The 230,686-nt window shown below is 42.6% G+C and carries 187 protein-coding genes, 1 tRNA gene, 1 other RNA gene and 2 pseudogenes (1 of these 191 cut by a window edge); 52 read left to right on the plus strand and 139 right to left on the minus strand.

Annotated features, from left to right (window positions below):
- Positions 1 to 853: 853 nt before the first annotated feature.
- The 37 genes from DS891_RS16535 to DS891_RS16715 all read right to left on the minus strand — a co-directional run bounded on the left by DS891_RS16535 (position 854) and on the right by DS891_RS16715 (position 46,144).
- Positions 854 to 2,467, minus strand: a complete 1,614-nt coding sequence (locus DS891_RS16535; protein WP_174170383.1) for a hypothetical protein — start codon at positions 2,465 to 2,467, stop codon at positions 854 to 856.
- Positions 2,468 to 2,830: 363 nt separating this feature from the next.
- Positions 2,831 to 4,429 carry a hypothetical protein gene (locus DS891_RS16540; RefSeq protein WP_174170384.1) on the minus strand — a complete coding sequence of 533 codons (1,599 nt, stop codon included), beginning with the start codon at positions 4,427 to 4,429 and terminating at the stop codon, positions 2,831 to 2,833.
- Positions 4,430 to 5,611: 1,182 nt separating this feature from the next.
- The gene (locus tag DS891_RS16545; RefSeq protein ID WP_174170385.1) at positions 5,612 to 7,723 is read right to left on the minus strand and encodes a YjbH domain-containing protein; all 2,112 of its coding nucleotides are present in this window, start codon (positions 7,721 to 7,723) and stop codon (positions 5,612 to 5,614) included.
- Positions 7,724 to 8,834: 1,111 nt separating this feature from the next.
- Positions 8,835 to 10,796, minus strand: a complete 1,962-nt coding sequence (locus tag DS891_RS16550) for a nucleoside-diphosphate sugar epimerase/dehydratase (RefSeq protein ID WP_174170386.1) — start codon at positions 10,794 to 10,796, stop codon at positions 8,835 to 8,837.
- A gap of 140 nt (positions 10,797 to 10,936) precedes the next feature.
- Positions 10,937 to 11,491 (minus strand): sugar transferase, encoded by a 555-nt coding sequence (locus tag DS891_RS16555; protein ID WP_174170387.1) that lies wholly within the window; start codon positions 11,489 to 11,491, stop codon positions 10,937 to 10,939.
- 15 nt (positions 11,492 to 11,506) lie between these two features.
- Complete coding sequence (locus DS891_RS16560; protein ID WP_174170388.1) at positions 11,507 to 12,430, minus strand: SDR family oxidoreductase; 924 nt, start codon at positions 12,428 to 12,430, stop codon at positions 11,507 to 11,509.
- Complete coding sequence (locus DS891_RS16565; protein WP_174170389.1) at positions 12,427 to 13,638, minus strand: glycosyltransferase family 4 protein; 1,212 nt, start codon at positions 13,636 to 13,638, stop codon at positions 12,427 to 12,429. The genes DS891_RS16560 and DS891_RS16565 overlap by 4 nt, the downstream gene beginning before the upstream one ends.
- Positions 13,639 to 13,640: 2 nt before the next feature.
- Positions 13,641 to 14,768, minus strand: a complete 1,128-nt coding sequence (gene wecB, locus DS891_RS16570) for a non-hydrolyzing UDP-N-acetylglucosamine 2-epimerase (protein ID WP_174170390.1) — start codon at positions 14,766 to 14,768, stop codon at positions 13,641 to 13,643.
- Complete coding sequence (locus DS891_RS16575) at positions 14,765 to 15,637, minus strand: SDR family oxidoreductase (RefSeq protein WP_174170391.1); 873 nt, start codon at positions 15,635 to 15,637, stop codon at positions 14,765 to 14,767. The genes wecB (DS891_RS16570) and DS891_RS16575 overlap by 4 nt, the downstream gene beginning before the upstream one ends.
- Before the next feature lies 1 nt (position 15,638).
- On the minus strand, positions 15,639 to 16,676 hold the full coding sequence (locus tag DS891_RS16580) for a polysaccharide biosynthesis protein (RefSeq protein ID WP_174170392.1): 1,038 nt from the start codon (positions 16,674 to 16,676) through the stop codon (positions 15,639 to 15,641).
- 6 nt (positions 16,677 to 16,682) lie between these two features.
- Positions 16,683 to 17,777 carry a glycosyltransferase gene (locus DS891_RS16585; RefSeq protein ID WP_174170393.1) on the minus strand — a complete coding sequence of 365 codons (1,095 nt, stop codon included), beginning with the start codon at positions 17,775 to 17,777 and terminating at the stop codon, positions 16,683 to 16,685.
- 12 nt (positions 17,778 to 17,789) lie between these two features.
- The gene (locus DS891_RS16590; protein WP_174170394.1) at positions 17,790 to 19,109 is read right to left on the minus strand and encodes an EpsG family protein; all 1,320 of its coding nucleotides are present in this window, start codon (positions 19,107 to 19,109) and stop codon (positions 17,790 to 17,792) included.
- Entirely contained in the window at positions 19,087 to 19,932 is an 846-nt protein-coding gene (locus DS891_RS16595; protein WP_368032209.1) for a 6-hydroxymethylpterin diphosphokinase MptE-like protein, read from the minus strand. The genes DS891_RS16590 and DS891_RS16595 overlap by 23 nt, the downstream gene beginning before the upstream one ends.
- Positions 19,919 to 21,139, minus strand: a complete 1,221-nt coding sequence (locus DS891_RS16600) for a lipopolysaccharide biosynthesis protein (RefSeq protein WP_174170395.1) — start codon at positions 21,137 to 21,139, stop codon at positions 19,919 to 19,921. The genes DS891_RS16595 and DS891_RS16600 overlap by 14 nt, the downstream gene beginning before the upstream one ends.
- Positions 21,136 to 21,930 carry a hypothetical protein gene (locus DS891_RS16605; protein WP_174170396.1) on the minus strand — a complete coding sequence of 265 codons (795 nt, stop codon included), beginning with the start codon at positions 21,928 to 21,930 and terminating at the stop codon, positions 21,136 to 21,138. The genes DS891_RS16600 and DS891_RS16605 overlap by 4 nt, the downstream gene beginning before the upstream one ends.
- A gap of 24 nt (positions 21,931 to 21,954) precedes the next feature.
- On the minus strand, positions 21,955 to 22,698 hold the full coding sequence (locus DS891_RS16610; RefSeq protein WP_174170397.1) for an SDR family NAD(P)-dependent oxidoreductase: 744 nt from the start codon (positions 22,696 to 22,698) through the stop codon (positions 21,955 to 21,957).
- Positions 22,695 to 23,633 carry a phosphoglycerate dehydrogenase gene (locus DS891_RS16615; protein WP_174170398.1) on the minus strand — a complete coding sequence of 313 codons (939 nt, stop codon included), beginning with the start codon at positions 23,631 to 23,633 and terminating at the stop codon, positions 22,695 to 22,697. Before DS891_RS16615 ends, DS891_RS16610 begins: the two co-directional genes overlap by 4 nt.
- 1 nt (position 23,634) lies before the next feature.
- Positions 23,635 to 24,318: an acylneuraminate cytidylyltransferase family protein gene (locus DS891_RS16620; protein WP_174170399.1), complete on the minus strand. Its 684-nt coding sequence runs from the start codon at positions 24,316 to 24,318 to the stop codon at positions 23,635 to 23,637.
- A complete protein-coding gene (locus DS891_RS16625) occupies positions 24,315 to 25,256 on the minus strand; it encodes a glycosyltransferase (RefSeq protein WP_174170400.1) in 942 nt (313 codons plus the stop codon). The genes DS891_RS16620 and DS891_RS16625 overlap by 4 nt, the downstream gene beginning before the upstream one ends.
- Complete coding sequence (locus DS891_RS16630) at positions 25,237 to 26,109, minus strand: SMP-30/gluconolactonase/LRE family protein (protein WP_174170401.1); 873 nt, start codon at positions 26,107 to 26,109, stop codon at positions 25,237 to 25,239. Before DS891_RS16630 ends, DS891_RS16625 begins: the two co-directional genes overlap by 20 nt.
- A gap of 8 nt (positions 26,110 to 26,117) precedes the next feature.
- Entirely contained in the window at positions 26,118 to 28,349 is a 2,232-nt protein-coding gene (locus tag DS891_RS16635) for a polysaccharide biosynthesis tyrosine autokinase (protein ID WP_174170402.1), read from the minus strand.
- A 14-nt stretch (positions 28,350 to 28,363) separates the two neighbouring features.
- The gene (locus tag DS891_RS16640) at positions 28,364 to 28,798 is read right to left on the minus strand and encodes a low molecular weight protein-tyrosine-phosphatase (protein WP_010605767.1); all 435 of its coding nucleotides are present in this window, start codon (positions 28,796 to 28,798) and stop codon (positions 28,364 to 28,366) included.
- 12 nt (positions 28,799 to 28,810) lie between these two features.
- Entirely contained in the window at positions 28,811 to 29,926 is a 1,116-nt protein-coding gene (locus DS891_RS16645) for a polysaccharide export protein (protein WP_174170403.1), read from the minus strand.
- Between the two features lie 1,074 nt (positions 29,927 to 31,000).
- Positions 31,001 to 31,480: a transcription/translation regulatory transformer protein RfaH gene (gene rfaH, locus DS891_RS16650; RefSeq protein ID WP_174170404.1), complete on the minus strand. Its 480-nt coding sequence runs from the start codon at positions 31,478 to 31,480 to the stop codon at positions 31,001 to 31,003.
- A gap of 74 nt (positions 31,481 to 31,554) precedes the next feature.
- Positions 31,555 to 32,721, minus strand: a complete 1,167-nt coding sequence (locus DS891_RS16655) for a nucleotide sugar dehydrogenase (protein WP_174170405.1) — start codon at positions 32,719 to 32,721, stop codon at positions 31,555 to 31,557.
- Positions 32,722 to 32,773: 52 nt separating this feature from the next.
- Positions 32,774 to 33,925, minus strand: coding sequence for a hypothetical protein (locus DS891_RS16660; protein WP_174170406.1), 1,152 nt, complete (start codon positions 33,923 to 33,925; stop codon positions 32,774 to 32,776).
- 2 nt (positions 33,926 to 33,927) lie between these two features.
- Positions 33,928 to 34,857: a glycosyltransferase family A protein gene (locus DS891_RS16665; RefSeq protein ID WP_174170407.1), complete on the minus strand. Its 930-nt coding sequence runs from the start codon at positions 34,855 to 34,857 to the stop codon at positions 33,928 to 33,930.
- A 24-nt stretch (positions 34,858 to 34,881) separates the two neighbouring features.
- Positions 34,882 to 35,964: a DegT/DnrJ/EryC1/StrS aminotransferase family protein gene (locus tag DS891_RS16670; protein WP_174170408.1), complete on the minus strand. Its 1,083-nt coding sequence runs from the start codon at positions 35,962 to 35,964 to the stop codon at positions 34,882 to 34,884.
- A gap of 12 nt (positions 35,965 to 35,976) precedes the next feature.
- Positions 35,977 to 36,555 (minus strand): acyltransferase, encoded by a 579-nt coding sequence (locus tag DS891_RS16675; protein WP_045962981.1) that lies wholly within the window; start codon positions 36,553 to 36,555, stop codon positions 35,977 to 35,979.
- On the minus strand, positions 36,555 to 37,502 hold the full coding sequence (locus DS891_RS16680) for a Gfo/Idh/MocA family protein (RefSeq protein ID WP_174170409.1): 948 nt from the start codon (positions 37,500 to 37,502) through the stop codon (positions 36,555 to 36,557). Before DS891_RS16680 ends, DS891_RS16675 begins: the two co-directional genes overlap by 1 nt.
- A 16-nt stretch (positions 37,503 to 37,518) precedes the next feature.
- The gene (gene tviB, locus DS891_RS16685) at positions 37,519 to 38,799 is read right to left on the minus strand and encodes a Vi polysaccharide biosynthesis UDP-N-acetylglucosamine C-6 dehydrogenase TviB (RefSeq protein WP_174170410.1); all 1,281 of its coding nucleotides are present in this window, start codon (positions 38,797 to 38,799) and stop codon (positions 37,519 to 37,521) included.
- 7 nt (positions 38,800 to 38,806) lie between these two features.
- Entirely contained in the window at positions 38,807 to 39,565 is a 759-nt protein-coding gene (locus DS891_RS16690; protein ID WP_174170411.1) for a WecB/TagA/CpsF family glycosyltransferase, read from the minus strand.
- A 34-nt stretch (positions 39,566 to 39,599) separates the two neighbouring features.
- On the minus strand, positions 39,600 to 40,676 hold the full coding sequence (locus DS891_RS16695) for a glycosyltransferase (RefSeq protein WP_174170412.1): 1,077 nt from the start codon (positions 40,674 to 40,676) through the stop codon (positions 39,600 to 39,602).
- On the minus strand, positions 40,676 to 41,758 hold the full coding sequence (wecB, locus tag DS891_RS16700; RefSeq protein WP_174170413.1) for a non-hydrolyzing UDP-N-acetylglucosamine 2-epimerase: 1,083 nt from the start codon (positions 41,756 to 41,758) through the stop codon (positions 40,676 to 40,678). The genes DS891_RS16695 and wecB (DS891_RS16700) overlap by 1 nt, the downstream gene beginning before the upstream one ends.
- A gap of 248 nt (positions 41,759 to 42,006) precedes the next feature.
- The gene (locus tag DS891_RS16705) at positions 42,007 to 43,581 is read right to left on the minus strand and encodes an asparagine synthetase B family protein (protein ID WP_174170414.1); all 1,575 of its coding nucleotides are present in this window, start codon (positions 43,579 to 43,581) and stop codon (positions 42,007 to 42,009) included.
- The gene (locus DS891_RS16710) at positions 43,578 to 44,750 is read right to left on the minus strand and encodes a glycosyltransferase (protein ID WP_368032213.1); all 1,173 of its coding nucleotides are present in this window, start codon (positions 44,748 to 44,750) and stop codon (positions 43,578 to 43,580) included. The genes DS891_RS16705 and DS891_RS16710 overlap by 4 nt, the downstream gene beginning before the upstream one ends.
- Before the next feature lie 2 nt (positions 44,751 to 44,752).
- A complete protein-coding gene (locus DS891_RS16715) occupies positions 44,753 to 46,144 on the minus strand; it encodes an oligosaccharide flippase family protein (RefSeq protein WP_174170416.1) in 1,392 nt (463 codons plus the stop codon).
- A 247-nt stretch (positions 46,145 to 46,391) separates the two neighbouring features.
- On the opposite strand from DS891_RS16715, the gene DS891_RS16720 reads away from it, so the two are divergent.
- On the plus strand, positions 46,392 to 47,960 hold the full coding sequence (locus tag DS891_RS16720) for an Ig-like domain-containing protein (RefSeq protein WP_174170417.1): 1,569 nt from the start codon (positions 46,392 to 46,394) through the stop codon (positions 47,958 to 47,960).
- 52 nt (positions 47,961 to 48,012) lie between these two features.
- On the opposite strand, the gene DS891_RS16725 is transcribed toward DS891_RS16720, so the two are convergent.
- Both DS891_RS16725 and DS891_RS16730 read right to left on the minus strand, forming a co-directional pair.
- The gene (locus tag DS891_RS16725) at positions 48,013 to 49,206 is read right to left on the minus strand and encodes a glycosyltransferase family 4 protein (protein ID WP_302480155.1); all 1,194 of its coding nucleotides are present in this window, start codon (positions 49,204 to 49,206) and stop codon (positions 48,013 to 48,015) included.
- Positions 49,199 to 49,846: a sulfotransferase family 2 domain-containing protein gene (locus tag DS891_RS16730; protein ID WP_174170419.1), complete on the minus strand. Its 648-nt coding sequence runs from the start codon at positions 49,844 to 49,846 to the stop codon at positions 49,199 to 49,201. The genes DS891_RS16725 and DS891_RS16730 overlap by 8 nt, the downstream gene beginning before the upstream one ends.
- Before the next feature lie 87 nt (positions 49,847 to 49,933).
- On the opposite strand from DS891_RS16730, the gene DS891_RS16735 reads away from it, so the two are divergent.
- Genes DS891_RS16735 through DS891_RS16745 form a run of 3 tightly spaced genes read left to right on the plus strand, consistent with a single transcriptional unit; the run spans position 49,934 to position 52,992 of the window.
- Positions 49,934 to 51,088: a glycosyltransferase gene (locus DS891_RS16735; RefSeq protein WP_174170420.1), complete on the plus strand. Its 1,155-nt coding sequence runs from the start codon at positions 49,934 to 49,936 to the stop codon at positions 51,086 to 51,088.
- 31 nt (positions 51,089 to 51,119) lie between these two features.
- Positions 51,120 to 52,319: an oligosaccharide flippase family protein gene (locus DS891_RS16740; RefSeq protein ID WP_174170421.1), complete on the plus strand. Its 1,200-nt coding sequence runs from the start codon at positions 51,120 to 51,122 to the stop codon at positions 52,317 to 52,319.
- Position 52,320: 1 nt separating this feature from the next.
- The gene (locus DS891_RS16745; protein WP_174170422.1) at positions 52,321 to 52,992 is read left to right on the plus strand and encodes a sulfotransferase family 2 domain-containing protein; all 672 of its coding nucleotides are present in this window, start codon (positions 52,321 to 52,323) and stop codon (positions 52,990 to 52,992) included.
- A 134-nt stretch (positions 52,993 to 53,126) separates the two neighbouring features.
- Here the strand turns inward: DS891_RS16745 and DS891_RS16750 are convergent, their stop codons facing one another.
- From DS891_RS16750 to DS891_RS16840, 19 genes and pseudogenes are all read right to left on the minus strand, one after another.
- Positions 53,127 to 54,974 carry a M48 family metallopeptidase gene (locus DS891_RS16750; protein ID WP_174170423.1) on the minus strand — a complete coding sequence of 616 codons (1,848 nt, stop codon included), beginning with the start codon at positions 54,972 to 54,974 and terminating at the stop codon, positions 53,127 to 53,129.
- A gap of 61 nt (positions 54,975 to 55,035) precedes the next feature.
- Positions 55,036 to 55,434, minus strand: a pseudogene (locus DS891_RS24860) (sulfotransferase family 2 domain-containing protein); the annotation flags it as partial.
- Positions 55,435 to 55,976: 542 nt separating this feature from the next.
- Positions 55,977 to 57,689, minus strand: coding sequence for a hypothetical protein (locus DS891_RS16760; protein ID WP_174170424.1), 1,713 nt, complete (start codon positions 57,687 to 57,689; stop codon positions 55,977 to 55,979).
- Between the two features lie 435 nt (positions 57,690 to 58,124).
- The gene (locus DS891_RS16765) at positions 58,125 to 60,188 is read right to left on the minus strand and encodes a secretin N-terminal domain-containing protein (protein ID WP_174170425.1); all 2,064 of its coding nucleotides are present in this window, start codon (positions 60,186 to 60,188) and stop codon (positions 58,125 to 58,127) included.
- A 5-nt stretch (positions 60,189 to 60,193) separates the two neighbouring features.
- Entirely contained in the window at positions 60,194 to 60,769 is a 576-nt protein-coding gene (locus tag DS891_RS16770; RefSeq protein ID WP_174170426.1) for a hypothetical protein, read from the minus strand.
- Between the two features lie 2 nt (positions 60,770 to 60,771).
- Positions 60,772 to 61,341, minus strand: a complete 570-nt coding sequence (locus tag DS891_RS16775) for a hypothetical protein (RefSeq protein WP_174170427.1) — start codon at positions 61,339 to 61,341, stop codon at positions 60,772 to 60,774.
- Positions 61,338 to 62,336, minus strand: a complete 999-nt coding sequence (locus DS891_RS16780; protein WP_174170428.1) for a hypothetical protein — start codon at positions 62,334 to 62,336, stop codon at positions 61,338 to 61,340. Before DS891_RS16780 ends, DS891_RS16775 begins: the two co-directional genes overlap by 4 nt.
- Before the next feature lie 113 nt (positions 62,337 to 62,449).
- Positions 62,450 to 63,343 carry a general secretion pathway protein GspK gene (locus DS891_RS16785; protein WP_174170429.1) on the minus strand — a complete coding sequence of 298 codons (894 nt, stop codon included), beginning with the start codon at positions 63,341 to 63,343 and terminating at the stop codon, positions 62,450 to 62,452.
- Positions 63,333 to 64,022, minus strand: a complete 690-nt coding sequence (locus tag DS891_RS16790; protein WP_095726939.1) for a type II secretion system protein J — start codon at positions 64,020 to 64,022, stop codon at positions 63,333 to 63,335. The genes DS891_RS16785 and DS891_RS16790 overlap by 11 nt, the downstream gene beginning before the upstream one ends.
- Positions 64,009 to 64,419, minus strand: coding sequence for a type II secretion system protein J (locus DS891_RS16795; RefSeq protein WP_174170430.1), 411 nt, complete (start codon positions 64,417 to 64,419; stop codon positions 64,009 to 64,011). The genes DS891_RS16790 and DS891_RS16795 overlap by 14 nt, the downstream gene beginning before the upstream one ends.
- On the minus strand, positions 64,406 to 64,831 hold the full coding sequence (locus DS891_RS16800; RefSeq protein ID WP_174170431.1) for a prepilin-type N-terminal cleavage/methylation domain-containing protein: 426 nt from the start codon (positions 64,829 to 64,831) through the stop codon (positions 64,406 to 64,408). Before DS891_RS16800 ends, DS891_RS16795 begins: the two co-directional genes overlap by 14 nt.
- 3 nt (positions 64,832 to 64,834) lie before the next feature.
- Positions 64,835 to 66,031, minus strand: coding sequence for a type II secretion system F family protein (locus DS891_RS16805; protein WP_017217148.1), 1,197 nt, complete (start codon positions 66,029 to 66,031; stop codon positions 64,835 to 64,837).
- Positions 66,031 to 67,671 (minus strand): GspE/PulE family protein, encoded by a 1,641-nt coding sequence (locus tag DS891_RS16810; RefSeq protein ID WP_174170432.1) that lies wholly within the window; start codon positions 67,669 to 67,671, stop codon positions 66,031 to 66,033. Before DS891_RS16810 ends, DS891_RS16805 begins: the two co-directional genes overlap by 1 nt.
- Positions 67,668 to 68,084: a type II secretion system major pseudopilin GspG gene (gene gspG / locus DS891_RS16815; RefSeq protein ID WP_017217150.1), complete on the minus strand. Its 417-nt coding sequence runs from the start codon at positions 68,082 to 68,084 to the stop codon at positions 67,668 to 67,670. Before gspG ends, DS891_RS16810 begins: the two co-directional genes overlap by 4 nt.
- Positions 68,085 to 68,088: 4 nt before the next feature.
- Entirely contained in the window at positions 68,089 to 69,159 is a 1,071-nt protein-coding gene (gene wecA, locus DS891_RS16820) for a UDP-N-acetylglucosamine--undecaprenyl-phosphate N-acetylglucosaminephosphotransferase (RefSeq protein WP_174170433.1), read from the minus strand.
- 100 nt (positions 69,160 to 69,259) lie between these two features.
- Complete coding sequence (locus DS891_RS16825; protein ID WP_039494207.1) at positions 69,260 to 70,204, minus strand: Wzz/FepE/Etk N-terminal domain-containing protein; 945 nt, start codon at positions 70,202 to 70,204, stop codon at positions 69,260 to 69,262.
- Complete coding sequence (locus tag DS891_RS16830) at positions 70,204 to 72,831, minus strand: SLBB domain-containing protein (protein ID WP_174170522.1); 2,628 nt, start codon at positions 72,829 to 72,831, stop codon at positions 70,204 to 70,206. The genes DS891_RS16825 and DS891_RS16830 overlap by 1 nt, the downstream gene beginning before the upstream one ends.
- 130 nt (positions 72,832 to 72,961) lie before the next feature.
- Positions 72,962 to 73,753, minus strand: coding sequence for a YdiY family protein (locus DS891_RS16835; protein WP_010605789.1), 792 nt, complete (start codon positions 73,751 to 73,753; stop codon positions 72,962 to 72,964).
- A gap of 14 nt (positions 73,754 to 73,767) precedes the next feature.
- Entirely contained in the window at positions 73,768 to 74,586 is an 819-nt protein-coding gene (locus tag DS891_RS16840; RefSeq protein WP_010605790.1) for a mechanosensitive ion channel family protein, read from the minus strand.
- A gap of 201 nt (positions 74,587 to 74,787) precedes the next feature.
- Between DS891_RS16840 and DS891_RS16845 the strand changes: the two genes are divergently transcribed.
- Positions 74,788 to 74,863 (plus strand) — tRNA-His (locus DS891_RS16845).
- A 718-nt stretch (positions 74,864 to 75,581) separates the two neighbouring features.
- Here the strand turns inward: DS891_RS16845 and nagP are convergent.
- From nagP to secA, 5 genes are all read right to left on the minus strand, one after another.
- Entirely contained in the window at positions 75,582 to 76,871 is a 1,290-nt protein-coding gene (gene nagP / locus DS891_RS16850) for an N-acetylglucosamine MFS transporter NagP (RefSeq protein WP_353477787.1), read from the minus strand.
- Between the two features lie 199 nt (positions 76,872 to 77,070).
- A complete protein-coding gene (locus tag DS891_RS16855) occupies positions 77,071 to 79,662 on the minus strand; it encodes a family 20 glycosylhydrolase (RefSeq protein WP_174170434.1) in 2,592 nt (863 codons plus the stop codon).
- A gap of 325 nt (positions 79,663 to 79,987) precedes the next feature.
- Positions 79,988 to 82,060, minus strand: coding sequence for a M13 family metallopeptidase (locus DS891_RS16860; RefSeq protein ID WP_174170435.1), 2,073 nt, complete (start codon positions 82,058 to 82,060; stop codon positions 79,988 to 79,990).
- A gap of 271 nt (positions 82,061 to 82,331) precedes the next feature.
- Positions 82,332 to 82,730, minus strand: coding sequence for an 8-oxo-dGTP diphosphatase MutT (gene mutT, locus DS891_RS16865; protein WP_010605794.1), 399 nt, complete (start codon positions 82,728 to 82,730; stop codon positions 82,332 to 82,334).
- A 63-nt stretch (positions 82,731 to 82,793) separates the two neighbouring features.
- Positions 82,794 to 85,502: a preprotein translocase subunit SecA gene (gene secA, locus DS891_RS16870; protein ID WP_174170436.1), complete on the minus strand. Its 2,709-nt coding sequence runs from the start codon at positions 85,500 to 85,502 to the stop codon at positions 82,794 to 82,796.
- 483 nt (positions 85,503 to 85,985) lie between these two features.
- Here secA and DS891_RS16875 point away from each other — a divergent pair, with 483 nt between their 5' ends.
- A complete protein-coding gene (locus tag DS891_RS16875; protein WP_237116464.1) occupies positions 85,986 to 86,471 on the plus strand; it encodes a DUF721 domain-containing protein in 486 nt (161 codons plus the stop codon).
- Between the two features lie 44 nt (positions 86,472 to 86,515).
- Here the strand turns inward: DS891_RS16875 and lpxC are convergent, their stop codons facing one another.
- From lpxC to mraZ, 16 genes are all read right to left on the minus strand, one after another.
- A complete protein-coding gene (lpxC, locus tag DS891_RS16880; RefSeq protein WP_010368639.1) occupies positions 86,516 to 87,439 on the minus strand; it encodes a UDP-3-O-acyl-N-acetylglucosamine deacetylase in 924 nt (307 codons plus the stop codon).
- An 88-nt stretch (positions 87,440 to 87,527) separates the two neighbouring features.
- A complete protein-coding gene (ftsZ, locus tag DS891_RS16885; protein ID WP_174170438.1) occupies positions 87,528 to 88,760 on the minus strand; it encodes a cell division protein FtsZ in 1,233 nt (410 codons plus the stop codon).
- A gap of 21 nt (positions 88,761 to 88,781) precedes the next feature.
- The gene (gene ftsA / locus DS891_RS16890; protein ID WP_010605798.1) at positions 88,782 to 90,014 is read right to left on the minus strand and encodes a cell division protein FtsA; all 1,233 of its coding nucleotides are present in this window, start codon (positions 90,012 to 90,014) and stop codon (positions 88,782 to 88,784) included.
- On the minus strand, positions 90,011 to 90,796 hold the full coding sequence (locus tag DS891_RS16895) for a cell division protein FtsQ/DivIB (RefSeq protein ID WP_174170439.1): 786 nt from the start codon (positions 90,794 to 90,796) through the stop codon (positions 90,011 to 90,013). Before DS891_RS16895 ends, ftsA begins: the two co-directional genes overlap by 4 nt.
- Position 90,797: 1 nt before the next feature.
- Positions 90,798 to 91,709, minus strand: a complete 912-nt coding sequence (locus tag DS891_RS16900; RefSeq protein WP_010605800.1) for a D-alanine--D-alanine ligase — start codon at positions 91,707 to 91,709, stop codon at positions 90,798 to 90,800.
- Entirely contained in the window at positions 91,706 to 93,139 is a 1,434-nt protein-coding gene (gene murC / locus DS891_RS16905; protein WP_017217163.1) for a UDP-N-acetylmuramate--L-alanine ligase, read from the minus strand. Before murC ends, DS891_RS16900 begins: the two co-directional genes overlap by 4 nt.
- An 8-nt stretch (positions 93,140 to 93,147) precedes the next feature.
- A complete protein-coding gene (murG, locus tag DS891_RS16910; protein ID WP_010605802.1) occupies positions 93,148 to 94,215 on the minus strand; it encodes an undecaprenyldiphospho-muramoylpentapeptide beta-N-acetylglucosaminyltransferase in 1,068 nt (355 codons plus the stop codon).
- The gene (gene ftsW / locus DS891_RS16915) at positions 94,212 to 95,387 is read right to left on the minus strand and encodes a cell division protein FtsW (protein WP_010368646.1); all 1,176 of its coding nucleotides are present in this window, start codon (positions 95,385 to 95,387) and stop codon (positions 94,212 to 94,214) included. Before ftsW ends, murG begins: the two co-directional genes overlap by 4 nt.
- Positions 95,384 to 96,706 carry a UDP-N-acetylmuramoyl-L-alanine--D-glutamate ligase gene (gene murD / locus DS891_RS16920; RefSeq protein ID WP_174170440.1) on the minus strand — a complete coding sequence of 441 codons (1,323 nt, stop codon included), beginning with the start codon at positions 96,704 to 96,706 and terminating at the stop codon, positions 95,384 to 95,386. The genes ftsW and murD overlap by 4 nt, the downstream gene beginning before the upstream one ends.
- A complete protein-coding gene (gene mraY / locus DS891_RS16925) occupies positions 96,706 to 97,788 on the minus strand; it encodes a phospho-N-acetylmuramoyl-pentapeptide-transferase (protein WP_010368649.1) in 1,083 nt (360 codons plus the stop codon). The genes murD and mraY overlap by 1 nt, the downstream gene beginning before the upstream one ends.
- Positions 97,782 to 99,176, minus strand: coding sequence for a UDP-N-acetylmuramoyl-tripeptide--D-alanyl-D-alanine ligase (gene murF, locus DS891_RS16930; RefSeq protein WP_174170441.1), 1,395 nt, complete (start codon positions 99,174 to 99,176; stop codon positions 97,782 to 97,784). Before murF ends, mraY begins: the two co-directional genes overlap by 7 nt.
- Positions 99,173 to 100,636 (minus strand): UDP-N-acetylmuramoyl-L-alanyl-D-glutamate--2,6-diaminopimelate ligase, encoded by a 1,464-nt coding sequence (locus DS891_RS16935; RefSeq protein ID WP_174170442.1) that lies wholly within the window; start codon positions 100,634 to 100,636, stop codon positions 99,173 to 99,175. Before DS891_RS16935 ends, murF begins: the two co-directional genes overlap by 4 nt.
- Positions 100,629 to 102,443, minus strand: coding sequence for a peptidoglycan glycosyltransferase FtsI (locus tag DS891_RS16940; protein WP_010605806.1), 1,815 nt, complete (start codon positions 102,441 to 102,443; stop codon positions 100,629 to 100,631). The genes DS891_RS16935 and DS891_RS16940 overlap by 8 nt, the downstream gene beginning before the upstream one ends.
- Positions 102,440 to 102,763 carry a cell division protein FtsL gene (gene ftsL / locus DS891_RS16945; protein ID WP_010368658.1) on the minus strand — a complete coding sequence of 108 codons (324 nt, stop codon included), beginning with the start codon at positions 102,761 to 102,763 and terminating at the stop codon, positions 102,440 to 102,442. Before ftsL ends, DS891_RS16940 begins: the two co-directional genes overlap by 4 nt.
- A complete protein-coding gene (gene rsmH, locus DS891_RS16950; protein ID WP_039494187.1) occupies positions 102,763 to 103,695 on the minus strand; it encodes a 16S rRNA (cytosine(1402)-N(4))-methyltransferase RsmH in 933 nt (310 codons plus the stop codon). Before rsmH ends, ftsL begins: the two co-directional genes overlap by 1 nt.
- Positions 103,696 to 103,709: 14 nt before the next feature.
- Complete coding sequence (gene mraZ, locus DS891_RS16955; protein ID WP_010368661.1) at positions 103,710 to 104,168, minus strand: division/cell wall cluster transcriptional repressor MraZ; 459 nt, start codon at positions 104,166 to 104,168, stop codon at positions 103,710 to 103,712.
- 429 nt (positions 104,169 to 104,597) lie between these two features.
- On the opposite strand from mraZ, the gene DS891_RS16960 reads away from it, so the two are divergent.
- A complete protein-coding gene (locus tag DS891_RS16960) occupies positions 104,598 to 107,591 on the plus strand; it encodes an EAL domain-containing protein (protein WP_174170443.1) in 2,994 nt (997 codons plus the stop codon).
- A gap of 30 nt (positions 107,592 to 107,621) precedes the next feature.
- On the opposite strand, the gene DS891_RS16965 is transcribed toward DS891_RS16960, so the two are convergent.
- Complete coding sequence (locus tag DS891_RS16965) at positions 107,622 to 109,286, minus strand: alkaline phosphatase (protein ID WP_174170444.1); 1,665 nt, start codon at positions 109,284 to 109,286, stop codon at positions 107,622 to 107,624.
- Positions 109,287 to 109,461: 175 nt separating this feature from the next.
- Positions 109,462 to 110,676 (minus strand): sodium:proton antiporter, encoded by a 1,215-nt coding sequence (locus tag DS891_RS16970; protein WP_010605810.1) that lies wholly within the window; start codon positions 110,674 to 110,676, stop codon positions 109,462 to 109,464.
- 242 nt (positions 110,677 to 110,918) lie between these two features.
- Between DS891_RS16970 and DS891_RS16975 the strand changes: the two genes are divergently transcribed.
- The 7 genes from DS891_RS16975 (at position 110,919) to DS891_RS24740 (ending at position 119,266) form a co-directional block, all read left to right on the plus strand.
- Entirely contained in the window at positions 110,919 to 113,714 is a 2,796-nt protein-coding gene (locus tag DS891_RS16975; RefSeq protein WP_174170445.1) for a TonB-dependent receptor, read from the plus strand.
- Positions 113,715 to 113,799: 85 nt separating this feature from the next.
- Complete coding sequence (locus DS891_RS16980) at positions 113,800 to 115,146, plus strand: DUF5690 family protein (RefSeq protein WP_254605915.1); 1,347 nt, start codon at positions 113,800 to 113,802, stop codon at positions 115,144 to 115,146.
- Between the two features lie 17 nt (positions 115,147 to 115,163).
- Positions 115,164 to 115,973, plus strand: coding sequence for a phosphonoacetaldehyde hydrolase (gene phnX, locus DS891_RS16985; protein ID WP_174170446.1), 810 nt, complete (start codon positions 115,164 to 115,166; stop codon positions 115,971 to 115,973).
- Positions 115,973 to 117,391 carry an FAD-dependent oxidoreductase gene (locus DS891_RS16990; RefSeq protein ID WP_174170447.1) on the plus strand — a complete coding sequence of 473 codons (1,419 nt, stop codon included), beginning with the start codon at positions 115,973 to 115,975 and terminating at the stop codon, positions 117,389 to 117,391. Before phnX ends, DS891_RS16990 begins: the two co-directional genes overlap by 1 nt.
- Entirely contained in the window at positions 117,388 to 117,936 is a 549-nt protein-coding gene (locus tag DS891_RS16995; protein WP_174170448.1) for an HD domain-containing protein, read from the plus strand. The genes DS891_RS16990 and DS891_RS16995 overlap by 4 nt, the downstream gene beginning before the upstream one ends.
- Before the next feature lie 92 nt (positions 117,937 to 118,028).
- Complete coding sequence (locus tag DS891_RS17000; RefSeq protein WP_174170449.1) at positions 118,029 to 118,721, plus strand: UTRA domain-containing protein; 693 nt, start codon at positions 118,029 to 118,031, stop codon at positions 118,719 to 118,721.
- Between the two features lie 419 nt (positions 118,722 to 119,140).
- Positions 119,141 to 119,266, plus strand: a complete 126-nt coding sequence (locus tag DS891_RS24740; RefSeq protein WP_282961455.1) for a hypothetical protein — start codon at positions 119,141 to 119,143, stop codon at positions 119,264 to 119,266.
- A gap of 326 nt (positions 119,267 to 119,592) precedes the next feature.
- Here the strand turns inward: DS891_RS24740 and DS891_RS17005 are convergent.
- From DS891_RS17005 to DS891_RS17020, 4 genes and pseudogenes are all read right to left on the minus strand, one after another.
- Positions 119,593 to 120,656: pseudogene (locus tag DS891_RS17005) on the minus strand (transposase).
- 292 nt (positions 120,657 to 120,948) lie between these two features.
- Entirely contained in the window at positions 120,949 to 122,055 is a 1,107-nt protein-coding gene (gene phnW / locus DS891_RS17010) for a 2-aminoethylphosphonate--pyruvate transaminase (RefSeq protein ID WP_174170450.1), read from the minus strand.
- Between the two features lie 724 nt (positions 122,056 to 122,779).
- A complete protein-coding gene (gene galE, locus DS891_RS17015; RefSeq protein WP_174170451.1) occupies positions 122,780 to 123,793 on the minus strand; it encodes a UDP-glucose 4-epimerase GalE in 1,014 nt (337 codons plus the stop codon).
- Positions 123,794 to 123,853: 60 nt separating this feature from the next.
- Positions 123,854 to 124,738 (minus strand): hypothetical protein, encoded by an 885-nt coding sequence (locus DS891_RS17020; RefSeq protein ID WP_174170452.1) that lies wholly within the window; start codon positions 124,736 to 124,738, stop codon positions 123,854 to 123,856.
- A gap of 135 nt (positions 124,739 to 124,873) precedes the next feature.
- Between DS891_RS17020 and DS891_RS17025 the strand changes: the two genes are divergently transcribed.
- The 3 genes from DS891_RS17025 to yjjG all read left to right on the plus strand — a co-directional run bounded on the left by DS891_RS17025 (position 124,874) and on the right by yjjG (position 127,081).
- Complete coding sequence (locus DS891_RS17025) at positions 124,874 to 125,773, plus strand: phosphoribulokinase (RefSeq protein ID WP_010368692.1); 900 nt, start codon at positions 124,874 to 124,876, stop codon at positions 125,771 to 125,773.
- Positions 125,774 to 125,870: 97 nt separating this feature from the next.
- A complete protein-coding gene (gene yjjX, locus DS891_RS17030) occupies positions 125,871 to 126,404 on the plus strand; it encodes an inosine/xanthosine triphosphatase (protein ID WP_010605825.1) in 534 nt (177 codons plus the stop codon).
- Positions 126,404 to 127,081: a pyrimidine 5'-nucleotidase gene (gene yjjG / locus DS891_RS17035; protein ID WP_174170453.1), complete on the plus strand. Its 678-nt coding sequence runs from the start codon at positions 126,404 to 126,406 to the stop codon at positions 127,079 to 127,081. The genes yjjX and yjjG overlap by 1 nt, the downstream gene beginning before the upstream one ends.
- Positions 127,082 to 127,716: 635 nt before the next feature.
- Here the strand turns inward: yjjG and rlmB are convergent.
- The 5 genes from rlmB to DS891_RS17060 form a co-directional block, all read right to left on the minus strand.
- On the minus strand, positions 127,717 to 128,457 hold the full coding sequence (rlmB, locus tag DS891_RS17040; protein ID WP_102056057.1) for a 23S rRNA (guanosine(2251)-2'-O)-methyltransferase RlmB: 741 nt from the start codon (positions 128,455 to 128,457) through the stop codon (positions 127,717 to 127,719).
- A gap of 22 nt (positions 128,458 to 128,479) precedes the next feature.
- Positions 128,480 to 130,969, minus strand: a complete 2,490-nt coding sequence (gene rnr / locus DS891_RS17045) for a ribonuclease R (RefSeq protein WP_174170454.1) — start codon at positions 130,967 to 130,969, stop codon at positions 128,480 to 128,482.
- A gap of 79 nt (positions 130,970 to 131,048) precedes the next feature.
- Positions 131,049 to 133,238, minus strand: coding sequence for an ATP-binding protein (locus DS891_RS17050; protein WP_254605917.1), 2,190 nt, complete (start codon positions 133,236 to 133,238; stop codon positions 131,049 to 131,051).
- Positions 133,239 to 133,341: 103 nt separating this feature from the next.
- A complete protein-coding gene (locus DS891_RS17055) occupies positions 133,342 to 133,944 on the minus strand; it encodes a DNA-binding response regulator (RefSeq protein WP_010605828.1) in 603 nt (200 codons plus the stop codon).
- Entirely contained in the window at positions 133,941 to 135,035 is a 1,095-nt protein-coding gene (locus DS891_RS17060; RefSeq protein ID WP_368032211.1) for a sensor histidine kinase, read from the minus strand. The genes DS891_RS17055 and DS891_RS17060 overlap by 4 nt, the downstream gene beginning before the upstream one ends.
- Before the next feature lie 132 nt (positions 135,036 to 135,167).
- Here DS891_RS17060 and DS891_RS17065 point away from each other — a divergent pair, with 132 nt between their 5' ends.
- From DS891_RS17065 to DS891_RS17075, 3 genes are all read left to right on the plus strand, one after another.
- Positions 135,168 to 136,031, plus strand: a complete 864-nt coding sequence (locus DS891_RS17065; RefSeq protein ID WP_174170456.1) for a DMT family transporter — start codon at positions 135,168 to 135,170, stop codon at positions 136,029 to 136,031.
- Positions 136,028 to 136,750, plus strand: coding sequence for a glycerophosphodiester phosphodiesterase family protein (locus tag DS891_RS17070; RefSeq protein WP_010605831.1), 723 nt, complete (start codon positions 136,028 to 136,030; stop codon positions 136,748 to 136,750). Before DS891_RS17065 ends, DS891_RS17070 begins: the two co-directional genes overlap by 4 nt.
- Before the next feature lie 93 nt (positions 136,751 to 136,843).
- A complete protein-coding gene (locus DS891_RS17075) occupies positions 136,844 to 138,058 on the plus strand; it encodes a methyl-accepting chemotaxis protein (protein WP_254605919.1) in 1,215 nt (404 codons plus the stop codon).
- Here DS891_RS17075 and epmA read toward each other — a convergent pair.
- Together epmA and efp are read right to left on the minus strand one after the other, a co-directional pair.
- The gene (epmA, locus tag DS891_RS17080) at positions 138,055 to 139,029 is read right to left on the minus strand and encodes an elongation factor P--(R)-beta-lysine ligase (protein WP_174170458.1); all 975 of its coding nucleotides are present in this window, start codon (positions 139,027 to 139,029) and stop codon (positions 138,055 to 138,057) included. The genes DS891_RS17075 and epmA overlap by 4 nt on opposite strands.
- A gap of 67 nt (positions 139,030 to 139,096) precedes the next feature.
- Positions 139,097 to 139,663: an elongation factor P gene (gene efp / locus DS891_RS17085; RefSeq protein WP_010605834.1), complete on the minus strand. Its 567-nt coding sequence runs from the start codon at positions 139,661 to 139,663 to the stop codon at positions 139,097 to 139,099.
- Positions 139,664 to 139,705: 42 nt separating this feature from the next.
- Between efp and epmB the strand changes: the two genes are divergently transcribed.
- Positions 139,706 to 140,722 (plus strand): EF-P beta-lysylation protein EpmB, encoded by a 1,017-nt coding sequence (epmB, locus tag DS891_RS17090; protein WP_174170459.1) that lies wholly within the window; start codon positions 139,706 to 139,708, stop codon positions 140,720 to 140,722.
- 93 nt (positions 140,723 to 140,815) lie between these two features.
- On the opposite strand, the gene DS891_RS17095 is transcribed toward epmB, so the two are convergent.
- On the minus strand, positions 140,816 to 141,025 hold the full coding sequence (locus DS891_RS17095) for a hypothetical protein (RefSeq protein WP_010605836.1): 210 nt from the start codon (positions 141,023 to 141,025) through the stop codon (positions 140,816 to 140,818).
- A 185-nt stretch (positions 141,026 to 141,210) separates the two neighbouring features.
- On the opposite strand from DS891_RS17095, the gene DS891_RS17100 reads away from it, so the two are divergent.
- Positions 141,211 to 141,504, plus strand: a complete 294-nt coding sequence (locus DS891_RS17100) for a hypothetical protein (RefSeq protein ID WP_010605837.1) — start codon at positions 141,211 to 141,213, stop codon at positions 141,502 to 141,504.
- A gap of 56 nt (positions 141,505 to 141,560) precedes the next feature.
- Entirely contained in the window at positions 141,561 to 142,220 is a 660-nt protein-coding gene (gene gph / locus DS891_RS17105) for a phosphoglycolate phosphatase (RefSeq protein WP_174170460.1), read from the plus strand.
- A gap of 56 nt (positions 142,221 to 142,276) precedes the next feature.
- Here gph and DS891_RS17110 read toward each other — a convergent pair whose 3' ends face one another.
- The 8 genes from DS891_RS17110 to DS891_RS17145 all read right to left on the minus strand — a co-directional run bounded on the left by DS891_RS17110 (position 142,277) and on the right by DS891_RS17145 (position 151,625).
- Positions 142,277 to 143,071 (minus strand): TauD/TfdA family dioxygenase, encoded by a 795-nt coding sequence (locus DS891_RS17110; protein WP_010605839.1) that lies wholly within the window; start codon positions 143,069 to 143,071, stop codon positions 142,277 to 142,279.
- Positions 143,071 to 144,051, minus strand: coding sequence for an L-tyrosine/L-tryptophan isonitrile synthase family protein (locus tag DS891_RS17115; RefSeq protein ID WP_010605840.1), 981 nt, complete (start codon positions 144,049 to 144,051; stop codon positions 143,071 to 143,073). The genes DS891_RS17110 and DS891_RS17115 overlap by 1 nt, the downstream gene beginning before the upstream one ends.
- A 16-nt stretch (positions 144,052 to 144,067) precedes the next feature.
- Positions 144,068 to 145,684, minus strand: coding sequence for an NAD(P)/FAD-dependent oxidoreductase (locus DS891_RS17120; RefSeq protein WP_174170461.1), 1,617 nt, complete (start codon positions 145,682 to 145,684; stop codon positions 144,068 to 144,070).
- Between the two features lie 9 nt (positions 145,685 to 145,693).
- Complete coding sequence (locus tag DS891_RS17125) at positions 145,694 to 146,872, minus strand: hypothetical protein (protein ID WP_174170462.1); 1,179 nt, start codon at positions 146,870 to 146,872, stop codon at positions 145,694 to 145,696.
- An 8-nt stretch (positions 146,873 to 146,880) separates the two neighbouring features.
- On the minus strand, positions 146,881 to 147,672 hold the full coding sequence (locus DS891_RS17130) for an outer membrane lipoprotein-sorting protein (RefSeq protein WP_010605843.1): 792 nt from the start codon (positions 147,670 to 147,672) through the stop codon (positions 146,881 to 146,883).
- On the minus strand, positions 147,653 to 150,019 hold the full coding sequence (locus DS891_RS17135; protein WP_010605844.1) for an RND family transporter: 2,367 nt from the start codon (positions 150,017 to 150,019) through the stop codon (positions 147,653 to 147,655). Before DS891_RS17135 ends, DS891_RS17130 begins: the two co-directional genes overlap by 20 nt.
- A 156-nt stretch (positions 150,020 to 150,175) precedes the next feature.
- On the minus strand, positions 150,176 to 150,760 hold the full coding sequence (locus DS891_RS17140) for a TetR/AcrR family transcriptional regulator (RefSeq protein WP_158299096.1): 585 nt from the start codon (positions 150,758 to 150,760) through the stop codon (positions 150,176 to 150,178).
- Positions 150,761 to 151,115: 355 nt separating this feature from the next.
- Positions 151,116 to 151,625, minus strand: a complete 510-nt coding sequence (locus tag DS891_RS17145; RefSeq protein ID WP_010605846.1) for a DUF3016 domain-containing protein — start codon at positions 151,623 to 151,625, stop codon at positions 151,116 to 151,118.
- A 753-nt stretch (positions 151,626 to 152,378) separates the two neighbouring features.
- On the opposite strand from DS891_RS17145, the gene DS891_RS17150 reads away from it, so the two are divergent.
- Positions 152,379 to 153,896, plus strand: coding sequence for a S41 family peptidase (locus tag DS891_RS17150; RefSeq protein ID WP_174170463.1), 1,518 nt, complete (start codon positions 152,379 to 152,381; stop codon positions 153,894 to 153,896).
- A gap of 352 nt (positions 153,897 to 154,248) precedes the next feature.
- On the opposite strand, the gene DS891_RS17155 is transcribed toward DS891_RS17150, so the two are convergent.
- Together DS891_RS17155 and DS891_RS17160 are read right to left on the minus strand one after the other, a co-directional pair.
- Positions 154,249 to 154,443 (minus strand): hypothetical protein, encoded by a 195-nt coding sequence (locus DS891_RS17155; RefSeq protein WP_010605848.1) that lies wholly within the window; start codon positions 154,441 to 154,443, stop codon positions 154,249 to 154,251.
- A 519-nt stretch (positions 154,444 to 154,962) separates the two neighbouring features.
- Positions 154,963 to 157,386, minus strand: coding sequence for a zinc-dependent metalloprotease (locus tag DS891_RS17160; RefSeq protein ID WP_174170464.1), 2,424 nt, complete (start codon positions 157,384 to 157,386; stop codon positions 154,963 to 154,965).
- A 154-nt stretch (positions 157,387 to 157,540) separates the two neighbouring features.
- Between DS891_RS17160 and DS891_RS17165 the strand changes: the two genes are divergently transcribed.
- Positions 157,541 to 158,509, plus strand: coding sequence for a class 1 fructose-bisphosphatase (locus DS891_RS17165; RefSeq protein WP_010374260.1), 969 nt, complete (start codon positions 157,541 to 157,543; stop codon positions 158,507 to 158,509).
- 79 nt (positions 158,510 to 158,588) lie between these two features.
- On the opposite strand, the gene DS891_RS17170 is transcribed toward DS891_RS17165, so the two are convergent.
- From DS891_RS17170 to DS891_RS17205, 8 genes are all read right to left on the minus strand, one after another.
- Positions 158,589 to 159,416, minus strand: a complete 828-nt coding sequence (locus DS891_RS17170; RefSeq protein WP_174170465.1) for a sulfurtransferase — start codon at positions 159,414 to 159,416, stop codon at positions 158,589 to 158,591.
- A 4-nt stretch (positions 159,417 to 159,420) separates the two neighbouring features.
- Positions 159,421 to 159,822, minus strand: coding sequence for an adenylyltransferase/cytidyltransferase family protein (locus DS891_RS17175; protein WP_174170466.1), 402 nt, complete (start codon positions 159,820 to 159,822; stop codon positions 159,421 to 159,423).
- A gap of 232 nt (positions 159,823 to 160,054) precedes the next feature.
- Complete coding sequence (locus tag DS891_RS17180) at positions 160,055 to 160,705, minus strand: hypothetical protein (RefSeq protein ID WP_174170467.1); 651 nt, start codon at positions 160,703 to 160,705, stop codon at positions 160,055 to 160,057.
- 110 nt (positions 160,706 to 160,815) lie between these two features.
- On the minus strand, positions 160,816 to 161,235 hold the full coding sequence (locus DS891_RS17185; RefSeq protein ID WP_010605853.1) for a group 1 truncated hemoglobin: 420 nt from the start codon (positions 161,233 to 161,235) through the stop codon (positions 160,816 to 160,818).
- Positions 161,236 to 162,063, minus strand: coding sequence for a DUF3034 family protein (locus tag DS891_RS17190; protein ID WP_102056042.1), 828 nt, complete (start codon positions 162,061 to 162,063; stop codon positions 161,236 to 161,238).
- Positions 162,050 to 164,386, minus strand: a complete 2,337-nt coding sequence (locus tag DS891_RS17195) for a bifunctional diguanylate cyclase/phosphodiesterase (protein ID WP_010605855.1) — start codon at positions 164,384 to 164,386, stop codon at positions 162,050 to 162,052. Before DS891_RS17195 ends, DS891_RS17190 begins: the two co-directional genes overlap by 14 nt.
- Positions 164,383 to 165,015, minus strand: a complete 633-nt coding sequence (locus tag DS891_RS17200; protein WP_174170468.1) for a methylamine utilization protein — start codon at positions 165,013 to 165,015, stop codon at positions 164,383 to 164,385. The genes DS891_RS17195 and DS891_RS17200 overlap by 4 nt, the downstream gene beginning before the upstream one ends.
- A 116-nt stretch (positions 165,016 to 165,131) precedes the next feature.
- Positions 165,132 to 166,232, minus strand: a complete 1,101-nt coding sequence (locus DS891_RS17205; protein WP_017218410.1) for a phosphoribosylaminoimidazolesuccinocarboxamide synthase — start codon at positions 166,230 to 166,232, stop codon at positions 165,132 to 165,134.
- A 188-nt stretch (positions 166,233 to 166,420) separates the two neighbouring features.
- Here DS891_RS17205 and DS891_RS17210 point away from each other — a divergent pair, with 188 nt between their 5' ends.
- The 3 genes from DS891_RS17210 to DS891_RS17220 are packed head-to-tail and all read left to right on the plus strand — an operon-like array spanning position 166,421 to position 168,967.
- Positions 166,421 to 167,113 (plus strand): ABC transporter ATP-binding protein, encoded by a 693-nt coding sequence (locus DS891_RS17210; protein ID WP_174170469.1) that lies wholly within the window; start codon positions 166,421 to 166,423, stop codon positions 167,111 to 167,113.
- A complete protein-coding gene (locus DS891_RS17215) occupies positions 167,107 to 168,450 on the plus strand; it encodes an FtsX-like permease family protein (protein WP_174170470.1) in 1,344 nt (447 codons plus the stop codon). Before DS891_RS17210 ends, DS891_RS17215 begins: the two co-directional genes overlap by 7 nt.
- A 10-nt stretch (positions 168,451 to 168,460) precedes the next feature.
- Complete coding sequence (locus DS891_RS17220) at positions 168,461 to 168,967, plus strand: DUF3299 domain-containing protein (RefSeq protein WP_010605860.1); 507 nt, start codon at positions 168,461 to 168,463, stop codon at positions 168,965 to 168,967.
- Positions 168,968 to 169,066: 99 nt separating this feature from the next.
- Here the strand turns inward: DS891_RS17220 and DS891_RS17225 are convergent, their stop codons facing one another.
- Positions 169,067 to 169,300, minus strand: coding sequence for a hypothetical protein (locus tag DS891_RS17225; RefSeq protein ID WP_010374281.1), 234 nt, complete (start codon positions 169,298 to 169,300; stop codon positions 169,067 to 169,069).
- A 254-nt stretch (positions 169,301 to 169,554) separates the two neighbouring features.
- Here DS891_RS17225 and DS891_RS17230 point away from each other — a divergent pair, with 254 nt between their 5' ends.
- The 4 genes from DS891_RS17230 to DS891_RS17245 all read left to right on the plus strand — a co-directional run bounded on the left by DS891_RS17230 (position 169,555) and on the right by DS891_RS17245 (position 171,326).
- Complete coding sequence (locus DS891_RS17230; protein WP_174170471.1) at positions 169,555 to 169,872, plus strand: helix-turn-helix transcriptional regulator; 318 nt, start codon at positions 169,555 to 169,557, stop codon at positions 169,870 to 169,872.
- A 45-nt stretch (positions 169,873 to 169,917) separates the two neighbouring features.
- Complete coding sequence (locus DS891_RS17235; RefSeq protein WP_174170472.1) at positions 169,918 to 170,091, plus strand: hypothetical protein; 174 nt, start codon at positions 169,918 to 169,920, stop codon at positions 170,089 to 170,091.
- Between the two features lie 282 nt (positions 170,092 to 170,373).
- Complete coding sequence (locus DS891_RS17240) at positions 170,374 to 171,057, plus strand: hypothetical protein (protein WP_174170473.1); 684 nt, start codon at positions 170,374 to 170,376, stop codon at positions 171,055 to 171,057.
- 44 nt (positions 171,058 to 171,101) lie between these two features.
- A complete protein-coding gene (locus DS891_RS17245) occupies positions 171,102 to 171,326 on the plus strand; it encodes a hypothetical protein (protein WP_017218402.1) in 225 nt (74 codons plus the stop codon).
- A gap of 71 nt (positions 171,327 to 171,397) precedes the next feature.
- Here the strand turns inward: DS891_RS17245 and DS891_RS17250 are convergent, their stop codons facing one another.
- From DS891_RS17250 to asnA, 6 genes are all read right to left on the minus strand, one after another.
- Entirely contained in the window at positions 171,398 to 171,988 is a 591-nt protein-coding gene (locus DS891_RS17250; RefSeq protein WP_174170474.1) for a biliverdin-producing heme oxygenase, read from the minus strand.
- 120 nt (positions 171,989 to 172,108) lie between these two features.
- Entirely contained in the window at positions 172,109 to 172,501 is a 393-nt protein-coding gene (locus DS891_RS17255) for a RidA family protein (RefSeq protein ID WP_010374286.1), read from the minus strand.
- A 10-nt stretch (positions 172,502 to 172,511) separates the two neighbouring features.
- A complete protein-coding gene (spoT, locus tag DS891_RS17260; RefSeq protein WP_010605866.1) occupies positions 172,512 to 174,614 on the minus strand; it encodes a bifunctional GTP diphosphokinase/guanosine-3',5'-bis pyrophosphate 3'-pyrophosphohydrolase in 2,103 nt (700 codons plus the stop codon).
- A gap of 248 nt (positions 174,615 to 174,862) precedes the next feature.
- Positions 174,863 to 175,138: a DNA-directed RNA polymerase subunit omega gene (gene rpoZ / locus DS891_RS17265; RefSeq protein ID WP_010374289.1), complete on the minus strand. Its 276-nt coding sequence runs from the start codon at positions 175,136 to 175,138 to the stop codon at positions 174,863 to 174,865.
- A gap of 102 nt (positions 175,139 to 175,240) precedes the next feature.
- Positions 175,241 to 175,864, minus strand: coding sequence for a guanylate kinase (gene gmk / locus DS891_RS17270; protein ID WP_010605867.1), 624 nt, complete (start codon positions 175,862 to 175,864; stop codon positions 175,241 to 175,243).
- Positions 175,865 to 176,648: 784 nt separating this feature from the next.
- Positions 176,649 to 177,644, minus strand: a complete 996-nt coding sequence (gene asnA / locus DS891_RS17275; protein WP_010374293.1) for an aspartate--ammonia ligase — start codon at positions 177,642 to 177,644, stop codon at positions 176,649 to 176,651.
- Positions 177,645 to 177,805: 161 nt separating this feature from the next.
- Between asnA and asnC the strand changes: the two genes are divergently transcribed.
- The 7 genes from asnC to DS891_RS17310 all read left to right on the plus strand — a co-directional run bounded on the left by asnC (position 177,806) and on the right by DS891_RS17310 (position 187,807).
- Entirely contained in the window at positions 177,806 to 178,264 is a 459-nt protein-coding gene (gene asnC / locus DS891_RS17280) for a transcriptional regulator AsnC (protein ID WP_010374296.1), read from the plus strand.
- Positions 178,265 to 178,314: 50 nt separating this feature from the next.
- A complete protein-coding gene (gene trmH / locus DS891_RS17285) occupies positions 178,315 to 179,013 on the plus strand; it encodes a tRNA (guanosine(18)-2'-O)-methyltransferase TrmH (protein ID WP_010605868.1) in 699 nt (232 codons plus the stop codon).
- 28 nt (positions 179,014 to 179,041) lie between these two features.
- Positions 179,042 to 181,129, plus strand: a complete 2,088-nt coding sequence (gene recG / locus DS891_RS17290) for an ATP-dependent DNA helicase RecG (protein WP_174170475.1) — start codon at positions 179,042 to 179,044, stop codon at positions 181,127 to 181,129.
- Positions 181,130 to 181,792: 663 nt separating this feature from the next.
- On the plus strand, positions 181,793 to 182,455 hold the full coding sequence (locus tag DS891_RS17295) for an esterase (protein WP_010605870.1): 663 nt from the start codon (positions 181,793 to 181,795) through the stop codon (positions 182,453 to 182,455).
- Positions 182,456 to 182,858: 403 nt separating this feature from the next.
- The gene (locus DS891_RS17300) at positions 182,859 to 183,584 is read left to right on the plus strand and encodes a TetR/AcrR family transcriptional regulator (protein WP_010605871.1); all 726 of its coding nucleotides are present in this window, start codon (positions 182,859 to 182,861) and stop codon (positions 183,582 to 183,584) included.
- 15 nt (positions 183,585 to 183,599) lie between these two features.
- Complete coding sequence (locus DS891_RS17305; RefSeq protein ID WP_174170476.1) at positions 183,600 to 184,700, plus strand: efflux RND transporter periplasmic adaptor subunit; 1,101 nt, start codon at positions 183,600 to 183,602, stop codon at positions 184,698 to 184,700.
- Positions 184,700 to 187,807 (plus strand): efflux RND transporter permease subunit, encoded by a 3,108-nt coding sequence (locus DS891_RS17310; protein WP_174170477.1) that lies wholly within the window; start codon positions 184,700 to 184,702, stop codon positions 187,805 to 187,807. Before DS891_RS17305 ends, DS891_RS17310 begins: the two co-directional genes overlap by 1 nt.
- 124 nt (positions 187,808 to 187,931) lie before the next feature.
- Here DS891_RS17310 and DS891_RS17315 read toward each other — a convergent pair whose 3' ends face one another.
- On the minus strand, positions 187,932 to 189,119 hold the full coding sequence (locus DS891_RS17315; RefSeq protein ID WP_174170478.1) for an NAD(P)/FAD-dependent oxidoreductase: 1,188 nt from the start codon (positions 189,117 to 189,119) through the stop codon (positions 187,932 to 187,934).
- 544 nt (positions 189,120 to 189,663) lie between these two features.
- Here DS891_RS17315 and DS891_RS17320 point away from each other — a divergent pair.
- Positions 189,664 to 191,814: a S8 family peptidase gene (locus DS891_RS17320; RefSeq protein WP_102056023.1), complete on the plus strand. Its 2,151-nt coding sequence runs from the start codon at positions 189,664 to 189,666 to the stop codon at positions 191,812 to 191,814.
- A gap of 618 nt (positions 191,815 to 192,432) precedes the next feature.
- On the opposite strand, the gene DS891_RS17325 is transcribed toward DS891_RS17320, so the two are convergent.
- The 4 genes from DS891_RS17325 to prlC all read right to left on the minus strand — a co-directional run bounded on the left by DS891_RS17325 (position 192,433) and on the right by prlC (position 198,665).
- Positions 192,433 to 194,355, minus strand: a complete 1,923-nt coding sequence (locus tag DS891_RS17325; protein WP_174170479.1) for a methyl-accepting chemotaxis protein — start codon at positions 194,353 to 194,355, stop codon at positions 192,433 to 192,435.
- 162 nt (positions 194,356 to 194,517) lie between these two features.
- Positions 194,518 to 195,216, minus strand: a complete 699-nt coding sequence (locus tag DS891_RS17330) for a class I SAM-dependent methyltransferase (protein WP_254605937.1) — start codon at positions 195,214 to 195,216, stop codon at positions 194,518 to 194,520.
- A 131-nt stretch (positions 195,217 to 195,347) separates the two neighbouring features.
- On the minus strand, positions 195,348 to 196,499 hold the full coding sequence (locus DS891_RS17335) for a PleD family two-component system response regulator (RefSeq protein WP_010605885.1): 1,152 nt from the start codon (positions 196,497 to 196,499) through the stop codon (positions 195,348 to 195,350).
- A 126-nt stretch (positions 196,500 to 196,625) separates the two neighbouring features.
- Positions 196,626 to 198,665, minus strand: a complete 2,040-nt coding sequence (gene prlC, locus DS891_RS17340) for an oligopeptidase A (RefSeq protein WP_174170481.1) — start codon at positions 198,663 to 198,665, stop codon at positions 196,626 to 196,628.
- A gap of 168 nt (positions 198,666 to 198,833) precedes the next feature.
- Here prlC and gorA point away from each other — a divergent pair, with 168 nt between their 5' ends.
- Positions 198,834 to 200,192, plus strand: coding sequence for a glutathione-disulfide reductase (gorA, locus tag DS891_RS17345; RefSeq protein WP_095729736.1), 1,359 nt, complete (start codon positions 198,834 to 198,836; stop codon positions 200,190 to 200,192).
- Positions 200,193 to 200,306: 114 nt separating this feature from the next.
- Here the strand turns inward: gorA and DS891_RS17350 are convergent, their stop codons facing one another.
- Positions 200,307 to 202,130: an alpha/beta hydrolase gene (locus DS891_RS17350; protein WP_174170482.1), complete on the minus strand. Its 1,824-nt coding sequence runs from the start codon at positions 202,128 to 202,130 to the stop codon at positions 200,307 to 200,309.
- Positions 202,131 to 202,261: 131 nt separating this feature from the next.
- Between DS891_RS17350 and DS891_RS17355 the strand changes: the two genes are divergently transcribed.
- Entirely contained in the window at positions 202,262 to 204,235 is a 1,974-nt protein-coding gene (locus DS891_RS17355) for a winged helix-turn-helix domain-containing protein (protein WP_174170483.1), read from the plus strand.
- A 56-nt stretch (positions 204,236 to 204,291) separates the two neighbouring features.
- On the opposite strand, the gene rpmG is transcribed toward DS891_RS17355, so the two are convergent.
- The 3 genes from rpmG to radC all read right to left on the minus strand — a co-directional run bounded on the left by rpmG (position 204,292) and on the right by radC (position 205,830).
- Positions 204,292 to 204,447, minus strand: coding sequence for a 50S ribosomal protein L33 (rpmG, locus tag DS891_RS17360; protein WP_010364212.1), 156 nt, complete (start codon positions 204,445 to 204,447; stop codon positions 204,292 to 204,294).
- Between the two features lie 12 nt (positions 204,448 to 204,459).
- A complete protein-coding gene (gene rpmB / locus DS891_RS17365) occupies positions 204,460 to 204,696 on the minus strand; it encodes a 50S ribosomal protein L28 (protein ID WP_010605890.1) in 237 nt (78 codons plus the stop codon).
- A 459-nt stretch (positions 204,697 to 205,155) separates the two neighbouring features.
- Positions 205,156 to 205,830, minus strand: a complete 675-nt coding sequence (gene radC / locus DS891_RS17370; protein ID WP_010605891.1) for a DNA repair protein RadC — start codon at positions 205,828 to 205,830, stop codon at positions 205,156 to 205,158.
- Between the two features lie 126 nt (positions 205,831 to 205,956).
- On the opposite strand from radC, the gene coaBC reads away from it, so the two are divergent.
- From coaBC to DS891_RS17390, 4 genes are all read left to right on the plus strand, one after another.
- Positions 205,957 to 207,153 carry a bifunctional phosphopantothenoylcysteine decarboxylase/phosphopantothenate--cysteine ligase CoaBC gene (gene coaBC, locus DS891_RS17375; protein WP_174170484.1) on the plus strand — a complete coding sequence of 399 codons (1,197 nt, stop codon included), beginning with the start codon at positions 205,957 to 205,959 and terminating at the stop codon, positions 207,151 to 207,153.
- A gap of 157 nt (positions 207,154 to 207,310) precedes the next feature.
- The gene (slmA, locus tag DS891_RS17380) at positions 207,311 to 207,898 is read left to right on the plus strand and encodes a nucleoid occlusion factor SlmA (RefSeq protein ID WP_010376740.1); all 588 of its coding nucleotides are present in this window, start codon (positions 207,311 to 207,313) and stop codon (positions 207,896 to 207,898) included.
- Between the two features lie 106 nt (positions 207,899 to 208,004).
- Complete coding sequence (locus DS891_RS17385) at positions 208,005 to 210,773, plus strand: prolyl oligopeptidase family serine peptidase (RefSeq protein ID WP_174170485.1); 2,769 nt, start codon at positions 208,005 to 208,007, stop codon at positions 210,771 to 210,773.
- A 212-nt stretch (positions 210,774 to 210,985) separates the two neighbouring features.
- Positions 210,986 to 213,934: a TonB-dependent siderophore receptor gene (locus DS891_RS17390; protein ID WP_174170486.1), complete on the plus strand. Its 2,949-nt coding sequence runs from the start codon at positions 210,986 to 210,988 to the stop codon at positions 213,932 to 213,934.
- Positions 213,935 to 213,995: 61 nt separating this feature from the next.
- On the opposite strand, the gene DS891_RS17395 is transcribed toward DS891_RS17390, so the two are convergent.
- Positions 213,996 to 214,838 carry a hypothetical protein gene (locus DS891_RS17395; RefSeq protein ID WP_010605896.1) on the minus strand — a complete coding sequence of 281 codons (843 nt, stop codon included), beginning with the start codon at positions 214,836 to 214,838 and terminating at the stop codon, positions 213,996 to 213,998.
- Between the two features lie 421 nt (positions 214,839 to 215,259).
- On the minus strand, positions 215,260 to 217,458 hold the full coding sequence (locus DS891_RS17400) for an EAL domain-containing protein (protein ID WP_174170487.1): 2,199 nt from the start codon (positions 217,456 to 217,458) through the stop codon (positions 215,260 to 215,262).
- Between the two features lie 220 nt (positions 217,459 to 217,678).
- On the opposite strand from DS891_RS17400, the gene DS891_RS17405 reads away from it, so the two are divergent.
- Together DS891_RS17405 and DS891_RS17410 are read left to right on the plus strand one after the other, a co-directional pair.
- Positions 217,679 to 218,161: a hypothetical protein gene (locus DS891_RS17405; RefSeq protein WP_010605898.1), complete on the plus strand. Its 483-nt coding sequence runs from the start codon at positions 217,679 to 217,681 to the stop codon at positions 218,159 to 218,161.
- Position 218,162: 1 nt separating this feature from the next.
- Positions 218,163 to 219,041, plus strand: a complete 879-nt coding sequence (locus DS891_RS17410) for a TIGR03899 family protein (RefSeq protein WP_174170488.1) — start codon at positions 218,163 to 218,165, stop codon at positions 219,039 to 219,041.
- Between the two features lie 80 nt (positions 219,042 to 219,121).
- On the opposite strand, the gene DS891_RS17415 is transcribed toward DS891_RS17410, so the two are convergent.
- The 10 genes from DS891_RS17415 to rsmI form a co-directional block, all read right to left on the minus strand.
- Positions 219,122 to 219,883, minus strand: a complete 762-nt coding sequence (locus DS891_RS17415; protein ID WP_010376724.1) for a TIGR04219 family outer membrane beta-barrel protein — start codon at positions 219,881 to 219,883, stop codon at positions 219,122 to 219,124.
- A 4-nt stretch (positions 219,884 to 219,887) separates the two neighbouring features.
- Positions 219,888 to 220,874, minus strand: a complete 987-nt coding sequence (locus DS891_RS17420) for a DUF2333 family protein (RefSeq protein WP_010605899.1) — start codon at positions 220,872 to 220,874, stop codon at positions 219,888 to 219,890.
- Positions 220,875 to 220,891: 17 nt separating this feature from the next.
- Complete coding sequence (locus tag DS891_RS17425) at positions 220,892 to 221,416, minus strand: copper chaperone PCu(A)C (RefSeq protein ID WP_010605900.1); 525 nt, start codon at positions 221,414 to 221,416, stop codon at positions 220,892 to 220,894.
- Between the two features lie 94 nt (positions 221,417 to 221,510).
- On the minus strand, positions 221,511 to 221,852 hold the full coding sequence (locus DS891_RS17430; RefSeq protein ID WP_010605901.1) for a hypothetical protein: 342 nt from the start codon (positions 221,850 to 221,852) through the stop codon (positions 221,511 to 221,513).
- A 23-nt stretch (positions 221,853 to 221,875) separates the two neighbouring features.
- The gene (locus tag DS891_RS17435; RefSeq protein WP_010605902.1) at positions 221,876 to 222,085 is read right to left on the minus strand and encodes a PspC domain-containing protein; all 210 of its coding nucleotides are present in this window, start codon (positions 222,083 to 222,085) and stop codon (positions 221,876 to 221,878) included.
- Positions 222,086 to 222,132: 47 nt separating this feature from the next.
- Positions 222,133 to 222,789 carry a PspA/IM30 family protein gene (locus tag DS891_RS17440; RefSeq protein ID WP_174170489.1) on the minus strand — a complete coding sequence of 219 codons (657 nt, stop codon included), beginning with the start codon at positions 222,787 to 222,789 and terminating at the stop codon, positions 222,133 to 222,135.
- A 179-nt stretch (positions 222,790 to 222,968) separates the two neighbouring features.
- On the minus strand, positions 222,969 to 223,988 hold the full coding sequence (gene dusA, locus DS891_RS17445; RefSeq protein WP_174170490.1) for a tRNA dihydrouridine(20/20a) synthase DusA: 1,020 nt from the start codon (positions 223,986 to 223,988) through the stop codon (positions 222,969 to 222,971).
- Between the two features lie 264 nt (positions 223,989 to 224,252).
- A complete protein-coding gene (locus DS891_RS17450; protein ID WP_174170491.1) occupies positions 224,253 to 225,728 on the minus strand; it encodes a serine hydrolase in 1,476 nt (491 codons plus the stop codon).
- 238 nt (positions 225,729 to 225,966) lie between these two features.
- Positions 225,967 to 226,337, minus strand: an RNA gene (gene rnpB / locus DS891_RS17455) — RNase P RNA component class A.
- Between the two features lie 54 nt (positions 226,338 to 226,391).
- Complete coding sequence (gene rsmI, locus DS891_RS17460) at positions 226,392 to 227,252, minus strand: 16S rRNA (cytidine(1402)-2'-O)-methyltransferase (RefSeq protein WP_174170492.1); 861 nt, start codon at positions 227,250 to 227,252, stop codon at positions 226,392 to 226,394.
- 60 nt (positions 227,253 to 227,312) lie between these two features.
- Here rsmI and DS891_RS17465 point away from each other — a divergent pair, with 60 nt between their 5' ends.
- The 4 genes in view from DS891_RS17465 to dolP are tightly spaced (at most 9 nt apart) and all read left to right on the plus strand, a layout consistent with a single transcriptional unit that may run on beyond the window.
- Positions 227,313 to 229,199 carry a penicillin-binding protein activator gene (locus DS891_RS17465; protein ID WP_174170493.1) on the plus strand — a complete coding sequence of 629 codons (1,887 nt, stop codon included), beginning with the start codon at positions 227,313 to 227,315 and terminating at the stop codon, positions 229,197 to 229,199.
- Positions 229,200 to 229,208: 9 nt separating this feature from the next.
- Positions 229,209 to 229,574 carry a YraN family protein gene (locus DS891_RS17470; RefSeq protein WP_174170494.1) on the plus strand — a complete coding sequence of 122 codons (366 nt, stop codon included), beginning with the start codon at positions 229,209 to 229,211 and terminating at the stop codon, positions 229,572 to 229,574.
- A 1-nt stretch (position 229,575) separates the two neighbouring features.
- The gene (locus tag DS891_RS17475) at positions 229,576 to 230,163 is read left to right on the plus strand and encodes an SIS domain-containing protein (RefSeq protein WP_010605919.1); all 588 of its coding nucleotides are present in this window, start codon (positions 229,576 to 229,578) and stop codon (positions 230,161 to 230,163) included.
- On the plus strand, positions 230,160 to 230,686 hold the 5' portion of the coding sequence (gene dolP / locus DS891_RS17480) for a division/outer membrane stress-associated lipid-binding lipoprotein (RefSeq protein ID WP_017219053.1). It continues 40 nt past the right edge of the window; only the first 527 of its 567 coding nucleotides appear in the window; it begins with the start codon at positions 230,160 to 230,162; its stop codon lies off the right edge, out of view. The genes DS891_RS17475 and dolP overlap by 4 nt, the downstream gene beginning before the upstream one ends.

Consider the following 230,686-nt stretch of genomic DNA (forward strand, 5'->3'; position numbering starts at 1 on the left):
CGCGACAAGCGCGTAAAGAGAAAAATTGTGGCATAAAGTCATAAAAAAAATCGCGACCTAAAGCCATAAAAGAGTCGCGACCTAAAGTCGCTGCTACGCCAAGTTTGTAGCTTCGGGTTTATCCTGCGATAAGCGCGTAAAGAAAAGAGTTGTGGCATAAAACAATAATAGAGAACCGCGACCTAAAGCCATAAAAGAGTCGCGACCTAAAGTCGCTGCTACGCCATGTTTGTAGCTTCGGGTTTATCCTGCGATAAACGCGTAAAGAAAAGAGTTGTGGCATAAAACAATAATAGAGAACCGCGACCTAAAGTCGCTGCTACGCCATGTTTGTAGCAGCCTGTTTATCCCGCGACAAGCGCGTAAAGAGAAAAATTGTGGCATAAAGTCATAAAAAAAATCGCGACCTAAAGCCATAAAAGAATCGCGACCTAAAGTCGCTGCTACGCCATGTTTGTAGCAGCGGGTTTATCCCGCGACAAGCGCGTAAAGAAAAGAGTTGTGGCATAAAACAATAATAGAGAACCGCGACCTAAAGCCATAAAAGAGTCGCGACCTAAAGCCATAAAAGAATCGCGACCTAAAGTCGCTGCTACGCCATGTTTGTAGCAGCGGGTTTATCCCGCGACAAGCGCGTAAAGAGAAGAATTGTGGCATAAAGTCATAAAAAGGAGTCGCGACCTAAAGCCATAAAAGAGTCGCGACCTAAAGTCGCTGCTACGCCAAGTTTGTAGCAGCGGGTTTATCCCGCGAAAAAAGTGATAACGAGTAATACCTACATGTATATATTTAATTGAGAAAAGAAAAAAGCCGCGTCTCCGCGGCTTAACTGATTGGACTAATCATTCTGTACTTAACTACCCGTTACAGTGTCACAAGCTACTGAAACATCGATAGTTTCATCTGTTCCATCTGGCGTAATAGACGTTGTAAACGGTGCAGAAATTCGAGGGTCTACACTAACGGCATATGACGCGACATCACCATTTAATGCTGATAGTGCAAAAGTACCGTCGCCATTGTTCGCTGCTGTGCGGAATGGCTTAGTCGTACTTGATCTATACTTAACAATCGCACCTGGGATAACTTCTGTTACCGTTGTATCGTTAGAACAAACTGCTCTAACAGTTACATTTTCATTAACTGTGGTTTGAATTGGATTTGCTAGCGCGATCGAAATTGGGCCATCACATACCGGAACTTCGGCATTCGTTGCAGAAGCATTCCCCCACACGTTACCTGCTGCGTCACGAATGACTACACGTGCTGATGCCGTTGAGCTAATACCGTAACGAGCTGAAGTGCTTGCTGAAACGACTGTTTTTGACGTACTACCACCACGTAAATAACTTGATACGCTTGCATCTGCTGAAGTCATACTCACATATAGACCTGAGCTCGGAACAGTATCACCAGTCACATTAACAGTAATACCTTGCGTACAGATTGGAACTGAACGAGACAATGTAAAGAACGTAAGGTGATCGGTTTTAAAAGATGCTTTGTAAGCCGTACCTTCAGCGTTCAACGCACCAACAGTTGCTTTATTCGTTTCTGACTGCCATTTACCAGTATCTTCGTTATTTGAAGAAACATCAAACTGGTCTCCCGTTTGAATTGTTCTATCACCAGATGGTGCTAAGGTTGCGACAGGAAGTGAAACAGAAACATCGATCTCTTGGCTAAATTGTTTGATCTTCGTTCCATTGTTATCTTGCATAACTATGTTACTTACACCAACAGGCTTTTTAATGCTAGTTGTACTATCTGCACTCAACCCAGCTGGCAAAACAGCTGAAATCTTGCTAGACGTAGGATCCGCAGAGCCAACAGTTAATGATACAGAAGTACCTGTAACGGCATTACCACTTGCATCTCTTAGTTGTACGCCTGCTGGAACCGTTACATCAGAACCTGCTTTACCTTTTTCAGCCGCAGCTGTAACAGGAGAGGCTGTTGTTGCGTTAGTCACACTTTCAGAAACGCTTGCTTCAACAACTTCGTCACCACCTTTTGACACAAGCGCCAATTCAGCTTCTAGCGTTGCTGCCGAATCTTCATTACTTAAGTCGATGTCAAAGCTTTTTGAAAAATAGCCGTCAGCAGTTACAACCGCAGTTACGATCCCAACGTTTGCACCTTCTTTTACAGTAAAGGTGTAGCTACCATCTTCTGTTGCAATCTGTGTTATTGCATCACCATTGACGTTAACCAAGTTTGAGGCAGGCTCTCCATCCTCAAAAAAGGCAATTGTAGCCGGCGCAACGATATCAACAGTATCAATATCAACTACGTTACCGCTTACAGCAAATGCTAGAGCGGCTGGCGTTTCTGGCGCCACAATCACAGGGTCTGTTGGTTCTGGCGGCTTAACAACTACATTATCATCATCATCGCTAAAACAGCCAGATAATGCTAGAGCTGAAGCTACAGACAAAGCGAGTAAAGATTTTTTGTTCGAAATCATGATTGGTCCTTGTTCCCTTTTTTGAAAGTGCCAAGCGGCACTAACGCGCGTTTTATTACATCAAAACTTAAATATAGAGAAAGTTCAAAGATTGTCCAGCTAGTAATTAAAATATTTTTACACTGAGGTTGGCGAGTTCGTTCATGATTGGCGAGAGCTGCCAAGATAACAAATGCTTTTACTTCATAGCCTTAGATTGCCGTAACAACTACTGACATATTTTAAATACAAAGTCGCACAACAACGCCTTTTAATAGACACCACTAAATAAGAGATAGACACAAAAAAGCCGCATTTAAGCGGCTTTTCAATCTTACTAAGACGTAAATTGCCTTATTGAAGGCAAATCTTAGTCGATAGTTATTAAGAACCAGTTACTTCGTCACATGCTACTGTGATTTCAGCAGACTCGTCAGTACCATCAGCAGTGATAGTAAAGTTTTGAGCACCTAGGCCCGCAAACTTAGCACCACGTGGTACAACGCGTACTTCATATGAAGATGTTTCTACTAGGTCTGTTAGCTCGTATGTACCGCCAGTTCCAGCAGCTGATTCGAAGCCTTTATTTTCTAGACGGTATTTAACTACAGCGCCTGTTAGTGGTGTCGTTACTGTGTTGTCATTTTCACAAACAGCAGTTACTGCGAATGACTCAGCAACAAGTGTAACAGGGTTAGCTAGCGCAACGTTTACGTTACCACAAACTGATACTTCAGTTTCGCTATCGAACCATGTGTTACCGTTTTTGTCTTTAACAGTTACACGTGCTGTTGCATCAGCAGCAATACCTTTTTGTGATGCCTTGTTTGCAGAAATAACAGTTTGTGATGTAGAACCTGCTTTTGCTTGTACAGAAGCTTTATAGTCGCTAGATTCCATCTTAACAGTTAAACCGTTAGCTGGGATTTCATCACCAGAGAAAGTTACATTGATGTCTGATTGACATGCATCGAATGTATCTACCGCAGAGAAGAACGTAAGGTGGTCAGTCATGAATGAACCAGCGTATGTGCCGTTTGCTTCATTTAATGCACCAACAGTTACTTTATTTGTCTCAGTAGACCAAACACCTGTATCTTCATTGTGAGAAGTTAGCGTTAGTTCATCACCTGTCTTAACAACTTCACCGCTACTTAGTGTAGTTGTAGCTGGAATTGCCATTGTTACTTCGATAGGCTGGCTGAACTTCTTGATTTTGTTACCAGCATCGTCAGTCATTACGATGTTAGTTACAGCAACTGGAGTTTTAACTTCAGCAGCACCTGCTGCGTTAAGACCTTCAGGAAGAATAGCACCCGCACTTGCTGATGTGCTATCAGCAGCAGTAACATTTAGTGAAATTGTAGAACCTGACACTGGATTGTTGTTTGCATCAAGTAGCTGAGTATTTGCTGGAACCGCTACGTCAGCACCTGCTTTACCAGATTCAGCTTTTGCTGTGATTACTTCAGCAGTCGTTGCATCAGTTACAGAAGCTTCTACCACTTTATCAGCTAGGCCTTCAGCGTTCTTAGAAACAAGCTCTAGTTGAGCAGGAACTACTGACTCGCCTTCAGCAAGTGTTAAATCAACAATAAAGCTCTTAGATACATAACCTTCAGCTGTTACGTTAACAGTAATTGAATCAACAGAAGCGCCTTCTTTCAGTGTGAAAGTAAAGTCACCTTCAGTTGCGTCAATCACGTTTACTGCAGTGCCATTTACGTCAACAGTGTTTGCGCTTAGTTCACCGTTTTCAAGCAAAGTTACTTGAGCTTTGATCGCGTCGAAGTCAGCATTAACAACGTTACCGTTTACAACTAGTGCTAGTGCATCTGGAGTCTCAGGTGCAACGATTACTGGATCTGTAGGCTCTGGTGGAGGCGTGATAGTTACGTTGTTATCGTCATCGCTAAAACAGCCAGACAGCGTTAGCGCAGACGCTACAGAGAGCGCAAGAAGAGATTTTTTATTTGCAATCATGATTAGTCCTTGTTTTCCTTCTGTTAACTTACGCCAATTTGACGCGTTAACTCATAAAAAAAAGCCATATTGCGAGAGAGCAATATAAGCTTAAGTTTTAAATCATTTAATAAGTTTAATAAGACAGACAGGAACTAAGTCGCTCCCTGACTAAAGCCAACTCAGTTATTCTACCAATCTAGCGAAAAAACAACCATATAGTCGGAGTTAGCTGCCTTAATTTATCACAGAAAAGCGGTAGTTCCAACCGCCTGTAATAAGTTGAAAGTAGGATACCTTTAGAACACTAAATAGACAATGAATGAAGTCACATTTATAGCAAAAAGTTGCAATATAGTGCTTATCTATTAACAAGGTATATAAATTTAATAGTTAGAATGAGATGGCTATATGATTCCCGCAGGTTTTAGTAGCAGCGGGTTTATCCCGCGACAGAGCATCGCGACATAAAGTCGCTGCTACAAATACATAACCCTACAGCAAGTGCATCGAAGCACCTCTCCCGTAGCAGCGGGTTTATCCCGCGACAGGAGCATCGCGACGTAAAGTCGCTGCTACAAATACATAACCCCGCGACAAAAGCACCGAAACACCACTCCCGTAGCAGCGGGTTTATCCCGCGACAAACACATCGCGACGTAAAGTCGCTGCTACAAATACATAACCCCGCGATAAAAGCATAGAAACACCTCTCCCGTAGCAGCGGGTTTATCCCGCGACAGAGCATAGAAACACCGCTCCCGTAGCAACGGGTTTATCCCGCGACAAGCACATCGCGACGTAAAGTCGCAGCTACAAATACATAACCCCGCGACAAAAGCATCGAAGCACCTCTCCCGTAGCAGCGGGTTTATCCCGCGACAGGAGCATCGCGACGTAAAGTCGCTGCTACAAATACATAACCCCGCGACAAAAGCACCGAAACACCWCTCCCGTAGCAGCGGGTTTATCCCGCGACAAGCACATCGCGACGTAAAGTCGCAGCTACAAATGCATAACCCCGCGACAAAAGCACCGCAACACCTCTCCCGTAGCAGCGGGTTTATCCCGCGACAAGCACATCGCGACGTAAAGTCGCAGCTACAAATGCATAACCCCGCGACAAAAGCATAGAAACACCGCTCCCGTAGCAGCGGGTTTATCCCGCGACAAACACATCGCGACGTAAAGCCGCTAATACTGTTATCTGTAAGTTAGGTATGCTTCTCGCAATCTTGCCAAATTGCTGTAAATATAACTACTCGACAAGCGTCCTTGATTAAGGAATGTCTTATCCAAATTCACGGGCGTTTTAATTGAATGTCCGCGGCCAATTACCAATGCATTTGTTGACTCACCAATACGTGTACTCACTTCATGGCGCCAAGCTTCATTCCCTTTTATCTGACCATAACGGATTGGTGCCATATCTTTACGTGGAGTCAGTGGGATGCTAAACGCAATACCTGCGACCTGTACATCCGTATCTTGGGCAAAGATTGAAATATAGCTATCACCAAACCAGAAGCGAGTTTCTAGTTTTACACCGCTATCTTCATAAAAGAATCGACCTGCTGTTGCGTGAAAACTCACATCCTGCTCAACCCAGTTATAACGATAAGACAAAGTTTGATAGTCTCTATCTAAGTCATAGTCATCATATTCTAAATAACCAATTTCAGCATTAAACTGGTGACGACCATTTTCACTAAGCCAAGTCGTTTCGTTTTTGATACCGGTATAGTCATTAAACTCTTTAAAGAAACCAATATGGGTTTGGTTATAAATACCATACGGTAAATCTAACGTTTGATAGATTGTCGCTTGCGTAACACCACTGTCTTTTGCAAAGCGACCAAATGCTTTGCCCGTTTCGTAGTCATCTGTTTTGGCAACTTCAGTTTCAGCGCTAACGCTTATACCACCGCCGTACCACATCGGTACATCCACATCGGCTTTAATTGCGAGTGAAAAGTCATAAACACCTATCTCAGTCGCAAAGTGTGAATCGAGCGAAGGCCCTACTGTTACGCGAGGTCTAAAGTATGGACTGTTAGCTTTAGGCATTCCCACCCAAGACACACTGCCAATCGGATCCATTTCACCGCGGCGAATATCCATGTCTGGCGTACTGCTGGTATTGATAAATTCACGGTAATTATCAATATCACCACGCACAGAAAGCATTGGAATACCACGGTTTAATAACTGAATCGTATATTTAGCCTCAGGCTCATCTATATGTTCAGCGATACGACCAAGCACAAGACCAATAGCGTCTATATCATTACGATTAAAGACATAGTTTTCAAAACTTACAACAATATGCGGGTCACGATTAAAGCCCACACTAATCGCCTCTAAGCCATCGTCGATGAGTGCATTTTTAAGTTCCCGAGTTTGTAGCGTAAGTGACTTTCTGTATTCATCACGCTCAGTTACTTCTTGTTTGGCTTCTTCTAGCGGCTTTTGAGCTAATTCTCGCTGCTGTTGATAGTGTGCTTCAAATGCAGCCTCACGCTTTTTATGGTTATCTAAAATCGGCGCTGGTGCAGCTTCCGTAGGGTCATTTAACTTTGCCTGCTCAAACAAAGGCATGGAGAAGTTTATACCCCAAAAGGTGTCCTTTTCCGCATGATCTGTATTGCTGTAAAACTTGCTGGTTAACGTGAGTGTACCTACATCGTAAATCCACTCCTTAGGTACAGTTAAACGTAAACCCGCATTCACTGCATCCGCATCATGCTCAACCTGCAATGCAAACCAATCCAACGGCTGCCATTCAATACCAGCAAAAGCGCCATCCATTTGTCCTGTTGCGCGATCACTTACCGCAAAACCAGCAGAAAATCTAAAGTCGTTCCATTCGCGTGAACCAGCTAAATAGTAAGTCTCATAGTTATTTGCCGCCCCACCTAAATCTTTACCGCCGATAGCAAGATTAAACCACTCTTTAGGAATATAGGGGATTTGATATTTTAAGTTAAACGATAGATCTCGAAGCTGACCTCTACCCTCTGCAAACATATTGTCATGCATAGTGTTTGACGCAATCACACCGCTAACTTCAAGGCCATCAAACACTCCTGCAGAGAAGATATAGTTATGACCATCGACATATTTAAGCCCACTCTGATCTAATTGGTTATTGTAACCAATATCAATACTTCCCTTTTCAAGTACTTCAGCATTTGGCGTGTTGAATAGGCCAGTATAACCTGCAAAGGCGGTGTAATTATTCAATTGGGTATCAGCTAAAACAGGCATGCTTGCAAGCGTAATGCTACCTGCAAGAATCGTATTTATTTTTGACATGTGCGCAGACCGATTTTTATTTTCAATTCTTGAATTAAATGTGGCAGAGCAAATTAACCAGCTCAGCCACCGTTATAAGTATTATGTAGACATCGTACAATGAAGTATAGAAAAACCCAACCTCGTAACAACGGGTTTACCCCGAGATAAAAGCGTCGCGACATAAAGTCGCTGCTACGAATACATAACCCCGCGACAACAGCACCGAAACACCACACCCGTAGCAGCGGGTTTATCCCGCGACAAGGGTTCCAAACACCAACCCCGTAGCAACAGGTTTACCCCGAGATAAAAAATCGCGACATAAAGTCGCTGCTACGAATACATAACTCCGCGACAACAGCATCGAAACACCGACCCCGTAGTAGCGGGTTTATCCCGCGACAAGGGTTCCAAACACCAACCCCGTAGCAACAGGTTTACCCCGAGATAAAAGCGTCGCGACATAAAGTCGCTGCTACGAATACATAACTCCGCGACAACAGCACCGAAACACCACACCCGTAGCAGCGGGTTTATCCCGCGACAAGGGTTTCAAACGCCAACCCCGTAGCAACAGGTTTACCCCGAGATAAGAGCATCGCGACATAAAGTCGCTGCTACGAATACATAACTCCGCGACAACAGCACCGAAACACCACACCCGTAGCAGCGGGTTTATCCCGCGACAAGGGCTCCGAACGCCATCCCCGTAACCGCGGATTTACCCCGAGATAAAAAATCGCGACATAAAGTCGCTGCTACGAATACATAACTCCGCGACAGCAGCATCGAAACACCGACCCCGTAGTAGCGGGTTTATCCCGCGACAAGGGTTCCAAACACCAACCCCGTAGCAACAGGTTTACCCCGAGATAAAAGCGTCGCGACATAAAGTCGCTGCTACGAATACATAACTCCGCGACAACAGCACCAAAACACCGACCCCGTAGCAGCGGGTTTATCCCGCGACAACAGCACCAAAACCCCACCCGAAGCAACGGGTTTACCCCGAGATAAGAGCATCGCGACAACAGCACCGAAACGCCAACCCCGTAGCAGCAGGTTTATCCCGCGACAAGGGTTCCAAACACCAACCCCGTAGCAACAGGTTTACCCCGAGATAAGATCGTTACACGCTCCTAAAATTGATCACTTTCCGCTCAGACTCACGTTGAGCTTCAAGCACTTGGCGTTTTTCATTCCACACCAAATCACAAATACCGTCTGTAGGATTAAACCCTGTGGGCGCCTCCAACAACAATTTACGAATAAGCTCATGATCAAAGTTATGACAAGCTGTATCCATTGCACTCATAAAGTCTTCTAGCTCTGCCATTGGTAATTTTACTTCATTGGCCGTCATGATCCGTGGATGAGAGGTCTCTTCAACATTGTCACCAATCAATAACTCTTCATATAACTTTTCACCTGGGCGCAATCCTGTGCATTCAATTTCAATATCGCCATGAGGGTTTGACTCTGATTTAACTTCTAAGCCAGAAAGATGCACCATTTTGGTCGCTAAGTCTTTGATCTTAACAGATTCACCCATATCTAACACAAATACGTCACCACCCTTACCCATGGCACCCGCCTGAATAACTAACTGCGCAGCTTCCGGTATGGTCATAAAAAACCGGGTGATATCTTTATGCGTTAAGGTAATTGGTCCACCTTCTTTAATCTGCTTACGGAATAGAGGCACAACTGAACCACTAGAACCAAGCACATTACCAAAACGTACCATGCAAAAACGGGTATTTTTAGACGTTGCTTTACTTTCAGCCAAGGCTTGTAACACTAACTCGGCCATACGCTTGGTTGCACCCATCACATTGGTTGGGCGCACCGCTTTGTCTGTAGAGATTAATACAAAGGTCTCTACTCCTGCGTTAATAGCGGCCTTAGCCGTGTAATAGGTACCAAATACATTATTACGAACACCCTCAACGACATTTTGCTCTACAAGCGGTACATGCTTGTAGGCCGCGGCATGATAGACAGTTTGCACCCCAAAGGCTTTCATGCAAGTTTCAATACGGTTGATACGTTGCACCGATCCCATCACTGGTACTATTTCCAATGATACGCCTTTATTCAATGCTAGCTGATTCAGCTCCTTTTCAATACTATATAAACCAAACTCAGACACCTCAAAAAGCACCAGCTTTTTAGGTCCATTTAATATAATTTGCCTGCATAGTTCAGAGCCTATAGAACCACCTGCACCAGTTACCATAATGACTTTATCTTTTATATTTGCAGCCATCAGCTCTGCTTGTGGCGTCACTGGATCTCTGCCCAATAAGTCTTCAATTTCGACTTCTTTTATCTCGTTAAGCTGCGCTTTACCGTCAATAACATCTGCCATACCAGGCACTGTCATCACCTCGAGTGGCAGTTTTTCTAGCTTAGTGAGTATTTCTTTACGGCGAGAGCGCGACACACTTGGTAAAGCAAGTAAAACCTTGTTTACTCGCTTTTTATCTATCAAATTATAGATTTCATCAAAGGCGACAACCGGGATCCCTTGGATAATAGCATTATGTTTAGTTGGATCGTCGTCCAGATACGCCGTAACATAATAGTCAGGCCCTGTTGCGAGCGCGGTAGCTAACTGCCGACCAGCATCTCCAGCGCCATAAATAACCACAGGGGTCTTAGTAAATGAGGTTAATCGCCAAATAAGTGCTCTTACTAAAATACGCGAGCCACCTACTGAAAGTATCATCAACCAGGCATAAATAAAGGGCATAGTACGAGGAATGGCGGTTTGCGTAAAAAATGAAGACAACACTAAAATCACGGTACTAATAACAGTACCAAGTACAACAGCACCGACTGCATTTGCCCCAACGTAACGGAGCACAGCGCGATATAAACCAAGTTTTACAAATATCACCAAGCTAATGGGGAGTAATAACGCGAGGATTAGCCAATTATTAAAATTAGCCAGTGGTGCAAAGCTATCGAGGCGAACAATAAGCGCTAACCAAAAGGCTGAGACTATAAAAACTGAATCTAATACGAGCGTGAGAAGTCGTTTTTGGCTACGAGAAGCGCCAAGTAAAGCGCGAAACCAACTATCCATTGTGTTCCCTTTTTATTCCAATCCGAATTAAAACCGCAGACGAACTAAAGCATAGTACATGTTGCAGTATACACAAAAGTAGCAAAAATGTATGAGGAAAATGTGAAGGCGCGCGAGTTTGAAACAGAGACTATCTTAAACTAGTGTTTACCAACTCTATCCCCTGAACCACTGCCAGTTACCGTCATTACGATATATCTAAAATAATTAGCCACTGTCAAAGTATCAATCATTTTCCTGTCAGTTGTCGCAAGTAATTCAGGTGTAGACATATCTATTTCATTCACCTGCGCAAGGCCTGTTATTCCAGGCCTAACCAAATATATGTCTTTAGCTTCTCTCGCATATGTGAGCTCTTCTTGACTGTAAAGACCTGGGCGGGGGCCTACCAAGCTCATTTCACCTTTTAGTACATTCCAAAGTTGTGGAAGCTCGTCTAATTTTGTTTTGCGAAGAAAATGCCCAAATGGTGTAATAGAAGAGGTACTCGCAAGGTGACTTGCCACAGAAGCCGTATCTACTTTCATCGTTCTAAACTTAACTAAAGTAAATGGCTTTTTATTTCTACCAACACGCTCTTGAGTAAAAATTGGAGAGCCAGTATCAAAGAGGCCAATAACGTATAAAATAACCAAGAAAGGAAATGCGAATAAAAGGCCAAACAAGGAAAATAAAAAGTCAAGTAAACGTATCATATTTAAATCCATATATTATTTCTTTGCAGCAAGCTTAAAGCCATGCTCAACAGAGTAAGGCGGGGACCAGTTAAGTGTATTTTTAGTGTGAGTTATATCTAACTCAAGTGACCCCGTCAGCCTATCAATTACATCTTGCTTGTTTAACAACTTGCCAGCAAAATTAAAACACCAAACAGGGACTGGTAAAGCTAATTTCTTTTTATTTTGCACCTTAGCCATTAATGCAACCATTTCAGCGGTAGATAAATCGTGACCATCACTTACTAAAAATATCTGATTTGCAGCTTTCGGATGGTCTATGCATACTTTAATCAAATCAACTAAATTATAAACAGATACTAAGCTTCGTTTATTTTTATTAATACTTCTGAAAGGTAGTGGTAGGCCTTTGCCAACATATTTCATGAGTGAGGCGAAATTTGCTTTTACCCCTTCGCCATAAACTAATGGCGGTCGAATAATAACAATTTCCATATTGGTTTCTTTACCTAATGCAACAAGTTGCATTTCAGCTTCAGCTTTAGAAACGCCGTAAGGATCTCTTGGTTTTGGTTCATCTGAAGCACAAAAAGGTTTTGAGTCTGAAGTACTTTCACCATTTACTTTAACAGAGCTCACAAAAATAAAACGCTTTACCCCAGCTTTTTTAGCCTGATTTGCAAGGTTCAAAGTGCCCATTGTATTGACCACTTTGAATGCTTCCAAAAGGTCAGCGACTGAATCATTCATAACATGAACACGAGCCGCACAATGGATTACTACATCAATACTCTCTAATGCTGTAGTAAAGTCACTTTGTCCGTCGATATTTGCTTGATGAACAACACCGTAAGAAGAAGGCTTTCGGCCCAGAAAGCTCAAATTATGCTTTTGGTATATACACTTAGATAACTCAGAACCAACAAAACCAGAATAACCAGTTACAAGTATATTCATAATACCTTTTTATATCCCGTTAAAATCTGTTGAGCGGCCTGTTCGACTGAGAAGCTTTCACATAATAAGTTATATGCGTTTCTTCCAACTTTAATCCTTAACTCCTTACTCTCCAAAAGCTTCATAGCACCTTCCATAAAAAGCTTATCCTCTCCATTTATATGCACAAATCCTGATTCAGAGTTTCTAATATAGTCAATAACATCATTTCCTTTGTTTACACTACCTAAAATTGGGAGTGATTGAACCATATAACCTAGTAACTTACCGGGGAAATTATGTGCTTTATGCGTTTTAGCTAAAGAAAACAAGCCAATATCAACTTGAGTTAGCAATTCTTTATATTGACTTTGATTGACAGAAGGTAACAAGGTCACATTAGCCAGCTCAAGCTTAGATAAAGATTGCTTTACATGCTCAAATTGATCACCTTGACCTACAAACAAGAAATGAGCCTCTGGACATTCTTGCATATTTTTAGCTAGTCTAAGTAAGTTATCCATATCCTGAGCATGGCCTATATTACCCCCATAGAAGAAAATCACCTTTTCTTCCAAGTTATACTTACCCCTTATATTAATTGAAGGGTTATCTACAACACTTAACGGAGTTAAATTTGCCCAATTATGTAAAACCTCGATATCTTTATAATATGGGTTAACCTTAGAAAAATATTCTACATTAGCATTAGACATCAATCCAATTTTATCAGAAGCCTTATAATTCAAGTGTTCAAAGTATCTAAAATATTTAGCTATGATAGAGCTCTCTTTTATCATCCCTTCATCAATTACCCACTGCGGAAACAAATCCCTCAAAACAAGATATACAAACGTTTTATGATTTTTTTTGAGTTTTTTTACTAGTGACCCAAAAAAAATAGTTGGAGAATAGTTTACACAAATATCAAAAGGCCTTTCATTTACTTTACTTTTGATCGCTCTCCACGCAGCATGGGATAGCAAGCTTTCATTTACAGCACGCTTTAATTTTCCAACACCTCGTCTAGTGCCAGCTTTAAAGCGCCATACTTCAACACCATCTTGTATATCAACACACAATCTACTTTCTTGGTTTTCATTACCAGGAGTTATAACTACAACTTCATGGCCCAAAACCAGAAACTGATGCGCTAGTTCGTGAAACATTTTTGCATGTACTAGAGTACTACTTGGTAAATAATCATCAGGGAGAAGGGCAATTCTCAAAATTACTTTCTCCAGACGTATGTATTCACGTAATCAATATAACTATGAATTGTTCTAACCACTTTATCTGACACATTTGGAGCTATATAGTCTTGAACTTTATTTAATAGGCGACTTTCGCCTCTTGGTTGTTCCTCAAGAATACGTAGAGCTTGAATAATACGACCTTTGTTCATTCCAGTGAACATAACTGCACCTTCTTCCAAACCTTCCGGTCTTTCTTGAGCATCACGAATATTTAGCGCTGGAAAATTCAAGATTGACGACTCTTCTGTGATTGTACCACTATCACTTAGCACCGCTTTTGCTTGTGTTTGCAGTTTTACATAATCACTAAAGCCCAAAGGTTTCAAAAGCTGAACATTGTCATGAAAAGTTAGGTTTAAAGCATCAATTTTCTTACGCGTTCGAGGGTGTGTAGAAACAATAACAGGATAACCGTAATGCTCTGCAATATAATTTAAAACACCAACAAAACTGTTTAGGTTAAACTCAGAATCAACATTTTCCTCTCTATGAACGCTAACTAAGAAAAACTTTCCTAGCTTCAGCTGTAAACGTTCAAGTACGTCCGATTTAGAAATCTTATCTGAATAATGCGCCAAAACTTCATCCATTGGACTACCTGTTTTAACTACAAACTCAGGCTTTAGGCCTTCACGGAGTAGGTAATCTCTCGCTATGGTACTATAGGGTAAGTTAACATCAGAGATGTGATCTACAATTTTTCTATTTATTTCTTCCGGTACACGTAAATCAAAACAGCGGTTACCAGCTTCCATATGAAAAATCGGTATTTTTCTTCTTTTCGCTGTAATAGCTGCCATAGCACTATTAGTGTCACCCAAAATTAAAATAGCATCTGGCTGTAGCTCTTCAAAAACCTTGTCCGATTTACTAATTACCTGTGCTATAGTCTCTGCAGCCGTTGCGCCTGCACACTCTAAAAATATATCAGGGCTTCTGATTTCTAAATCATCAAAAAAGATTTGATTTAACTCATAATCATAATTTTGACCAGTATGAACTAAAGCATGGTCACAGTACTTATCGAGTTTTGCAATCGTCCGTGAAAGTCGAATGATTTCAGGTCTAGTGCCAACAATTGTCGCTATTTTTAAATTATTCATAATGAGTATCTTTTCTTATAATCCATATTCATATATTCGATTAATTCCGGCCATGCGGGAGTGTTTAACGCTAATTCTTTTCTAAGCTTACTTGAATTTAAAGACCTATCTATTTTAAAAGTTTCCGAAGGATAAATTTCAATATTATGCCCATAAATATCAGATATAAGAGATAGCAATGTAAACTTATCTATCGGGTTTACTGATAAATGATAAAGGCCTGATATATCGGTATTTGGTAAAATTCTATCAATTAATAACTTAGCTATATAAGCTGTAGGTAAACCAGAGAAAATAGCTTTAGTGAAACCTTTCACGCTCCCATTTTGAGATAAAAACCAATCAACAAGGCTAACATTTGATGTTAACTCATGACCGATAATAGAAGTACGTAGTGTTAAGTGACCACCATAGTCAACTTCACCCAATCTTTTTGAGCTACCATATAAGTCCAGAGCGTCAGGCTTACTCTCTTCACTGTAATTACCTATGTCACCAGTGAAAACACAGTCCGTTGAAAAGTGAATTAGCTTTGCACCTGAAGTGCTGCATAGCTTTGCAAGTTTATGAGGTAACAATGCATTTACATAAATAGCTTCAGTATGTAATTTAGATACATCATGCTGTTTAATTAAGCCTATACAATTAACAACTACATCTGGCTTAATATTATTAATAGAAGAGATAACAGAGTCAAAATCATAAATATTAACACCCTGCACTAAGTTTTCAGTAAGACCCTTAAAGTAATCATCTTTACCACTTATATTTCTCAATGTACCATAGACGTTAAGAGACTTATTTTCAGAGAGGTTACTATATATGCTATAACCAAGCATACCAGTAATACCCAAAACAAGAACTTTCATATTACACCCCCTCAGGGACTAACACATTACCAGCTTCAATTTCCAGAATAAAATCAAGCTTTCTTAATAATTGCTTCATTTCTTCAACTGTTAGTCGCTCTGTATTATGTGAATTGTAATCTTCGATTTTAGAAAGATCTCTTTCACCCTCTTCAAAATATTTCGCATAGTTAAGATCTCGATTATCAGCAGGCACCCTGTAATAGCCCGCTTGCTCCTCAGCTACAAACATTTCTTCGCGAGAACAAAGCGCCTCATAGTGCTTTTCACCATGACGAGTGCCGATGATATTCACTTCATGCTCTGGCTTGGCCATTATTTCTAATATTGCTTTAACAAGTACTTCAATTGTTGCTGCAGGTGCTTTTTGAACAAAGATATCACCATTAACACCGTTTTCGAAGGCGTGAAGAACTAAATCAACTGCATCATCTAATGTCATCATAAAGCGTGTCATATTTGGATCAGTGATTGTAATTGGTGCATTATTTACAATTTGTCTAATGAATAACGGTATAACTGAACCACGAGAAGCCATAACATTACCATAGCGGGTACAACAAATTGTTGTATTGGTATGCTCTAAATTACGACTTTTAGCGACAATTACTTTTTCCATCATTGCTTTAGAAATTCCCATTGCATTGATTGGGTAAACCGCTTTATCTGTACTTAAGCAAACGACACGCTCAACACCAAAGCTTATCGCCGCTTCAAGTACATTTTCAGTACCAATCACATTTGTTTTAACCGCTTCTAATGGGTAAAACTCGCAAGACGGAACTTGTTTGAGTGCAGCTGCATGGTAAACATAATCAACACCTCGCATCGCATTAGCTACGCTTTGGTAGTCACGTACGTCACCAATATAAAATTTCAACTTATCAGAATTGAAGTGCTTACGCATATCATCCTGCTTTTTTTCATCACGAGAAAAAATACGAATTTCTTTAATATCACTATCTAGAAAACGGCGTAGAACAGCATTACCAAATGAGCCTGTTCCGCCAGTGATTAACAAAACCTTATTCTTGAACATTACAGTTCACCTCTTAAATTCATTAATATATTTTTGAAACCTACTTTGAGGCGAATCAAAGTCAGACAGTCTTTTCATCCCCTTGGCGATCAGTTCACATTGCTTATCTTTATCCATAGCTAACTCAACTATCTTGTTATAAATATCACTTGCACTTAAGGGGTCAAAATAAATAGCAGCATCTCCACATATACTTCTAGCAAAAGAATAATCAGAAGTTAATATAGGCTTTCCCATGTACATTGCCTCTGGATAGGATGCAGAAAAACACTCAACCAAACTGGGAAGTATCATAAAATCAGATTTGTCATATAATGCTGGGCATTCAGAATTATTTACCTTACCAAAATTAATAATATATTCTTCATACCCTTCAAAGTTAGCAACATAGTAATCTTCAGGCACAGTAATATAAAAAAGAAATTTTTTATCCGTATTCTTTACTAATAAATCTACAACTTCTTTATAAATCAATATATTTTTATGAGGATAGGGAAAAGCCACGGTCAGTAACTTAACAACATTCGAATCCTGGACACGAGATACCTCTCCTTTTTTATAACTCTCAAAAAACGCACTATAAGTGTTAGAAGCAATATGGACTCTTTGCTTTGAAACACCAAGATATTCACCTAACTTAACTTGAACATCTTGTGTTTCTACAAAATAATCATCTACTTGATTCTTTAATAAGAACCTGTGATAACTTGACAGCAATGATAACTTTAGCTTAAAAAGCGCGCCTTGATTTTTAAAGAAAGGTAAATGTTTATATAAATAATAACCTTGTGCAAAACCACAGTAATGCTTTACTTTAGGCTTCCAATAAGATGGGCCAAAGACTGTGAATACAACTTCAGAGTCAGAATCACTAACGATATTATCAAAATCAGGAACATATCCAAAGAAATTAAAACGCGGAGGGTAGTCAACTCGTATGATATTAACATTACTCTTCTTATCAAAATTAATATTTAAGAATGCAGGTGATAACAAAACAGTATATATATTTTCTTTTTCTGAAATTTGATTTACAATAGAAGTTGCCACCTGAATTGCACCTCCTACTTTTAGATTTGAAGCATTAATCAAAATTTTCAAATTTAATTCCTATTACTTATTTATATCTTCTAAAGGAGGTAAGTCAAACCTTGATACCTTTGAGCTCTCTTCGGCCAAGCTATCAAAATAATAAAACGGCTCGGAAGAAAATAAAGGGTAACGAGCATAAAAGCTATCATCGAGTATAAACCACCTGAAGTTAAGAGTAAGTATAAAGCCGAAGACTACAGACCTAGCAATCAACCTTCCTACAGCTTTGCAATTCATATAAAAATAAAAGTATAAAAGCCCAACAGATGTAACCAATACAAACTCGTATAATCTAGATATAAATGATGGTAAAAAGCTTAACGACAATATAGGAACGATAATCGCAAGCATAGATAGTCTTAGATTTTTTCTGCTACCCTTATTGCTATAAAACTCATTCAAAATAAACAAGGGAAGTAAATAAACAACCTTTATAAATGAATAAAATACTGAAGATATATAAACAGAATAACCTTCTCTTTCCTTAAAAGTAAATAGAAGCTTTTCCATGATAAAGTTATCCATTGAGGAAAGCCTGCCAAAAAAGTCAAAAGCAAAAAAGAATATAAATGCTGCAGGTATAGAAAGATAAACAAGACACCTTTTATATTTAACATTTTTAGAAATATATATCAAGTTAGCCAAAGGGTAGACAAGCAAAGTCGACAAGTGGAATAAACAGGCAATAAATATAAAAGCATTCTTTCTTTTCCCACTTGAATATAAGGCTATAAGTATAAACATACTAGAGTACCCTTGCCTCATATGATTAAGCATTCCTAAATACTTATAGAAAGCGAACAAAAAACCTAAGAGAACTCCAAATTCAAATAGTGATAGACCAAATTTCTTTTTGATCAGCTTCGCTAAAAAAATTAGCAGGCCAGTTTGAATTAACAAATGTGCAACTAAAAAAAGGTAAGGCTTTTCATCCAGTATAAAACTTAAAAAAAAGTTGATAAATGGAAGCCCGACCTCTACCCCACCTGAATAAACAAACCAATCACCTTTAAACCATTCATCAAATGTAAGAAAGTTATTATAGTAACTCGTGAAATCAGATTCATGATAAAGAAACTGCTGATACGAAGCAGCGTTTATACCTAGACTCAAAATAAATAGAACGACCGCAATAAATATAAACCCTATTGCAGCTCGCCCATGTAGTGACAGAATTAAACATAGGATAGCAATTAAATTAGATAATGCTGGAAAAAACGGCAATAGAGCAAAACCAAAAATAATTATACCAACAGAGAACAAAAACTCCCTATTTAGAGAAAAAGAACGACTATTTAACACTTCCAAAACAGAGCCGTTAGCGCTTAAAGAGCGATTCATAATCTACTCGTTCGAAAACTTCAAGCTTTCCACCAACAGTTGCATTATAAATACACCTATCAGAAGATTCATAAACTAACTTCATCATTTTATAGGAATTTAGAACTTTATCTAACTGAGGGTCATGCCACTTTTTGCCTTTACCAAAGTAATCTGGATGAAAGTGGTTTTCATCATCTTCAGTCGAAGTAATGACAGTTTGATCAACTTCGGCACTATCCGGAATATTATAACTAAAATCCATACCGATTAAATACACTTCTTCAAACCCTAAATAGTGCGCAAGCTGCAAGTTTATCATTGTAACAGACTGACCACAGTATACTTCATTACTACAGTCTGCCGAAAACCTAGGAATTCCAAAATTTGGGCTAGTTTCTTGGTAGTAGCCTGTATTCATATTAAAAAAGAGGGTATTCTTACTAACACAACCAAAAAGATGTTTATAATTTGTTGGAAAAAAACGGTATTCAGTCTCATAAGCTTTAATTTCTTCAAGGTTGTCATGCATTACATGATAGTCTTCTACAACATAAAAAGTTGGTTTATAGCCCATCTCGTTAGTTTTATAGAAAATACCATTCACCGCAAATGAATATTCGTTTTCTAAAAAAGTTAAGTCACATTTATTAAGAGAGGGGCCATTTCCAACTATGAAGCATCGTTGTCCTTTAAACTTATTTCTTAACTTACGCAATTCAACTTTACTAGAAAGTCTAAAAAAAGCCTGCCTTTCCAATATTTTATAGTTAACCCTATCTTTTGGCACATACTTCATACCCGTATTTCTTATTAAATTAAAAATAGAATTAGATATTGACACTATTACACCTCTCTATGGAAACAGATTTTTTAAACAAATATATAATGTATATCATAAGAATTAAATTGGAAAAAACTGACAGCACAAGCATACCTATAACACCAAAGTAATCAATAATCACAAAAGCTAGTAGAGCCTGTATTATAAAAACAAGCGAAATTGCTTTAGCTATTTTTACACCACCACCTTCATAGTAAAGGTAGTTAGTAAAGACAAGTATTAAAACATGAAATAACGTTGCAAGTATAAAATAGTTAAAGTACTCACTTGCATAGATGTATTTCTCACTATAGTAAAAACCAATTAAAACTTTCCCAAGAAAGAAAGAAAGTAGTGTAACTACAACACCTAGAAGCGCAAATTTATACAATAAGCTGGAGGCTTTAGTATACTCTTTTTTAGCAAGTAAATAGTTTAAATTAGGAAGTAGAACTAGATTTAGAACCCCAATAGCTAGCACTGGTACTGAGGAAATTTGAAATGCTATAGCAAAGTTCCCCAATATCTCGTTACCCGCTTTCGTTGAAATGATAAACCTATCAGCGCCACTTTTTAACCACCAACCAATCGCTTGAGGTAAAAAAATAGCGGCTGAAAAAAAGGTTATTTTCAGATTTTCATTGTTTACCTTACAAGCCAGCACCTTACACAGTACAATAAACTTACCAATAGACAGGGCTATCCCCAGCTGCATAAAAGAAGCAACAACAACTCCATATACCCAACCTTCTTCTCCCATACCCAAATTTACACAGATGTAAACTGTAAAAGCGAGTATGACACTATACAAAAAATTGCACAGAGTGTAACGCATTGCTTCTTTATTGCATTGAAATAATGTCATAACAAAAAGGGACAGCGTCCTAAATATACAAGCGACAATCATCAAAAGTACATATTCTATAGGAAAAATATTTACAACTGAAAACGAAGCGGCGACTAAAGCCGCAAAAGTTAAAGACAAAATAAAATGAGATTTTTTCTTCTTTAAAAAGCTTTCAAAATCATCTTTAAAGTAATCAACCCTAGTTGTAGCTTGTATGTTGAACCCAATAAAAATAAAGAGCAACTCATAAAGAGATATCAGTAAAGTATAAGAACCATAAACATCTGGTTCAAATAAATTAGCAACATAAAGAGTGATAAAAAAAGGAGCGATCCTAGTAAAGGCTTCCCCAATACCATATTTAATAATATCCTTAATCATTTCTCGATCATATCAACTAAGGATTTAGTTTCCTCTAAAATGTAATCAAAGCCGGCTTTGTTATAATGCACATTATCAACAGTAAACTGCTTTATTTCAGCTGCAGACCAATGTTGCAATGGAACAACAAATTTCAGTGTATCAAGTAATAACCTATCGTACTTTAGCTGCTCGTTAATGTTTTTAGGCCTATCTCTCCAATAACATCCGACCCATTCATGTAATACAGGGTTGACCCCTATATATATCAGGTTAGGAATATCAGCAACTCCATTAATTATCGTCTGCTCGAAAAATTTAGATGGCAAAAATGAATAGGTGACTTCACCTTCATAATCGAGCCCAGCAACCCTACCCTCTATTTCAAAATCTTTCTCAGACCAACCGAGCGAACGAATTTTCCCACGCTTAGCCTCGAGCATATCTAAATATGAGCTTAGAGGCCTAGGTGCAAAATCCACAATACCACAGTGTAGAACTATAAAACTATATTTTGTCTTATCTATTTTTTTATATAATTCAAAAAAATCGATCAAGCTTGTATATTTTTCTTCACACAGATGCACATCACAAGCATATTTTAATATAAAATATCTGATATATGAGGAAAATGGATTTTTCCTATAAAATGGCTTAGTGATCTCCGCACCTCTAGAGTCTGTGAATACCAAAACTCTACTTTTACCTCGGAACAAATTAATAACTTTGATAAAAAGTAAAATAAATTTGTAAAAAAATGGATTTATTTTATCGAAGAATCTTATTAAGTTTTTTCTGTTTTTGCTTTGCATTAACTAAGCCCTTATAAAACAAAGTTAAGAAGGGTCACTCAGACAACTTGATATGCCACCATCTATTGATATACAACTTCCATGTAAAAAACGGGATTCATTCGTAGTCAAATAGTAAGCTAAACTGGCAACTTCTTCAGGTAAGCCAATCCTTCCCTGAGGGTGAAACGATTCCAATTTTGAAAACTCTTCCAATTTACCTTCAAACCCTGCTTGTAACATTTTTGTTGCTATCGCGGCAGGTTCTATCGCGTTAATACGCACTTTACCACCAAAGTCCAATGCTAAGTTACGCGTTAGAGCACTCAAAGCAGCCTTAGATGTTGCATAAGCTGAAAACTCTTTTTTTGTTAATCTTGCATGTATAGAACTAATATTTACCACAGCACCATTATTTTTTACTAAATTTTCATAAAAAACTTTAATTAAAATGAAAGGTGCATGTAGATTAATATCAAAACTTCTCATCCACTCTTCAATCGTTATATTTTCAATTGAATTTAAAATCTGTTCTGCTGCATTATTAATTAAATAACTGATACCATCTTCTTGAGTTAGGTGCACAACAGAGTTAATGAACTCATTTAAATAAGTAGGATCATTTACGATCTTGCTTAAATCAATTTGTAGAGGAATTAACTTATCACTTGCTAACTGCTTGCATTGATCTACACCTAAAACAATAAATCCTTCTGCAATAAATTTATTTGTTAATGCTTGCCCTATCCCACCTGCAGAACCAGTGACTAGTACATATTTTTTACTCATGATTTTGCCAATAAAAATTCTGAAATAGAACTAAGTGCTTTGTAGGTAGCTCTTTGTACACCTTCAACAGCATTACTTCCATTATGAGAACCAAATATACACTGAGGCATATCTCTAAGTGGTGAGCTTTTCGGTAATGGCTCAACTTCAAACACATCTAAACCTGCGGCTCTTATCTTTCCTGACTGTAAAGAGCTAATTAGTGATGCCTCATCAATTAGAGCCCCCCTTGCTACGTTAATAACGATAGAACTGTCTTTTAATAAATTAATAGTAGAATGATTAAGCATATGATAGTTATATCTATTTAATGAACATGTAAATATTAGCACGTCAAGAGTACCTAATAGCTCAGGAAACTCAGCTCTTTCTACAAATGGAAAGCCTTTTGTTCCAGTTACTCCTGGATCATAAGCAATCACTTCAACATCAAATCCAGTTAATCTCTTTGCTACACTCTGACCAATGTCGCCAAACCCTACAATTCCAATCCTTTTATTACTAATACTTAGCCCTGCAGGTTTTGGCCAAGAAAAATTATTTCTGATCTCTCGATCAATAAAGTGAGTTTGCCTTGTCAAAGCTAGTAACATTGATATAGCTACATCAGCAACCTCACCACCAAACATATTCGGAGTGTTGGTTATGGGAATACCTAAATCTTTACAGGCTTCAAAGTCAACATTATCAATGCCAATTCCCCATTTCACAGCGGCTTTTAATTTTCCTTTCACTGCGGCTTCAAAAACTTTTCGAGTAGCTGGATCATCACCAATTATCCACCCTTGGTACTCAGGTAGAAGTTCAATTAACTCGTCTTCAGTAAGAACTTGTGTAGTTTTTGCAGCTACAATTTCTAAGCCTAATTCTTTTGCTGGCTCAATGAACTCTTCAAATAGTCCAATCATGGGTGGACAAGTTACTAAAACTTTCATATTAAATCCCTTTATTATTATTAACAATACGTTCAGCAAGTGCACTCGCTAATTCCCAATCTTCAGGTTCATCTATATCTATAGACTCTAGAGCAGGTGTTAAATACATCATTGGCTTCTTTCCAATTCGTGCATTAGTTTTAGTGAAGCTTTGTTCCGTAAAAAGAAACAGACATGAGTTTTCTTCAAACCAAGGCTCTAAATCTTGGGTACGTATTAAATTATCAGGATCGTGATTAACAGGTGAAACATCTGCACGATAAAATCGTGTCTGTATTTTGTTAACACTAAATAACGAATCAAATTCCTTTTGTGTTGCAAAAGTTTGTATAGCTTTCTTTATTGTATTTTGAGTGATTAAAGGGTTGGTTGTGTGGGTCATTAGGTAGATATCGGCTGGTACAGCTTCTATATCATCTGCCAATATTAAATTCATACTAACCAAATCACCACACAGCTCTGGTTTTCTTTCACGAATAACGACTCTTTCACTTTCTTTGAGACCATTCTCTACCAATATATCCTTAGCGTCTGTATTAATAACCACCTGATCTATATCACTATTGCTAAGTAAAGCATCAAGTATCCACTGAAAGAGAGGCTTCCCTGCAAGCTCGCGGAAGTTTTTTCCTTTTACTCGCTCACTATTTGCTTTTATTGGTAATAACGCGACTATTTTGGTCATTTATCAGATCCTTTAACTTCTTTATATTCTGTAGTCACTTTCATATCTGTTACTCTAGGATAGAAATATTTTAACTTCATTTGCTGCGATAGCTTGCGATGTATATGATTACCTTTATAGGCTCCATAGTATTGAGCAAACCTAAAGCGAATTATTGAATACGCTTCTTTAATAAATATGCCTTGCTGGAGTGACATTTTTACATCTTTTATAATCCCAACGGTAATAAACTCTAACATATCAAAAAAACTAATATGTATTTGAGGCATGATTTGCTGTAAGGCAATCGCTTCACGTTCATAACGAATCCGTACTTTTTGCCAGGTTTCATCATGTATGTGATACACACCTGCGTTAGCAACATACCCGATTAGCCCATCGTTATTTACAATTTCTTTAGCGAGGAACATATCTTCACAGCCTGTTAACTGTTCATCAAACAAAAATCTAGACCATATATCCTTTCTTAATGCAGCATTTGCATTGTTACAAAAGAAGCCTTCTTGGGGAATTGAGGATGTGCTAGGAAAGTATTTCAAAAAAAGCTGACGTTCACTAAATTTAGTAGAATCTCGTCCCAACTGCCTGCCATAGCTGTAATGACAATCACTAACGAGCGGCTTTACTAGGTTTTCTATCCAATACTCATCACAAGGAATACAATGACCACTAATAAAAACAAGATATTCACCATTAGCAAAACTACAGCCAATATTCAAAGAACGACCGAAAGTAAATTCTTCCTTTTTAATATAAGTAATTCTGCACCCATACTTTTTAGCTATTGATAGTGTATTATCAGTAGAGCCAGAATCAACGATTACAACCTCTACATCAAACAATGAAGACTTTTGAGCACTAATTTTTGTGAGCAACTCTTCCAAATATCGCTCTTCATTCAAAGTACGAATTACAACACTAACCAATGACTTGCTCACTAGTTTCTCCTAAATCAATTTTAAAAATAGCACCTGACAGCGGGTATTTTTTTAGCTGTTCTAACGAAAGCCCCTCTCGTGCAGTAGTTATGTAAAGTGAGCCTTCAATTAAAACACAATTTGTTGGTTGGGGTACTGGCAGAATGAACTCACATAATTCATTTCCATTTTGATCAAAAGATTTTACACACCCACCACCCCACATTGTGATATAAATTACACCATTTGGCGACTTGCACCCTCCATCTGGTGTCATGGCAGATTTAGAAAAATCATGCCACTCCTGTCTTTCAACTAGCAAATTGTTTTTGGAATATTTATAAATTTTTTGCTCAAAAGAATCGCTGATCAACACACAATTTTCTAGCTCTATAAAAGTATTTGGAATTGAAATATGAAAGTTAGAAAATGACAAATGTTCTTTTTTCTCATCATATAAAAATAGTTGACCTTCGTTTTCCTTGGGAGTTTTAGCCATACTACCGAAGAAATACTTATCCTTAATCATTACTCCATCGTTGGTTCTCATATCTAAACCTCGGGAAGAGTCCAAATGTAGATTTAATACTCTGTTCGACTCAAGTGAGATACAATTAAAATTTAAAATTCCTTTAGAGTCTGAAATATAAACATTCGGCCATTCAACTTTAAAGATAGTACTAGGATTCAAGCTCAATTGAAATGAAGTTACATTCAGGGGGCATTCTAAGCCTGAAACAAAAAGGGTCGACTCTGTAATATCCAACCAAAGTAGCCGTTCTGTTGTTTCATCATAATAAATCCCTTCTCCTAATTGACACTTAACTTCAGAATAAAAGACATTTTTTTCATGTATATTAATCTCTCTATTCATATGCAATATTATTTATCTGATTTGTACTCGTAGTTGTAGTAGCCGTAGTAACCATAGGCATTAGTTGATTTACGAACAACACCGTTGAATACCACCCCTTTTACATCAATACCATTTTGCTCAAAACGATTTAGTGTAATTTCTAGCTCTTTTGCATGGTTTTGACCAAAACGGGTTACTAGTAATGTTGTGCCTGCATGCGCACTCACAATAGCAGGGTCTGTCACCGCTAAGATTGGAGGAGTATCAACAATAACTAAGTCGTACATTTTGCTCACTTCACCAATCAACTTGCTAAAGTTTTCATGCATTAGTAGCTCTGAAGGGTTAGGAGGTATTTGGCCTCGGGTCATTACTTGCAAACCTTCAACTTGGCTTGGCTTAATCACCTGCGCTAAATTCAATCGGCCAGAGAGGTAGTCACTTAAACCGTCATCCCATTTCATGCCAAACTGAGTTTGCAGGTATCCTTTACGCATATCAGCGTCAATAACAAGAATGCGTTTGCCACTTTGCGCCAGCACAGTGGCAAGGTTTACGGTAATAAAGGATTTACCCACGCCAGGACTTGGGCCTGAGATAGCAATAACATTGTTTTTTGCTTCTAGCATAGCAAAGTGCAAGCTAGTACGGAGGCTACGTAGCGCCTCAACGGAAAGGTCTGCAGGGTTATCCATGGCGAGTATCGATTTTGCCTTTGCCACTTTGCCCTTGCGCGCTTTTGCAAAACCTGTGAGTTTTACTTGGTACTCTGAGAATGGCACGCTTGCGTATACAGGCAAACCTAATGCTTCTATTTCCGCTGGGTCTTCAATACCTTTGTGCAGCGCTTTTTGCACCAGTACAATCGCAACGGCTAACATTCCGCCCAACATGGTTGCCATCACAACGATTAGTGCTTTTTTGGGCTTCACAGGTTCTGTTGTATTTACTTCCGCATAGTCAACAATACGAACGTTACCTACCGTACCGGCCCGAACAATATCCAGCTCTTGAGTTTTGCCTAGTAGCAGAGTGTAGATTTCATTATTTACTTCAACATCACGTTTCAAACGTAGCAACTCTCGCTGAGTCTCAGGTAGCCCTTGCACCTCGCCAGTTAATTCATTTCTTTGTTGCTTAACAGTATCAATTTGCTCAATAACACCGCGGTAAGAGGGGTGTTCACGTTTAAATTTACGGCCAAGCTCCAAGCGCTTTAATTCTAGTTCTTGCAGTTTAGTTTCTAATGCAACAATTTGTTCTAAAACGCCCTGTGTTTCTAGGCTAATATCAATGGATTCTTGGCGAATTTGGTAGTCATTAAAGGCTTTTTCAGCACGTTCTAGGTTACGTTTAACTTCTGGAAGCTGCACCTCTAAAAAATCAAGAGACTGCTGTGCCTCCGCGCTATTACGCTCCACATTACGGCGCACGTAAATACTCGCAACTTTATCGAGTACTTTTTCTGCATACGCTGGGGTTTTATCTTGAAGCGCAAGATTGATAATGCCAGAGTCCTTACCTTTTTCAGATGCAGAAATAGCGCTTTGTAAGTCCAATATAGTCTGTAATCTGTTACGCTTTATAATTGAAAATTCAGTCTCTGGTCGTGCAATGAGTGTTTTGATGATTAATTCAAACTGACCTGATTTGACTTCTTCTCCCACTTTGCCTGAAAGCACTTCCTCGTCTTCAGCATTTAGTAGAACAAAACTATCATCCGTTTGCGCTAATAATGTGAACTCTGCTCCCTCTGCGCTTTTAGGCACTCTAAAACGGTGGATCTCTACCTTTTCACCGCCCCATGCATAAGAATTTGCGCCAAAGCTTGGGTCTGCCACTTCACCTTTGTTTTGTGGAACAAACTTACGGAAGCTTCGCCCCCCAAATAGTGGGAAGAGTTTTGGCTCAACCACTGTATCTAGGTTAAGTGTGTCTACTGCTTCTCCTATTATGCTTCTTGATTTAAGTAGCTCAATTTCGGTTACTGCGGCAGAGGTACTTTCAAACATACCAGACATATCATCAAAGCCAGGTACTGAGCCGCCTTTTTCTTCTACCTGTACCATTGCGGTTGCTTGGTAGATTGGCGTGCTAAATATCGCGTAAGCTACACCTAGCAGCATAAATAAAGACGTAATACCTGCAATAAACCATTTCGCGTCTAATAAGGCACCAAAGAGTGCCATTAAGTCGATCTCTTGCGTATCTTCTTGTTTAGATTTTTGCGGAGAAATTAGATTTGGCTGAGCATTCATATACTCGCAATTCCTTATAAATACTGTTGCCAAGCGCCACAGGCGCTATCGATAAGCTCATAAACATGCTCAAACGCTTCACGTGATTGGCGATACGGATCTGGAATTTCTTTATCGCCAATCCATTTACCAAGTAAAAAGGTTTTGCCACGAGCTTGAGGGTAACGGCTGCAGAGGTCAGTTAAATGCCTTTGCTCCATTACGAGGATGAGACTATTTTGTGCGACCAAGGTACCAGTTAACTGGCGACCTTGGTGCTCACTCATGTCGATTCCTTGTTCTTTCGCCAACTCCTGCGCTAATGCATCAGCGGCTTTTCCTTCTAGGGCGGTTAATCCAGCTGACGAAACAGCTACATTTTTGCCACTTAGTTTGTTTTTTAGCAGATACTCTGCCGTAGGACTGCGGCAGATGTTACCAGCACAAACCATTAAAACACTATCAAACATGAGTACTCACAATTACTGATTTTCTATATCTTGAATCGCATCCACTGTAGACAGTGAAGGCAATAATAAACTGATAACTTTGTTCCAACGAGCAAGTGGCGCGCTAGTCACATACACAATATCTTGCGGCTCAAGTTCAAACTGTTCAGCAAGTACTAGAGAGGCTACGTTTTTAGCATGTAGCTGATATACATCTGCAAGCACACCATCTTTTTGCAGGTCGCGCTTACGCAAGACAAAAACACCGTTTGCGTCTGCTGTACGCTCGTTAAAGCCACCAACATCCGTTAGTGCTTCAGCTAGGCTTAAACCATAGCGGTTTACGTCTACTTTGCCCGCTTTAATTACGTCGCCTAACACATACACGTTACGTTTGTCATTGCGGCTGATATGAATAATATCGCCATGTTGCAACAAACGGTTTTGTGAAATATCACCCTCGGCATAGAAGTCATCTAGCTGGATAACCTCTGTTTTCTCACCACGAGTAAAAGTTACGGTTTCCCAATCTGCGCTTTCAGTCAGACCACCAGCTTGGTTTATTGCATCAATTAGCGTAACTGGCGTTTCTGTGATTGGGTATACTCCCGGCTTGGTTACTTCACCGGTTACGTATGTTTTTTGGCTTCTAAAGCCAACCACTTTGACATCGATTTGGGGCTCTTCAATAACACGACTTAAGCGTTTAGTAAGATCTTCACGTAACTCATTTACTGTTCTACCTACTGCCGGAACTTTTGGGGCGTAGGCAAAGTTAACAGTGCCATCAGACTGAACACGGAAACCATCAAACTCGGCTGTTCTTTGTACCGCAGCCGGGATCGTAAGTTCCGGGTGATCCCAAACGCCAATTGTAATGACATCCCCAACGCCTAAACGATATTCGTAATTTGAGACATCGATACCAGCAAGTGACGAACGGTCAATTTTTTTGGCTTGTTTGATTTTGTGTTCTTGAACTAACTGAGAGTCGATGATGTGAATATTTACTTTTTCTAAGTCGCGTTCTAGATTTGCGGTTTGTTCGCCAGAGCCGATCCCTTCAAAATGGCCACCAGGAACAAGTGTACAGCCGCTCATTGTCATCAAAACAGCTGAAGCAATGATAGTTTTACAGCGTAGCGCCATTGTTTCTTCCCAAAAGTGTTGTAATCTTTTCTTTTCATTACTTTTATTGCCCTTTATTAAATAGTAGAGGTGCAATAAAAATTTCGTGGGCTAATTAAAGCATGCACGATTGTTAATCGCAAGTGAGTACTAGGTTTTGCGCAAGTTCTCACTCTATATTCTATGTTTTTACCTAGAGATGTGGTTAAAAGCCTTTATCAAGTTTGAGTTCATTTTTTAGATTGTTGTTTTTGTTGTTTCTTAATTTGCAATTTAATCTTTGGTGCTTGGTCGCGGCGTAGAGTTGCTATGTCTGAGTTTGAACCATTCTGTCACGACATAAAGTCGCTGCTACGGCATTCAAGCACGCTTCCGCCCTTAGGTTGCAGCTCCTAAATGCTCGTAAAAGATCGCGAGGTGAACTCGCTCTACCACATTGACCCAAGGTGTCTATGTCTTCGCGGCGTAAAGCCACGTCTGAACCATTTTGTCGCGGCGTAAAGCCGCTGCTACGGCATTCAGGCGCGCTTCCGTACTTAGGTTGCAGCTCCTAAATGCTCGTAAAAGATCGCGAGGTGAACTCGCTCCTACCACATTAAGCCAGGTGTTTATGTATTCGCGGCGTAAAGCCGCTGCTACGGCATTCAGGCGTGCTTTCGTACTTAGGTTGCAGCTCCTAAATGCTGGTTTCGGTTTGAGTAAAAGATCGCGAGGTGAACTCGCACCTACCACATTAAGCCAGGTGTTTATGTATTCGCGGCGTAAAGCCGCTGCTACGGTATTTAGGCACGCTTCCGCCCTTAGGTTGCAGCTCCTAAATGCTGTTTTCAGTTTACGTAAAAGATCGCGAGGTGAACTCGCTCCTACCACGTTGACCACAGTCTTTATATTTTTGCAGCGTAAAGCCGCGCCTGAACCATTCTGTCGCGACATAAAGTCGCTGCTACGAACTGGTTTGAGCTTTTAAGTTACAGCTACAAAATTGCAAACGTTCCGCTATGCTAATGTAATCTTTCTAACAACGTGAAGAAGTTTACAGCCAAACCAGAGTACACCCTTTTTATAACAATTAAATAAGAATAAAGGATGAAGTTTTTATTGTACCTTTTTTATTGTACAGTTATCAACAACGATTTGTGCATAATGGTTAAGCAGTTTAATTAATAAAATGCTACGAAGTTCTCCATCAGGTTGTTGATATATGGCCTGAATGTCTTTGTAACAGCCGTCTGTTAACTGAACCAAGTCGCCTTCTTGAAGGTCGAGCTCGTCCGCTATTTCATTTTTATTCATTAATTGAGCGACGAGTTCATCTGGTACCATTTGCAGATCGGTACCATAACGAATAAAGTCAGAAACACCGCGAGTGTTTTTTACAGCAGAAAAGTGTGAAGAATGTGGATCTAGCTTAACAAATAAATATCGTGGAAACAGCGGTTGCTCCACCGCCTTTGAGCCAGAGGTTTTTCTTTTTACGAAAGTTGGGAAGCAAGACTCTATCCCTTGATTTTGAAGATTTGACTGTGCTCTGTGTTCTTGTTTTGGTTTACAGTAGAGCAAATACCAGCATTCCATGCGTTGCGTTCCCTAAAAAATAAGCCTAACGAATTAGGCTTACTATTATACGTATATTCTCAATTAGGTCTAGCCTAGTCACTGCCAAAAAGGTCTCTTGTGTAGACTTTTTCGGTAACGTCTTGTAACTCCTCAACCATGCGGTTAGAGATGATTACATCACAGCTATTTTTGAATACATTTAGGTCATTAAGTACCCTAGAATTAAAGAAGCTTTCTTCTTCAAGTACTGGCTCATAAACAACGACTTCAACACCTTTCGCTTTTATGCGCTTCATCACCCCTTGAATAGATGAGGCTCTAAAATTGTCGGATCCTGCCTTCATGATCAGGCGATAAATCCCTACAGTTTTGGGATTACGCTTTAGAATAGACTCAGCGATAAAGTCCTTTCTTGTTGTGTTTGCATCAACAATCGCTTGAATGATGTTGTTTGGTACGTCTTTGTAGTTCGCTAGCAGCTGCTTGGTGTCCTTAGGTAAGCAATATCCGCCATATCCGAAAGACGGGTTATTATAATGATCACCAATTCTTGGATCTAAGCACACCCCTTCGATAATTTGCTTTGTGTTTAAACCATGAGACTCTGCGTAGCTATCTAACTCATTAAAGTAGGCTACGCGCATCGCCAAATAAGTATTCGAGAATAATTTGATCGCTTCGGCTTCTGTTGACCCACTAAAAAGCACATCTATATCTGCTTTTAATGCCCCCTGTTGGAAAAGGTTAGCTATAACTTGTGCATGTTCTGATTTAGCACCAATTATGATCCTTGATGGATATAAATTATCGTGGAGCGCTTTACCTTCTCTTAAGAATTCAGGAGAAAATATAATACTCTCATAGTTAAACTGCTCCCTAGCTTTACGGGTGAATCCCACAGGAACTGTAGACTTTATTACGATCTTCGCCTGAAAATTGATAGTCAGCAATTTACCTATTACATTTTCTACACTACTTGTATTAAAAAAATTCGTCTTTGGATCATAATCAGTTGGTGTAGCGATTATAACAAGCTCGGCGTTACCAAAAGCACTCTTTGCACATGTTGTGGCTACTAATTCGAGCTCTTTCGAAAGCAGATACTCTGAAATCTCAGGGTCATAGAAAGGCGAAATCTTATCATTCACCAAGCGCACCTTGGACTCGTTTATATCTAGCAATGTAACTTGATTATGCTGCGCGAGAAGAATTGCGTTGGAAAGCCCAACATAACCTGCACCAACAACTGTTATCTTCATAGTTTTAGCCTCTTTTCAACCCTCAGCTTACTATAAGTAAAGAAGATGACAGTTAAGTGGACGCATTTAGCTCTCTAGCTGACTTTGCACTCGAAGAACCATAATACTTCAACCGCTCCGGATACAACGCGGTCATAACAATAATCAGTCCAACAATAGCATATACACTATTCATCGAGCTGACTGATGCTCCATTTAAAAATAAAATACTAATGCAGGCAAGTCTTGCTCGCGGTGAAACATCGCTCAATTTGAGTAGCTGATTCACTGCCAAAAAGATAAATAATAATCCTAAAAAGCCATGGTCAAATATTGCTCTAGTGAGATAAGTGTGCAATATAACTGAGTAACACACGCCAGGCTTGCCTGCACTAAATAGTGACTGATAATACTGCAGCCTTGTGCACACACTCTCGGGCATTGCTGTAAGTGTTTGCGAACCAATCAAATATTCCTGCCATCCCCAACCTGAGATCGCTTTCAAAAAGCCTTGGAAAAAAACCACCCTATCGATTGCTTCAATATCACCGCCCGACAGACGACTAATAAAGGTCGCAGCAACACCGGCTGCGATTATAGCAACAACAAGCAACTTAATTATGGTCTTCCAACCAAAGTCTTTAATATAGAAAATGGTGAACATTGCAAGAAAGCAGATCACACCGGAACGAGAACCTGAAAGAAAAGTAACCACACCTAATGCCATCCAGTCGAATAATGATAAAGAGCGATTAAAGCCCCAAATCGCACACCCTAATAGCAGTACAAACATGATTTCATAGTTATTTTCGGTAAAAATACCTGGACGACCTTCTTGCCCAAGGCCAATCCATATAACGTATTTGATGAAAAATAGTACCAAAAGAATATGCCAAAAACGTCGAAGTAGCTTTTCTTCGAATAACACTTTAGAGGAAAAAAATGACAATAAAGCGAGATAAAAAAAAGTTTTATAGGCAATAAAGTAATCAACAGGATGGATACCGCGAGCCTTAGCTAAGGCTAACGTAATAATCAAATAAAGCAGGCTACAGCTAAACACGAGCCATGCGCTTGGACACATGCGCTTAGCAACAAACAAAAAAGTGCATAAAACCAGCAATTCGAAAATAGCATTAGTTGGCAGCACATGGTATTGACCAATAATACCAATACTCATGATTGCTAATGTTAGAAAGAAAAACAGAAACTGCTTTCTAACCATGCTTATCTCCGATGCTTTAAAGCCATATAGCTACGAGCGATCCAGCTCTTTGGCATTATTAGTAAGAAAAAAGCAGCTACGCGATACCTATCCCATTGCAATAAAGGATGGGTTAGCAGAAGCTTTAATGCTTTCATGCGATTACCAATGAGTAAATTACTTTTTACACTGCTCATCACGGTAAGGTGTTGTAGGTATTTTACACTTCCAATAAGCTCCGTAGGCACAATACCATCATCCAGCAAACGCTGAAATTCAAAAATATGTGGAGATGGCTGTTCAAAATCCGACGGCGACTGCCCAACACTAGAAGCCGTTAAATCATACATCACAGACACTGACTTATCGTAAGCAATTGGCCACTGACAAGCTACGCTACCCCATACGGCCTGATCTTCACCAAGGCTTAATCCTTCTTTAAACCCACCGACTTTTAGCAAGCTATCTTTTGCAATGCAAACAGATGACGAGGTTATTGGTAAATCAGCATTACAACACGCTAAAAAATAATCTTGCAGCAACCCTCTATTTTCTAGTAAGTGTTGGTTTTTGGCAGCTCGCTTCCCTTCCGCTGTATTGAACTCATAGCCAGTACAAAAAATACGTGCATCGGGAAAAGTTTGATAAAGAGATTGAATATTAGACAAAAAGTCATCATGCCAAACATCATCAGCATCCAAGAATGCGACAAACTCAGCGTTAGCAGCACGAACACCAACATTTCTTGCAGCAGAAACGCCTTTGTTAGCCTGCTGTAATAATCTCACCTTACTACTGTTTATTTTTTCAACTACACTCGCTCCAGCATCAGTGGAGCCATCGTCTACGACGATGATCTCACTCGCTGGATGTTTTTGAGATAGTACAGAATGAACAGCTCGTTCAATATATTCAGCTTTATTAAAAAGCGGAATAACTACAGAAATATTCATTCTTTTAAGCACTCACAAGCAAAATTATTCGGCACTGTCGGCGCATAAATATCCATGCATAGGCAGACTCAATACTGACTTAGCCAGTTTTTCAGCAACCGGAAAGTCACCATTCTTATGAGCTAAATGCTCAAAAGCACTTTGCTGGTGCATACAGGTGCCATAGTAAATCATGGTCGGAATACCTTGTTCTTTATATGATTGCATTACCTGTTCACGATTATCTACTTGGATAGTATATTGCGCCCATGAACTTAAATATCCCTCAGGCACAAAAGGCGTAACAAACTGCGACTGTAGATCATTGGTATAGTTCTTGGCGGCGCGGTTACGATTCTCCAATTCGATAGGAAAAGCTGCAAGCTTCTCCAATAAAATAGCGGCTTGAATTGTATCTAATCGGCTATTCATGCCGATGCGAACATTATCGTATTTGTCTTTACCTTTACCATGGACTCGTAGTGATTGTAATAATGCAGCATATTCATCGTTATCGGTAAATAGCGCCCCGCCATCACCATAGCATCCTAATGGCTTAGCAGGGAAAAAGCTGGTTGTAGCTATGTCGGCAAAAGAGCCTGCACGTTTGCCATCAATCTCACCACCAAACCCTTGCGCTGCGTCTTCAATAATCTTTAGTTGATATTTATCCGCAATTTCCTTAATCGCTGGATAATTAGCAGGTAAGCCGAATAAATCCACAGCCATAATCACTTTAGGTTTCAATTCACCAGCGTCTATTACCTGCTTAATTCGGTTTTCAAGATCGACTGGACAAATATTGAATGTTTTTTCGTCAGAATCGACAAATACGGGAGTCGCTCCTGCAAAAGCGATAGTCTCAGCGGAAGCGAAAAATGTAAAAGTTGGACAAAAGACGGCATCTCCTGCTTTCACATCTAATGCCATCAGAGCTAAAGACAGCGCATCAGTACCGTTAGCACAAGTGATAGTATGCTTTACACCTACATAATCAGACAATGCGGCTTCAAGCTCTTGTACTTCAGGCCCCATAATATACTGACCATGTTCTAATACCGCTGCGATCCGTGTATCTATTTTTGTTTTTAAATGCTGATACTGTGCAGCTAAGTCGATAAATTGCATTACATCATTCCATTAAAATTGATGACTAAGTTGGTTTCCGTTTAGTACATACTGCTCGCCAGTATGCGGACAAACACAACGACCTTCACCTTCAAGGGGCAAGTCTAATTGCTCGCCATATTTACTGATCCAACCGATTTGCTTCGCTGGTACTCCGACCATGAGCGCAAAAGGGGGAACGTCTTTATTAACTACAGCGCCGGCACCAATCAACGCATACGAGCCGATTGTAACGCCACACACGATTGTGCAATTTGCACCAAGCGTTGCGCCTTGCTGGACGCGAGTATCTCGGTATTCAGTTTTGCGCTCTATAAACGAGCGCGGATTATAGACGTTAGTGAATACCATGCTCGGACCACAAAATACATCGTCTTCTAGATAAACGTTGTCATACACTGACACGTTGTTCTGGATTTTAACGTTATTACCAATCTCTACTTTATTACCGACAAAAACATTTTGCCCGAGCGAACAGCCGGCACCAATTTTGGCTCCACCACAAACATGTGCAAAATGCCAAACCCGAGAGCCTTCACCTATCTGAGCGCCGTCATCCACAATCGCGCTTTCATGCTTTTGGTAGGCCATTAGAGCTTGCCTTGTAAAAACGGATGAACATCCGCTTGTGATTCAATATGTACTTTACCTTGACGGATTGCATTTACGGTTTCTATACAGTGACGTGCATCCTCTAAGCCATAGCCTCTGCCAGCTAAAATTTCCTGATAAGAAACAGTATGAAGATCGGTAAAGCCGCCCGAAAACTCTAACTCTTCGCCATCACAAGTGATTGAGCGATAAGTCGGTTGCTTACCTTTAACGACTTCTGGTAAATCTTCAGAGTCAATAGACAAAAACCATTTTACTCTGGCATTTTCATACTCTAAATAACCAGCCGCTTTGTCATTGTTCATGAAATGCAATTCGTTGCGCTGTAAGTCACCAAAAATAAAGTGCAGCATGTCAAAAAAGTGAACACCGATATTCGTCGCCACGCCAAAAGATTTTCTAGGATCGCCTTTCCAGCTTTGCATGTACCACTTACCACGAGAAGTAATGTATGTTAACTCCACTTCATGCTTGTCGGTATTTGACGAACTTGCGACTTTATCTTTTAGATCTAAAATAGCTTGGTGATGTCTTAGCTGTAAGATGTTGAATACTTTCTTGCCGGTTTCTTGCTCAACCTGAATTAGGTCATCAAGTTCAGCGAGCGTCGGTACTAGAGGCTTTTCGCATATCACATCACAGCCCAAACGCAGACCAGCAGTAATGTGCGAGTGGTGTAGATAGTTAGGTGAGCAAACAGAAACATAGTCAAGCTTAGTCGCTTCATCGCGCTTCAATCGATGTGCATGGTCATAGAAGCACTCAAACTCTGTGAAAAACTCACTTTGTGGTGAAATACTATCGATGATACCCACAGAATCATTGATGTCATAGGCAACCGACAACAGATTACCAGTTTCTTTAATGGCTTTCATATGACGAGGTGCGATATAGCCCGCCGCACCAATTAATGCAAAATTCTTCATCTTTTCCATTGCTCTGTTATAGCCTTATATCTGCATCTTGTGGGTTTAATACATGTTTAACATCGTATAAAACATGGTCTTCTTTACCGAATGCTCTGATCTTTTCCACGCCCCACTCTTTAAACTCAGAGTGATCAACCGCGAGGATAATACCATCGTATTGACCGTACTGTATCTGATTGACAAGTTGTATACCGTATTCTTGTTCTACTTCTTCTGTATTCGCCCATCCATCGTAGACATCAACTGACATATTGAAATCTTGAAGTTCGCGCACTACGTCAATAATTTTAGTGTTTCTCACATCAGGGCAGTCGCCTTTAAAGGTAAACCCAAGTACGAGTACCTTAGCTTCATCTATATGAATTTTACGGCTTGAAAGCTTCTTAACTAGCTGTGTCGCAACGTATTCGCCCATACCATCATTGATGCGACGTCCGGCAAGTATGACCTCTGGACGATAACCAACTTCTTCCGCTTTAAAGGTCAGATAATAAGGGTCAACACTGATACAGTGACCGCCGACAAGTCCGGGCTTAAATTTCAAAAAGTTCCATTTTGTGCCTGCAGCATTTAGCACTTCTTCTGTATCAATATTCAAGCGATTGAATATTTTCGCAAACTCGTTAATCACAGCTATGTTTAAGTCACGCTGGGTGTTCTCTATCACTTTCGCAGCTTCTGCAACCTTAATTGAAGATGCTTTATGCGTACCAACGGTGATAATTGAGCGGTACATCTCGTCGATAAAGTCAGCAACCTCAGGGGTCGAACCTGAAGTGATCTTAGTAATCTTTGTTAAAGTATTAACTTTGTCACCTGGATTAATCCGCTCTGGTGAATATCCAGCAAAGAAGTCTTGATTAAACTTAAGGCCTGAGTTCTTCTCAATGATAGGAATACAGACTTCTTCTGTTGCGCCTGGATATACTGTGCTTTCGAAAATGACGATGTCGTTACTGCTGATATGACGAGCCACCAATTCCGACGCTTTACGAAGAGGATTAAGATCCGGCGCATGTGTATCATCAATCGGCGTAGGAACAGTAACGATAAAAATGTTACATGCGGTTAAGTCATTTTCGTCACAAGAGTAAGAAAGCTTAGCCGCTTCAGTTAGCTGTGTCTCATTCACTTCTAACGTTGCATCAAACCCGTCACGTAATTGCTCAATTCGACGTTTATTGATGTCAAATCCAACAACGTCAAAATATTTACCAAATTCAGCTGCTAACGGCAGACCTACATACCCAAGGCCAATAATGCCTATTTTTTTTGTTGGTGAAGGAGAAAACATACTTTTCCTATTTCTCGCGAGGGTTGGCTTCTTCGATTGACTGAGTGCGTTTATTTTTCATTTGTGCGCGCAGATAGCTAACAACAAACTTAGGGTATTCTCTTACAAGCCTTTGACGAACATGCTTGTGTAATACCGCTCTTTGCAACCAACGTAATCCAAGTTTTTTTACTAAAGGGTGATAATAGTCAGCTTTAATTGCTGACTGCTCAATAAATCCGCCACAAGTGAACAGTAACGCTGGAGTATCTAAAGCTTTTTTTAATTCAACAATAAATTCGTCTTGCTTTGGAGTCCCCATACCACAAACAATAATTTCTGGCTGCTGCTGATTAAGCTCAGCGATAACTTGTGACTTAAGTGCCGCATCATTTATATAACCATGATGCTTAAAAACAACATTGAGATCAGGAAACATGCTGACGTAATTTTTGACGGCGACATCAACTAAGGTCGGTTTTGCGCCAATAAAGGCGATGCGTTTTCCTGTTTGATTGGCGAAGCGTAAAACATCGACTGCTATCGAAGAAAAATCGAAGCTTAATCGCTGAATTTTATTTTGGTTAAAAGTGTTATGTAATTTTGTATGCAACGAACCATCTGAAAAAATAACGTCCAGTCCCGATAACAGACGAGCATTTTTACTCAACAGTGAGTATGAAAATGGATTTACAAAAGTCACAGCGATACTACGCGGCAACCCTTTTGTACTCTCATCTAGTAATTTATCAAATACTGTTTTAGAGGACAGTTTGTTATCTAACACTTTTGAATGAATCAAATTACGCCTACACTATCTGTTAATTTAACTTATCTAAAATACACTTGAGCTTACTCTCCATGCTCAGGTTTTCTTCCGCATACTTTCTTAACTCACCTGGTGACATTAGTGTTTTAGTCGGTAACTCACAAATCAGCGCCGTAATGTCATTCGTGCTATCACTATTACTCACCATCAAGCGAATATCAGAGTTCGCTGGGAAATCTGGATCATTGGCAGCACCAATGACACTTAACCCTCTTGCCACATACTCTCTGGCTTTCAACACTGAAGCTTCATCAAGCCCAATGCGATACAAGCCAAGACTCGCAATGCCTATATGTGCACTGTTAAACTGTGCATCTAACCTAGCGCCCGATAAAAACCCCGTAAACTCAACTTGCGAGTCAATTTTTAATGATTTTGCCAGTTTCTTCAAAGGTTCAAACGCTTCACCTTCGCCTACGATAGTCAAACTGACTTTCGGCGCATCAGGTTTATTTGCTAACTCTGCGATTGCTTTCAACAATCTATCATACCCATGCCAATCTGCGAGTTGCGCTACCGCAATTAAATTCAAGGTATCATCGGCTTTCCAGGATGACAGTGCGACAGGCAAATCTTCAGGTATATTAATACCGTTACCAATTTTAAGTGTTTTATGCTTAACGCCGAATAAATACCATGCCGATTCTTGCGCATATTGCACTATTAGATTTGCAGGCATTAGCACCCAACTGGCAGAAAGTAATGAGATACTCTGTTTAAACATTCTTACAAGCGTTCTTGGCTCTGATGTTTTAAGCTCTACCAGCACGGACTTTCGTGGCGTTGGCACATCCACTACTATTTTTGTTCCTCTTAGTCGCGCGAGCAAAAAAGGAAAAAACAAAAATGGAAACAATAAACTAGAAAAACGAACAAACAATACTTCTGTATTGGTGCTCAACAGGGCCTTGATAAATCCCCACGCTCCTGACATCGTTGGCGCAAGCAAAGTAGACTTGGCATTCAAGCCCAACTTTTGTGCAGAAGCAACTGTACTATCTATTTTCTTTGCAACACCGGGCGTCTTCTCGGCATCTACAAAAGCGATATATTCAAACTGATGTTTCATTAGGCGCTTTCAAACTCCAGAAGAGCTGCCAATATCGCCTTCGCAGCTTCACCGTTACCATATAAGCTCTCAGCTTGAGCAAAGTTCGTTGCTTTTGCAGCGTCAACCGCATTTAAAATTGCCTGTTTATCAGCGCCAACTAGTTGATTCACGCCAGTATTGACCAGTTCAACCCACTCAGTTTGCTCTCGCATTGTAATACATGGCTTTGAGAAAAAATACGCTTCTTTTTGAAGGCCACCACTATCCGTTAGTACTATCTCGCAATGCTCTAACAGCCATACCATTTCGAAATAACTCACCGGCGGTATTACGTCAAACTTAATCTCAAGGCCCAAGCATTCTGCTAATTTTTGTGTTCTAGGGTGAATAGGGCAAATAACAGGTTGAGTTTCCGATAACTCATTTAGTGCTGTAATGATGCTTTTGAGACGATTTTCATCGTCGGTGTTTTCTGCTCGGTGGATTGTACACAGATAGAAACTGTCATATTCTGGGATAGCTGGCCGCTTTGCACTTTGTGTATAGAAACTAGCAGCATCAAGCATCACATCACCGACATTGCGTACCTGACAGCTTTTGTCTTTAAAGCCTTCTCGTACTAAGTTTTGCACAGCGGTATCTGTAGGACAAAATAGAATTTTGCTGATTTGGTCGGTTAGGATGCGATTAATCTCTTCAGGCATCCTCATATTAAAACTACGTAGCCCAGCTTCAACGTGAGCAACCGGAATATGAAGCTTTGCTGCAGCTAATGCACCAGCTAGTGTCGAGTTGGTATCACCATAAACCAAAACCCAGTCAGGTTTTTCTTCTAACAATACCTTCTCAATCTCTTCCAACTGACGGCCAGTCATTTGTCCATGGCTGCCACCACCAATTCCAAGGCTGTAATCTGGCTTGGGAATTTGCATCTCTTCAAAAAAGATATCACTCATATTGGCGTCGTAATGTTGCCCCGTATGAACTATCACTTCTTGCACTGCTTTTTGGCTGGTTTGATTGTGCTCTCTGACTGCGCGACTAAATGTAGCGGCTTTGACAAATTGCGGCCTTGCCCCAATTACTGTTACAACTTTCATAAATATGTAGCCAAATTAGTTGAGAATATTCCTCGTAGGAGACCTATTTCATAAGACCTTCTACTTTTCCTACAAAACCGCGTTTTACACAGCCTATGAACCGACGGATTTTACCTTATTACTAAGCAATGATACAACCGATAGGCTGTTAATTGTCTACAAAAGTCACAATTTGCTTAGAAAGCTGTGCGAATATAGCATGTATAAGAAATAAAACTGTTAAAGAATGCAATCAACAATACTTTCTGCTAGCTCTCTTTATTTCCCCATCGAGATTGTAAGAACAGTAAGGAATAAACCCCTATTATGGTGTAACCAAACTTGGCATATTCATCTTTTTGCTCATCAGAAAGCAACGCTCCAAATGCCAAAAAGTGATTATCAAAGTCATTTCTGAGTTTTTTACCATAGATAAACTGTTTGAGCGGTGTAGGCATCGCTTGATAAAGTCTGTGCGCTAACTTACGAGCAAAACCGAAATCCGCCGCATTTTTATCCGCGATTTCACTTTGGGCGCCAACCACGGATTTGAATCTGTCAGCAACATAGGCGTTATACCAAAGGCGTTTTTTCCTATATTGCAGTGGCATTTCACACCAAAACTCAACAAATTCCTTATCCCATAAGGGCAACCACCATTGCATGCCAAAAAACTCGTACACACGAACCGAATTGATAATGTATTTTGCCTGTCTTTCTTGCCAGTCCCAAAGCTCATATTGATTAGCAAACGCTTCTGCATTAAGAACATCGCCATCTGATAATTGCTGCTGCAGGCTTACCTTTATTCGATTAAATATCTGCGTTTCAATTAGTTGCCTTGGCACATTCTTATAGTGATCCGTAAGCAATTGTGAGGTTAAGTCAGATTTTGAGAACCGCTGTTGTTCAAAAACAATGTCTGGGATATGAGAGCCTGCGACAAAATCGCCACTGTGGCCGGGCACAAAAACAGCATCGCTTGAAATTAACTGTTTATCTTTTAATTCTCTAACGGCCAGCCAATCCTGTATATGTGGTAAAGACACACCATTAGAGGCCATTTCTCGAAACTCATCGGCTTCGTCACTAAACCAAGCATTGCGCCATTTATCTTCGTTATACTCAACAAAGTACCATTGAAAGCCCAGCCCAGTGGCAATTTGCTTGCTCAGCGCTGCCTCTTTATTTCCTGTTAAGCCATAGGAAAAGCAGACGACATTTTGATAGCCAAGTTGTTTTATCGTTGAAGCTATGAGTCGAGAGTCAAACCCACCAGAAAGCGGCAGCACAATTTGGCGTCCAGCAGCAAATTCAAGAAGCCGTTTGAATACAGCCCTCACAGCAATGTCTAACTGTTCAACATATAGAGACTCAGCCTGAACCTCAGGCTCATGATGTTGGAATAGGAAATAGTTCGATTTGCTAACTTTTCCAGTGCGCTTACAAATGATGACTTCTTGGCCCGCCTCAACTTGCCTTATTTGCTTAGATAGTGTTCTATCTGCACACACATAGCCAGTTAATGCAAACTCAGCCTTACCCTGCTCACACTCTTCATTTTGCTGTAATTCCGAATGCAGCCAAGCATAATCAGAGGAGAACAATATTTTGTCATTTATTACTGCATAAAATAATGGAATCGAGCGGGCTCTATCAACTACAAGCCTCACAAACTCATCTTCATGGCTGAGCAATGCAAAAAAGCCAGATAATGAAGAAAGGGAGTGTCGTTCGAAAAACCCACAACCAAACTCACTACCATCGAGCCCTTTTTGCTCTAAAAAGGGACTTCCGAGGACATCAAATGCTTTTACATGGTTTGTTATTACGCTATACATCATTTGACTTCCGATACATTCTGTAAGTGCTCACTAAGTTGACTGGCAATCTGAAAAGTAGAGAAACGCTGCTTAGTTTGCTTTGCAATAGTTTGGCTACAGTATTGTGCTCTGTTATCCCTCATATACTGCATCGCATTTGCAAGTAATTCGATATTATTTGGTTCAACCAAAATGCCATTTTCTTTATTTACAAAGTCCACAGCCCCACCAGTATTCGTGGCGATAACCGGTAAGCCAGCACTCATAGCTTCGATATATACAACCCCAAAGGCCTCGTATTGACTTGGAAGAACAAAAACATCTGCCTGCTGAAGCGCACGCACGACCTCACTCGCCGTCAAGTTACCCGTAAAGTTGACTCGGTTCTCTAGGTTCAACTCGACCGCTAACTCCTTGACCCAGTTTAAATACCAACCATCACCGACTATCGTTAATGAGACATTTTTATCTTTAGATGCTACGCTTGCGAAGGCTTGGAGCAAAGTTTCATGACCTTTTAGGGGCGTAACATGTGCAACACAGATAAACTGACAAGCTTGGTGTACTGTTGAACGTTTCATTGTAAAACGATCTACATCTACCATGTTGGCAAGGACTTCAAGCTTCGCCTCAGGACACACTTTCTGTAGGTAAGGAATAAGCTTAGATGAGACACATAGGACTTTACTTGCCCCTTGCAGTGCTTTTTTAACCTGCATCAGTGACATTTCCTTTTTTTCACTCTCATTTACGTACTGATTATTAATAAATCGCCCTCGATGCTCTGTGACCACATAATTAACCGGACACATTTTTGCGATTTTGCTCGCTGCATATCCTGCCCATATTAAACTATGTGCGTGGATCACATCTGGCTGGTACCGCATCGCCTTTCTGTAACATTTAAATACTCGCTTAGACTTAAATGCGAATAGTTCAGCATATAATGCATAGAACTTTGGAATACCTGGTAATGGTGCCCGTGCGACAGTCAACGAACCTTCTTGCGATAACGTGTAACGACCGGAAAACAACCAACACCAAGCACTCAACCATCGTAGTAGCTCTCTTGGTGAAATACGCTCTACGCTTTGCACTATGACATCATGTCCCTGTTCAGCTAGCGCTTCTGCCTGTTGCTGAATAAACTCCCCTTTATACGGTGGATACCAAGAAGGTAAAACGAGCACTTTCAAATCTTTTTCCTTATCATCAGTAATGTTAATGGCAACACGACAAACGCTGCGCTGAGAAAACCAATGAAATCACTTTGCTCGGCAAGTAAACAAGTAATCACAAAACTTGGCAAACATAAAACAGCAAACGCTTTTAAATGCGGCATAATCAAGTCTGCTATAGAAATATTGAGCTGAGAAAAAACCAATAAGATGAACGCACTTACTACAAGTGCATTGATAATTGAAAAGTACATAATTGCATCTTTAAAAGCCATGGAAGATAACAGCACTACGCTGCCTAGACGAACGATACAAGAACCAAAATCGAAATAAGCCGCTAGCTTTTGCTTTTCCATTGCAACTAAAACGGTACTAATTGGAGACGCAGTAAATACAAAGTAAATCCATATAGCAATAAACTGGGCAATCTCCCCCGCTTCAATCCACTTTTCCCCGAAAACCACTGCAAATATCTCAGGTAAAAAAGGCAAAGTTAAGGCCATGATAGGCATAGCAATCAGTATCAGTCGATTATGAATATCTAGGGTATTTTTTGCCAACGTTCCAGCAACTAAATAATGTTTGGCGTTTGACATAAAGACATTTCCGACCGCATTACCGATGAGCGTTACGGGTGCAAACAACATTCTATGTGCCAAAATGTAAAGCCCCACGAGTGCCGCTGAGTAGTAGCCAGAGAACAGTACTACAGGCAACATTGTGCTTGAGGTATTAGCCAATGAAGCCCAAAGCGTATACTTAGGAAAGTTTTTAAAGCGTTTAGCAACCGCTAGCAACCGTTTTGGGTTGTAGCCGTTAAAGTGTAACGTATCTCGCTTTTGTAATAAAAACATCAAAGTCGATGCAATAAATCCGAAAGTATGCCCAAGCACTAAACCAAAAACCGTCCACAACGAAAGCCCAACTTGCGCGATTGCTATAATCACGGATTGCGTCACTTTTGACACACTTAACACCCGAAAAGATTCTGTTTTAATCGCGTAAAAATGCAAAAGTTGATAACAACCACAAGCAAATAGCGCAACAGGGATAAGATAAAGCTCACTTTTATCTAACGATAGATTGAGATGCGCTATCAACCATGAATCAAATGCATAGACAACAACTGCAACCACTGTGCAACTCAATATGATCAAGATAAAGCAGAGGTGTAGTAGCACCTTAGCAATTGAATGTTGTTTTATAAGAGGAAGTGCGAGCTCATACTTCAAGCTGACGAGTACTAAAAGTATAGTGATAATACTGACGAACACACCGAAGTTACCAAACTGCTGCGCACTATAGAGTCGTGTCAAAACAGGCGAGATCAGTAACAAAATGAGTTGCGCTGAAGCGGTGCCCGAAACAAGAGTTAGGATATTTTTTAAAAAGTTATTTGTGGCCAAGCGCGTATCTTTTAATTTGCAATATTAACACATCAACAGTCAAACCAGTCACTACGCGAAAAGTATTAACCTTGACTTCATCATCAAACTCCCATTCTAACACGAGCAATGCAACTCATCTACGCCACAAAATACCTTATCGTAAGCCATAATATTAGCGTTCAAGGTATTGAAAAGATATTGCTTGAATTTCGTCCAACAGATACTCACACTAGAGGTGAGCACAACATTCAAGGAGAAGGTATTTATGAAAAGGTCAATAATCTCTACTATCATTGCTAGTGCTTTGTTAAGCGCCTGTGGAGGGAGTTCAGATAACAATGACAATGATGTAATCGGTGGCCAAGGAAGCTTTACTGTAGAAACATCAACAGCATTTACCACCCAAGAAGATACAACCTACACGCTTGTGGTTAGCCCAAAGTCCGCACCAAGTGGAAACGACACATTAACGGTTGAAGTCATACAGTCACCCACTCTTGGCACGCTCACCAGTAGTGGCTTGAGCCTAAGTTATCAACCAGAACCAAACAAAAATGGCACTGACAGCTTCACTTACAAATTTAAAAAAGGTGGGGAATTGAGTAATGAAGTTACCGTCGATATCACTGTCGAAGCGATTAACGACGCTCCCACTATTTCAGGAACCCCCTCGCCCGAAGCTATCAAACTTAACGACAGCTATCATTTCACGCCAACTGTTGAAGATGTTGACGGTGAAACTAGCACATATCAATTCGGAATTACCAACAAACCTAGCTGGGCGGAATTTGATACAACAACCGGTGAGCTAAATGGAAAGCCGGCTAATATTGAACAGCTTGGTAACTATCGGCAAATTGTTATATCTGTACTAGATGGCGAACATAGCGTATCGCTGCCCCCTTTCGACATAGAGGTTGTATCTCAACCATGGCAAGCTTTTTCAGAAATCCCAAACAATCTAGGTAGTCACTTACAGTCTGCGACACTTGGAAAGGAAATCATCATTGCAAGTCACGCAGCATCACTTTCTTCCTCAATGAGCTGCGCAAATGCACCTTTAAGCGCACCTGAGATCCACTTGCTTGCAACCACAAATACGGATTGGCAAGCGTTACCTTCTGCAAACGAGTCTCGCTACTATTATCAAGCTCAAGTATCAAACAATAAGTTGTACCTCTTCGGTGGAACAGAGGCCTGCCCAAGTAACTCCTCTCCTAGGGAAACAATGGAGATCTTTGATTTTAGTACACAACAGTGGACATCAATTGCAGCGCCCAAATTTGCCCCTTTTGAAAATAATGTTCTAGCGAGTTGTGCAAACAATGACACGATTGTGGCGTTCACCCAACAAGGTAACACCACGTATGCTTATCAGCTGGCCACCGCTGATACAACTTGGTCTCACAAACCGGCATCAATACCAAATCTATCGATTACTGACTGCCAGTTTATCGGAAACGAGTTATTTATAACGGCGAACAATACTCAAGAGCAACAAGCTCACTTAATTCAGTATCAACTCTCAAGCACTCAGATACTCTTAAATGAGCAGATACCGGCTGAGCTCTTCGGGAGCTACTATACGCTGACGCATAATGAGCAAAACATTCAGCTTCATAGCGCAGCACACGTTTTGAATTACGATACTCAAACTATGCAGTGGAGTAACCTGTCAAGCAATCCAAGTGCTACGGAGCAACAAGGCTCTGAAACTTACTACTTGCGTGACTTTAAAATGGAGTCTGTTGATCAGAAGCAGTACCAAATTGGAGGTGCGTTTACGACCCAAATGACAAGTCGAATATACCAATACAACCCCACAACAGAGTAATCTTACGAGTCATATTGCTATTTTTGATAAAATCCTAAATAGCAATATTTGCTCACTTTATTAGTGATTTAGCCAATGCATTCCAGCTGTATTTTTGCCTAACAAAAGCCACGCCGTTACGCGAAATTTGCGTTCGCTTTTCAACGTCTGCTAATGCACATGAAATAGTTTTTGCCAAATCACTAGCATCCAATGTATTCACATAAAAACATGCATCGTCACCAAGCATCTCGCAAGTTGCCGTTTTCACAGTCTCTCCTGCGCGAAACGCAATAACTGGCACTTCACAACTTAATGCTTCAAGAATAGTTTGCCCAAACGGTTCATAAGTTGATGTCATAAGAAATAGTGACGCTACCTGATAAAATGGAGAAGTATCCGCTACAGCACCAACGAAAGTAACACATTCCTCAATACCAAGTTTCACCACTAAGGATTTATAATAATCCTCCAGCTCCCCACCACCTACAAGTACTAAATGTGTATGTAAAAGTTCTTTCTGTGCTCGAATTGCATACTCAACTCCCTTTGCCGCGGTAAACCGTCCGACAACGAGTAATAAGTTTTTATCCAAGGGTAATCCCAGCTTGCCTTTCAAGGCGGTTTGAGCGTTTACATCAAGAGAAATAAATTTATTTGTATCTACTCCAGGGCTCACCATTGTCACCTTAGTGCAATCAAAACCAATTTGAGCTAACTGGTTTAACATATTACTGCTAAACACAAAATTTTTCTCAGTTACCTGTAAAGCAAGTTTTTGAATCGCATGATGATAAAAAAGCGCTAACCATTGTTTGACTTGCCTTAGCCCTTCCACCTTATGAGTATTGCTTGGCTGGTTTTGGAATTTAACAACACCTGGTAATAAATAGCTCACTCGACTAAAACCAGCTAATCGAGCATGGATAGTCGTAATGTGATAACGACTTATGACCAAAGCATCACCAAACTCAATTCTTGCAGACCTAAAGCAACGTCGCATATTTTGCCAACCCAAAAGGGATGCTTTCAACTTAGAGTGCTGTTGCCCATGAAAACAAACGTCATACCTCCAAATGGTTGCGTATTCGGTAGTTTCGCAAAGCGGTAAGGTTTGTTTATTAACAGTATTAACGTTACTAACAATGATCACAACTCGAAAACCCAACTCATGATACGCTTTACTCAATTGCATTAAGGAATTTTCGACCCCTCCAATATTAGGAAGGTAAGCATTGCTTGTGAGTATAATCGTATTCCTACTCATTGAAGCGATAACCTAGTAATTCATAATCAACTTTATATAAACATTGAATTTTTTCGAGCTGTTGCGGGGAGAGCGCCTCGGGTAATGTTGAAGCCCCTTTATTTAACCAAGGTAACTCCATTGTCCATCCTTTCAAAATACAAAGCTTACGCCAATCGTGATTCAAAGATTCATAGCGTAAAATAGTATCAACTTTACATTGATACTGAGAATCAAATATATAGTAGCTCTGTGGTTGAAATAAAGGTTGAAACAACACAAATTCAGGAGTCAATATCTTATCTACAAATTCCGTGAACGTTCTGGCATTACTTAGCACCTGCTGTTGCAACGCCCTATCCCCTTCACTCTGGTTACCACCCTTTATCACATAGTTGTAAGCAGAATATAACCTTGCTAAGGGCGCTCTAACGATAGCAAACTTATGATAGCGTTCAAAAAGATATGGGTTAGATTCATTATAATCAAACCACTTAGCATGAAGCCGATAACCTCTATAGCCAAATGCCTTTAAGACACTGGTACCTGCATTTTTTGGAATGTGAATAAAAATGCACTGATTTCTTATCATATAAGATTTATACGGGTAGATAGGAAGTGGCAACCAGCGTTTAAGAAGCCTTGTTAGCTTTTTAATCATCGCAAATATCAAAGTATTCTGTAAAATTAGGTGATACTATACCAGAACAATCGCTTGGCTGTTTAGCAATACGACTCGAATTACAACATGCATGTATTATTTTTACCCTCTTGGTATCACACCAGTCAAAAACCAACCTTAGGCTCTTTTTTCAAAGAGCAGGCACTTTCGTTAAAAGAACATGGATGTAATGTGGGCATTATCTATCCCGAGCCGGTTTCAATAAAACATGCCTTGACTTGTACATTACCTTCTCAATTAAATGATGTACAAATCAATACCAAAAGAAATCGATATTTTACTTTACCAGCACTGTACCGAATAAACTTAAAACAACGAATAGTGCAGTATCAAAAACTGTTTGAGCAATATACTCGAGACTTCGGGTTACCTGATGTATTACATGCCCATAGCTGCTTTTATGGACCTGGAGGAGCAGCTGGTCTTGCAGCACAACAAATAGCCCAACAGTATCAGATACCCTTTATAATTACAGAACATGCATCAGCAGCAAAATTATCGACAACGCCTAAATTCGAGACACTATTAATAGGTCAAGCCTACCGTGCGGCAAATCAATTAATTTGCGTCTCGGAAAGCCTAGCTAGCATCTTACGGGACAGATTTGAGTTAGATAGGACTATTGAGATCATTGGCAATGTGGTTGACTCAGAGTTATTCACCCCTAAAGAAAAAATACAAGATGATTTCACTTTTATTACTGTGGCACACCTAAGGCCAGTTAAACGAGTTGCTAGCATTGTTAGCGCATTTTCATACATCACTGAAGAACACCCAAAAGCCAAACTATTAATAGTTGGAGACGGAGAAGATAAACAAAAACTCAAAACACTGTGTGAGTCGTTGAAATTAAAACAAGTTAAATTTATTGGCGATAGCTCTAGAGAAACCGTCGCTAAACTGATGCAATCCAGCGACTGCTATGTTAATTGGTCCGAATATGAAACCTTTTCTGTTGCTGTGCATGAAGCACTATCTTGTGGATTAGAAGTCATTAGCGCTCCGTGTGAAGGGCCTGAATACGTCGTTAAGAAGCTAAATGGGAAAGTTGCCGAAGACGCCACGATTGATACCCTCACCAAACTCATGTTTGAAGTACTGAAAAAGACGTCGTGTGGCTTAAATGAGCACAATCAAAGACATGCTTACATCGATAGCAACTTCAGTAGAGATGCAATCGCACAACAATTAATACGAGAGTATAACGCAATTGTTAAGTAATAATTTTCTAAGCCAAATAAGGCTTCCACTATTGCTAAAACTACTTACAACGGCACTGGGCTTTCTAGTTAATTGGTACTTTGCTCAAAAATTATCAACAGATGATTTTGGCCTATTTGCCTTATTTCAACTACTCATTCTGTTTATTGTAGCAATAAGTAAATGTGGACTGGACCAAGCTGCGATTCGCTTCATTGCATCACAGCAACACACTGATATTGCAAGGTTTTTACCGCGTATATATGCTGTTTTCTTTACCTGCATTTCTATCACGGTAGTGACAACTGGATTACTCTGTCACTTTTATAGTTTATTATCCATTTCAGGTATCTCTACCTTTCAATTTTGGACATTACTGCATATAGCCTCATTCGCCACTGCAATAATCAATCTAAACGCATGCATTTTCAAAGGCTTATCAAAACCCAGCTTATTTACCACATTCAGTGGATTTGCTAGCCTCTGTATACTGCTCTTTGGTGCTTCAACCATGCCTTTGAGCACTCTTGCTTTGGTATTGTATCTTGTGACTGGCACACTGTGCATTACAGCTATTACTAGCCTATTTATTGTAATTAAACTTCGCCCCCCTAGCACCACAACACCCCAACCACGCTATTCATTCTGGATAAGTGCAAAAGCGTTTTGGATTAGCGGTTTAGTTTATTTAGTGGTGCAACAAGGGAGCCAACTATACCTAAGTACACAAGTGTCTCTTTCGCAACTTGGCGTTTATGCCATCGTAACCAAGCTAGCGATGCTCCCAAGTATTTTTTTGTTTGCCTTAAATAGTGTAACGGCCGCAAAGTTCGCAAAAAGCTACTCACAACATCGTCTAGATGAAGTAAAGCAACTGTTTTCACTTAGTCAATCCACATCTATTTTCGTCGCCGCAATCACGGTTTTACTGTTCTATTTTTATTCAGAATATTTATTAGGCATTTTTGGCGAGGATTATAAACAAGGTGAATTATGGTTACTGGTACTTATAGCTGGTCAAGTTATTAACCTTATTACGGGACCTGCAATCACACTGTTAACGATGAGTGGCCAAGAAAAAACCTACCAAAATATTAGCATATTCACTGCTGCTATTACTGTTATATTGGCCATGCACCTCATTACTAATCATGGTCCTCTGGGCGCAGCTATTACAACAGCCATTGCAATGAGCACGCAAAACCTCCTCGGATATTACTTCGCAAGATACAAAATACTTAGGAATCATTAACATGATATCTCACCAACATCGCTGCATCTTTGTTCACATACCAAAAGTTGCAGGTCAAAGTATTGAAAGTGCATTTCTTAATGAACTTTCCTTAACCTGGGAAGAAAGAGCGCCACTTTTACTCAAAAAAAACAGTAACCCCCAGAAAGGTCCTCCTAGACTCGCTCATTTAACCGCCAGCGAATATGTGCAACTTGGCTACATAGCTCCTGAGCAATTTCACGATTACTATAAATTTAGTTTTGTGCGCAACCCTTGGAGTAGGTTGGTATCAGAATATACATACAAGCAGCACCCGTTTAGCTTTAAGCACTTTGTACTGGATTACCTGCCTAGCTGCGACTCTGATGATTATCAAAACCATATAGGGAACTTAAGGCACTTAGTTCCACAACATTGTTTTCTCTATGAAGGAAATGACTGTTTAGTAGATGCTGTTGGTAAATTCGAAAACTTAACGAATGATTTTGAGACTATCAGCCAACGCGTTTTTGGACATGTTGTCGATTTGCCATACAGAAATAAAACAACAAAAAGACACCCACTGCTAGAAAAGTTAATTGGTAAGAAAGTAAAGCCTTCTTATCAATCCTACTTTGACAACGAAACAACTGAATTTGTTGCTGACTTTTACAAAAGGGATATTGAGTTGTTTAAGTACCAGTTTGAATAAATGCATATTTTATGCATCGCGATCACCAAATAACATTGATGCCAATCACGTCAGTTAGGTTTTTACGAGGTCTACAATCGTGAGAGATTGTGATCGGCATCATGTTATTACGTATCGTTAGCTTATTTAACTACCTAGAATAAAGTTATTGAATGTTTACTCGCATATCTCTGAATCATGGATTTAGACTCCTTACAAAGCAGGTTGACACTTTCAATAGCGCTATTCTCTAGTGCACTTTCAGCAGCCAGTGCTTCAACTTCTCGCCAATAGCTAATATTTTGCATCAGCAACTGCCTTTCGAAACTCTTCACTAAGTCTGCAAGTATTGCGTCATTGATTTTATCTTTATCCATTACACTTAAGAGAACGGTCTGTATAGCTTCTCTTAGTAATTCTGGATGCTTCGGTGTGATAAGTAGTTTATCGATGCCGACGCTTTGCTCCTTTACTGCAATATTAGGCAAAAATGCCGCTAAATGAGATGTTCTATTTGATTGATTCTCTGCGTCAAGTACTGCTGTATTTCCAAATACTTCAAACTCAAGTTCTGCTAATGAGATATGACAAGGAATAGAAAACAAATAGTCGCTGTCACGATCAACAAACCCATAAACTAAATACGTTAAAAGCGGGTCAAATTGATTGTAATTAACGAAAACCTCGGCTTCAGCGTTACTAGGTACTGCCGATACTGATATACCTTTGTCACTCAACTTATATGGTGATGCACCACATCTATGGTTAAAAAAATCAATGATAGATAATAGACCTGAGATATGTCCCTCTTCTTTTCTCTTATATAACCTACGCTCATAAGCAAATTTTCTAGAGCCAAAAAAGCTCGTAATAAAGAGCTCATCCCACTTCCCTTCTAAGGCTAACTGTTTATGCATATTTACCTTGGCATTAAAACTTTTGCCATCACAGAGCTTTATAAGCAAGCCGGTATCTTGAGATAAAGAGAAAAAAGGACACTCCTCTTTCCACTGTGTTACTTTATCTGCTTTGTTGTAAAGCTCTACCATCAGTGACATCGTTTTGACCGCTGTTGGATTTAATAGCTCTTTTTTTGGTGTCGAGATTAGTGTATTTCCATTTACTTCAAGCTCAAAATCGTCTAGTAAAGGCATACATTCCAGTGGAATATCAATAAGTACCTCAGGTTGCTGATTAAAGGCTTTAATACTTAAATTACCTTGGCAGGCAACTAACCTTAAATCCTCTGAAACACTTCCACCGTAACGCTTGATTTCTTCAACTAACTGTCTAATGATTTCTGCAACTTCATTGCTATCGGATACAATCAACTCCTCAGGCTTTTCTGCTGTGAGTTGTTGCTGAATTTGCAAGCCTTGCAAATATTGAAACCAATCTTGATGCGAAAATCTATTGGAAAATAACTCCAACATATTCATAAACCAACTTTGTTTATCAGCCTCTTTTAGCGTTACTAATAGGTTTTTCGCCTCTTGTTCAGGAAAAGCGTTACTTTCTCCTTCGATAATCAGCATTTGCTTTTCAAAGCTAGTTTGATCGCCTTTAGCCAAATGTGCTCTTAATGTAATAACTAAGCCTAATGCAGCGTAATCCGAATAGGCCATAAGCTTGGCAGCTAATGAGAGCGCTAAATCGTATTGGTTTAGGCTAAAAGCTAACTCCGCAGCGACAATCCGCATTTTAATATTATCGAAACCAGGATCAAACTGAAGTGATAGCTCGAAAGCTTGCAGAGCCTGCAGTTGAAACTTATCACCTAAGTTTTGATAGCAAATACCTGCATTTCGGTACAGAACAGCTTTTTGACTCGATGTGGCAGCTAACTCTGCGGCTTTTATGAGATTTATGGCAGCTAAACCATATTGCCCCACACCATGTTGAGCCATGCCAAGCAGTTCTGTGACCCTAAAACCACTGTCATGGTTAACTAGTTTTTTTGCTAGCGGCAATGCTTTTTTATACTTCTGTTTTTCTATTAACAACTCTAGCTGGGCTAAATCTTTCATTTTTTTTCCTGTTATTCAAAGCGATAAGAGAGCAGCTCTATACCACGAGCGTAGAACCTTTCAATAAACTGAGCCCCTTTATCGCGTATGGACTCTGGTAGCCTACCTTATTTCTATAAAATAAGTTTAACACTTTCTTAGATGAAGACTTATTTACATGAGGTAAAAGTTCATCATGACCAAAAAGTTGTAGAGACAATGCCTTAAAGCCTTCATTTATCGTTTCAAATCGACCGATAAAATCAACTTTAAATACATCTCTGTGATCAAATATACACTCACTTTGAGGAATAATATGCCGATATAAATCATCCCCATTAGCATAATTGTCGTGTGTTTCTACTGGAAACCTTTTTAGCAAAAAGTCATCAAAACTACAATCATGCTGGCGATAACAATATTCAGACCAAACTCTTTGCCAAGGATTCCTAACAAAGGCAAATTTGAAGAGCTCTCATCATAGTCCACCTCCCCCTGTCTACCAATACGGGTTTTCACACCACATGGCCACCGTGTTTTCATCAGACAATTTGTGAATTTGTTTAATATATTCGAAGTAGGCGGATAGGCTTGGCACCAGCGCCTTTATCGCCATAGTGCTGTTTGAATCGGCCTCTAGGCGCAGTCAATCAATGATTTTTGCCAGCTTCATGGCGTGGTGAAACGATATCAATAAGCTCGACTTGAAACAGTGTTTTTTGTGGTGTTTGCATGGTTGGTTTTATTTTTATTTTTACACTCAAATTGTAATGTTTTGGTTGTGTGATTCAAAAAAGCGGTAATTTGAGGGTAGTAAGATCGTTTAGATCTTCAACTAATTCAATAAATTAAATTGGTTTCAGGAGCGAGTAATTATTCCGTGCTAGGTATCTTGTAGCAAAAAGCAACTGTTTAGATTTATGACGTAGTTTTATTTTTCTCTAACAACAAAAAGGCGAGCTAAGCTCGCCTTTTATAAACTAGAACTAATATCAAATATTAGTTGTTAGTTTTGAAAGTACCTAAGTGGATACGGTCTTGACCGTCAACCTCAACCTTAGCACCGCCGTATACGTGAACGTCTCTTGAAGGAACGTTAGTAACGATTTCTAGTGCTACTTTGAAGCCAGACTTTTCTGAATCGTAGCCTTCAGCTTTAAGTGCATCAGTAACGATGTTAAGCATGTTTCTTACACCTGGTTTAGCGTCTTTAACACCTGCAGCCGCTAGTGGTTGCCACGCGTTGTGCTCGTCTTCAACCATGTAACGTACAGTGATATCACCAGTACGAGTACCAGCGTTAGTGTGACGTAGAATTGGTTGAGTGTTCGGACCAAACGGCATGTAAGGAACGATAACTACAGAACCATTAAGCGTCCACGCACCTGCGTTTGTAGCAGATAGCGCTGGCATGTTTACAGCAGCTGTAGAGAATGCTTTGTTGTCTTTAACATCAACAGCAACAGTGAAGTCTTGAACTGGAATCATTAGATTCTCAAGTTTGCCTTCATCGTGACCAGGAACGGTAAATGTGATTGTTGCAGAAGTATCAACTGCACCAGTTACTGTGCTAACTACTGTTAGTTTAGTAAGATCTGTGTTTACAGCGTAAGACTTAGCAGCGTCGTTTGTTAAGCCAGCAACTTTCACAGCTTTACCAAGTTCAGCAGAGCTTAGTTTACCATCTTTGTTGGTGTCGATGTCATCATCTAGCATCCAAGAGAAGTCACCAGTAATAGTGTAATGTACTTCAGCTGGAGTAAGCTCTAGGTTGTCAGTGTTTTTCTTCATTGCAACTACTAGTGCATCGCTAGTACCAGTAGCAAACTCTTGACGATCTTTACCTACATCGATAGCTGCATCTAGAAGAGATGAAACTGACGCTGTGTATTGGTTTACAAGTGTAGTAATAACACGAGCAGAAGCCACATCGAAGTCAGTACCAGAAGTGTTAGTTGCGAAAGAATCAACACTTACTGCTGTGTCTGAAGAAAGACCTTTAGAGTCAAGGAAAATACCACCTAATTGTAGTACCGCACCACCTTTAACAAAGTCGTTTTTCGCGTTTACTGTTTGAACAGTAAAACGTACACGCTCTGCAGTGATATCTAGGATATCAAAAGAGAAGTTAGCTGGAGCAGAGCTCAGACCATCGTTACCAACAGTGATTGTTGGAGCAGTTGTTTTAGTAAGGTCAACTTTAGCGCCAGAAAGGTTTACAGTGATAGTATCTTCATCTTTGTAACCACCGATACCTGCAACAATAACAGGCTTGATTTCAATCGCTTTAACTGAAGAGTACTCTAGACCATCTTTAACACTTGATGTAGATAGACCTGGTTTAACAGAAGCTGTACATAGACCATTATTAGTCATCTTAACTTCATTTTTGTTAAGACCGCTTACTACTGCAAATGCTGCTTTATCGCCAGCTTTACCAGAAGCTGCAACAGTATATTTGCCGCCCGCACCGTCGTCATTAGTAAGTGAAACACCTAAAGCTGACGCTAATGCTGTACAGTTATCATCAGCTGCACCATTAAAAACTTTATCAGCACCTAGTGCTTCACCAGCTACACCTTTAGCATTTGCTGTGATTGCTTTTTCAACGTCAGCTTGAACAGCTGATGATGCTTTTGTGTAAATTGTCGCAGCGTTTGCAGATACTGCTACGCCAGATACTGCTAGCGCTAGTAGAGTTCTTTTGAACATATTTCCATTCTCCAAGTTTCATGAAACTGAAATAATAGTTTAGAGTGTTCTATCATTTCAAATAATTTACTTGTTATTGTACTTAGGCCGTCGCCTAAGCAACAACCAAACAAATTAAGCAATCGAGAGTGTAACCATTGTTTTATAAATTAGTCAACATCGGCACCACTTTTCGACTACAAAATAAACAACTTACTAAATTATCCATTTTTCAGTTGCTTTCAATTTGCTTTGTTAGTTATAAGTTAGTTAACAAAACAAGAATCGTACTGAGTGTACTCAAGTTTCTCCCAGCTATCAAGCGAAAATAGCGTAATAAATATATAATTTTCCTAATTTTGAAGCTATTCGAACCTATGTGTACAACGTTCTGTATTTCCACACATAAAAATACTACGACAAGTCTAGATCATTATTATGACAAGTAGTGAACACCTAAAACGAAAGTTGCTCAAACTTAGTCCTAAACGCTTCTTTTATGTCTTTCCATTCGTCGTTAGATTGAATAACGCGTGGCGTAACGAGAATAACTAACTCCGTCTTATCGCCATCTTTAGTATCTGCGGAGAATAATTCGCCCAAAATTGGCAGATCTTTAAGTATGGGTACACCAGAGTCATTTAATGAGCGGTTTTCACTGATAATTCCACCAAGCACAATAGTTTGGCCACTTTCAGCAACCACTTCTGTCTTTATGGTTCTGTCAAAAAGTGATGGATTTCCACTTGTCGAGGTAGTCTGCTGTAATTCATTTGAGACTTTCTGAGATATCTCCATGAGTACAACACCTTGCGCGTTCACCGTTGGCTTTACATCAAGCTGCAGACCTGTCTTTCGGTATTCAATTGATGTGGTTTGTCGCTCTCCATTAATTGGATCTGACGTTGTCTGGCCTATAATTGGAATATCTTTACCTACATTGATCGATGCTTGCACACCATCTCTTACAACGATAGATGGGCGGGATAAAATATTCACAAGCGAGTTCTTCTCAAACAAATTAACTGCGACTTTCCCCCTATCTCCGGTCAGGGCATAGGATAATCCGCCAAAGCCGCCCTCCCCCATAAAGGCACCTTCCGTGCTTAAGCTATAATTACTGCTTCCTTTAAGTAGAAACTCCACCCCTTGTTTAAATTCATCTGTCATAGACACTTCAGCAATTACCATCTCAAGCATCACCTGTTTTGGTAATATATCTAACCGCTTAACCAGTGGTAGAATTTGCTGGTAGCTTTCCCCCGTTGTATAAAAAATAACGGAATTAGAGCGTTCGTCAATAACCATTTTCAGGTCTTTATTCGATGCGCTTGTGACACTTGGGCGTGACGCGCTTGAAGCGGCCTCATTGGCGACAGAAGTTGAGTTGGAGAAACTCCCTCCATTACCAATTAACGCTTCAAGGCTTTCTCCCATATCCACTGCACGTGAATATTTAGGTTGGTAAATAAAATACTGTTTTTCAGCCGTATTAATCGGTTTATCCAGTTCTTCAGCCCAAAACACGACCCTGTCTAATAATGAGCGCTCATTCGCAAACATGATCAAGCGATTCTGCTGCTCTATATTAACCACGGTTACGGTGCCAGCCGTTGAACTCCCGGTCTGTAGGGTGATCCCTTCTTGTTTAAGCAGCTCTGTCAAACTGTCTAACATTTTCTTTGTTGGCATATATACAGATTGGTATACACCTATTTCACGGTTAGCAAGACTAGGCCTGTCGAACATATTTATGAGCTCAAGCGCTCTAATTATCTCGTTTCTTTTTCCGTAGACATTTATGGCATTTCTCTCTACATCAGAAGAGGCTTTTATACCGAGCATTTGTCTTAATGTGTTCGCCATTCCCATTTGCATACCATAAGTGAATGGCACCATTTGAATAATTTCATTACTGGTTTGAGGTACATCATCTACAGACTTACCATATCCAAACACTACATCTTTAAGCGTGCTATTACTGTCTTCTTTTTGATGCACGTAAAAAATATTATCTCGAAACCTTAACACGTAGCCTTTTTCTTCCAGCAGCTCGCGTGAAAGTAGAAATAACTTTCTTTCACTCACTTGATCTTGAATATTAAGCGTTATCGTTTGATTATCATCTTTAAGCTCATCAGATAACACATAATTTAGTTTCAGCTGATCGCCTAAAACATAATGTAAAAAGTGAATTATCCTCAGCGATTCTGCACTAACAGAGAGCATTTCTGTATTTGAAAACCTATCGATAACATCATCTGTTACTTTTGATTCGTTGATGTATGTACGATATTTTGGCAAAAATTGTAGCGAACCATCCGCTATCTTTTCTTTATTGTTAACGCTAGTTTCGCCAAGAAGTTCAGCCCCCTCAACTTCAGTATTACGAATATTTTGCTCGATATAGGATTTGTCAACATTATACACTCCGACATCTTTGGGATTTGTGGACTTGCATGCCGAAAGAGTGAGTACCGTGATCATACTAAAGCAGAATGACTTATTAATTTGTTTCATGAGCTTTACTGCACCTCTTGTGAAGCTGTTGGAAGTTGGAACATCGTTAACTGTATTTTTTGTTCACGGCTTTCAATTGTTCGAGTTAGTTCTATACTCAATGAGTTGATCACTCTGACTTTAAAACTAAACAAATCACTATTATTTGTCACCTGTGAAATAGATAACTCACCAGTTTGCTTATTTTCCACTTCAATAATAACCTGAAAACTTTCGCCTTTACTGATAACTGCCTTCAATTTTAGAACATTGTTATCAACAAAAACTTCTGTCAACGAACCACTTTGGGTGTATTCGTCTTCTTTTGTAAACTGTTTCTCTACCGGCTCAGACGATTCGACTTCTTCATATCTATATCCATCAAAACTTTCTTTATACTTAGATATAGTGTGGTTTGAAATCCCCCACTGAACTCGTGCCAATGCGCTAATATCGACTTCATTAGGCGATATTTCGCTTGATGCCCAAAAGGCTTTATCACTGAAGTCTATAACACAAAAGATTATGGTTAGACTCATGGCTAGCATAACAATTTTTGGATATATCCCGCCCACTTTGGCACTCATATTAGCTAGAACCATGATTACTCCTGAAAACCGGCACTATTGGGATCAAAATAAAACTTACGATTAAGGTATACACTAAAAATGCCAAGCTGTTGTTCTCTTTGACCCCGAAAAGATAATCTAAACTCTGAGTCAATAGCTAACTTATCTTTAGCTTTTATATCGAGCAAATAGTCAACAATTTTATCGCCATCCCCTTCTATTTGAAGCTCTAAATCTAATCGGCCAAGTCCTGAAATTGGTTCGATAAAAGGCGTTTTCCAACCAAAACGTTTAATTCGCAACTCTTGACTTTCAGCTAAAGACTGCCATCGAGTTTGCTCTTCTAACTTAAAGTCTTCTATATTTTCTACTTTATACAGTAACCGCTCAACATCATTAGCAACTACTTGGAGTTGCTCTGAGGTTGCATTAATATGTTCTTTATTTTCTATAACTGATTTTGCCTTGTTCAACTTCTTTTGAGCCAAAAGGAGCGCTTCCCCTTTTGATTCTTGCCAACTTAATACTGGCACCACAACGAAGTTTAATATAACCAAACACGCGATTATAGTTAATGAAACACGGTATTTATATAACTCTTTCATTTATTTACCTTTTCAATAACATGTGTGTTGCTTAACGTAAAACTAATAGTAAACCTTTCATTTGCCCGACTTTGGACCACAGGTAAATCAAACTTGGCATCACGAACGCTAGGGTGCTCTTTGACAATAGCCAATATATCTGTTGCCTTTTCGGCTTCAGCTCTAAACACAAACCGCCCTGACTCAAACAATAGGTTCGACATTTTTACCTTGCTAAATACATTTGTCATGACATAAAGTGCAGCTGGATAGTTTGCATCTTGAGATACAAGACGGTTAATTGCATCTAACTTCGTTTTGGTTTCATCAAACTTATTTTGATTTTCAATTAATGAAAAAGCAGAAGACTCGATCGATTGGTATTTAGAAGTGACATAAAGCTCTTTCCCGATTAGATATAAACTAGATGCAGACAAATATATAAACAAAACCAAAGAAAGCGGTAGTATAACGCTATTTGTAAGCTTGATCTTGTCAATCCCAGCCGCTTGACTGTTAAAAAATGACAAACAAAGTCTAAGTGAGTTAAAGCTCGCCAAGTTAGTAAGACTATTTATTAAAAGTGAGTTGTCAGCTGATTTAAACTGTTGAGAAAAGTGCTGGGGCTCACCGATTGAAAGCAAAAATTTTTCCGCTGAATTAATCAGGCCAAATTTCCTCGTAACCTGAAAACTTCCTTCTGAAAAGCTCATATAATAACTGCTGCGATGCCCTTCAACCTCCAGAAATCTAAGTTTATTTGCACACAAATAAAATAGCGCTTCTGGTACAGTGAATACACTTTTTGGCACAGCATCACTGAACCGCCAATAGTTTACCTCAGTTTTTTGAGAAAGCTTTTTACCAACAGTCCAAAATTGCCCCGTATTGCGCTTAAGCTTTAATGCTCTTCTTACGTCAGCATCCGTGGTAAAAGGAACCGTTCTCAACTCTGTTTTGTAATGGTCACTAGACACGATCACCACTAAAGGAGTTATCTCTTTTTGCTCAACCATACGTAACTGCTTTTTATTAAAGTCAATTGCCTTTAGTTCACCATCAAAATAGTAAACTCCTTTACTTAGCAATTTATTGCACAGATTTTTTATTTTGCTTAACAATTTAATCACTACCTTATGCTGGACTCTTCTAATAACACGACTGGTTTTTTGCTCTTACTGTATGGACTCACATTCAATACATACTTTCTTCTGATAGTGATGTCCTGTTCAGAATATTCTAATAAAACGCTAAACCAGTTTGAAGGAGAAAAACGAATACCATCCCCCCTGACGACCCCAGTCAAATTTTGAAATTGATTAACCGTCAGCTGACCATTATCCCTTAAAGCCACTATATTATCACCATAATCTTCGCCCACCTCTGCTCTCAAAAGGTTGTCAGGTGCTGTTAACGGATTGAACTCACCATTAAAATGGGCAGTAAATAACGAAGTTACTTGCTTGAGCATTTTCTCATCTAAAGAACTAAACCAGCTTAGTTCACTAATCTGACTCACCAACCCATTTCTTATTTTATAGTCTACTACACCATCGATACCGGCATCAGCGGTAGAAGAGTCTTCATCTTGCCAATCTCGCAGAGCACTTATTAACTTTAGCGCTTGAGTTTCGTTCATCCCTAGTGCTTTTAACGCACGTGTCATTCTCAATGAACTATAGTGATGTATACTAATTAACCCTGCATGGTCTTGAATAGAGGCATACACGTTGCCCTCTAGCGGAAATTTCTTTCCATGTAGATTCCAATTTCGTCGGTTGTCTTCTTGGTCAAAATTGTTGTGAGCATCGACCAACTGCTTCGAATTCGTCAACAATTGGAACTCAACTTCTGTTTTAGCTGATTGCAATGCAGCTTCTGCATTTGCTCTGAGCTTTACTCTTTCAGTCTGCTTGATTTTAGCGCTATTAACTTGCTGAATGTACAAAAGGAAGAGCGAAATCATGGCTACCATGATAAGAACCTGTACTAATGCGATGCCACAACACATTCTAGACTTCATCCAGTAGCCTCCCGATATAAGGAGAGATATGTCGATGGGCCCCTTTTTCCGTATCCACCTTTATTACGGCACTTCCTTCCTCGGTTGCTATGCTCACAAGAATGTATAAAGGCAGCAATTGAGTGGTACTTGAAGAGTACTTTTCCATTAAATTAGGGGTTGTGCCTGCACTTCCTGATTCTACTTTTTCGGAAATACTATTCCAACCATAATATTGAAAGGAGACGTGCTTTATGTTATTCAGCAATACAACACTTTTCTCAAATTCAATTGTATCTGTAGTCTCTAAAAGCCTCATTTTATTAAAGTTATTGTACTGATAAACTAATTGAAAGCCTTCACCCTCTGGCTCTATAAGTATGCGAAAAATTTCCTCTTCATACATCAGACCTCTTTTTGTATATCCTAATAAAGCGTCGTTGTTACCTTCAAATAAGATAGTAGGGGTCCGAGGTGAGGTTGAAGTACTATAAATAACAAAGGGAGATATGCCTTTAAAAATAGATTGTAAAGCAATAAGACCTGAAGACAGAGATTCAACTTTTGAGAAGGAGCCTAACTCTTTATTCCAACGGTTTGCAAAAAACTGATAACTAAAGCTACCTACTAACATCAAACTTGACATAACCGCCATAGCTATTAGCAGCTCCACAAGTGTGTAGCCTTTAAGACTTTTCATGCCAATACAGCTCTTTGAATTTCATTGTGTCAACTAACCTTCTAAACTGGAAAGTGGCAGAAATTTCTAGCACTTCAAATTTGTCTTCAAAATATTGCATTTGGTTTTCGTCAAAATTAAATACCGCCGGAGGTGCTCCTTTCTTAATCACATTAGCTTCCCAGCTCACCATAACGCCCATATTCGAAAAGCTTCCTTTTCTTTCTCCTTTCCTAATTTCACTTGAAATGAAATCCAACGATAGCATCTTAATCGCTGAGATTTTTATATGGTCCGCAGCTTTCTCCGATGAGATAATTGCCCCTTGAAAAACTTGTGTGCTTAACGCGATAGTCGAAAAAAGAATTATGGACGCAATTAATACTTCGATCAGTGTAAAACCCTTAATTGAGTGCATTTACAGGCAGTCCTTTATATTCAGGCCACATTGAGACAAGTTCGATTGTACGCATTTGGTCATTCACGTAATAATTCAAACTTCTTGCACTACTATCCCCTGTAGCCCCAATCTCAATTTCTCCAGTTTTAAATCGAAGCACTCTAAACTCTTTTTTAACAATCTGTTTCCCACTTATCTCTCTAACAACCAGAATGTTATTTGCTTCGGTGCGAAATAATACTCTCTCATTAAGCCAAAATGCTGTTTGACTGGCATTCTCAAATAGCTTAAGGATTTGAGCCGCTTCTATTTTAGCTTCTGTTTTTTCTACCTGAGAAATTACCATTGGACCTACAAAACTACTAAGTAACCCAATCAATACCAAGACGACCAGCAATTCAACCATAGTAAAGCCACGGCTCGTAAACATTATCTAAATCCCAATGTCATTCATTGATACCATACTCAGTAACATCACAACTACAACTCCCCCAACGAGTAGGCCCATAATCAATATCATAATAGGCTCGAGTAAAGACGTCAGTTTTTGAGTCCAGGATTCAAACTCACTTTTTGAACGGTCAGCAATTTCATTAAAGATCAGCTCTAAATTATTGGATTCTTCACCTACTTCCAATAACGAAACAAAAAATGCAGGATAGAGATCTGTTTGATTTAAGGAAGAAGATAGTTTTTCACCTTCATTAACCTTTTTTCTAGCCACTTCTATTTGATTGGCTAACTCGATATTACGTAAGTTTTTTTGTGCAAACCCTATCGCCTTGTCGACGACGACCCCTGACTTTATCATCATCGTTAAAGCACTATTAAAGCGAATACGTTCGACCAATAAGATAAAATGGGAGAGCACCGGGATTCTTAAAGACTTTAAGTTCAGCCACGATTTGAAGGCATTGTTTTTTTTTGTGAAATTAACTATCCCGTAAGCTGATAACAAAACTCCACCAATTAAATAAAACTGATAATTTTGCATCCATTGACTGGCATCTAACATGAGAGAGGTATACCAAGGCAGCTCTTTCATTCCTTCAAACATCACTGCCATTTTAGGAATAATAAAGTTAAATATAAAAAATACACTGAGTATACAAACAGCAAAAATAACTGCAGGATACGTAAGTGAAGATATGATCTTATCTTTTAGCTGCTTTTTAAACTTTAAATCGTCCGCTAGGTCCTTAAAGACTGCACTCAACATCCCCGACTCTTCACCTAATTGAATAAGGTTACAATAGAGGTCATCAAATATCGGTGAACTTTTTTTAAATGCTTCAGATAGCTTTTCACCCGACTTAATTGCGCTTAATATTTTTTCAATTAATCTGACCAATTGAGGCTCAGATTTAGAGTTTTTAATAATCTCTAAACTCTTATCTATTTTGACTCCAGAGGCCAAAAGTAAGCTGAGTTCAGATGTCATAAATTCAAGTTCTGACAAGCCAACTTTACTGCCTCCAAAAAGCGTTATCCCTTTTCGCTCTTCCTTTAATTCAATTACGGTTATATCTTGCGCTTCCAACAATTCAATGGCTTGAGTTTTGTCTTCTGCCTCTACATTCCCTTTAAGCTTTGCACCACTGCCATCATAGCCTCGATATATATAGTTCATTAACCCGCAACCCTGAGTACTTCCGCAATCGTTGTTTGTCCCTTAATAACTTTTAATAATCCGTCTTCAACAAGTGTTCTTCTACCTGAAGCTAAATTGTGTTGTCTTGCAACTGTAACAAAGTTACTGTCTTTTGAAGTACTTCTTATAAAATCGTCACAAGGTAAATATTCGATAATGGCAAGCCGGCCTTTAAAGCCTGTAAAACCACAATTTTCACAACCTACACCAGCCTTCGGCTGTAGAGTTTCATTGCATTTGTCTGCAAGATCATGAAGCAGGTACTTCTCTATAATTTCTTGCTCCAAATTCACGGGCTCAGAGCAATGAGAACAATTTTTTCTTACTAAACGCTGGGCGACAATAGAGACTAAAGCTGCATTTAAAAGAAATTCTTCCACACCTAAGTCTAATAGCCTAGTATAAGCACTCGCAGCATCGTTAGTGTGAACAGTTGAGAATACCAAGTGCCCAGTCAACGCTGACTGCAACGCTATTTGTGCAGTTTCTTTATCTCGAATCTCACCTAACATTATTACATCAGGGTCTTGACGCACTATAGAGCGTAAACCAGATGCAAATGTAAAACCAATATCGCTATTAACTTGTACTTGGTTGATTCCAGGCAGTTGATATTCTACAGGGTCTTCCAAAGTAATGATCTTTACATCATCATTGTTTAGTTCATTAAGAAATGTATACAGTGTGGTTGTTTTACCGGACCCTGTAGGGCCTGTCATCAGTATAACTCCCGCAGTCTTCTTAATATCTGCACGTAAAGCGGTTTCTATATCTGGTGATAGCCCTAAAACATTTATATCGTAAGTGACATTCTCTTTACGAAGAAATCGCATTACGACCGACTCACCTTCGTTTACAGGTAACGCAGAAACACGAATATCAATTTCTTGACCTGCAAGTTTAAGCTCAATTTTACCATCCTGCGGGCGGCGCTTTTCAGCAATATCCATCCCAGATAAGATTTTTAATCTGGTAACTACAGGCAGTTGCATTGATGACGGGAGTTTTTCTATATCCAGTAGTACACCATCGACCCGATACCGAACACGACAACGCCCTCTAAAAGGTTCAATATGCATATCCGATGCACCTTCCCTCAAGGCGCGAGTCATTAGGGAATTCAGCAAATTAACAATCGGAGCTTCTGATGCTAAATCCCTTAGCCTTTGTTCTTCTGAACCCGAACTAACCTCATCTACGCTGCTTTTATTTGTAGAGTATTCAGAAAGAATTGATTTAACTACAGATTCCGACGCTATTTTGATAGTACAGTTGATTTCATGCTCTGCAAGCCAGTTATTTAAAACTGGATTCAACGGATCAGAAGTAACAAACTCAAGCGTTTCATTTTCACCTTCCACAACAAGCCAGTTGTGGCTAGCAAAATAGGTGAAGTATTGATATTCAACAAAAACTGAAAACTCCGAATTGATATCAAACAGAGATAGCTCTAGATATGACGCTAAAATATCAGGAATTAGGCTGTCATCTAAAATGCCCATATTCACCAAAATCTCTTCTAGCTTTCCACCAAACTTTTCTTGATATGTCAGAGCTCTACGAACATCTGAGTCCTGTAGTTCATAGTTATGGACTAGAAAATCACTAAATAAACTCATTTGTGAATAATATCTCGGTTATCGCCTTCACCACCCTCTTTACCATCAGCACCAAAGCTAAACAGTGAATATGGTTCACCATTATTTCCTGGTTGAGAATAATTATAACTATTACCCCATGGATCCAAAGGGATGTTTTTTGGTAAATAAGGTCCATCCCACCTTGGATTGTCACTCTCTCTTAGCTCGTTTAAGCTTTGTGGGTATGTACCAATATCAAGGCGGTAAGTATCAAGTGCTGTTTCAAATGCATTCATCTGTGCAGCAGCGATATCTCGAGAGGCGCTTCCAAGCTTGTTGAAAAATTTTGGTGCTACCAATGAAGCTAGCAAGCCTAAAATTACGATCACAATTAACAGCTCCATCATGGTGAAGCCGTTATGTTTATTCTTTGCCTTCATATTGTTTGTCATTGAACTACTCTTTAATTTTTTTGATAAAGACGTGCTTTCTTAAAAACCGTGCGACCTTCCATGCGTGTTGAATACAAGCAGAATAGGCAACAAAAATACCGATAAATAAGACTAACATAAACCAATGGGGAATACCTATCAACTCTCCAACAATCCCTATCGACGCAAGAAATACAGCCAACATTGATATCGTAATTAAGGCCTTTCTGGAGCTAAAACCTATACGCATGAAGACATGATGTAAATGATCTCTGTCTGCTTTGAATGGAGAGTGGCCTTTTTTAATGCGCCTAATGATAATTGCCATCATATCCATCAGTGGAATAGCAATTATCCAAAGCGCAGTAACTGGACTGAAAGCGTTATCTACTTCTGACTGTGTAGCTATCATTAACAACCAGATGACGCTCAGCCCAATGAACATAGAGCCCGCATCACCCATAAATATTTTTTTATTTCGATGACCTAATACGCCGAGATTGAAAGCAAGGTAAGGAACTATGGTTGCAATAATGATTAACGGTAAAACCGACAACTGTCCACCATTAACCCCCATCAATATTAAAATGGCTGCAAACGTTGTAATACTCATGGCACCAGCTAGACCGTCTATACCATCAATCATGTTAAAGGCATTTATAGCAGCAATAACAGCAATAACCGTAAAAGGAATACCCAACAACCCTAAGTCAATAGACCCAAATCCAAACAAATTGCCCAAGTTATGAATATAGGCGTCGGAGCCCCACATCATAATAAGTGCAACAAGAGCCTGAACACCTAAACGGATCTTGACTCCTAATTGGCGATAATCGTCAATTACCCCAAGAAGGACGATAGCAGCGGCGCAAATTAAGTAAACTATCAGCTTTTTCTCGAGTGGCAAAAATACAATGATTGAAGCCAACACGGCCACAAAAATCGATACACCACCGATAAGCGGAATAGCCCCCACATGCTTTTTTCGGCTGCAGGGTACGTCAACTAAGCCAAAACGCTCAGCGACAGGCTTAATCATAAAAATTGAACAGTACGATGCTAAAAATGCAAAGAAAATGACCATAAAGATCCACATGCTTCCATCATTATCTAATTAACGCGCCATTGTAATAGAAATTAAATTTAAACTAAATTGCCAATAACACTAAATAACAACTCTCTACCCTACCCAAAAATTACTTTCTGAGCACAAAATGTCTAAATAATAACAGAACAAACGCAAGTACGCTGCCTAAGAAAGTAATAGCAAGGCAAATCAATGCACGCTTTGGTCCAGCTTTTTGGATCGGTAGAATGGCAGGATCAATTGTCTTAAACACATATTGTGACTGTGTTTGCGCTAGCATCTTTGCCTGCTCTTGTTGCTCGATCAGCTGGTAAAATATCTTCTGCATATCTGCAACCGATGTTTCCGCTAATGCTTTTTTTAAATACTCTATTTTTACATTGGACTCTGCTACTGCCTCAGCTTTCATGTAATCGTTAATTTCCACAACGATGTTTTCAACCATTTCCTTCGCTAAGTAGGGGGAATAATGAGTCATTGCAATAGTAATTAGTCCCTTTTCCTTTTCTTCAATCACAGCTAAGTTTTTTGCCCTGATATGTTCATATACTTCTTGAATGCCTGGCTCAGGCTTAAAAGGTGCTGCAACATCTCTGAGCCAAGTACCTGCTTCTTTATCATAAACTTTACCATTGTATATCAGCTGATTACTACCCAGATCCCAGCCTTCAGTAGCTAGTAGTTTTGGCTTTAACTCATATTTTTCAACAAAGTTATTTAAAAACGAGCGGCTTTGCATTACTTGAAGCGCAAGAGCAGATTTATCACCTTTTCTTCCCCCCAAATTCACCCCTGCCATTGCAGCTAAGCCGCCAAACTCCGATTTCAAATTTGAGAGCATGCCGCCTTGAGTATCTTCAACAGGTGAAAGTAATACTGTCGCTTTATAAGTATTCGGTAGAGAAAGTGCAAAAAACACACTGGATACAGCAAATACAGCAGTGATTAATATAATTAGCCACTTTCCCCTCCAAAGCACTGACAAAATTTCAGTCAAATCAACTTCATTTTTTTTAATGATATCAGCTTCAGTCATCTGTTTATTGTTATCCATTATTTGTTAAGCGTTGCAATTGAAGCCGCAGCTAAGCCAAGCTGATAAATAATCTGTGTCGCTGTACTCCATAGCGTCAGACTATCAATATGTTGAGCGTCTAGAGGTACAACTATCGTGTCGCCCGGCGCTAGTTGGCCTCCATGGCTGCTGACTGCAAACCATGATCCTGAACTTGGTAATTCAACTGAACCATTGGCTTTTATGATGTAAATACGCTCGTCATCCGCTTTTTGCTTTAATCCACCGCTAGCTTTAATGTAGTCATCAACAGACTTGGATGAATCGAATAAGTGCGTTGCAGCCAGATTAACCTCACCAATGACACTAACAGAGTCTTGCATCGCAGGAATATATAGCGCATCTCCATCTTCTAGCTGTAATGCTTGTGTCGAGCGTTTGTCTAAATCAATAACAAGACGTCCTAACGCTTCAACTTTAGATAAATCTCTCAAAATCTTATCCATATCTTCATATGGCATTGAGGTATTCGCAGTCGCGCTCTTCTGAAAAGTATTAGTGATAATATCGCGTCTTAGCTCTTGAGTTAGGCGTTGAATTTGAGAAGTTTCTTTACGCTTGATAGATTCACGCGTAAAAATTGCCGCTTCTTTATGTGCAAATTGATTAAAGCCACCAACTCTTTCTAGTAGGCTATCAAGTGTCTCACCACGCTTAATGGTGTACGTCCCAGGGAACTTAACCTCGCCAACAACCTTTACTTGTAGTCTTTCTTGCCAATTAGGTCTTGGGAAAATGTTAACAGTATCTTTGCTCGTCAGTATTTGAGTTGGATTAGCCAACTCGTTCAAACCGTTGAGCTGGATATGTTCCACCTGTTTACCATCATTATAAACAACTCGAGTTAGCTCAACCTGCTCGAGATACGCAGCTTCTAGAAATCCACCGCCAGCTTGCACCGCCTTTTGGAAATCTGCATTTTCAGATAATGGATAAACACCAGGAAACTTTACTTGACCGTTTACCGCAAACAATTTTGCAGGTTCGCTAGGTGTTGCCTGCCTCTGTAGCTTAGCAACAATTGGCGCAAGTAGCTTTTGACGACTAAATACCGCATAGTCTTCTTCTTCTACTTCTTCAGGCTTTTGAAAAAGTGCATCAATACTTGTGATTAATTTAACTTCTTCCTCAAGCTCAAATAGTTCATCTTCTTTCAAACCAATATATTTTAAGAACTCATCACGCTCAAATTGCTCCCATAACTTCACGTTTTCGCGTAGTTTCAGTTGCTCTTTGTTATACGCGAGGTCTTCTAATAACTGTTCTTCTTCTTCTTTAAGCTGGTAGCGGCTAAATACGACGATTGTATCGTTAGACTCGAGCTCTATATCCCCCGCTTTACCGTTAAAAATATCTTGTAAAGAAAACTGATGGATAGCGATGTCGCCTTCAAAGTTTACTTCACGGATAATCAGTGAGTACCCGAAGTCGGCGATAGATAATAAATCTTCCCTTGGCGCACTAAATACATCCTTTAGCGTCTTACCTTGGTGCCATTCATAATGACCTGGGCTAGTTACTGCACCAACCACAGTTACAGTGTTTTGAAAACGAGTTGATGCGGCATTGACCGAAATTTCATCACCGTTTTGTGGTTTGTAGCTTGTGTTTTCAGTAAAGTTGTAGTTTAGGGTGATGCGCCTTCCATCACCGTTGTAGCGTGAGACAACCACTTTCGATTTATTTGCATTGGCTTTGAAGCCTCCTGACATAGCCATCACACTCTCAAGCGAGTCAGATTCTTTAAGCTCAAAGATAGCTTGGCGGTTAACTTCACCTTTTACTTTAATCTTCTTAGCTGCAGGCGGGATAAATACAACATCGCCAGGCTTTAGGACTACATCATCAGAGCTATCACCAAACAGCAATAAGTCGTATAAATCAAATGTGGTAATTAGCTTACCCGCTCGCTTTACTTGAATTTTTCTAAGCGAACCATTATCACTCACTCCACCAGAAACAAACAGAGCGTGTGTGACAGTGGCGAGAGGAGACACTGTATAGCTACCAGGCTTATAGGCTTCACCCACTACCATAATACGCATAGGGTTAAGTTCACCCATAGAGACGAAAGCTTGAACACCGATCATTTCCTCAGAGATTTTTTTCGAGATCAGTGCTTTCAATTCCTTAAATGATAAGCCAATTACATGAATTGGGCTTAGGTTAGGAATTGCGAGACGTCCTTCACGATCGATCTGTACTTCGTGCTCTTCATTGGTTTTACCATACAGGTTGATTTTTACTGTATCTCCAATCCCAAGCAAGTATGTATCAGGAATAGCAGCCAACTCAGAAGGAATAAAAGTCGTAGGCTCACCAGCAAAGAGTTCATAACCAAAAGGCTTAAGCTCTTCTAACTTTGGTTTGAATTTATCCTCTTCTTCTTCCTCTTCCAGTAACCCCTTTTTGTCACGTGGTAAAATCGAAGATTCCTTCTCTTCGTTCTTTTTATCACCTTTTTTGTTGTTATCTAACGCACTTACATCGAAACCATAACGTTTTGCTAAGGCTTCTTGTTGTGCTTTGGGGAGCTTTTTAAACTGCTCTATTTGCTGTTTACTGGGTGTTACCGCTATTGTTTGATGTGAGATCAAAAAAAGCATTGAGAGGAGTAGTAGTCTGAGGAACTTCACGTAAATCTCTTCCATTGTGGATTTTTGTTAAACTTTGAGCATTCTACCGAAGTTTGGAAGAATTAAAAGGGCACATGAGTGCCCTTTGGGAAGATACTTGTTAGAAACTGTAAACCAAAGTAAGTGAAGTTTCTGTATCAGTATTTTCTTTGCCATCCGCTACGTCAGAGTTGTGGATAATGTTATATGCCACTTTCATTTGAAGCGAACCATTTATTTTGGTTAACAGCGCCGTTTCAGAGGTTGTCTTAGTATTTGTATCACCGTATTCAATCGCGATAAGCTGTGTAAAACGCGCATTTTCTGAGATTTGCCACTGGTAATCTAGTTTACCAACACCAATGAACTCGCTTTCAGAAGTACCTGCTAACAATTCACCATCATCGTCAAGTTCAGTGCTATCGTCTTGGTGCTCGAAGCGCTTTACACCAGGACCGATTTCAGCGTTAAGATACATATCGTCATTTTCGAATAAACGTTGACCGTAACCCACTGAAATAACTGCTTCGCTACGGTAAGCACCAAAATAATCTGAAACATAAGAACCAAACACAAATAGGTGGCTATTATCTTCGTTTAACTTATAGTTGCCTTGAACTGACGCGGAGTATTTTTCATTGGTACGAGATGTAATGTCTACACCAGCATCGTTTTCACGCGTGTCTTCTTTATAGAAGCCATCTAACTTGTACTCGTTGTTCCAGTTAGTTAGATTGTGTTTAGCTTTGATCCCGCCTTTAAGCGTTGTTGTCTCAGTGTTACCACTGGTGATTATCGCACCAACTTCACTGGTTACATCCCAAACTTTCTGTGGTTTCTTAGCTTTACCTTCTGCTGCAGCATTAGCGCTGGCAGCCATAAGAATACAACAGGTTAAAACCTTCAATTTCATTTCTAACTAACCTTTTACTGATCTTTGTGTAGGTGAACATCCATTTGCGGGAATGGAATGGTAATATTAGCTTCGTCTAGCGCAATCTTAATATTTTCCACAAGCGTGAAATACGTTGGCCAGTACTCTTCTGTTTTAACCCAAGGACGAACAACAAAGTTAACACTTGAGTCGGCAAGCTCCAGCACTGCTACCGTATAAGCTGGCTCTTTCAAAATACGTGATTCATTGTCTAGTACAGACTTTAATACCGCTTTTGCTTCTCGTAGATCGGCGTCATAGCCAACACCAATTACAAGGTCAATACGACGTGTTTTTTCGCGTGAGTAGTTAACGATCGCACCGGACATAATGGCAGAGTTTGGCATTACAATTACTTTGTTATCAGGAGTACGAAGCTCTGTAGAGAAGATTTCTATCTTTTGTACACTACCGGCTTTGCCGCCAGCTTCAATATAGTCTCCTGACTTGAACGGACGCAGCATAATAATAAGTACGCCAGATGCAAAATTAGAAAGTGAGCCTTGCAGGGCAAGACCAACAGCCAAGCCTGCGGCACCTAAAATAGCAATGAATGAGGTGGTTTCGATACCTACCTGAGATAATGCCATAAGCAGCGTCGCGGCAAAAACAATCGCATAAGCAATATTGGCAACGAATGAGCCTACCGCTTTATCTACTTTGCGTTTACCAAATGCTTTTTCAGTGAGATCAGCACTGAGCTTAGCTAGTTTTAAGCCAACGAAGAAAATTATTAGTGCTATAACGCCTTGAAGCACATAGTGTAAGATTAAATCTGAGTTCTCATTAACCCATTTCCAAACAGCTTCCATACTCATCCCCCTTTTTATATTAAGCAATTATTTATCATTAGATCGGCTGGATCATACATAGGATATATGAATATTTGCTGTATGCGGAAATAATCTCCGAAAAAAAACTTTTATTAAGTTTTTTCGATATTTCCCTTTGCATTTGGAAAAAACTTATGTATTATGCGCGCCACACCAGACAAGGTGTTCAAGTCTTTTGTGGCGGCTGTAGCTCAGTTGGTAGAGCCCTGGATTGTGATTCCGGTTGTCGTGGGTTCAAGTCCCATCAGTCGCCCCACTCTTTTTATAAATTCATTCCCATTTTATATTTTTACGCACACATCACTCCTACACAATAAACACCAAACATCTGCGTAGCAGCGATTTTATATCGCGACTTAAGAATAAAACCCTCGCTACATAAAGTAGCTCCTACACGACCAACACCAAACAATAAGCACCAGACACCAGCGTAGCAGCGATTTTATATCGCGACTTAAGAATAAAACCCTTGCTACATAAAGTAGCTCCTACACGGCAAACACCAAACAACAAGCACTAAACATCTGCGTAGCAGCGATTTTATATCGCGACTTAAGAATAAAACCCTTGCTACATAAAGTAGCTCCTACACGACCAACACCAAACAATAAGCACTAAACACCAGCGTAGCAGCGATTTTATATCGCGACTGAGAATAAAACTCTCGCTATATAAAGTAGCTCCTACACGACCAACACCAAACAACAAGCACTAAACATCTGCGTAGCAGCGATTTTATATCGCGACTTAAGAATAAAACCCTTGCTACATAAAGTAGCTCCTACACGGCAAACACCAAACAACAAGCACCAGACATCAGCGTAGCAGCGATTTTATACCGCGAAAAAGATCTCAGCATTAAGCCGGTTTTGCAGGTAAGGGAGTGATTTAGGCATAAAAAAATGCCACCTTATTCAGGTGGCATCACACACGGGATTATTTCTACATACATAGAAATGCTTTACATTTTCTTGCTACGCTTTCTTTTTGATCTTATGACCTTTCACAGCGTAGAAGATTATAAATAGATAACAAGGTAACATTACAAGGTGTGCAATTTGCTGTGATTCCACTGTGCCAGATGTGCCCTTAGCTAAACCTAAGAATACTGGACCGAATGCACCACCGGCAATACCCATAACCAATAAACCAGAGCCTACACTGGTTAGCTTGCCAAGTCCAGATAATGCGAGCGGCCAAATAGCAGGCCACATAATGGCATTTGCTAAACCTAAAATAGCGACCATCAATAGAATATCAGGCAACGCTGATAATCCAAATAGATTTGAAATGACAAATGAGTCTGGGCTGCCAAATGAAATTGCGAGCGTGAGAAGCACACCAAGCACGGCAGATGCTGTTAACGCCCTCTCCTGCGATATTACTCTCGGGATCAATATAATACCCAAAATATAGCCCGTAACCATACAAGCCATAGTATAAGAGGTCATCACACTATATTTTTCAACACCCAGCGCTAACGCAAATGAACCAATCGTATCACCAGCAATCACTTCAACTGCAACATACAAAAACAGTGCGATCACACCAAGCTTTAGATTAGGATGAGATAGCGCTTCTCTCACTGAGCCATGTTCTTCTTCATCATCTTTTTCTATTTCAGGTAGTGGTGCAAACTTAATACCCAAGGCAAAAATACCAATAAATGCAGCCAAGCCTAAATATGGCCCGATAAGACCGTTTGCCATTGCATCGATATCAGCTTGAGTCAGCTCTTTACCTGCCATATCAGTAAAGTTACTCAGCACCAACGCGGTAAATACAAGCGGCGCAACAATACCAGCACCTTTATTCAGTATACCCATAATACTTACGCGCACAGCTGCTGACTCTTCAGGTCCAATACGCACCACATAAGGATTTACAGCAGTTTGTAATAATGTTTGCCCAATACCCATAGTAAATTGAGCAAACAAAAACAATGCAAACATTTGTGTTTTAGCCGCTGGAATATATAGCAACGCCGCACACATCATCATCGCAATTGCGATGGCCATACCATTTTTATAACCCACCTTGCGGATAACTAGGGCAGAAGGAACCGCGGTAAATGTCACCGCAATATAAAAAGAGAAAAGAATAAATGAAGATTGGAGAGGAGTTAGTTTTAATACTTGCTCCAAATATGGCATTAGCGACCCATTAAGCCAAGTCACAAAGCCAAGAATAAAAAACATGGCGGCGACAATTGCCATAGGGATCGCGTTACTTCGTTTTGTTGTATTCGACACGGTAGCTTCCATAAACATTACTCATCGTTTATTGTTTGTATGGCTTTTTGCCTTGTTATTTTTTGCTTTGCTCACTGCTTTCTTTACAAAAATGACAGCGCTGACATTTAACTTTACGTTAAAATCTATTTCATTACCAGTTAGAATTTGAGCAAAACTATCACCAAAAAAGGGCCAGTGCCCTTTTTTGCGATAAACTGAATACGAGGGTTTATTTCAACCCTGTGACACGGCTCGTATTTTTTTCTCCGGCTCGCGTTCTCAACAATACCTTACTTTCATCTGAGACACTCATCTGATCAGTATAAGGCTGCCAAGATTCGCCATTGTCTAAGCTCACTTCAATTGTAAGATAAGGGAACGCACTATTCGCTTCAAGTTTACCCAGCACCACCTTGGCACCAGGAACTGGAAGGTTTGGCTTAATGCCATCGTTTTGTAACTTTGCAATCTCTTTTAAAGACAAGGCTGCGGCAAAGGTTGAGAAGTCCTTGTTTAACTCTTTTTGGTTAATACGACGCCCTTCCCAATCCGCTTTATGCCAAGCACGCTCCGCAAGCGAAAGCAAACGAGGGAAAATCAATCGTAACACTTGGTCTTCCGAGCGAATGGTCTCACTCCATATTTGCCCTTGCATACCAAGGATATTTTGCGGTTTTTTAAGCGCGGGCAACTCTCGACCAACTAAGGCTTCTAGGTTCACGATAGGCTCACGGTTTCGCGTGAAGTCCGCATTTGCATAAATATTATCTGGCATATACGAAAATGCTTTTTTCGTATCTGTGTAACGAGTTGCCCAATAATAGCCGCGCTCTTCAGGGTGCGCTTCGTAAGGGTGATCAAAGTACAAATGTGTACCGTGAGACAAAATAACTTGGTAATTGTTGTTTGCAAAACGGTGGGCTCTGTCTGCAACGCCCCACTCCCAAATGTTATCCCAAGTATTTACCAAAAACTGTGGATTTGGGAATTCATCACGTTTAAAGGTCGTTGTGGTGTTATACATTAAGCCATCTTCCCAAGCGGCAGGGGTGATCCCACGCTTAGCAAGCAACTTTGCAACTTTTTGAGTAAAGTATGGTTTTAAATCATTGGGTCCAGCCACTCCGTTGTCGGCGACCGCAAATAGATCATTACATGCTGGTGATTCAGTCCATGAGCCCTTTCCAACCTCATCGCCACCAAAATGGACTGTCGTTAACATAGTGCCAGCATCGCGATACATTTCCTGCAGTTCATATACCACCTTCTCCATAAAGGCATAGCTTGAGTCCAAGCAAACATTAATAGAGTTATCAGTATAGAGTTGCACGGTTAGATACTTTGAAGTGTCATCAATATCGTTCAGGAGATAGGCTTTGGCCTCTTGCGCTTTACCTGCTTCCATCAATTTGTGATAACGCGCTTCCATCGACTTAATCGCAGCACGAGCATGCCCGGGGCTTTCGATTTCTGGAATGATCTCAATATGACGTGCAGTGGCAAATTTAAGTAACTCGACAAAGTCCTCGCGAGAAAGGAAACCATTTCCACTTCCCGTTTTGAAAGGACCTGTGCCCAGTTGAGTCAGTAAGCACTCACGCTCTTGTAAATCAAAACAACGGAATGCGCCGACTTCTGTTAACTCAGGGAGCCCTGGGATCTCTAGTCGCCAACCTTCATCATCTGAGAAGTGCCAATGGAATTTATTTAACTTATAACGCGCCATCTGTTCAATTAATTTAAATAACGCATCTTTACCATGATAGTTACGGGCATTGTCGTAATGCATACCACGCCAGCTAAAGCGCGGAGAGTCTTTGATCTCTACGTGAGACAAAGTAATTTCATTTTTACTATCGGCAGGAAATAGCGCAAGCAAACTTTGAATACCGTAAAACACACCTGCGTTATCAATACCCGTGATTTCAATCACGTCATCATCAATATCTAATGTATATGACCCAGCTTGGTTGTAGTCATAATCGCGCCCTAAACTTTTCGCAACTTTAAGGCGGATCGTCGGGATATTCCCTTCAGGCACGTGATTAGCTTCCGCTTTTAAATTCAGCCCATACTCTGATAAGTCTTCTTGAAAAACGGCGACTTCTGACTTCAAACGTCCGGCAAAGCGGATCTGCCAGTTTTTGTTAAGGGTGATTTCGCCACGATTAAAGTCGATGTGCTCAGGCTTTGGAATGATACGTCTTAGCGCATCTTCTTTTGAGACCGAAATATTGCTTTGATTACGTTCAAAACGCAGCGCTGCATTCGCTATCTGCGTGTAATCGGTAGGTGTATTGTATCTTTTCAGTTGGTTCTCACGCTCAAATGGCGCAACGAACTGTGTCATGTCTTCTGTATCAGTATTTGCAAAAATGACCGGCTTATTTTTACCTGACACAATAAAGGCACGCGGCATAAAATCGCTGTATGCAGCAACCCAAGCCGAACCATCAAAAGCTAACTTGAGCTTTTCACCGGCTTTTAAGCCAGCAAACGAATCGGTAGGAGTTATACGATGAAGGTCGCCATTAATATGCTCAAAGCGCAAACCTTCAGCGGTTTCCGTTGAAATATGACGAACTGAGTGCAAATAGATTTGCCAATCACTTTGTCCTTTTGGTAGATCAACTTTTGAATTGTTAGTCAGTGTAATAGCACCGCTAAAGCCCCCAGCACCATTACTGAAGTTATTTTCTACCGCAAATTCAAAATGCGTGTCACTTGCAAATTGCGCTAACTGCTGCTGCGTAAATGATGCGTGTGTATAGAACGAGCACCCAGCAATTATCGCCCCAAGCAAAGTCGTTTTTATTCTCATCTTTTGCTCCCAGTCTTCATGTTCAATTCTAAATGAACATCATTTAATCACTTATTGTTCCTAAACATCATATAAAAGTTAAAATGACAGCGCTATCATTATTTTTTCATATCCTTGTGTTAGACAAAATGAAGCTACTCTGATTTGGCTGTAAATACCATCAAATAGCGATGAACTAAACCTTGGAAATAGTGAGTGTTTGCAGAAAGTGCTGAATTGAGTGTGGTATTTTGTGAGAAGTTCAGAGGATTGTAATTGAATGTCGTAAAAGCGGCGGATTTACTGCAGGAACACAATAAAACCGCCACGAATTCAAAATGTGAAATTACCAGATTTTCACTCTATCTTCTGGTTTAAGGTACATCTTATCGCCTTCTTTCACATCAAATGCCTTATAAAACTCTGGCATATTCGGCAGCACACCAATCACTCGATAATGACTTGGTGAATGCGGATCTGTCATTAGACGATTACGCAGCTCTTCATCGCGGTATTTGCGACGCCAAATTTGTGACCAGCCCATAAAGAAGCGCTGCTCCCCAGTGTAACCGTCAATAACAGGCGCTTTTTGATCACCTAGTGAAATTTGGTACGCTTTATAAGCGACAGTTAATCCGCCTAAATCACCAATATTTTCACCCAGTGTCAGTTGACCATTAACACCAGCGTCTTCAAATGGTTTAAAACCATTAAATTGTTCAACCAACTTTTGGCTACGCGCTTCGAATTGTGAAAGGTCAGACTCACTCCACCAATTACGTAGGTTACCATCACCATCGTACTTCGCACCTTGGTCGTCAAAGCCGTGACCTAATTCGTGACCGATAACCGCACCGATTGCGCCGTAGTTTACAGCATCATCCGCTTCTAAGTTAAAGAATGGTGGTTGTAGAATCGCAGCAGGGAATACAATCTCGTTATTCACTGGGTTATAGTACGCATTCACCGTTTGTGGTGTCATCAACCACTCGCTACGGTCCACAGGCTTGCCTAATTTATCGATCATCTCCTGATTCGCAAATTGACTATAACGTACGTAGTTACCGACTAGATCATCAGGATTGATCTCAAGTGCGGAATAATCTTTCCATTTGTCAGGATAACCAATCTTTGGCGTAAACTTATTGAGCTTATCTTTTGCAGCTATCTTAGTTTCAGCACTCATCCACTCAAGGCCATCAATCGCTTGATCAAACCCTTTAATAAGGTTTGCGACTAATTCTTCCATTCTAGCCTTAGCTTCTGGTGGGAAATACGACTTAACGTATATCTTGCCTAGCATTTCACCCAGTACTGAATTACTTGCATCCACCGCCTTTTTCCATGTTGGCGCTTGTTCTTCTACACCCGTCAATGTTTTACCAAAGAAACCAAACTTAAGGTCAACTACATCTTTACTTAGTAACTCAGCGTAGTCATTGGTAAAGTGGAATGTTAAGTAGTCTTGCCATGCTTCTAGCTTTGAATCTGCAATGATTTTAGACAGCGCTTCAAAGAAACTTGGTTGGCTTACAATAAGTGAATCAGCTTTAATACCAAGTGCGCTTAAAAATGCTGATGTATCAAAGTCAGGCATTAATTGATTAAACGCATCATTGCTTAGCTTGTTATAGGTTTTAGTCGCGTCGCGGCTTTCAACACGTGTCCATTGCGCCTCGGCAATTTGCTTTTCTAACTCAATAATATTTAGTGCAGCTTGGCCCGGATTTTTATGGCCAGCCTTAGCTAACAATTGTTCGATATAGCGCTGATACTGCTCGCGAATTTTACTAAACTTTTCGTCATCTTTCAGGTAGTAGTCGCGATCAGGTAGACCAAGCCCTGACTGGAACATGTAGAGTGCATTTTCACTTGAGTTTTTAGCGTCATTATTAACATACCAACCGAATGGAGTGCTAGCACCGGTTAAACGCATTTTAGCAAAGATAGCTGGTAGCTCCGATTTACTCTTCAAGTCTAGAATTTCTTTCAGATAAGGCTTAACAGGGTTTAAGCCCAACTCGTTTCTCGCGCCCTCGTCCATATAACTTTGATAAAACGCACCCAACTTTTGCTCATCGCTACCTACTTTAGCTGAGCCGTTGCTAGCAGCATTCTCAAGCACTTTACGCAGCGCTTTTTGTGACTCATCATAAAGCTGAGAGAAAGAACCATAATTTGATTTGTCTGCTGGGATTTTGGTTTTCTCTAACCAATGACCATTAACGTGAAAGTAAAAATCATCTTGTGCACGCACTGATTTATCAATATTTTCCAATTCGATACCAGAATTCAAAACCGCCTTTTGTGCTTCGGCTTGTTCCGCTGGTTTTTGTTGTTGTGTTTGCGGTTGTTCGCTACAACCAATCAATCCCAATGCAAGTGCAACACTTGCAGCGGTCAATGATAGTTTTTTCATTTTTATTCCCCTGATAGAGTTTCGCTTGTAAACGTCGTATCCCATTCATCTAGATAAAATAATGCTCAAATTACATACAAATGAATTGAATATAGACATAACCTGATGGCTTGAAAAGAATTCCTTCTAACTGTGTGTCCTCTCAAACTTCAGAGCAACGAAAGTCGTTAGCTGATGTTTATTTACACGTAAGCGGTCATTCACTAGTCTACCGATGCACATAGTGAATGACTATGACTCTGAGTGCTTAATTTAGTAACAAAGTTTGTCACTAATTTTTGCGCGTTTGTAATAATTCAACAATCGCCTTATTGGCCTCAGGAAACGTGAGCTCATGCAACTGTTCAACTGCAACCCATTGAGAAGGCTGCCCTTCTGCGCCATGAGCTTCACCAGAAAAGTCCTCAACATGATGAATGTATAAGCATACGGCTTTATCAGCATAGTCATGCTCAATACGCATTAGCTCAGATGAGTTATAGATCTCAATGCCTACCTCTTCTTGCAGCTCACGTTTCAATGCCGAAAAGACATCTTCACCGGCTTCCATTTTCCCGCCAGGGAATTCCCAAAGCCCACCTTGATGTTGATCTTCACCTCTCAAGCATACAAAGATTTTCTGATTTTTTTCAATCACACCAACGGCGACTTCAACACGTTTTTTTTGCATCATTTACTCCATAAAAAAAGCGACTTAGCGTCGCTTTTTATACAAATTTAGATTTAGGGCCTGTTATTTTAGTTTTCCGCAACACTGCTTAAACTTCTTGCCTGATTGGCAAGGACAAGGATCATTACGACCTACTTTTGGCTCATTTCTATGAGCAACAGACACGCCTTCTGGTGCATCACCACCTACGCGCTCAACCTCTTCGTGTTGATATTCACGTGGTGCTTGCTCACTCTTACGATGTTGCTCTTCAACTTTCTCAACATCTTCCTCAGCACGAACCTGAACTTTACTTAGTACGCTAACAACGTCAATCTTTAAGTTTTCAAGCATTTGTGAGAATAACTCAAACGACTCACGCTTATATTCTTGCTTCGGATTCTTCTGTGCATAACCACGTAGATGAATACCTTGACGAAGATGATCCATTGCCGCTAAGTGATCTTTCCAATGCTGATCTAGGCTTTGTAGCATAACCGCCTTTTCAAAGTGGCGTAATACATCTGGGCCTACCATCTCTTCTTTTTGTTTGTACGCCTTATCAACGTCTTCTACGATACGATCGCGTAGCACTTCTTCATATAGTTTACTGTCTTCTTCAAGCCATTTAGCAATCGGAAGTTCAACATGGAAGTCATTTTTCAAGCGCTCTTCAAGTGCTGGGATGTCCCACATTTCCGCCAGACTTTGCGGTGGAATATACTGATCAATAGTCGCATTCAATACATCTTCACGAATAGCGGTGATAGTCTCTGAGATATCGCCTTCTTCAAGTAGTTCGTTACGCTGTTCGTAAACCACTTTACGCTGGTCGTTAGCAACATCGTCGTACTCAAGTAATTGTTTACGAATATCAAAGTTACGCGCTTCTACTTTACGCTGTGCATTTTCAATGGCACGGTTAACCCATGGGTGCTCAATAGCTTCACCACGTTGCATACCTAGTTTGCGCATCATGTTAGTCATACGCTCACCTGCGAAGATACGCATCAATGCGTCATCCATCGATAGGTAGAAGCGGCTTGAACCAGCATCACCTTGACGACCTGCACGACCACGCAACTGGTTGTCGATACGGCGAGATTCGTGACGCTCAGTACCAATAATATGTAAACCACCGGAAGCTAGTACTGCATCATGGCGCGCTTTCCAAGCGGCTTTAATTTCTGCTACTTGCTCTTCCGACGGATTTTCTAATTTTTCAACATCCGACTGCCAGCTGCCACCCAGTACGATATCCGTACCACGACCAGCCATATTCGTCGCAATCGTTACCTTGCCCGGTAGACCCGCGTCCGCGATAATATCCGCTTCTTGCGCGTGGAATTTCGCATTCAGTACGTTATGTTCAATTTTTTCTTTGCGAAGGAAGTGAGAAAGATACTCAGAACTTTCGATAGACACCGTACCCACCAACACTGGCTGACCACGTTCTTGGCAAGAACGAATGTCTTCAAGAATGGCTTCAAATTTCTCTTCTTGCGTCAAATATACAAGGTCCGCACGGTCATCACGAACCATAGGTTTGTTGGTTGGGATAACTACGGTATCTAGGCCATAGATTGACTGGAATTCGAACGCTTCAGTGTCCGCTGTACCTGTCATACCTGCAAGCTTGTTATATAAACGGAAGTAATTCTGGAATGTGATTGAAGCCAAGGTTTGGTTTTCGTTCTGAATACGAACCCCTTCTTTCGCTTCAACGGCTTGGTGAAGACCCTCTGACCAACGACGTCCTTCCATCGTACGGCCAGTGTGCTCGTCAACGATGATAACTTCGTTATCTTTTACAACATAATCAACGTCTTTTTGATATAACTTGTGAGCACGAAGTGCCGCGTAAACATGGCTAAGTAATGAAATATTACCTGCTGAGTAAAGCGAGTCACCTTCTTCAATCAAACCACGCTCAGTCAGTAACTCTTCAACTTTGATTTGACCACGCTCGGTAAGGTGAACTTGTTTACCTTTTTCATCAATGGTGAAATCGCCATCGCCTTCCACGCCTTCTTCGTCTTCTTTTTCTTGCTGTACAAGATCAGGCACAATTTTATTGATTTCGGCATAAAGCTCAGAGCTATCTTCAGCAGGACCAGAAATGATCAGTGGTGTACGCGCTTCGTCGATTAGGATTGAATCCACCTCATCTACAACCGCATAGTTAAGTGGACGTTGTACACGTTCTTCAACACTAAACGCCATGTTATCGCGCAAGTAATCAAAGCCGAACTCGTTATTGGTGCCGTAAGTGATATCCGCAGCATAGGCTTGCTTTTTCTGCTGTGGCATCATGCCTGGTACGTTACAACCTACAGTAAGGCCTAAGAATTCAAAGAGTGGACGGTTGGTCTCAGCATCACGCTTAGCTAAGTAGTCGTTGACGGTAATAACGTGAACACCCTTACCTGAAACCGCATTTAAATACGCAGGTAATGTTGCTGTTAGTGTTTTACCTTCACCCGTTCTCATTTCTGAAATACGACCTTGGTGAAGCACCATACCACCAATCATTTGCACATCGAAATGACGCATTCCAAATACGCGCTTAGATGCCTCACGCACCGTAGCGAACGCCTCTGGTAATAAATCATCTAGACTTGAACCTTGCTCAATACGCTGTTTAAATTCAGCCGTTTTTGCTTTTAGTTCATCATCGCTTAATTTGCCATATTGCTCTTCTAACGCATTGATTAAAGCGACTGTTTTTCTTAGGTTTTTGATGGTGCGATCATTACGACTACCAAAAATTTTGGTAAAAATATTTGCTAACATGTTTAAACCGTTTCACTCTGTGTATTGGCTGACCCATTTCTCTAAGCCAATGTGGTTAAGGCTGGGTCGCGCTTGTCCTGTTGGCGACAAAAGCGTTCCTAAATTCCGGTTTTCATTTTGCCAATTTAGGAGTGAGCATTTTGTATCTTGCCGAGTTAAAATTATGCCCTATCATACCAGACTCTTTGTTTCTGCAAACCTTATTGGGTAAATAATACCAAGTTCAATTGCAAGAAACCTTTACTGTTGGGCGTAAGCGTACCGTTGCAAGTGATAAAGTTTAGTTAGCATCTAACTCGACTCAGTTATTCGAGTACAGAGCTAAGCGCTTTCGACAACAAATGTTGGTACTTTTGGATTTCTCAAAAATTTGTCTCTGATATACTTAGAAGACTGAGAAACCACCAGTACGGAGTAATTTGACTCCGTATTATCCCGATATGGCGGTTATTTTTTATTTTTCAACCTATGGGAAGTAAGTCATTGGCTAAAAATCGCTACAATCCAAAGCCGCTTGATGAAGTGATGGGTGGGTGGTCAGATAAACTCAATCAATATGGCCAAAAAAGCGCCCAAGCGGCACAGTTACAGAGCTGCTTGGAAGAGACGCTAGGCCCTATCCTGAGTAAGAAATGCCGTGTCGCTCACTACAAAGAAGGGACACTAACAATAGAAGCTGCTTCAGCAACGCTTGCTACTCGGTTAAACTTTTTGAAAATGGATATTCTCAGTGCATTTAGAAAAGTTGGATTACATGACTGTGCATTGGTTAAAATTACCACCAATCCAGAAGCTCAGCAGCGTCTCACCAACAAGGTGGAATCCCAATCTTCGACCTATCAAGCCAATCGCAGTATGAGCCAAGCCACTGGCGAGCATTTGCTAGCGCTGGCGCAGTCCGCTCCACCGTCGCTTAAGGAGAAACTAGAAAGACTCGCTAAACACGCAAACACAACGCAAAAAAAATGACGCCTTAGCGTCATTTTTTATCAAACTGTATTAGCCTAAAAGTCTTATGCCGTTGCGGTATTGATACCCGCTTCCATTCCTGGTGCTGGCATACTGACTGGCTCTTCGAACGTTGCCCACTCCCACGCTGACTCAGTTGCCATGATTTCACGAAGCAACATATTGTTTAGGCCGTGGCCTGATTTATAGCATGAGATCTTACCTAAAATGTTGTGACCTGCCATAAACATATCACCCACACAGTCTAAGATCTTGTGTTTAACAAACTCATCCGCATAGCGCAGGCCATCAGGATTTAATACTTTAAACTGGTCTAAAACAACCGCATTATCCATGCTGCCACCTAAGGCTAGGTTGTTTGCATGCATGTATTCGATATCACGCATAAAACCAAAAGTACGAGCACGACTGATCTCTTCCGTAAAGCTTTGAGCGGTAATGTCTAATCCAATACGCTGGCGGCTAGCATTGATCGCAGGGTGATTGAAGTCGATTTCAAAGTCGATGTGGAAACCATCGTAAGGCTCAATTTCAGCCCACTTGTCGCCATCTTCAACACGCACTTTTTCTTTGATGCGAATAAAGCGCTTGGCAGCGTTTTGCTCTTCAATACCGCCTTTTTGAATTAAGTAGATAAATGGCAATGCACTGCCATCCATAATAGGCACTTCGGCGCTGTCTAACTCTACGATGAGGTTATCAATCCCAAGCGCAGCTACCGCAGCAATCAAATGCTCGGTAGTAGACAAGCGAACGCCGTCTTTATTTGTTAAACACGTACACAGTTGCGTGTCGCCCACAGCTTCCGGTGTTGTTTCAAAATCAACAACAGGGTCTAGATCAACGCGGCGAAATACAACACCTGTATTCACACCAGCTGGTCGGAGAGTGATCGTGACCTTTTCACCTTTGTGTAAACCTACACCTGTGGCTTTAACGACTTGTGCAATCGTACGTTGTTTAATCATATATTCGCCCACTTAAATTCTAGATAGGCGGCGGAGTATAACATAGTTCCACCAAACTGCCAATCTTTGCTTGTTTTTTATACCAACTTTAGTCTGACTGCTTACGTAAAAAAGCCGGAATATCGAAGTAGTCACCTTTTTCTTTACTGTCGTTGCCTTTTGCGCTTGCTGAACTAGAAGCTTGTTGTGGCTTCTGTTCTTGCACTTGTGGTGCTGGCGCTTCAGTTGGTTGCTCCGGTTCTGCCGCTGACGTTTGTGGCTGTGTAAAGCTTGGCACATACATGCTCGTTTGTGTGCCACCTACCGCATCTGAGCCTGAGGCTTGTCTAAAGCTATTGTCTACAATACCAAATTGCGGACGACGGTCACCACCTAAGCCTGTAGCAACCACGGTCACTCTAAGCTCTTCGCTCATTTCAGGGTCAATAACAGCACCCACTACCACAGTCGCGTTCTCAGACGCTAACGCTTTAACATGGTTACCAACGACCTCAAATTCTTCGATAGTAATGTCCATGCCAGCAGTGATATTCACCAAAATGCCTTTCGCGCCAGTTAGATCAACATCTTCTAAAAGCGGGCTAGAAATCGCGGCTTCCGCTGCTTCTTGTGCACGATCAGGACCTGTTGCCGAAGCCGTCCCCATCATTGCAGTACCCATTGCTGACATCACGGTTCTCACATCCGCAAAGTCAACGTTGATTAGACCTGAGCGTGTGATCAGCTCTGCAATACCTTGTACCGCGCCATAAAGCACATCATTTGCTTTAGCGAAGGCATCTAGCAGTGTAGTCCCTTTACCAAGAACTTTAAGCAATTTGTTGTTTGGAATTGTAATAAGTGAATCTACAATTTCTGACAACTCAGCAATACCTTGCTCAGCCGCAGCCATGCGCTTTTTACCCTCGAGATCGAAAGGACGCGTTACTACAGCCACAGTCAAAATACCTAGTTCTTTTGCTGCGCGTGCAACAACAGGTGCGGCACCGGTACCTGTACCGCCGCCCATACCGGCTGCGATAAATACCATGTCTGCGCCTTCAAGGCTGCTCTTGATGGTTTCTAGATCTTCTTCTGCTGCGCTGCGGCCCACTTCTGGGTTTGCGCCAGCTCCAAGACCTGAGGTAATCTGAGTACCCAGCTGTACGGTAATATCCGCAGACGAACGGCGTAACGCTTGTGCGTCCGTATTCGCTACGATAAAACGTACACCTTCAATTTCTTGGTTTACCATGTGTTCTACGGCGTTACCGCCGCCGCCACCGACACCGATGACTTTAATGACAGCTTCTTCGCTGTGCTGCTCCATAATATCAAACATCTTCACTCTCCGACTTGAGTATTAAAACTCGCCTTGGAACCATTTTGTAACACGGTTCCACCAACTCCCCTCTGCATCTACTTTCGACTTCTGTGCATTCATCGATTGTAGTGAACGGCCGTATTGTAACAAACCTACCGCCGTTGCATATGCAGGGTCATCCACATAATCTGTTAATCCCTTAATGCCAATTGGTTTCCCTATTCTTACTGGCATTTGGAATATATCTTCTGCGACTTCTTGTGCACCTTGCATCTTGGCGCTACCGCCTGTGATAACAAGACCTGCCGCAATTTGATCTTCAAAACCTGAGCGACGTAATTCTTCTTGTGCAAGCTCAAACAGTTCTCTAAATCTTGGCTCTACCACTTCAGACAAAGTATGACGAGACATTACCCGAGCAGGACGCCCACCAACACTTGGTACTTCGATGGTTTCTTCACTTGATGCCATTTGGCTCGACGCGAAGGCATATTGTACTTTCAGAGACTCGGCATGCGAAATAGGTGTTCTAAATATTTTTGCTATATCGCCTGTGACCTGATTGCCCGCAACTGGGATCACGGCAGTATGGCGCAACGCTCCATTCACATAAATCGCAATATCCATGGTGCCACCACCGATATCTAATACCGCAACACCAAGCTCTTTTTCGTCTTCAGTCAACACTGAGTAACATGACGCCAAGGCGTTAAACGTTAATTGGTCTACCTGCAAACCACAGCGTTCAACACACTTTTCAATATTCTTTGCCATGTCATTCGAACACGTAATGATATGTGCTTTCGCTTCCATCCTTACGCCACTCATACCCAGAGGGTTTTTGATCCCCTCTTGCATGTCGATGCTATATTCTTGCGGCAATGAGTGCAGCATTTTGCGTTCGGCAGACATAGGCACAGAGCGTGCAATGTGAATAACATTGGCAATATCATCGTCTGTGACTTCAGCATTGTTTATTGCCACCACGCCACTTTCGTTTTGACACTGAATATGTTTGCCTGAGATCCCCAAATAAACCGAGCTTATTCTGCAATCGGCCATTAGCTCTGCTTCATCTACAGCGCGTTTAATAGACTCAGAAACGAGGTCTAAATCGTTTACCCCGCCCTTATCCATGCCGTGAGACTCTTGGCGTCCGACACCGACAATACTAAGTTGATTGTCCACAGTGATCTCCCCAACTGTGGCGACGACCTTTGATGTGCCAACATCTAATCCAATCACTAAGTTTCTTTCTGCCGACTTTGTCATGCTTCACTCTTGTTATTTTGTTGTTCTTGCTGCTCAGTAGGTTCTTTCCAACTCACTGCCAGTCCCGTGTCGTAGCGTAAATCAATGACATCGATTACTTTACCTTCAGGGCGTTCCATACGTGGATACACGTCGATAAAACGTTGTACTCGTTTGGCTTTATCTTCACGCCCTAAATTTAAGCGGATCCCATTGTCCAGCCATAGCTGCCAAGCAAATCGTTCTGAAAGCGCTAAACTTTCCAACGTAAACTGATTTACCGCCAACAAGGCTTTAAACTGCTTAAATGTTTGCCATGCTTCTTCAGCACTTCCTTCAGGGCCATATAATTCAGGCAGCCCTTGCGGCAATTTGTTACTACTCGCTTGGAATACTTCGCCATCATCATTGAGTAATGAATCGCTATTCCAATGCGCAACCGGCTGATGTTCCACTACATAGACTTGCAGCGTATCCGGCCATTGTTTTCTGACTGACACTGTCGCAATCCAAGGCAAAGACTTTACCGCCTTGTGGACTGCTTTTACATCAAGCTCAAAAAAACTATTTAAATCTGCGGTTTTAATTGCCGCCACAATGTCATCTTCATTGGTATAATGCGGTTTACCGAGCACTTTGAGTGTTTTTATTTGCGCATCATGATGTGCAACTAACCAATCACTTACCCAGTATGTTCCTCTTACCAATGTAAAAATCACCACAAAGAAGAAGCTAAGTCCCCAAAAAAGAGGCCAGTTCACTCTTGAACTGATCAGCTTCAACCCTGCTAAAAATGCTCGCATATTAAAGCGTTTGCTCCAAAATGCGAACAACTAATTGCTCAAAACTTACACCCGTTGCTTTTGCTGCCATCGGCACCAACGACTTTTCAGTCATACCAGGTACAGTATTTACCTCGAGTAGATAGAAATGACCTTGCTCATCTTGCATGGCGTCAACACGTCCCCAACCAGTGGCACCAACCAATTCAAAAGCGTGCTTTGCCATCACTTGTAATTGCTCAGTGTGTGCAGCGCTAATATCCGCCGGACAATAATACTCGGTACTGTTGACTTGGTATTTCGCTTCATAATCGTAAAAACCACGAGGCGTACGCATTTCAATAACAGGCAATGCCTCTTTACCAAGCATAGACACGGTAAACTCACGTCCAGTGATCCATTGTTCAACGAGAACTTGATCGTCAAACTTAAAGGCATTATTTAATGCCGCAGTCAGGGTTTCTTCGCTGTCTGCCTGAGCCATACCTATGCTCGAGCCTTCGTGACTTGGCTTTACCATGACTTTGCCAAACTCAGCGATTAGCGCCTTAGCGTCAAAACCCGTCTCTTTGCTTACGACAGCATAAGGTGCCGTACTTAACTTGGCAGACTGAAACAGATGCTTACAGCGGACTTTATCCATTGCAAGCGCACTACCAAGTACACCGCTTCCTGTATATGGTATTCCCATAAACTCAAGCGCACCTTGAATAGTACCATCTTCACCGCCACGGCCATGCAGTGCAATGAATACGCGATCCACACCTAGGTCTTTAAGTTGCCATAAATTACGTTCTGCTGGATCAAAAGCAATCGCATCTATACCTTGATTAACGAAGGCATTTAGCACTGCATTACCAGACTTTAGCGACACCTCTCGCTCTGCTGAACTACCGCCAAGTAATACGGCTACTTTTCCAAACTGACTACTCATAATTCACTCTGTTTTAACTGCGCTATCGATAGCCCGGTAGCGGCTAACTGCTTCACGATTTGACCTATATTGCCAGCCCCTTGCGTCAACACTAAGTCACCATCTTCCATGGTGCTTGCCAACACTTTCGCCAATTCACCATGGTCACTGATATGGATCGGCTCAACGCCACGTTGACGGAGACTACGGCACAAACTTTTACTATCCGCACCAACGATGGGCGCTTCACCGGCACTATATACATCTAACAGCAGTAGTTTATCAACATCGCAAAGCACTTTTACGAAATCTTCATATAAATCGCGTGTTCGACTATAGCGATGTGGCTGATAAATCATAACCAAACGCTTATCAGGCCAACCAGACTTAGCGGCTTTTATCGTCATCGCAACTTCAGACGGATGGTGACCATAATCATCAACCAGCATCACCTCACCCACTTCATTATTGAATGAGCCGTAATGCTGGAAGCGACGTCCTACCCCTTCAAAGTTGGCTAACGCCTGATAAATCGCTTCGTTTTCAATATTGTGATCTTTTGCAACCGCAATAGATGCCAGCGCATTCAATGCGTTGTGCTTACCTGGCATATTTAGCTTCACTTCAAGTAACTCACCGTCTTTGGTTCTGACTTTAAAGTGTGATTCACTTTGTGTTTGCTTGAAGTCCAATAACTGATAATCCGCATCGTTAGCCTCACCATACGTGATTGTCGGCCTTGCAAAGCGTGGCAATAATTCTCTCACGACTGGCGAATCGATACACACCACCGCCAGACCATAAAATGGTAAGTTATGGATAAACTCGATGTAGGTGTCTTTCATTTTTTCGAAGTCACCGTCGTAAGTATCCATGTGGTCTTCTTCGATATTTGTTACCACCGACACCATCGGCTGCAAATGCAAAAACGATGCATCACTCTCATCCGCTTCTGCGATAAGGTATTCACTGCTGCCCACTTTGGCATTACTACCAGCACTATTGAGCAAGCCACCGATAATAAAGGTTGGATCCAGCTCAGCCCGCGCAAAAATACTCGCAATCAGGCTCGTCGTTGTGGTCTTACCATGTGTTCCAGCTACCGCAATCCCGTGACGAAAGCGCATCAACTCGGCGAGCATTTCGGCGCGACGAACGATTGGCGTACGGTTTGCCTTCGCCGCTTGGATCTCTGGGTTTTGGTCGTTGATTGCACTCGATACCACAACCACATCGGCCATTTTTACATTTTCAGCTTGGTGGCCGATAAAGATCTCGGCGCCCATATTTGTTAATCGCTCTGTCATCGTACTTTTGGCGATATCTGAGCCTGTAATTCGGTAACCTTCAAAGGCCAGCACTTCTGCAATCCCACCCATACCAGCACCACCAATCCCGATAAAGTGGATGGTGTTGATACGTCGCATTGCTCTTCTGCTTGAAGCTTCCATTTAATATCCTAGTTCGATAATTCTGTACAAATTTGGGCAACTTTCGCTGTTGCCTCCGACTTACCGCATTGTCTCGCTTTTGCTGCCATGGTCGCAATTTTTTGCGGCTCAATAACAAGTGGCTGCAGTGTCGTTGCTAGCGTTTCTGGCGTCAGTGCAGTTTGCTGTAATATATAAGCAGCCCCAGCCGACACTAAAAATTGCGCGTTAGCCGTCTGGTGATCGTCAACGGCATGTGGGAAAGGCACAAAAATCGCCGTTTTCCCAGCTGCGGCTATTTCACTCACGGTAAGCGCACCGGCACGGCAAATAACCAAGTCAGCCCAAGCGTATGCGGCATCCATATCATGAATGAACTCGCTGACCTCAGCATTAATGCCTGCACTTTCATATCGTTGTTGTGTATCGTCTTGGTTATGTTTACCGCTTTGATGGCGAATATTTAATCCGATACTGGCCACCTGTAGCTTTAGTAACTTGAGTCCTTCTGGCACGGTTTCATTCAGTGCTTTTGCTCCCAATGAACCACCGACAATTAATAGATTTAACGGCACTGAAACGGGTTTATCGCTAATCTCAGCAACACTTGCACGTACCGGATTCCCCACAACCTGAGCGAGCTTTTCATTGAATGCGCCGGGAAAACCCGCTAATACGCGACTTGCAATTTTCGCCAGCAACTTATTGCTCATACCCGCAACCGCATTTTGCTCATGGATCACCAAAGGGATCCCAAGCAGTTTCGCAGCAACACCTACAGGGCCAGTTACATAACCGCCCATGGCTAACACCACATCAGGTTTGCGCTGTTGTAAAATACGCTTTGCTGCAAGTATCGCTTTTAAAACCATAAATGGTGCGGTTAGTAATCGTTTGACCCCGTTACCACGGACGCCTTTCATGGCAATAAAATCAATTTCAAAACCGTAACGCGGCACCACATCGGCTTCCATTCGGTCCGCAGTGCCAACCCAGCTCACTTGCCAAGCCTGCGCCTGTAAAAATTGTGCCACTGCAATACCTGGAAAAATATGTCCACCTGTACCGCCCGCGACCACTAGAAGACGTTTTGTCATCGCCTACCTCCACGGGATGTTGCCTGCCTTGTCGACATTTTTGTCTCAAAATCTATACGTTGTAGAATGCCTGCCGCAATTGTCATCACCCAAAGGCTAGAGCCACCGTAAGAAACAAATGGCAGTGTTAAACCTTTAGTGGGTAAAATGCCAGCGCTCGCACCAATATTAACGACTGCCTGAAAGGCAAACCAAATACCAATGCCCAAGGCAAAATACCCTTCGTATTCTTTACCTGCTTTAAGGGCCTTTTGCCCGATAAAAAGCGCTCGAGTAACCAATACGCCGAGTACAATAATAATGCTAAATACCCCAATAAAGCCCAGTTCTTCCGCTATTACAGCAAAAATAAAGTCATTATGTGCTTCCGGCAAATACTGTAGCTTTTGTATGCTATTACCCAAGCCTTGACCAAACCAGCCACCTTGGCCGTATGCCATTAGGGATTGTACCAATTGATAACCGGCGCCAAATGGATCTTCCCAAGGGTTTAAAAAGCCCACGACACGCTTCATACGATATGGCTCAATGATGATAAGCAGTACCACCAAAGAGACACCGGTAAGCATTAAGGTAAAAAACTGCCAAAGCCTTGCACCGGCTAAAAACAACAGGCCAACGGTCGTCACAAACATGACTACCACAGTACCTAAATCTGGTTGCATCAAAATTAAGAACGCATACACCGCAAACACAATCATTGGCTTGGCGAAGCCTTTGATGTTTTCTTGTACTTCATCGCGTTTACGTACCAAGTAGCCGGCAATATAGCTGAAGAAAAATAGCTTAGATGCCTCTGCTACTTGCAAACCAAAAGGACCAAGCGGGATCCAGCGTCTTGCACCATTTACTTCGCGACCAATAATGAGTACCGCCACTAACAGTACCAAGCCAAAAAGCAGCAAATATGGATTACTGCGTTTCCACCAAGTCATTGGCACACTTGTCGCGAACCAAAAGAGAATAAACGAGCCCACTAAAAAGATAACGTGGCGAATGGTAAAGTGAAAAGGGTTATCAAATAGTCGCTCGGCAACCGGCATAGAAGCACTTGTCACCATCACAAATCCCACTCCAATAAGCATGAGCATGCAGTACATCAAAGGTACGTCAAATAAGCTCTCGGACTGGCGAGGCGTTAGCGCCTCTTTGATATCAGCGACGTTAATCAAGCATGTTCCCCCACTAAACGGACGAACTCATCCCCACGCGCCATATAGTTTGGATACATGTCTATGCTGGCACAGGCTGGTGCTAATAGCACAATATCACCATTGGTCGCTATCGTTTTTGCCGCCAACACGGCTTCTTCCAAATTGTTGACTTGATGGCTATTGCGCAGCAGTGGCATAAACTGTGCACCGTCTTGCCCGAAACAAAATAGCGCTTTGCAATGCGTAGTGAGTGGCGTCTTGAGCGGTGAAAGATCTGCCCCTTTCGCATCACCACCCACGATCAAAATAATATTTTTGCGACCTGAAGCTAAAGAATCAATAGCGGCGACCGTCGAGCCAACATTCGTTGCTTTCGAATCGTTGAAGTAGCGAACCCCAGCAACATCGGCAACCAACTGACAACGATGAGGTAACCCCGTGAAACTCGCAAACGCGCTGGCAAATGCCTGCATAGGCAATTGCATCGGCGCTAATAATGCTAATACCGCCAAGGCGTTAAATTGATTATGTCGCCCCACCATCGCCAACGTTTTTACCGCTAGCAATGGTGTTTGTTTGTGTGCGAAATACGCCTCACCGTCAAAGGTCATTAAGTGATAATCCCCCTCAGTGAGAGATACACTGCTGCCTTGCCCATGCTGCGCAAAGGTATAATGATCTTCAGCATTAAAGACAATATGTTCAACATGCTGGTAAATACGTTGCTTCGCTTCAATATAAGCTTGAAAATCAGGATAGCGATCCATGTGATCTTCAGTAATATTGAGGATCATTGCCGACAAACAAGCCAAGCTATGAGTAGTTTCAAGCTGAAAACTAGACAGCTCAAGTACATAAACATCATGCGGCTGCTCTAACAACGACAGCACAGACGTGCCAATATTGCCGCCAAGCCCAACTTTTAAGCCTGCGGCTTTCAATACTTCTGTCGCGAGCGTAACAACGGTGGACTTACCGTTCGAGCCCGTAACGGCAATCACCGGACGGGTATTAAGGCGTGCAAATAGCTCAATATCGCCGATGACTTCAACGCCTTCGGCAATGGCAGCGGCAACGCTTTGTTCAAATAACGGGATCCCTGGGCTGATGATAATCAGATCCGTTTGCGCCAAAGCGGCATCAGCAAGATTGCCAAATACCGCTTCACATTCAGGTGCGTTGTGACTTAGCCAGTCCGAGCTCGGAGGCACTGGACGACTATCAACCACTTTTGGATTAATACCGTGCGACAGCAGAAAACGCACAATCCCCTGTCCTGTGACTCCAAGTCCCAGTACTGTGACATGCTTTTTCTGTAATTGCTCAATATACGTCATTATCTAATCTTCAACGTCGCAAGACCGGCCAAAACCAAGATAATCGAGATAATCCAAAAACGGACTATCACGCGCGGCTCAGGCCATCCTTTTAATTCGTAATGATGGTGAATCGGGGCCATCCTAAAGATCCGCTGACCTCTGAGTTTGTAAGACCCTACCTGTAAAATCACGGATAATGCCTCCATCACAAATACACCGCCCATAATGATCAGCACTAACTCTTGGCGTACTAAAATAGCGATGATCCCGAGTGCACCACCCAACGCCAATGAACCCACATCGCCCATAAAAACTTGTGCAGGATAGGTGTTAAACCATAAGAAACCAAGGCCTGCGCCGACAATCGCCGTACATACCACAACCAGTTCACTCGTGAGTGGTAAATGAGGAATATGGAGGTAGCTTGAGAAATTCGCGTTACCAGTAACGTATGCAATAATAGCGAGTGCTGAGGCAACCAAAATGGTCGGAACAATGGCAAGACCATCCAAACCATCAGTCAGGTTAACTGCGTTTGACGTACCCACAATCACAAAGTAACTCATGACCAAATAGAACAAACCAAGTTGTGGTAATACATCTTTCAAAAATGGCACGACTAGCGTGGTTTCCGCAGCGCTGGTAGACGTAAAGTACAAAAATGCCGCCGTAGAGATCGCAATAACCGACTGCCAAAAGTATTTCCAACGTGCAATTAGGCCTTTACTGTCTTTTCTGATCACCTTGCGGTAATCGTCCACAAACCCAACAATACCTAAGCTGCCAATGACAAATAACGTCACCCATACATATTTGTTGCTAAGGTCGCCCCACAGTAGCGTACTGGTAAAGATCGCAGCCAGAATTAACAGTCCACCCATGGTGGGGGTACCCGACTTGGACAAGTGCGATTCAGGGCCATCATCACGTACGGTCTGACCAATCTGCATGCGCTGTAATGCAGCGATGAGTTTAGGGCCAAAATACAACGAAATCATTAAGGCCGTTAAAATGCCTAAAATCGCCCTCAACGTAAGGTAAGAAAATACGTTAAACCCAGAATAATATTGGGTAAGATACTCGGCTAGCCAAACTAACATGATACTTCTCCTGTCTCGCTATCCGACTGGCCAGCGTTTACTAATTCTTCAACGAGCAGTTCCATCCGCGCACTACGTGATCCTTTAACGATAACGGTGCATTGTCCTGATTGCTCGGCCAATACAACCCGTAACGCCTTCATTAAGTTCTCGCGAGTCGAGAAATGACGATTTGGCTTTTCAAATACATTGCTTGCGCTACTACTCAGCACCCCCAATGAAAACAATTCATCAATGCCTTGCTGCTTAGCATACTCGCCGACTTCACGGTGATATTCGCGAGCATCTTCACCCAGTTCTGCCATATCACCCAACGCCAATACTTTATAGCCAGACATAGACGCCAGTAAATCAATCGCCGCGTTGACAGATTTCACGTTTGCATTGTAGGTGTCATCGACGACACGTAACGTTTCCGAGACTTGGATCATGTTGACACGGCCCTTTACTTCAGCCATTTTTCCAAGACCCGTTGCCACCTCACTTAAGCTTGCGCCAAGCTCGGTTGTCAATGCAGCCGCAATCAACGCATTGCCAACGTTGTGCTGGCCACTAAGCGGTAAACTAATGGTGGTACGCTCTTCTCCCAGGCATAGCGTGAAGGTAGGGCGAGCTAGCTCATCCAACTCAATTGCTTCCACCCAAATATCAAGCTGAGCATTTAAGCTATAACGTTTCACTTTAGAAACAGCTAAGCTTTCCTGCCACATCTGAGCATAATCGCTATCCGCATTGATGACTGCGACACCGTCAGCTTTTAGGCCTGAGAAAATCTCACCTTTCGCTTTTCCTACGCCATCAATTGAACCAAACCCTTCGATGTGGGCTGGTGCGACGTTACATACTGTCGCCACGTCTGGACTTACTAATGCAGTGGTATAAGCAATTTCACCCAAGTGGTTAGCGCCGAGTTCTATCACCGCATATTCATCATCTTCACTTAAGCGCAATAGCGTCAACGGTACCCCGATGTCGTTATTAAAATTACCTTTCGTCGCAAGGACTTTGCCTTTTTGCGCCAAAATCGCCGCACACATTTCTTTCACTGTGGTTTTACCGACACTGCCGGTAATTGCAATGGTTTTAGGGGCGACAGTTTCAATCACTGCTCGGCCAATTTGGCCTAAAGCAATGCGCGTATCTGTAACAACAAACTGTGGTAAATCGATATCTTCATCGTGCTCAGAAACAATAGCTGCGATAGCACCATGTGCTTTGGCCACACCCAAGAAACGGTGGCCGTCAAAGTTAGGCCCTTTAAGTGCTAGAAATACCTCTCCAGACTGTATTGTTCTGGTATCAGTATTAATATTGGCGACTGCCAAATTCTCCCCGTCGTAAGGGGTTTTTAAGACTGCTGCAAGCCAAGAAAAATCCATCTTGATCATGCCTTTTCCCCTCGTAAAATCGCTGCAACGCATTGCCTATCACAAAAATCAATGCGCTCAGTACCTATAATTTGATAATCCTCGTGCCCTTTCCCCGCAATCAGCACCACGCTGTTTTCATCAGCTAGGTCTATCGCGTGTTGAATGGCTAGCCCTCTATCTGGCTGGCAGACAGCATACTCAGGGTGGATGAGTCCTGCCTTAACGTCGTCAATGATTAAATTGGGATCTTCGCTTCGTGGATTATCACTGGTGATCACCAGTTTATCTGCATATTTCTCTGCAGCTCGCGCCATTTCAGGACGCTTACCTTTATCTCTATCACCACCGCAACCAAACACACAGATAAGATTGCCCGGAACATGTGCTCGCAAGGCTTGTAGTGCAAGTGCCAAAGCGTCTGGGGTATGGGCATAATCAACAATACACGTAGGCTTTTCAGGGGCACTAAATGGCTGCATGCGGCCTGCAACTGGCGCGAGCTGGCTGCAAGCTTCGCTTAATGCTTCAAGACTTGTGCCTTGCAATAGTAAAGTCGCAATCGCAGCAGCTAAATTATAAAGATTAAACTCACCATACAGTGGCACACTGACTTCACATTCACCCCAGCTGGTTTTTAATGTCGCCGTCAAACCATTTGGGTGTGCCGACACGGCATCAAAGAATACATATTGTTGGTAGCTATTTTTTTCACTCCAGCGACCGTAAACAACCACTGTATCGTCATTAAACTCAGCGGCCCAACTTGCACCCACTTCATCGTCAATATTGATGACTTTGTGATTTGGCGCACAGCGAGTGAATAGCAGTTTCTTAGCTTCTGCATAGCTTTGCATATCACCGTGATAATCTAAGTGATCGCGCGTCAAGTTGGTGAAAACAGCCACATCAAAGTCGCATTCGTCAACTCGACCTTGCACCAAGCCATGGGAAGAGACCTCCATCGCGACTTGATCATATTGTTGCTGTAAAAACGCCAAAATACGTTGTAAATCTACGTTTGACGGCGTGGTGTTTGCCAGCGGAATAAGGCTGTCTGGTTGACCATAACCAAGCGTACCTATCACAGCACCAGCACTACCGGTTAGGCTCGCTAAATTGGCAATCATTGCTGTCGTGGTAGATTTACCGTTGGTGCCAGTAACGCCTGTGAGTTTGAGATTTTTACTCGGGTATGCATAAAACTGCGCTGCAATTGCCGCCAACTTATCGGCAAGATTGTCGATAAAAATCGCTTGCTCTGGTGCAACATTAAGCTCGCTTCCCGTTTCTGCAAGCACACATTTAGCGCCTTGCGCAACGGCACTGGCGGCATATTTAGCACCGTCTTGGGCATGACCTTGCAGTGCAATAAAACAATCATCTGGCTCAATCGCTCGACTGTCTATGCGCAGATTCTCAACCTTAACAGGGGCAATATTGACACCATAATCACTGAGTACCTGAGCCAGATCACGCATCGTTATCTGCTCCAGAAATATAAGCCACGCGCTCTTTATCAGGCGCTACATTTAAAATTCTCAGTGCATTAGACATTATTTCAGCAAAAGCAGGCCCTGCGGTTTGACCGCCATAGTAAACATCTCCCGCCGGTTCATTAACCATCACCACAACCGCAAGCCTTGGGTCACTTACCGGTGCAACGCCCGCAAAATAACCAACGTACTCATCACCATAGCCACCCGCCACGGCTTTTTCTGAAGTACCTGTTTTACCAGCAGCACGGTATCCATCAACCTTTACGTTATGGGCAGTGCCGCCACGTTCAAATACTGACTCCATCATTTCTACCACGGCATGTGTATCTTGCTCGCTAAAAATACGCTTGCCTTCAGGAATTTCATCTTGCTTCACAATAGTGAGTGGTCGCAAGATACCGCCGGCTCCAAACATGGCGTAAAGTCTCGCCATTTGTGCAGTGCTTACAGATACTGCGTAACCATAAGAGAGTGTTGCAATTTCAAAGTTAGACCAACGGCGGTTTGGATAAAATAGACCTGCGCTTTCACCAATCATATTTGAGCCCGTTGGCTCACCAAAACCCACTTGTTGGTATAGATTGATAAAATACTCTTTTGGCAGCATCTGCGAGATCTTCGCAACTCCCATGTTACTGGAGATTTTAAGGATCTCTCTTAAGCTCAGCTCACCATTGTTACGAGTGTCTTTCACTAAGCCACCACTTAAGTTCATCCAGCCCGGATAGGTATCTATCGTGTCTGTTGCCTTAACTGCACCATAATTTAAACCAGCCAATACCGCTAAAGGCTTTAAGGTTGAACCGGGTTCAAATAGGTCAGTCATAGCACGATTGCGACGTTTATAAGGTGCGGCAGTACTTAGATCGTTAGGATTAAAGCTTGGGCTATTCACCAAAGCTAAAATTTCGCCAGTGTGTACATCAACAACTATCGCCGAACCAGAGGTAGCTTTATAGCTCAGTACCGCCGACTTTAACGCGCGGTAGGCAATGGCTTGGATCCGTAAATCAATACTCAGGTAAACATCTTCTGGCTCGACACGCTGTTCTTCTGAAAGTACTTGTACTTCACGACCTTGCGCATCTTTTCGAATGGTGCGTTTACCAGCCGTACCGGTTAATGCAGAGTCGAACATACGCTCGACGCCTTCAATACCTTTGCCATCAATATCGGTTACACCAATCATGTGCGCTGTTACTTCGCCGCTTGGGTAAAAACGTTTGGACTCGTCAAGCAAGTGCACGCCCGGCAGGCGCATTTGACGAATATAGTTGGCAACAACCGCCGTCACTTGACGCTTCAAATAGACAAAACGACGGCTTGGGTCTCCCCTAAGCCGTTCATCGACATTTTCTGGTTTGAGTCTGAGTACATCTGCAAGCTCTTTCCACCTGAGCTCATCATCGTACCAAGCTTGTTTCCGTATTTTCAGCTCAGCATCATTTTGCTCTAACGCTTTATAATCTTCACCTTCTTTACGGGCTTTACGTAACACTTTTTTGGCAAGTGCCTTATCAATGGCAAGGGGATCTGCATAAACGCTCACAACTGGCACGCTCACAGCCAGCTCTTTGCCATTGCGGTCGAAGATCATACCTCGTTGGACATTGAGTTTCTCAACCCGTACGGTGCGCTTATCATTTTCTTCAATTGCCTTATCAGGCTCAATTACTTGCAAAAATGCAGCGCGTGCAACAAGCGTCATAAAAACGGTGAGCATCACGCCGCAAACTAGAGCAAAGCGCCAGGTGATAATAGATTGAGTTTTTTGCTTTTGTTTATTCATGGCAGCACAATCACCTGTTCATCTTTACTGGTTGGGCGTTTCATCTCTAACTGCATCTTGGCTATCTCTTCTATCCTTGCATGCTGAGAGTAAAACTCTTCTTCCACAACGAGGTAACGCCATTGTAGGTCTAACTCATCGCGCTGTTGTAATAGCTCATCCTGCTGTATCAATTGCTGGCGAGTTAAATGGGTAATTTGCACTACCGCGAGTGCAGAAATCAAAATCGTAAGTAGCAAGAATGCCGTCAACTTATTAGCAATGATGTAATAGCCTATTTCTACAAATAGATTTGGTTGACGTTGCTTACTTGCATTCATTAGAGCTTCTCCGCCACTCTTAATACTGAGCTTCGCGAGCGTGGATTTTGTGCAATCTCTGCATCGCTAGGCTTAATGGCTTTACCCACTGCCTTTAAGGTGAGATTTTGTTTAAGTTGTTCATCCGTTAAAGGCAGACCTCTGGGTATCGCCTCTCCCTTACTCTGCTTCTTGATAAACTGCTTTACAATGCGATCTTCTAGAGAATGAAACGAGATCACCACTAACCGACCACCAGGTTTTAACACCTCAAGTGACGCTTGCAATGCAGTCTGAATTTCTTCTAACTCGCTGTTAATATAAATACGAATAGCTTGGAAAGTACGAGTTGCAGGATGCTTATGTTTGTCCTTGACAGGCACAGCTTCATCTATCAGTTGCGCTAATTGCGCCGTCGTTGTAATCGCGGTGTGCTCACGTACTTCAATGACTTTACGAGCAATACGAGTGGCAAACTTTTCTTCGCCATACTTTTTGATCACAAACACCATTTCTTCAAGCTCTGCTTCAGCTAGCCACTGTGCAGCGCTGCGACCTGAATCAGGATCCATACGCATATCCAGTGGCCCATCTTTCATAAAGCTAAAGCCACGGTCTGCATCATCAAGCTGAGGTGAAGACACACCAATGTCCAACAAGATGCCATCAACCTGACCTAAGATACCGGCTTGTTCCGCGACAGATTTAATTTGCGAGAAGCGGCTTCGCGCTATAGAGAAACGTGTATCATCAGCAAACTTTTCAGCCGCTTTAATCGCTTGAGGGTCTTGATCTATGGCTTGTAAACGCCCAGTCGACAACCTTTTGAGGATTTCACCTGAATGCCCACCACGACCAAACGTCCCATCGATATATATACCTTCAGGGTTAATTGCTAGGGCATCTAGGGTTTCGGTCATTAATACCGAAATATGCTTAAACTCTTCGCTCATTAATTTGTTTACCCCTACAAGGAAAAGTTTTCCAGTTCAGGGCTTTCCTCAAAGTTTCCTGAGTGTTCAATTTCGGTATCTGCCTGCATTTGCTGATACCAGCGTTCTTCGTCCCAAATTTCAAATTTATTGAGTAGCCCAACTAGCATAATCTTTTTGCCTAATTGCGCATGGGACCGCAATGAAGGCGCCAGTAAAATCCGGCCATTTTTATCTAGTTGGTATTCTGTAGCATGACCTAGCAACATCCGTTGCCAGCGTCTCACTCTGGGATTGGTGTTAGAGATGCGACTTAGTTTGGTCTCAATTTCTAGCCATTCGGAGAGTGGGTAGAGCCATAAGCACGGTTCGTTGATCGCAATAGTACAAATAACGGTTCCCTGATCTTCAGACAGCAGCGGTTGACGGTACTTAGTCGGCACCGCAAAACGCCCTTTGTCATCCAAAGCTAGCGAACTTGCACCTCGAAACATGCGTGATCCTATTTCTAAGTTAGTTGATCCAGTTTGATCCACTAAAACCCACTTTTTACCACAGAAGAACAGTCTAGGGCTTGACAAGCACTTTTGTCAAGCTCAGTCGGTACCTTTAACACCTTTGAAAGCCAGAAAAATCGCGGGATTTGTGGAAGATCATGAATTTTGTGGAAAAAAGTGGAGAGATGAAAAAATGCCATTTTTTTTGACCGGATAATCACATCATACTTTCAATTTAGAAATTAAAAATTCTATCTGTTAGCCCTTGCTCAGTGATGCTTTTGCAGCTGAATTATTTATGCAAATTTGCTTGGTTGTCCTAACCTGATTCGGTATCATTCGCGCTCTCTGATCAGCTCCATAGGTGGGATTATTCTGAAATCTTCAATACAGTTTCGATTTTATCGCTTACTCGTTCTACTGTGCTTGCCATGTCTGATCATTATTTTATTTCTATTATGTGAGCAACGTCAGCAGGCATTAACACAACAGTCACAACAGGCGCTGCATTACGCCAAACAAGTTGCGGCGATCCAGCAGGTAGAGCTCGCAGATACAGAACAAGTCTTACAGCAACTGTCGACCCGTATCGATCATCTTACCGTAGAGCACGGCAAATGCCCGCCGCTGCTTTATCACGCGATGCTGCTCAGCCCCAACCTAGCTAACCTTGGCATAGTTGACGCACAAGGGAACGTACTTTGTACTACGCATCAAGCAGATCAACGCGAGATCAATATCGCCGATCGTGGTTACTTTAAAACCGCAATGCGCACTGCCCAGTTTAGTATTGGTGAGTATCAAATTGACCGCAGCATGCAGCGTGCAACAGTCAACTTCGCGCTACCAATTTACGATGATCAGCAACAATTTTTATTTATGCTTGTCGCAGTGAAAGGCTTAACGCATTGGAGCCAGACCCTTGCAAAACTGCCTCTTCCTGTTGGTACTCGGGTAATGATTGCCGACGCTAAAGCGCAAATCATTGCGCAATATCCAGCAGCAAATGCAGAACTTGGCCGTGCTGTTAGCAGTTCTTGGCCAAGCAATTTAAGCACACAGGCGACGCTACTAAACACCCCAGAAGGCAATCGCTTGGTGTATGTAAAGCAATCACTCAATAACAGCAACCGAGCGTTACAAATCTACTTTAGTTTCGATTTTGAGTCCCAGTTGAGCAGCATAGATAAGCGTTTTGCACTCTTTCTAGGAATATTTTTGGCGCTTGTGTCTATTTTGTTTTGGCAAACACATTGGCAATTAAAGCAACAACTTTTAAAACCGCTTGGCGCACTCAAGCATGCTATTGCACAACTTGAATCGGGCAAGCAAGATCGCCGTTTTAACGCAACCAAAGTGCCCAGTGAATTTGAGCATATCGCCGAGCGTTTTGCTCATATGGCGCAAACACGCTTAGCCGCTGAAGACAATGCAAATCATAGACTTGCCGTTGTAAAAGCCCTGATTAATGCACTCCCCGATAGCTATGTGCGCTTAGATCAACAGGCTCAGATCTTATCTCGTTATGGCGATTACACAGACAAAGCACAAACGCTTAGGGAATTGCTCCCAGAACATATCTATAAACGGATCCGCGCAGAGCTTGCGCTGTTGAATGACAAAACCTATGTGCAACTAGAGTTTTCACCAACCAGTAATCAAGTGGTTGAATGTCGCCTATGTGCCATTGAGTCACATCCACAGGCGTTGTTGATTTTCCGTGATATTAGCCAACGTAAGCATCAAGAAGAAGCACTAAACCTTGCAGCATTGGTGTACAACAATAGCAGCGAATGTATGATCATCACGGATGCCAATGGCTTTATCTTGGACGTCAACCTTGCCTTTACGCGTGTAACTGGTTACTCACGCTCAGAGGTGCTGGGTAAGTCCACTGCCATGTTAGGATCGGGTCAACATGACCGTAGCTTTTACGAATTGATGTGGCAGCAGCTCAACGAACACGGCCGTTGGCAAGGTGAGATTGTCAACCGTAAGAAAAATGGCGAGCTTTACACCGAATGGCTGACTATTGATAGCGTTTACGATAGCAACCGTGAGATCTACCGCCGCGTCGCGATCTTCACCGATATTACCGAAGTAAAGCGTAAAGATGCGCTGATCTGGAAACAAGCACATTTTGACGAATTAACCGATCTTCATAATCGTGTGGGACTTAAAAAACACTTAAAAAAACAGGTTGCCAGCGGACAACAACAAACCGCCGTGTTATTACTCGATCTCGACAATTTTAAAGATATTAACGACACATTAGGCCATTATTACGGCGACTTACTCTTGAAGTTAGTCGCACAACGTTTAAAGAGTATGGCTCCGCATGCGTTTTTATCCCGCATTGGAGGTGATGAGTTTGTCTTTGTGTTGGAGGATGACGAACATAAAGCAAAGTGCAAAGCACTAGCAGCTCAGATCCAGTCCGCATTCAAACAGCCTTTTGAGATCCAAGATGAGCAATGCCATATCACTGCAAGTATGGGGATTGCCACCGCACCAACAGATGGTAATGGTGCAGAAGCCCTATTAAAGGCTGCCGATCAAGCAATGTATCGAGCAAAGCAGCAAGGTCGTAACGGCTATGTGATTTTTGATGACGCTTTACGCAAAGTCGCAGAATCTAGAATGCACATGCTCAAAGGTATTCGTACTGCACTGCATAACAATCAATTTGAAATGCACTACCAGCCTATCGTATCACTTGACGATAATCGCGTCGCCAAAGCCGAGGCCTTGATCCGCTGGCGACACCCAGAGCAAGGTATGGTGAGTCCCGCTGAGTTTATTCCGTTAGCCGAAGAAACCCAGCTCATTCATCATATTGGCGATTTAGCATTTTCGCAGTCTGTTGATACATTGACACAACTACAGCACTTAGGCCATACAACACAAATTAGCATCAATGTGTCACCGGTCCAATTTGCCGCTAAAAATTGCACCTTAGCAAGCTGGAGTGACAAACTCACAACGCTTGCGATCCCCCCAGAGCACGTGGTTCTAGAAGTTACGGAGGGAATGATGATGCACAATGATAGCCGCACTAAACAACGAGTTGAACGCTTAAAGCAGCAAGGTTTTCAATTTGCGTTAGATGACTTTGGCACGGGTTACTCATCACTCGCGTATCTAAAACAATTAGATTGTCACTTTGTGAAAATTGATAAACGCTTCGTCGATGGCATTGCAACCAATGCAGACGATTTAACCCTATGTGAAACCATTATTTTGATGGCTCACCGCCTAGGCTTAAAAGTCATCGCTGAAGGCGTTGAGACCGCGACTCAGCATCAGCTATTAAAACAGGCTGGATGTGATTTTGGTCAGGGTTATTACTATTCAAAGCCGCTACCACAACGCGAGTTTCTGACCTTAATGACAGAAAAAAGCCACATTGCTGTGGCTTAACTGAAGTTACTTAAAATCTAGGTGCTTGGCTTATTCAGTTAAACCAAGCGCAGTCATCATTTTGTTTGCAACGTCCACATGGTGCTGCATGGTTGAGAATTGCTTAGTTACGCCCGCAGGACCAAAAGTATAAACCGGTACTGGCGCAGCCGTATGTGTACCAGTACCCCACACTACACTTTGCTCTGAGGCAATCGCGCGAGCAATTTTTCCGGTGTAATCCTCTTTGGCGTATACATAGAAGTCACTAAAGTCTTCAAACGCTGGGATCATATCTGCGCTATTTTCATCGTATACACTCTGACCGACTTTTGCGGCATTATCTAGCGTCACCGTGTAAGCCGTCATATCTTCAATGGTCGCTTTCCAAGTTGGACCCGATACATTTTCATAGGCTTCATCGGGCGCAGCTTCTGCAAGGATATCGAAGAAAGTGCCTGTTTGCGCGTAAAGCTTGTCTAGTTGCGCAAGTGGACCAAAGTTAAATTTAGGATGATATTCTTTAGCAACACCATTTACATACATACCATCGCCAGACAGCGTTTGTGCTTCAGGACGCTCATGCTTTGAATAACTAAAGCCAAAACTACCCGTTTCATGGTCTGCAGTCACAACGACTAGCGTATCATTACGGTCTTTTACCCATTCATGCACAGCTTCAACGGCTTCATCAAATTTAAGCAGCTCATTTAGCATCCAACCTGCATCGTTTGCATGACCCGCCCAGTCAATTTGACCACCCTCAATCATCAAGAAAAAGCCATCTTCATCTTTAGACAAGATATCAAGCGCTTTCACCGTCATTTCTTTTAATGAAGGCTGAGTACAGCTGTTGCTTTGTTGACAAGCTTTGTAAGCAATTGCGTCACTCATACCAGAGTTTGCGAATAGACCTAGTACTTTTTCGCCTTCAAAACTGCTTAATTGTGCTTTATCAAAAGCAAGGCCATAACCATGTTGCTCTTTTGCTTCAACAACTAGGTTAGTTTCATCTCCACGCTTTGAGCTTTTATATACGCTACTAGGCATGCCAAGCGCGTCGAGTTGTGCTTTTACTTCAGCGTTATCAGGCGTGCTCTTTGGTACAAATACGCGAGCACCACCTGATAACATCACATCAACGCTGCCAGAGCGAACTAATTGCTCAGCGATTTCAGCTTCGTATGAACGATGCGGCATATGGGCAGCAAATGCCGCTGGCGTCGCGTGCGTAATACGCGTATCTGAAACAAGGCCCGTCGCTTTACCCGCGGCTTTGGCTTTTTCTAAGATAGTCGCTACTTTATTGCCATCGGCATCAAGGCCTATCATTTCTGAGCCTGCTGCAAGGCCGGTTGCTAATTGAGTTGCCGAACAAGCAGAGTCAGTTACTAGACTGCCAGTCGCGCCATGTGGTGCGTTCATGGAAAGGCCTAAATGACCACCCGCAGCAAGTTTAGACAGCGCTGTTTGATTGCCTTTGTTTTTATAAGTTGAGTTTGGCGCGCGCTGAGCATACTCTTCAAGTAAGCCAACTTGCTGTGGTCCCATACCGTCACCGATCATAAGGATCACATTTTTTACTTGTGTCACTTCTTGCACTGGTACTTCTTTGATGACTTCAACTTCTTTGATCACCTCAACGGTTTTTGTATCGTCATCACACGCGGTAAGTAGAATTGCAGAGATAGCAACTGTAAGTAACTTTTTATTCATTGTACTGTTCCTGAAACGTAATATTTGTCTGTAAGGCGGGCACAGTCTAGGCGCGTTACATGACTTTTTTATTTCAGCAAAGTGACAAAAAATATTTTATTTCACAATAAGTTACAATATAACAGTACAATTCAGATACGAAATCATACGCTATACCAATTGTTATTTAGAGTAATCACTCTCGACCAGAAGCACTGGTAAATAATTTAGAAATGGGTCGACTAGATAATCCAAACACAAAAATGCTCAACAGCACCGTTGCCATTGCCACTTGAGTAATTTGCAAACCATTTGGCAACTCTTCGCTGAGTAGCATTAAGGTTAGCACCACCGAAGCCAATCCCTTGGGGCCAAACCAAGCTAACGTAAAGCGCTCTTTGGTTGTCAGTGCACCACCTAACAAACAGAGGAATACCGGGATCAATCTAAACATGGCGGTTGCTAACACTGCATACACCCAAACCTGCCATTGGGTAACATTTAGCAGCACTACACTGGCCGACAAACCAAACACAATCCAGATCATAAAAGCCGCAAATTCGGCGAGGTGCTCACCTTCTTCGATAAGCTGATCTTTAAACTCATCACGATAATACTTATCAAACAGCAAACCGCTGACAAATGCAGCAATAAAACCGCTGCCATGCAAAGCTTGGGTTACCGAAAAAACTAAAAAAGCGATGCCAACAAAGAGAAAAGGGCTGGTTTTAGACGCAAAGTAATGATGTTGATAGGCGCGTTTAAGTAACCAAATGATCACCCCAGTCAGTAACCCCGCGACAACGAGTGCAATCCCCACTTCACGTATAAAAATCCAAGCAAATGATTCAGTCGTCGCTTGCATTCGCTCAGCTAATACGCCCAGTAAAAACAGAAATACCGGAATACACAGGCCATCATTCAAACCACTTTCCACATTAATTGCCTCACGTAATCTGGTGGGCACAGACTTATCCTGAATGAAGGTTTTGCATAAAGTGGCATCGGTTGGGGTGATGATCACCGCAATTAAAAAGCAAGCCAACCAAGATAACTGGAACAGCTCATGGGCCACCCACGCGCCAAATACCATGGTTAATGGCAGCCCGAGTAATAATTTAACCGGTAACTGGAAGCTGTGAGATAACACCCGTAATCGCGTTTTTGCAGCATCGGAAAATAAATAAATCGCAAGCGTCAACTCAATAATCGGCAACCAAGTTTGTAGGCCATTAATATCTACCGCTAAAGCTTGTTGCCCTCCTTCAATATTACCAAGCACAAAGCCTATCGCCCCGCCCGTTAGCACAAACCACATAGGTGCGGTGAGCTCCGCCCTATCTAGTTGTCGAGCTGTAATGCTATAAATAAAAAGAGAAAGTCCAATCGCCGCAATCAAAGCATAAATCACGTTGCCATTCCTTTACTGAAAACCTGTCGCTGATAACGCGAGTATGACAAATCTTATTCAGTTAAGCCAAACATCTAACAACATCCTCCTACCTCCTTAAAGCGAATCAAACAACAAAGAGCAGTAGGCGCTAGTTAATTTTTCACCTTTGTGTCATCGGAATGTAAAAAACCGTCATTACTCTATCTGCAACAAACTGGACTAGACCAGAAAACTTAACCCAAACTTTTGAGAAAAGAGCAATGAAAAAACTAACCCAAATCGCTGCTGCCGTGTTACTCGCCACCAGTCCCAGCTTATATGCTGCGACAGGTAAACTTGTTGGTGTTGTAAAAGACCCACAAAGTAATCTGTCTGGCGCCGTTATCTCGGTAAAAGGCCAAGATGTATCCACTGTGTCTGATTATCGTGGTCGCTTTGAACTGCCAAAACTAGATGCCGGTCGCTACACCTTAGTCGTGAAATATATGGGTTATCAGGAAACTGAATTTCAGGTTGAAGTAACTGATGGCAAAGTCACTACGTTGTCTCCAATCTTATTAAACCATCAACAAGCGATGGAAGAAGTGGTCACGGTTGGGCAAATCTTCCGTGGCGCAATGGCCGCTGCAAATAACCAAAAAAATGCCAGTAATATCAAAAGTATCATTTCTGCCGATGGGATTGGTAAGTTACCAGATAGAAATGCCGCTGAAGCCGTACAACGTATTCCAGGTGTGTCGATAGAGCGTGACCAAGGTGAAGGCCGCTTTGTTGCAGTGCGTGGTTTACCGTCACAATGGAGTTCGGCCAGTATCAACGGTAACCGCCTTCCAACCGCAGAAGAGGAAACCACCAGCCGCGCCACTGCGTTCGACTTTTTTCCAAGCGAATTGATTGAGTTTGTGGAAGTGTCTAAAGCTATCACTCCCGACATGGAAGGCGATGCGATTGGCGGTAATGTTAATTTCGTGACCAAAAAAGGCGCTGATGATTTTATCCTCAAAACCAACTTTGCTGTGGGCCAAAACGAACTCGCCGATGGTACAAATTATTCTGCCAATGTGGTGTACGGCGACCGTCTACTCGACGACAAGCTAGGTTTTATCATTAACGCCACAGCGTGGCAGCGTGATTGGGCAACCGATAATTATGAGCCGCGCCGGGGTAACGATGGCTTAGGCATTTACCGTTTAGAGCTGCGTGATTATACCGGAACCCGTGAAACTTATGGCTTAAATGGCTCGCTGGAATATCAACTTGAAAGCGGCACGCTCAGCGCCAGCGCGCTATATGGCACATTGATTGATGATGAAACCCACTATAAGCACAGGCTGCGTTTTGATAAAGACCGTGCTGAGCTGCAGCATATTCGCAACGAACTCATCACCGAAATGCAAGGCTTTGAAATTGCAGGTGAACATGACTTTGGCTTTGATAAAACGCTCTCTTGGCAACTAGCCACGTACGAAAATGAGTTTCGTTATGGCGACAAACCCAACAGTGAAGACAATAGCTATTTTGTCGCCCGTTTTGATCAAAAAGAGGTTGGATATGTTGGACTTGAAGACCGCGATACCGGTAAAAATTATGCCTACAACCAAGTAGACGGCGGCAGTGACCCTTGGAACGCCATTAGCAATCACTTCCCCTCGGGCTTTACACTCGATCCAAGCAAAATGGGTTTGTCTTGGGTTGAGCTATACAAAGTCTACGTCAACGAAAAAGACAGACTGGTAGCCAATGCCGACTTTGACTGGCAATACAATAACCAGCTAGCCGTTAAGTTTGGGGCAAAATACCGTGACAAAGTCCGTAAAGCTGACTTTGCCGATGAGTTTTACGCGTGGGACAGCGAACAATATGGCGCAGCGCCAACGCTTGCAGACTTTGCCTTAAGCGATCAACCCGGTCGCAGCGATTACTTAAGCGAAGCCAAGTTTGATTATCGCACGCAGTTGTCGCAGGTGGCTTCCACCGATGCTCTTGCCCAGTTTTGGACGCAAAATCGCAATAAGTTCAAGCTAGATACGGGTGAATCAGCACTCATCAGCAACGGTGGAGCGCTGGGCAGAAACTTCGATGTTGAAGAAACCCACACCTCGCTCTACGGTATGGCAACTTACCAAGCTAACGACAACTGGGAAGTATTAGGCGGCTTACGCGTTACCCGCACCGATACCGAAGTGTCTGGTTACACTTATTTAGCCGACGAAGACAAAGTTGTTGATACCACCAACAGCAATGATTATTGGTCCATTTTACCCGCACTACATGTTACTTATCGTGCCAATGACGATACCAATTATCGCCTCGCACTAACTCGCACCTTTGCCCGTCCTGACTTTGGCTCATTAACACCAGGGGCAACTTACCTTGAGCAAGACAATCAGCTTAACTCAGGAAATCCAGCGCTCGACCCTACGTACTCAAATAACCTCGACTTGATGGTGGAACATTATTTTGACCGCGTTGGCTTGGTCTCTGCGGGGGTATTCTACAAAGATATCCAAGACCCTATCTTCCAAGCCACCAGCGTTGGCAATTACAACAACAAGCAAGGCGTGACCATCATCCGTCCTGAAAACGGCGATAGCGCTTGGCTTGCGGGCATTGAACTGGCATTTAACCGCGACCTTGGTTTTATTTCTGACAGTTTGAGCAACTTTGGGGTAATGACCAATGCGACCTTTATGGATTCTGAAATGCAGATCCCAGAGCGCACAGAAAAAGTGGCCATTCCACGTCAGGCCAATGAACTTTACAACTTTACGCTGTATTACGACGACACCCGTTTTGCAGCTCGAATAGCGCTTAATCATAAAGGTGCCTATATCGAAGAGCACGGCGGCGATAGCCAATCGGATAGCTACTATGGCGCCAATACCAGCGTAGACTTTACAACGTCATATCAACTTAACGAACAAACGTTAGTTTACCTAGAGCTAAGTAACCTCACCAATGAAGCATTGCAGTACTACCAAGGTGAGCAGGGCCGTCCATTACAGGTGGAATACTATGGTATCCGCGGCATGGTCGGCATTAACTACCAATTTTAATACCAATTCACTTGATTAAGCCGATTGGTATACACCGGTTGACGGGCAATCCACAAAGGATTGCCCTCGAATTACCGAGGATCCTATGATGTTGCAGATCACCCTATTTAACGCCCGCCCGCACTGGCTAAAAGACGCCCAAGGTATCGGCTTTGTGCTATTTGCCGCGACCAGTGCGTTTATGACTTACTTTTGTATGTACGCCTTTCGTAAGCCATTTTCGGTCAATACCTATGAAGCCTTTGATGACCCGAGCTGGGTTGTTAGCTTTAAAATTGCCCTGATCCTTTCGCAAGTGTTTGGCTACCTATGCGCGAAATTTATCGGCGTTAAAGTGATTGCTGAAATGCAGCATCATTATCGCGGTCGTGCGATTTTGGCCATGATTTTAGCCGCCGAGCTCGCGCTGGTGCTATTTGCCATCACTCCTACGGGCTGGAATCTGGTTTGGCTGTTTGCCAATGGCCTCTCCCTTGGCATGATCTGGGGTTTGGTTTTTAGCTTTTTAGAAGGTCGTAAAACCACCGAAATCTTAGGTGCGGTACTCAGCGTTACTTTTATTCTTGCCTCTGGATTGGTCAGAACTGTGGGCAAATGGCTGGTGAGCGAACTCAATGTGCCTGAACTGTGGATGCCAGCGGCAACCGGAGCGATTTTTCTACCACTGCTTGTACTCAGCGTTGCTTGTCTAAATAGTATTCCTGAGCCTACACAAGAAGATGAACAATTACGACAAAAGCGCGCGCCAATGGATGGCAAAGCACGGCTAGCGTTTTTTAAACAGTATTGGTTTGGAATAACCGTACTGGTGCTTAGCTTTTTACTCTTTACCGGCTTTCGTGACTTTAGAGATAACTTCTCAGCCGAGATCTGGCAGGCCTTAGGGTATGGGCAAGAACCCGCGATTTTTGCTTATGCCGGGATCCGCATCGCCTTTATCGTACTCATTGCGCTTGCCGCATTGGTGTTAATTAAAAATAACCGCATCGCATTTTTTGCCAATCATGGCTTTGTCTTACTCGGGGCTTTACTACTGGCTGGCAGTACGTATTTATACCAAACCCAAAGTCTCGATCCTAAAACTTGGATGGTACTGCTGGGGGCTGGTCTTTATATCAGTTATATCCCCTATAACTGCTTTTTGTTTGACCGCATGATCTCAGCAGTTGGCTCGACTGCGAACGCCGGGTTTTTAATTTATCTGGCGGATTCGGCGGGCTACATAGGCTCAGTGGGCATCTTGCTCTATAAAACCTTTGCCACACCTGAGCTCAGCTGGCTGCACTTTTTTACCATGGCCTGCTACTGGGTAGCGTTTATCGCAAGCGCCCTCGTAGTGAGCTCAATTATTTATTTTGCCGTGAAATTAAAGCGACCACGTAAGGCGTCAACGCAACTACGCGCCACGGCACTTTCATCACATATTTCCTAGCTAGGAGTCTTAGCAACATGAAACACATTGAAGCATTAATTTTGGATTGGGCTGGTACTGTGGTCGACTATGGTTCGATTGCCCCTACCAGTATTTTTGTTGAAGCATTTAAGCAAGCATATCAATTTGATATTTCCTTGGCTGAAGCGCGCGGCCCGATGGGAATGGGCAAATGGGATCACATTAATACCTTGCTACAAATGGACAGCGTCCGCACCCGCTGGATAACCCAATTTGGTCAGGCACCGAGTATGTCAGATGTTGACCATATTTATAAAACCTTTATGCCGCTCCAACAAGCAAAAGTCGCCGACCGAGCAACCCCCATTCCGGGCGTGCTTGCGGTGATCAAACGATTACAACAACAAGGCGTTAAGATTGGCAGTTGTTCTGGGTATCCCAAGCCTGTGATGGACGTACTAGTGCCTGCCGCTGCCGACTATGGTTATCAGCCAGATTGTGTGGTTGCCAGTGATGAATGTGCAGCTGGCTCTCGCCCAGGCCCTTGGATGGCGTTAGAAAACGTGCAAAGACTTGGGATTAATCGTGTATCAGGATGCGTAAAAGTCGATGATTCCGCGCCGGGAATTAGCGAGGGATTAAATGCCGGCATGTGGACCGTAGGACTTGCGTTAACGGGTAATGCCGTGGGGCTTAGCGAAGAAGAATGGACTGCGCTCGGTCACGAAGAGCAAAGTGCACATTCCCTTAATGCTTATCAGCAGCTTGGCGAGGCCGGTGCGCACTATGTGATTGATTCACTAGCCGACATCGAAATGGTCTTGGTGGATATTTCTGCTCGTATCGCCCGTGGAGAGCGCCCGTAATGCGTTTTCAGCCTTTTTGGTTTGATGAAGCAATCACTCAAGCCGATATTAAAGCCGCAGCCAGCGCGCCGCCTCATGGCGCGTTGGATACCCAAGTTTGTATCATAGGTGGCGGCTTTACTGGCCTTTGGACAGCCATAACGCTGAAAAAGCAAAAACCTGAGCTGAATATCGCCATTATTGAAAAAGACCTCTGTGGACAAGGTGCTTCGGGTCGTAATGGTGGAGCTATGCTGACATGGTCGACTAAGTTTGCCAGCTTAATTAAAGAGTTTGGCTTAGAACAAGCCTGCTTTTTAGTGCGCCAGTCGGAGCAGGCCGTTCATGATATTAAAGCCTTTACCAGTAAACACGGGATTGAATGTGATTGCCGCATTGATGGTACTTACTATACGGCTTCAAATCACAGCCAGCGCAATGCCTTTGGCCACATTACCACCCTACTTGAGCAACACCAACTTAATGCGTGGCAAACACTGGATAAATCGCAGTTGCAAGCTACCGGCTCTAATGCCAACCTTGCTGGAATTTACTCTCCCCATGCCGGTAGCGTTCAACCCGCCAAGCTTGTACGTGGACTGATGAAGGTGGCAAAAGCCCTTGGGGTCAAGGTATTTGAACACACCCGCTACCTAAAGCACCAAGGCCAAGACACGCTAACCATTACCACAGACAAAGGCGAGATCAGAGCCAATCAGCTGGTGTTTGCCGTTAACGCTTGGCTGCCAAGCTTATTGCCGCAATTTTCTCGCAGCGTAGTGTTGGTTTCGAGCGATATGGCTATCACCACATCAGCACCTGAAAAGCTTGCGGCAATGGGGTTGAACCACGGCGCTCCGGTGATTGATGCACGCATTTTTGTGAATTACTACCGCACCACCTCAAGCGGTCGATTAATGCTTGGCAAAGGCGGGAATTATTTTAGTTTCAATAACAAAGTGAGAGACTCCTTTCACCGCGCCAGCCGTTATCAAGCCATTCTTGAACGCTCATTTAGCCATTTCTTTGAACATCACCAGCTCGAGATAGACAGAACTTGGACCGGCCCCTCAGACCGAAGTGTATCTGGCATGCCTTTCTTTGGTCACTTAAATGGTCAAGCTAATGTGTTTTATGGCAGTGGTTACTCAGGCAACGGCGTGGTGCAATCCTATTTAGGTGGGCAAATCTTAGCGAGTCTACTGCTTAATCAACATAACGACTGGCGTCACTGCGCCTTGGTCAACCAAACGCTTAAACAGTTTCCCGTCGAGCCATTTCGCACCGCGGGGGCCTTAATGGTGAGAAATGCCATTCGCCGTAAAGAAAGCGCTGAGGATAACAACACGCCACCGCATAAACTCGATGTTTGGCTAAGCAAGCTAAGTGGCAGCGCAGCAAAATTAGATCCGAACGTGAAGCAGGAGTATATAAAGTGAATGCCGTTGCACAAATAAAACAGCTATTCGAGCAATATGGTCACGCCACCTATGACGAGGCATGCAGCCAAATTTACCATGCCGAGCAATGCGCTACCCTCGCGAAAGAAAATGGTTATGATCAAGCGACCCAAATCGCTGCATTTTTACATGATATTGGCCATTTTGTTGCTCAGTCTCAGAATAACCCCGACTTTACCCCACAAGGGTATAGCAATCATGGCGATTTAGGGGCGGATCACTTAACTCAACTTGGCTTTGATCACGCGGTGACAATGCTAGTGCGCAAACACGTAGATGCGAAACGCTATCTGGTCAGTATTGATGAGGAGTATTACCAAACGCTCTCTCCTGCCAGCCAATTAACGCTAACAAGACAAGGCGGAAAGATGAGCAGCGAAGAACTTGCGGCATTCTCCAAGCTCCCTGAATTGGACGCTATTATCGCGCTGCGTCGTTTTGATGATTTAGGGAAAGATCCGAGTTTAGCCGTTTTGCCGAGTAGCTATTGGTTTAGCCAGATAGAAGCCTATTTGGCGAGTTAGGCTAATCTGAGTTTACAAGTCTCAAATTATAAATATTTATCCTGTCATAAAACGATAGTAAGCTTGTCACAAAAGGTTTTATCGACTCAATTATGCTGCTTTATCAACGTATTCGAAACCATATCCAAGCGCTGCTCGCCGCTGGCAGCATGACGCCCGGTGCCAAGTTGCCTTCAGAGCGCGCGCTGCAAGAAACATTTAGCTCAACACGGATCACCGTCCGTGAAGCCCTAGCAAGACTAGAAGCCGAAGGACTTATCTTTAGCCAAAAGCGTCGCGGCTGGTTTGTCACCCCCGAAAAACTCAAATGGCATCCAGCTAAAAAAGTGAACTTTAACCACCTTGCCATTGAACAAGGCTTTACACCAACAACTCAAGTAGTGGCAATTAATGCCCCTTCCACAGAGCCTGAGTTTAGCCACTCTCATTTTAACGGCCAGCCAGTGTATGAACTAACTCGAGTACGTGCGTTAGATGGTCGCGCAATAATGATGGAACAGATCTATTGTGCAGCCGAACGTTTTGCCGACTTACACAGCCAACCGCTGGATGGTTCAATCACACAAGTGATGTCGACCCATTACCAAGTTGACGTCAGCTTTGAACAGTGTGTAATAAGCGTCACCGTACTACCCGATGATATTGCCGACAAACTAGAAAAGAATAGTGGCGCGCCTTGTTTAAAGGTACTGCGCGCCCGCTATGACGCCGAGCAAGCACTAGTGGATTACAATATTGAATATTGGCTCCATGACGCCATAGAAATGATTGTTGAAGGCGTGTAACCCCCGTACCCGTAGGTCGTGCTTTAGCACGACAACCTTTCCAGAGCTACTGCCGCGTCAAAAACATCTTCATTAATTCTATATTCTACGTCTAAATGCGAGTTAGTGGTGGAACACTCTTGTATGCAAGAAATTAAGCATTATTGCAAATGATTCTCATTATGTTATAATGAAATTATGAATCGACAAAAACTAAAACAAATAAGTCGTTTCATTCACTCCTAGAAAAACCAATCTCATGCTTATATTTTGACTGCTGTCTTACTAAAGAACTGCGGTTCTTTGCTGCGTGAAATTCCACATTCATTCTAATTCAACATTATGTCCAACATGGGTTTTATTCGTATTAGTACACAGCTTAAGTATTGAAGTAGATGGTGACGCTAGGATCATATAAAAATAAATACAGGAGTCTTAATATGACCCAAAATAACAAACAAAAACCTAGTGACGACAAAACAACGAAAAATGACTTTCTAAAAGGCATCAAGCAAGGATTTGCTTTTTGGTTGATTCGAGAGCTGCTAGAAGCATTCTTCAGTTAAATTTAGTCTATCAGAGTGCAAAGACTAGTGAAGCCTTTGCACTCCAAATGACATTTCCAATACAATCAAATCAATGACACCCATTACTGTTTACATCAGTGCTGAGGAAGCAATCAAATCAATGACACCCATTACTGTTTACATCAGTGCTGAGGAAGTGAAGTAAAAAAGTATAAAAATACTTCAACCACTTTGGTCAAAAACGTTTATAGATAGGCTAATTTTTAGCGCTCAGGCGTATCTATTCAACAAAACAGGTTTATCGCGCACGACAAGGCGCTGTAAATACAACAGTAAGAAATTCTAGAGTTGAAAAGCTTGCTCTGCTAAGCCAACAAGCGCTCACAGTTTGTTAGGTTTGTCCGTCGTCGTTTTTGCAGTGTTTCACAGTAAGCGGTTATTGTTCGCTCTCGACCAACAGCACCGTGGAATACCCGAGAAAACTGCGTAGTGAGTTTTATCCAGTTTTCAGGTTCTATATTTAATCGAGTAAGAATAGGTTGCGCTTCGTTGATATAACCACGTTTATCGGCGCGAATACATTTGCCCGTGAGCTCAACTAATTCAATATAGGACTTGAATTCAAAGGGCAGGCCTTTAGGCATATGTTTTCGTGGGCTACCAGCAAAGCGTAGTAGGCTTTTTGGTTGTTTGCCCAGCTTAGCGTGGTCGATGCGTTTTTTGATGCTGGTGTAGTCTGAGGTCTCAGGCGTTGCTGCGATTTTGGCTCTAATGGGGTTTAAGTCTACGTAAGCGAGACAAGCTGCCAATGCGGCCTCATCCAGTAATGCTTGGAATTTAAACCGTCCTTCCCAAAAACGGCCTGTACAATTATCTTCTTTATTTGCTCGGCGGGCGATGTCTTCGTTAAGCACTCGCATAAACCAGCTAATATCTGCGAGCCTTTCCCTGTACTTGGCGACATGCTCATCGAATATCAATTGTTCCGATTCATTGAGTGGTTCTCCCTCAACGAGCTTATGGGTTATCCAATTGCCTTTAAACAGCTTGTGCCACCGTATCACAATCGCTTTATCCGACAGACACTTAGCCTTTCTCCCTCAACGAGCTTATGGGTTATCCAATTGCCTTTAAACAGCTTGTGCCACCGTATCACAATCGCTTTATCCGACAGACACTTAGCCTTTTTATCATCAACATATAAAACAATGTGGGTGTGATTACTCATCACGGCATAAGCACAGATATCAATACAAAACACGGAGCCCAGCATCAGGAGCTTTTCTTCAACCCAATCCCGGCGGTGTTCATATGATTTTCCAGTAAATTTATCTTCACCGCACAGAAAGGCGCGCCTCACGCAACGGGAGATACAGTGATAATATTTGGTGTCGGTTAAACTGATTTGTTTTTTACGGGCAGTAGCCATAGTTTGGTTTCCTCAATCCTTTGAGTGCAAAATTAAAGCGTAGGCGGTATCTTAGGAAGGTGCAAATTAAGTAGTGGGTGTCAGCGATTTATCTCAGCGATTTAATTTCGTGGGTGTCAGCGATTTAAGCGAGCGATTTAAGCGATTTAAGATTTGCTACTCATTTATTTAGTTAAAGGAGTGTAACCCCCTTAACCCATCGCCGCGTAAAGCGTCTCCTACCCTAACAGCTTACCAGTATTTTGCTTCAGTAATAGCAATCGCCGCGTAAAGCGGCTCCTACCCTAACGGTTTACCAGTATTTTGCTTCAGAGATAGCTTCAAGTAGTCCGCTAATATCTGCGGCATACACTTCGCCAATATTACCAATTCGAAAGCAATCTGCGTTTGATACTTTACCGGGGTAAATTACATATCCTTTTTGCTTCAATGCTTCATAAAAGCGCTTAAATTCATAGCTTTCGTCACTTGGTGAATAAAAAGAAGTGATAATAGGTGAATGCATGACTTCTGGTAACAAGGCTTCAAAACCAAGGGCTTTCATGCCGCTAACGAGTTGTTTTTGATTTTCGCTGTAACGCTTAAATCGCGCAGAAACGCCTCCCTCTTGCGCCAATTCTTCCAGTGCTTTGGCAAAAGCCCTGACAACATGCGTTGGCGAGGTAAAACGCCATTTACCATGATGATTTTCCATGGTTTTCCACTGAGCGTGTAGATCCAAAGAAAGTGAACGTGCTTGTCCTTCAGAGGCAACCAAGAGCGCTGTTTTTGTAATCACAAAGCCAAAACCTGGAACACCTTGAATACACTTATTTGCTGAGCTAATGAGGATATCAATTTGCCACTCGTGCATATCCATCTCAATGCCGCCAAAACTGCTCATGGCATCAAGGATCATTACTTTGTTGTGATGTTTCGCAAGCTCCGCTACGCGTTTTGCCGGATTCAGCATCCCCGTTGTGGTTTCGCAGTGTACCATTGCTACGTGGGTGATCTCAGGGTGTTGCTCAAGCGTTTGTGAGATCTGCTCAAGTTGCGGCAATTCGGTTTCAACAAAGTTGAGCGCTATCACATTAATATTTAGATAATTGGCTATCTCAATAATACGCGCACCATAGGCACCATTATTGATAACCAGTAAAGTGCCAGACTTAGGAATAAAAGTCCCAATAGCCGCCTCTACACTTGCTGTACCACTGCCCTGCATTAAGGTTGCACTGTAGTCACTGCGATACTGCGGATCTGCAACCGCAATTTCACAAAGCTGATTGCGAATAACTTGCACCACACCTTGGTTATATTCATCATCCCAGGTGCACCAGTCTTTCAACATGGCTTCTTTCACGGTGTGAGATGTACTGAGCGGGCCTGGCGTCAGGAGTAAATAATCGTTGTTCATAACTGCCTCTAAACTGGTCTATACCAGAATATTTAACCGAGTTTAGATGACGACAACGTGACAGATTTATGAAAATAATAATTATAACAACATAGTTAACCTGAGCTTCGGATAATTAATGCTTTTCTAGCAGCCAGTTTTAGCGCTAGCTGCGTTAACTTGAGTTTAATAGCCGTCGATAGAGTCGATGTAACCCTAGGAAGTCACGCCTAATAACGAGTACTGAAACCATGACTAAGTCATTTGCATTGGAGCCAAGAGGGTAAAAAATTAAAAAAAACTGCCGAAGCCAAGAAGGAAGGTATTGATAATAGACTCCAAAACAGGCTGCTGCGAGAAATATCACGATTGAAAAAGACATGCATAGTTGTAAGTAGCTATAACAAACATTACCTACCCTAGCACTCCCTCTTGGAATGAGTGTCAGCGTGAACATAGTCAATAAGTCCATCACGATTAAAGCGCCGTTATACCTAAGAATTTCCCAAGTATTAACTGCACTGTCAGAGGGAAGCAAAAAAAGGGCTACAATGGGAATAGTAATCAGAAACGAAATAAACATAACTGCACTATAAAATATAGGCTGTTGTTCAAGACGCTCTTGCCTATTCCCAGAATAAATGGCTAGGTTGTAAAGCAAAGCAAAAAGAAAGCCCCATGCACTAAATGTAGACAGAAATAAGGCTGTTATCTTTTCGATATACATCAATAACTAACTTAGTAGTTAACGATACCCGTTTGGATTATTGCTTTGCCAGCGCCATGTATCTTGCATCATGGCATCCAATCCACGCTCTGCATGCCAGCCTAATTCAGATTTGGCTTTTTCAGGCGCTGCGTAACAGGCGGCAATGTCGCCATCGCGACGCGGTTTAATGTCATAGGGTATGGCTTTGCCCGCTGCCTTTTCAAACGCAGTAACCATCTCAAGTACTGAGTAGCCATTGCCGGTACCTAAGTTATAGATATGTGTGCCTGCCGCTACTGCGATTTTCTCAAGTGCTTTTAAATGGCCAATAGCGAGGTCAACCACGTGAATGTAATCTCTCACGCCCGTGCCGTCTTTGGTGTCATAGTCGTCGCCAAAGACGCCTAAACTCGCCAGTTTACCAACAGCAACCTGTGAGATGTAGGGCAGTAAGTTGTTGGGAATACCATTTGGGTCTTCACCAATTAACCCCGACTCGTGTGCGCCAACCGGGTTAAAGTAGCGCAAAATAGCAAAGGCCCAACGCGGGTCTGATTTAGCGACATCCTGTAGTACCATTTCAACCATCAGCTTTGACGTACCATAAGGATTGGTGGTGCCACCAACAGGGAAATCTTCACGAATAGGAAGGCTGGCAGGATCTCCATAGACCGTCGCTGACGAGCTAAAAACTAGCTTAAATACATTGGCGTCACGCATCGCATCAAGCAGCGTCAACGTACCCTGAACGTTGTTTTGATAATACTCGATTGGCTTTTGAACCGACTCTCCTACGGCTTTTAAGCCTGCAAAGTGGATCACTTCTTCAATATCATATTGCGCGAATACACTATCAAGAAATGGCTTATCAAGAATATCCCCCTGATGGAATGCCGCTTCCTTTCCTACTATCTCAGCGACTCTATGTAATGAAGTCTGCTGAGAGTTGCTTAGATTATCTACGACCACTACCTTTTTGCCTTGCTGTAGCAGCTCTAATACAGTGTGAGAGCCAATATAGCCTGCACCACCAGTTACAAGAATCGTCATATCTCTTCCTATGTTTGTTCTCTACGCATCGCATCGAGCATTCTACTCAATTTGTTATTGTCAGTCTTGGCGGTAGCATACAAATGCCAGCTTGTTATCAAAAAAGCTCAAGCGAGAAATTGAAGTCTGACAGTAACTTCTTAAGTTTCTTAATAAGTGGACTTTTTTAGGCGCATTTAAATCCCGATAATAAATTTTATTATCTAGTGCATATGCCACTTTATTATCATCCAACCAGGTATAATCTTGCACTTGACTGGGAAGAGCAAAAAATCGCTGAATATGATCGCTCTCTCTGTGGTAAGTTGCGAACCACATTAAGCCATTGACTTGATATGTAAAAGCAAACACATCACGCGCACGGTTGTAAGACAAAGTTCGGCCAATATCTTCGGCAAGAATTTGTGGTAAATGGCCGTTAATATCAGTGTACTGTAAGGTATGCGGAGCACTCTCAGTCGCACCTAAAATAAACATAATCAGATCTTGGTTGCTCCCCCAAGCATGATACCCCACAGGTTCAATATGCTCAAAAACACGACTTGGTTTTGTAGCCTGATCAAACGGATAAAACCACAGTTTTTGCTTACCGGATCCCTCAACCACAATCGTCGTTAACCCTTTCCCATTCGGATGCAGTGTGGGTGAATACTCGGAGACAGGGGATTGCGTGAGGTTGGTTGTGTTTTGGCTTTGAAAGTCGTAAAAAAACAGATCCGTTTGGCTATTGCCATCAGCGCTTACTTCCGCGGTATAGTAAACCCCAGAATCAGTCACTAGCGGCTGATTAAAATATGCGGTGTTTTCAGTAATTGGTTTAGCACTGAAATGTTCACCTAATTCAGCTAGCCAAATTTGGCTTTTGGGCATGGCTGAATACGCAGGTAAACAGGACGCGAAAGCGAATAGACAAACTGCGAGCTTCACACGCATTGAAATGGGCATGGGCGTTCCTTTGATTTTTCATTGTAGTTATATCACCCCGCTATGATACCCAACACTCGCCCTCAAGCAAAGCTTGCCAAAAACTTTGCTTCGCGTAACATCGAATTAACGGATGATGAAAGCTAAGGCAGATTTATGTCAGACAAACACCCTATTATCGCCATTACTGGTAGTTCAGGCGCAGGCACTACAACAACGACAAGCGCGATAAAACATATATTCCGCAGTCTTAATACCAAAGCCGCCTATGTCGAAGGCGATAGCTTTCATCGCTACACTCGCCCTGAAATGGATAAATTGCGTCGCGAAGCGCTGCAAGAAGGTAAGCACATTAGCTACTTTGGTGAAGAAGCCAATGACTTCGGCGCATTAGAAAGTCTGTTCAAAAGCTATGGCGAAACCGGCAATGGCAAAGTCCGTCGCTACCTTCATACGTTTGACGATGCCGTGCCATTTAATCAGCTACCGGGCACTTTTACTCCTTATCAAGAACTGGAACAAAACACCGATATGCTGTTTTATGAGGGGCTGCACGGTGGTGTCGTGACCCCCGAATATGATGTGGCCAGCAACGTTGATCTATTGATTGGCATGGTGCCTATCATCAACCTTGAGTGGATCCAAAAGCTCATTCGCGATACCAATGAGCGCGGCCACTCCAAAGAAGCGGTCATGACGTCAATTGTGCGCTCAATGGATGACTACATTAATCACATCACTCCCCAGTTTTCTCGCACGCATATTAACTTTCAACGCGTGCCCACCGTGGATACCTCTAACCCATTCAGTGCTAAAGACATACCCTCATTAGACGAAAGCTTTGTGGTTATTCGCTTTCGTGGCATCGAAGATGTTAATTTCCCTTACTACTTACAAATGATCGAAGGCAGCTTTATGTCTCGTGTAAACACGTTAGTTGTGCCGGGCGGGAAAATGGGGCTGGCGATGGAGTTGGTACTGACTCCACTTATCAAGGAATTATTAGTAAAGAAACGCGCCCTTGAGAATATGGCACCAGTCGATTTACCGATTTAACCCAGCTTATGTTTTGATTAGGAATAATAGCTTCCTTGCATCGCTCCATATCACACTTTACACTGACGCCTTTTAGAGCATCACGAGTAGTTGTTATATGGACGTGCTTACCATTTTAGTGGGGTCTAAAAACCCAGTAAAAATCAATGCTGCAAAAACCATCTTTGCGCAGTACTTTCCCAATGCAAAAATTGACTGTCAGGGTATCTCAGCGCCGAGTCTCGTTGCGGATCAGCCTTTAGGTGAACAAGCCACCCGCGAAGGCGCAGAGAATCGTGTTACTTACTTACAGCAACATCATCAAGCCGATTTTTATTGTGCCATGGAAGGAGGCGCTGCCAAATTTGAATACGGTGCAGCTACTTTCGCTTATGTCGTCATTGCGGATAACCGTCGTACGAGTGTCGGCCGTAGTTGTAATTTGCCGCTACCGGCATCGGTCTACGCGCGTCTTGAACAAGGTGAAGAGCTAGGACATGTAATGGACGACCTGTTCAATACCACTAATATCAAGCAACAAGGCGGTGCTATCGGTTTGCTAACCAACCATCTTGCCACCAGAGAGAGTAGCTACACGCAAGCCTTATTACTCGCAATGGCACCCTTTAATCACCCCGAGATGTATTTATAATGCCGAACTATACACATATTTTATTTGATGCTGACGAAACCTTATTTAGCTTTAATGCCAAATTTGGATTACAAACGCTGTTTACTCAATATGACGTTGTGTTCACTAACGAGGACTACGAAGAATATAACAGCTTAAATGCGCCACTTTGGGTGCAGTATCAAAATGGTGAGATTGACGCAAAAACACTTCAGGTAACGCGCTTTAGTCGCTGGGCTGAAAAACTCGATATCGCGCCTGAAGTACTCAATGCGGGATTCTTGGCCGCGATGGCAGAAATTTGCCAACCGTTACCGGGAGCTAAAGCCTTGCTCGACAGCCTGAAAGGCCAATGTACTTTGGCTATTATTACCAACGGATTTGCCGCGCTTCAGCAAAAGCGCTTAGAGCACACCGGCCTTGTAGATCGTTTTTCTGAAGTGGTGATCTCTGAGTTGGTAGGTAAAGCAAAACCAGATCCGAGTATTTTTGCGCATACGTTAGCGCTGTTGGGGAACCCCGACAAATCCAAAGTATTAATGGTTGGTGACACGCCAGCGAGTGACATTTTAGGCGCAAACCGCTTTGGGATTGACAGCTGTTGGTTAAAGCATGATGGCAAAGTCTGCCCCGAGCATATCAAGCCAACCTATACCGTAGAGTCTCTTAAAGAGTTGCAAGCGATTTTAATGGGGTAATACCCTGTACAATTGTGTGGGAATAAGCTGACCTTGCAGGTTTTAAAAGCTCGCCGAATAAATCGGCTCCTACCAAAGGTAGACCTGAGTGGAAGCAAGTTTACCTTGCGGATCATTAAAAGCTCGCCGAGTAAATCGGCTCCTACCAAAGGGTAAATCTGAGTAGGAGCAAGTTTACCTTGCGAGCTCTTAAAGTTGTTGAAGATGCGCCGTGAAAATCGGCTCCTACCAAAGGTAGACCTGTGTAGGAGCAAGTTTACCTTGCGAGCTCTTAAAACTTTTGAAGATGCGCCGAGAAAATCGGCTCCTACCAAAAGTAGAGCTGAGTAGGAGCAAGTTTACCTTGCGATCTCTTAAAGCTTTTGAAGATGCGCCGAGAAAATCGGCTCCTACCAAAGGTAGACCTGAGTAGGAGCAAGTTTACCTTGCGGACTTAAAAGCTCGCCAAATAAATCGGCTCCTACCAAAAGTAGACCTGAGTAGGAGCAAGTTTACCTTGCGATCTCTTAAAGCTTTTGAAGATGCGCCGAGAAAATCGGCTCCTACCAAAGGTAGACCTGTGTAGGAGCAAGTTTACCTTGCGAGCTCTTAAAACTTTTGGAGATGCGCCGTGAAAGCCGGCGCTTATCAAGTGATTAAAGTGCTGAGCGCTGTCTTAACACTTCAAATAGACAAACACCGGTCGCAACCGATACATTTAAGCTAGACACGCTACCTACCATCGGGATCTTAACCAGCTCATCGCAATGCTCTCGAGTTAAACGGCGCATGCCATCGCCTTCGGCGCCCATTACAATGGCCATAGGCCCAGTCAGGTTTGCATCAAAAACAGCTGTATCGGTTTCACCTGCCGTACCTACAACCCACACACCGGCTTCTTTAATATCACGCAACGTGCGAGCAAGATTGGTTACTTGGATAAGCGGAACCGTTTCTGCAGCGCCACACGCAACTTTTCTTGCAGTGCCGTTTAGCTTTGCAGACTTATCCTTTGGTACGATCACACCATGTACACCTGCTGCATCAGCACTACGCAGACATGCACCTAAGTTATGAGGATCCGTTACCCCATCAAGCACCAAGAAAAATGGTGTGGTTTCTCTTTGAATGATCTCATCAAGATCTTTTTCATTGTATCCGCGCGCCGCTTTAACATTGGCAATAATGCCCTGATGTTGCTCACCATTCGCTTTGTTATCAAGCGCTTTACGCTGCATAAACTGCACTGAAATACCAAACTTACGGGCATCGTTTACGACTTGATTTAAACGCTGATCTTCACGTCCCTTTAGTGCATAAATTTCTAAAAAGCGCTCCGGCGCGTTATTCAAAATGGCTTCGATTGAATGAAAGCCAAAAATTAATTCGTTACTCACGTTAAAGCTCCCGCTTTATAATCTATTGCGCTTTTTTGCTACGATTTCTTTCGTTTTTACCTGGGCGCTTTGCTTTGCCCTTTGCCGCTTTGGCTTTTTTACTCGTCGATTTTTTCTTCGACTTCAGCGTGCCTGCCTTTTTCGCCTGTTTGAGCTCACCCTTAGGGGTCGTTCTTTTGCGCTTTTTGGCTTTGTCATCGCCTTTATTATCTTTATCGCGACCAGACGTTTCACCGTCACGGCGCTTAGCTCCCGGGATTTTACCCGTTTTTAGCTGCTCACGAACACTACTTGCTGTGCTTTTTGGCGATTTTCGACGCCTTGCATACCTGTCTTGCTGACCTTCTTCAGCCAAAGCTAAGTTGATGCGACGATCGTCCAAGCTAACTGAAGCAACCACAACAGTAAGTTTATCACCGAGTCTAAACACCGTGCGACTATGCTCGCCAATCAAACATTGCTTTGCACCATCAAAATGGAAGTACTCATGCCCTAAATTGCTAACATGGATCATCCCGTCAATCTGCAGATCGTCCAACCTCACAAATAATCCAAAGTTGGTGACTGATGAGATCACACCGGTAAATTCATCGCCAACATGATCTTGCATAAATTCACATTTAAGCCAATCAGCAACTTCTCGAGTAGCGTCATCAGCGCGGCGCTCTGTCATCGAGCACTGCTCACCCAGTTGTTTCACTTCATCTTCATTGTAGATGTAAGCGCCACTTACTGGCTGTTGTTGCTGCTGTAAAATGCCTTTGATTGCGCGGTGTACCACCAGATCCGGATAACGGCGAATAGGTGAGGTAAAGTGTGCATAGGCTTTTAATGCCAAACCAAAGTGGCCAATATTTTCTGGCTGATATACCGCTTGCTTCATTGAGCGCAGTAGCATGGTTTGGATCAATTCTTTTTCAGGACGATCTCCCAATGACTCAAGCGCTTGGGTCAACTCCTCTGGCGACGGATCGTTAGGTAATTGGCTTTCAATACCCAAGTCTTGCAAGAATTGCCTAAACTGGCTCAACCTTTCAGGGTCTGGCTCATCATGAACACGGTACAAGCTATGGGCTTCATGTTTTTCCAACAGCTTTGCTGCTGACACATTAGCCAAGATCATGCACTCTTCAATCAGCTTGTGGGCGTCGTTACGAACCACAGGCACGATAGAATCAATTTTTCGATGGGCATTAAATACAAAGCGCGTTTCTAGGGTTTCAAACTCAATCGCGCCACGCTCCTGCCTTGCAGCCTTCAGCGCCATATACATGTTATGGAGCTCGGTCAGATGAGGCACAAGAGGCTGATAATCCGCTCTGAGCTTTTCGTCACCTTGTAAAATCGCATGGACTTTGGTGTAAGTAAGGCGAGCGTGAGAGTTCATTACGGCTTCGTAAAAACGGTAGCCAGACAAACGACCCGCTTCGGACACGGTCATTTCCGCAACCGTACATAAACGGTCTACCTTAGGATTCAATGAACATAGACCGTTTGATAGCACCTTAGGTAGCATTGGCACAACTTGCTCAGGAAAATACACTGAGTTACCACGCTCAATCGCTTCTTTGTCAAGCGCAGTGCCTTTGCCGACATAATGAGATACATCCGCAATAGCAACCCATAAACGCCAACCTCCTGACTTTTTACGCTCGCAATATACGGCGTCATCAAAGTCACGTGCGTCTTCACCGTCAATGGTCACTAACGGTAAGTCGCGCAGGTCGACACGGCCCTGTTTGGCAGACTCTTCTACAAACTCACCAAGATTTGCAACTTGTGCTTCTACTTCACTTGGCCACTCATGAGGAATGTCATGATTGCGAAGTGCCACCTCAATTTCCATACCCGGTGCCATATGATCGCCGAGCACCTCAAGTACTTTACCCATTGCATTCATTTGTTTGCTAGGGCTTTGAGTGATCTCTACCTGCACCATTTGATTATGGCGAGCACCATTTTCTTGGCCAGGTACGATGATGATATCTTGAGTAATGCGAGGATCTTCTGGCACCACGACTGCCATGCCAAACTCAACAAAATAACGACCGACGACTGGCGCACGCTCTTTTTCAAGTACCCGCACAATGCGCGCTTCCACCTTACCACCTGAGCCTCGGCTGCCAGCCTTTGCTAACACCCAATCGCCATGTAGCACGCGCTCCATTTGATACTTAGTGATAAACCAATCTTTGGGTTCGCCTTCGACTTCTAAAAAGCCAAAGCCGTCACGGTGTCCAACAACGCGGCCTTTGACTAGACCATCATCACTTGGAATGGTGTAACACTTAAATTTATTGAAGTGCAGTTGACCGTCTCGCTCCATTGCGCGCAAGCGGCGTTTAAGCGCAATTTGACGTTCTTCGTCTTGCACTTTTAAATCGTTACACAATTGAGAGAAAGAAGGTGGTTTGGCCGCGCTTTTAATGTGTTCTAAGATAAATTCGCGACTAGGTACTGGATTGTCGTATTTTTGCTGTTCTCTATCGAGATAGGGATCCTGTTTTGGCATTACTGTCTTGTTAAATAAGCTATGCTGTTATTTTAACCCAAAATAGCCTAATGACCTAGGCCAAGATCGATGAATCTTTTTATGCAGATAGATTAACCACTGAATTTGATGTCGATTCCAACGTTGCAATTTGGGCGTGAAGCTCTAATAAACGCTCAACTGAGCGTCTAGCAACCATAGCAAGACCGTCCCAATCGACTTGCTCTTCATAGTAACTCAGCTGTACTGTTGCTGCTTGAACAAGCTCTGCAAAATTCACCATGCCGAGCTCTAGAGCTTCATTTTCAATGTAGGCTAGTTTATCAATGGCTAAATCTGTTACATTTAACTCTGTGAGTCCTTTAATTTGCGCAATCTCATATTCAAACCTGTCTGCTAAATACATTAACTTCGTTGCCAACACGCCTGAACTTTCACGGTTTGCGAGATCCATAAATCTTGATTGATCAATCAAAGTTTTACATTCCAAGCGAGATGTTGTTTTTACAGTCGCACATTCCAGTGCCGCATATAAACGGCTTGGCATGATAGGCTTAGTTAAACAGTCCTGCATGCCAGCTCGGAGGCATTGTCTTTTCAATTCAGGATCGCCATCACCCGTTAACGCTATCACCTTAACGCTGGAGGTAAAGCCAATTTCGTTGAAGCCTTCTTTAAACCACTCAAGACCATTACCATCTGGCAGTCGCATGTCTAACAGAACAATATCGAAATTGTGTTCTAATAGTGCGACTTCCGCTTCTGCAAGGCACTTAGCAATAGAAAACTCGCTCACCATATCGTTTAAATAAGTGCTGATCACATCAATATTCATGAGGTTATCTTCAACAACAAGCACATTGAGTGCTAGCTTCTCTGTATTAAACTCCGTGTTCTGTAACGGTGAATCACTACACTGGCAATCTAACTCAAAGCTAAACACAGTGCCATTGCCAAGCTTGCTGTCGACGTTAAGCTCAGAGTCTAGCCCTTGCAGCAGTTGCTTGCATAACGCCAACCCAAATCCTGAACTTTGCGAGATGGATTGTTCGGTATTTAATGTGACAAAGGGTTCGAAGATCTTTTCCATTTGTACTTCAGTCAGTCCTTTGCCCGTATCCTTAATTGCAAAACGAATAGTTTGCTTATCCTCAGCGCGACTTGTGCCTTCAAGGATCAGCGTAATAATGCCTTTATCTGTGTACTTAATCGCATTCGAAAGCAGATTTCTGAGTACCAAAGACAATGTATCTTGCTCGACGACATGAACGTCCTGTGGATACAGGCCTTTAACCTCAACCCTCAAACTCAACCCTTTAGCCAATGCCAGCGGCTGTAAAAGACGAACTAACTCTTGCGAAAGACTATAAAGCGAGACAGGCACGCGATTTTGCGCGGCATATTCCCCTTTCGCTTGCAATAATACTTGATTGGCTAAGTCTGACATCGACATCGCGGCGTGGACGATAACGTCGCATAGTTGAGCATGGCGATTGGGCTCACGCGGCACTTTTTTAAGTGATTCTGCGTGACCAACAATAGCGTTTAGTGGTGTTCTCAGTTCATGACTTAATAACGTTAAAAACTGTCCTTTTACTTGCGCTGACTGCTCAGCAGCAGTTTTTAACAGGCATAGTTCTTTTTCACGACGACTGCTACATAACAGGCATAAAGAAAAACACAACAGCAGCGGCATCGTACTCACTGAAACTGCAAAAAACTGGTTAACCCAATTTGCCGAAACCAGGCTATCTGTCACCGAGTAGCCGCCAAGCATGACCACTCTAAAAGTAAACACGGCCAATAAGCTCAAGCACGATAGGCCAAACGCCCAATGTGCCGCACTAAACTGTTGTGATAATAATTTATGGCCTTTATTTAACGCTCGCAGGCAGTAAATCATCGCCATCGCCCAGACTAGGTAGTTGATCCCGACACGAGCTATAAAATTAAAATCCACGTACAAAAAGTAAGTAAAACTGGGAATACCCAATGCGGCTAATACATACCAAGGCATGTAATTGCTTTTCACACTAAAAAACGCATCAACACCACGAGCCAGATAAAAAAGTCCCAATGCGATAGTAAGATTGGGAATAAAAATTGAGAACGTAATGGGAAGTGTATAGGCGGCCAACAGGCCACACCCAATTGCGGTAAGCGCAATGAAAACAAGCCAATCTCGAGTGCCTGGTAGGCCTTTATTAATAAACCAGTTTACGGCCATAAAAACTGTACAAACCACAGTCGTTATTGCGGTAACTTGAATAAGTAATTTAGGATCCATCATTACACTCAAAATTAATACATTATTATTACTTGGCGGATGGTGCAGTATATTACCGCACTGCATTATTTTGAAGTATTAACTGGATATATGCTATTACACCGAGTTACAGCCATCCTTTTTGCTTAGCAATTCTTGCTGCATCTACTCGATTTGTCGCATGTAATTTCGCGATAGCGTCGGATAAATAATTCCTTACCGTTCCCTCGCTCAAAAATAGTTGTCCTGCGATTTCAGCAGTTTTTAGTCCTTCACTGGCCAAACGCAACGCTTTTCGCTCTTTATCAGTAAGCGGGTCAGCATCCTCCAAAGCGTACAGAGCAAGCTCTGGGTCAATAACCTTATATCCGTTCATTACCTTTTTCAGCGTTGATAGCAAGTACTCACTTGGTGCTTCTTTTAATACAAAGCCATTTACCCCTAAAGTGATCGCGCGACGAATATAACCCGCCTTAGAAAAGGTCGTCATGATAACTACTTTTGTGTCTGGCATTTTTTGTTGTAAGTGCTGAGCAAGCTCAAGCCCAGTGACTTGTGGCATTTCAATATCCGTTAGCACGATATCAGGCGTTAACTTTGCTAACTTTTCCTTTGCAACTTGACCGTTTTCAGCCTCGCCAACCACCTCAATCTCTCTATCTAAGCTCAATAATGCCGCAATAGCTCCTCTTACTAATGCTTGATCTTCAACAATAAAAACTTTGATCATCCTACTTCCCCTAGTACCGCCTTAAAGTATCCGCCCTGTTCGGTGTTATAAAATAATTGGCCACCACATTCTTTCAATCGGGTACGGATCCCCATTAAACCATTTCCTTCTTTTATGGACTTTATAGAGCCATTATCTTTAATTTCTACAAAGACATTATTGTCAGTTTGTCGTAGTGTGAAGCAAACCTTATCTGCGTCGCTGTGACGAATAATGTTGGTGCATATCTCTTTAGCAAAAAAGCACAAACAGGCTTCGCTTACTTTATCTAAAGTGACCGCCTGCAATTCTAGCGTTACGGCAATGCCCTTATCTTTTAGCCTTGATGCCAAAATGTGCAGCTGAGCATCAAGCGCTAGCTGATGGTAGCCGGTGACGGCTTGGCGCACTTCGCTTAGTGCTTCTCTCGCTAAGTCTGCAACCTGCTGCGCTTCTGATTGCGCTTGCTCTAATGCATTTGCAGCTGCAAATTTACTCGCCAGCTCTGCTTTTAATGCTATCGAGCTGAGTGAATGACCAAGTAAATCATGTAGGTCACGTGCAATACGCTCACGCTCAGCCACGGCGCCTAGCCGCTTAATCTCTTCTTCACTTTGCCTCTGCAACTCTTGATGTACTCGCTCTCGGTGTGACATCCAACCAAAAATAAAGAGTCCACATGCCACGCACAGTGCAGGCATCAAGAAATAAACCGTTTGCTGGGTCGCGATAAATTTAGCCGTTAGCAATACCAACGCTATGATGACCAGCATCGCAATGATTTTATAGCGAGGCAGAAAATTAAAACCGCAGAAAAAAGCAATAAAGCCAAATAATGAACTCGTCCCGGTCGTCACCCAACTACCTGCGACACAAAGCCCTGCCATCACTACTAAATTCATCACCAACGCATTGCCCGTTTTTGTAATACTCTGCCAATAGAGCAAGACAAAACTAAGGTACACAACAACTTGCAACGCAATATTACCTGCGCTCAATTGCGCCCAGCTAAATATTAACGGGAAAAAGTAAAAGGTTGAAAATATAAGGGGTCCGGCATTCCAAAATGAGCGCCGTTTCTCTACTAAGGTAAATTCTGTGGTAATGGACACAAGCTTCTCTGGTTCACTCTTTTTATTATTATTTACGTTTAAGCGCAGAATGTTGAGTGACAAGTGTCAACAATCTTGTCATCTCAAAGCGATTAAATGATAGACTGCTAAAAAACAGTTCTAATATTCGATATGCGCCCACAACAATCCGCTTTGCTCTCGCTTCATAGTGCCGTTTTATTATTTGGTGGAACAGCATTATTTTCAAAATTAATTTCACTCTCAGCATTGGATATCACCGTTTACCGTACCGCCATTGCTTTCGTTGTGCTACTACTGTTACTCAAAATACAACGGCAGCCGATAAAATTAATACACAAAAAAGATTATCTAACGGCTTTAGTTCTCGGTGTCATCGTGGGACTTCATTGGGTGACTTACTTTGCAGGCATGCAAATGGCGGGAATTGCAGTTGGGATCATTGCCTTTTTCACCTACCCCGTTATCACCGTTTTTTTAGAGCCGCTCTTCACTCGCAACCGTGTACAGCTAAAAGATTTTATCAGTGCGAGCGCGGTGCTATTTGGTATCTATCTGTTAGTACCAGAAGCGAACCTTGGCAACCAAGTTACCTTAGGGATTATTACGGGCGTATTCTCGGGCGCACTCTTTGCGCTACGCAACTTGCTCCAAAAGCGCTTCTTTTCTCACTATAGCGGCCCACACACGATGCTTTATCAAACGCTTGTTGCATGCCTCATGCTGTTAGCATTTGTGGAAGTGCCAATTCAACAAGTTTCCACAGAAAACCTCTGGTTAATCTTGCTTGCAGGAGCAATATTTACAGCAATTCCACACGCCTTGTTTGCCTCTAGCCTACGTTATTTATCTGCCACCACTGCAGGGTTAATTTCTTGTTTACAACCATTGTATGGAACGCTATTAGCTTATATTCTGTTACACGAGACGTTGACACTTACAACATTACTTGGCGGGTTGTTGGTAGTTAGTGCAGCCTGTTTTGAAACTTGGTCTATTACAAGGAAAAAAGCATGATTCAAGTCTTAGCGCACCGTGGAGCCAGTGGCAGCTATCCGGAAAACACACTTGCTGCAATAGAAGCAGCTCTCCATATTGGCGTTGATGGTATTGAGTTGGATGTGCAAAGTTGCGCGGATGATTACGCCATTATCCACGACACTTGGCTAGACAGGACCACCAATGGCGTGGGTAGAGTTAATGAACAAACTCAAGCCTACCTTGCCACGCTTGATGCCGGTAAAGGACAATCAATTCCAACCTTGCAGCAAGTGTTTGCCACCATCGGCAAACAGACAGATATCAATTTAGAACTGAAGCATACCTTTGGCCTAGATAAATTCGTTACCTATATTGAAGATCATATCCAGCAAGGCGTGATCACCAGAGAGCAGCTACTCATCTCCTCTTTTGACCATCATCAACTATTGTGGCTAAAGCAAAAATTACCTTGGGTAAGAATTGGCGCGTTAACCGCTTCGATCCCAATTCATTATGCGCAATTTGCCGAATCGCTCCATGCCTACAGTATTCATATGGACAAAAACTTTATTAATCATGAATATGTGTTGGACGCAAAATCTCGCGGATTAAAGGTATTTGCTTATACGGTCGATAAACAACAAGACATAGATATGATGCTAGATTTCGGGGTGGATGGTATTTTCACTAACTTTCCATGCCAAACCAAAATGTATTTACAGGGCATTGGCGCTTACGCCCCCCCAATTGAGTAACTACTTGATCGCTTTAGCATTGTTATTCCATTTAGCTCATCTATACTGAGACAAATAAAGTGGCACAATGATGAGCCCAATATGAGTTTATATATGCGCATTTATAATTTTTTAGAAGAGACGTTTTTCTTTACCCTAACACGCAAAATCGTTGGCAATTTAGGTTTTTTGCTTCTCTTTCAAGCAATTAGTTTATTTTGGCTGTATTCGGAGCTATCCCAATCTGGCGCGAATATGGGGCTGTTTTGGCTGATCACTTTTGTGATTATTGCTGCATTTGCATTTACCGTCTTTTATATGCGCTTTTTAATCGTGCGACCTGTACAAGCGATGAAAGAGTCACTGGAACGTGTTAACCGCCAAGACGGTAACCTAGATGCAAAGCTGCCACAATTCACTTATGACGAATTTAGAGATTTAAGCGAGCAGTACAACGCCTTTACCACCCACCTTAGTGTCCTTTTGGAAAAAACATATGAAAGTGCTGCTGCGGCAACACAAAGCAACCGCGATATCACCAATTCCATGCAAAGTACCGCAAAGTATGGACAGCAGCAGCTGAGCCAAGGTGACACAATTATTGCAGCTTCCGATCAGGTCAGCCACAGTTTACAAAGTATTGTGCACAATACCGATCAGGTTTATCAGGCCAATACCGAAAGCTTGCATTTTGTTCGCGGTTCATCACAGTCGTTAACTAAGCTTGTCGCTGAAGTAAAACAAATCACCACGCTACTAGGTAACTTTTCATCGACGGTTTCAGGCCTAAAAGAAAATAGTGAGAATATTCGCAACATTCTAAAAATGGTTGAAGAGTTTTCCGACCAAACCAACTTGCTTGCGCTCAATGCGGCAATTGAAGCAGCTCGAGCAGGTGAAGCCGGGCGTGGCTTTGCAGTGGTTGCCGATGAAGTTCGTGCGCTGTCGGTCAAGGTCAATGCGGCCACCCGCCAGATCAGCGATTTTATCAATCAAATGAACGTGCTTGTCGGTGAAACCAATCAAGAATCAGAGCAATTGATTTCTCATTCAAGCTCAGCAGAGAAAGCCATCAGTGATACCTCTCAAGGCTTTATTTCGATGAGTGATGACTTTGAACGCAATCAAGCACAATTAGAAGAAATCGTTAGTGCGGTACACCAACTTGAAGAAACACAAAAACATACCCATCAAGCAGTGCAACAAATTGTCGAACTGGGTCAGCAGTCTAAATCACAAATTGATGGCGCGTTAGCTGAATGCCAAAGTGCCCAAAAGCTCACAGAAACCACTCAAAAAGAGCTTACTCGTTTTGTTTCGCGGCGCTAAGCTCGCGAAACATCAAATGTGAGCACTTCGCTTATGCTAGCTTTGTTTAGCGCCAGCATGACTAGCCTATCTACTCCCAGTGCAACGCCAGCACAATCGGGGATGCCTGCGTCAAGTGCAGCCAATAACCGCTCATCGGCCGGCACAGGATGCAATCCCATCTCAGCTCTGAGTTGGTTATCTTGCTCAAAACGCGCTCTTTGCTCTACCGCATCCGTCAATTCGTTAAATCCGTTAGCCAATTCCATGTTGCGATAATAGAGCTCAAAACGCCCTGCAACGCGATTGTCTTTCGGGTTAAGTTTTGCCAGTGCCGCTTGGGATGCCGGAAAGTGATAAACAAAACAAGGTTGCTGCTGACCGATTTTAGGCTCAATTTCCATGCAAAATAGCAATTGCAGTAAAGTATCTGGATTGTTCTCGATAGCTGCAATATCACCATAACCATATTTGTTGGCGTGCGCTTTTAATTCCGTCAGCGACACGCTTAAAGGGTCAAATCCAAGGTATGTCTCAAAGGCTTGTTGGTAAGTCATCGAATCACTAGCAGGACAGTCCAATAACATCTGCATCAACTCATCGATTTCCGCCATTAAGTCAAATTCGTCAAAGCCCGGACGATACCACTCTAACATCGTAAATTCTGGATTGTGATGACGTCCTGACTCTTCATTACGAAAAGCCTTACACAATTGAAAAATCGCACCACTGCCGGCGGCAAGTAGTCTTTTCATCGCATACTCAGGTGACGTTTGTAAAAATAAAGGCAAACCTTGGCTGTGATTTGGGCCAACAAATCGAGTATGGAAAGTATCTAAGTGAGGATCGGTCACTGAGGCTTGAGAAAGGCTCGGCGTGTCGACTTCCATCACGTCACGAGCCGCAAAAAAGTGCCGTATCTTCGCTAAAATTGCAGCCCTTTGCCTAAGCGTGTCTATCGTTGCACTCGGCTGCCAATTGTTCACCGTCATTGTTTACTCCAAAAAAATCCCAGCAACATGCTGGGATTTATAAAACATCGTAAATTGCTTTACGCTATTATTTTACGCGGCTTACGTATTCGCCACTACGCGTATCAACTTTGATCACTTCACCAATTTGAACGAACAAAGGAACACGAACAACAGCACCTGTGCTTAGGGTTGCAGGCTTACCACCAGTACCCGCAGTGTCGCCTTTCAGGCCTGGATCGGTTTCAGTGATCTCAAGTTCAACAAAGTTAGGAGGTGTTACTGCGATTGGATTACCATTCCACAGTGTGATAGTACAAACGTCATTTTCAACCAGCCATTTTACGCTATCACCCACTGCTTTTTCATCAGCTGCGATCTGCTCAAATGTTTCGTTGTTCATGAAATGCCAGAACTCACCGTCAGTGTATAAATACGCTAGATCAGTATCCATTACGTCTGCGCCTTCCACTGAGTCGCCAGACTTAAAGGTTTTCTCTAGTACTTTACCTGAGATAAGCTTACGGATTTTAACGCGGTTAAACGCTTGTCCTTTACCAGGCTTGACCATTTCATTTTCTAAGATAGAACAAGGCTCGCCGTCCATCATAATTTTTAGGCCGCCCTTGAACTCGTTGGTGCTATAATTCGCCATCGTATCCTCTAATCTACGTATATTCGAGTAATTAACCTGCTAATGATACAAATAAATGAAGTAAATTTGCAGACTAACTGGCAAAAAGAATTAGCAAATGTTGTCACTGACCCACAAGAGCTACTCAACATCTTGGGGTTGCATGACCAATTTGATGCACGAGACTTTGCAGCTAAGCGCTTGTTTCCTATGCGAGTACCTCGCCCATTTATCGCTAAAATGCGCCACGGAGATCGTCATGATCCCTTGCTATTACAAGTGTTACCTGTACATCAGGAATATTTAACTGAAGCGGGATTTAGTAAAGATCCACTCGAAGAACAAGACGCACCTGTACCTGGTTTGTTACATAAGTACCGTTCTAGGGTATTACTCATGCTCAAAACCGGTTGTGCGGTCAACTGCCGCTACTGTTTTCGACGCCACTTCCCCTATCAGGATAATCAGGTCAACAAACGCACCTTAGAGCCTGTATTTGATTATTTGCGCGCCCATCATGAAATCAATGAGGTGATCTTAAGTGGCGGTGATCCGCTGATGGCCAAAGATGACATGATAGCTTGGGTGCTAAAACAATTAGAGGCTATGCCACAAATCAAACGTTTACGTATTCACAGCCGCTTACCGGTAGTGATCCCAGCGAGAGTAACCGAGGAATTGTGCCAACGTTTAGCAAACAGTCATTTAAAGGTGATTTTGGTAAATCACATTAATCATGCAAATGAAATCGATGATACTTTTAAAGCGGCAATGCAAAAACTTAAACAAGCCAATGTGACCTTGCTAAACCAAGCAGTGCTACTTAAAGGAATTAATAACGATGTTGCGGCTCAGGCCCAATTGAGTGAAGCCCTATTCGATGCAGATATACTGCCTTATTATTTGCATTTACTCGATAAGGTAGAAGGCGCTAGTCATTTTAATGTAGAAGAGCGTGAAGCCAAGGCGATAATGGCTGAACTTTTAGAAGTGCTACCGGGATTCTTGGTGCCTAAATTGGTGCGAGAAATTGGTGGTCAGCCAAGTAAAACGCTGATCGACTTAAATTTACTAGACTAAAATAGCAAAAAATCGGTGCTAATGACCCTAGCACCGATTGCTTTGCACATATCTATCGGACATGCCGAAGACAACGTGCCATCAGACATAAGCTTACGCGTATGTATTGATGTTGTTGCCTAACGTTGCTGTCACTGATTTCGCTGGCGTTTGTGCTGCTGCACTGCTGCCCGCAGATTCAATTAACGCAAGTGCGGCTTGTCCATCTGCTTGCTGTTGCTTCTTTGCCAATGCAGCGCTGTACACTTCACCACTTTGGCTCGCTCCAGACATAGCAGGTAGGTTACTTCCGGAAATATTCATAAGTGATTACCTGACTTTTTGATGGATCAAATTGGTTATCGGCGTATAAATTTAAACCTTTAGGATAAATTACGAGATAAGTTTCCAATTCCTTTGTACTACTTATAAAAGGGTAGATTTACACCTGACATTTGTAAATGAAACCCTTAAAATAAGCCCTTTTAGTAGGGCGATTAGGACTGACCATGCAAGCCGTTATCGAAAAACTCAATGAAAATCTCAAGATCATATACCGCCAAGCACTAGATGCGGATAAAAAACTCGATGAATTGCAGCAGCAAGGTCACGGTAAGTTTAAAGCACTATTTACAGAAGAAGCGGGGTTTACGTTTGAAGCCAAGCGCTTTAAACCTTATGTTTTGGATGTTGCAGCCGACGTTGAAGGTCTATCGACGACTGAAGAAATTGACGAGCAAAAACTTGCACTTGTTGTGAAAAAGCTACAGAGCCTATTACAACTGCTCGCTACCTTTAAATAATTTATCAATTCAGGTTCTGTTGTTTGGGGCCTCTGTAATGTACAAGGAATGAAATCATGTTTACATACCCGACTTGGGTTGGCTTTGATTTAGACGGTACTTTAGTAAGTACCGCTGAAGATATCGCCTACGCTTTAAACACGACATTAAACCATTACTATTTGCCGGATATTGAACTTGCCCTTGTTAAAACTTGGATTGGCAATGGTACAACTAAGCTGACTGAACGTGCGTTAGACTTCCATAACAATACCAATATTGACAGAGCCGAAGCGACTCGTTTACTTGAAACCATTTACGATGACTGTGTTACACGCTCATCCAGTTTATTCTCTAATGCAAAAGCTACACTGCAGAGTTTACATCAGCAAAGAATTAAACTCGCTTTAGTCACCAACAAGAATACTTCACATACTCATAAGTTATTAGAGCACTTAGAAATTAAAGCTATGTTTGACACAATTGTGTGTGCTGACACTTTGAAAAAGAAAAAGCCAGATCCACTGCCTTTATACACCTCTGTAAATAATATGAATTGCGAAGTACAAGATGGGTTTTATGTCGGTGACTCCATCAACGATGTGACAACTGCACGAAATGCAGGTTGTAAAGTTGTTACCGTTGACTATGGCTATAATCATGGCAATCCAATTTCACAAAGTGAGCCTGACGCCATTATCAGTGATTTATCGGAAGTATTAGCACTATTCAATTAGTAATCTTAGATAAAAAAGCTCACATCCATGTGAGCTATGAGAAAGTAAATACATTACTATAGAATATGAACCCGTTTTAGATGACGATTTAAGCCGCTTCCTTCAAAGCGACTGCGTCCATGTAATAAAGCTAGATTATCCACAAACACAAACTCGCCTTTCCTCCAACTATGTTTATAAAAGTAGTTCGATGAGTAAAGTAACGAGTTCATTTCTTTCAAAAAGACGTCACTTTGATAAGTATCAAAACCTATCACCTGTGCCTCAACTGGATTCACTGCCATATTATCTTTATTGAAAGGTTCAATATAACGCATGCGAGGCTTGCCTGTCTTAGGGTGACGGCTTATTAAAGGAACTTCAATCACCCCTCCATAGTGGGCTTTCTTTTCCGTTTCATAACGGATCCGAATTTGCTTCCATTGCTCAATGGTATCGTTCGGTAGACTTTCTAGTAACCGTGTTGTATTCAAAAATGTAGTCTCTCCACCACCGGAGCTGGAACTACTCTGCAAGCATTGAAAGAAGTTAAACCTTGGCTCTTCTGAGGCGAATGCTCCGTCCCAGTGCAGCTCTACCTTACCCTCACTGAAAATATGATTTTGCGGTTGCTCTTGTATTTTTAAATCAAGTACATAACCGAAGTCCCACTGTAAAAGCGGACCGATCTCTTTAGCTACTAACTCCATATCAGTATCATTGAGGGGCTCAAATCCTTTGAGCACAACCAGTCCTTGAGAAAATATTTCATCGATCAATGACGCAATATTAAGACGCTCAACTCGTTGACAAGCCATAGAAGTTGCATCAATGACAACTCCAACGCTATCCAAGGCTTTAATTGTATCCATCACTCCGCTCCTCGATGAATACGCTCAAAATGGCTTGCACGGCCTTCGTTGAACACCAATACACAACCTAACTTCTCAGCTTGTTCACGCGGCATGAGTTGATAACTTGTATTATCTTTCACCAATACTGAATGCCATGGCGTTGTCCAGACATCAGTTTGTGAAACTAAAGAAATACCAATTTTTTCAGACACTAAGTATTGAGGGTGAATTGATAGGCGTAACGCTTCAGGTAAGTGATCTTTCAACAATCGACTCCATGCATTACTCCTTTGGATCACTCGGTAGGCAGCTGTTTTAGCAACTTTTTGCAACGCTGTGCGGCTATAATCCGAAAACTTTTCAATGCCAGAGAAATCCTCCAACATAAAGCGTGTTATGCCTTTATACATCGTGGACGCTTCTTTTTCATTTTTCACTCGTTGACGTAAGTCTGACAAGCTCTCTCCGTAGCGGATCATCAGCTCTTCACGAAGTACAGTAAAGTCATCAACTTTGTCAAATACATCTTCTAAATTAAAGAATTCAAAATAGTTAGGGTAATGACGAGCCGCGTATTGGCGTAGTGTATTTACGTACTGACTGACATGTGAATCCGTGACATGAATGATATCGGCAAAAACACGACCATCAGAACAAATTGTTACTTTTGCACCTGGTTCATAAATAGATTCAATCTGTTTACAGAGATTGACTAAGCGTTCAAATGCATAAAACTCCCCTTTATCAGGCAAGAAACCCAGTGTTTTCGTTCTATTTGGTGACTTTGCAGGGAAAGCTGGCAATACCATATTAATAGGTTCGTTATTTGCGATGAATTGCTCGACTCTCTCCACATGCCCTGCGATCTGCTCAGTGAATGGTGCGTTATCTTCTATAGGTAACAAACGGCGTTGCTCAAAAATTAGTGAAATAATATCTTCTGCTAACGACTGTATTTGACAATCCTGGATGCGGTGTTTAATAGCTAAATTTTCCATTTTCTTTGCCTAATTATTATATGTGAAAAAGCTGCATAGCATGGGTAAGTGATAATTTATCTTCGATAGCAGCTTGAACTACCATCGGCATTTTTTCTTCGTCAAAGTCGACCTTTTGAATTTCACATAAGCTACGTAAAAACCCCTGATAGGTGACTTCCAAAAGTGCATGATCTAACTCTGCAATCGCCGCATCGTCTAACATTGCACCTCTTGTATGTGCGTGTTTCATACGTTGTCGCGTGAGTTCAATATCGAAAAAGTGTCCACGATTGTAGCGGTATTCAAACCCTTTGATTAATTGAATAAACTCATCTTTTAATACGTGAATGCGTGCAATCGCAGCATTTTCTATCATCGCGATAGCTTTTTGATTAACTTCGTCTTGACTCATTCCATGCAGGCTTGGGCAATAACCATAACGACGAGACATAGAGGACGGTAAAATAAAACCAAACCAATGCATTAGTAATGCTTCAAAATGCGTTTTATGTACTTCATAACTACCATGGTAGTTACCTGTAATGTGCAACATAAAACTCTCATACCAAGAAAGAAGGTACGCATTGAATGCCTTTGTTTTACCAGCAAACACTTCTGCATCTTCGGCGATATCCGCCTCAATAAGCTCGCCAATCATGCGGTTAGCATCGGTTAGGTAAGCAGAACCTGGTGATAACAAGGGATCTAAAAAGGCTGATGACATTCCAGTTAAGAACCAGCGTTCTGTAGAAAAGGATTGCTTTGCCTTTCTAGATAGTCGCTTCATCGAGGTGTAATCTAATAATTCAGCGTGCTGTCCTAGAATTTCATTGAGTGCTTGATGAGAGCGTAAAAACTGCTCAAATTCTTCAGCTGAACGAATATTTAAATTCACTTCATTATTTTTAGCAGTAATCCCTATGCTAAAGGTGTCTTGATTCAATGGAATTAACCAAATCCAATATCCTTTATACATAAAGTGATTGGTAGCCAGTGCTCTACTCGTAAAGTTCGATCGAGCACGCCACTCATCACTTCCAAGGTGATCAATCAGCTCAATATGCTTAAACCTTCCCCAGTATGAACTCACAGGGTGGCGATCATTTTGTGATTCAATTAATCCAAGCTGTTTACCCAACGGTGAATTAAAGCCAGATGCATCAACTAAATAACGACAAGTATAAGTGCTACCACTGCTGGTAACGACAGTGTGTCCTTGCTGCGCATCGAGACTAATTTCATTAACTGTAGTGCCCATTACAACATCGACACCTAGTTCACGATTGAACTGCACCATATCGTTATCAAACTTTTCGCGGTCAATTTGATGCGCAGGGATGCCATGATACCAACTACGCCCAAGCTCACTCAGTTCTTCCACACTTAAATCGCGGTTATCACTATCAAAGTAAAAACGCAGCCCATGTTTGTATAGGTGGTTTGTTTCAAGATAAAAACCAAGCTTTAAATCGTTTGCCATGTAGTCCCAAAAAGACTCCAGTGTCGACTCTCCAACCCAACTATTAAACGCCTGCTTTCTCTCTATAACCGTAATTTTCATATCTGGATGAGCCAATTTTAGTTGTCTTGCCAAGCAAGCCCCCGCCATTGAACCACCAATAATCAATACATCTGCGTATTGGCTTACCATAATTTCTCCTTAAAGGTAGTAAGTCAGCCTAAGTTCTATAAAATCATCATCTTTAAACCCGTAGGTCGCATCACGCTGGGTTTGCTCTAAAAACAAGTTTGCTTCAAGCGCTAGACTCAAGTGACTGGAGAGCCTAGTCGAAAATTCGGTTTTAATGGTGTGAGCCCCAGTATCGTTATCGATTAAGACCCCAGTAATCATGCTCGTATCATCAACATCATTCCACGCGAGTCGCATGCCAATAAATGTCGCATCTTGATAGAGACGATTTAGATTCACCTGTTCTTCGGTATCTCTATGTAACTCCATGAGTAAACTGAGATCTTTGTTGGAATTGGCGATGCCGTAAAAGTAGTATTCGGCACCGACTACATAAGCCCAGCTTTTCCCTCCCATTTGGTGATGGCGATGTACCGCTTCAACCTTCCCAAGCAGGTACTCAGACGTCCACTGTAAGTCCAATGCTGTTTGTTGAAGGCGCCGATAAATGGCATCGAACTCTTGATTATTATTAGGGCGTATAACGGGCTCCCTGTCGATGCCGTCGAAGTAGTAGGTTCCGACATCCCAATCACCTAGCACACCGCGATAACCTAATAAGTAGCTACCTCTATAATTAGCATCTCGGCCTACAAATTGCTCATCGGTCACAGCTAGTGGCAACGACAAGCGGTCATCAGGAAGGCCGAAATCACGCTCACGAAAATAAGGTAAAGACATGGCAAACCAATGACCATTATCAGTAAAATGCTGATAATGGAGTAGTAATTCTCCAAGCTTAGCCTCGTTATCCAAATTTCGTGTCGGCTGCTTTTGATTGACGATATCAACCAAATGACGAGACTCTGCAACTCCCCAAAAAACAGTATTTACACCAACATTCAACTGTCCTTGAGAGAAAGAACGAGTGATATATGCTTCTTGAATGTCGAATGCCCTTATCCCCTCATTTTTCGCTGCACTCAATACAGGTTTAAGCCCTCCGCTTAAACCTATCTTTGGGTTTTCAAAATCCAGCTCCCACATCAATTTAGCATCGAACTCTCGGTCAAGTTGTGAGGCTCTCATCGGAGAGCCATTATACTGCCGAGTGCTAAGGTCAATGCTGGTGCTACTTTGCCATTCCATCTCAGCTTTCGCATATGGAATGCAAGATAGCACAACAGCAAGCATCGCCTTGAGTCGCATACCACCCCCTATTTCAACGACGATTTAATAAAGTCGCGAGCACTCAAGGAAATATCAAATTGGTAGTCTGAAAACTCTAATATCGTCTTTTTGCCCGACTGGTGATTTTCCATTGTCATGGTAAGCGGACGCCAGTACGCCTGTTGATATAACTTGTAGTTATCTAGGCTCAATGTTTTTAAATGACTGCCTTTTCTATCGTAGAAGTCTATTTTTCTAACTTGATAATCCTTGGTATCTATTAATGCACGTTGTTTGGTATATCCCGAGTTTTCATATTTTGGAAACCGATCTATCACCGCACATGTCAGCTCGCCACACGCCTCTTCCGCTACATATTCATAGCTATACTTATTGAGTTCTTGAGCCGTAAAATCTTCAAACGCAAACTCGCTGCCAACAAATGGTCCCGATTTGTTTGCAGAAGAGATCCGTTTAACACGCTTAAGCGCTGGGAGATATAACCACTGATCATCAGCATCTATAATTTGCGCATGTGAAAGCAGCTTGGTTTCTTTTACATCTGCAGGAGAGTTAAAAATGATAAGGCTTTTGTCACCCTTGTCTTCGTCTGCCACTTCCATGGTTTTCATGGTCAATAAACGTTCAGTTTCTTGGCCTTTCTTGTCTATCAAACGCATTTTTAAATCAACCGCACTGACTTCAAAACCTCGATCTGAACGATCTGCTTTAGCTGCGATGTTGTAGCCTAGATTGTCTTGCGTTGCGTTGCTGGCAAAAGGTATAACCAGCAATCCGATTGCTAAATGCGATAAAAACTTAGACGTTGTAGATTTCATTTTTCGTTCCTTCTTGAATAGGCGCTTTGCTCGCTTGCTTTGATCTTTTAGCTAGTAACATAAGCAGCGCGGGTAAGAATAAAAAGTCCACGATGAGTGCCATGACAATGGCAAGTGCAGTTAGCAGCCCCATCTGCGCATTGATCATAAAGGTTGAATAGGCCAACACTGCGAAGCCGCCAGCCAGAATAAATGTGGTCAGTAAAATAGCTTCACCGACGGTTTCAAAGGCATACTTCACCGCACCTGCTGGGTCCAATCCCTGCTCTCGCCTCGCCCGTAAATACTTGGATAGGAAATGCACGGTATTATCAACAATGATCCCCAAAGAAGTTGAAGTTACCGTAGCCGCCGCCACACCAACTTGACCGACCAATATAGCCCAAATACCAAAAGTGAATAGCATCGGAATTGTGTTGGGTAGAATACTTGCGATCCCATATTTAATACTTCTCAGCGTCATCACCATAATCAAGGTGATCACGATAACGGCAATTAAATTACCGCTGAGCATGCTTTCTGCGTTACGCTGGAAAATATGTGAGAACATTACGGTCGCACCGGTTGCTTTAGCATGCATAGCATCTGGTGTATGGTCGACTAACCAAGCCTCAGTACGAGCGATAAAAGATTGGATCTGGCCAGTTGAGAGGTTATCTAGAGTCAAGCTTACTCGAGTTGCCGATTTATCCATACTGATCCTATCCGTCAGGTCTAACCCAAATGGCAAGGACATTTCATAAAGCAGAAGATACTGCGCTGCTAACTCTCTATCTGCTGGTAAACGATACATACCGGTATCATCTTGATGCATATTTTTGTTGAGACGCTTAACAATATCCGTGTAACTATAGACATGAACCACCTCTGGTTGCATTCTCAGCCACTGTGTAAATTGATTCAGATTGGTAAGATATTCAGGTTCACTGATCCCGCCTACTTTGCCACTTTCAACATCAAACTCAACCACATAAATACCAGTAAGGTTTTCCATGGTAAAATCGGTATCACGGCGAAACTCCACTCGATGATCGAAGTACTTCACAAACTCATCATTGAGATCAATATTGGGGACCACGTAGGCACTAGCCGCAATCGCAACAACAGTAAATAGCAAAATAGCTCGATACTTCTGCGCTACAGCACCACCAAAACGACCTAGGTAATGAGATAACATGCTTGTACGAGTTGCATAGCTCTTTTTGTCTGGCAAAATGGCGATCAGGCTGGGTAGTAAAATTAGAGATAATACCCAAGCAGCAGCAATACCAAATGCTGTAATGTTGCCCAAATCTGCAAATGGAGGGGCATCCGACATGTTAAGAGTTAAAAAGCCTACAATTGTAGTCAAGCTAGTTATAGATACGGGAACGAAGTTAATTCGTAAACTTTCCACTATCGCGTGATTTTTTTCGTGTCCTGCTTTTCTTGCAGCATAGTAAGACAACAAAACGTGTATGCTGTCAGCTATCGCTAGCGTTAGAATAATAGTTGGTGCGGTTATCGAAATAGGAGTTAATTGAATACCAGCGTAGCCACTGACCCCCATAGCCACAACACTTGAGAAAATCACCACAGATACAGCTGCAATAGTTCCTGGAAAACTGCGTAATCCACAGTACATTACAATGATCAAAACCAAATACATGATAGGCGTAAGGGTTTCGGCATCTTGCTGCCCTGACTCACTAAACGCATTGTTTAGCATCGAAATTCCAGAAAGCGCAAACACTAAATCAGGATTCTCTTGCTGTGCTTTTGCAACTATTTCGCGAACATGTTTCACCGCTGTCGGTACTTCAGTCAGTGATTCACCTGGGTACTGAACGGTAATATTGATACCTGTCGTCTTACCATTATTTGCGATCAAGCGCTGTTTTAATAAGGGTTCTTGTTGTGCAATTTCCGCTTTTTGTAAAATGTCTTCTTCACTTAATGACTGGACGTTTTTCATCAAGTCCGCAACTATCAGCTCATCTCCCTCCGCGTAACTATGCTGAAAGTTAGTCACAGAGTCGACTCGACTAGCATAGGGTGTTTGCCACGCAGCCTCTGTCAGCTGTTCAACCACCATTGCGTGCTGTTTGGATAAACCGTTACCCGCCTTTTGATGTACAACAATAAGAATATTATCGTTCTTGGTGTACTTATCCTGAAAAGCTTCAAAAGCCAGTAGTTCGGGGTTTGAAGCACTAAAAAATGCCCGATAATCATTAGAAAATGTTAACCCTTTTGCCCCAATACCAATTGCAATACAAGACATGATACTGAAGAGTAAACACAAGTATTTATATCTAGTGACAAACTCACCGAGTCGCTTAGCAACTCCTTCTAGCGATGATCCCATTGTCTCTCCTTAAATAACAGAACAATCATTCTGATATAAAATAAAAAAATAGCTAAAAGCTTTTCTTCACGATCACTTCTAGCAATTAAGCAAACGCTTTGGGTAATCTTTACTGATCACTCAATTCAAATCTTTATCACGACGTATTATCTTTCGTTACTTCTGCGCCATCATGTCAAAAATCGTAGTTAAGTAATGTCTCAGAGTTTCACGATGGAAATCTCCTTTTGCCATCACGGCTACACCTTGAAGCACGCCAAGTAAACAAAAGCTCAAGCTGTTTGCATCAATCTCTTTGCGAATCTCACCTTGCGCTTGCGCTTTTTCAATGAAATCTCGAAACTGCGCACTCAACGCACTGTAGACCTGTTGCACCGCTGAATTCATATCAGAGTCGGATTCACCCACTTCTGTGGCCGTATTACAAATCAAGCAGCCATTAGCACCATGCTCTGCAATGTTTTGACTATACAAGTTAAAAAATGCAGTTAAGTCTGCCAAGCTGCCATCGCTTGCACTTAAACGCTTAAGCCCAGGCCCAATTTTACGCAGAGAATACTCCTGCAAACAGCGTTGAAACAATTCCTTTTTATTACCAAATTCTTGGTAAAACCCGTACCGACTGACACCAGTACAAGTGACTAACTGTTCCATGGAAGTATTCCTATATCCTTGCTTCCAAAACAGGATTGTCGCTTGTTCCAATGCTTTATCGACATTAAACTCTCGCGTTCTTCCCATAGGCTCCTCAAAAAACAGAATATACATTCTGAAATAAAAAAGTCAACAAAATCACAACAAAATAATAAAACCGTAACAATTGGATTGTTATGACTTTAGTTCAGCTTAGGTGCTTATAAAAGCATCCAACCTAAGTACGAAATAAGTAGTGAGTTACGATTAGAACTATTCACAACTCCAAGAAACAGTAACATGTATTTGAGGTAGGCAAAATATTTTGAGGTATAAAACTAAAAATTACTACAATAGAGTACGAGTAGTAACGACTCATCTAACTTACTAATATTCAGCTAAAAGAAGATGAGAACACCCAGTCTCGGCGCTCTCATCAAGATCACCATAGCTGTTGATCAACTCAACTAGCTTTCTTCATTAAGTCATCTTCAAACCAGTCAGTTAAAAGACGCTTTTCGTAATAAAAGGATTCGTCCATTCCTCTTTTTATTCTATCCATGAATGACATATCTTTTAACGTCACGCCATTTTCCTCTGCGATGGTTTTACCAGACTTATCAGTTAACTTATAACTAATTTCAAAACGGGGGAAATGGATTGGTTTAATCACCCGAATATCAGTAGTACCATAATGAACATCACCTGCAAGATCTATATCATCAAAAGTAATCGCAAGCTTGTAACCCTCGGGTAAGTTGGTCGCTAATTCTTCTAGGTGTTTCTGTAGTTGCTTCTCAACCCGTTGATGAAACGAACCTCGCGTTTCATTACCTGGCCTAACATCGCGATACTCTTTAAAGTCCTTCCAAGTCACAGCGACTTCACCTGCATTGACAAACAAGGGAGTCATAAATAAAGCAAGTATTGCAATTTGTGTTTTCATCTTTGGATCTCCTTCAAACTCTACCATCACCTTACTCCTTCATTATGTGAAGTAAAGCAAGATCACACCCTTTTACGCAGTGTGACATTTGGCTACATTTACATCAATATAATAGTAAGACCGAAGTTATTGGTAAATGTTCTCAAACAGGTATAAACACCATGAAATGAACGATAACTTTCATTTTTCATCTGCGCTACACCCTCTACCTGCTCAGTGAATAGATCGGTAATATTTATTCTTCCGTCAGCGGTTAATCGCATAAAGTGTAGTCAATGGTTGCTAATGCCCCCTTAATATCTATCACTTCAGTCCTAAAAGTGTCGCGTAAATTTCCTATGTAACCACATTATCGATCTTAGATCAGACCTCATGACAGCCGCGACATTCAGAATTTAGGTACACCACAAGCTACGTCTTGAGGTATGTTTGCATGGTAAAGTTGGAGACATAGCCGCAGAACACGATGGTGAACGCGACATGTTGCCGAGTGATTTTTTTTGCAGTAGTAAGGGAGTTACTAAGCTGAGCAACCAGCCTTCAGTTTTGATGATTTTTTAGGTCGGGATTTATCCTGCTATATCTCACTTGTCATTGTGAAAGAAATCACTACTTCTCGAATGTTTGTGCTGCATTAAAACCTAATCACATAAAAAACAGGTTACATTTTACCGATTTGTTTGGTTTACTGGTCTATTAAATAACCTGAGCTTCGGATAATTAATACCTTATTCAAACCTCAGGTTCACGAGTCAGATTATAATAATTAAAAGAATTTATATGAAAAAAACGATTAACATCTCCCTTGGTACTTTAGCTAGTTGCCTTTCTGTGCTTGCAGCGAATTCTCATGCGCTTGGAAATGACAACAATTCAACAGACAACCTGCCAAGCACAGCTTTGCAATGGCAAGCCGTAGCAAAACAAGATATCCATTACGCCTATCAGCAATCTGCTACTAATCACCCCGGTATATTGGATAGCCACAATCCTGGCTTTGCGCAGTTACTTGAAAACGCAAAACAACAAGCGTTAGTGCTTGCTGAAAAGATCAAAGATGCCCCTGGCTATGAGGCCACAATTGCCCGTTTTAATACTGTTTTACAAGATGGTCATGCTGGCGCTGTGGCGGTTTTACCAAAGGCGGTGAAGCAACCTAGGCGCTGGCCGGGGTTCTCGGTGGTTTGGCGTGGTGATGGTTTAAAAGTGTATTACAGCGAGCATAATAAAGTGACTAAGGGCGACAAGGTCATACGCTGTAATGATACGCCTATTAAGCCTTTGATGCGTAACACGTTGTTTAAGTTTCATGGTCAAGTTGAGCAGCCTGGTCATTGGTGGAATCAAGGGTGGCGATTATTAATCGACGACGGTAATCCATTTTTACCACCATTAAAAACATGCGACTTTATGCAATCGAATGGCGTGGCTTACAGTCTACAGTTACAGTGGGTAGAACGACCAGATAGCGTTAGTCAACACCTAGTGAATGCTTACAATGGCGATAAGTTGGAGGTCGGTTTACATTGGCCTGTTGAAGATATAGCCTGGATAGCAATGCCCACCTTTGCACCTAACGAAACAGAAAAATCAAATTACCAACAACTATTTGCTGACTTAGCTAGGCAACGCGAACAACTTCTCACAGCTACAGCTGTGGTATTAGACCTTCGTCATAATCAAGGTGGTTCAACGTATTGGAGTTTGAAAATCGCCGAGCAATTATGGGGGCAGCAAATCGTTAATTATCGAAAAGATAAACATGACGAAAAATCACAGGTGTGGTGGCGAGCATCAAAAGATAATACTCAGTATGTAGAGTCGTTAATAACTGTATTACGCGACCAGCCTGAGATGCATGAAATGGTGAAAGCAGTGTCTGTAGGTATGCGTGCATCTTTAGAGGCTGGAAAGCCATTTTATGTAGAGCATAAGCCACAAGCAAACAATGCTTTAAAGCAGCTAGCTGAAAGTGACTTTAAAAATAAAGCGATAGTGATCGTGCCGGGGCAATGTGGCAGCGCCTGTCTGGGTGCTGTCGATACTTTTAAGTTGTTTTCAAATACAGTGTTATTTGGCGCTCCAAGTAGCTCAGATTCAACCTATATGGATGTAAGGTTGGCTGATACCCCATCAGGCTTGAGCAAGGTCATTATTCCTAATAAAGTCTATGTAAATAGAGCCCGTGGCAATGGTGATTTTTATCAACCTGACATCCCATTTAATGAGGTAGAGTGGACAACAGAAGCCATATTAGAGGGAATCAAAAAAGTGGCCGATAAAGGGGTTAGGCGCTAGGAGTTAGGTGCTGGGAATCTGGATGTCTGCTACCAATTTGCAGTTTATGATTTAAATTGAGAAAAATAATGCAAAAAAATAAAACCTTATTTGTCATTACACATCTGCTGAAGGGCTAATGAGGATTCTTAGAAATAGGCAGCTATGGGCTACACATCCACGGTATTTGGATGATATAGGGACGTTTAATTAGATTTTTGGGGGGGGGGTAAAGCAATGCTCCAAAGTGCTACAAAAAGACATAAAAAACCTAACATCTGAATTAACCCCCAATGTTGGTCTCCAACTATTGGGGGTCGGTTCAAGCTAGGTGACTTTTTAATTTATCTATATTTTAGATAAGAATATGAGATTACATCTCTGGTCTATCAGTGTTACAGATTTCAATCGATAATGTATAAGTCGTAGGTCTGTCACAGTCGATTGAATTCAAGTTGCAGTTGTGTGTGACGAAACCACCACCAATTGCCGGAGTTGCCTTAACTGGCAGTGTTTTATTATCACGAGATAGGTTTTTGATGCTTTTTTTAGTTAGATGTAGTTTCATTTTCAATATTCCTGTTGAATTAGTAATTAATTATTCTGATATTTTTATTAGATTGAATACTAAAGATAATGTCACCATTGCTACAAAATACAATGTGCAGTGGATTATTCATAAGACATGACTCAATAGCATTAATTAAAGTTATCAAAATAGGAACTAGGTATCAACGGATTTTTGTACGTTTTTAATACCAACTTGCTTAATTAAGCTCTCTATTTTGAAGCGAGAAAGTCTTGTCAATAGCACAGCTACCGCATCCTGCTAGCACCAAGGTAACGACATCCATACAGATAAGAAAAACTTTCTACTCAATTGTTTTAAATAATAAAATCTTAAAACCAGCTGCGTCAAACTTGCTCCTTCAAATTAAGAAAGAAACTAGTATAAGTTCAAATGTAGCTGAAGATTTTTATTATTTTTTAACATGGCAAACGAACGCTTATGCGTTAATTTGCCATTATTATAGAGTGGTAAAGGTAAGCTTAAAGTAGCCAACCCCTTCTTTAAATCCAAGATCGTTTAGATCGGTGAGCCTGGTGGCATTTCAAGCGCTTTAAAGCTTTCAGGCCACTCTCCTGAATCTAGGTAGCGATTGATTTGCTGTGCGAGCATATGTTTAAACGCTTGCTCAAAAGCAACATCGCTAAATACCGACGACTGATTAAAGTCTTTCGCAACTTTTGCTAAATAAAACTTTAATTGCGCCTGAACTTCAGGTGCGACTTTATCGTTGTGACTCAGTTTTACAAGCTGAGTTGCACTTAGGTATTGCACTCGTTGCTGTAGCTTTTGAGCCATACCTTTGCTGCCTGACTGGGCAAATACCTGCTGATATAAAGCATCTAAAAGTGCCTGTGTACCAAAATATTGGGGATCACGTGCGTGCTGCTGTGCAAGACGATTTAATCGCTGTGGGTTAAGCAGCAAGTTAAGGCTATGCTGTACGGCGACTTCTGGTAATGCCATCGCATCTAGGGTTAGCCCAGTTCTCCCTTTAATACTTTCGCGAGTTTTGTACTCACCGTAAGCCTTAGGAGGTATTAACGCCAAAATAGAGTCAGGAATAGTCAACGCCGCAGGCGACAGCGTACTCAAAAGCGCATTGGCCGCATTTTGCTGCGCCTCTTTAGCCACAACTTTCGCCCCTTTTATTACCTCGTCACCGCGAACTTCATAGTCGTAATCCACGCCGCCAATCAATTTTACTGCAGCTTCAACTTGATAACGATGGAAAAGATACAGTGGTACCAGTTTCTCCTCTAGCTGCGACAGAGCAACTCCTTTTTGAATGCTGTGAATACCAAAGCTATTCAACGCCTGCTTGCGAACATCCAACACACGCAGTAATTCGGCAGCAGGATCTGCCCCATTATCCCAAAGGTGTGCCGTTGGGTGCGCTCCGCCTTGTGCTCTGGCGTCTGAATCAGAGATAAACTCAAGCCCTTGCGCCTTATTTTCAGCAAGAATAGCTGCAAGCTCAGTGGCTTCATCAGCGCCAGCGAAATCACTATAACCATATTTAATCACTTGTGTATCCCACACGCCCATGCCTTTTGCGTAGCCCTTGGTAATATCAAGTTGGCCATTTTCAAATCCCACCAGCGGATGAGGATAGTCCATGACTGACGCGCGATCCTTTACCGACGCTGAGAAGTTGTGTGCAATGCCCAACGTGTGGCCAATTTCATGTGCACTCAACTGACGAATACGGTCTAGCGCCATAGCATGAAGTCGCTCAGTCACCTCATTACCCTCAACAAATGGTGCAGAAAGTGCTTCGGCGATAAGAATATCTTGACGGACACGCAGCGAGCCTAGCGTCACGTGCCCTTTTAAAATTTCACCGGTACGTGGGTCAATCACCGACGCGCCGTATGACCACCCACGAGTAGCACGATGAACCCACTGGATCACGTTATAGCGAATATCCATAGGATCGGCATTATCAGGAAGTACTTTGACTTGAAACGCATTTTTGTAGCCAGCAGCTTCAAATGCTTGATCCCACCATTTAGCACCATCAAGTAATGCTGTTTTGACCGGCTCAGGTACGCCAGGATCCAGATAGTAAACAATTGGCTCTACGGCCTCCGAGACTTGTGCAGTTGGGTCTTTTTTCTGTAAACGGTGGCGTGGGATATAACGCACAAACATTGACTGTCCAAGCGGCGCTGAATAGTCCTTATGCTCGATACTCCAATAACCCGATTGCGGATGAAATGCACGTGGCTGGTAGTTATCGTCAGGCAGCTCAATTAAAGAGTGGTGCTGATGTACTGTAAGCGCATAAGGATCTGCACTCACCTGACGTACATATTCACCAGGCTTTGTCCCTTTGAATGTCAACACGGCTTCAAGTTCTGTGTTTTTAACAAATGCCTTTGAACGCGACATAAACACAGCGCTGCGGCTTGAGTCTAAGCTAAAACTACCTTGATTACGATTTGCCAACGTGCGAGAAACACCATGCACATCGCTGAGTAGATAAGGCGTGTAGTCAACCAATACACTGTCTTTATCTTCTGCAACCACGTTGAACCCATGTAGAATGCTTGAAGCAAAAGCCTCTTTAACGCTTTGCTTTTCGGCCATATTATTCGCACTTGCGCGATAATACGTGTTGATAGCACGCAGCATGACCTTATCACCAAAACGTTCAAACTGAACTAAGTGCGTACCACCTAACTGCCCGCGGTCTAAGCCGATATCATTCGAACCTACACCATAAGGTAAACTATGCTGTAACAAGAAAGGGGCGTCTAGTTTGTCGATGTCTAAGTACAGTTTGCCGCTCGAATCATCGCTATAGAAGGCGTAAAAACCGGGATGATAATTAAAACTGGCAGTAAATTCATCAATAGACTTAATTGCTGCGTGTGCTTGGGTTATCATACACAGTAGCAAAGCGGATACAGTTTGAGTGAAGCACGTTATTTTTCTCATGGCTGCTCTTTGTTATTTATGGTTTTGAGGCTTAACCCCAGTTGTATATGAAATCGTATACAATTTACAGTCTTTCAAGACGAATTACAGCGCTGTTTATGGCACCTCTCACACTATTTATTGCCATAAACACAAGGTGATCAGGATTTAAAAAATGCGTAGACTCCCTCCGGTGTTAATTGAAGATGGTTGTTCTCGTGAGTTGGTTTCTCTAATCAGAACCATTCTCGCGGCATGTAAAGAAATATCGTTCCGTGTTGGCCAAGGTGCACTTTCAGGTGTATTAGGTTCAACCTTAGATGAGAACATTCAAGGTGAAACGCAAAAGAAGCTCGATGTACTTTCAAACCAGCTATTGAAAGATATTTTGCTTGAATCTGGCTATGTCAAAGCCATCGCTTCTGAAGAAGAAGATTACACCGTCGCCGGCAATCCAAAAGCGAACTATATTGTCGCTTTCGATCCGTTGGATGGTTCATCCAATACTGACATTAACTCACTAGTTGGTACTATTTTCTCTATTATGGAAGCCCCTGAAGGTTCCGATCCTAGCGATCCTGCAATCTTTATGCAGCCAGGTCATAAACAAGTAGCAGCGGGCTATGTGTTATATGGCCCATCAACCATGTTAGCGCTATCAACAGGCAAAGGAACTCGCTTGTTTACCCTAGACAAAACACACGGTAGCTTCCTACTCACGCAAGACTTTGCTGCCATTCCTGAAGACACCAAAGAGTTTGCCATCAACGCTTCAAACCAACGCCACTGGACCCCAGCAATGCAAAACTACATTGCCGATTTACTTGAAGGTGAAACCGGACCGCGTGGTAAAAACTTCAATATGCGCTGGATAGCGGCAATGGTTGGCGATGTTCACCGCGTATTATGCCGTGGCGGACTATTCACTTATCCAGAAGATCGTAAAGATCCAAACAAGCCATTTAAACTTCGCCTACTTTACGAAGCCAATCCAATGGCGATGCTTATCGAGCAAGCAGGCGGTATTGCCCACACTGGTCGTGAACGCATTTTGGATATTCAACCTGAAGAAATACATCAACGCGTTGGTGTTATCTTAGGTTCAAAGCACGAAGTTGAAGCGTGCCTTGCTTATCATAAGTGATCTATTTTGAAGCGAGAAAATAGCTCGCTTCGCAAATGAAAAAGGTGCCATTGGCACCTTTTTCACATTAAATAGTGGATTAATTTGTCTCAACGGGCACATCGGGATCAGCGCCCCATTCACTCCACGAGCCGTCATATACCGTCAAATGTTCATAACCTAGCTCGTCAGCCACCAGCGCTAAAATACAAGCTGTAACACCTGAGCCACAAGAGAATATCAGAGGCTTAGTTTTGTCCTTTGATAAGTCGCTATACAGCACTTCAAGCTCGGTGAGTGGTTTAAAGCAGCCATCAGCATTTAGCAAACTCGTATATGGTAGGTTTTTACTTTTAGGTACATGACCGCTGCGCATATCTACACGAGGTTCTTGCTCTTCACCAGTAAAGCGCTTTGCACCTCTAGCATCAAATAGATCACTCAGTTCAGCATCAATATTACTAAGCACAGCCGCTTTATCGACAAATGCTGTTTCGTCATATGCAGCGACAAAGTTTCCTGCTTGTTGGACTTGCGCGTATGCTTGACTCAAAGGGTATTGTTTTTCACACCAAGCAGGTAATCCGCCATCCAGTACATACACTTGTTTATGACCCATCATTTTGAGCATATACCAAGCTCTGGCAGCGCTAAACATGCCCTTATCATCGTAAGCGACTAACACATCATGTTGGTTGATACCAAGCTGTCGCATTTCTGCTTGAAATTGAGCTGGACTGCAGCACATATTGGGTGATGTAGCATAGGGATTAGCTAGCGCACCACTAATATCAAAACGCAGCGCGCCTTGAATGATTGCAGGAGCGTTATAAGGGCCTGACTGACCCGGTTTCACAATACCAGCATCCAATACTTTCACTTTGCCAAGGTTTGCAAAGAGCCATTCCCTATCGACCACATGCTTCATGCTATTACTTTCCTTCGGGTCTGCGTACGACCTCTATTATTTCCGTTGTTGAAATTGATGGAGTGCGCTCTAAATAAACCACATCACAGATATCTTTATATATATCGAACTTACCTTTCCAATCATCACCCATCACCAGAACATCCGCATCAAAGTCTTTGATATATTGCGCTTTTAGCTCCAGAGATTCTTCCACAAACACCTCATCCACAAATCGCAATGAGCTAATGATTTTTAGGCGTTCTGCTATTGAGTATATTGGATTTCTACCTTTTTTCGAAAAGTTAAGTTCATCCGACGAGATCCCCACAATGAGATAATCACCCAGTGCTTTCGCTCGCTCTAAAATATTGACATGACCAACGTGAAATACATCAAAGGTTCCAAATGTGATAACTTTTTTCAACTTGGCTCTCTTCATTCGTTAATAAGTTTATGTGTAAACACTATATGAAGTATCAACAGCACCTTCTAATCTTATGAACTATAAGTACCGAAGGTAGAATGTGATTGTAGCATTCATTGATTTTCTTACAACGATATGACGCTTTTGGGCGTTTACTTGATTGGCTTTTAAAGAAGTGTGAAAACGTTATAACCAAGTCACTTCTGCGAAACAACTTGGTTATACGGTGTTGTTAGTACTGTCTGACTTCTAGGTTTACTTCAAAACCATCAAAGTCATAAGCGTCATTATCTGTCGCTAAATCAGTCCAGCCACCACCATTGGAAGCCCATGGAGTGAACGTCGAGTTCCCAACTTCTCGCCCCCCCCTATCAGATACTCGCAAGCCGATACGAAAATCGCTTAAAGAGCGGCTACTGTTCCAAGCTCTGGTTTCAATGCGAATGCGAAAAGCATCAGGGTCGAATCGGTTTGTATCAAATGCCATACCAGACCAACCACCACCTTCACTCGCCCAAGGAGTGTATTGCCAGTATCCAAAATCACCTCGGCCGCCTCGGTCTGCAGCTTGGATAGCTAATCGGAAATCACGGTTTGTCGGGATCTGGTTAAGTACAGATAAGTGTAAACGTAATGCATCGGGGTCATATGCATCTCGATCAACAGCCCAATCAGACTGAACATTAGAACCTGCAGAAAGATACTTAGTATACTCTACAGCACCAGGGTCTCTGCCACGATCATCTAGAGCTTGTAGTCCTATACGGAAATCGTAATTCGAACCTGTACCAGCTAAATTAACAGTTGAATCAATTTGCTCTGCCGCAAAAGTAGATATGCTAACGCCCAGTGAGCACATAAGCATGATAGATTTAAACTTCATGTAAAACTCCTTTTATATATAAATGTGTAGTACCAATTTGATACCTAGGAATTTTACGACTCAAAACATGATAATTTAATGTAAATAAAGTTAAAAATTGTAGCTATTGATTATAATTTGATTATCTCACTTCGCATCGGTGCTAGACGGGCCAGAACTTGATTTTGTAGAGAGTGAGCAATCCCAACCTCATTCATTGCGTTGATCAAGAGATCAACCACTCGATTAAAGTCAGACTCACTAATAGCCATGCCGGTGTGGATCTGCACCATGCTATCACCTTCATAATCACAAGGGCCATCTAAGGTATCGCACAGATGAGTGATAAACCCTTCACGAAAGTGCCTAACATTGGACTCTCTAAAATACGGTAAAATAACGTCATCATTGCCAATCTGTTTAATAAACGCGTCTACTAGCTTTTCTGCGCCGGCGTTACCCCCTATTTGCTCATACAGGGTGGTTTGTGGAGTTGAAGCACTACACGCCACGAGGAAAAGCAAGATTGCCGTTAGTGATAGCCATTTCATTTAAAAGTACCCCGTAACAGATAGATACCAACCCGTTTGAGAAGGTTGCCCTGCGATTTTTCCAAGGTCTAGCCATGCCGCCGTCACACTTACTGACTTATTCGGGATCCAAGCGACAAATACATCTTTCCAATCTGATTCACCAAGTCCAAGGTTATTGGATTTTTGGCGGTATTCTGCACCGACAGCCCAATGCCTAGATAAAAATACTGCGCTGCTGGCTTCTAGTTGCCAAGGCGCACTGTCGTTAGCCCCACCATAACCTAGTATGCCAAGTTGATTAGCTCTAGAGTGCCTCATCGTAATATTCCAGAACCAGTTATAACCGCCTACAGCACCCAAATGCAGTTTGCTTGCAGCTAAGTAATAATCCGTTCCTGAGTCTTCTTCAGCGCCAAGTAAATTGGCAACCGTTGCATCATCCAAGGACTTATGCTGAATACCAAAGCTCAATTGTGGATATTTACTGTAGACGATATCGCCATATAGCCGCACCTTAGCACCGACAATATCTTGCTCAATATCAAGATTAAGCGCATCCACATCGAAGTTTTGTCGAGCGAAACTTAACTCTACGCGATTGAATAAGTTGGCTTGAACGCCACACACATCGAGCTGGTAGTCTTTTAGGCTAGCTCGGCTACAAAACCCGCTCGCCGACCATTCATCTTCCGAAGCATATCCGGCAAGCTGCGCCCATGGCACAATACCGCCACCGGCACTTCCCTCAACCTGTGACACCCCGGGAGTCGCTAGTAACTTTCCTGTTGCGGCGTAAGTTGGTCCGCATACTATTAAGCATGCGGCAAAAACATTAGCCCACTTCATTATATCTCCCCAGCCACAGGTCAAAGTCTGCGGCTTTGAGTGGCTTACTTAGATAGTAACCTTGTGCATAATCACACTGCATTGACTCAAGTAGCTCAAGCGATGCTTTGTCTTCAACCCCTTCCGCGACCACGCTAAAACCAAGTTGGTGACCAAGCGTGATGGTGGAGCGCACAATAAACTGGTCTTTTTCCGATTGTGCGAGCTTTAAAATAAATACCTTGTCGAGCTTCAGCTCATCAATAGGTAACATTTTTAATCGACCAAGGGAGGTTTGACCCACACCATAATCATCAAGAGAGACCTGCACGCCAAGCTGTTTGAGCGCTTGGAGAACCGCAATGCCTTTTTCCTCATTCTCAATCATGTCTCGCTCAGTAAGCTCTATGGTGATCAACTCAGGTTTGACGTTATATGTGTCTAGTAGCGTCTTAAGATGAGACAAGAAGTTTTTATCTGCAATGTCTTGTGCCGATACATTAATAGCCGCCTTGATGCGTTCACCTTGGCGTACCCAATTAGCAACTTGTGACACCACGGTTTTTACTACCCACTGAGTTAACTCAACAATCAAACCTGATTGCTCGGCAAGATCGATAAATAGTTCGGGCGACACCCATTCGCCATTTTTACGTTGCCAACGAATAAGAGACTCAACCTTATCAATACGATTGGTTTTCATATTTAGCTTTGGTTGGTAGGTCATAAAAAGCTGACCATCGTCGTTGGCAATAGCGTGTTTTAGTTCATCAATAATTTGCAGGCGCTCTAGGTGGGCTTCATCTTCACCAGATTGGTAGTAGTAAACATCATGACCATCGTGCGCTGCAGTATCAACTGCTATCAAAGCCCGGCGAACAACATCCTCGGGAGTATGCGCTTGTTTGGGGTAATGCACTACGCCGATACTAAAGTGAAGCGAAATATCTAACCCCTGCACAGTGTAGGGCTTGCTCAGACCTTGATTTAGCATCTCAGCGCATTCAACAATACCGAGCACAGCACTTTGCGGATCGGCACACGCACTCGCTTGATGTGCAACTAAGAACTCATCGCCGCCAAGCCTCACATTCAATCCGCCTTCTGCTGTATTGATCTCCGCTATCCGTTTCGCCACGGCCTTAATACAATCATCCCCTACCCGAGGGCCGAGCTTGTCATTAATATGGCGTAATCCCTTTATGTCTATGGCAATAAAGTAATACTCTGCACCACTGCTGAGCATACTATGTAGTTTATCCAAAGCCGCATTACGATTAAAAAACCCAGTTAAATGGTCATGACTGGCTTGAAAACGGATCTGCTCTTCACGCTGTTGAATGTCTTCGCCCATATCATTAAAAGCGTCAACAAGCTGGCAAATTTCTTGGGTCGGTCGAGCCTCTTCCAGTTTGGCTGAGTAATCCCCTTTAGCAAAGCGTTTTGCCAACTCAGTAAGCTTACTAAGCGGTGTCGTAAGATTCTTGGCAACAATACCACTGGTGATAAAACCAATAAGGATAGTACCGAGGGAGAGTAAAATAATGGTCAACACCATTTTATCGAATTCTTGATACTGAGTAGTTAAATCCGCACTGAGTACCAAACTCACCGGGTTACTTTCAAGAGAAGGTAAGCTCACCTCAGCACTTTCATATACCGGATACTGGCTAAGCCACCGTGTCGTTTTTTGCGCCGCTAAGAAAGTAAATAAATCACCACCGAGTGCAAGAGCAGTCAGCGAGCTTGCTTTTAGGTTATCAGCGGCACCAACAAAGCTTGTTTCCATTCCTGTCAGCTCTTTGAGTTCTAGCGCCACAGCAGATCCAACCTCAAAGCCAATAATTGAGTATGCAATCGTCCTAGGTGCTCGCACAGGCAAAATAATCACTTGATACAACTGCTCACTAAGCACCACAAAAGCTGAGTGGTCGGTGTGGCTTTGCAACGCTTGCATCCAAGTTCTGGTGTCGCTCGGGAAGTCGAGTCCTTCTCTGTTAGCGGAGATCAGGTCGCCTTTCACATCCAGCAGCAGCATTAAGTCGGCATCAATACGGCGAGAGTGATTAAGCAACACACTACTGATGGTTTGTGCGTCTCTTGTCGCGACCGCCTGTTTAAAGCCAAAGTCAGCGGTCAGTACAGTCGCCGCGGTAACCAATAGCTGCTCTCGCGCTTTTAAATATTGTTGATAAACATTTTGTGCCACTTGAATTTTTCTTTGCACTTGCGCTTCATTGAATTTACTTGTGGACCACCAAAAACTTGCCAAGCTCATCCCCGCCGTGACAAGGATCAGCAAAATACAGAGACTAATTATTTTATTTTTAAAGCTGTTATTCATTCATGTTGTCCAAAGCGCTCGCCAAAGGTATTACGCGGCGCTGGATAAGTTGTTTTTATTGTTACGGACATCGGCTCCATAGTGTTCACTATTTGCACGGTTTGCCGACTATCTATGTCATTATCTTGATAAGGATGCCATACCGTTACTTGTTTCGTAGAATTCGGCAAAGTTACCAGTCCATTCGCATCAGATACCAATACTTGCTTGTCATCTGCAATGTAAATATAGCCCACCATAGAGTCGTGAATGTTACAACCTAACACCACTACACCAGCGTTTTCAAACTTAAGCGGTTGATTTGGCGTGCCAGCGTATAGCTTTAGCTCAAAAGGTTTTACCGCAGAAAACGAATAAACGTGATGACGGATATCATCGCTATTGGGAAAATTAACCAATTGTCCTTTTTGAATCGTGAGGATGAAAGGAACAAACTGTTTATTGATTTGATCCATAACCGCCACTGCTTTTGCTGCTGACTCAACAGGCTCGTCCGTCAATTCAACAACGGCGTGCTGCAAGGGCTTGCCGCTGCCATCTAGCACTGTTAATTGCCCAGCATTTGCGCAGCTTGAATCTAAAAGGAATAAAAAACAAAAACTTAGTAGGAGTAGAACAGACGTTCGCATATCTGACTCTATTTTTTGCAACAATTAGGTTAAGTAAAAGAGACCTTGCAATGAAAAGCAAGTGAATTGAGGAAATTGCCCTAATAAACTTGTCTATCAGGGCAATTGAAAAATAATTAATCTATTAAACCGTACTGCTTATCAAGAATATCAATAACTTCTTGGCGAGGATCCGCAGGGATCGTTAGTTCACGACCAACGATTTTACTTGCGATCCCAACGTAAGTTTCGCTTACCGACATCATCACAGCTTCTGGCAAAAGATAATCGCGAGCAAGCGCTTCTCGCTCAGGCATGCGATCTTTATTCAGCAGCACATCGCTATCTGGTACATTGTTTATCAATAGCTGGCGGAAACCTTCTTTTGAGTTTTCAACGATCTTACCATCGCGATAAGCAGGGCCATCCCAAATACGTGACGAGTCAGGCGTACCGACTTCATCAATGTAAATTAGGCGCTCTTGGCCGTCTTTATCTTCAACGTAACCAAACTCAAATTTAGTATCAACAAAGATCTGATCAAGCTTCTCAAGCTCTTTACTAATTAGGGCAAAACCCTCGGTTAGCAACTGCTCGTACTTATCCACATCTGCCGCAGATTTAAAGTTGAACGCTGCAAGGTTATCTTCGATGTTTTTACGAGAGATGTTTACGTCATCCACTTCTGGTACGTCTGCTAAACCTTTGATGATCCCTTTGGTTGATGGCGTGATTAAGACATTATCTAGTTTTTGATTGGCCTCTAAACCTTCTGGTAATTGCAAGCCACAAAACTCCCTTACGCCCTTTGCGTAATCGCGCCACATGCTGCCGGTAATATATTGACGCGCAATCGCTTCAACTCTTACCGTACTGGCTTTACGCACAATCCAAACATAAGGATGTGGAATATCAACAATGTGATTACCTGCAAGACCAGCTTTATCAAAAAGTGAAAACCAATGTGAAGCAACGCTGTTAAGCGCAATGCCCTTACCCGGTACACCGTTAAGACCATTTTCACCTTGCCAAATACAATCAAACGCTGAAATACGGTCTGAAATGACCATAATTGCCAGCTCTGTACCAACCGGGACTTGATAGCCTTTTTCTTCAATTAAACGTGCACTGTCGGCGTCGGTTAACCAATAAACTGAACGTACTTTACCACTGTGAACCGCACCTTTAGTGCGAATTGGAAGATCGTCATTAACGTCTAAAACTTTGTAGCTACTCATTGTTACTCCAATGACAGGATGCGCCTTGCTAAAGGGCACAAAATAATGAGGGGGTTAGGGTCGCTATAATAGTCGAGCTGAACAAAAATCACAATTTAACTTACACGCTTGTTGTTGAGCTTAACTTAGTTTTGCTTTAGTCATTATTGTTATACCATCACAACATTATTTGCCAGCGTTGAGGCGTTATGCTTACGATATCTCAATTACAGTTTACATGGCCTAAGTCGAGCACCCCGGTGCTAACCATACCTAAGCTACACATCGCCCGGGGTGAACACGTGTTTTTACATGGTCCAAGCGGCAGCGGTAAATCGACTTTGCTTGGATTGATTGCCGGCACCTTGGATTGCCAGCAGGGAGAAATTGAAATTGCAGGTACAAACGCGAGCGCACTGAGCCGTGGCCAACGAGATAAGTTTAGAGCCGACCATATAGGTACTATTTTTCAGAACTTTAATTTATTGCCCTATTTGTCGCCAGTTGAAAACGTTACCCTTGGCTGCGAATTTTCCAAAAAGCGCAGGCAAAACATTTCCTCACAGAATAAATCGCTTGAGCAGGAGGCCAAACTTCTGCTCTCTGATCTTGGTATAGACGAGCACACTCAGCAGCGCAGTGTCGCGGAGTTAAGTATTGGCCAACAGCAGCGCGTAGCCGCCGCTCGCGCATTTATTGGCAGGCCCGAAATCATTATTGCCGATGAGCCAACCTCAGCCCTCGATGCCGACAGCCGTGATGGATTTATTAAATTACTCTTTAGCCAAGCCGCGGTTTACAGTGCATCTATTCTCTTTGTCAGTCACGATAAAAGTTTAGCCTCGTTATTTGATAGGCAAATAAGCTTGCCTGATTTACAACAAGGAGCACCGCTATGCTAATCAAACTTGCGTGGAAAAGTACGCTAAACCGAAAAGCTAGCGTCGCCCTAACTCTAGTGACCATTGCAATTAGTGTCATGTTACTGCTGTCAGTTGAGCGTGTACGTCAAGACGCAAAATCCAGCTTCGCGAACACTATTTCTGGCACAGACCTGATTGTCGGCGCACGTACTGGTGATATTCAGCTATTGCTTTCAAGCGTATTTAGAATTGGTCATGCCAATAATGCCGTACAATGGCAAAGTTACGAGTATATCAAGGCACAACGCGGTGTTGCGTGGAGCATTCCCATTAGTTTAGGCGATAGCCACAAAGGCTTTGCTGTGCTGGGCACAGATGCAAGTTACTTCAGCCATTATCAATACGCTAAAAAACAGCATCTCACCTTTGCCGCTGGTCGACCATTTCACAATGGCCAAGAAGTGGTGCTTGGGGCTATGGTCGCAAAAAAGCTGGGTTATCAACTGGGACAAAAAATCGTCATTTCTCATGGCATGGGCAATACCAGTTTCCATCATCATGATGACAATCCGCTGGTTATTTCTGGCATTTTGGCAGCCACGGGAACGCCCGTAGATAAAACATTACATGTGCCGTTAAGTGCCATCGAGAGCATGCATAGCAAGCCATCTCGAATGGTTGCACGAAAGCAGGATGCAACGCACCACGAGCATGAGCATGAGCATGAGCATGAGCATGAGCATGAGCATGAGCATGACAGTAAAAACAATAGCGCTCTACTTCACAACCTCGACTCCAAACCCGGTGATTTAATTGGCTCGACAAAGCAAATCACTGCATTTTTACTTGGTTTTGAGTCACCACTTTATACCCTACAGGTACGCAGAAACATTAATCAGTATAAAGGTGAGCCTTTACTGGCAATTATGCCGGGGGTGACATTGAGGGAATTGTGGGAAATGCTAGATATTGTCGAAAAAATCCTGCTGCTTATCACCCTCGCGGTGGTGTTGATAAGCTTGCTTGGCATGCTAACCTCATTGCTCGCCACGCTGAATCAAAGGCGCCGAGAACTTGCTATCCTACGCTCCGTTGGTGCGCGGCCTTGGCATATTTTTACACTTCTCATTAGCGAAGCAATTTTTATTACCGTGTTAGGATGTGCTTTCGGTGTAGCGCTTTTTTATACCTTGCTCATTGCTGCCCAATCCGGCCTACAAAGTCAATTTGGCGTAGTCCTAAGTATCTCAGCGCTCTCAACCTATGAACTCACGCTACTAAGCGTTATTATAGGTGCAGGTACTTTGATCGGCGCCATTCCTGCCGCCCGTGCTTATTTTTACTCGCTTGCCGATGGCATGCAAATTAAAACCTAAGAGGATCAAGATGCAGTTAACCGCACGAACTCACGTTTTTTACTTCATTGCATTCATCACTGCGATGGTATTCAGTGGTATTGCAAATGCGGCACCACCTAAAGAGATATTCTGGGAAGATTTAATTCCAAAAGGACATGTCCAGATCAGCAATCAAGACGCAGCAAGCCATGATGGCGCCGAGCAAAATTGGGTGCAACCTGACTTAGACGCCCCAGTCGTCAAAGAGTTAGACGGCCAACTAGTCAGCTTACCCGGCTTTGTTGTACCACTTGAAGGTGACAGTGAAGTGATCACCGAATTTTTGTTGGTTCCCTACTTTGGCGCTTGCATCCACGTGCCGCCTCCGCCGCCAAATCAAATTGTTCATGTCAAAATCAAAGGCGGTGTTCCGATTGAAAGCCTATATGATGCAATCACAGTCAGTGGCACGATTAAGGTTTCTACTTGGAAGGGCGACATCGCGCAAACAGGTTATATGATGGAAGCCAAAGGCGTCGCGCCATTTGAGCTCTAAAAGTCATATAAATCACTAAAAAAGAGTGCCAATACTTAATTGAGCTTGATTGGCACTCTTACCACTGCAAAACATACAATTTTATTTCTTTTATTTACCCTACTCAGTGGCAGGAACACTGGCATACACCAGTTCGATGAGATTATTCATGGTTCGCGACTTTTGCATATACGCCTTTTCCATATACGCCAGCTCCTGAAGCTCAAATAAAGTACTCTCTACAAGAGAAAACCACTTAGTGGTCGTCTCAGCTATCTCAACCTCTCCGCGACTCGATTTTTTAAGTGCTTCATAGAGAATATTTAAGTCGTTATATTGACGTAGATAATCCATATCACCCTCAGTCAGTTGTTACCCTTGTTTCATTTCACACTACAGTAACAAAAGCCTCGCTAAAAAATCTTGTCGAACCAACTTTTCTATTAAAATGATGAAAATAAAGTGAAAAGTATAAGTGTATTTCTGAGCGCCACTTTCAGATCTTACTAATTAAATTTCCTCTTGCAGAAACATTTTTATTGATTACAATTACAAATTAACAAAGATTACACATAAAAATAACTTGGGTGGCACTGAGCAGACTCCCCATGCAAGAAAGGACTAAATTGGTGGGCAATCCCTATTTTAAATATAACGGTGACGACCTTAGAAGAATGCGCCTTGCTGCCCAAAAAACCACGCAGCAAATGGCTGACCTTGTGGGTATTAGCCGCCAAACCTACGAAAACTATGAAAATGGTGTAAGCCGTATACCTTGGGATCACTTTCAGGTTTGGTGTAGGTACTGTGATATTGACCTTTCTCCCATTATTAAGCAGTTTCAAGCGCTACGAAGCTTAATTAGTGATACCCAATTAAGACGCAAAAGCCCGACCTCTCCTAATACAAAGAAAATGGAAGAGTAAGTAGTCATGTTATCAGCTGGTTTAAGTAGTAAAAGGATTATAAGAATGAAATTTGTAATGCAAAAAAAACTTAGTAAGGCAATAAAAATCAAAAAGTTACCAATGTATAGTTTAAAGTCCATTAAAGGTGGCAGCCTAGGAGTGGTTAAACATGACCCTCGAACTTCCTCTATGGCTTCTCATGGCGGAACTGTAATAGATCCAAGATCAATTACTTAACTTCTTTGGTTTTACAAGTGATTCTCAATAGGTGAGTTTCAGAGTACAGTATTAACGATTTTAACCACTGCAAAAACTAAAAGGAATACTGCCATGATACTTTTGAACCACTTTAAGACCCATAAAAGCCTTATTTCCACAAAAAATAAAATAAACAGTATACAACTTATTGGCACTAAAAGCGCGAGTCAGGTTAGAGGTGGCAGCACAGGAAAACAGGTGGATGATCCCAAACTGAACCAACCGAACTCCGATGACGGTGCTAATTAAAGGGAATAAATAGTGAATAAAACGTATTATTTTGCAATTGTTTTTGCTCTGCTTTGGTGCTTTTTAGCATTCGTACATCATTCTTTCGGGCGCTTCGTTGACATACCTATTTTACTTTTAATTTTATCGTTTACGTTCCTAGCCAGAGAACAGTTAAATATTCAACATATTAGTACCTGTATTCTACTGGTTATGCTCATAGAGCTGGCAGGCTTTGAGCTGATATTAGCTAAACTACTAGTTGATGAAAAACCTTTCTATCAAAATCTAGCAATTTATTTACTACAGTTAATGTGCGACCTATGTCTATTCTTTTATTTTAAAAATAGAGTTCGCTTATCCTTATATTATGTTGAACGACGCAACCCTGCTCAGCGTGAATATATCTACATGACACATGCGGATATCTTATTGGTGGGTGTTTTCTTCCTATTTATACTCGTAGATATAGCTGCTTTTTCCGAGAACATAATTCGTAACTTAGAGTATTTGGGTATTGAAGAAAGCTTTGCAAAACAATTCTGGCACTGGGGTTTTGTATTCAATAGTTATCCATACCTAAAATCTGTATTGCTTTCACTCGTCATAACCACTCTATTGGCTACTATCTATGTTGAACGTTTTCGTCCTGCGCCAATTAAAGAAAGTGAAGAAGACTCAACGCTTAAAAAATCCGAGCCACAGCATAGGTCATAGTGACCTGTGCTGTTTTTACCCTAAATCAATTGAAGGAATAAACGATGGATTTAAAACTGAACAAAAAGCAATTGAAGTCATTAGCAGGTAGTAAGCTAATTTTGGATAACAACAAGACCCGTGAGATTGGTGGTGGTTGTTCCTACTATTGTAGTCGCGACTTAAACTGTGACACCGATGGCCCAACGATGGCCTGCCCATCTAAGGCGTTAGCGTGTGTTCCTGAGCCAAATACATTACATTGTGATTGCCCAACCAATATGTGCTAGTCACTAACCTGTCGCGACACTATGTCGCGACAACAACCCTGTTATTCTCCGTTCAACTTATACCAATTGTATTAAGTATAGACCTCTGCTTGATACTGCTGAAAACGCATAAAGGCCTGACGAGCGCCGGTGATCAATGCATCTTCTTGCGTACTAGTTAACTCAACCGTATCGATAAATTGAATTAAGTGACGCCACGCACTGCCGCGCCCGGAACCTGGGCCTGCTAAGTAACGCGCACCATACTCACCTGTGACAGGCAAACGCGCCTGCACTTGACGCCCAAGCATCGCGGCCCCAACCTTAGAGCCTTCAACGACATAAAGCGCTCCCAAAGCAGTCGCAAACTCGGTTGAAGTTGTGATAAACGGCGACAAAGACGGCACAGGTAATGTGTGCTGTAAGTCAGCAAAGTCCTGCTCTAACAACCCAAGCCGTCGGCGCGATTTGAGATCGTCAATATGCATAGAGAGTTCACGGTGCTCATATAATGCAGCGACATCGTTAAGAAACAGGTACTGAAGAGTCAAAAACTGGAGATAACGCTCAATGCTGGCAAACGGGTCTTTTGCCATAATGCTGCTATCTATACTGTCATGAAGATCAGCAGTACTTGCTTTTAATTTCAATGCACGGCTAGTAAGTGCGCTGGCTGCGGTCATGGGACTTCCTGTAATGTAAAGCGAGGGGAAAATGAGTGGACTGTGTTGGCTTTTTGAAAAGCCGCTCCAGCGATTGACACTGGAGCGAAGAAATATATCTAACTATTAGCTAACCTGAGGTTAGTTAGTTGAAGGTAACTCCATAATGCCATCAATCTCAACTTGTGCGCCTTTTGGTAGTTCTTTTACACCAATTGCAGCACGAGCTGGATATGGCTTTCTAAAATACTGAGCCATGATCTCGTTGACCGTTGCAAAGTTACTCAGATCAGTTAGGAAGATATTAACCTTAACCATATCTTGTAACTCGCCACCAGCCTCTTCACATACTGCGATAAGGTTTTTGAACACTTGGTGCGTTTGCTCTGCAAAATCTTCAGAAATAAATTCCATCGTCTCTGGCACCAATGGAATTTGACCAGATAAATAGACCGCAGTACCAACTTTTACCGCTTGGTTGTAAGTGCCAATTGCTGCTGGCGCTTTATCTGTTGAAATAATAGCTTTGTTCATTAATGTTCCTTTATTTTTTACGATACACGCGTTGTACATCTGGCATCACTCGAATTCGGCGCATAATATCAGCAACATGAATTCGGTTTTTCACGGTAATACCTAAATCAATCACGTATAAATTACTTTCTTTTTCGTCCGTTGCGATTTCGACAATGTTAGCTTGAGTCGTCGCAACCACATTGGTTAATTTAGCCAACGCACCTTGGTGGTTAATAATTTCCACACGCAGCGCTGCTATATATTCTTTCTCTGGGTTGTCTTCCCACTTCACGACGAAGTACTTCGAACGCTCGTTGCGCCAACCCTTAATATTTTTACATTCTTGGCGGTGAACCATTAGGCCTTTGCCTTGGCTCATATATGCTGTGATAGCGTCACCCGGCACAGGGCGACAACATTTAGCATAGGTTACCAACATGCCTTCTGTTCCGATTATCGCGGCTTTAGCACGTTTAGCAATATCTTCTACCGCATTATCATCTTGCAGTAAACGCTTCGCTATCAATACGCTCATAATATTGCCACAGCCAATCTCAACCAGCAGCTCCAACAAGGTATTGAGGTTATGCTCTTCAAGTACGTTGTCGATTTGCTCTTGAGCAATATCATCTAGCTTATACTCACCCAGTGCCGAGTCGAGTAAACGGCGGCCTAGTTGGATCGCTTCTTCTTCTTGTTGGCTCTTGAGATAATTGCGGATCCCAAGGCGTGCTTTACCCGTTACCACAAAATTCAGCCAAGTAGCGTTAGGGTGTGCACCTGAGCTAGTAATAACCTCGACCGTTTGGCCGGTATCGAGCGCTTTACTCAAAGGATAAGGCTTACGGTTTACACGAGCACCTACACAGGTATTACCCACATCGGTATGCACGGCATAGGCAAAATCTACCGCCGTTGCGCCCATAGGTAACTCGACAATACGGCCATCTGGCGTAAAGACGTAAATTTCTTCTGGGAATAATTCGGTTTTAACGTTTTCCACAAATTCAAAAGACGAGCCTGCACTTTGCTGCAGTTCAAGCAAGCTTTGCATCCACTGACGCGCACGCTGCTGCGCGGTATGGCCGGCATTATCGCCTGACTTTTTATACATCCAGTGCGCCGCTACCCCTTTATCCGCCATATGATCCATATCGTGAGTACGAATTTGGATTTCTACCGGAATACCGTGCGGGCCTACCAGCGACGTATGAAGCGACTGGTAACCGTTGGTTTTCGGTACTGCAATATAGTCTTTAAAGCGAGTTTCAATTGGCTTATATAAATTATGCGCAACGCCTAGCACACGGTAGCAAGTATCCAGGTTGTCGACATTGATCCTAAAGGCGTAAATGTCCATTACCTCGTTAAACATTAACTCTTTATTTAGCATCTTGCGGTAAATACTGTATAAGTGCTTTTCACGGCCTTTTACTGAGCCTTGAATACCCGCTTCTTCCAATCTAGATTCTATCTCAGACTGAATATTGCTGATCACTTCTTTACGATTACCACGTGCTTTGGCGACTTCTGAACGTAACGCACGATAGCGCATTGGATATAACGCCTGAAACCCGAGATCTTCTAACTCATTTTTAATATCATGAATACCAAGGCGGTTTGCAATTGGTGCATAAATCTCTAATGTTTCGCGGGCAATTCGACGACGCTTGTCAGGACGCAAAGCACCTAGCGTTCGCATATTGTGCGTTCTGTCTGCAAGTTTAATAAGGATGACACGAATATCCTGCGTCATCGCCATGATCATCTTACGATAGTTTTCGGCTTGGAACTCTTTTTTATCTTTGAAGCTCAGTTTATCGAGCTTTGACACCCCTTCCACCAACTCAGCGACCGTATCGCCAAAGATCTCCGCTAAGTCGTCTTGGCTAAAGTCAGTATCTTCAATAACATCGTGCATAAGCGCAGCCATGAGTGTTTCATGATCAAGCCTCATGCTCGCAAGGATCTGGGTTACTTCTACTGGGTGAGTGATATAGGGCTCACCGCTAGAGCGCGTCTGTCCCTCGTGTGCCTCACGGGCCACGACATAGGCTTTTTGCACCAAATCGACGTCTTCTGGTGACAAATATTCTGAGATTTTCTTTTTGAGGCCTTCAAACAGATACATTCACACTCCAATGTTTCAGAGAAGCTATACTCGGCGAGTATAAAACGGGTTACAAGCTAGTTACTTAAGAATATACGATGAAACACCAGCAATGCCAATGAACAATTTATGCTACTTGTTAGGAAGTTAAAGGCGTTACGCGTTGTGTAATGTGCTGGCGATTTATACCAATTTGCTTAATTTCAATTGCTATAAAACAATAATGCCAGCAAAAAAGCTGGCATTATTGAATCTAGACAGTGGTTGGATTAGCGATTGCCACCAACGATTGCAGCTACTGCAGCAAGCTCTGCAGCTTCTTGATGCTGCTGCTCTTCACGGTCGATAATATCAAGCGAGTCAGTGGTGACAAAACCTTGCTCAATTTCACGTAGCGCGATTACGGTTGGCTTGTCGTTTTCAGCATCAACCATAGGATCTTTACCGCCTACAGAAATTTGGCGAGCGCGACGCGCTGCTACTAAAATCAAGTCAAAGCGGTTACCAATTTTATCTACTGCATCTTCTACAGTTACGCGAGCCATCGAAGCACTCCAAATTCAGTTCATTATGCAAAAGGCTAGTTTACTGTATGTCTAGCCTTTCGCCAAGTATTGATGGTTAAAAAACCTCAGGTTTAAAAGTAATTATTTTAGCAAGTCAGCGATAAGCGCTTGATGACGGATAGACTGTGCTTGTTGCTCAAGTCTTGCGGCAATCACAATATGTTCAAGCTCACCGCGTGTTTGCTCAAAGTCATCATTGACAAGAATATAGTCAAACTCGTTGTAGTGTGAGCTTTCTGATTTCGCTTCAGCCATGCGACCTGCGATTACTTCTTGAGAATCTTGACCACGACCATTTAAGCGCTTTTCTAGCTCCGCAGTTGAAGGAGGTAAAATAAAGATGGTCTTTACTTCAGGCATCAACTCACGCACCTGACGCGCACCCTGCCAGTCGATATCTAAAAACACATCAATACCAGCGGCAAGCTGATCTTCTATCGCTTGTTTTGAAGTGCCGTAGTAATTTTCGAATACTTGCGCCCACTCAAAGAAATCGCCTTTATCGATCAGCTGCTTAAATTCATCAACCGAGACAAAATGGTAATGTACGCCGTTTTCTTCGCCTGGACGAGGAGCACGCGTAGTGTGAGACACCGACACTTTAATATCGTCGTGCTTTTCCAATAACGCTTTGATTAAACTTGATTTACCCGCACCAGAAGGCGCAGAAAGGATAAACAGATTACCGCGTGTAGGTGATGTCATAGTCATTCTCAACAATAAGTACCGGCCGAGTAATATTGGTTTACTCAAGTCTGCCGCAGAGCTAAAAGCGGGCATTATACCGAGTAACGTATAAGAATACACTAGGGATGAGAATAAGGAAAAGTCGAGGAATAAATTCAGCGTTGTGAGTAACCCAGAAACCTATCACTGTGCTAAATTTATTCCTCTAAAACAGAATGTTATTATGCCGTGTAAAGCTGCTCCTACCAAGGTATTCACCCAGTAGGAACGAGTTCACCTCGCGATCTTTTCACTGCTCGCCGCGTAAAGCATCTCCTACCAAGGTATTCACCCAGTAGGAGCGAGCTCACCTCGCGATCTTTTAACTGCTCGCCGCGTGAAGCGGCTCCTACCCAAGTATTCACCCAGTAGGAGCGAGTTCACCTCGCGATCTTTTCACTGCTCGCCGCGTAAAGCATCTCCTAACAAAATATTCACCCAGTAGGAGCGAGTTCATCTCGCGATCTCTTAACTGCTCACCGTGTGAAGCAGCGCCTACCAGAATATTCACCCTGTAGGAGCGAGTTCACCTCGCGATCTATTAACCCCTCGCCGCGTAAAGCATCTCCTACCAGAGTATTCACCCAGTAGGAGCGAGTTCACCTCGCGATCTTTTCACCGCTCGCCGCGTGAAGCGGCTCCTACCAGAGTATTCACCCAGTAGGAGCGAGTTCACCCTCGCGATCTTTTCACTGCTCGCCGCGTAAAGCGGCTCCTACCAGAGTATTCACCCAGTAGGAGCGAGTTCACCCTCGCGATCTGTTTAAAGCAAATCAGCTACGCTGCTACGTACTTCTTCAGGCCATACCCCAACTTGTACCTGACCAATATGCTGCTTTTGCAACAGCAACATCACTAAACGCGATTGGCCAATACCACCTCCTATGGTTTGTGGTAATTCACCCGCAACTAACTGTTGGTGCCAATCTAAGCTCAAGCGTGCTTCGTCATCGGTTAATTTAAGCTGTCTTGCAAGCGAATCAGGGCAAACACGAATGCCCATTGATGAGATTTCAAATGCATCTTCTAGCACCGGGTTCCATACCAAAATATCACCGTTAAGCCCTTGGTATTTGTCGCATGTTGGCGTTGACCAGTCGTCGTAATCCGGCGCGCGAACGTCATGAATCTTACCATCACCAAGCTCACCACCAATGCCAATTAAAAATACCGCGCCATATTCTTGGGCAATCGCTTTTTCACGTTGCTTGGCAGTAAAATCTGGATACATAGTGCGTAATTCTTCGCTGTGCACAAAGGTAATTTTCTCTGGGAGGAATGCCGCAATGCCAAATTCATCCTCAACCACTTTTTCAGTTGCTTTAATTGAGCGATAAAGGGTTTCTACCGTTTCTTTTAGTTTTGCCAGCGAACGCTCACTGTTTTCGCAAATCACCTTTTCCCAGTCCCATTGATCCACATAGACAGAATGGATTGGCGATAGCTTATCTTCGTCAGGGCGTAGCGCTTTCATGTGCGTATAGAGGCCTTCGCCTTTAGCAAAACCATAATCGCCTAGTGTTTTGCGCTTCCACTTAGCAAGTGAATGCACTACCTCAAACTGCGCATCCGGTAGCGTTTTCACTTTTACCTGCACCGCCTGCTCGTGGCCACTTAGGTTGTCTTGAATACCGTCGCCCAAACGCGCCAAAATAGGCGCTTGTACTTCAACTAAACCCAATTGCTCGGTTAGCTGTGCTGAAAATACTTGTTTTACTCGTGCTATCTGTTTTTGTGTCTCTTGATACTTGCTCAACATGGTTAGGTCCTCATTCCCGAATTTGTCGTTTTGTTGAGTCTATATTTAAAGAAACCGACACAAACATCAATAACCCGCAACAAAAACACCTTTACATAATTATTTTCATCAAAAATATGCTATAAATTTTATATAAACGATAATTGTTAATGGATATTTACATGGAAAATTATGAGATCGACAATCTGGATAGATCCATCCTTCACGCTTTAAAAGAAAATGCACGAACGCCCTACGCGGAATTAGCAAAAAGATTTGCTGTTAGCGCCGGTACCATCCATGTTCGGGTCGAAAAAATGAAGCAAGCGGGGATCATTGAAGGGACTCAAGTGAGCATTAATGCCAAACGACTTGGCTATGATGTCTGCTGTTTTATCGGAATAAACTTAAAACACGCTGGCGACTACCCGGGAGCCATCGCACGTTTAAAGGAATTTGAAGAAGTTGTTGAAGCCTACTACACCACGGGCAATTACAGCATTTTTATCAAAGTGATGGCGCGCTCCATCGACCACCTTCAAGATGTGCTTATTAATAAAGTGCAAACCATTGAGTCGATCCAGTCAACCGAAACGCTGATCTCACTGCAAAACCCAATTCAGCGCACCGTTATGCCCTAGCTTCTTTTTTGTTATAATCGCGGGAATTTTTTGATTAGAGTAGTAAGTAGATGGCTGAGAATAGATTCCATCGTGTAAAAAGCGTATTAGATAGACGCCAAACCGACCTCACAGTGTGCCTAGATGAAGTACATAAGCACCATAATCTGTCAGCGATTGTGCGTACCGCAGATGCGGTTGGCTGTCACCACGTACACGCAGTATGGCCACAAGATCAAAGACGGTTAACAAACAATACCTCTGGCGGCAGCAAAAATTGGGTTGAAACCCATATGCATGAGGATATAGACCAAGCTGTTGCGACAATTCGTGAACAAAACCCAGGTGTACAATTATTAGCAACCAACCTTAGCGATAGCGCCGTTGATTTTCGTGAAATTGATTACACTAAACCTACCGCTATTATTGTCGGGCAAGAGCGTTTAGGGATCTCAGAGCGCGCACTTGAGCATGCGGATCAGCACATCGTGATCCCAATGCAAGGTATGGTGCAATCACTCAATGTGTCTGTTGCTGCAGCGCTTATTTTATACGAAGCGCAGCGCCAAAGAGATGCAGCAGGACTGTACAAACGTACAGATATGATGGATCCTGTGGTAAAACATAAGTTACTATTTGAAGGATGTCATCCAATCATTGCAACCCGCTGTCGCGAAAAAGGGCTACCTTACCCGGCACTTGATGAGCACGGTGAAATCGTTGCAGACGACGCTTTTTGGGACATTCTTAAGTTTACGCAGAAGAAATAAATAACGCGGATCGCGCTAGAGGATTAGCATGTCGACACCAAATTTGGCCACTTATCCAATCACCGAATTAAAAGGCGTAGGCCCAAAAGCGGCCGAGCGTTTGGCCAAACTTGGCATTCAATCGGTGCAAGACATGTTATTTCACCTTCCGCTACGCTACGAAGATCGTGCGCGCACCTATCCTATCTGCGAGCTGCAAGCGCATAGCCATGTCAGCATTGAAGCCGAGATTGAACGCAGCGAAATCACGCAAGGCAAACGCCGCATGTTGGTGTGTTATGTTAATGATGGGACGGGGCGGATCGCGCTGCGCTTTTTCAACTTTAATGCGGCACAAAAAAATGCCATGCAAGCGGGCAAAGTGATCCGCTGTTTTGGTGAAGTTCGCCGCGGTCATTATGGCTTTGAAATGGCGCATCCAGAATACAGCATCAAAGAGACGCGCTCTGCACCGAGCGATCCGAGCCTTGCGACGCTCACCCCAGTTTATCCTACCACCGAAGGATTAAAGCAACTGAGCATTCGGGCAATTGCCGATCAAGCCGTTGAGTTACTACGCAAATATGATGTACCAGACTATTTACCAGCTCAATATCGACCATCGCAGCAAAGCCTAAAAGAAGCGCTGTTATTACTGCACCGTCCACCACAGGAAGTGGATTTAGCACAATTAGAGCTCGGGCAACATCCTGCACAGGCACGATTGGCGTTTGAAGAGTTATTGGCGCAAAACCTCAGCTTGCTTAAGCTAAGACAAAAAGGTCAAGCGGTAAAAGCGGTTGCACTACCGCCCACCAACCCACTTGAAGCTCAGTTTTTGTCATCCTTGCCATTTGCCCCCACCAATGCCCAAAGTCGAGTAGTGGCAGAGATCAAAGGCGACTTACAACATCCCTACCCCATGATGCGATTGGTGCAAGGGGATGTCGGCTCAGGAAAAACGCTTGTGGCAGCGCTTAGCGCGTTAACGGCTATCGCACAAGGTTACCAAGTAGCAATTATGGCACCCACTGAGATCCTATCCGAGCAACACGGCATCAACTTCCTTAATTGGTTTGAACCTATGGGCATAGAAACCGTATGGCTGGGTGGTAAAACCAAAGGTAAGGAACGCACTCATGCGCTTGAGCGTATTGCTTCAGGGCAAGCACAGATGGTGGTTGGCACCCATGCTTTATTCCAAGAGCAAGTACAGTTTTCTAACCTTGCGCTCATCATCATCGACGAGCAACATCGTTTTGGCGTGCATCAGCGCCTAGCGCTGAGAGAAAAGGGAAAGTTTGGCGATTGCTATCCACATCAGCTGGTGATGACTGCAACCCCAATCCCGAGAACCTTGGCAATGACGGCTTATGCAGATCTTGAAACCTCAATTATCGACGAGCTTCCACCGGGCAGAACACCAATCACAACTGTCGCCGTGCCAGACACCAGACGCAATGAAGTGATCAAAAAAGTACAAAAAGCCTGTGTTGAAGATAAGCGTCAAGTTTACTGGGTATGTACGCTGATAGATGAGTCGGAGGCGTTACAATGCCAGGCCGCAGAAGACACCGCCAAAGCACTTGCCGAAGCCTTGCCAGAACTTAATATTGCGCTGGTGCACGGCCGCATGAAAGCCCAAGAAAAACAGGCCATCATGGACGAGTTTAAACAAGGTCATACCCATGTGCTGGTTGCCACAACCGTGATTGAAGTTGGCGTGGATGTACCCAATGCTAGCCTTATCATCATTGAAAACCCTGAGCGTTTGGGTCTGGCGCAGCTTCACCAATTACGCGGCCGTGTTGGTCGCGGACAAATCGCATCACATTGTTTACTGCTTTACCATGCGCCACTGTCGGTCACTGCGCAAAAACGTTTGGGGGTGCTTAGAGAAAGTAACGACGGATTTGTCATCGCTGAGCGCGACCTTGAGATCCGTGGCCCGGGTGAAGTACTTGGTACAAAACAAACTGGATTGGCGGAGCTAAAAATTGCCGATCTTAGCCGTGATAAACATTTATTACCGCAAGTGAGAAGCCTCGCTTTTACCGTGCTAAAAAACCACAGCGATATTGTTGACCCGATTATCTGGCGCTGGATGGGTGATAAGAGTGAACTAGCCATGGCGTAAGCCTGAAGCGCCAAATGATATAGAGATCGCGAGGTGAACTCGCTCCCATAAAATAACCCACCCTGGTAGGAGCCGCTTTATGCGGCGAGCAGTTAAGAGATCGCGAGGTGAACTCGCTCCCACTAAATGAGCCATTCTGGTAGGAGCCGCTTTACGCGGCGAGCAGTTAAGAGATCGCGAGGTGAACTCGCTCCCACTAAATGAGCCATTCTGGTAGGAGCCGCTTTACGCGGCGAGCAATTAAAAGATCGCGAGGTGAACTCGCTCCCACAAAATGAACCACTCTGGTAGGAGCCGCTTTACGCGGCGAGCAATTAAAAGATCGCGAGGTGAACTCGCTCCCACACAATGCGCCTGCTCCCATAAAATAAGCCACTCTGGTAGGAGCCGCTTTATGCGGCGAGCAGTTAAGAGATCGCGAGGTGAACTCGCTCCCACAAAATAACCCTGCTGCCATAAAGTAAGCCACTCTGGTAGGAGCCGCTTCATGCGGCGAGCAGTTAAGAGATCGCGAGGTGAACTCGCTCCCACACAATGAGCCGGATCCCACAAAATAAACTCGTTCTCACAACTCTCTCATACAAAATCACCCATCGCGCTACGCTTGCTTCTTTTATCAAAGCTTGGCTACCATCTCTCTACATCAACTAAAAAAACTCAAAAATGAATCGTTTACTACGTGCGGTATGCACCTCATTTGCTGCTTGCATGGCGTCGATCGCCTCAGCAAAAGCAGTTTACCCAGATGTACCAGAGCAGATTAATTCATCTGCCAAATATGTTTTTTACTCTCATGGCTATATCGTTGAAGGTGATAATGAAACCCCTATTCATAAGCGCTGGGGTAAATATGACTTTCCAGCCATCAAACAGGCATTAAGTGATGATGCCTATACGCTAATTGCTGAGCATCGCCCTAAAGGCGTCGCACCAGAAGCGTATACAAAAACCTTGGTTAGCAAGGTTCACAAGTTACTGGACGCGGGCGTCAGCGCCAGCAACATTACACTCGTGGGGTTTTCTCGCGGTGGCGCGTTAACGATAATGGCAAGTGATGCATTAAAAAATGATGCCATTCACTACGTGGTACTAGCAGGCTGCGCTGGGCTTATCAAAAGTAAAACCGAGATTAAACTCTACGGCAAGGTGTTGTCCGTTTACGAAACCTCAGATCAAGTGGGCTCTTGCGATTTTGTGAAAGCACGCTCTGCAAACCTCAAAAGCTTTACAGAGCTTTCGATTTCAACCGGTAAGGAACACGGCGCTTTTTATCTCCCGAGAGACGAGTGGTTAAAGCCAGTTAAAAGCTGGATTTTAAATCACTAAATAACCTGAGGTTTGGATAAGAAATGTTCCAACTCATTGTTGCTAAAGAACAACTTAGTTTTTCCTTTTCTAGCCAGAGAGTTTTAGGGAAAACAAGGCGAATTTACGCACCAATAGCTGGCTATTGGAAGTGAATTCAACGCAGTTAGCGCTAAAACTGGCTGCTAGAAAGGCATTAATTATCCGCAGCTCAGGTTAAATAATTAACCTGAGCTTTGGTTAATTAGCGTGGCGTTCTTTCAGAGGAACGCCGTACAGCGCATTCATTCTACTCCCTTTGATATCTTTAAATCGCATTTTCAAGCAACCCCCCTGATTACTTATTGCACTTTTAAAAATGCTCTCTATAATTGAACCTTATTCGAATACCATTCGAATAAGGTTCAAACTCTAAGGAGAAACGATGGCACCGGCACCTAAATATGATAAAGAAACCCAGCAACGCATGATTTTAAACGCTGCGGAACAATGCATTAATGAGTCTTCAGTCACTGACTTTACAATGGCAAAAGTCTCTTTGCTTGCAGGATTGTCTATGGGCTCAATCTATAAGTTTGTGCAGACCAAAGAAGACCTAGTAATGGCGCTGGCCTATGAGTCTTTTACCCATACATCCAGTGTTTTTAAGCAAGTGTTGTCGTTACCACTTAGCACGCCAGAACGCATGCTCGCGGTGTGTCTTATCTCGCCACAAAAGCTAAAACGCTTCTCTTTTGATTATGAATTGCAGTCCTACTCTACCAATGAGGCGGTGATTAAAAGGGCTTCTGAGTTTTGGACCAATAAAATTATCGAATCCTGTGGTGGCTGTGAAAACGTGTTTAAACAAGCGCTAATTGATGGCATTGAAGCAGGTGAGTTGCAAGCTACACCAGATCTACACGACATGATAGAAGAGATTATCATCACCGGCTGGGCGCTTACCGTGGGATATGAGCAAGTACTGCGCTTGCAACAAACTAAGCAAATTGTTGAGGGCACAGCTTCATTGCTCGCACCACTTGAGCTTAATGATCCTGTTATTCGCAGCACGGTGAGGCTACTTAACAGTTATCCATGGCAACAACCTATCACTCAAGACTCTCTGGTACGTATAGAGAAAGAATTGCAAGCGCTCGAGCTTCGTTAACTTAAGGAAATCACAATGAACATCAAACGTTGGCTTATGGCCGTTGTCATCATTCTCATCGTTATTACCAGCCTTGGTTTTGTGAAGTTTACACAAATCCAAGCGGCAATCGCCTTTGGGGAGTCTTTTCCGGAGCCTTCGGCTTCGGTAAAAAGCACATATGTATCAACCACTGAGCATATTAAATCGGTTAAGGTTGTAGGTCAGCTCCATGCCAAGCGCACCGTCACTATTAGTAACGAGTATCCTGGTCTTATCACTTACGTCGGTTTTAAACCCGGTGAACAAGTGGAAGCGAACCAAATATTGTTGCGCTTAGATAGCAGCATTGATGAGGCAAATCTATTAGCGGCTAAAGCTCGAGTAAAGCTTGCTAAATCAACCTATCAACGGGTTGCCAAATTACTAGAACAAAAGCGGATCAGCCCAGATGAGGTGGACAAAGCCGAAGCCGAGGTGGCAATTAATCAGGCAGACGTAAAACGACTAACCACATTAATCGAGAAAAAAACCATTCGTGCACCTTACCCGGGTCAAACGGGGTTAGAACAATATCAAGTTGGTCAATTACTTGATGCCAATAGCGAAATCACTTTCTTGGTTGGGTTAGAGGACAGCATTTGGGTGGATTTCAAAATTCCACAAACCTTACCACAACCTAACATAGGCGAAGACGTTAGCGTGGTAATTTCTAATGCTAGCGGCCAAATGCCTGCTCGCGTATCAGCCAAAATGCCAATGGTCGATGTCGCATCGCGTCAACAAAGTTATCGTGCTGAACTACAAAACAGCAATGGCACACTCAGCCACAATCAAATGGTGTTAGTCAATGTACCAACCGAGATTGTGAACGCCGCAGTTGTGCCAACCAATGCAATTACGCGCAATCACTTTGGCGAGTTTGTTTATGTACTTGAAAAGGACGACAGCCAAAACTGGCGAGCAAAACCAGTAAAAATTACTTTAGGCGATAAGGTCAACGATCAGCAACTTGTACTATCTGGCCTGCGTGGTGGTGAATTTATTGCTGCTGAGGGGGCATTCAAGCTACAAGAAAATTTACTGGTTTATACCGATCAGGTTGCTGCTGTTGATGGCAATAACGGAGGCCAGTAATGAGCGCATTACACGAAAATAAGCCGTCTATCATGGATATTTTTGTTAACCGGCCGGTACTGGCGATCGTGGTGTCATTGCTTATTGTGCTAGCGGGTTTTAATGCCGCCCGAGATATATCGGTGCAGCAATATCCAAAAATAGAAAGTGCCTCACTGGTGATCAACACTGTCTATACGGGCGCTGCCGCAGACGTCGTTAAAGGCTATGTTACCGAGCCAATCGAGCGAGTGGCCTCTACTGTTCCGGGTGTCGACTATGTAGACTCGATAACTACCTCGGGACTTAGCAAAGTTACCGCTTGGCTTGAACTTAATCACAGTACCACCGACGCCTTGGCTGAGCTGACTACCCGATTAAACCAGATTAAATTTGAGTTACCCAGCGGAGCGGAAGATCCAGCCATTCAAATCGTACGTGCCGACAGCCCATATGCGGTATTCTATCTCGATGTGGAATCTCAAGGTCTGCCACGTAATAACGTGAGCGATTATTTGATCCGAAATGTTGTCCCTTCTATGTCTGATATTCCCGGTGTACAAAAAGTGACGCTGGAAGGTGGCCGCGATCCAGCAATGCGAATTTGGCTCGATACCGAAAAACTCGCTATCTATGGCGTAAGTGCTAGCGACGTATTTGCCGCACTACAAGCAAACAACACCATTGCCACCTTAGGTTACAGTGAAAATAACAGACAACGCATCGACCTGATGGCCAATACCTCGTTAAAAACGGTAGCTGATTTTAACAACCTAGTGGTAAAAGAAATCGATGGCACGCAACTTAAGCTTGGTAACATCGCCACGGTAGAACTCGGTGAGGCCGAAGGCATGGTAACCGCACGCCTTGATGACCACGATACGGTATTCTTAGCGGTGTGGGCATTACCGGGTGCCAATGAAATCGATATTGGTGATGCCCTGTATAAAAAGATTGATGAGATTAATACCATCTTACCCGACGGCATGCATTTAAGAATTGGCTACGATGGCACGCTTTATATGCGTGATTCCATAAAAGAAATCTTCACCACGCTTGGGGAAACCGTCCTACTTGTGGGGATTGTTGTACTCGCGATGATGGGCTCGTTTAGAACCGCCATGGTGCCGCTGGTTACCATTCCTATCTCGATTTTAGGCGCAATCGCGGTGATCTCAGCAATGGGCTTTTCACTCAACCTACTGACTATTTTGGCTATCGTGCTTTCTGTTGGTTTAGTAGTGGATGATGCCATCGTGGTGGTTGAAAACGTTGCGCGTCATATGCGCGAAGGCAAACCCAGATTACAAGCCGCGCTTATCAGTTCACGTCAATTACTCGTCCCAATCATTGCCATGACGCTGACCCTTGCAGCGGTCTACGCGCCAATCGGATTTTTAACAGGTTTAACGGGGTTCTTATTCCGAGAGTTCGCGTTCACCCTAGCCATTGCGGTATTAATTTCTGGACTGGTTGCTATTACCTTATCGCCCATCATGAGTGCTTACGTTAATCCCGAAGGCGGTAAAGAAGGTAAATTAACGCAAAAGGTCAATGGCTATTTTGATCGATTACAAACGTTCTATTTTCGTGCACTCGATACCTTGTTTAAGTGGCGTCCACAGGTCTTTTTTGTCGCTATCGTGTTCTCTTTATTGTCGGTGCCGTTTTACCTGTTATCACAAAAAGAGCTAGCCCCTATCGAAGATCAAAGCAGTATCCAAGTCGTAGTGGAAGCACCACCTGAGTCTTCTCAAGCTTATACCTCAGCGAAAATGAATGACACTGCCGAGGTCATGAACGCCACTGAAGGCGCTGAGTTTACTTGGCAGATTATTACAGCGGCAGCGGGTTTTGGCGGTGTAGAGCTTGCACCATTTGATGAGCGAGAAAACTCAGTACACGACTTGCTATACGATCTATACGGCCGGTTAGGCAGCGTGACTGGGCTAAGTTTATTCCCTATTCTACCGGCATCGCTTCCTACCGCAGGGCAGTTTGACGTTGAAGTAGTATTCCGTGCCAGTGACGATCCAACCGCGATGAAGCAGTACGCCGATGAGATTATTCAACGGGCAACCGCCAGTGGCAGCTTTATGTTCGTCAATACCGACCTAAAAATTGACCTGCCGCAAGCCGAGCTTGAAATCGACCGAGAGCTGGTTGCAGACTTAGGTCTAAACTTGTCGTCGGTAAACGAGCAACTTAGCATTTATATGTCGAATAATTTTGCCAACTACTTCAACAAAGAAGGCAAAGCCTACCGCGTCATTCCCATTGTCGGCGATGGCGAAAGGTACAATCCTGAGAACATTCTTAATATGCAAGTAAGAACGGATGCTGGCGATCTTATTCCGATTTCAGCGTTTGCTACCTTGCGCACCTTTACAAGCCCTAGAGTGCTTGGCTCATTCAATCAGCAAAACTCGTTTAGAATATTGGCAGGCACACTGCCACACATTACCAAAGAGCAAGCGCTCACACAGGTCGAGGAAATTGCAGCAGACGTCTTACCTAGTCACTACTCCATTGACTACGCTGGTGAATCAAGACAGCTAAGAAAAGAAGGCAACACCATGGTTGGCGTACTCCTATTTGCCATGATAGTGGTGTTTTTCTTGCTGACGATCCAGTTCAACAGCTTTAGAGATCCGCTCGTGGTACTACTCGGCTGCGCACCTTTGGCACTCGCAGGTGCATTGATGCTACCGTTTTTATCACTCACGACCGTCAACATTTACAGCCAAATCGGCCTAATTACGCTTATCGGTTTAATCGCCAAAAATGGCATCTTGATTGTTGAATTTGCGAACCATTTACAGCTTGAAGGTAAATCGAAATTTGAGGCGGTAAAAGGGGCTGCGGCCACACGTCTAAGACCTATACTGATGACTACAGGTGCAACCGTGCTTGGTCACTTCCCGTTGGTCTTAGTAACTGGCGCAGGCGCAGAAGCGCGCAACAGTATAGGTATTATCTTAGTCGCAGGCATGCTCATCGGTACTTTCTTCACTTTGATTGTCTTACCGCTACTTTATGAAAAGTTAGCCAGCGATCACCGTGGCGAAGCCGAAACTATTGAAACCTATCCTGAAGCACCGTTAGTAGGCAAAGTCAGTATGACGTGATAACTGGCTAACAACTAAAGGACACTAAGTGCCATACTTAGTGTCCCTTTAAATTGGTAAAAACCTTTCTTTTGATAAGCTATAATTTATTTCAATCTATAGCCGCTTTTGATCGTGATTTGGGCTAACAAGCCTGTCCGCATGCCCAGCCGGAGCTCCATGCATATTGGAAGTTATAGCCCCCGAGCCATCCGGTGACATCGGTTACTTCGCCGATAAAGTACAGGCCTTTTTGTTTTTTAGCTTCGAAAGTTTTTGAGCTTAATTCGTCGGTATCTACACCACCTAACGTAACCTCTGCGGTGCGATAACCCTCTGTGCCATTTGGTTTTATTTTCCAGCTAGTGAGGGTTTCTGTCAGTTTTTCAATCTCTGTGTGGCTGAGTTGGTTGGCGTTTTTATCTGGGATGCTGCCGTCGCTTATTAAGGCCTCAATAAAGCGCTTTGGTAAGATGGTCGAAAGCAAGTTCTTCAGGCTCTTTTGCCCTTGCTCACTACGCCAGTCATGGAGTTGTGCTTGCACATCTAAGTCAGGTAATAAATTGATGCTAACAAACTCTCCTGCTTTCCAAAATGAGCTGATCTGCAAAATTGCGGGGCCAGATAAACCTCTGTGGGTAAAGAGAATATTTTCTCTAAATTGGATACCGCTTTCGCTGGTCACTAGGCTATCTACGCTAATACCAGACAAACCATCAAAGCGTGCTTTGTCGTGATCATGAAGTGTAAATGGTACAAGCGCTGCCGTGGTTGGTAACACCGTTAAACCGAATTGCTCCGCTATTTTGTAGCCGATTGGCGTTGCGCCAAGTTTTGGCATGGTTAAGCCACCAGCGGCGATCACCACTGACTCGCAGTTGAAGGTTTGAGTTGTGGTTTTGACTAAGTAGCGGCCATCGCTTTGATGCTCAACCGCTAATACTTCTTGACGTAAATGGAGTGACACGCCCGCCCAGTCACATTCGGTAAGAAGAATATCTACGATCTCTTGCGCGCTATTGTCGCAAAACAATTGCCCAAGCGTTTTATGGTGATAAGCAAGGCCATGGCGGTCTACCAATTCAATAAAATCATGTTGGGTATAGCGGCTCAAACACGACTTTACAAAGTGTGGATTTTTACATAGATAGTTAGCAGGTGACGCATTTTCGTTGGTAAAGTTACAGCGGCCACCACCACTGATCAAAATTTTACGGCCAGGCTTTTTCCCCATATCAACCACTGCAACTTGTCGCCCTCGGTATCCAGCCTGTGCAGCACACATCAACCCTGCAGCACCTGCGCCGATAACGACCACCTCTATTTGTTGCATAAACTCACTCAACTTTTTATCTAAGATTTCTACACTTACCGTTTTGCCAACAGTTTAGCTTTAAACAGCAAAATCGCGACCAAGCGAAAATTATACCTAGATTCTTTATCTAATCACAGCGACGAATAGAAGAAGCAACTCGCATACCTTTCAAACACTTGTAAACATTATGTCAGCGCTATCATTTCTTAAACCTTAAAAAACAAGAAAATAAGATTAGAATAGCAAAATAAAACCAACCTTTAGCACTAACCAAACTCCCACTCTACTGGCTACAAATGCTTCACAAAGTTAAAAACACTATTTTGTTTACAGTCATTTACAATGTAACTGAAATTTATTCGCTCTCTCACAAAAATGAAAAATATCGATTAAAAACAATACAATAAGAATTTTTTATAGCCATTTATCCGTCCACATATAACTAAAAAATTAGTGCAAATAACAAAACAGCGCTTTCTTTTTTTTAACCATGAGTTTACTTTCACTGACCATCAGCTTTTTATTAACAGCTGAACAACAAGTTAGAAACTAGGGAAACATTATGACAATCAATAAAAACTTTAAGCGCGCTGCACTAAGCATCGCAGTGAGTACATTATTCACTGCAACAGCAGTTACAGCCGCACCAACACAATCAATCGGTCAAGATGCAGCACTTGCAGCAACGGCACAAAAACTATCATCACAAAGCACGCTTGGTACACAGTTCATCATCAAGTACAAAGATGCTAGTTCACAAATGATTAGCCTTTCAGCTGCAGATCTTGCTCCTGCTAAAATGCAACAGCGTGCAGAAAGCTTTGTACAAGGCTTTAAGAGCAGCAAAGCGAGTGCTCGCGCTAAGTACGTACGCCCAATGGCACTTAGCAATCACCACGTTATGCGTGCTGACAAAAAGCTTTCAGCAAAAGAAGCACAGGCGTTCATGAACGAAGTGATGGCTTCTGGTAATGTTGAATACATCGAAATTGACCAAATGTTAAAGCCATTCGCAACGCCTAACGATCCGCGTTATAACGATCAATGGCATTACTACGAAGCTGCTGCTGGTATTAATGCCCCAGCTGCGTGGGACAAAGCAACAGGTCAAGGTGTGGTAGTTGCGGTACTAGATACAGGTTATCGCCCACATTTAGACTTAGATGCCAACATTCTGCCTGGCTATGACATGATCTCTAATACCTTTGTTGCTAACGATGGTGGCGCACGTGACAACGATGCTCGTGACCCTGGTGATGCGGTCACTCGCGGTGAGTGTGGAACTGACTCTTCAGGTCAACCTGTGCCACGCGCAGATCAAGACTCAAGCTGGCATGGTACGCACGTAGCGGGAACAGTTGCTGCGGTAACAAATAATGGTGAAGGTGTAGCTGGTGTTGCTTACGACGCTAAAGTAGTGCCTGTACGTGTTCTTGGTAAATGCGGTGGCTTAACTTCTGACATCGCTGACGGCATCATATGGGCATCTGGCGGCTCGGTATCTGGTGTGCCTGCAAATGCTAACCCAGCTGATGTTATCAACATGAGTTTAGGTGGTGGCGGTGCATGTAGCGCAACTACACAAAATGCAATCAACCAAGCACGTAACAACGGTACAGTCATTGTTATTGCGGCAGGTAACGACAACGATAACTCAGCAAACTACAACCCAGGTAACTGTAATGGCGTAGTAAACGTAGCATCTGTAGGTCGTGATGGTAGCCGAGCTTATTACTCAAACTATGGTGCAAACATCGACGTTGCCGCTCCGGGTGGCGCACAAAGTTTTGCGAATGATCCTGAAGGTATCCTATCTACCCATAACTCAGGCTCTGGTGCACCTTCAAATGATAGCTACCACTACTCACAGGGTACGTCTATGGCGGCACCTCACGTTGCGGGTGTTGCAGCGCTAATCAAGCAAGCAAAACCATCTGCTACGCCTGACGAAGTAGAAACTATCTTGAAAAACACTACACGTAGCTTCGCTGGTAGCTGTTCAAACTGTGGTACAGGTGTTGTTGATGCAGCCGCTGCGGTAAATGAAGCTTTAGGCGATGTTGTCACGCCACCTACAGGTAATACACTTGAAGATGGTGTAGCGAAAACAGGCTTAAGTGGTGCAGCTGGTAGTGATCAGTTTTTCACTTTTGATGTACCTGCAGGTAAAACCAATGTTACCTTCACGATGAGCGGTGGTACTGGTGATGCTGACCTTTATGTAAAGCTTGGCAGTCAACCAACTTCAAGCAGCTATGATTGTCGTCCTTATGAAGGCGGTAATGCCGAAGTTTGTAGCTTTGACGCACCTCAAGCTGGTACATACCATGTAATGATTAACGGTTATAAAGCTTATTCAGGCGTAAGCTTAGTTGCTGCAACTTCAGGCTCAAGTACAGGAGGCCCTCAAGCGGGTGGCGGTACCGTTGAAGATATTTCAGCGTCAAGCGGTCAGTGGGTGCACTACACAATCGAAGTGCCTGAGGGTATGAGCGACTTCACCGTGAAAACATTTGGTGGCTCAGGTGACGCTGACTTATTCGTTAAGTTTGGCTCTCAACCTACAGCAAGCAGCTATGACTGTCGTCCATATGAAAATGGTAATACCGAGACTTGTGTAATCACTAATCCGCAAGCGGGTACATGGCACCTAAGTGTTAATGCTTACCGTACGTTCTCAGGCCTAACGTTAGACGCGCAGTACAAGCCATAAGCAAACATTAGTAGGCTCTGATTGAGTCTCTTTCCCCAACGAGAGGCCGCATTTGCGGCCTTTTTTAATTATTTCGAGTTTAGTTTGTGGGAACGAGTTTACCTCGCGATCTTGTAACTGCTCGCCGCGTGAAGCGGCTCCGACGTTTCAGCTTATACTGTCGAGATAAATCTCGACCTACGACACTCGCTGGTAGGAACGAGTTTACCTCGCGATCTTTTAACTGCTCGCCGCGTGAAGCGGCTCCTACGTTTTAGCTTATGCTGTCGAGATAAATCTCAACCTACAAAACGCGCTGGTGGGAGCGAGTTTACCTCGCGATCTTTTAACTGCTCGCCGCGTGAAGCGGCTCCTACGTTTTGGCTTATGCTGTCGAGATAAATCTCGACCTACAACACTCGCTGGTAGGAGCGAGTTTACCTCGCGATCTTGTAACTGCTCGCCGCGTGAAGCGGCTCCTACGTTTTGGCTTATGCTGTCGAGATAAATCTCAACCTACAAAACGCGCTGGTGGGAACGAGTTCACCTCGCGAGCTTTTAACTGCTCGCCGCGTGAAGCGGCAGCTACGTTTTGGCTTATGCTATCGAGATAAATCTCGACCTACGGCACAATCCTGATTACCGCAGGCCTAAGGTACCCCTAATCTCCCGCATTTTCTCTTTAAGGCTTTGCTGGATTTGTTGCACTTGCTCATGTGAGCTATTAACCTGACCTTTCATACTATCCATAGCGTGGCCAAAGGTATCTAAGAGGTCTGATTGTTGATTGGCAAGATCCATTGCATGGGCGGCAACTTGGTTGGCGCTCTGTGCGCTCTCTGCCACACCTTCTGAATTGCGTTTCAACTCTTGTGCATGACCAGTTTGCTGCTGTGCCTCATCTGCCAAAGCCGAGATTTGTGTCGATACTTTGTTTGAATTATCACTCAAAACATTTAATTGCTGGTGGATATCAGTCAGTGAGGCTTGTGTTTGCTGTGCAAGCTTTCGTACTTCATCCGCAACGACCGCAAATCCACGGCCATGCTCTCCTGCGCGCGCCGACTCAATCGCTGCGTTGAGCGCGAGTAGGTTTGTTTGTTCTGCGATGGAGCTGATCATATCAATCACTTTACTCACATCTGAAACACCATTAAGTAATTCATTTAAGCTCTCTAATCCCTGCTCTACCCGCTTTTGCGTGGTCGATGAAGCGCTCAACATAGCATCCGCATAGGACACACTTTGTGTCATTGCTTCAAAGGTGTTATTGGCATTGTCGGCAACTTGCGCGTTGATTTGATTGGCATCCGCCCCAAGCGCTCTAAGCGAGTCAAGCTGTGCTTGGTTTTGCTCCACTTGCTCAAAAGTATCTCCAGCTTGTGCAGAGATCTGCGCCAAGTTAGTGTTCATCTCTTCCATAAAGGTATTGATCACACTCAGCATTTCTGAGCGTTCGTCCGCTTCTGCTCGCTGCCTATCAATTAACTGATTAAAGTAACTCGCAATTTCGCCAATTTCAGTGTCTTGGTTTTTACTTTCAATATTGCGTAACTCATTGCTTTCGATTAGCTGAGCAAAGCCATCGCGTAGTTGTCTTAGCGGAGTTAACACTTGATTGAACTGTACAAAATACACACCACCCGCAAGGAGTACGAGTAACCCAATGGCCACACCAAACAGCATAAACACATTGGTTTTTACGTCAGCCTGCTCTGTTTTTAAGTTGGTTTCTGCTTGTAGGATATTCTCTGAGATTGCTTTAATATCACCTCGCAGTGCTAGCATGCCAGCTTGGCGTTGTTTCGACTGCTGTAAGGTATTTTCTAAGTCGCGGGCATAACGTTTAGGCCAGCTCACAAGCTCCGCTTTTATTTCTAGCGCTAAATCTTCGGCTTCGGCACCTAAAAATAGCTCGTCTTCGTCTACCTCACTCATTACCCCTAAGTTTTCGAGTCGGTCTATTCGCGCGGCAATATCCTGCAACCGGCTTAAGCTCGACATCAAACTCTGTTCGGTCTGCTGTTCGTAAGCCATGACTAATTGGTAGGTATATAAGCTCAAATTCGAGACTTCGCTAAAGTAGTCTGAAGCAAGATTAAAGTAGGATTCTTTGGCGGCACTATCTTGTGCTTTAATTGCATACTTGACGAGGCTCGATGCTGAACCTGACATTTGCCTAAGCGCATTATCCAACAACGCAAGTTCGTTACCAGAAAGCTTGCCGAGTGCACGGTATTTGCCTGCAATATCTTGTTGTAGTTGTATGAGTTTAGTTTTAAGTTGCTCAGCAAGTGCAGGTGGCAACTGCTCTACACTTTGCTCTAATGCTTTGATTTGTTCATCGGCCTTATTTAAATACTGGCTATCGCCCGCACTCAAGTAATCTTCTACTGTACCCTCAAGCTCGATGATCACCGCATTTTTAACTTGATTGTAAGCGGCGTCTTGCGCATCAAGTTCAGTTAATACTTGGCTCGCCCAAAACAGACTCACCCCAAGTAGAATACTCGCTGTCGTCAATAATATTGCCAATAACCGAGTAAAAGTAGACACGCGCATAGAATCACAACCCCTTTATCAAAATGCTCCGCAAGAGTATTAAGGATTTATGACAACTTGATTAAATCTGGTTACCTTTCCTGTGCAATAGTACAAAACCATACTTTTTGCGTATATCCATCTAGATATCTGCTGCACAAAATTAAATCAGGTAGTGGTGTGCTATTTCATTGCGGCATTAACATAAACGTCAAAGCGGTTTTTCTTGGTTTTTATTTGCATACTTGGCGTTTTTTCATTTAAGAAGCCAGCGTAGTCTGGACGTTTTACCACCACCCTTTTTGTGGCTAACAGCAAAGCAAAAGGCAAAAGCGCGTCCGCATCCAAGTCATTGCCAACTAAATCTTGGAATACACGCATTTCTTTTTTCACTTGCGCCGATTTTTCACGATGCGGGAACATAGGATCAAGATACACTACATCTGGACGCCAACCTGCTTGCTCTAGCAAGTCATGGCTGGAGCCAAACTCCAGTCGCATAGTTGACTGTACCCATTCGCCAATTTCAGCATCTTGATAGGCGCGTTGCAAGCCATCGTATAACAACGCTGCGACTACCGGGTTACGTTCGTGTAGCACGACTTTGCAACCCATAGACGCAAGTACAAAGGCATCGCGTCCAAGTCCTGCTGTCGCATCCAAGACCGTAGGCACAGCACCTTTATTTAAGCCCACCGCTTTTGCAATTGCTTGCCCTTTACCACCACCAAATTTGCGTCGATGAGCAACTGCGCCAGTCACAAAATCAACACGGATAGCGCCGAGCTTTGGTTCATCTTTTTTGAATAATTGTAAGCCTAGCTCATCATAAACCAATTGAAACTCCGCCTCGTTAATATTAAGCGCGGATAAATTAAACAGCTTAGTTAGCGTATCTAGGTAGGATCTGTTTTCTTCAAAAGGGGTGTGAATATACAAGCTAAGCTCCCAAGGGTTACCAACCGTGGCAGTATACCCCTTTCCCTTTCTAGTGTCTTTGATTATCCAGCGGCTTAAAACAGTTCAATATCAGCCTGCGACGCCACTTCATCCTCACCCCAAGGTTTCGCTATTTTGTTTAAACTCTCTATAAGCTGCTGGCGTACCTCAGTCACTTCTCCTAACTTATATTTAATTATGGTTAGCTCATCGCTTAAATAAGTGAAATGCTCATAGAGTTCTTGCAACCGTTCTCTTTCACTTGGTTCTAAGACTGCAAGCTTGTCGCTTTCCAGCACCGTCTGAAACTCAGCAACTTTGCCACTGTAATGATCGCCAACGCCGCTTAAATGATCGCTTAGCTCAGCAAATACTTGCCCTATATGCTCCACTTTCTTAAGTGCATCTTCACTGACTTCCATGTCTCTGATTTTGGCATCAGTGGCTTCCAGTATGTGCGGAAATAAATCTTTATAACGACCATAAACGGCAACATCGTCCACTGGCATGTTCTTAATCAGTAAAGAGACTTTAGGATAGTTAATTATGGTTCTGCGACCAAAATCAACAAAACGACTGCTATCTTTGTGTTTCTCAAATAGCTCTTGCTCTATCGGTTGGATCGCTCCCTCGCTGGAGTAAAACATCGCGTCTTGGTGATACCAAAAAGCCACCGCAACATCGAGCTCCATCGGCATAAAAAACTCTAAAAAATGAGCGCTCAACGTATTGAGATCATGCGCGTGATACGACTGCCCAACGTAGCGCATTATACGGCCCATATCACCAGAGTCAGTCATGGCTATTTCAGCTGTGGTTTGAGCGCGCTGTACATCTTGTTTTAGCTGCGACGAGATTTTTCGATAGTCATCAAGGACATTAATACGCGCTAACAACTCTTCAGCGTTAAAAGGTTTGACTATATAGTCTGCGGCACCAGCGTTATAGCCCCGCATTCGCTCTGAAATATCGGCACGAGAAGACAAAAACATTACAGGGATCTCTGTAGTGTCCTCTAGTTTTTTGAGTTGCTCACATACCTCAAAGCCCGACAGCCCTGGCATCTCGACATCAAGCAAGATAATATCCGGACGATATTTTTTAGCCAACCGCAAGCCTTCCTCACCATTTTTCGCATGTAATATTTTGCATGTCCGCGATAGCGCCTCATCAACAATGTGATGGACGAGTTTGTCATCATCAATGGCAAGAACCAGTTTCGTCATGTGGCTTTCCCTATTAATTCATATCTTTATAGAATAGTCAGAGATATTGAATTTGCTAACAAAAAGTCACACTTTCTAAGACAAAAAAAACGCCTTCAGAAGAAGGCGCTTAGAGTGGAAATATAACTAGGCGGCGATCCCGCTGTGGCGTAGTAACGCATCCACTTTTGGCTCTCGACCACGGAAGCGGGTAAACAGCACCATTGGCGCTTCCGATCCACCCTTTTCAAGAATGTGATACATAAATTCACGCCCGGTTTGTGGGTTGAATATCCCTTCTTCTTCAAACTTAGAAAACGCATCCGCAGACAACACTTCTGCCCACTTATAAGAGTAGTAACCCGCGCTATAGCCACCAGCAAAAATGTGGCTAAAGCTATGCTGGAAGCGGTTAAACTCGGGAGCTTTAACAACTGCTGTGCGCTCACGCACCGCATTGAGCGTTGCTTGAATTTGGCAATCCGTATTTGGCTCAAAGTCTGCGTGAATATGAAAATCAAACAGCGAAAACTCCAACTGACGCAGCATTTGCATGGCTGACTGGAAGTTCTTTGCCGCGAGTAACTTGTCTAACATTTCTTTTGGTAACGGTTCACCCGTTTCATAGTGTCCTGAAATGAAGTTCAGCGCTTCTTCTTCATAGCACCAGTTTTCTAAAAACTGACTTGGCAGCTCAACCGCATCCCATGCCACACCATTAATACCAGCAACAGGGGCTGCATCCACTTGCGTTAGCATGTGATGAATGCCGTGACCAAACTCATGGAATAAAGTGGTTACCTCATTATGGGTAAATAGCGCAGGTTTATTACCAACAGCTTTATTAAAGTTACACACTAAATAAGCAACAGGAGTCTGCAGTTCACCATTTGCGCGTATTTTTCGGCCCATGCAGTCATCCATCCAGGCACCACCACGCTTATGTTCACGAGCATATAGGTCGAGATAGAAATGACCACGCAACTCACCTTTATCATCATGAATAGCAAAAAAGCGTACATCAGGATGATAAGTATCAACGTCTTTGACTTCGCTCACGTGGATCCCAAACAAGCGATTTACGGTTTCAAATAAACCGGCAAGTACCTTATGCTCAGGGAAGTAAGGGCGCAGCGCTTCGTCAGAAATAGCATACTTGGCTTGTTTTAACTTTTCGCCATAATATGCGTAGTCCCAAGGTTTTAACTCAGTTACACCGTGTTCTTTATTCGCAAAGTCACGTAGTTCAGCCACTTCTTGCTCGGCTTGTGGTTTTGACTTAGCGGCCAGGTCATTCAAAAACGTAAATACTTGCTCTGGCGTCTCAGCCATTTTAGTTGCCAGTGATTTTTCTGCAAAACTAGAAAAGCCAAGCAACTGAGCCAGTTCGTGTCTAAGTGTAAGTGCTTCATGCATAATCGCTGAGTTATCAAACTCGCCAGCATTAGGCCCTTGATCCGAAGCACGGGTTACAAACGCACGATAAGCCTCTTCACGGAGCATTTGGTTATCTGCGTAAGTCATCACAGGAAGGTATGAAGGGAAATCTAGCGTAAATACCCAGCCTTCTAATCCTTTGGCTTCAGCAGTATGAGCGGCAAGCGCTAAAGCCGACTCTGGTAGCCCTGCTAATTCTGACTCGTCAGTAATATGCTTTTGCCATGCCTGAGTGGCATCCATTACATTGTTGCCAAACTTTGATGCCAGCTCCGACAGCCGTGCCACTATTTCGCCATAACGCTTTTGCTTAACTGGCTCAAGTGCAATGCCCGACAATTGGAAATCACGTAGGGCATTATCTACAGAGGTCTGTTGAGCAATCGTTAAGTTACCAAATTCAACCGATTCTTTTACCGCTTTATAGGCTTCATACAACCCTTGGTGCTGACCAACATAAGTAGAATATTCAGAAATTAATGGCAGACACTCATCATAAGCTTTACGTAACGCTTCTGAATTTACTACTGAGTGCATATGTGAGACTGGTGACCACATACGATTCAATTTATCGTCTGACTCTTCTAAAGGCAGTACAAAACTGTCCCACGTATAGCTTGGTTGTGCTAAAACAGTGTCGATAGTTTCACGACAGTGCGCAATGGCAGATTTTAATGCTTCAACAATATGTTCAGGCTTAATTTTCGAAAAAGGAGGCAATCCTTCTAGCCCGATTAATGGGTTACTCATGGGCACGCTCTTTATTTTCTAATCTAATATTGAGGTTGAAATAAGGGTGAATGACCGCATTTACAAGTATCTGAACAGATTTTTGCTTAATATCGGTCTTCGGTTGTGCACTTGTGCTATTTAAAGTAGTAGGGTTTAAGCAAAACAAATAATTGGCGAGGAATTTTTATGGCTCAACATTTTGACTATATCGCAATCGGTGGTGGTAGCGGCGGGATCGCATCTGCAAACCGAGCGGCGATGCGAGGTGCCAAGGTGGCATTAATAGAAGCAAAGCACTTAGGCGGTACTTGTGTAAACGTGGGCTGCGTTCCAAAAAAAGCGATGTGGCACGGTGCTCAAGTTGCTGAAGCCATTAAACTATACGCACCAGATTATGGTTTTGATGTTGAACTAAAGAACTTCGATTGGGGTAAACTCGTTGAGAGCCGCGAAGCCTACATTGGCCGTATTCACCAAGGTTACAACGGCTACCTAGCGAAAAATGGCGTCACCGTGATCAATGGCTTTGCTAAGTTTGTTGATAACAACACCATTGAAGTCAATGGTGAGCACTACACTGCCGATCATATCAATATTACCGTAGGTGGCCGCCCAACGATCCCTAATATTCCAGGCGCTGAGCACGGTATCGACTCAAACGGTTTCTTTGAGCTTAAAGAGCAACCTCGCCGCGTAGCGGTTGTGGGCGCGGGTTATATCGCGGTAGAGCTTGCGGGCGTATTGCACAGCTTGGGCACAGAAACCCATCTATTTGTTCGTAAGCACGCCCCTCTTCGTAACTTTGATCCTATCTTGGTTGAAACCTTAACTGAGGTAATGGAAAAAGAAGGTCCAACACTGCACACTCACGCAGTACCACAGTCAGTGACCAAAGAAGAGGATGGCTCAGTCACCTTACATCTTGAGAATGGTGAGTCTTACACCGTAGACAAACTGATCTGGGCAATTGGTCGTGAACCAATGACAGATCTTATCAACCTCGCTGCGACAGATGTAGAAACCACGCCTAGCGGCCATATTAAAGTCGACGAATGGCAAAACACCTCAGCCAAAGGTATCTACGCGCTCGGTGATATTATGGATGGTGGTATAGAGCTAACTCCGGTAGCCGTAAAAGCAGGTAGAATGCTAGCCGAGCGCCTATTCAATCCGGAATTGCCAAACGCAAAAATGGATTACGATCTAGTCCCTACCGTCGTCTTTAGCCACCCACCGATTGGCACAATTGGCCTAACAGAGCCAGAAGCGGAAGAAAAGTACGGTAAAGACAACATCAAGGTCTATACCTCTACCTTTGCTGCAATGTACACCGCGGTCACTCAGCACCGCCAACCGTGTCGCATGAAACTTGTATGCGCAGGCCCAGAAGAAACCGTAGTGGGTCTACACGGCATCGGCTTCGCAGTAGATGAGATGATCCAAGGTTTCGCCGTTGCAATGAAGATGGGCGCAACCAAAGCAGACTTTGACTCGGTAGTCGCGATACACCCAACCGGTTCCGAGGAATTTGTTACTATGCGGTAACCTTATTATTTAATTCATTAGGTTTTAAAAATAAAACGCGAGCGGCAGACAAGCTCGCGTTTTTTATATGTTAACTCAACGATTTAAGCGCTCATCTAGCAAACTGGATTGGTGTCATTGGCTCGCAAGCTCAGTCAATGCCTGCTTGATAAGCTCAGGATGGGTAAATGGGATCAAGTGCTCCGTTGAGGTAATTGGTAAGTATTGCCCACCACTGGTTTCAGCAACTTCTTGAGACCATTTTCTCCCCTCAGCCTCCCATTTTATTAGATTGGCTTTCGCTTCTTCAGAGTCTGCATTGGCGATATCTAGTTTTTCAAACTCACTATCTATCACTGAAATAGGAATGCTGCTGTCTGGCTGCCAGTTTCTTACTAACTCCAAGTCATCATGGTAGTTCATCATTTCGTGTACTCGAGTAAGTTGAGCTGCAACACTGTGGCGGGTTTGCATTATGTGATTGAAATATTGCCAATCCATGTAGTCTGCAAACTCGCTTCCTTCAAGCAGTGTTTCAATATGCGCCTGTTCTTCAGCTATTTTTCCATCCATTTTTTCTTGCCAATTACCTGCAGCAACATGATCAACCAAGTCTTGTCCGTATTGACGATAAACATCAACTGGGTAACCTTGATACTGAGCAATAGAATGTGGCAGTAAAATATCTGGGTCTAACCACAACATGCTTGCTATCTTTTGTTGAAACTCCTGTGATTTTTGCATCGCAATTAGCGGCACTGAATTACTATTTGCGTAACTCAACAAATGCACATCACTGAGATTGAGCTTTTCAAATAGTACAGGGAGGTCGTGTGCAAATTTATTCATGGAAGGCGCGTCATCAACACTACTTAATCCCTGCCCTAGCCTATCAATGACGTAAACATTAAAACTCTCTGCCAAGTAAGGCTGTAGTAACGCGAACCAAGCACTATCACTATGAAAATGCATATTCGCACCCGAGAGCATGACCACGGTTGGCTTATCTGCATGCTGCTTTAATTGCCGAACATGGTAATAATCGTTGTTTACTGCGATAAGATCAGAGCCTTGGGGCAGCACATAACGGCTTGTCGACTCAAAAAATGCCATTATCGATTCGGTGGTTTGAACAGGTGGTAAATTCCAACTATGACGAGCCCCGTCTACACTAATGAGCTGCGTTTGAATATTGCGATTAGGATAGTGAGTTAACGTCACGCCTTCCGCTATTTCTTCATCAACAGATAAAGCAGCCTCATAGTTTAGATTAGCAATAATTTTAATCGCTTGAGGTGACGAGAGTAGCCCAAAATTTGCGTGACTTTTGCCATTATAGGGCAATACTGAGTCTGCTTTACCGTGCATAATTCGGTAGTTTGTAGGTGTCGAAAAATTACAGCTATCACCTAATTGGTAGGACATAGGTGCGGCAACCGTTACTATCGCATTAAACGTCTCCGAGCGGTTACATAATAGGTTTTGTACAAATAACCCGCCTTGAGAAAAGCCGGTCGCATAAATTTCACCGTCAATGACATCATATTTGGCTTTTATTTCCGCAATCATCTGACCAACAAAGCCTAAGTCATCTACACCTAAACGATGTGCCTTGTTACAACCACAGCCTTCATTCCACTCTTCGTTTTTTGATTTGGGATAAACGACTATATAATCATCGTTTTGTTCATGTAGCTTGGTTAAACCTGCCATACCGTAAGCAGTGCCTCCAGAACCATGAAAGGCTAACATCAGCTTGTACGCTTTATGTGGCTTTTCAATCGGCTTCATATAATAGTAACGCTCATTGAGTTGATGAACCTCCAGACCATTTACGGGCTTTAACACTCCATCGTCATTGCTTAACGCCTTTTTGCTGTCGCTACTGCTGCCACAACCCGCGACTAAAGCTGCGAGTGTTAAACCTAACGCCTGTTTTAAAAACATTCGACTTGTCATGTTGGCCATTCCTATTTTATTGTTTTCATGTACTCTAAATACTTTGAAAAAGGGCGCGACGAATTCACATGAAATCGTTGTGAGGAATTCCTTACCAATAAATATAAACAATATAATCAAAGGGATAATAAATGCGCTATGAGATTGCAGCCATTCGGTTTGATACGGTTAATCGAACGCTGACAAGTAGCACAGACTCCATCAGACTTGAGCCTAAGCCATACTTATTGCTACAAACCTTAATTGCAGCAAATGGTAATGTTGTTTCGCGCGATAAGCTCATTGCAGAAGTGTGGCAAGGTCGCGTAGTCACAGAGAGTGCAATCAATAAAGCCGTGTCGACATTGCGCCAGTATATGAATAAATTAGATGGTAAAACTGAGTATATAGAGACTATCCCTACCCTTGGATACCGACTGATTCCCGCAGTCACAAGTCATACTCCGGCAACAATAAGTAAGAGCAGCTCCCGGATCGCGCCACTTTTGGGTGTTTCTCTACTTATTACCAGCGTATGTGCGTTTATTGCCTATCAGTTCATGCAGCCAGAGCAAAATGACGAACCACTCCTACCACAAAAATTAACGAGCCAGAGCGGTATCGAGCTACAGTTAAGTAGCGCGCCTCAATATAAAAGCTTTAGCTACCTGCATCCTACTAACACTCAGCAATCGGAGTTATGGCTCAATCACAGCAAGCAAAATAGAAAGCTGTTTTCTGGCAACATCAGCACACAAGCCTTAAGCTCAGACGCCAAACACATCGCCTATATTGACGATGATAATGGCTGTACCGTAAAACAGTTTGATATCGCGCAGGCACGGCACACTACGCTATTCTCTTGCCAGCCTATCGAAAACATTAAACTAATATGGGGCGCAAATCCGCACGAAATCATTTATCGAAAACGCACAAATATACATAGTGGATACGGCCTTTACCGTTTCGACTCGAATACAAAGCAGCATATCCAGTTAACGCTTCCTCCAATCTCAGGAAACCTCAGGGGCGACCATCTATTTAGCTTATCCACAACTAAAGACCAACTCGCCGCCGCACGCTATCTTGGAGAAGATAAGCACGAACTGACGGTGTACGATTACCCAAGCATGTCAGTCAAGAGCACCGTTAAGTTACCTTATAATCTCACTGCACTGACTTGGTCTGCTAGCGGTCAATCTATTTACTTTAGCGCAGGCAGTAGCATTTATCGCGCTGATATAAAATCGAGCAAAGTAAAACTGCTTCACAAGCTCACAGCACCAATCGAAAGCCTAGTATTACAAGATAACAATGAGACCCTGCTCTTTAATCAATATAAGTTAACTAGCCTAATTCACCTTTTCGACGTATCGGAGCAAACCTTTTCACCACTTGTTGATAATCAGGCGTTGAATCGCTTACCTCGCGCAAATCAAATGCCGCAAGTTTGGTATATTTCGGATCACGGCGCGCATTCCGCTTTATGGTCTATCAACACTGAAACACAACAACACACTCAAGTTCACTTGCCTCACATTTTTAACTTTCAACGTTATCAACTCAACAATGACGCTTCTAAAATACTTTTTGAATATCAAGACGCCATTTACCAGTTTGCTATCAACAGTCAAAAAACAATGCAACTTATAGGTACTGAGCTTAAGCCTTACGTTGCCAATTACAGCCAAGATGACCATGAAATCATTTACAGCAGTGAACGCTCTGGTAGTTGGCAGTTATGGTCTCTAAATCTAATAACAAACCAACATCAGCAACTTACAACACAAGGTGGCTACAGCGGCTACAAGCTTAATAATGTGTTGTATTTTACCAAGTTTACACAGCCCGGAATTTGGCAACTGGAAGACGGGCAAGAGTCTGTAGTTGTGACGGATGTACCGGTGAGAAATTGGCTGAATTGGCGGCTCAGAGATAATGCGCTTTACTATGAAAAAGACAAAAGTATTTGGCGATTTGACCTGAAGACTAAACAAAAAAAGTTGTATTTCACCCCGCCACAACGATTTATTGGGCAGTTTGATATATTGCAAAACGGCGATGTGGTTTTCAGTGAGCTGAAGCAACCAAGTGGAGAGCTTTGGCAATTAGCCGTAAAAAATTAAAGTACAAACACAAAAAACCCAGCCGAGGCTGGGTTTTTATTGATTCTTGAAACGAATTACTTGATTTTCGCTTCTTTGAAGATCACGTGTTTACGAACCTTAGGGTCGAACTTTTTGATCTCCATTTTTTCAGGCATGTTACGCTTGTTCTTGTCGGTAGTGTAGAAATAACCAGTACCAGCAGTTGAAACTAAACGGATCTTATCACGCATGATTTAAGCTCCTTAAATTTTTTCGCCGCGAGCACGGATATCTACTAATACCGCGTCGATGCCTTTTTTATCGATAATACGCATACCTTTAGTAGTAGTGCGTAGAGAAACGAAACGCTTTTCGCTTTCAACCCAAAAACGGTGTGTTTGTAGGTTAGGTAGGAAGCGACGCTTAGTAGCGTTGCGCGCGTGCGAACGGTGGTTACCAACCACTGGGCGCTTACCTGTAACTTGACAGACTTTAGACATGTCTATGTATCTCCAATAACTTCGCTCGAGCTTAATTTTCCCTTAAAGGCCTTTTAACTGCGTGCCCTAGGTAAAATCAAAGGGCGCTCTTTATACAGTATCTACAGGCAGAGATCAAGGATCTGATCCTACTGAAATCAGCTCATGGGTAAATTTGATAGCGGCCAATTATAATGATCCGAAGCCCACTAGGAAAGTAAAAACTGCATTTAAATTGAACTAATTTATAAAATTTATACAAATATGCTGATTTAACGAGCAAATTTCTTTTTTGGCCCTTTCTACATCGTAATTTTCACTGTTTAATTTTCGTGCTTATTAGTATATTCAAGCAGCAACACTCCACCAGCTACCTCACACTTCGAGTAAAAGCTGAGTGATCAAGCTCCATTCCATTTTACTCAATTCAAAAGGACAACTTGAGAAAGCGAAACCCACCTGATAAAACAGCAACTCAGCTTAAATCAGTCCTCGTTCGGCAAACGAAATACAATGACTTCCGGCGACGATTAAATGGTCAAGTACATTAATATCGACCAGTGCCAAGCCTTGCTGCAATTTTTTCGTGATGAGTTTATCCGCTTCGCTGGGCTCTGCTACGCCCGATGGGTGGTTATGGGCAAAAATCACGGCTGCACAGTGGTATTTTAGTGCCGCCTTTACTACTTCTCTTGGATAAACCGAAGCCGCGTTAATTGTGCCGTGAAACAACACTTCATCTTTTATCAGTCGATTTTGGTTGTCTAGATACAGCACCATAAACACTTCATGCCCAAGCCCACGTAGTTGAGCACTCAAATAGTCACGTACCGCTGTCGGGTTTTGAAATACCGTTTCTCTTAAGCACTCTTCTTTTAGATAACGCCGGCTTAACTCCAAAACGGCCTGTAACTGAGTGTATTTGGCAACGCCTAAGCCTTTTAACGCTGAAAACTCTTCTAATGAGGCATTGAATAAACGCTGTAACGTTTGCTGTTCTTGTAACAGGGATTCGGCAAGCTCTATGGCATTTAATCCTTTGATCCCAGTGCGTAAAAAGATAGCCAATAACTCGGCATTTGATAATGCCTCAGGGCCTTGCTCTATTAACTTTTCCCTTGGTCGTGCGGATTTGGGTAAGGCTGATATTTGCATAATTTTTCCTTTTATGTGTTTGCCTCCATGGCATCCAAAGTGTAGCTACCAAAAAGTGAGAATTCAAAAATTATCACCGACTGTGATATCTTTAGTTTATTGATACTGTGATCGTATAAAACAAACATGCAAAGAAATAAACGCCTCTTACTTGGGATCAGCGGTGGTATCGCTGCTTACAAATGCGCAGAACTCGTTCGCCGCCTAAAAGAACAGCAAATAGATGTCAAAGTGGTGATGACGGAGTCTGCTAAGCACTTTATCACGCCACTGACAATGCAGGCGGTCTCTGGTGAAATCGTTTCTGACTCTTTGCTTGACCCACAAGCAGAAGCATCAATGGGCCATATCGAATTTGCAAAATGGGCAGACCTAGTGCTGGTTGCTCCAGCGACCTCAAATATCCTCGCCAAAATGGCAGCAGGTATTGCGGATGATTTACTGACCACATTACTGCTCGCAACGCCCGCGCCTGTTGCCGTAGCGCCGGCAATGAATCAACAGATGTATGCACATCTATCGACTCAAGCAAACCTCAATACCCTTGCATCACGCCATGTCCAAATCTGGGGACCCGGTAAAGGCGAGCAAGCCTGCGGAGATGTAGGCGCAGGACGCATGCTTGAACCCCATGAGTTGGTGCAACTGTGTTTAGCTGCACTTCGCCCTACTGAGCAAGTATTAGCAGGAAAAACGGTAACTATTACTGCAGGACCGACACGCGAAGCATTAGATCCGGTGCGCTTTATTACTAACCACAGTTCAGGAAAAATGGGCTTTAGCCTTGCTGAGGCGGCAAAGGCTTTAGGTGCAAGCGTAAATCTGATCGCAGGCCCGGTTTCACTGAATACCCCCACAGGAATTACTCGACTTGATGTAGAAAGTGCTGAGCAGATGCAACAAGCTGCACTCGAATATGCCGTACAATCGGATATTTTTATCGGCTGCGCTGCGGTCGCTGATTACCGTGCAGCCACCGTTGCCGAGCAAAAGATTAAAAAGCAAGGCGATGAAATCACACTTACACTGGTCAAAAACCCCGATATTATCGCCACTGTCGCAGCACTAAAACAGTCTCGTCCTTATACCGTTGGCTTTGCAGCTGAGACGCAGAATGTCGCCGAATATGCGCAAGGAAAATTGATAAATAAAGGATTGGATATGATCTGTGCGAATGATGTATCGGATAGCACAGGTGGTTTTAATTCTGATAACAATACATTGACCCTATATTGGAAAAAAGACCGACTTGAACTCCCTCACTCTAGCAAAAAAGAGTTAGCACTTACTGTCATGCAAGCTATTGCCGAAAAGATAAAATAACCTTCATGTAAAAGACTGGAAAGAAACTGAATAAAACATTAACATGATACCCCGATAACGTGTAAACGAGTCGGGGTTTGCACTTCTGCGCATCACTCTCTGTGCTTAATAAACCCGACAAAAATAATATAACAATTAGAAAAATAAGGGAAATTTCATGCCAGCGACAAAACGTAGTAATCGCAAAGAGCAAATTCTTCAATCACTCGCACAAATGTTGGAAACCAGCCCAGGACAACGTATCACCACAGCTAAACTCGCTGCTGAAGTCGGGGTTTCAGAAGCTGCGCTTTATCGTCACTTTCCAAGTAAAGCGAGAATGTTTGAGGGGCTTATTGAGTTCATCGAAGATACGTTGCTGTCACGCATTAATTTAATTCTAGAAAACGAAAAAGAAACTCGTAACCGGATCTACAACATTCTTACTCTACTCCTAGCCTTTGCAGAGAAAAATCCTGGCATCACACGTATCTTAACGGGAGATGCACTACAAGGTGAGCAAGAACGTTTACGTGAACGAGTTCAAAGCTTATTTGAAAAGCTTGAGACACAATTCAAACAAGTTTTAAGAGAGCGCAAGCTGCGAGAAGGTAAGGCATTCACGAGTGAAGAAAGTGTACTGGCTAACTTATTCTTAGCTTTTGTTGAAGGTAAGATGAACCAGTTTGTAAGAAGTGACTTTAAAGCAAAACCAACCGCGCAATTCGATAAACAGTGGGTTGAGCTTGAGAAAATCTGGCTTTAAACACCTGCGGCTAGCCGCTTAAATACATCCGCACACCGCAGAGCATTTTAGTTTCACTGTTAAAAGTGATAAAAACACAATAAATAAAGACTAAAATGCTCTAGATATGACTCTAAAACTCTCTCTTCTAAGTGCGGCACTTTTTAGTGTAAGCAGCTTAGCAGCTAAACCCAGCCTTGAATTTAAAGACGTTTTTGATTTTCGTTACCCACAAGGTACAGTAATCTCCGAACAAGGTACATTCCTCGGCCTAAGTGCAAAGCCTTACCGTGGTGACAGCGAAGGCCAAGTGTATTCTCTCGATAATAAAGCACTGATTGCATCAGTTCCCCGTGGTACAAATCCAGTTATCAATAAAGGCGCTCAATGGGTTGGTTTTACCCAACGCCCTACCCTACTTGAAAAAGAAACTGCAGATAAAAAGAAGAAAAAAACGCTAAAGAACAACTTAGTGTTAGTGAACACCACAACCAAAGCACAACAAACTTTTAGCTCAGTTAAAGATTATCAACTTTCAGATGATGGCCTGTGGTTGGTGTATCGTGAGGATGCAAAAAAAGGCGACAAAAAGTCAGACGCAAAAGCGAATACAGACGAGCAAACTGATGAACTCAAAATCAGTGCAGATAAGGGTGATGACGCCTTAACGCTTGTAGTGCTGAACCTTTCTCACAATAAAAGTACTCGCTATGACAATATCGCAGCATACAAAGTTGCACCAAATAGTAACGCGATACTGGTCAATCAGCGCAGTGAGGATGGCAGTAAAAACCGTGTTGCTGTTATTGACTTAGCAAGCAATCAAATCACGAGTCTTATTGATGAGCCTGGTGTCACTTTGGGAGACATTGCTTGGCAACCTAACTCACAACAAGTCGCTTTTTATTTGGGTAATTATGTCAACGATGACAAACGCCGTCGCAACTACCAGCTCAAATTATGGTCTCCAACAAGCAATAAAATTACCGACATCCACAACCCAAGCGGTTGGTTTTCAGGCAAAACAGCATCAATCAAATGGTCTGAAGACGGCTCACGACTGTTTTTTGAAAATCGTCCACAGCTTGAAGAAAAAACCAAAGTACTCAAATACACAGATGAAAGCTCGCTTTTTGATTACGATACCATTCGCCAACAAAAAGGCTTAAAGGTTTGGCACAATGCCGATCCTGAAATCAAAACTAGAGAAATAAAAACATGGAACGAAAGCCGCCGAGATCAACATTATCAAGCGGTTTACCACGTAAATGGCGAGCGTGTAGTACAGCTTGAAAACCTTCAGGTGCCTTCTATTTCACTTCACACAAACGCAAACTTTGTGCTGGGCAGTGACGATACACCATACCTAAAGCAAATTATGTACAAAGGGTTTTATCGCGACTACTACAGCGTTGATATCGATAATGGTGATAAACAACTCATCGTTAAAGAAAGTTCAAACCGCCCTACTGTCGCGCCTGACGGTAAACATGCTGCCTATTTCGACGGTGAACAAGTCTGGTTGAAGTCGCTATCCACTCAACAGCTTACCCCAGTAAGCAAAGCGGTTAAAAACGCACTATTCGCGGATGATAAACATGATAAGCCAGAACCAAATAAAGGGTTTGGATTTGCTGGTTGGCAGCTCAATGGCTCGACGCTCTACGTCTACAGTAAATATGATATTTGGGCATTTGATACCAAAACAGCAAAAGCAACTCGGCTAACCGACGGCTATAAGACCCAAACACAATACCGCATTGAGTATAAAGATAAGGACAAACTAGGCTTTAACCCAGACGATACCTTACTGTTAAGTGCGCACAACCTCGAAAATAAACAAACGCATATTGCAACGCTTTCCCTACAAGATAACAAGTTGCAAACTGTTTTGTCTGGCGAAGCTAAATATAGTGTAGTGAGAAAAGCCAAAGAGGCGGACACTTATATTTTCACAAGACAGTCTTATCAAGAATTTCCTGATTATTGGATATCAGATAGTGGCTTTAATAACCCGTCAAAACTCACAGACTTAAACCCACAACAGCAGACATTTGCTTGGGGCCAAAAACCTGAACTTGTGAAGTACAAAGGCTACGATGGCGAAGATCTTCAAGGCGTGTTAATCAAACCTGCTGATTATAAAGCTGGTGATAAAGTGCCTGTGGTGATTTACTTCTACCGCTATATGAGCCAGCGCATGTATGACTTCCCGAAAATGGTGCTAAACCACAGACCAAACCTGCCAATGTATACCTCAAATGGTTATGCGATATTCTTGCCTGATATTCGTTTTGAAATTGGTCACCCTGGGCGCTCCGCAACACAAACAATGCTCAATGCAGCGCAAGCGCTTATTGATAGAGGTGTTGCTGATCCAGATAAAATTGGCTTGCAGGGCCACTCTTGGGCTGGTTACCAAAGTGCATTTATGATCACACAGACGGATATGTTTAAAGCGGTTGTCTCTGGCGCACCAGTATCCAATATGACCTCTGCTTTCAGTGGGATCCGTTTAGAATCAGGTCTTGCAAGACAGTTCCAGTACGAAACAGGCCAAAGCCGTATCGGTAAACCGTTAACGGAGGCGCCTGAGTTATACATAGAGAACTCTCCGGTATTTTACGCGGATAAGGTAAATACACCTATTTTGATCATGTTTGGTGATAAAGATGGGGCGGTTCCTTGGCAAGAAGGTATCCAATACTACTTAGCCCTAAGAAGACATGATAAAGATGCCATTTTCTTACAATACGAAGGTGAACCTCACCATCTGAAAAAGCTGCCTAATCAGTTGGACTATTCAATTCGCATGAAAGAGTACTTTGATTACCACCTGAAAGGGTTGCCACCAGCAGCGTGGATCAAATCAGGCGAGGCATTCATTGCTGAATAGTAATTATTCTGGGTACCTTTGAGGTACCCTTTTTATTTCTCAAAAATAGGTTATTTCAACTTATATCTTTATAATTTTGCTATAAAAACCTACCCCACGGCTCCTCCTGGCTACTTTACAGTCTAAGTGTTGAAGTTTCTGTAAATGCAATGTAAGTTCTATGCTGCAGGGAAATTTTCCTATTCTGCTAACAAAATACATAAGGAAATAAGATGAAACTTTCAAACCTATCAGCGAACATTAGGCTGTCTTTACTTGCCTGTTCAACGCTAACAGTGGGTGTATCTGGCATCGCTTATGCTGAACAGTCAGGCACCACAACAGCGAATACTGTCGAACGAATTGAAGTAACCGGTACACGAATCAAGCGAGCAGCAATGACTGGCGCGAGTCCTGTGACGAGTGTAACCGCTGAAGATATAGAAATCGCGGGCATTACCCGAGTTGAAGACCTATTGAACAACATGCCTGCGGTATTCGCAGATCAGACTTCAGGTACAGCAAACGGCGCTACTGGTACAGCAACCGTTGACCTTCGAAATTTAGGCCCTTCTAGAACACTAGTTTTAGTCAACGGCCGCCGATTACCCTCAGGCTCACCAGCTGGAATTGAGGGTGTTGGTGCCGACGTAAACCAAATCCCAGCCTCTTTGGTTGAGCGCGTAGATGTGCTAACCGGTGGTTCATCTGCAACATACGGCTCTGATGCTGTTGCTGGTGTTGTAAACTTTATTATGAAAGACGACTTTGAAGGCTTTGAAGTCGACTATCAAGGAAGCGTTTACAACCATAAAAATGACCATAAAGACATGCAACGAGCACTAACTGCCTCAGGCTTCGACATTCCTGATTCCTCAGTTACTGACGGTGATACTCATGATATATCTATGATTTTTGGTATCAACTCAGCTAACGATAAAGGCAATATTACAGGTTACCTCACTTGGCGTGAAATTGATGAAATCCGTCAGGACTCCCGTGATTTTAGTGCCTGCTCAATGAATATCAATCGTAGCAGAACGAGTTCAGCTCCAGGGCAAAGAATATGTCGTGGCTCTGGCACAATACCTGACGGTAGGATCACAGACCAAGCTAGCTATGACTTTAAAGTCGCAGGAGATGATCTAGTACCAACGGGTAATAGTGTCTATAACTTTGGCCCACTTAATTACTTCCAGCGTCCGGACAAGCGTAAAACATTTGGTTTGCTTGGCCATTACAATTTTACCGATCAACATACCTTTTATGCTGAATTGAACTACATGGATAACCGTACCGTGGCACAAATTGCGCCATCTGGTTCTTTCTTCAATGAAGTCGATATTAAATGTGATAACCCGCTTCTTTCAGCAAAACAACGAGAAGTCCTTTGCGGTGCCAATGGGCCTGCGGTCGATGGTGTTGTATCTGGCGCATTTATCGCAAAACGAAACGTAGAAGGAGGCCCTCGCCAAGATGATTTACGACACACCTCTACCCGTTTTGTATTAGGTATGAGAGGCGAAATTGATGATAACTGGACTTATGATGCATTCTTTAACTACGGAAATGTGTCTTATGAACAAACCTACCAAAACGACCTATCAAAACGTAAAATTGTTAGAGCCTTAAAAGCAACCACTGATGACAATGGCAAGATTGTCTGTGAGTCAGTTATTGATGGTAGCGATCCCGACTGTATCCCTTGGAATATATTCGACCCAGCAAATATTACCCAAGAGCAAATTGATTATCTTACCATTCCACTCTTTGCTCGCGGTGATACACGTTCAAAACAAATCAGTGGTTTCGTCACTGGGGACTTAACTGAATATGGCATAGTCGTGCCTGGTACTTCAACAGGCGTCGGTATTGTATTGGGTCTGGAACACCGCAAAGAAGCTATTGATTTTAATCCGGACATTAACTTCATTTCTAACGATGGCGCAGGTCAAGGTGGACCAAGAAAACCCGTTTCAGACCAGTTTGATGTAAATGAATTCTTTACTGAGCTAAATATTCCATTAATTGAAGATAGCTCATTTGCGGATTACATTACATTAGAACTCGCTTATCGCTATTCTGATTACTCAACAGATAAACAAACAGATACCTACAAAGCAGCGTTTGATATACGCATTAACGATAGTTTAGGTTTACGTACAAGCTATCAACGAGCAGTGCGTGCCGGTAACATTCAAGACTTGGCGAGACCGTCTTCACTTGCCCTAGTAAACTGGGACGACCCTTGTGCGGGAGCTAATCCAGCTTATACACTTGAGCAGTGTATGAGAACCGGTGTTACAGCAGAGCAATATGGTTCTGTTTCTTCAAATCCAGCGGGGCAATACAATGCGATTGAAGCAGGAAACCCAGACCTCAAGCCTGAGAAGTCTGATACCTATTCATTTGGTATTCTTTACTCTCCTGAGTTTGTTGAAGGCTTAGATATCGCTATAGATTACTTTGATATTACCGTTAACGACGCCATTCAACCTTTCCCAGTACAGTATATCGTAGAGCAATGTGCGATAGACAATAACGAAGAGCTCTGTGGCCTAATAAACCGTGGTGAAAAAACCGGTTCGCTTTGGTTAGGAGAAGATGCCGTAACCGCTACAGATACCAACATTGGTAGTGTAGAGACTTCAGGTATTGATTTTGATGCATCATACCGTTACACGTTACCTGAGGATATGGGTCTTTTAAGATTCTCTCTAATTGGTACATGGATGGAGAAGTTTGATACACAAAACGCACCAGGTGGGATTGTTGATAAGTGTGCCGGGAAATGGGATAAAAATGTATGCGAAAGCCCAGTTCCCGATATGCGTTATAACTTTAAAACAACTTGGGTAACTCCATGGGATGTGAATATTACAGCGACCTATCGTTACGTGAGTGAAGTGGAAGAGTTCTATCGTCCTACAGCTGCGGAATTGGCTGACCCATCAAAATCACCAATACTAGTACCATTGAGTGCAAGAGATTATGTTGATATTGCTGCAACATGGAACGCAACTGAAAACCTCTCATTCAGAGCCGGTATCAATAACGTGTTTGACAACACGCCACCGCTCGTTCCTGATGGCCCTACAACCTTCTCTAATGGTAACACCTATCCGGGGTTCCACGATATCCTAGGTCGTTACATCTTTGCAGGATTTACATTTAGAATGTAAGCACTTTAAATAGTAAATGGCTAATTGCTAGCCATTTACTATTATTTAGATGTCATTTCACTCAGTTTTTATTACATGTCGGGCAGCTAGGTGGACGAGTTGGCTCTCCAGGTACCATAACCATCCCTAGCTTTTTAGTCTGACCATAATTGCCATCATTCATAAATGCTTCCACATAATACGGTCCACCACCCATCGAAAATCTCATTCTTACCACAGCACTTCCAGTAAGTTGATTCTCCGCATTGTAAATTGCTTTGGTTACGCGCTTAGTGCCTCCGCTAAAATAATCACTTTTTGTCGTAACACCAACAATTACAGGTACATTAGGATCCAAAGCAGCTTCAGAGAATTGATCTAATTCAAAATCAATTTTTACTTCGTATTTATCACCATACGGATTTTTAACGGCTTCCATTTTGGGCATATCTTGAACAATTACACCTTTAGCAGAGCACTCATCACTCACTGTTGACCAGACTAAGCCTGCACCATATGTAGAATTAAACGCCAGATTAAAGTATGAATTTGAGTCCCAATTACTTCGGTCATTACCTAAACGACCCCTTTCAGAGTTGTAGTAGGCGACATCTCGAAGCATGTCATTTGGATTACCTACCTCTAGATCTGTTTTAAATCTGTAGCTCTGATTACGTAGAAGATAAGTAGGGCCTGATAATTTTGCAGAAGAGCTTGAATTTATACCGGGTAAAGATCTCAGAAATTCTACGACCGTGTAAAAACTTGGGGCTCGATACAAGTTCCAACCAGCTTCGATAGTAGCTGGTAATTCAAGTAAATTAAGCTCGTGTATTGTACTCTCTTCATATTTACAGCCGCTTGGAACTCCAACTGCAAATGCACTTCCAGAAAAAGTACATAGTAATATTATAATTTTTTTCACTTAAATATCCTTCTATGTGTTTAAAGAGATCAAAATTTAACCAACCTCTATGCAACGTTAGCAAAAAACACATTTCAGGTACAAGTTATTTTGGTAATCTTTATAAATGAGAATTTAAGCTGTAATCGGAAACTAACCTATGGGAACCATGTAACAGTGTCTTAATCAAAATACCGTTGTTTTTTCATGTGAGCATCAATTTGTTTGTGCAATATTCGCCCTATTTTGGATTTAGACTAAGTTGAGCTTCTGCACTAACTTCCTGTGTTGTAGATATCACAAACACATATTTCACTCTGCACCCTTAGGCTAAAATCGAAAAACTTTCCAAAAGCGACCCTCATAACGGATCATCACTGCACTTTTTAAAGGTTGCTTCATCAACGTATAAGACAAGTAATATACTTGTCTTAGGTCACTACTATACACTGTTCTGATTATCTAAAAACTCAAGTAACTCCTTTTCAGGCATAGGCTTTGCGAGTAAAAAACCCTGTACTTCATCACAGCCGAGCTTTTGTAACACCGTCATTTGCTCTTCTGTCTCAACGCCTTCCGCAATTGTTTTTAGGCCGAGATGCTGACCTAAAGAAATGACAAGATCGGCAATTGCACCGCTGTCATCATGAGGGATATCTTTGACAAAGGCACGGTCGATTTTAAGCCGTGCTAAAGGTAGTTTTTGCAAATAGCTCAAAGAAGAAAATCCAGTACCAAAGTCATCAATGGCCACCTCAACACCAAATTCCTGGAGTTCTTGAAGTGTATTGATCACCGAGTTTACTTCGTCCATGACTACACTTTCTGTCACTTCGAGCTCTATATGTTTAGGCTCTACATCAAATGACAAGATAGTGTCCTTAACCTGCTGTGCATAGTTTGGCACCTTAAACTGCGGCACAGAGACGTTAACAGCAATGCTAAGCTCACCGAATCCCTGTTGCTGCAAAGTTGCCTGCAACTGACAGGCTTGTTCTAATACCCATTGGCCAATTTCGACAATAAGCCCTGCATTTTCCGCAAGCGGAACAAAAATCGCAGGGGAAATATAATTCCCATTTCCAGAAGGCCAACGTAATAAAGCCTCACAGCCAATCACCTTGCGATCAACAATGGAAAACTGAGGCTGATACCAGACCTCTAGTTTTTTCATCTCAAAATCTTGCCTGAGCTGTCTTATTAATCCCAGCTTCCAAGCCATTTTTTCTTCTAAGTCTGGGGTATACCAATCTAGTGGAATACTCGACTGCTTTGCTTGGTTAAGTGCAATATACGCGAGTTTTAAGGTTTCTATACCTTGCGGTTGGAAGTCTTCTTGACGACACACTCCAATATGAAAGTGCATGGTCAACAAATGCTCCCCAACATGGTAAGGAACACACAAGTTATCAATAAAAGACTCTTCATCAAACTGCGACTCAGGCATTAAAAAGCCAAACACATCTGCACCAATACGTGAAATTAACTGGGCCTCTGGAAACTCAATACTAATTCGCTCGGCAACCCCTAATAACAACAAGTTTCCAACTTCTTGGCCTAAACCGTTATTGATGTCAGAAAATTGGGCAATATCAACAAGAATAAAAATGAGAGATTGCTGCTGGTTAAAGTAAGACTCTATTTTCTCAATAAAGTTAGCGCGATTGGGAAGTTTGGTTAGATTATCCTTGTAAGCAACCTCACGCAACTCATTGAATAGCTTGATATTATCAAGACCAACACCAACGTTAGTCAGAAATATTTCAGCAAACTTCAATTGCGCTTCCGACGGCTCGCCCTCTAGCTCTAAATAAATGGCTGCCTTTTTGTTTTTGCTTTCAAGTAAGAAGGTAATGTCATGCGCGGTAGATTGGTGGGATTCGGTATCAATACAGTTTTGTACTTGCATGATGACACGACCATTATCAAGCTGCTCTATACCATGACCAAAAAATTCACGGTACTGCTCACTACCGCCAAACACCCTTAAATGCATATCATCATCTAGGTAGCCACTCACTAAGCCTTCGCCTGACGCATCTAAAATATTTGCCAATTGAGCGACAACTGCCGCTGCAAAGGAGCCCATATCGGTATGTCCGAGTATGGCACGAGAAGCTGAAAGGATCTGCTCTAGTGCGTGGCTTTGCGCTTCGAGCTCACAAATTTGTTGATAAGAACGGATAGCGGTAAGCAACGAGGTAACCAGTTTGCTGCGGGTAAGCTCTGTCTTCATTTTATAATCGTTAATGTCGAACTCACGAATGACCTTTTCTTCCGGTGCATAACCCGGTTGTCCTGTGCGCATAATAATACGTACTGCCATATTTTTTATTTCTTCGCGCACTCGACGAACGACATTAAGACCTGCGTCGTCGGTTTCCATCACCACATCAAGTAATAGGATGCTGATATTATTTTGTTCTTTTAAAATCTCAATGGCTTCTTTGCCAGAATAGGCGTGAAAAAACCTGAGCTTTTTACCCCAAAACTCTAAATTAGACAGCGCAAGTTTAGTAACAGAATGGATCTCTGGATCATCATCAACGACTAAGACATCCCAAAAAGCACTTGTCGTTTCTTCTTCTTGAGTAACTTCTTCGTGCTCTGCAAACAAATAATCTTCTTGCTCAGGTGCCATGTTTTACCCTTTAAATCCGCACTACTCTTTAATTATAGGCACTGATTCACTCCAGTGTTTACCATCTTACAAAATATGGTACATTTTTACTATTACAGTTCTGTTTGATTAACATACATGAAATATTATAGTCGAGCATAGAACAAAAGAGATGATTTAGCATACTTTTTACCAAAGAGGATTCTGTATCAAACGTTTATCTACTCCTATTAGAATGCTGATGATTTTAGCACTTGTTATCGTGATTGCTGGTTTAGCGATGCCACACCATTATAAAGTGGTAAAAAGCACCGATATTTCTGCAAATAACACAACACTTTCCCCATTAGTGTTATCCCATTGGCCGACATTATTTAATTGGCAAACAACTGAAGACATCCACTTTCGCATACTGCCAAAAAGACAGCGAGTAGGAGCCTCAGCAGTGTTAGTGCATCCTTGGGGAGAAGCAGAAATAACCATCACCAAAATCGACGAACAGAGTTTAGAGCTGTCATTACATTTAGATGATGAACATTTAGCCAAAATTAGCCTTAATTTATTTACCATTCAAGCCGATAAACAACTGACCATCACAATTGAAGGAAGAGCCAATACGCCCTTTATTGGCAGTTTCATCGCACTTTTTATGCAGCAGTATTTACAGCAACTCACTAACTCCGCGGTAAATCATATGCACACACGATATAAACTACGAGCTTGATATGGCAGTCAAAAATGCACAAGTAAAATCAGCCTTAGCGCTTTCGATTGAAGAAAAGCTCGGCTACCCTATGGTGAAACGGATCACACCACTTGTCACTCAAAATGACCGTTATCAGTCTGATAAGAATAAAGACAACCAATACACGGTGCGAACTCAACATGGCACACTAAAACGCGCCCTCAAGCGCCAACAACTAATCAAAATCCAGCGCCAGCAAAATCTTGAGGCCATTATGGGCATGGCGCTTACATTGTGCCCCGAGGTTACCGCCCGAGGTCGCCCAGACCCCGATTGGTTGGAGCACTTCATCACCCTTGCAGAAGACATTGCCAATCACTCCATGCAAAAATTGTGGGCAAAGATATTAGTAGGTGAAAGCATTACGCCTGGCACTTTTTCAATTAAAAGTCTGCAAACCCTAAAGATGATGACCCAACGTGAAGCAACTGCGTTACAAAGATGCGCTCCGCTGTGCGGCTACTTAGAAAGAGAAGACAGCTACCTTATTCTTCATGGCTACTATAAAAAGCCGTCTATTTTTGATTTGCTACGTAAAGGCAGCACTGAATCCATCAATTTAAGCCAAGCAGGGCTGAACTTCCCGAATATACTTACGCTGATGGACATTAATATCCTTTACCGGCAAGAAATTGAGTCCGCTTCACTACAAAAAGGACAGTCAATGCAGCTGGTGTATTTACGTAAAAAAATGACCTTAACGGCCAAATCCAATGACTTGGTGCTAAGCTATTACAAGCTGACGCAAACCGGAGACGAGCTAAAAAAATTACTTCAAAGCCCGATAAATAAACAATACAAACAACTTGTAGAAAAGGCCTTTGAAAGCGAGTTTTCTCTCGAGTGGGAAGAGAGATAAAGAAACTATTCTATTTACCAAACAAAAACAGCTTGGTCGATCACTCGTACCAAGCCGCTAAAGGAGTAAACTACACTATCTTAGAAGTGTAGTTGGATCCCTGCAAATGGACCAGAGACATCCAGATCTGTGTAGATATCATCGATATCATCTAGCTCAAGTACCATAGAGCGGTAACCCACTTTTACCGCAACATCAACAGCCATATTGTCGATAAACTCATAAGCGATGCCAATTTGATAATCTTGGATTTTGCTGTCATCAATTGCAAGCATGCTGCCTTCGGCAAAAACACTTAGCCCTGTAAGTGGTAAACCCACTTCACCGCGCAAATAACCGAGAGGAACAAAGCCTGAGAATTCAACTTCTTCTGTGCGTGTTTGACCATTTGCAGTACCAGTTACCATGATAGAACCGTCAAACTGCTTAAAGTTCACACCAAAGTCTAACGTCAACAAGTCATTGTCTAGCACTTCGTAATACAATGTGTAGTCGATGTGGTTTAGATCTGCGTTTGTTGTCGCATCAGTACCTACCGTATAAACTTGGCCGCCAAAGTCAAAAGACTCTGTTAACGTCGTTTGACCATTTAGCTCAAGCTCGGTATAGCGTAACTTGATATTTGGTACCAGCGGTACTGGGTGCTCAAGTGCAGCATAGAAACTCGTAAAAGTTTCATCGTCAAAGTTAAAGGTTTGCATATTGCCTTTTTCAGCAAAGCTACCTTCGGTTTCGGTATCCCACCCTTCTGCACCGACATAAAGCCCGAGTACCGTGTCTGCGTGTGCAGCAGGTGCTAAGCAAGCGAGAGATAATGCCGCTGCTAAAAAGTGTTTTTTCATGATGTTATCCTTGCGCTAAAAGTTCACTAAGTTCGATGAGAGCCGCATTGGCTCGCGAAATATAATTTGCCATAACCAGAGAATGGTTCGCCACCAAGCCAAAGCCACTGCCGTTTAATACCATAGGGCTCCACACCGTCTCTTGAGTCGCCTCTAACTCTCTGATGATCTGCTGTAGGCTGACAAGTGCATTTTTCTTTTCAAGCACAGGTCTAAAGTCATGCTCTACCGCTTTCATATAGTGCAGTAACGCCCATGTGGCGCCTCTGGCTTCATAAAATACATCGTCAATCTGCCACCAAGAGGTTTTCACCATATTATGGCTTGGCGTCATGGTTGCTTGATCAGCTGCCGAATCCCCAGCTAAATCGGTATTTAATCTGTCTTGCCCTACGCTCGCACTTAATCTTTGGCTTAAGCTGCCCATGCGCTTTTCGGCCTCTTTTAACCAAGCTCTCAAGTTATCAGCACGCGCATAAAACTGGCTATCGCGGTTACTATTATCAGAAATTTGAGTCAAATACTGACGTAGTAAATCATTACCTTTTTGATACTCACCCTCAGCACTTGGCCACATCCACGCTGTTGAACTGATATTAAACTGTGGCTGAGCTAGCTTTAAACTCGGGTGCTCTGTCGATTGAGATTGTGAACGACTAAAATCTTTACGCATCGAAAGCGTAAGATCTCGTGTCATCTCAAGCACACCGTACTCCCAAGCAGGCATGTTATCCATCATTACGCTTGGTGGCATCATGTCATTCGACAAATAACCGCCCGGCTTATTCAGCAATGTATCCGTCACTTTAATCAAGGTATGTGTCGTTACATATCCAGTGACCAATGTATTGCCATTTTTCTGCGCATCCGCTTTTGCAACTGCGACGACGTCAAACTGTTCTGGTTCCACACTCCAATATACGGCTATAACATAACCCAGAAGTATGACAGCGATAATGCCAGAGATGATTTTTCCCGTATGATTTCCCATTTAATACCTCACTGTTTTTAGTGATGAGAGTGATGTCCTGCGTTTGATTTTTCTTTGCCACCAAACATATCTGCAAGTGCGACGACTTCAGCCATTGTGAAGATCCTATCGCCATCAGCAAAATATAGCGTAAGCTTACGCTGCTCACCGACTTTTAATGTTTCTATTGGTTCAAACACCATTAAGTGATAACCACCAGGCTGAAATGTCACTGATTTCCCCGCTGGAATAACAAGCTCGTCAACGCGTTGCATTTTCATCATGTCTTCTTTATGTACATGCTCGTGAATTTCAACACGCTTAACACCCTCGAGCGCAGCCTTAACCAACACTTTATTTTGCTGTGTTGGATTTTCAATAACGAGATAACCTGCAGTTGAAGGTGCTGCCGGTAAAAATGCACGCACGGTTGCGTTGTGAACAGAAAGTTGCTCCGAACCATGATGATGTTCACCATGCTCATGCCCTTGATGAGCTGAAGCGTTAAAGCCGATAAAAGTTGATAAAGCAAAAATTAAGGTTTTGATTACACTTGATTTCATGTTGGCTTTCCTTGGATTTATAACTGCAAATAACTATATCACAGATCCCAATTTAGCGTGTTTTTTATCTCCTATCACCAACAAAAACCACTACTCAAGCTTTTGCCTGAGCAGATTTGTCTACCACTAACCACACAATTGCAATAATACAGATGAGTGGAAATAGCACTATCAGCGAATTAAATAGCAATGTCATTACTAGCCCAATGAACACAATAAGGAGCAACCCTAAAACACCTGCGCTCAAGAGTGCTCCTAGCACCACCAGCGCTACAATTGCAAATAGCAACGTGAGTATTTCAAAGCCAAACCAACCTAGGTCAAATCCCATATCGAGTTGCAGATCGCTGATGTCTAACCATATTAGTGGCAGCGACACCCAAGATAGCGCCAATAAAAATACCAGCGCTAATAATATACCGGCCACGACTTTCATAGTGCCTACCTCGTCGCCGTTACTTAGTTTTCGTATTGCGCTTTTGGCATTGCAAACCAAGCGACGCCATACGCTAGCATTACAAATATTGGAAACTTAAAAAACAGCAATACCGTTAGTAAACGCGTTAACCAAATTGGCATATCAAAACGTTGTGCTAGTTGCGCACATACGCCACCAATTTTCTTTGAACTATTCATTTGAGACAGTGTTGATTGATATCTATTTTTCATCTTTATCCCCTTTCGGCTTGATTGCTCAGTTGGTGTAGGAGGCGAGCCTAGCTCGCCATTTTTTGCTTCAGTTGGGCTAATTCATCGTCGATTTGTTGTTGCTTTTGCTCATCTTCAAAGCGCTGCCATACATCAGGCTGCCCTAAGTCATAGGATTCGACTTCAGCTTCAAGGCGCGCCACCTTGCGTTCTAACTCGTCGAACTTGCGCGTTGCAGAGTGCATATCGTCACTATTCAGCGTTTGTTTGATGGTTAACCTTGCCTTACCAGCTTCCAAGCGGCGCAACATGGCCTTTTCTTTTGCCTTTAATTGCTGAATTTTGCTTTGCAACTTGTCCGCATCTGTGCTGAGTTTTTCAAGTGCAGGCGTTAGATCATCAATTTTTTGCTGTGCTTCTTGTGCTTTTTCGGTTTCTCGCTGCTTTTGCTCAAGGGCTGAGCGGGCAAGATCTTCACGACCTTTTTCAAGAGCATGTTCGGCTTTGCTTTGCCACGTTGTCGCAGCTTTGTTTGCTTGCTCAGCTTGACGCTGCGCTACTTTTTGTTGGCAAATAAGCTCAGCTGCCGTTGCACGACAATCAGATAGCGCTTCTTCTAAATCACGCACTAACTGAGTTGCCATTTTTTGTGGGTCTTCCGCTTTGTCTAGTAACGCGTTAAGTTCTGCTTTGATAAGGTCTTCAATTCTGTTGATGATGGTCATTGTTCGGCTCCTTTTATAATATAATTAGACTATTCCAAGAGCCGTGCCAAAAATAAAAACAAAATTAAATCATTGAGTTAAGGTTTTTTAAAAAGAAAAATAGATTTACTGAGAGACATTAAATAGTGAAAAAGACGATAAAATCGTCTTTTTCACACATAGGATTGGAGCAATATATTTTACACTTCAGGTACAAAAGACAGCGCCTTTTCCATCACTTCAATACCAGCCTCTTTTTTGTGACCGTTTTCTGATAAGTGACGACGGAAACCTCTCGCACCGGGCTGATTTTGAAAAATACCCAACATGTGACGCGCAATATGCCAAAAGTTTGCACCATTCGACATTTCACTTTCAAAGTAGTCATACATGCTTCTTACGACTTGATGGCGAGTTTGCGTAAACGCAGCTTCGCCATATAGCAGCTCATCAACCTGCGACAACATAAACGGGTTGCTATAAGCCTCACGGCCAACCATTACGCCGTCAAGGTGAGCCAAATGATGCTGACATTCCTCAAGAGTTTTAACACCACCATTAATACTGATATGCAGATCTGGATAGTCTTTCTTTAATTGATAAACACGAGGATAATCTAATGGTGGGATCTCACGGTTTTCTTTCGGGCTTAAGCCTTGCAACCATGCTTTACGGGCATGAATGATAAAGTCATCACAGCCCACCGCCTGCGAGGCTTCAATCAACGCCGTAAGAAACTCATAAGAGTCTTGTTCATCAATACCAATGCGCGTTTTTACCGTTACCGGAATATTCACTTCTGCCTTCATCGCCGCCACACAATCAGCAACGAGCTGAGGCTCAGCCATTAAACATGCCCCAAAGCGACCATTTTGCACGCGATCTGACGGGCAACCTACATTTAGGTTTACCTCACTGTAGCCATATTCCTCAGCACGCTTAGCACACTCTGCCAACGCCTTAGGATCAGAGCCACCCAACTGCAACGCCACTGGTAACTCATGCGCACCAAACGCCAAATAATCCCCTTTACCAAAAATAATCGCACCTGTAGTGATCATCTCAGTATAAAGCACCGCATGTTTAGTCAACTTACGGTGAAAGGTTCTGCAATGTCGATCAGTCCAATCCAGCATGGGTGCAACGCTAAAGCGGCGAAAGGCATCAACACAGTGGTTAGGTGTTTGTGGCTCAAAGGGTGGAGTAGGTTGTTGGCTCATGGTATGACTTTCTCAATCAGGTTTACTATCAATGGCCTGTACTAGTTATGTCTATAGCAGTACATAGCTCAAATAGGTGATTGCGTAGTATACCGCAGCTTCTAATACTTCGTTAAGTATAGACAGCGATTTATTGCCAATAGTAAATAACCAGAGCTTCGGATAATTTCTTATCCAAACCTCAGGTTAAATACCAAAAAGCCGCAAGTAATTGAACTTGCGGCTTTCGATTTGTTTAGGTTGCCTTCACAGTCTTATGGTGAGTTAAAGATACTCCTTCACTACCGCTACTTTATTTTTTGCGAACTGACTGTTTGGGTTTATCGCAAGTAACTGCTGATAGTGCGCCAGTGCTTTCGCATATTGCTTGTTTAACTCATACGCTTGCGCGATGCTGTTATGGTAATATGGCTGCTCGTTATTTTGTGTCAGCGCAAATTTAAAGATTTCGATACCATTATTAACTTGGCCATCTTCAACAAGCTTATTGCCCCACTCCACCAAGATCTCTAAATCATACATTACACCGGTATCTTGCTGCGCTTTTGCAAACGTAGTCGCGAAGTCGGCAAAGCCATGTTTATCTGTAAGCTGCTTTAAGTATGCCATTGGCTGATAAGCCTTTTGCTTACTAGCGTCGTTAAAGTTGGGAATATAGTAAGCGGCAATATCATCAACAAACTCAATGGGTAATCCACCCAGCAGGTTAGTAAGCACAATCACCGAAACCTTGTCTTCAGGGTAGGTGATCACTGTAGTCGCATTTCCACCGCTTGCGCTGATTGCAGGGTGATATTTACGCTGAATCACTTGCCAGCCCATTGCATAGCCATTTTCTTTGGTGTTAAAGGCTTCTGTACGCCCGTTATTCAGCTTAACAGGCGTCCATAGCATATCTAACTCTTTAACCAGCTCGCCTTGTTGTAGTGATACAACATAGTTAGCCAGCTCCGTTGCGGTTGAACTCATGCCCGCTGCGGTTCTCATCATATAAGGGAATTCACCGTAAAAGTTTTTGTAATTCCCCTCACCTAAATGAATATATTGGCGAGCCTGATTTGGCACCATAAGTTCAAGATAATCAAAACCTGCCTGCGCTGTCTTTGGCATATTGGCACGTGCTAACTGCATCTTGGTAATAAAAGCAGGAAACCCTTCAGGTGCATATTTATCAATGATTTTACCCAAAATCACATAGCCGGTTTGGTTATAACTAAAACGCGAGTTAGGTGTAAATTGAAGAGGCTGCTTTTGCACAGCTTGCCATGAGGCTTCCACATCGTTCGGTACAATGGTTTCTAGGGCATAATTTGATGCCAGGATCGGCGGCAAACCTGTGGTATGACCCATTAATTGGTTAATTTTGAGTTGCTGCCAAGCCTTTGGTAAATCGGGTAAGTGCTTACCAATTTCATCGTCAATGTTTAGATAACCTTGCTCAGCGAGCTGTACAATCGCAACACCGGTAAACGCCTTTGTCATCGAATTAATCGGAAATAACGTCTGCTCAGTCACAGGCACTTGATGCTGTAAGTCTGCAAAACCATAACTTCCTTGCTTAATGATTTTATCGTCTTTAACCACGGCCAACTGTAAGCCCGGAATATGCCTTTCTTTCATGAGGGTTTTGATCAGCTTGTCTACCGACTCAGCCTTCACTATGGATGAAAATAATGCCGACCATAAAAGCGTGCCAAGCCATAACAGGGTTGATAGTAAAACTTTGTTGTTCTTGTACATGATAGTTCCATTACTCATTTTCGTTTGAGAGATGGCTCTATCTTTCCAAGTATTGTACCAACCATAAAAGTTATTTCTTATCAGTCACTTAAATGAATTCAACGAGAAAACACTGGTGAATAAATTAACGAAAAGTGGTGAGATATACAAATAAATGGCGTTTTTAACAAGGTAATCGTGAGGTGATAAAGTGGGAGTCTCAAGCGTAAACATCTCATGTAGGGATGTTTACGCTTGAGGTGTGAGTCAGCCTATAAGCCGGGTTCTGTTCACTCCCGAAGGAGATCGATAATCATTCGTCTAGGCCTAGGATCGCTCCTAGGCTCGAGCAACCTACCCGGTTCCGATGCGGGCCACACCATAAGGAACCCTATTTGGTCTTGCTCCGGGTGGAGTTTACCTTGCAACCAACTGTTACCAGTGGCCCGGTGCGCTCTTACCGCACCCTTTCACCCTTACCGGTCCCGAAGGACTTAGGCGGTCTTCTCTCTGCTGCACTTGTCGTAGGCTCACGCCCCCCAGCCGTTAGCTGGCACCCTGCCCATTGGAGCCCGGACTTTCCTCCCCCTGATCATTTTCGTCACAGGCAGCGATTATCCGGCTGACTCAGGCGGGCGATTATACGCACTTTAATGCAATAACGCACGCGATAAATTGCGTGTATTACGCTTTTCGCTCAGCAATGATAGCCTTATACAAGGCGTTCTTTTTTAGCCCTAAATATTCAGCTGCCACGCCGCAGGCCTTCTTCAATGGCATTTCAGGCTCTAGTAACTCAATCAGCTTTTTCGCTTCTGGCGTTAATGCTTGTTCATCTCTTTGTTCACCGGGTAGCATCAACACCAGCTCACCTTTTTGCTTTTCAGGCGTTGCGGTTAAAAACTCAATGAGCTCGATAACCGTGCCACTGAAAAAGGTTTCGTAGGTTTTGGTCAGTTCTTTAGCAAAAACGACTTGTTGTGTTTCGCCCAGCGCGATTTTCATATCTTCTAGACTCGCCATAATGCGGTGGGTGCTTTCGTACAAGATACTGGTGATGCCAGAGGCGACTGCATCTTTAAAAAATTGCTGACGCGCTTGGCTTTTTGCTGGTGAAAATCCCACGAATTGGAATTTATCTGTTGGTAAGCCTGAACAACTCACGGCAGCAATGGCGGCACACGCGCCAGGAACGGGAGTAACGGTAGCACCCGCTTCACGGCACAGGTTTACCACAGCATAGCCTGGATCGCTGATAAGCGGCGTACCCGCATCAGACACTAGCGCGATGTCTTTGCCTTCGTTTAACCAATCTAAAATTTGCTGCGCTTTTTGCTTCTCGTTGTGATCATGCAGTGCAAAAGTTTTTGCTTTAATGCTAAAGTGGCTCAATAATTTACCGGTGTGGCGCGTATCTTCGGCAGCGATTAAATCGACCTGACTTAACACTTTCAGTGCACGTTCACTGATGTCATCTAAATTACCTATTGGTGTCGCTACAATATGTAGGGTGCCGATTTTGTTTTCGTTGTGAAGATTAGCCATTGAGCTCTCCAATATCAGTCAGTAAGATATCCACTCAGTCGTGAAAAAGAAGGTTTGCCTGTGCAGTTTAAAAAGATAGCGCTTTTAGTTGCCATATTGTCGGGGTTATCCGCTTGTAGTACAAGTACAAATGTCACCAAATCCCCTCAAGAAACTAAAACAACTAAAGCCGTTAGCCAATCGGATGACAATGCCGCGTCGTTATTTGCAAAGGCGCAGAGTAAAGAAGGCGTTGCCAAAATCCAATTGCTATATGCAGCCAGAGACGCTGCTATCTTAGAAAAAGACTGGCAAATGTTAGAGCAAATTGGTTTAGCGATGGAAGCTAAAGCCAGTGTTGATCATATTCAAAACAAATTATACATCGCATATGCTCGCAAAGAATTATCGCAGTATGCCAATGCGTTAGCCATCCTAAACACGCTAGAGGGGCGACTCAACACCCCTGAACACCAAGCTTGGTATGAGTATTTACTGGGTAGTATTTATGCCTCGCAACAATTACCAAAAAAAGCGTTGGTTGAATACTTTAAAGCGGCCGATATTGCCAATGAACATAACTTAGCGGTGGCCGGGTTACACGAAGAGATTTGGCTCGCGCTACAACAGCTATCAAGTTACGCTCTAGAGCGCTTTGATTCTGGCTCTGTTTTACAACGTGGTTGGGTAACACTGGCTAAATATCAACAAATTTATTTGGGTTCGAGCGTCCAGCTCGACCAAGCCATGAATAATTGGCGTCGTCGTTTTACTAATCACCCTGCGGTTGCTTTGCTGCCTAAAGATTTACAAGGCGCTGTTGCGCTCGAACCTTACCAAGTTAAAAGACTTGCGGTGTTATTACCACAATCTGGTGCGAGCGAGCGACTCGGTACAGCGCTTAAAAATGGTTTCTTGGCTGCCACTGACGAAGGGACGATTGAAAAAGTCTTCTTCATTGATGAAATGGCATCCGAGTCTGAAATCGTAACGCAACTTGCTGAGGCAAATGTCGATTTTGTCATTGGTCCATTATTAAAATCCAACGTTGAAAAACTACTCGCAGATAAAGGTTTTGCGGCTTACCCAACTTTGTTTTTAAATGCACGCGAAACGCTTACGCCTAGCAGTAGTGAACAGTACTTTTTTGCGCTTAATCCTGAGCATGAAGTCGAGCAAGCAATGAAGCACTTTCTTGCTAAAGGCTATAAAAAACCCATGTTACTGGCTCCAGCGAATGCCTCTGGTAAGCGTTTAATTGAGTATTTTGATCAAGGTTGGAAACGCTACAGTGAGACCGCACCAGAAGTAGGTTATTACACTAATAGTAAAAATATGGCGGATGTCATCACCGATATTTTAGAGGTGGACGCTTCAAAGTCACGCACTAGCGTCATCAAAAGTCTATTTCGCAAAGAGGTCAAAAGCGAAACACGCTCTAGACGCGACATTGATGCCATCTATATTTTAGGTGATGCAATGGAAACTCGACTGCTCAAACCTTATTTAGACGTCAATGTCAGTACATTTGCCGACAGGATCCCTTTATATGCCAGCTCTCGCAGCTATAGTAAACAAATTGATGTTACTGATAAGGGCGATTTAGAAGGACTTTATTTTACCGAGCAACCTTGGATGCTACCGGGTGCCGTTGAAAAAGCACCGCTTCGAGATGCCTATCAATCTTTATGGCCTGAGCAGGCCGACTTAGAGCAGCGCTTGTTTGCAATGGCATATGACGCCACAAATTTAGTCCCCGAGCTGCGCCAACTGGCTTGGCTTTCGGGAAAAAGTTTTGATGGCTTAACCGGCCAGCTCAGCATCCGCGGTGGCAGTGACGTAGTACGAAAGCTCAGTTGGGCACAGTATCATAATAAACAAATTCGTTTGGTGAGCTTGGATGAACAGCCCCCACTACCATTATTTATGCAACAAGAGAAACCTGTGGGAGACTCTTTGATCAGATAGGATATCTGGATGTTTAAAGGACTATTTAGCAACACACGGAGTAAGGGCGAGCATTTTGAGTTGATTGCGGAGCAATTCTTGATAAGACAAGGATTAACCCCCGTCACCAGAAACTATCTCTGTAAATACGGAGAGATAGATCTCATTATGCGAGAGTCGCAAACCTTAGTGTTTATTGAAGTAAAGTATCGCGATAGCAGTCACTTTGGTGGCGCAATTAACGCACTATCAAAAACTAAGCTTCAAAGATTAAAGCGTAGTATTTATAATTATTTAGCACAGCAAAATTTGCATAACACGCAACTTAGAGTCGACTTTGTTGCCATTCAAGGGGCCGATCCCCCTGAAATAAACTGGATTAGAAATATTTTTTAGCATGCAAGAATCTATAAAGTCTATATTTACAGAGTCAATTCAAGCGCAGATAGCGGCAGGCGAAGTATTGCCTAAAGCATTAGAAACCGCAGCTATGACTATGGCTCAGAGCCTGATCAATGGCAATAAAATCATCTGCTGCGGCGCGCCAAGTAATCATATGTTGGCGCACCACTTCGCAACCATCTTAAGCAACTTTTACGAAACCGAACGCCCGTGTCTGCCCGCGATTGCACTAACGAATGAGCAATATAATTTGGCGTCACCAGAAAATGGTAAAGCCAGAGAGCGCTTTGCCAAGCAAATACGCGCATTCGCGCAGCAAGGAGACTTGCTGGTGGCGTATGCCATAAACGGGCAAGAAAAGACGGTTATTGGCGCAGTGGAAGCAGCCCTGACTAGAGATATGAAAGTCATCGCGTTAGTTGGCGATGATGGTGGTGAAATCACCGGCCTATTGGGCCCACAGGACGTAGAGATCCGGATCCCAAGTAAACGCCCAAGCCGGATAATCGAGTCACAACTATTCAATACTCACTGTTTAAGTGAGCTAATCGACGCAATTTTATTCCCTCAGGACGAAGTATGATGATGAGAATAACCTCTTTACTTGCCGCCATCTTGTTACTACAAGGGTGTGCTGCTGCGGTAGTTGCTGGTACAGCCGGTGCGGTGTCTGCTGCAAATGATAGACGCACTATCGGTGCACAAATTGACGATAACAATATCGAGATTAAAGGTACGCTTGCCATCAAAGAGATTAAGCGCCTTGCAGATCATGCCAATATCACGCTGGTGAGTGTTAATGGCGTAGTATTAATGATTGGTCAGGTCACTAATCAAGAAATGAAAACGGAAGCTGAGCGTGCGCTACAGAACGTTGCTGGGATTAAGCAAGTACATAATCAGTTGAGAATAAGCTCAAACATCGGCATCACGACGCAAACACATGATACGTGGCTGACCTCCAAAGTTAAAACCAAACTGCTGGCGGCCGACGAAGTCAATGGCGCAAATATTAAGGTAGTTACTGAAAATGCCGAAGTGTTCTTAATGGGCTTAGTCTCCAAACAAGAAGCAAACTCAGCCGTAGAAATCGCCAGAAATATTAA

Source organism: Pseudoalteromonas sp. JC28 (assembly GCF_013319255.1).
In the GTDB taxonomy this organism is placed as follows: Bacteria; Pseudomonadota; Gammaproteobacteria; order Enterobacterales; family Alteromonadaceae; genus Pseudoalteromonas.

Excerpts from the sequence above, each read along its gene's own strand:
- DS891_RS16535 (WP_174170383.1), bottom strand. The coding sequence starts at position 2,467 with ATGATTTCGAACAAAAAATCTTTACTCGCTTTGTCTGTAGCTTCAGCT.
- DS891_RS16540 (WP_174170384.1), bottom strand. The coding sequence starts at position 4,429 with ATGATTGCAAATAAAAAATCTCTTCTTGCGCTCTCTGTAGCGTCTGCG.
- DS891_RS16545 (WP_174170385.1), bottom strand. The coding sequence starts at position 7,723 with ATGTCAAAAATAAATACGATTCTTGCAGGTAGCATTACGCTTGCAAGC.
- DS891_RS16550 (WP_174170386.1), bottom strand. The coding sequence starts at position 10,796 with ATGGATAGTTGGTTTCGCGCTTTACTTGGCGCTTCTCGTAGCCAAAAA.
- DS891_RS16555 (WP_174170387.1), bottom strand. The coding sequence starts at position 11,491 with ATGATACGTTTACTTGACTTTTTATTTTCCTTGTTTGGCCTTTTATTC.
- DS891_RS16560 (WP_174170388.1), bottom strand. The coding sequence starts at position 12,430 with ATGAATATACTTGTAACTGGTTATTCTGGTTTTGTTGGTTCTGAGTTA.
- wecB (WP_174170390.1), bottom strand. The coding sequence starts at position 14,768 with ATGAATAATTTAAAAATAGCGACAATTGTTGGCACTAGACCTGAAATC.
- DS891_RS16575 (WP_174170391.1), bottom strand. The coding sequence starts at position 15,637 with ATGAAAGTTCTTGTTTTGGGTATTACTGGTATGCTTGGTTATAGCATA.
- DS891_RS16580 (WP_174170392.1), bottom strand. The coding sequence starts at position 16,676 with ATGTTCAAGAATAAGGTTTTGTTAATCACTGGCGGAACAGGCTCATTT.
- DS891_RS16590 (WP_174170394.1), bottom strand. The coding sequence starts at position 19,109 with ATGAATCGCTCTTTAAGCGCTAACGGCTCTGTTTTGGAAGTGTTAAAT.
- DS891_RS16600 (WP_174170395.1), bottom strand. The coding sequence starts at position 21,139 with ATGATTAAGGATATTATTAAATATGGTATTGGGGAAGCCTTTACTAGG.
- DS891_RS16605 (WP_174170396.1), bottom strand. The coding sequence starts at position 21,930 with ATGCAAAGCAAAAACAGAAAAAACTTAATAAGATTCTTCGATAAAATA.
- DS891_RS16610 (WP_174170397.1), bottom strand. The coding sequence starts at position 22,698 with ATGAGTAAAAAATATGTACTAGTCACTGGTTCTGCAGGTGGGATAGGG.
- DS891_RS16615 (WP_174170398.1), bottom strand. The coding sequence starts at position 23,633 with ATGAAAGTTTTAGTAACTTGTCCACCCATGATTGGACTATTTGAAGAG.
- DS891_RS16620 (WP_174170399.1), bottom strand. The coding sequence starts at position 24,318 with ATGACCAAAATAGTCGCGTTATTACCAATAAAAGCAAATAGTGAGCGA.
- DS891_RS16630 (WP_174170401.1), bottom strand. The coding sequence starts at position 26,109 with ATGAATAGAGAGATTAATATACATGAAAAAAATGTCTTTTATTCTGAA.
- DS891_RS16635 (WP_174170402.1), bottom strand. The coding sequence starts at position 28,349 with ATGAATGCTCAGCCAAATCTAATTTCTCCGCAAAAATCTAAACAAGAA.
- DS891_RS16640 (WP_010605767.1), bottom strand. The coding sequence starts at position 28,798 with ATGTTTGATAGTGTTTTAATGGTTTGTGCTGGTAACATCTGCCGCAGT.
- DS891_RS16645 (WP_174170403.1), bottom strand. The coding sequence starts at position 29,926 with ATGGCGCTACGCTGTAAAACTATCATTGCTTCAGCTGTTTTGATGACA.
- rfaH (WP_174170404.1), bottom strand. The coding sequence starts at position 31,480 with ATGGAATGCTGGTATTTGCTCTACTGTAAACCAAAACAAGAACACAGA.
- DS891_RS16655 (WP_174170405.1), bottom strand. The coding sequence starts at position 32,721 with ATGAAGATAACAGTTGTTGGTGCAGGTTATGTTGGGCTTTCCAACGCA.
- DS891_RS16660 (WP_174170406.1), bottom strand. The coding sequence starts at position 33,925 with ATGGTTAGAAAGCAGTTTCTGTTTTTCTTTCTAACATTAGCAATCATG.
- DS891_RS16665 (WP_174170407.1), bottom strand. The coding sequence starts at position 34,857 with ATGAATATTTCTGTAGTTATTCCGCTTTTTAATAAAGCTGAATATATT.
- DS891_RS16670 (WP_174170408.1), bottom strand. The coding sequence starts at position 35,964 with ATGCAATTTATCGACTTAGCTGCACAGTATCAGCATTTAAAAACAAAA.
- DS891_RS16675 (WP_045962981.1), bottom strand. The coding sequence starts at position 36,555 with ATGGCCTACCAAAAGCATGAAAGCGCGATTGTGGATGACGGCGCTCAG.
- DS891_RS16680 (WP_174170409.1), bottom strand. The coding sequence starts at position 37,502 with ATGAAGAATTTTGCATTAATTGGTGCGGCGGGCTATATCGCACCTCGT.
- tviB (WP_174170410.1), bottom strand. The coding sequence starts at position 38,799 with ATGTTTTCTCCTTCACCAACAAAAAAAATAGGCATTATTGGCCTTGGG.
- DS891_RS16695 (WP_174170412.1), bottom strand. The coding sequence starts at position 40,676 with ATGAAACATCAGTTTGAATATATCGCTTTTGTAGATGCCGAGAAGACG.
- wecB (WP_174170413.1), bottom strand. The coding sequence starts at position 41,758 with ATGAAAGTTGTAACAGTAATTGGGGCAAGGCCGCAATTTGTCAAAGCC.
- DS891_RS16705 (WP_174170414.1), bottom strand. The coding sequence starts at position 43,581 with ATGATGTATAGCGTAATAACAAACCATGTAAAAGCATTTGATGTCCTC.
- DS891_RS16720 (WP_174170417.1), top strand. The coding sequence starts at position 46,392 with ATGAAAAGGTCAATAATCTCTACTATCATTGCTAGTGCTTTGTTAAGC.
- DS891_RS16725 (WP_302480155.1), bottom strand. The coding sequence starts at position 49,206 with ATGAGTAGGAATACGATTATACTCACAAGCAATGCTTACCTTCCTAAT.
- DS891_RS16730 (WP_174170419.1), bottom strand. The coding sequence starts at position 49,846 with ATGATTAAAAAGCTAACAAGGCTTCTTAAACGCTGGTTGCCACTTCCT.
- DS891_RS16735 (WP_174170420.1), top strand. The coding sequence starts at position 49,934 with ATGCATGTATTATTTTTACCCTCTTGGTATCACACCAGTCAAAAACCA.
- DS891_RS16745 (WP_174170422.1), top strand. The coding sequence starts at position 52,321 with ATGATATCTCACCAACATCGCTGCATCTTTGTTCACATACCAAAAGTT.
- DS891_RS16760 (WP_174170424.1), bottom strand. The coding sequence starts at position 57,689 with ATGTTCAAAAGAACTCTACTAGCGCTAGCAGTATCTGGCGTAGCAGTA.
- DS891_RS16765 (WP_174170425.1), bottom strand. The coding sequence starts at position 60,188 with ATGAAACAAATTAATAAGTCATTCTGCTTTAGTATGATCACGGTACTC.
- DS891_RS16770 (WP_174170426.1), bottom strand. The coding sequence starts at position 60,769 with ATGGTTCTAGCTAATATGAGTGCCAAAGTGGGCGGGATATATCCAAAA.
- DS891_RS16775 (WP_174170427.1), bottom strand. The coding sequence starts at position 61,341 with ATGAAAGAGTTATATAAATACCGTGTTTCATTAACTATAATCGCGTGT.
- DS891_RS16780 (WP_174170428.1), bottom strand. The coding sequence starts at position 62,336 with ATGGTTGAGCAAAAAGAGATAACTCCTTTAGTGGTGATCGTGTCTAGT.
- DS891_RS16785 (WP_174170429.1), bottom strand. The coding sequence starts at position 63,343 with ATGAAGTCTAGAATGTGTTGTGGCATCGCATTAGTACAGGTTCTTATC.
- DS891_RS16790 (WP_095726939.1), bottom strand. The coding sequence starts at position 64,022 with ATGAAAAGTCTTAAAGGCTACACACTTGTGGAGCTGCTAATAGCTATG.
- DS891_RS16795 (WP_174170430.1), bottom strand. The coding sequence starts at position 64,419 with ATGCACTCAATTAAGGGTTTTACACTGATCGAAGTATTAATTGCGTCC.
- DS891_RS16800 (WP_174170431.1), bottom strand. The coding sequence starts at position 64,831 with ATGTTTACGAGCCGTGGCTTTACTATGGTTGAATTGCTGGTCGTCTTG.
- DS891_RS16805 (WP_017217148.1), bottom strand. The coding sequence starts at position 66,031 with ATGAACTATATATATCGAGGCTATGATGGCAGTGGTGCAAAGCTTAAA.
- DS891_RS16810 (WP_174170432.1), bottom strand. The coding sequence starts at position 67,671 with ATGAGTTTATTTAGTGATTTTCTAGTCCATAACTATGAACTACAGGAC.
- gspG (WP_017217150.1), bottom strand. The coding sequence starts at position 68,084 with ATGACAAACAATATGAAGGCAAAGAATAAACATAACGGCTTCACCATG.
- wecA (WP_174170433.1), bottom strand. The coding sequence starts at position 69,159 with ATGTGGATCTTTATGGTCATTTTCTTTGCATTTTTAGCATCGTACTGT.
- DS891_RS16825 (WP_039494207.1), bottom strand. The coding sequence starts at position 70,204 with ATGGATAACAATAAACAGATGACTGAAGCTGATATCATTAAAAAAAAT.
- DS891_RS16830 (WP_174170522.1), bottom strand. The coding sequence starts at position 72,831 with ATGCTTTTTTTGATCTCACATCAAACAATAGCGGTAACACCCAGTAAA.
- DS891_RS16835 (WP_010605789.1), bottom strand. The coding sequence starts at position 73,753 with ATGAAATTGAAGGTTTTAACCTGTTGTATTCTTATGGCTGCCAGCGCT.
- DS891_RS16840 (WP_010605790.1), bottom strand. The coding sequence starts at position 74,586 with ATGGAAGCTGTTTGGAAATGGGTTAATGAGAACTCAGATTTAATCTTA.
- nagP (WP_353477787.1), bottom strand. The coding sequence starts at position 76,871 with ATGGAAGCTACCGTGTCGAATACAACAAAACGAAGTAACGCGATCCCT.
- DS891_RS16855 (WP_174170434.1), bottom strand. The coding sequence starts at position 79,662 with ATGAGAATAAAAACGACTTTGCTTGGGGCGATAATTGCTGGGTGCTCG.
- DS891_RS16860 (WP_174170435.1), bottom strand. The coding sequence starts at position 82,060 with ATGAAAAAACTATCATTGACCGCTGCAAGTGTTGCACTTGCATTGGGA.
- mutT (WP_010605794.1), bottom strand. The coding sequence starts at position 82,730 with ATGCAAAAAAAACGTGTTGAAGTCGCCGTTGGTGTGATTGAAAAAAAT.
- secA (WP_174170436.1), bottom strand. The coding sequence starts at position 85,502 with ATGTTAGCAAATATTTTTACCAAAATTTTTGGTAGTCGTAATGATCGC.
- lpxC (WP_010368639.1), bottom strand. The coding sequence starts at position 87,439 with ATGATTAAACAACGTACGATTGCACAAGTCGTTAAAGCCACAGGTGTA.
- ftsZ (WP_174170438.1), bottom strand. The coding sequence starts at position 88,760 with ATGTTTGATATTATGGAGCAGCACAGCGAAGAAGCTGTCATTAAAGTC.
- ftsA (WP_010605798.1), bottom strand. The coding sequence starts at position 90,014 with ATGACAAAGTCGGCAGAAAGAAACTTAGTGATTGGATTAGATGTTGGC.
- DS891_RS16895 (WP_174170439.1), bottom strand. The coding sequence starts at position 90,796 with ATGCGAGCATTTTTAGCAGGGTTGAAGCTGATCAGTTCAAGAGTGAAC.
- DS891_RS16900 (WP_010605800.1), bottom strand. The coding sequence starts at position 91,709 with ATGAGTAGTCAGTTTGGAAAAGTAGCCGTATTACTTGGCGGTAGTTCA.
- murC (WP_017217163.1), bottom strand. The coding sequence starts at position 93,139 with ATGGAAGCTTCAAGCAGAAGAGCAATGCGACGTATCAACACCATCCAC.
- murG (WP_010605802.1), bottom strand. The coding sequence starts at position 94,215 with ATGACAAAACGTCTTCTAGTGGTCGCGGGCGGTACAGGTGGACATATT.
- murD (WP_174170440.1), bottom strand. The coding sequence starts at position 96,706 with ATGACGTATATTGAGCAATTACAGAAAAAGCATGTCACAGTACTGGGA.
- mraY (WP_010368649.1), bottom strand. The coding sequence starts at position 97,788 with ATGTTAGTTTGGCTAGCCGAGTATCTTACCCAATATTATTCTGGGTTT.
- murF (WP_174170441.1), bottom strand. The coding sequence starts at position 99,176 with ATGATCAAGATGGATTTTTCTTGGCTTGCAGCAGTCTTAAAAACCCCT.
- DS891_RS16935 (WP_174170442.1), bottom strand. The coding sequence starts at position 100,636 with ATGCGTGATCTGGCTCAGGTACTCAGTGATTATGGTGTCAATATTGCC.
- DS891_RS16940 (WP_010605806.1), bottom strand. The coding sequence starts at position 102,443 with ATGAATAAACAAAAGCAAAAAACTCAATCTATTATCACCTGGCGCTTT.
- ftsL (WP_010368658.1), bottom strand. The coding sequence starts at position 102,763 with ATGAATGCAAGTAAGCAACGTCAACCAAATCTATTTGTAGAAATAGGC.
- rsmH (WP_039494187.1), bottom strand. The coding sequence starts at position 103,695 with ATGAGCGAAGAGTTTAAGCATATTTCGGTATTAATGACCGAAACCCTA.
- mraZ (WP_010368661.1), bottom strand. The coding sequence starts at position 104,168 with ATGTTTCGAGGTGCAAGTTCGCTAGCTTTGGATGACAAAGGGCGTTTT.
- DS891_RS16965 (WP_174170444.1), bottom strand. The coding sequence starts at position 109,286 with ATGAATAAAAAGTTACTTACAGTTGCTATCTCTGCAATTCTACTTACC.
- DS891_RS16975 (WP_174170445.1), top strand. The coding sequence starts at position 110,919 with ATGAAAAAACTAACCCAAATCGCTGCTGCCGTGTTACTCGCCACCAGT.
- DS891_RS16980 (WP_254605915.1), top strand. The coding sequence starts at position 113,800 with ATGATGTTGCAGATCACCCTATTTAACGCCCGCCCGCACTGGCTAAAA.
- phnX (WP_174170446.1), top strand. The coding sequence starts at position 115,164 with ATGAAACACATTGAAGCATTAATTTTGGATTGGGCTGGTACTGTGGTC.
- DS891_RS16990 (WP_174170447.1), top strand. The coding sequence starts at position 115,973 with ATGCGTTTTCAGCCTTTTTGGTTTGATGAAGCAATCACTCAAGCCGAT.
- DS891_RS17000 (WP_174170449.1), top strand. The coding sequence starts at position 118,029 with ATGCTGCTTTATCAACGTATTCGAAACCATATCCAAGCGCTGCTCGCC.
- DS891_RS24740 (WP_282961455.1), top strand. The coding sequence starts at position 119,141 with ATGACCCAAAATAACAAACAAAAACCTAGTGACGACAAAACAACGAAA.
- phnW (WP_174170450.1), bottom strand. The coding sequence starts at position 122,055 with ATGAACAACGATTATTTACTCCTGACGCCAGGCCCGCTCAGTACATCT.
- galE (WP_174170451.1), bottom strand. The coding sequence starts at position 123,793 with ATGACGATTCTTGTAACTGGTGGTGCAGGCTATATTGGCTCTCACACT.
- DS891_RS17020 (WP_174170452.1), bottom strand. The coding sequence starts at position 124,738 with ATGCCCATTTCAATGCGTGTGAAGCTCGCAGTTTGTCTATTCGCTTTC.
- DS891_RS17025 (WP_010368692.1), top strand. The coding sequence starts at position 124,874 with ATGTCAGACAAACACCCTATTATCGCCATTACTGGTAGTTCAGGCGCA.
- yjjX (WP_010605825.1), top strand. The coding sequence starts at position 125,871 with ATGGACGTGCTTACCATTTTAGTGGGGTCTAAAAACCCAGTAAAAATC.
- yjjG (WP_174170453.1), top strand. The coding sequence starts at position 126,404 with ATGCCGAACTATACACATATTTTATTTGATGCTGACGAAACCTTATTT.
- rnr (WP_174170454.1), bottom strand. The coding sequence starts at position 130,969 with ATGCCAAAACAGGATCCCTATCTCGATAGAGAACAGCAAAAATACGAC.
- DS891_RS17050 (WP_254605917.1), bottom strand. The coding sequence starts at position 133,238 with ATGATGGATCCTAAATTACTTATTCAAGTTACCGCAATAACGACTGTG.
- DS891_RS17055 (WP_010605828.1), bottom strand. The coding sequence starts at position 133,944 with ATGATCAAAGTTTTTATTGTTGAAGATCAAGCATTAGTAAGAGGAGCT.
- DS891_RS17065 (WP_174170456.1), top strand. The coding sequence starts at position 135,168 with ATGCGCCCACAACAATCCGCTTTGCTCTCGCTTCATAGTGCCGTTTTA.
- DS891_RS17070 (WP_010605831.1), top strand. The coding sequence starts at position 136,028 with ATGATTCAAGTCTTAGCGCACCGTGGAGCCAGTGGCAGCTATCCGGAA.
- DS891_RS17075 (WP_254605919.1), top strand. The coding sequence starts at position 136,844 with ATGCGCATTTATAATTTTTTAGAAGAGACGTTTTTCTTTACCCTAACA.
- epmA (WP_174170458.1), bottom strand. The coding sequence starts at position 139,029 with ATGACGGTGAACAATTGGCAGCCGAGTGCAACGATAGACACGCTTAGG.
- efp (WP_010605834.1), bottom strand. The coding sequence starts at position 139,663 with ATGGCGAATTATAGCACCAACGAGTTCAAGGGCGGCCTAAAAATTATG.
- epmB (WP_174170459.1), top strand. The coding sequence starts at position 139,706 with ATGATACAAATAAATGAAGTAAATTTGCAGACTAACTGGCAAAAAGAA.
- DS891_RS17095 (WP_010605836.1), bottom strand. The coding sequence starts at position 141,025 with ATGAATATTTCCGGAAGTAACCTACCTGCTATGTCTGGAGCGAGCCAA.
- DS891_RS17100 (WP_010605837.1), top strand. The coding sequence starts at position 141,211 with ATGCAAGCCGTTATCGAAAAACTCAATGAAAATCTCAAGATCATATAC.
- gph (WP_174170460.1), top strand. The coding sequence starts at position 141,561 with ATGTTTACATACCCGACTTGGGTTGGCTTTGATTTAGACGGTACTTTA.
- DS891_RS17110 (WP_010605839.1), bottom strand. The coding sequence starts at position 143,071 with ATGGATACAATTAAAGCCTTGGATAGCGTTGGAGTTGTCATTGATGCA.
- DS891_RS17115 (WP_010605840.1), bottom strand. The coding sequence starts at position 144,051 with ATGGAAAATTTAGCTATTAAACACCGCATCCAGGATTGTCAAATACAG.
- DS891_RS17120 (WP_174170461.1), bottom strand. The coding sequence starts at position 145,684 with ATGGTAAGCCAATACGCAGATGTATTGATTATTGGTGGTTCAATGGCG.
- DS891_RS17125 (WP_174170462.1), bottom strand. The coding sequence starts at position 146,872 with ATGCGACTCAAGGCGATGCTTGCTGTTGTGCTATCTTGCATTCCATAT.
- DS891_RS17130 (WP_010605843.1), bottom strand. The coding sequence starts at position 147,672 with ATGAAATCTACAACGTCTAAGTTTTTATCGCATTTAGCAATCGGATTG.
- DS891_RS17135 (WP_010605844.1), bottom strand. The coding sequence starts at position 150,019 with ATGGGATCATCGCTAGAAGGAGTTGCTAAGCGACTCGGTGAGTTTGTC.
- DS891_RS17140 (WP_158299096.1), bottom strand. The coding sequence starts at position 150,760 with ATGGGAAGAACGCGAGAGTTTAATGTCGATAAAGCATTGGAACAAGCG.
- DS891_RS17145 (WP_010605846.1), bottom strand. The coding sequence starts at position 151,625 with ATGGTAGAGTTTGAAGGAGATCCAAAGATGAAAACACAAATTGCAATA.
- DS891_RS17150 (WP_174170463.1), top strand. The coding sequence starts at position 152,379 with ATGAAAAAAACGATTAACATCTCCCTTGGTACTTTAGCTAGTTGCCTT.
- DS891_RS17155 (WP_010605848.1), bottom strand. The coding sequence starts at position 154,443 with ATGAAACTACATCTAACTAAAAAAAGCATCAAAAACCTATCTCGTGAT.
- DS891_RS17160 (WP_174170464.1), bottom strand. The coding sequence starts at position 157,386 with ATGAGAAAAATAACGTGCTTCACTCAAACTGTATCCGCTTTGCTACTG.
- DS891_RS17165 (WP_010374260.1), top strand. The coding sequence starts at position 157,541 with ATGCGTAGACTCCCTCCGGTGTTAATTGAAGATGGTTGTTCTCGTGAG.
- DS891_RS17170 (WP_174170465.1), bottom strand. The coding sequence starts at position 159,416 with ATGAAGCATGTGGTCGATAGGGAATGGCTCTTTGCAAACCTTGGCAAA.
- DS891_RS17180 (WP_174170467.1), bottom strand. The coding sequence starts at position 160,705 with ATGAAGTTTAAATCTATCATGCTTATGTGCTCACTGGGCGTTAGCATA.
- DS891_RS17185 (WP_010605853.1), bottom strand. The coding sequence starts at position 161,235 with ATGAAATGGCTATCACTAACGGCAATCTTGCTTTTCCTCGTGGCGTGT.
- DS891_RS17190 (WP_102056042.1), bottom strand. The coding sequence starts at position 162,063 with ATGAAGTGGGCTAATGTTTTTGCCGCATGCTTAATAGTATGCGGACCA.
- DS891_RS17195 (WP_010605855.1), bottom strand. The coding sequence starts at position 164,386 with ATGAATAACAGCTTTAAAAATAAAATAATTAGTCTCTGTATTTTGCTG.
- DS891_RS17200 (WP_174170468.1), bottom strand. The coding sequence starts at position 165,015 with ATGCGAACGTCTGTTCTACTCCTACTAAGTTTTTGTTTTTTATTCCTT.
- DS891_RS17205 (WP_017218410.1), bottom strand. The coding sequence starts at position 166,232 with ATGAGTAGCTACAAAGTTTTAGACGTTAATGACGATCTTCCAATTCGC.
- DS891_RS17210 (WP_174170469.1), top strand. The coding sequence starts at position 166,421 with ATGCTTACGATATCTCAATTACAGTTTACATGGCCTAAGTCGAGCACC.
- DS891_RS17215 (WP_174170470.1), top strand. The coding sequence starts at position 167,107 with ATGCTAATCAAACTTGCGTGGAAAAGTACGCTAAACCGAAAAGCTAGC.
- DS891_RS17220 (WP_010605860.1), top strand. The coding sequence starts at position 168,461 with ATGCAGTTAACCGCACGAACTCACGTTTTTTACTTCATTGCATTCATC.
- DS891_RS17225 (WP_010374281.1), bottom strand. The coding sequence starts at position 169,300 with ATGGATTATCTACGTCAATATAACGACTTAAATATTCTCTATGAAGCA.
- DS891_RS17230 (WP_174170471.1), top strand. The coding sequence starts at position 169,555 with ATGCAAGAAAGGACTAAATTGGTGGGCAATCCCTATTTTAAATATAAC.
- DS891_RS17235 (WP_174170472.1), top strand. The coding sequence starts at position 169,918 with ATGAAATTTGTAATGCAAAAAAAACTTAGTAAGGCAATAAAAATCAAA.
- DS891_RS17245 (WP_017218402.1), top strand. The coding sequence starts at position 171,102 with ATGGATTTAAAACTGAACAAAAAGCAATTGAAGTCATTAGCAGGTAGT.
- DS891_RS17250 (WP_174170474.1), bottom strand. The coding sequence starts at position 171,988 with ATGACCGCAGCCAGCGCACTTACTAGCCGTGCATTGAAATTAAAAGCA.
- DS891_RS17255 (WP_010374286.1), bottom strand. The coding sequence starts at position 172,501 with ATGAACAAAGCTATTATTTCAACAGATAAAGCGCCAGCAGCAATTGGC.
- spoT (WP_010605866.1), bottom strand. The coding sequence starts at position 174,614 with ATGTATCTGTTTGAAGGCCTCAAAAAGAAAATCTCAGAATATTTGTCA.
- rpoZ (WP_010374289.1), bottom strand. The coding sequence starts at position 175,138 with ATGGCTCGCGTAACTGTAGAAGATGCAGTAGATAAAATTGGTAACCGC.
- gmk (WP_010605867.1), bottom strand. The coding sequence starts at position 175,864 with ATGACATCACCTACACGCGGTAATCTGTTTATCCTTTCTGCGCCTTCT.
- asnA (WP_010374293.1), bottom strand. The coding sequence starts at position 177,644 with ATGTTGAGCAAGTATCAAGAGACACAAAAACAGATAGCACGAGTAAAA.
- asnC (WP_010374296.1), top strand. The coding sequence starts at position 177,806 with ATGGAAAATTATGAGATCGACAATCTGGATAGATCCATCCTTCACGCT.
- trmH (WP_010605868.1), top strand. The coding sequence starts at position 178,315 with ATGGCTGAGAATAGATTCCATCGTGTAAAAAGCGTATTAGATAGACGC.
- recG (WP_174170475.1), top strand. The coding sequence starts at position 179,042 with ATGTCGACACCAAATTTGGCCACTTATCCAATCACCGAATTAAAAGGC.
- DS891_RS17295 (WP_010605870.1), top strand. The coding sequence starts at position 181,793 with ATGAATCGTTTACTACGTGCGGTATGCACCTCATTTGCTGCTTGCATG.
- DS891_RS17300 (WP_010605871.1), top strand. The coding sequence starts at position 182,859 with ATGGCACCGGCACCTAAATATGATAAAGAAACCCAGCAACGCATGATT.
- DS891_RS17305 (WP_174170476.1), top strand. The coding sequence starts at position 183,600 with ATGAACATCAAACGTTGGCTTATGGCCGTTGTCATCATTCTCATCGTT.
- DS891_RS17310 (WP_174170477.1), top strand. The coding sequence starts at position 184,700 with ATGAGCGCATTACACGAAAATAAGCCGTCTATCATGGATATTTTTGTT.
- DS891_RS17315 (WP_174170478.1), bottom strand. The coding sequence starts at position 189,119 with ATGCAACAAATAGAGGTGGTCGTTATCGGCGCAGGTGCTGCAGGGTTG.
- DS891_RS17320 (WP_102056023.1), top strand. The coding sequence starts at position 189,664 with ATGACAATCAATAAAAACTTTAAGCGCGCTGCACTAAGCATCGCAGTG.
- DS891_RS17325 (WP_174170479.1), bottom strand. The coding sequence starts at position 194,355 with ATGCGCGTGTCTACTTTTACTCGGTTATTGGCAATATTATTGACGACA.
- DS891_RS17335 (WP_010605885.1), bottom strand. The coding sequence starts at position 196,499 with ATGACGAAACTGGTTCTTGCCATTGATGATGACAAACTCGTCCATCAC.
- prlC (WP_174170481.1), bottom strand. The coding sequence starts at position 198,665 with ATGAGTAACCCATTAATCGGGCTAGAAGGATTGCCTCCTTTTTCGAAA.
- gorA (WP_095729736.1), top strand. The coding sequence starts at position 198,834 with ATGGCTCAACATTTTGACTATATCGCAATCGGTGGTGGTAGCGGCGGG.
- DS891_RS17350 (WP_174170482.1), bottom strand. The coding sequence starts at position 202,130 with ATGACAAGTCGAATGTTTTTAAAACAGGCGTTAGGTTTAACACTCGCA.
- DS891_RS17355 (WP_174170483.1), top strand. The coding sequence starts at position 202,262 with ATGCGCTATGAGATTGCAGCCATTCGGTTTGATACGGTTAATCGAACG.
- rpmG (WP_010364212.1), bottom strand. The coding sequence starts at position 204,447 with ATGCGTGATAAGATCCGTTTAGTTTCAACTGCTGGTACTGGTTATTTC.
- rpmB (WP_010605890.1), bottom strand. The coding sequence starts at position 204,696 with ATGTCTAAAGTCTGTCAAGTTACAGGTAAGCGCCCAGTGGTTGGTAAC.
- radC (WP_010605891.1), bottom strand. The coding sequence starts at position 205,830 with ATGCAAATATCAGCCTTACCCAAATCCGCACGACCAAGGGAAAAGTTA.
- coaBC (WP_174170484.1), top strand. The coding sequence starts at position 205,957 with ATGCAAAGAAATAAACGCCTCTTACTTGGGATCAGCGGTGGTATCGCT.
- slmA (WP_010376740.1), top strand. The coding sequence starts at position 207,311 with ATGCCAGCGACAAAACGTAGTAATCGCAAAGAGCAAATTCTTCAATCA.
- DS891_RS17385 (WP_174170485.1), top strand. The coding sequence starts at position 208,005 with ATGACTCTAAAACTCTCTCTTCTAAGTGCGGCACTTTTTAGTGTAAGC.
- DS891_RS17390 (WP_174170486.1), top strand. The coding sequence starts at position 210,986 with ATGAAACTTTCAAACCTATCAGCGAACATTAGGCTGTCTTTACTTGCC.
- DS891_RS17400 (WP_174170487.1), bottom strand. The coding sequence starts at position 217,458 with ATGGCACCTGAGCAAGAAGATTATTTGTTTGCAGAGCACGAAGAAGTT.
- DS891_RS17405 (WP_010605898.1), top strand. The coding sequence starts at position 217,679 with ATGATTTTAGCACTTGTTATCGTGATTGCTGGTTTAGCGATGCCACAC.
- DS891_RS17410 (WP_174170488.1), top strand. The coding sequence starts at position 218,163 with ATGGCAGTCAAAAATGCACAAGTAAAATCAGCCTTAGCGCTTTCGATT.
- DS891_RS17415 (WP_010376724.1), bottom strand. The coding sequence starts at position 219,883 with ATGAAAAAACACTTTTTAGCAGCGGCATTATCTCTCGCTTGCTTAGCA.
- DS891_RS17420 (WP_010605899.1), bottom strand. The coding sequence starts at position 220,874 with ATGGGAAATCATACGGGAAAAATCATCTCTGGCATTATCGCTGTCATA.
- DS891_RS17425 (WP_010605900.1), bottom strand. The coding sequence starts at position 221,416 with ATGAAATCAAGTGTAATCAAAACCTTAATTTTTGCTTTATCAACTTTT.
- DS891_RS17430 (WP_010605901.1), bottom strand. The coding sequence starts at position 221,852 with ATGAAAGTCGTGGCCGGTATATTATTAGCGCTGGTATTTTTATTGGCG.
- DS891_RS17435 (WP_010605902.1), bottom strand. The coding sequence starts at position 222,085 with ATGAAAAATAGATATCAATCAACACTGTCTCAAATGAATAGTTCAAAG.
- DS891_RS17440 (WP_174170489.1), bottom strand. The coding sequence starts at position 222,789 with ATGACCATCATCAACAGAATTGAAGACCTTATCAAAGCAGAACTTAAC.
- dusA (WP_174170490.1), bottom strand. The coding sequence starts at position 223,988 with ATGAGCCAACAACCTACTCCACCCTTTGAGCCACAAACACCTAACCAC.
- DS891_RS17450 (WP_174170491.1), bottom strand. The coding sequence starts at position 225,728 with ATGTACAAGAACAACAAAGTTTTACTATCAACCCTGTTATGGCTTGGC.
- rsmI (WP_174170492.1), bottom strand. The coding sequence starts at position 227,252 with ATGGCTAATCTTCACAACGAAAACAAAATCGGCACCCTACATATTGTA.
- DS891_RS17470 (WP_174170494.1), top strand. The coding sequence starts at position 229,209 with ATGTTTAAAGGACTATTTAGCAACACACGGAGTAAGGGCGAGCATTTT.
- DS891_RS17475 (WP_010605919.1), top strand. The coding sequence starts at position 229,576 with ATGCAAGAATCTATAAAGTCTATATTTACAGAGTCAATTCAAGCGCAG.